The organism is Massilia pinisoli, assembly GCF_024753285.1.
GTDB lineage: Bacteria > Pseudomonadota > Gammaproteobacteria > Burkholderiales > Burkholderiaceae_D > Telluria > Telluria pinisoli.
The window spans coordinates 55,053-285,738 of record NZ_JANUGW010000004.1 but is presented as its reverse complement, the minus strand read 5'-3'; the positions used below and the strand labels follow the sequence as shown (position 1 = coordinate 285,738).

The following is a 230,686-nucleotide window of genomic DNA, read 5'->3' as shown; positions in this document are numbered from 1 at the left end:
CGCACTCCCCGCAGCGCTACGGCACGCAGGGCACGTGCGTGAGCCGCACCGAATGGCAACCGTTCGAGATCGAAGACATCGCCCACGTGGACGAGCGCCGCCGCGCGCTGAAGATGCGGCCCATGGCCGACTACGCGAAACTGTTCGATTGCTCGGCGCCATACATCGCGTTGCACGATCCCGCCGATCCGCACCGTACCGTGCCCGTACCGTCCAGCACACCGGTCGCGACACCGTGACCGACGCGGGCCCGCGCGCCCGCGAACGTGCTATCGTTGCCGGCGGCTGCGCACGCAGTCCCCAGCGACCCACCCAACAGGAGGAGAGATGGCCAGCAAGAATACGATTTGTCTCTGGTACGACAAGGATGCCCTGGATGCGGCGACGTTCTATGCGCAGACGTTCCCGGACAGCGTCGTCGGCGCCGTCCACCGCGCGCCCGGCGATTATCCGGCGGGTAAGCAGGGAAATGTCCTGACGGTCGAGTTCACCGTCATGGGCATCCCGTGCCTGGGCCTGAACGGCGGCCCCGCCATCAAGCACACGGAAGCGTTCTCGTTCCAGGTCGCCACCGACGACCAGGCGGAGACGGACCGGCTGTGGAATGCGATCGTCGGCAACGGCGGCCAGGAAAGCGCGTGCGGCTGGTGCAAGGACCGCTGGGGCCTGTCGTGGCAGATCACGCCGCGCGCATTGATGGATGCGATCACGGACCCCGACCCGGCCGCGGCCAAGCGGGCGTTCGACGCGATGATGACGATGAAAAAGATCGACATCGCGGCCATCGAGGCGGCCCGGCGCGGTTGACGCCGTCCGCCGCCCGCGTTCAGGTGGGCGCCAGCGCGGGCAGCGCGCCCGCCGCGCCGCCGGCATCGCGCGGCGCGGCCGGCGCGGGCCGCTCCTGGTCCTGGCGCGGGCCATGCACGCAATCGAGCGCCAGCAGCGCCTGGGCGCGGGCGGCGTCGCTTTCGAGCGCCGCCATCACGCTGGCGGCCGGCGCATGCAGGTGCGTGACGATGCGGGCCTGGTTGCGGCCCTGCGTCTTGCCCTGGTAAAGCGCCCAGTCCGCGAGGCGCACGGCGCACTGCCAGTCGAATGCGGCGTCGGCCGCGGGCGGCAGCGCGACGATCCCCGCCGACAGGGTCACGGGGATGGCGCAGCCGCCGACGTCGACGGGCTGCGCGCCCACCGTCTCCAGGATGCGTCCCGCCATGCCGGCCACGCAGTCCGGATCCATCCCGGGCGCGTGGATCATGAATTCCTCGCCGCCCCAGCGCACGACCATGTCGGACTCGCGCACGGCCGCCGCGAGCCGGCCCGCGACCTCGACGAGGACGGCGTCGCCCGCGCCGTGTCCCCAGCGGTCGTTGATGCTCTTGAAGTGGTCGATGTCCAGCAGGACGAAGCAGTCGATGCCCTCCGCATGGCTGCGGCGGTCCGTCTTGCCGTCCGCCGCGCGGCCCGTCATCCGGCTCGTCAGCGAGCGCCGGTTGTGCAATCCGGTCAGCGCATCGTGCGTCGAACGGAATTCGAGCTGCACGTTCAGCTCCGTCAGCTGGGCGTTGCTGCGCGCGGCGCGCCGGTACATCACGTACACGACGGCGCCCGCCAGCACGGTCAGCATGGCCGCGAACGTGGTCGCCAGCTGCACCGTCCGCCGGTTGCTCAGCTCCGCATCCTTCAGCTTGTTCTCGCGCTCCAGCAGGACGATCTGCTGGCTGCGCCGTTTGGCGTCGAATTCTTCCTGCAGGGCGGCGATGGCACGGTCGCGTGCTTTGCGCGCGCTCTGCTGTTGCAGCGACTGCTGCTCGCGCACGGTCTCCAGTGCGCGCTGGTACTGCCCGGCCTGCTCGAGCATGCGGCCTTTCTCGTCCAGCAATGCCTCGAGATCCGCCATGAGTTTTCCCTTGCGCATATGGGCGATCACGCCGTCGACGTACGGTGAGCCTTCCGCGATCTTCCCCTGGCCCATGAGAGCAAAGCCAAGATTGGCGCGCGCCATCATGACGACGTTCGGCTCGTTGACCTTCTCGGACACGACCAGCGCCAGGCGCGACGCGGCTTCGGCGCGCACGTAGTCGTGGCGCATCAGGTAATAATCCGCGATATTGCCCCGGATCGACGCTTCCATCTGCAACAGCCCGGCACGCATCGCCGTGGCAAGCGCCTTCTCGTAGGCGTCAAGGCATTCGGCGTCGCGCGCCAGCTTGATCAGCGCCCTGCCGCGCGTGAACTGCAACGAGGCGAGCGGCCACAGCGGCATATTCTTTTCCGCCAGGCCCTGGTCGGCGCTGTCGAGCGCCTGCGCGGGATTGTCCGTGTTGATGTACACCTGAGCGATACGACCGTACAGCGCGGCGCGGCGCCCGCCTTCGCCGGGCAGGCCCTGCAGCAGCCGCAGGCCGCGCAGATAGGCCGCCAGCGCCTCATCGAACCGGGCCCGTAGGTTCAGGATGTCGCCGTGCACCCGTTCGACCGATACCCTGAACAGCACGGTCACATTCGCGGGCGCCTGCGCCACGGTCTTGTCGAGCAGCGCCTGTGCCTCCTCCAGGCGATGGGCGTCGAGCAGTTCGCGCACTGCGCCCAACCTGGCCAGCGCAGCGCCCGCGGCGTCGCCGTGGGCCAGGGCCAGTTGCAGCGATGTCCGCTCCAGGGCATACGCATCCTCCAGCCGGCCCAGGTCTTCCTTCAGCGACACTTCCGTTCGCAACAACTTTTGCTGTTCCTCGTAGGATCCCCCCGGCCCCAGCCGCTGGCGCAGGGCCTCCAGCTGGTCCAGGGCCTTGGCTGGCGAGTCCTTCGACTGCTTCAAGATCCTTTCCGCTTCCGCCCGCACGTCCGCGTCCGGCTGCGCGGCGTGCGCAGCCGCTATCGTGGCGGCAACGACCAGCGAACAGAGGAGGCGGGAAAGGAAAGACATGAGCGCAATGCCGGCAGGCGGGTCAACAACATGATCGCGATCATTATGTACTTAAATTTTAATTACCTCAAGGAAACTATGGCGACGCCCGCGCGCGCCAGCAGTTGATGTGTCAATACAGCAACATGCCAACATGTTATCGCATAACATTAATGTTATGTAATAGCGCATACATACCAGAGAAGCCTCGCACGACATACCGATTCCGATATCGGAACGGCAAAAAAAGTTATTGGCATCCGGTCAATTACTGCACTACATTGTCTCTCGCTTGGCTCAACATCCACGTTTCGTCCATCCTGCACCGTGATCGACCCACGGTTGCGGCATCGAGCGAACGGCATGCGTGGGCCGAGCAACTATGTTATCGCAATCATTCGCATCCCCCTCCAACATGCACGGAGACCCTCCGATGGCATAAACTTCGTCCCGGTGCCGTTCGCGTCGGCTCGGACGCCGGCATCGGCCATCCACCTTTTCAAGGTAGATCCCATGCAAAAAGATAAGACCAAACACATTGGTCAAGTAGGAGACTCATCGAGCGTGATCGGGCGCGTGGCCGTGTGCGGCGCCCTCCTGCTCGCGGCGGCACTGCCGGTCGCCGCACAAATCCAGCCATCCAGCGACGCCGCGCGCGCCGATGCGGATGCGCATGCCCGCGCGCTCGTCGCGCGGATGACGTTCGACGAAAAGATCGGCCAGCTGCTGAACGTGGCGCCCGCGCTGCCGCGCCTCGGCATCCCGGCGTACAACTGGTGGACCGAGTCGCTGCACGGCGCCCTCGGCCCGCTGCCCACGACGAACTTCCCCGAACCCATCGGCCTGGCGGCCACGTTCGACGCGCCGCTCGTGCACAATGTCGCGTCCGCGATCAGCACCGAAGTGCGCGCGCTGCACACGCTCGGGCGCCGCACGGGCCACCTGGGCAAGATCGGCACGGGGCTCGACACGTGGTCGCCGAACATCAACATCTTCCGCGACCCGCGCTGGGGCCGCGGCCAGGAAACCTATGGCGAAGATCCGTACCTGACGGCGCAGCTGGGTGTCGCCTTCATCCAGGGCATCCAGGGCCCGAACCCGGACCTGCCGGACGTCGTCGCCACGCCGAAGCACTTCGCCGTGCACAGCGGGCCGGAATCGACGCGCCACGTGGCCGACGTGTTCGTGTCGCGCCACGACCTCGAGGACACCTACCTGCCCGCCTTCCGCGCGGCGATCGTCGACGCGAAGGCCGGCTCCATCATGTGCGCGTACAACCGCATCGACGGCCAGCCCGCGTGCGGCAGCGACCTGCTCATGAAGGAACACCTGCGCGGCGCATGGGGCTTCAAGGGCTATGTCGTGTCCGACTGCGACGCGGTGACGGATATCGCCGACCAGCACAAGTACGCGCCCGATCCCGCCGCGGCCGTCGCCGTCGCGCTGAAGGCCGGCACGGACAACGAGTGCAACACGAAGACGCTGGGCGACGTGCCGAACCTCGACGCACGCTATCGCGAGGCGTGGCAGCGTGGCCTGATCTCCACGGGCGACATCGACCAGGCCCTCGTGCGCCTGTTCTCCGCGCGCTACCGCAATGGCGACCTCGGTGGCCTCGCGCAGCGTGCGCCAAACGCCGTCCCCGTCGAGGCCATCGACACGCCCGCGCACCGCGACCTCGCGCTGCAAGCCGCGACGAAAAGCCTCGTGCTGCTGAAGAACGACGGCACGTTGCCGTTGAAAGCTGGCGTGAAGATCGCCGTGATCGGTCCGCTGGCCGACGCGACGCGCGTCCTGCGCGGGAATTATTCGTCGACGCAGTCGGCGCCGCCCGTCTCCGTCGTCGACGGCCTGCGCCGCGTGCTGCCGCAGGCGCGCATCACCGTCGTGCCGGCAGGCAGCTCGATGACGGACGGCGACCCCGTGCCGACCACCGCGCTGCGCACGCCCGACGGCAAGCCGGGCCTGCGCGCCGACTACTTCAACCGCGCCGATGGCGACGCGTACGACGGCAAGCCTGCCGCCACGCGCGTCGAGCCGGGCCTGGAATCGCATGCGCTGCAGATGAAGGCCGTCGCCGACCGGCACAAGGTCGTGTGGACCGGCTTCCTCGTCGCGCCGGAGACGGGCACGTACCGCCTCGGCGTGACTGGCGTGCAGGGCGAGCTGACGGTCGCGGGCAAGCCCGCCGTGCGCGCGACCGCGTATTCGCAATGGGGCGAGCCGCTCAAGCTGACGGACGTGCAGCTGGAAAAAGGCCAGCGCTATCCGCTGCGCTTCCAGGCCGAGACGGGGTCCTCCGGTGTGCCGGGCCTGTTCTGGAAACGGGTCTCGACGGCGCCGGACGCCGACCTCGCGGCCGGTGCGCGCGATGCCGACGTCATCGTGGCCGTCGTGGGTCTCACATCCGACCTCGAAGGCGAAGAGATGGCCATCAAGGTCGACGGCTTCTCCGGCGGCGACAAGACGTCGCTGGACCTGCCGGCCGACCAGCGCGCCCTGCTGGAACGGGCGAAGGCGCTGGGCAAGCCGCTCGTCGTCGTGCTGATGAACGGCAGCGCCATCGACCTGTCGTGGGCGAAGGACAATGCGGCCGCGATCCTGGAAGCGTGGTATCCGGGACAGTCCGGCGGACTCGCCGTAGCAAGCGTCCTCGCGGGCCGCGCCGATCCGGGCGGGCGCCTGCCCCTCACCTTCTACCGCAGCCTCGCCGACCTGCCGCCGTTCGACGACTACGCGATGAAGGGCCGCACGTACCGCTACTTCACGGGCACGCCCGTATACCCGTTCGGTGCGGGGATGAGCTATACGACGTTCCGCTACGCCCCGCTGCGCATCGAGCCCGTCGGCGGCGCGCCGGAGAACGGCATCGTCGTCACGACGGAAGTGGCCAACACGGGCACGCGCGACGGCGACGAGGTCGCGCAGCTGTACCTGACGCCGCCCGCGTTCGACGGCGCGCCGCGGCTGGCGCTGCGCGGCTTCCAGCGCCTCACGCTGAAGGCCGGCGAACGGCGCCAGGTCCGCTTCACCTTGTCGCCGCGCGACCTCAGCTTCGTCACGCGCGACGGCGTCCGCCAGCTGACGCCCGGGCAGTACCGACTCAGCGTCGGTTCCGGCCAGCCGGGGACGGGCGTCGCGCAGCAGGACGGCGCGCTCGTGCTGACGCGGGCCGTCGCGCTGCCGCGATAACGACTACAACAAAGGAGACTACGACATGAAAAACAAACATCGGATCGGCCAGGTCCTGACCGCGGGCGCGCTCGCACTCGCCTGCGCATTCGCCGCACCCGCGTACGCGCAGAACGACAAGATGACGCCCATCGCGACGCCAGCGCAGCCCGACGCCATCGTTCTCGGCACGGGTCCACTACCCGGCGCGACGGCGCAGGAAAGCTGGCACAGCCAGTACGGCAGCGTGTTCGCCCGCAACGTCACGGTCGCGACGCTCACCCCATTCCTGCCCGACCCCGCGAAGGCGACGGGCGCCGCCGTGATCGTCGCGCCGGGCGGCGGCTTCAAGACGCTGTCGATGAATAACGAGGGCTGGGACGTGGCGAAAGCGCTGGCCGACAAGGGCGTCGCCGCGTTCGTGCTGAAGTACCGGCTGAATCCGACGCCGGCCGGCATGGACGCGTTCGCAGAAGAGATGGCGAAGATGTTCTCGGGTGCGGCACGGCCCGCGCGGCCACCGTCGCAGGACCCGGACGCGCTGGCGCCGCAGCTCGCCGACGCACGCGCCGCGTTCGCGCTCGTGCGTGCGCGCTCGCGCACGTGGCACGTCGATCCGGACCGCATCGGCATGCTGGGCTTTTCCGCCGGCGCGATGCTGACGATGGTGACCGCGCTGCACGGCCAGGACGCGAAGCCCGCGTTCATCGGCGACATCTACGGACCGCTGGCCGCCGCCAAGGTACCGGCCGACGCGCCGCCGCTGTTCGTCGCGCTGGCGGCGGACGACCCGCTGTTCGGCAACGGCGGCTTCGGCCTCATCGACAGCTGGCGCGCGGCCAAGCGTCCCGTCGAATTCCACTTGTTCGAACAGGGCGGCCACGGCTTCGGCATGTATCAGAAGCCGACGACGAGCACGGGCTGGTTCGACGCATTCGCCCGCTGGCTCGGCATGCACGGCTACCTGAAGCCCGCGCGCTGATGCCGTCGCGACGGGGCCGCGCGGCCCCGTCTTCGCTTACTGCACCGCGGTCAGCGCGATGTCGAACACGAGGCCCGCGTTCGGCGGAATCTTGCTGCCCGAACCGGACGCGCCATAGCCCAGGCTGGACGGGATCAGCACGGTGCGCTGGCCGCCCACCGTCATGCCCAGCACGCCCTGCTCGAAGCCGGGAATCACCTGGTTTTGCCCGAGCGTGAACGAGAACGTGCCGCTGTCGAACTGCGTGCCCTTGTGGTTGGCCGCCGTGTCGCTGTACAGCCAGCCCGTATAGGTCACGGTCGCCGTCTTGCCGGCCGCCGCCGCGGTACCGGTGCCGAGCACGACATCCGTCGCGCTGAACTGGGCCGGGTTCGCCACGACGACGGCGGGAGACGACGACCCGCCACCGCCACAGCCGGCAAGGCTCAGGACGGCAGCGAGGATGGCGACGGCGACGGAAGGCTTGGCATTCATGGAATTCCTGATGGGTAAGATTTACGAACCAGCCACCTTACCCGAACTACGCTCCCGCATCACCTTTACATTTGTATTTCTTTGTTACAACTTCAACCTTGACGGCCTGAAAAGGCTTGCCCGCAACACGGCGCGTCGACATCAAAAATAGTTCACTCAGGAAACTCGCGTAAGGATTACACTGAACTGACCGTGCACCAACGAAAGACGCATCATGATCAGCCTCACGACTTTCTTTTCCGACGTAAAGCTCCCCACGATTTCCGAAGTGGCCCATGCCCTGATCGCGACCCTCGACGACGAGGACGCGTCCGCCAAAAAGGTGGCCGCGATCATCGCGCGCGACCCGGCGCTGACGGCCAAGCTGATGCGCCTGGCGAACAGTGCCCGCTTCGGCGCGCGCCGCGGCGTCAGCTCGCTCGACGAAGCCATCAGCCTCACCGGCATGGCCCACATCCGCACGCTGGCGCTGGGCACGTGCTTTTCCGACGCCTTCCCCTCGCTGCCAGGCCTGGACTCCGACGAGTTCTGGAAGAGCAGCACCGCGTGCGCCGGCTACGCCAAATGGCTGGCGGGCGGCCTCGGCATCGACGGCAGCGAAGCGTGGCTGGCCGGCATGATGCTGCGCCTGGGCGAACTGCTGATCTATCAGGTGGCACCGACGGCGTTCGCCGAGATCGAACAGCTGCCGCACCTGCCGGGCGGCCGCTGGGAGCGCGAGCAGCGCCTGCTGGGCCTGTCCGAAGGCCAGATCACGGCCGAGCTGGGCCGGCGCTGGAACTTCCCCGACAAGATCGTGCGCGCGCTGGAGAACGCGTCCGATCCGATGGCGGCGCATCCGTTCTGCCAGCTGGGCGGCATCATCCACCTGGCAAGCCTGCTGGCCGACACGCCCAGCGACGACCCCGCGATCCTCGACACGCTGCCGGCCGACGTCGTCGACACGCTGCGCCTGTCGCGCGACTGGATGACCGCGCGCTTCCCGTCGCACGACTCGTTCTCGGCCGCGCCCTGAGCGAATCGTTCGTGTAGCATGGACGGCACAGGAGCCGCCCATGCCTTTCCAGACCACTCTCGAATTCAACACGTTCGGACGCGGCAGCCGCGACATCACCGCGGCCGTGGCCGACGCCGTCGCGCGCGCGGGCATCCGCTGCGGGCTCGCGCACGTGTTCGTGCAGCACACGAGCTGTTCGCTGCTCATCACGGAAAACGCCGACCCGGACGTCCGCCACGACCTGGAAACCATCATCCGCCGCCTCGTGCCGGACGGCGACCCCGCGTACTGCCACAAAACCGAAGGCCCGGACGACATGGCGGCGCACGCGCGCACGATGCTGACGTCGACGTCGATCACGGTACCCGTCGGCGACGGCCGCCTGATGCTCGGCACGTGGCAAGGCATCTATCTGTGGGAACACCGCGTGGCCGAGCACCGGCGCCACGTCGTCGTCACGGTGCTGGGCGAGTAGCCGCTCCATTCACCGCCCCGGCATCCGGCTTGACCGCGACACCCGGCTTCCTGAAAGCCAGCAGGTTGCCACCGAGGACCAGCGCCACGCCGCCGATGGCCGGCAACGTCCAGTGATACCCCTCGAGCACGGTCGACGCGCTCAACGCGACGACCGGAAACAGCACGGTCGAGTAGGCCGCGCGGTCCGGCCCGATGCGTCCGACCAGCACCAGATACGCCGTGAAGGCAATCACGGAACCAGGGACGGCGAGGTAGAACAACGCCCCCAGATAGCGCGGGCTGGCATCCAGGTTGAACGGCATGCCCAGCAACCATGCGCCGCCGCCGACGATGGTCGAGCCGATCAGCATGGCCCACGTATTGGTCAGCAGCGGCGTCAGGCCCAGCGCCTGCATCCGGCTCGACAAGAGATTCCCCGTCGAAAAGCACACGGTGCCCAACAATGACAGGCCAAGGCCCAGCAGCATGCCGTGGTCGTTCCAGTGGCCCCGCATCTGCGGCAGGAACAGCAGCGCGATGCCGGACAGGCCGAGCAGCGAGCCCACCAGCACCTGGCGCCGGATCGGCCGCCCCATGAACAGGCGCTGGTTGACCGCGTTCCAGATCGGCGCGGTCGAAAACACGACGGCCACGAGGCCGCTGGGCACCCACTGGCTGGCGTAATAAAAGCACAGGAAATTACAGCAGAACAGAGCAACGCCTTGCGCGAGCAGGTAGCGCCAAGCCTGGCGCGGCGGCCACATCTGGCGGCGCGCGGCGAGCAGGAGCAGGAACAGCACGGCGGCGGCGATCCAGAAACGGTAGGCGATCGACACGGGGGCCGGGACGACGCCGAGCTGGAACTTGATCGCGATCCAGGTCGTGCCCCAGATGACGACGGTGAGCAGGTAAAGGAAGATGTTCATGCTGCCATGATCGGCGCGGCCGCCGGTGCCGACTTGTCTGGGATTGCGCACTTTCGCCGCCCCGTCGGTACAGCCGGCGCGAGCATGCTAGACTTTTTGCATGCAGTCCCGCCCCGCCCCTATTTCACACGCCGTCTTCGACACCATGTGCGGCACCGACGCCACCCTCGAGCGGTTCGTGTGGCTGGGCGACGGCATGGCGGCGGCCATCTGGCAGCGCGACACCGACGAAGCGTTGACGGTGTACGACCGGCCCGGCCACCATACCCTCTCCTGCTACCTGGGCGGGGGCTATCGCACGGAACGGAGCAGCGCGCCCAGGCAGTACGGCGCGCCACTGCGCTTGTGCACCTTGCCGGACGACCACGAATCGGAATGGGTGGTGCGCGACCATCTGCGCCTGCTGCACGTCTACTTCATGCCGGCGCATTTCACGCGCCGGGCCGTGGTCGAGCTGGACCGCGAGCCGCGCGAGATCACGCTGGCCGACCGCACCTACTTCGAAAACCCGGCCCTGCTGCGCTTATGCCAGTCGCTCGTCGCCACGCCCTGGGAAGGCGCCGACAACGTGTTGCGCGCCAACGAGATCACCCACGACACCCTGAGCGAACTGCTGCGCTCGCAGAGCGTCCCACGGCGCGCGTTGCGGCTCAAGGGCGGCCTGGCGCCCCTGATGCGGCGCCGCCTGGCCGAGTACATCGACGCGCACCTGGCGCAGCCCATCACGCTCGGCACGCTGGCGCAGGTGGCTTGCCTGTCGGAGTTCCACCTGGCACGGATGTTCCGCGTATCGTTCGGCATGCCGCCGTCGGCCTGGATTGCCCAACGCCGCCTGGAACTGGCCCGCACCCTGCTGAAGACCACAGTCCTCCCGTTGCAGCAGGTCGCCGACCTGTGCGGCTATGCCGACCTGTCGCACTTCGGCCATCGCTTCCGCGCAGCGACGGGCACGTCGCCGGGGCGCTATCGGCAGGCCGTGGCGCCTTAGCGGCATCCGCTACGGGCGCCTACTGGGCGGCGAGGGCCTTGTTGATGGCGGCCACGATCGGCGTCAGGCTCGATTCGCCGTAACCGCGGAACACTTCGACGATCTTGCCGTCGCGCCCGATGACCACCAGGTGCGGGATGCCGTTCACGCCGTATGCCGCGCGCGCCGTCTCGTCCGGGTCGTACGACATGCCGATCTCGAGCGTGCGCATCGCGCGCGACAGCTTCTGGAAGATTTCGTCGTCTTCCGTGTTGATGGCCACGACCTGCAGATTGCCCTTCGCCGCCTTCTGGATATTGAACAGGATCGGCAATTCCTTGAGGCAGTACTTGCACCAGCTGGCCCAGAACGAGATGACGACGGCCTTGCCCGCGTAATCCTTCACGTGGACCGGCTTGCCACTGAGCGTCATGCCGAGATCGTCCGGGGCCATGTCGCCGGCCGCGGGCGCGCCGGCCCAGGCGAGCGTCGAGACGGACAGCAACAAGGCGGCGCAGGTGCGCGGGAACAGGGAGCGGAGGCGCATATCGTTTCGTATTTACTGTTTGGAAACACGAGTGTACGAGCGCCAATGCTCGCAGTCCAGCAAAACCTTGCCTGCCGGCAGGCTCTACGGCACCGTCACAGCGCCACGCCGATCGTCAGCGTGACGACATAGCCGTTGACGGGATCGCCGCTCACGGACGCCATCTGCAACGACGTGCCGTCGGAAAACACGTTATCGGTCGCATAGCTCATCGTTGCCAGGTTGCGCGAGCTGGCGCTGTAGGCCGACGTCGCGTAAGCCTCGTTCAACGTGGCCATCGGGAAGGTGAATTGCGACGTCTTGACGCGGTTCGCGGCGCTCGTCGCCTTCGCGAGGCTCGGATACACCTCGAAGTGGATGTGCGGCATGCGGCCCGAGTAGCAGCCAGGGAAGATCGTCGTGAACGTGACGGTGCCCGTGGCGTCCGCCTCCTGCACGCCGCGCAGGTAGTTCTCGTTCGTGAGGCCGCTCGCGTACATCGAGTAATTGCCGTCGCGGTCGCAATGCCACAGGTAGACGGCCGCGCCGGCCGCGCTGGCGCAGCTCGCGCCCGTGTTGACGATCTGCAGTTTCAACGTCGTCTGGATGCCGGCCGCCGTCGCGCTGCCGGGCGCCACGCTCGTGCGGATGTCGCTGCGCACGATGCCGGACAGCGCGAGCGCATTCGCGACACCGTTGCCGTTGCTGTTGGTGCCGTCGCCCGGATACGGGCCGCCCGTCTCCTCGGGGATGACGGTGCAGGTGCCCGTCGTCGCGGTCGTGGTGGAGCCGGACGCCGGCGTCGATGACGAAGACGATGCCGTCGTGCCGGCATCCACACTGCCGCCGCCGCAGCTCGCGAGCGGCACGGCCGCCGCGGACGCGAGCAGCCAGCGCAGCGACTGGCGCCGGCTGGACTGGGTGGCGAGCATGCGCTCGAGGTCGTCGGCAAGGCTGTGATGAGAATGATCCATGGGTCCCCCTGGGTTACGAAACGAAGCCCGGCTTATCGGTATGCATACGGCCTGCCGGGGCTCGCGCATTGTCGGTCGGGGAAACGTTAAGCGCGGTCAACGCCAGTAAAGGTTTGTAAAGACGAGCAGGCCGCTGCATGTCGCGCCGTCCAGCCGCATTTCGCGCCGCGATCGGGGCATCTCGTCGCATGCGCGCACGGGCGCACGGGGGCGCTGGCACAGTGGCATCACTTGACCCACTCACCACTTACGGAGCCCACCATGCTGATCCAGATCCTGACCCACACCCCACTCTACGTCTGGGCAATCCTCGCCTTCCTCGTCCAGCGCGGCATGATCGCCATGCGCGACCGCGACATGGAAATCCGCCGCCTCGTGATCATCCCGGCCGTGATGCTCGTGCTGTCGCTGCAGGACATGAACGGCAAGTTCGGCCTCGGCGGCTGGGTGTTGGCCGCATGGGCGCTGGCCGCCGCCGCGACGGCGCTGCTTGCCGGGCTGTCCGCCACGCCGCGCATCGCACCGGGCAGCGCGCCCGGCCGGGTGCGCGTGCGCGGCAGCCGCATGCCGCTCGTCATGATGATGGCCGTGTTCTTCACGAAATACATCGCGTCGGTGACCCTCGCCGTCGCGCCGCAGCTGGGTCACGACATGGTGTTCGCGTGCGCCGTGTGCGGCCTGTTCGGTGTGTTCAACGGGTGGTTCGCCGGCCGGCTGGTGCGCGACCTCGTCGCTTGTTCGAGCCTGACGCGCGGCGACGCGGCCGTTGCGGCCTGACGACGGCGTTCGTTTGACATCGCCCTCCCGCAGTTCGAGAATGGCCTCTGGCCCGGAGTGGAGGGGCCACATGCTGCCGACATGAATTTCGACATTCAGACAGGAGCGCGAACATGTTGATCCAACGGAGTCACTCGATTCACGCCTTGGTCACGCTTGCGGCCATGGCAGCCCTCGTCGGCTGCGCCAGCCCAGGCGACCACGACCGGCATCACGCGGACGGTGCCGACAGCACGATGGCCGCGACGGGCGGCACGATGAGCACCGGCGCGACCGGCAGCGCGGCCGGCTGCGGCATGATGACGGATTGCGCCGCCGCGCAAGGCCAGCCGATGGACAAGGATGCGATGTGCGCGATGTACCGCGACATGCAGAATGCACCCAACGACCAGGCGCGGCAGGCGATGATGGACCGCCGGATGCAGGGCATGTCGCCCGAGATGCGCCAGCGTCACATGGACATGATGCGCCAGCAGTGTCAGTGACGGCGGTGTAGCGATTCAACGGCTCAGCGGAACAGGCCGAAACCGACGCCGCGCGCCATCATCGCGGCAAAGATGGGGATCAGCGCGAACACGTGGATCTCCAGCAGCATCGCGCGGCGCAGCGCGGTCACGTCGGCTTGCGCCGGTACGAACGCCGCATCGGCCTTCGCCAGCTTCTGCCAGGCGAGGATGCGCAACGTGGGCCGGATCGAGACGAGACCGACGACGGCGAACGCGGCGATCTTGGCCCAGAACATCGGGTTGTGCATATAAAACTCGGCGCCCTTCGCGCCGAACTTCACGCGCAGGAAGCCGACGACGAGGATAGCCAGCGCCAGCACGCCATACGCGGCATCGAAGCGTCCCAGCAGGCGCACGGTCGCCGGCGACATGGCGGCGGGCCGCATCAGCGCGAGTTCCGCGGCCAGCACGGACGCGATGCCGAACACGATCAGGTGATGGACGATGGCGAGCACGAGGTCGGTCATGGCAGGGTCGTGGACAGTGATGGGATAGCGCCACTCTAGCGATAGGCTTCACACCTGTCAAAACGTAGGGTGGACGGGTTCCCCGTCCACGCGGTGATTGTTGGCGGCTCTGTGTTCGTGCACGATAGCGGAGCCGACGCCTATCACCGCGTGGACGGCACAGCCGTCCACCCTACCTCAACATCGACTCCCACACCTTCTGCAAGCGCTTGGATGACACGGGCATCGGCGTGCGCAGCTCCTGCGCGAACAGCGATACGCGCAGCTCTTCCAGCATCCAGCGGAACTCGATCATGCGCGGGTCGAGGTTCTTCAGCGGCTGGTTCTTCACCGTGCGCTGGAACTGCGTCGCGGCCGTCTGCCACTCGGCCATCAACTGCGCGTCGCGCGCCGGATTCGCGCGCAGCTTTTCCAGCCGCACGTTCATCGCCTTCAGGTAGCGCGGGAAGTGCGCCAGCTGGCTGTATTCCGTCTCGGCGATGAAGCGCTTGTGCACGAGGCCCTGCAACTGCGCCTGCATGTCGCTCGCGACGGCCGGCGGCAAGCCTTGCAGGCGTTTCGGCAGGCCGTGGAACTCCGCGAGGATCTGGCCGGCGAGGCGCGCCGTCTCGTTGATCAAGAGGCCGATGCGGCCCTTGCCCTCGTCGCGACGCTTGTTGAACGACGCGGCATCAATCGGCAGCGGATCCTGCAGGCACGCGATCTCGATGGCCTTCGCGACGATCTGCTCGCGCAGCTCTTCCGGCGTCCCCACCGACATGAACTGCATGCCCATCTGCTGCAGGCCCGGCACGTTCTTCTCGGCGAACTTCAGCTGCTCCTTGAACTGCAGCGCGAACAGGCGGCGCAGGCCGGCGCGGTGCGCGCGCGCCGCCACGTTCGGGTCGTCGAACACTTCGAGGTCGCAATGCGTCCCCTTGTCGACGAGCGCGGGGAAGCCGATCAGCGTGATCTTCCCTTGCGTGATTTCCAGCAGTTCCGGCAGTTCGCCGAACGTCCAGCCCGTGATGTTCGTGTGCGCGCTCGCGGGCGCGGGCGCTGCCGGCGCGGGCGTCGCGGCCTTCCCTTTCGCCTGAGCCGGTGCAGGGGTAGGCGCTGCGGCCCCCAGCGGCTTCGCGCTCCCCTGCCCGGCCACCGGCGTCGTCTCCGCCATCCGCTGGAAACTCTGGCGCGCCTGGCCGCCGAGTTCCGCCTGCAAGGTGGCGAGGTTGCGTCCCATGTCGAGCTGGCGGCCGTGTTCGTCCACGACCTTAAAATTCATGAACAGGTGCGCGGGCAAGGTCTCCAGCTTGAAGTCGGTCGTCATCACGCGCACGCCCGTCTGCGCGTGGATGTCCGCGATCAGCGCGTCGATCAAGTCGCCGCGGCCGAAGCGCACGGGGTCTTCATTGCGCTCGAAGAAGCGCGCGGCGTAGTCCGGCAGTGGCACGCAGTGACGGCGCAGCTTCTGCGGCAGGGATTTCAACAGCAGCTGCACCTTCTCCTTCAGCATGCCCGGCACGAGCCAGTCCGCGCGCTCGCGCGGGATCTGGTTCAGCGCGAACAGCGGCACGGTCAAGGTGACGCCATCGCGCGGGCTGCCCGGCTCGAAGTGGTACGACAGTCCCATCTCGATGCCGGTGACGTTCATCGTCTTCGGGAACAGGTCCGTCGTGACGCCGGCCGCCTCGTGGCGCATCAGTTCTTCGCGGTTCAGGTACAGGAGTTTCGGATTGTCGCGCGACGCGTCCTTGTACCACTTCTCGAAACCGGCGCCGTTCACGACGTCCGACGGGATCTCCTTGTCGTAGAACGCGTAGATCAGCTGGTCGTCCACGAGCACGTCGAGACGGCGCGACTTGTGCTCGAGGTTTTCGATTTCGCGGATCAGCTTGTGGTTGTGCGCGAAGAACGGCGACCGTGTCTCGTAATCGCCGCCGACGAGCGCGTCACGGATGAATATCTCGCGGGCCTCCTGCGGATTGTGCTGCGCGTAGTTGATGCGGCGCTGGCTGTAGACGACGATGCCGTACAACGTGGCGCGCTCGCTCGCCGTGACTTGCGCCGTGCGCTTTTCCCAGCGCGGCTCGCCCCACGATTTTTTCAGCAGGTGGCCGCCGATCTTCTCGACCCACTCCGGCTGGATCTGCGCGATGCAGCGGGCGTACAGGCGCGTCGTCTCGACCAGCTCCGCCGCCATGATCCACTTGCCGGCCTTCTTGCCGAGCGTGGAACCGGGCCAGATGTGGAACTTGATGCCGCGCGCGCCGAGGTACGCGCCCCCGGTTTGTCCACCCTCGTCTTCCATCTTGTAACCGATATTCCCGAGCAGACCGGTGAGCAGCGCCATGTGCAGCTGCTCGTACGTGGCGGGCGCGTCGTTCAGGCGCCAGCCCTGCTCCTTCACGATCGTGAGCAGTTGCGAATGCACGTCGCGCCACTCGCGCAGCCGGACCTGCGACAGGAAATTCTCGCGGCAGTTGTCCTGCAGCTGGCGGTTCGTCTTTTTGTGCTCGATGGCTTGCTCGAACCAGTTCCAGATCTTCAGGAAGCTGAGGAACTCGCTCTTCTCGTCCGCGAACTTCTTGTGCTTCTCGTCGGCCTGCTGCTGGTATTCCATCGGCCGGTCGCGCGGGTCCTGCACGGACAGCGCGGACGCGATGATCAGCATCTCGGTGAGGCACACGTTGTCGACGGCGGCCAGGATCATGCGGCCCACGCGCGGGTCGAGCGGCAGCTTCGCGAGCTTGCGGCCCATGGCCGTCAGTTCGTTCGCGTCGTCGACGGCGCCCAGTTCCTGCAAGAGCTGATAACCGTCGGCGATGGCGCGGCCCTGCGGCGGTTCGACGAACGGGAACGTCTCCACGTCCGTCAGGTGCAGGGACTTCATGCGCAGGATGACGGCCGCCAGCGACGAGCGCAGGATTTCCGGGTCCGTGAATTTCGGGCGCTGCAGGAAATCGGCTTCCTCGTACAGGCGGATGCAGACGCCGTCCGCGACGCGGCCGCAACGGCCCGCGCGCTGGTTCGCTGCGGCCTGCGAGATCGCCTCGATCTGCAACTGCTCGACCTTGTTGCGGTAGCTGTAGCGTTTCACGCGCGCCAGGCCCGCATCGACGACGTAGCGGATGCCGGGCACCGTCAGCGACGTCTCGGCCACGTTCGTCGCGAGGACGATGCGGCGCGCATTCGTCGTGCGGAACACGCGGTCCTGTTCTTCGACGGAGAGGCGCGCGAACAGCGGCAGGATTTCCACGTGCGGCGGATGGTGCTTTCGGAGCGCCTCCGCGCAGTCGCGGATCTCGCGCTCGCCGGGCAGGAACACGAGCACGTCGCCCGATCCCAGCCGGCAGAGTTCATCGACGCCGTCGACGACGGCATCCATCAAGTCGCGCTTGTCGCGCGCGGCTTGCGCTTTCGAGACCGATTTACCGTCGGCCGCAGGCGCGAATTCCTGGTCGCGCTCGACCGGGCGGTAACGCACCTCGACCTTGTACAAACGGCCCGACACCTCGATGACGGGCGCGGGCTTCTCGGGCGTGCCGAAGTGGCGCGCGAAGCGGTCGGCGTCGATCGTCGCCGACGTGATGATCACCTTCAGGTCCGGCCGGCGCGGCAGGATCTCTTTCAGGTAGCCGAGCAGGAAGTCGATGTTCAGGCTGCGCTCGTGCGCCTCGTCGATGATGATCGTGTCGTAGGCCTTGAGCAGCGGGTCGGTCTGGGTTTCGGCCAGCAGGATACCGTCCGTCATCAACTTGACCCAGGCGCCCGCCGACAGCGTGTCGTTGAAGCGGACCTTGTAGCCCACGTGCTCGCCCAAGGGCGAGCCCAGTTCGTACGCGATGCGCTTCGCCGTCGACGACGCGGCGATGCGGCGCGGCTGCGTGTGGCCGATCATGGCTTTCTCGCCGCGTCCCAGTTCCAGGCAGATCTTCGGCAGCTGCGTCGTCTTGCCCGAGCCGGTTTCGCCGGACACGATCACGACCTGGTTCTCCATCAGGGCCTTCGCGATTTCCGCGCGCCGGCCCGAAACAGGCAAGTCTTCCGGGAAGGTGATGGGTGGGAGCGGGTTGCGCACGGCCTCTCGTGGTGCGGCACCCCGACGCGCCTCGTTGCGCGCGGGCCGGTCTTCGCGTGGACGCTGGCCGCCTTCGCGCGGGCGTGCCGGCGGCGCTTCCTTCGCGTCGCCGTCGCCGGCACGCGGCGCACGAACCTGTGCCTGCGCGAGCGCGTTCGCGAGCGCGCCTTCGCGCGCGGGCGGGCGCGGGCCGCGGCGCGCGCCCTGGCCTTCGCCTGCGCGACCTTCACCGGCCTCGCGGTGCGGCCGTTCGGGCTTGGCTTGCAAGTCCGGCGTGCGCGTCAACGGGGCACGCGTGTCGCCTCCCCGCGCGTCGTTGCGCGGTTGCGAGCGGCGGTCGGGGGATGGGGCGCGCGCCGGTTTCGGCGCAGGCTTGTTACTCTGTTCAGACATTGATTTTTACGAGGATTTGGTGCGCAAGTCGCGCACCGAATTATAATGCGGCAAATGGAAATCCAATTCGTCCAGTGGCTGCGCTCCGTCGCGCCGTACATCCACGCTTTCGGCGGCAAGACCTTCGTCGTCGCCTTCCCCGGTGAGCTCGTCGCGGCCGGCGCCCTGCCCGTTCTCGCGCAGGATTTGTCGCTGCTGGTCGGACTCGGCATCCGCGTCGTGCTCGTGCACGGCTCGCGGCCGCAGGTGGCCGAACAGCTCGCGCTGCGCAACGTCGAAGGCCGCTTCCACAACGGCGTGCGCATCACGGACATCGCCGCGATGGAATGCGCGAAGGAAGCTGCCGGCGAACTGCGCCTGGACATCGAGGCCGCGTTCAGCCAGGGCTTGCCCAACACGCCGATGTCGAATGCGCACATCAGCATCGTCTCCGGCAACTTCGTCACGGCGCGTCCGCTCGGCGTGATCGATGGCGTCGACCACGAGCTCACGGGCGTCACGCGCAAGGTCGCCGCGTCCAAGATCCAGCCGATCCTCGAAACCGAGGACAACATCGTTCTGCTGTCGCCGCTCGGTTTCTCGCCGACGGGCGAGGTGTTCAACCTGACGATGGAAGACGTGGCCGTCTCCGCCGCGATCGCCCTGCACGCCGAAAAACTCATCTTCATCACGGAGACGTCGCTGATGAAGGACGCCGGCGGCGGCGACATCCGCGAACTGTCGTCGCACCAGGCCGAAGCCGTGCTGCAGGCGGGCTTCCTGCCGAACGACGCGTCGTTCTACCTGCAGCACGCAATCAAGGCGTGCAACAGCGGCGTCGACCGCGCCCACATCGTGCCCTTCTCGCTGGACGGCTCCGCGCTGCTGGAACTGTTCACCCACGACGGCGTGGGCACGATGATCACGCACGACAACCTGGAGAGCCTCCGGCAAGCCACCATTGAAGACGTCGGCGGCATCATCAAGCTCATCGAACCGCTCGAGGCGGACGGTACGCTGGTCAAACGCCCGCGCGAGCTGATCGAACGCGAGATCGAGCAGTTCTCCGTGATCGAGCACGACGGCGTCATCTTCGGCTGCGCCGCGCTGTACCCGTTCCCCGAATCGAAGATGGCGGAGATGGCATGCCTGACGATCAGCCCGGAGGCGCAAACCCAGGGCGACGGCGAACGCATCCTGAAGCACATGGAAAACCGCGCCCGCGCGGCCGGCATGACGAAGCTGTTCGTGCTGACGACGCGCACGTCGCACTGGTTCAAGAAGCGCGGCTTCGTGCTCGCCACCGTCGACGATCTCCCGAAGGACCGCGCGCACATGTACAACTGGCAGCGCCGGTCGCAGATCCTGATCAAGCAGCTCTGACGGCCGCGGGCGCGCCGTTTTATAATCACGTTTTCCGATACCGAACCAGGAGCAAGAACATGGCCCGCACCGTCCACTGCATCAAACTGAACAAGGAAGCCGAAGGCTTGGCCCTCCCGCCGTACCCGGGCGAACTGGGCAAGCGCATCTATGAAAACGTGTCGAAGGAAGCGTGGGATGGCTGGCTCAAGCACCAGACGATGCTCATCAACGAAAACCGCCTGAACATGGCCGATGCGCGCGCCCGCAAATACCTGGCCACGCAGATGGAACGTCACTTCTTCGGCGAAGGCGCAGACGAAGCCGCCGGCTACGTGCCGCCGACGGCCTGATTTTGTAGGGTGGACTGGTCTCCCGTCCACGCGTTCAACTCACTTGAGCGCTGTAGCAGCACAAGCGCTTGTTGGACGCGTGGAGTCATTGAGTCCGGGGGATTCAATGACGCGCGTCCACCCTACATCTGCTTGCACTGGCGCAATTCGCACCGCGCCATGAACACTTTCCCATCCTCGCAGCGCATCCGGTAGACCTCGACGGGCCCCGGCTGCGTGATCAGCCCCGCGCCCAGCCCGCCCGTACATCCCTGCTGCTTCGCCATCTTCTCGACGGTGGCCGACGACACGCCCGTATGGAACGGAATCGTCTCGACGGACGGCGCCGCAGCGGGCGCCGCCAAGGGTGCGACCGGCGCGACGGGCGCCGGCATGCGCTGGTGAAACATCGAGCAGCCGCCCAGGCCCAGCGCGGCCGCGAGGGCGATCGACAGCGGAACCAGGGCGCGCTTCATGCCGGCTCCGCTCAGAACGTCAGTTTCTTGACGCCGTCGCCCGTGCCCAGCAGGCACACGTCGGCGCCGCGGCGGGCGAACAGGCCGACGGCGATCACGCCGACGATCTGGTTGATCTCCGACTCCAGGCCCACCGGATCGGTGATCGACAAGCCCGCCACGTCGAGGATGTAGCCGCCGTTGTCGGTGACGAAGGCGTCCGTGCTGCCTGCCTTCGTGCGCAGGCGCGGCTGGCCGCCGAGCGCGACCAGCTTGCGGCTGACGGCGTTCGCGGCCATCGGCACCACTTCGACCGGCAGCGGGAACTTGCCGAGCGTCTCGACGAGCTTGGAGCCGTCGGCGATGCACACGAACTTGCCCGACACGGAGGCGACGATCTTCTCGCGCGTGAGGGCCGCGCCGCCGCCCTTGATCATCGCGCCGGTGGCGTTGATCTCGTCGGCGCCGTCGACGTAGACGGAAATCGCGTCGACGTCGTTCAGGTCGAGCACGTCGATGCCGTGGCCGCGCAGGCGGGCGGCCGTCGCTTCCGACGACGCCACGGCGCCCTTGATGCGATGCTTGATCTTGCCGAGTTCGTCGATGAAGAAATTGGCGGTGGAGCCGGTGCCGACGCCGATGATTTCGCCGTCGACCACGTAATCGATGGCGGCGCGGGCCACGGCCTGCTTGAGTTCGTCCTGGGTCATGATGTGAAGTGCAGTCAAAGAATCCGACATTTTAGCGGATTCGCCCCCGCTCCTTGCCACATCGGCCATGTTCTGCCGCGTATTCGCGACAGTATCCATGCTGAATCAGCATATAATGTTGCAAGCAAAGAAACAGTCCCGCAACGGACACCAACGCGACCATGACCATGTTCCGGACCCTGCCCGCCCTCCTGCTCGCCTTCGTCCTCGCGCACGCCGCGACGGCCGCCGACCTCACGCCCACCGGTCCGTACCGCGTCGGCTTCCACGTGCGCCAGCAGTACGACCGGGCGCGGGTCTACCAGCACGCGCGCAGCCCCGTGACGGCGCAGCTGACGAACAGCGACCGCGCGCGGCCGCTGCAGACGCTCGTCTGGTATCCGGCGATCGGCACGGGCGGCGTCATGTTCTACCGCGACTATGCGACGACCGTGGCGACGGAGGAGGAATTCAGCCGCACGCCCGAGCAGGTGCGCCGCGCCACCGACCTGCTCATCGACGCGCGCGCGGGCGGCGCTGATGGCGCGCAGGTGCAGCGCGAGATGCGCAACCCCGTGCGTGCGCTCCGCGACGCGCCCGAACGCCCCGGCAAATTCCCTGTCGTGATCTACGCGCCGAGCAACAGCGCGTACGCGATCGAGAACACCGACCTGTGTGAATACCTGGCGAGCCACGGCTACATCGTGATCGCGACGCCATCGCTGGGCGTACGCTCGCACACGGTGGCGGCCGACCTGGAAAGCGCCGAGGCGCAGGCCGCCGACATCGGCTTCCTCGTCGGCTACGCGCACACGCTGCCGCAGGCCGACGCGAGCCGCATCGCCGTCGTCGGCCACAGCTGGGGCAGCCTCGCGAGCGTGCTGGCGGCCGCGCGCGACGACCGCATCCGCGCGCTCGTCACCTTGGACGGCTCGCTGCGCGCCGCGTCCGACTACGTGAACGGCGGCCCGCGCGCCGCGCGCTACGTCAGCCCGGAACGCCTGGGCATCCCGCTGCTGTACATGACGCGCCTGCAGGACGAGGGCACGATCGGCACGGAACTCCTGGCGCGCATCCGCTACACCGACGTCTACCTCGCCACGCTCGATGCCGCGAACCACATGGCGTTCTCGTCATGGTCGCTGCGCATGGCGCCGGATGCCGCGTTCACGGGCGGCACGCGCCCGCAGGCTGCGCAGGCATATGGCGCGATGGCGGAGACCGTGGAACGCTTCCTCGACGCGCGCCTGAAGGGTGACGCCGCGGCCCGCCGCCAGCTGGACGAGGCGCTGGGGGCGCAACGCCCGCCGGCCGGCTTCCTGTCGTTCGCGGTGCGTCGCGCCGCGAGCGCGCCGCCGACGCTCGACACGTTCCTCGACCAGCTGGGCCAGCAGGGCTTCGAGCACATCGGCACGATCTACGACCGCCTGCACGCGCAAAACCCCGACCTCGTCCTCGACCCGCTGCAGACGTACGACTGGGGCATGAAGCTGCTGCGCGAACGGCACGCCGCCGACGCCATGCGCGTGTTCCAGCTGGGTGTGCACCTGTATCCCGAGCGCTTCGAATTCCTCTACGACGGCCTGGGCCAGGCGTGCGAGGCGGTTGGCGAACGCGCCGCTGCCATCGCGTACTACCGCAAGGCGCTGGCACTGGAACCGACGCAGGCGCATGCGGGCGAACGGCTCAAGGCGCTGGGCGTGCTGTAATCATTACTTGAAGACATCGGAGATCGACATGAAGCGTGTGACAGGCATCGGCGGCATCTTCTTCCAGGCCAATGATCCGGCGGCATTGGCCGCCTGGTACCAGCGCCACCTGGGCATCGCCGTGCAACCTTGGGGCGGCGCGGCTTTCGACTGGACGGACGACGCGGGCACGCCCGTCGGCGGCACGACCGCGTGGTCTGTCTTCCCTGTCGGTAGTGACCAGTTCGCGCCGAGCCGGGCCCCCTTCATGATCAACTACCGCGTCCACGACCTCGCCGCCTTGCTGCAGGCGCTGCGCGACGAAGGGTGCCACGTGCTGGACGACACGCAGGACGGCGAGTACGGCAAGTTCGGCTGGGTCATCGACCCGGAAGGCAACAAGGTCGAGTTGTGGGAGCCGCCCGCATGACCGTCATGGCGAACTGGCGGCCGAAACCGTGGATCGCCGTCGCCCTGAGTCTTGCGAACGCAACGCTCGGCCTGCTGTACGCGGGCAAGCCACGCTGGGCTGGCATCTTCTTCGTCACGACGTCGACGATCGTCATGCTGGCCTTCTTTCGCGCGTTCGCAGGCGTATCCGATACGATCATGGGCGCGCTGGAGATCGCCGCGGGGATCGTCGGCATCATCCTTGCGTACCGCGCAGCGAAGGCGGCGCCGGACCGCATCCGGCCCAAGTACACACGCTGGTACAGTCTGCTCGCCATCTGTGCCGCATTCGCAGTCGCCGCCGTGGCCTTCCGCGCCTTCGTCTATGAACCGTTCAAGATACCGTCGACGGCAATGGCGCCCACCGCCGAAATCGGTTCGCGGGTCATCGTTCAGAAATTCGGCTACGGCCACTTCAGCACATTCGGATTCAGACTCGGCAGCCGCCCCATCTCGGCGCCGCTGCACCGGGGCGACGTGATCGTCTTCGACTATCCCGTCGAACCGGCGGAAACCTGGATCAAGCGTATCGTCGGCGTGCCGGGCGACCGGGTCGTGTATCGCGACAAGCACCTCTTCGTCAATGGCGTCGACACCCGCGTTCGCCAACTCGACGATTACCTGCACCCGGACGTGCCCCGGTATTCACGGCGTTACCTCGACAAGCTGGACGGCACGACATTCGCGACGTTGCAGGACGATGTCCAGCGCACCCCGGAGCCCAGCAATTTTGCGTTCCGCGACCATTGCGTCTACACGGAGAACGAGGTGCGTTGCGATGTCCCGGCTGGAAATTACTTTGTCATGGGCGACAACCGGGACAACAGTCTCGACAGCCGCTACTGGGGTTTCGTGCCGTCCGACCGCATCATCGGCAAGGTCGTCAACATCATCCATTAACAGATTCCACATGCCGCTTTCCAACTACCTCGACGCCTATCCCCGACTTGCCGAGCGCGTGTACGTGCACGCATCCGCGCAAGTGATCGGTAGCGTCCAACTCGGCGCCGACAGCTCGATCTGGTGCAACGCCGTGCTGCGCGGCGACGTCAACGACATCGTCATCGGCCGCTGCACGAACATCCAGGACTTGACGATGGGCCACGTCTCGCACAAGACGCCCGCCAAGCCGAACGGCTCGCCCCTCGTCATCGGCGACCACGTCACCATCGGCCATGCCGTGATCCTGCACGGCTGCCGGATCGGCAACGAATGCCTCGTCGGCATGGGCACCATCGTGATGGACGACGTGGTCGTCGAAGACCGCGTCATGATCGGCGCCGGCAGCCTCGTCCCGCCCGGGAAGACGCTGGAAAGCGGCTTCCTGTACGTGGGCCGGCCCGTCGCCAAGGTCCGGCCGCTGACCGACGCCGAGATCGCGTACCTGCGCTATTCGGCCGAGCATTATGTGCGCATCAAGGACAACTACCTGAAGGAGTCCACCGCCATGCCGGCGCGCCAATAGTCGTGCGCGGCGGGAACGCGGCGGACGCGTAGAATCGGTTATCGGAACGACCACCGGAGACACCCATGCCGAAACAGCAGACGCCATCGATCACCTGGCAGGACGACGCGCCACCGTCCGACTACGAGGCGGCCGGCCACTACCTCGCGCTTGTCGACGTGCAGAAAAACATCGACAAGGCGCTGGCCGACCTGAAGGCGGGCGCGATCGTCGAATACAAGGCGACGGACCTGCTGCGCGCCGCCCAGCTCGCCGTGCCCAAGGCGGACGATCATCCGACGCGCGAGCAGATCAAGAAGATCAAGCGCGGCGAACCCGTTTCTCCCGTGCTCCTCGTGCGCGTGCCGGCGCTGAAGAAAGTCATCGTCGCGGATGGATTCCACCGGATTTGCGCGGCGTATCGCATCGATCCGGATGTTGTGCTGCATTGCAAGCTGGCGGGGGCGTGATATCCGGCCGGCGTAGCGCTGGCCTACTCCCCCGGTGCAAGACACCCCGCCATGCGCCGACCTTCGCCATTCCCGATCTGGTGCACGACGGCGCCGCCGTCCCGCTGGCGTACGACACAGAACCGCGCTTCGTACGCCGACGCGGTCCGGCCGCCGCCCGCCCGCGCGTCAATGCGCAAGTGATAGACCCGTCCAGGCAACAGCGGCGCCGACGCCGTGCGCGGCAGCGCCGCCACCCTGCCGCCGTACGGCACGCACATACCGTACGTGAGCGGGAACGTACGGTCCTTCGGCATCGCCATCTTCCACACGGGATGCGCCCCGTCCGACACGGCGATCGCCTGAAAATCCGGCGTGCCCAGGCGGGCCTCGCGTGCAGCGATGGTGAAACACGGGCCACCGCGCGGCCCGTCGCGCACCTCGGCCTCGCCCACGCGCGCGTGCGCGGGCAGCCCGGCACACAGCAGCAGGATGGACACTCGGATGCGGAAGGCAACGGCCATGACAGCCTCGCGGGACGTGGACGCAAGCCGCAAGCCTACGTCGTCGCTGCCGCCGGATTTTGATGGCGCGCAAGCTCAGGCGGATGCCGCCGCGCGGACGAAACGGCGGGCGCTGCCGCGCGGCAGGTTGTCCGGGTCGCGCGGATCGGCGAGGAACCGGGCCAGCACCCGTTCGTACAACGCCACCTGGCCCGCGTAACGCCGCTGGCGCATCACACGCGCGTTGCGCATGTACTTCAGCGCAAAATAATCGGCGAGCAAATCGCCCTGCGCTTCCATGTTGTAGTCGGCAAGCGTCGCATCGGGCCGCAGTTCGTAGCGGTACGACAGGCCGATGCGGAACGCGCCGCGCAGCCGCACGGGGTAGCCGAGCTGGTGCTGCCACACGTGTACCATTTCGTGCATGAACCAGTGAATGGTGTGCGGATCGCCCGCCGCATAGTCGGGCAGGAAGCAGGAAGGGTGAAAATAGATGCTGCCGTTGGGCGTCATGGCGCAGTTCTTCGGCTGCACCAGCGGCAGGTAGCGGCGGCCGTGCACGCGCACGCGCGCGAGGTCGAGGGCGCTGCCGAACAGCAGCGACGCCATCCGCATCTCGCCCGGGGTCAGGCCCCGGGCCAGGCGCCGCCGCATGATCGACTCAGGCTCAGGCAGCCTTCAGCGCGGACGCGGCTTTCGCGAGATCCGTGATCAGGTCCCAGTCGCCAGCCTTCATCGCGTCGGCCGGGGTCAGCCACGAGCCGCCCACGCACGCGACGTTCTTCAGCGCGAGGAATTGCGGTGCCGTCTCGATCGAGATGCCGCCCGTCGGGCAGAAGGTCACGTCCGGCAGCGGGCCGCCGATCGCCTTCAGCATGCCGACGCCGCCCGCCGGCACGGCCGGGAACAGCTTCAGCTGCTTGAAGCCGGCTTCGCGCGCCACCATCACTTCGGACGGGGTCATGCAGCCCGGCAGCAGCGGCAGACCGCTCTTCTTCGCGGCGTCGATCAGCGCCGGCGTCAGGCCAGGCGACACGCCGAACACGGCGCCCGCATCGCGCGACGCGGCGAATTCTTCCGGCTGCGTCAGCGTGCCGACGCCGACGATCGCGCCTTCCACCTGCGACATCGCGCGGATCGCCTCCAGGCCGTGCTTCGTGCGCAGCGTGACTTCGAGCACGCGGATGCCGCCGGCGACGAGCGCCTTGGCGAGGGGGACGGCATGGTCCGGGTCGTCGATCGCGATCACGGGGATCACGACGGCGGATTTCATGATGTCCAGCAGGGTCATATCGTTACTCATCGTTGTGCTCACTTTGCTTATTTCGATTTGCGGAACAGGAAGTCTTCGTCGGAACCCGGCATGATCTCACCGCTGTCGGTGCCTTCGTGCAGGGGAACGGTCGTCTCGATCGGCGACGGCAGCGGGAAGTGGGCGGCGCCTTCCTCGGCCGCGCTAACCGATTTGCGGAACACGTCGAACAGCTCGCGGCCCATGCCGATGCGGTTCGAGCTCAGGTCGGCCGTCGCCATCTTGCGCGCGGCCCACACGTCTTGCGGCACCAGCGCTTCCAAGGTGCCCTGAGTGGCGTCGACGCGAATGATGTCGCCGTCGCGCACGAGGCCCAGCGGGCCGCCGGCCAGGATCTCCGGCGACACGTGGATCGCGGCCGGCACCTTGCCCGATGCGCCCGACATGCGGCCGTCGGTCACCAGCGCGACGTGGAAGCCGCTGTCCTGCAGGTTGGCCAGCGCCGGCGTCAGCGCGTGCAGTTCAGGCATGCCGTTCGCGCGCGGGCCCTGGAAACGCAGCACGGCGACGAAGTCGCGGTTCAGCTTGCCGGCCTTGTAGGCGTGCATGAAGTCTTCCTGCGAGTCGAACGTCAGTGCCGGTGCCTCGACGATGTGGTGGTCCTTCTTGACGGCCGAGATCTTCATCACGGCGCGGCCCAGATTGCCCTGCACGAGGATCAGGCCGCCGTTGTCGCTGAACGGGTTCGATGCCTTGCGCAGCACGGACTCGTCGCCGCTCTGCTCCGGCAGGTCGCGCCAGACGACCTTGTCGCCGTCCAGGAACGGTTCCTTGCAGTGGTTGCGCAGCCCGCGGCCGAGGATCGTGTTGACGTCGTCGTGCACGAGGCCCGCGTCCAGCAGTTCGCGGATGACGAACGTCGGGCCGCCGGCGGCCTGGAAGTAGTTCACGTCGGCGTCGCCGTTCGGGTACACGCGCGTCAGCAGCGGGATCACTTTCGACAGCTCGTCGAAGTCGTTCCAGTCGATCACGATGCCGGCCGCGCGCGCGATGGCGACGAGGTGCAAGGTGTGGTTCGTCGAGCCGCCCGTCGCGTGCAGCGCGGCGATGGCGTTGACGATGCACTTCTCGTCGACGATGTGACCGATCGGCATGTACTCGCCGCCCTGCTGCGAGATCTTGACGGCATGCTGCGCGGCGGCGCGGGTCAGCGCCTCGCGCAGCGGCGTGTCCGGATGGACGAACGCGGCGCCCGGCAGGTGCAGGCCCATCATCTCCATCAGCATCTGGTTGCTGTTCGCGGTGCCGTAGAAGGTACACGTACCGGCCCCGTGGTAGGCCTTGGCCTCGCCTTCCATCAATTCCTCACGGGTGGCTTCGCCCTTCGCATAGCGCTGGCGGATGGAGGCCTTTTCCTTGTTCGAGATACCGGTGGCCATCGGGCCGCCCGGCACGAAGATGCCCGGGATGTGGCCGAAATGCAGCGCGCCGATCAGCAGGCCCGGCACGATCTTGTCGCAGATGCCGAGGTACAGGCTGGCGTCGAACATATTGTGCGACAGCGCGATGGCGGTCGACATGGCGATGGCGTCGCGCGAGAACAGCGACAGCTCCATGCCCGGCTGGCCTTGCGTGACGCCGTCGCACATGGCGGGCACGCCGCCGGCGAACTGGGCCACGGCGCCGACGTCACGCACGGCGTCCTTGATGACCTTCGGGTACGATTCGAACGGCTGGTGCGCCGACAGCATGTCGTTGTACGAGGAAACGATGGCGACCGAAGGCTGCTTGTACTCGCGCAGCTTGAGCTTGTCGTTGGCCGGGAACGCGGCGAAGCCATGCGCCAGGTTCGTGCACGCCAGCACGCTGCGCTGCACACCCTTCACGCGCGCCGCGTCGAGATGCGCCAGGTAGGCCTGGCGCGACGGCCGGCTACGCTTGATGATCCGGTTGGTGACCTGTTCTACTACGGGGTGCAGCGCCATGATCTGTTCCTTGTGAATTAGATTTCTGAAATTTTACTACGAAATGCGCGTTGCCGCGCATTTGTCGAATAATGTGGGAATTGAAAGCGGGCGTCAGACGTGGACATCGTACGGCCGTCGGCGGATGCGTCGCGGTAGGGTGGGCACCCCGTGCCCACGCGTCCAACCAGCTCATGCTCATTCACACACTTACAACACGCCGAATTTGTGTAGTGAATTTACGCCCGCATCCTGTATGATTCGATAACCTGCACAAAATGACATCATACCGTCCATCACCATGCGCCAACCATCCCTGACCAGCACCGCAAGTTACCAGGCCCTCCAGTCCCACGCCAAGGACGCCCAGCAATGGCAGATGCGCGACCTGTTCGCGCAAGACCCGCAGCGCTTCGAGCGCCTGTCGAGCGAAGCCGCGGGTCTGTTCCTAGACTATTCAAAAAACCGCCTGGACGGGCGCACGCTTGCACTGCTGGCAAACCTGGCGCGCGAGCGCGGTGTCGAGAAGCTGCGCGACGCCATGTTCAACGGCGACAAGATCAACCTGACGGAACACCGCGCCGTCTTGCACACGGCGCTGCGCGCGCCGAAGGACAAGCAGATCACCGTCGACGGCCAGGACATCACGGCCGACGTGCACTCTGTTCTCGCACGCATCAGGACGTTCAGCGACGCCGTCCGCAACGGCCAGTGGCTGGGTCACACGGGTAAAGAAATCACCGACATCGTCAACATCGGCATCGGCGGTTCCGACCTCGGTCCGAAGATGGTGTGCCTCGCGCTGCGCCAGTTCGCGCATCCGCGGCTGAGCATGCACTTCGTCTCCAACGTCGACGGCCATGACATGGACGCGGCGCTGTCGCGCGTGAATCCGGAAACGACGCTCTTCATCATCGCGTCGAAGACGTTCACGACGGCCGAGACGATGATGAACGCGAACACGGCGCGCCAGTGGTTCCTCAAGAACGCATCGGAAGCCGCATTGGCGAAGCACTTCGTCGCCGTGTCGACGAACGTCGAAGCCATCAAAAAATTCGGCATCGATCCGGACAACATGTTCCCGTTCTGGGACTGGGTCGGCGGCCGCTATTCCGTGTGGTCCGCGATCGGCCTCCCCGTCGCGCTGTGCGCGGGCTACGGCTATTTCGCCGACTTCCTCGCGGGCGCGCACGCGCTGGACGAGCACTTCCGCACGGCACCGATCGAGGAGAACCTGCCGATGATCCTCGCGCTCGTCGGCTTCTGGAATCGCGAATTCCTGGGCTGCCCGTCCGTGTCGATCGCACCGTACCACCAGGACCTGAACCGCTTCCCCGCCTACCTGCAGCAGCTCGAGATGGAAAGCAACGGCAAGCGCGTCACGCGCGCCGGCGACACCATCGCCGACTACGAAACGTGCCCCGTGATCTGGGGCGACGTGGGCACGAACGGCCAGCACGCCTACTTCCAGCTGCTGCACCAGGGCACGGACGTGACGCCGATGGACTTCATCGCCGCGCTGCGTCCCGCACACGAATTCCAGAATCACCACGCCGCACTGCTCGCCAACTGCTTCGCGCAGTCGGAAGCCTTCATGAAGGGCAAGACGGCGGACGAGGTCCGCGCGGACCTGGCCGGGCAAGACCCCGCCGAGATCGAGCGCCTCGTGCCGCACAAGACCTTCCCCGGCAACCGTCCGAGCAACACGATCCTGATGGAGTACCTGACCCCAGCCACGCTGGGCGCCCTCATCGCGCTGTACGAGCACAAGACGTTCGTGCAAGGCGCGCTGTGGGACGTGAACAGCTTCGACCAGTGGGGCGTCGAGCTGGGCAAGGTGCTGGCCAAGAAGATCGAGGCGGAACTGAACGGCGAGGCGCAGCCGGCGCAACACGACGGCTCGACCAACGGCCTGATCGCGCGCGCCAAGGCCGCCGTCTGAGGAGCGTTCCATGAAGAGCGAAAAATTCCACATCGTGCATGACGAGCCGATGCTGGTCGGCGAATCGGCCGTCTGGCACGCGATCGAATCGGCGCTGTACTGGGTCGACATCGACGGCAAGTCGGTGCACCGCCTGCATCCGTCGAGCGGCAAGTACTCGCGCTGGAGCACGGCGACGGAGCCGTCCGCGATCGCGGTCGACATGGACAACAACCTCGTGCTGGCCACTCGCGCGGGCTTCGTCTACCTGAACACGACGACGGGCGAGCTCACCGACATCGCGCCCGCGCCGTACGACACGGCGATCATGCGCTTCAACGACGGCCGCGTCGACCCCGTCGGCCGCTTCTGGGTCGGCACGATGTACGAGCCGCGCGACCAGCCCAAGGCCGAGATGTACGTGCTGGACAAGGGTCAGCTGCGCCAGGCGTGGGCCGGCGGCATGACGAATTCGAATGGGCTGTCGTTCAGCCCCGACGGCAAGACGATGTACCACGCCGACACGACGACCCACCGCGTCGACGCGTACGACTACGACGTCAAGACGGGCACGGCATCGAACCGCCGCAACCTCGTCACCTTCTCCGACGACAAGAAGGCACCGGACTACGGCGGCCGTCCGGACGGGGCGGCCGTGGACAGCGAAGGCAATTACTGGGCCGCGATGTTCGAAGGCGGCCGCCTCGTCAAGCTGTCGCCGACGGGCGAGCTGCTGCAGGAAATCGAGCTGCCCGTGCGCTGTCCGACCTCGGTCGCGTTCGGCGGGCCGGACCTGCGCACGCTGTATGTCACGAGCGCCAGCAAGGGGCGCTCGAATGACGAGCTGGCGAAGTATCCGCATAGCGGCAAGGTGTTGGCGTTTGCGGTCGACGTTCCCGGTATGGAGCAGGCCGAGTACCGCGGATAATCGAAACGGCCGCGTTGTGCGTAGGGTGGACGGCTCTGCCGTCCACGGGTTCACGCGGCGCATGCCCATCGAAACGCTCGTCCCTCCGGCCACGTGCGCGGCCGCCCGCCCGTCGCGTATCACCGCGTGGACGGCGCGTACAGCGCGACCATTCACCCGCAGCGTGTGCAGCCGTCCACCCTACATAAAATGGATGTGGCACCATAATCTCCAAGCACCCGACCACGTAGTAAATTTTCTTGCGCTATCAATAATCGTGTAGTAAATTTACAGCATTTCACTCCCCGACAGACACCATGGCTCTTTCCGATTTCGATCTCGTTTTCTTCGGCGGCAGCGGCGACCTCGCGATGCGCAAGCTGTTGCCGGCGATGTTTGCCCGTGATGTGTGCAACGACCTGCCCGCGACGGCGCGCATCATCTGCGTCGGTCGTGACGAGATGTCGCAGGAAGCGTTCATCGAGATGGTGGAAACGAACGCGAAATCGCACGTGAAGGAAAACGTCGACGCGGCCGCGTGGCAGAAATTCCTCGACCGTATTACCTACGTCGCCGTCGACGCGGGCAACGTCGCGACCTATGCGGCGCTTACCGAAGCGCTGCGCAAGGACCCGTCGCTCACGCGTGTGTACTACCTCGCGACGCCGCCGCAGCTGTTCGCGACGATCTGCGAAAACCTGGCCGCCGTGGGCCTGGCCACGTCGAATTCGCGCGTCGTGCTGGAAAAGCCGCTGGGCCGCGACCTCGCATCGGCCAAGCAGATCAACGCCGACGTCGGCGAGGTGTTCGCGGAATCGCAGATCTACCGGATCGACCACTACCTCGGCAAGGAAACCGTGCAGAACCTGCTGGCGCTGCGCTTCGGGAACATCCTGTTCGAGCCGCTGTGGCGCCGCGAATGGATCTCGGACGTGCAGATCACCATCGCGGAAAAGATCGGCGTCGGCAACCGCCTGGGCTATTACGACAACTCGGGCGCGCTGCGCGACATGCTGCAGAACCACCTGTTGCAGTTGCTGTGTATCGTCGCGATGGAACCGCCGACGTCGATCGCGCCGGACGCCGTGCGCGACGCCAAGCTGCAGGTGCTGCGTTCGTTGAAGCGCTTCACGCCGACGACGCTGTCGCAGAACATCGTGCGCGGCCAGTACCGCTCGGGCTATGTCGACGGCCAGCCGGTGCCGGGCTACCGCGACGAACCGGGCGCGCCGAAACAATCGAAGACGGAAACCTTCGTCGCGATGAAGGCTGAAATCGATACGTGGCGCTGGGCCGGCGTGCCGTTCTACCTGCGCACCGGCAAGCGCATGGCCGACCGCCTGGCGGAGATCGTCGTGCGGTTCAAGACGATCCCCCATTCGATCTTCAACCAGCCGACGTCGAGCTTCCAGCCGAACAGCCTCGTGATCCGCCTGCAGCCGGACGAAGGCCTGTCGATGAACCTGATGGCCAAGACGCCGGGCGACTCGATGCGCCTGAAGCAGGCCGAGCTCGAACTGGACTTCCGCGAACAGTTCAAGTCCCCGCGCATGGAAGCGTACGAGCGCCTGCTGCTGGACGTCCTGCGCGGCCAACTGACGCTGTTCATGCGCGGCGACGAGCTGGAAGCCGCGTGGGAATGGGTCGAGCCGATCCTCGAATACTGGGACCAGGACGACACGACGCCGGCACCGTACACGTCCGGCACGTGGGGCCCCGCCGCCGCGTCCGCGCTGATCGGCCGCGACGGCCTGCAATGGCGCGAAGAAGCGCTGCCGGAAGATTAAGGAAAACGCCGTGCTGCTCGATTCGATCCGCACCCAGCTCGACTCGCTGTCGAAGTCCGAGCGCAAGGTGGCACTCGCCGTGCTCGCCGCGCCCAGCGCCACCGTGAGCCAGAACATCACGGCGCTGGCGCGCAGCGCGCAGGTGTCGGAGCCGACCGTCGTGCGCTTCTGCCGCACGCTCGGCTACGACGGCTGGCACGAGTTCAAGCTGAAGCTCGCGCAGGGCCTCGCGCTCGCGCTGCCCGGCGCCAGCGAGCAGCCGGCGCAGGACGACCTCGCCGCGGACCTCGTCAACAAGATCTGCAGCCGCTCGATCAACACCCTGCTCGACCTGCGCAACAACCTGAAGCCGGAACTGATCCAGAAGGCGCTCGACATCCTGTCGCGCGCCAACAAGATCGAGTTCTACGGCCAGGGCACGTCGGGCTTCGTCGCGGCCGACGCGCAGCATAAATTCTTCCGCTCGGGCGTGCCAACGGTCGCCTACACCGACCCCGCGATCCACGCCATCGCGGCGGCGCTGCTGCGCGAAGGCGACGCGCTCGTCGCGATCTCCCAGCGCGGCAACAACCCGTCGCTCACGCGCTCCGCGAAACTGGCGCGCCGCGGCGGCGCCGAGGTGATCGTGCTGGCGCCGTCCGGCACGCCGCTGGCGGACATGGCGAGCCTCCTGATTCCGATCGACCTCGTGTTTGCGATCGACCCGTACACGCCGATCTCGGCGCGCCTCGCCTACCTCGTCGTCATCGACGTGCTGGCGGTGGGCCTCGCGCTGCAGCGCGGTCCGGAATTCCGCAAGAAGATGCAGAATGCCCAGAAGGCGCTGCAGGAATTCGATCTGCAGTTCGATTCGTTCATCGGCTAGCTTCTTTACAAACCCTCCGTCGGCGCCTACAGTCGAGCTATTTGAACGTGGCTCGACACATGACCTTCAGCGCTTCGAAATGCCTGCTCGCCGCTGCCGCGCTGGCGGGTGCCGCATTGTCCTTCACCGCCTCTGCGGAATGCAGCAAACCGCGATACCCGCAGGAGTCCCTGCGGCAACGTGAAGAAGGCGTGGCCATCGTGGCGTTTCTCGTCCACGCTGACGGCACCGTCGAACGTTCGGTCGTCCTGGTATCCACCGGTTTCCCCGCCCTGGACCGGAGAACCCAGGAGGCCTTGGGGAAATGCCTGTTCAAGCCCGCCACAGAGAACGGCAAACCCGTCGAGGTCTGGCAGCCCGTCCAATACTTCTGGAAACTCGATGACGACGTCGACATGGTGCGTGCCAAGCACGTCGCTGCCGAGGCGGCACGGGAAGGCGACGTCAATGCGCTGTATCGCTTGAGCATCCTGCTGAATGCGGCGCCCAAGTCCGACGCAGACCGTGAGAAGGCCTTCGTGCTGCTGAGAAGCGCCGCGGAGCGGGGCGCCGCTGCCGCCCAGTACGAACTGGGCCGCCGTTACGAGAAGGGTGACAAGATAGAGGCGAACCTCGAGGAAGCGATGCGCTGGTACGAGAAAGCGGCTGCGCAGGGCGACGTGCTTGCCATCCAGCGCCTGCGCATGGGATTCGTTCCGTAATAGCCGCACGCCCGTCATCGGATGACCTCTCCCGTTTTCTTCGCGGACGCACAAGCCTTCCGCACCTGGCTCGCGGCACACGCGCACGAAGCGCGCGAGCTGCTCGTCGGTTTTCATAAAGTCGGCACGGGCAAGCCGTGCATGCGCTGGTCCGATTCGGTCGACCAGGCGCTGTGCTACGGCTGGATCGACGGCGTGCGCAAGGGCATCGACGAGGACACGTACACCATCCGCTTCACGCCGCGCAAAGCGGGCTCGATCTGGAGCGCCGTGAACATCGACAAGGTCGCGAAGCTGCGCGAGCAAGGCCTGATGACGCCAGCCGGCGAAGCCGCGTTCGCGCAGCGTTCGGAAGCGCGCTCGCGCGTGTACTCGCACGAGCGCGAGACGCCTGCAGAACTGGAACCCGAGCACATCGCGCGCTTCAAGCGCCACAAGGCCGCGTGGGCGTATTTCGAGGCCTGCCCGCCGGGCTACCGCAAGCGCATGGCGCACGTCGTCACGAGCGCGAAGAAGCCGGAGACGCGGGCCGCGCGGCTCGAGCGGCTGATCGAGGCGTGCGCCGAGGGGCGGCGGCTCGACGAGTGGCAGCCGGCGAAAAAGACCTGACGCGACCTGTCGGGCGGTCGCGCCCGCACATCCGATAGAACCTTGTGCCATCGAACCGGCATCAACCGGGGAACACGCATTATTCGCCATCGCGCCGCGCCCGGTGCGGAAAGGCGGAAGGAGGATCTATCATGCGTACGACAACGGTATTGGCGCTGGCCCTGCTATTGGGCGGCTGCGCAACGCAGGCGGACCGCGCGGCACAGCAGCAGCGCGAAGTGGACGAGATGATCGCGGTGTACGGGCCGGCCTGCGAACGGCTGGGCAATGCGCGCGACTCCGAGCAGTGGCGCTCGTGCATTCTCGCGCTGGATACGCGGAATGCCGTGCGCTACCGGACGGCGCCGACGACGACCACGTGCTTCGGCCATCGCGGCTTCTTCAACTGCTCGACGTTCTGACTCAATACCCGACCGTGAACCGCTCGCGCACGTGCGCCGGCTTCTCGATCTCGTCGACCAGCGCGACGGCATAGTCTTCGTACGAGATCGTGCTGCCCTTCTCGCTCACCAGCAGCTCGTCCTTCGCGAGGCGGAACTTGCCGGTGCGCTCGCCCGGCACGAACAGGGCGGATGGCGAGATGAACGTCCAATCGAGGTCGGTGACGCCGCGCAGCGCGTCGAGGAAGACTGCGCCCTTCGTCGCCTCGTCCTTGTAAGCGGCCGGGAAATCGGGCTGGTCGAGCAGGCGCTTGCCCGGTGCGACGAACAGGCTGGCGGCGCCGCCCACGACGAGATAGCGTTTGACGCCGGCCGCGCGCACGGCATCGATCAGCGCCTGCGGATCGCTGTCGAGGAAGCGCACCGAGCTCACGACGACGTCGTGCCCTTTCAGCACGTCGGCCAGGCCGGCGGGATCGGCGACGTCGCCGCGCGCCGCCGTCACGCCCGCGCGTGCCGGGACTTTCGCCGGGTCGCGGACGATGGCCGTGACCTGGTGGTTGCGCGAAACGAGTTCGTTCAGGATGCGCGTGCCGACGTTGCCGGAGGCGCCGATGAGAGCGATGCGTGCCATAGGTATCCTTTAGTCTGTGGTTGAGAGCAGGTCTAAAAACAAGACCGGTGACGCATCTTATGCTAGTCTGCGCATGCCGCACAAGAAGTCAGCGCGGCGTGATCAGGTCAGCGCGAACTGACCGCCCCCCCCTGGAACATCATGGCCAAGACAAATTTACTCGCTGCCGACGGCGGCTTCGAACAACCCTGCCCCATCCGCGACGTGCTGGACCGCATCGGCGACCAGTGGAGCCTCCTCGTGCTCGACGCGCTCGAAGGCGGCACGAAGCGCTTCAATGAATTGATGCGCGAACTGGGCGACATCTCCAAGCAGATGCTGTCGCTGACCTTGAAGCGGCTGGAAGAAGACGGGTTCGTGCGCCGCACCGTGTACCCCGAAGTGCCGCCGCGCGTCGAGTACGACCTCACGCCGCTCGGTCACTCCTTCCTCGTGCCCATGAGGGGCCTCGTCGCGTGGGCCGACGAGCATCACCGCCTGGTGTGCGAGGCCCGTACGCACTATCGGACCGCCGCGAAGTAACGAAAAAAATCTCCTGGATTGATTTTTATTTATAATAAACAATCGACGATGCGCACCCGGCATCACCGACTCACGACAATCACAGGAGACAACATTGGGCAAAGCAGGTCATCAACAGATCAACGCCGGCCGGCGCCGCGTGCTCGGTACGCTGGGCCTTGCGGCCGCCGCGACCGGCATGCCCGGCCTGGCCGGCGCAACCGTCGTGGCGCGTACGGACGCCGGACGTGAACAGCTGGCGCTGTGGTACGAGCGCCCCGCCGGCCCGTGGGTCGAAGCCCTCCCCGTCGGCAACGGCCGGCTCGGCGCGATGGTGTACGGCCGTCCGTTGCAGGAGCGCCTGCAACTGAACGAGGACACGCTGTGGGCCGGCGGTCCGTACCGCTTCGACAATCCGGAATTCAAGACCGCGCTGCCGCGCGTGCGTGCGCTGATCGACGCGGGCCGCTTCATCGAAGCGCGCGACCTGGTGGCGCAATCGCTGATCTCGAAGCCCGCCACGCAGATGCCTTACGGGACGGCCGGCGACCTGCTGCTCGATTTCCATGGACTCACGCCGACGCAAGCGTACCGCCGCTCGCTCGACCTCGACACCGCCATCGCCACGACGCAGTTCGAGAGCGGCGGCGCGCGCCACGTGCGCGAGGTGTTCGCGAGCGCCCCCGACCAGGTGATCGTGCTGCACCTGAAGGCCAGCGGCGGCGGCACGCTGGACTTCGACGTCGGCTACCGCCACCCGCGCCAGGTCGATTACGGCAAGACCAATTACGACGGCAAGTCCCCGCAGGATCCCTCGGCCGCCACGGGTGCCCCCTGGGACATGAAGGAAGATCTGGAAGAAGCCAAGCGGCCGGCCAGCCTGGCCATCCGCGCGGACGGTCCACGCGCCCTGCTGGTCGAAGGCGGCAACGCGGACGCCGCCGGCGTCAAGGGCGTGCTGCGCTACGCCGTGCGCGTCATGGCGCTGGGCGACGGCAAGGTGACCGTCGAAGGCGACCGCCTGCGCGTGCGCGGCGGACGCGACGTCACGCTGCTGATCGGCGCCGCGACCAGCTTCGTCAACTTCCGCGACACCAGCGGCGACCCCGTGCAGTCCGTACGCGCGCGCATGGAGGCGGCCGCGCGCAAGCCGTATGCGCGCCTGCGCGCCGACCACGTGGCGGCGCACCGTGCGCTGTTCGCGCGCCTGTCGCTGCGCCTCGGCCGCGCGGACGCGGGTGCCACCATGCCTACCGATGCGCGCATCGCCGCCGTCCCGCAGACGGACGACGCCGCGCTCGCGGGACTGTCCGCGCTGTACATGCAGTACGGCCGCTACCTGCTCATCTCGTCGTCGCGGCCGGGCAGCCAGCCCGCCAACCTGCAAGGCATCTGGAACGAAGGCATCTATCCGCCGTGGGGCGGCAAGTACACCATCAACATCAACACGGAGATGAACTACTGGCCGGCGGAAGCGGCCAACCTGGGCGAGTGCGTGGAGCCGGTCGTGAGGATGGTCGAGGAACTGGCCGTCAACGGCGCCGACGTCGCGCGCGACAGCTACGGTGCCCGCGGCTGGGTGGCGCACCACAACACGGACCTCTGGCGTGCGGCGGCGCCCATCGACGGTCCGAACTGGGGTATGTGGCCCTGCGGCGGCGCGTGGATGTGCAAGACGCTGTGGGACCATTACGAGTACACGCCGGACGATGCCTACCTGCGCCGCATCTACCCGCTGCTGAAGGGCGCCTCGCAGTTCTTCGTCGACGTGCTCGTCGAGGACCCGCAGGGCCGCGGCCTCGTGACGTCGCCGTCGCTCTCGCCGGAAAACACGCACCATCCGGACGTGGCCGTGTGCGCGGGTCCGGCGATGGACCGCCAGATCGTGCGCGACCTGTTCGCGTGGACGCTCGCGGCGCACGACAAGCTGCACGATCCCGATGCGGACTTCCGCAAGGCGGTCGAAACGAAGCGCGCGCGCCTGGCGCCGGACCGCATCGGCGCCCAGGGCCAGTTGCAGGAATGGCTGGAGGACTGGGACGGCCAGGCGCCGGAACAGCACCACCGCCACGTCTCGCACCTGTACGCCGTCTATCCCAGCGAGCAGATCAACGTGCGCGACACGCCCGATCTGATCAAGGCCGCCAAGACGACGCTGAACACGCGCGGCGACCTGTCCACCGGCTGGGCCACGGCATGGCGCCTGGCGCTGTGGACGCGCATGGGCGAAGGCGAGCGCGCCTACGGCATCCTGCGCGGCCTGCTGGGCCGGGAGCGCACCTACCCGAACATGTTCGACTCGCATCCGCCGTTCCAGATCGACGGCAATTTCGGCGGCTCGGCCGCCATCCTCGAGATGCTCGTGCAGTCGTGGGGCGGCGAGATCCGCATCCTGCCCGCGCTGCCGCGCGCATGGCCGGAAGGCGCGGTGCACGGCGTGCGCGCGCGCGGCGGCGTCGAAGTCGACCTGGACTGGGCCAGCGGGCGCGCCACACGGGTCACGCTGCGCGGCAAGCCGGGACAATCCGTGCAGCTGCGGGTCGGCGAGCGGCTGGCGAACATCAAGCTGGATGCATCCGGACGCGCGCGGCTGTCCGGTACGGCGCTCAGCTGACGGCGCCTTCCGCCACCGGCACCGGGACGGCCACGCGGCGCCGTCCCGCCAGCACGATCAGCGCGGCGATGCCGCACGCCGCGGCGGCCGTGTAGACGGCAGGCGAATACGTGAACGCGATCGTGCGGATGCGGCCCGCGCCGTACGCCGCCACGGCCGCGCCCAGCTGGTGGCCGGCAAACACCCAGCCGAAGATCATCGGCGCGCGCTTCCCCCACGCCTGCGCGGCCAGGCGGACGGTCGGCGGCACGGTCGCGATCCAGTCGAGGCCATAGAACATGGCGAACAGCGACAGGCCCGTGAGCGTGAAGTCGGCCGACGGCAGCCAGGCCAGCGACAGGCCGCGCATGCCGTAGTACCAGCACAGCAGGTAGCGGCTGTCGTAGCGGTCCGACAGCCAGCCGGACAGGATCGTGCCGACGAGGTCGAACGTCCCCATCATCGCCAGCACCGACGCGGCCGGCACGGCACCCAGGCCCGCGTCGCCGCACAGCGAAATGAAGTGCGTCTGGATCAGGCCATTCGTCGACAGGCCGCAGATGAAGAAGCTGCCGAACAGCACCCAGAACACGCGGTCGGCGCGCACGCTGGCCAACGTGGTGAACGGCGTGCGGATCGAGACCGGTGCGCGGGCCGGCACGACGGCAGGCACGGACGTGTCGCCGCCAAACGGCGCAAGGCCCAGTTCCTGCGGATGGTCGCGCACGAACAGCAGCGCGAGCACGGCCACGAGCGCGCAGCTGGCCATCACCGGAAGCAGCGCCATGCGCCAGCCGCCATGCTCGATGAGCCACGTGCCGACCGGCAGGAACACGAGCTGGCCCGTCGCCGAGCTGGCGGTCAATAAACCCATCACGAGGCCGCGGCGCCGTTCGAACCAGCGGTTGGCGACGACGGCGTTGAGCACGAGGGCCGTCATGCCGGAGCCGATCCCCAGCATCACGCCGAGCAGCAGCACGAGCTGCCAGAAGGCCGTCATCTCGCGAACGAGCGCGAGGCCGGTGCCGATGACGGTCAGCGCCGTCACCATCACGTTGCGCAGGCCGAAGCGCTCCATCAGCAGCGCGGAGAATGGCCCCATCAGGCCGAACAGGGCAAAGCGTACGGCGAGCGCGGACGAGATCTGGTCGACGCTCCAGCCGAATTCATGGCTCAGGGGTTTCAGCAGGGCGCCGGGCAGGCCGAGGGCGGCGGACGACGACAGGGCCGTCAGGAAGGTGATCGCGGCGACGACCCAGCCGTAGTGCAGGCCGCGGCGGCCGAGACGCCGCGCAAGACGTGTGGAGAGCATGGTGATCCTCGATGAAGGCGCGGGGGACGTGCCTACGCGCGGGTGGATGGGAGCAGGCGGTCGACAGCAGCCTCCAGAATGCGCCGGGCGTACGCGTCGTCGTCGACGGCGCGCGCCAGCACGAGGGCGCCGACCATCGTGGAAAACGCGGCCAGCGCGTCGTCCGGCGTGGCGGCGGGATCGGCCTTGCGCAGGGCCGCGGCGAGGATGTCGACGAACGTCTTCACGCCCGACTCGAAGTGGCGCGGCAGGTCGGGACCGTGGCGGGACGCGTCGGCGCCGAGCGAGGCGATGACGCAACCCGTGCCCACGCGGCCGCGGTGGCCCGGCGTCAAATAGCGGCGCACGAGAGCCGCATAGGCGCCCTCCCCCGCCTCGGCCGCCGCGCGCCGCCAGCCGTTGATGCCCGTCTCCAGCGCGCGGTCGCACGCCTGGGCGATGAGGTCGTCCTTCGACTTGAACTGTTTATAAAACGCGCCGTGCGTGAGGCCGGCCGCGGCCATCAGCTCGGCGACGCCGACGCCGTCGAAGCCCCGTTCGCGGAACAGGCGGCTCGCCGCATCGATGACGGCCTGGCGGTTTTCCTCCGCCTGGATTCGGTTGACCCGCATGGCTTTCTCCGTGGGGAGCGTGTAAACTGGATGTCAATCATAATCCATTTTCGCAAAATAGATGTCAAGCACAATCTATTTTACCGACCGGCAGCGAACGGCCGGCTGCCGTAAAATACGGCTTTCGACAACGCCGCATCCGTCCGCCATGCACATCAATCCCGAACGCAGCACCCGCCCCGACTACGGCCTGCTGGTGCGCCAGGTCGCCAGCGTCCTCGAGGGCGAGCGCGACCTCACCGCCAACGCGGCGCAATTCTCCGCGCTCGTCTACGACACTCTCGCCGACTTGAACTGGGCCGGCTTTTATCTGACCGTCCCGAGCAAGTCGGGCGACGGCGCCGACCTGCTCGTCGGCCCGTTCCAGGGAAAGCCGGCCTGCGCCCGCATCCCGTTCGGCCGCGGCGTCTGCGGCGCGACGGCCATCAGGCGCGAAACCATCGTCGTCCCGGACGTGCACGCGTTTCCGGGCCATATTGCCTGCGATTCGGCGTCGAATTCGGAAATCGTCATCCCGCTCGTCAAGAACGGAAAGCTGGTCGGCGTGTTTGATATCGACAGCCCGCTGCTCAACCGCTTTTCCGACGAGGACAAGGCCGGCCTGGAGGCGATGGTGGCGGCGTTCCTCGAGGCGACCGACTGCTGATTCCGTATACAATATCCGTCTACTCCCCTTTTCTGCCGCATCATGAACCAACTCGAACAGCTCAAGCAGTACACCACCGTGGTGGCCGACACCGGCGACTTCCAGTCGATCAAGGCCTACGCCCCGCAGGACGCGACGACGAATCCGTCGCTGATCCTGAAAGCCGTCCAGAAGCCGGAATACCGTCCGCTGCTGGAAAAGACCATCGCCGACTTCCCGACCGCATCGACCGAGGAAATCGTCGACCGCCTGCTGATCGCGTTCGGCACCGAAATCCTGAAGTTCGTGCCGGGCCGCGTGTCCACCGAAATCGACGCCGCCCTGTCGTTCGACACGGCCGCCACCGTCGCCAAGGGCCGCGAACTGATCGCCCTGTACGAAGCGGCCGGCATCCAGCGCTCGCGCGTGCTGATCAAGATCGCGTCGACGTGGGAAGGCATCCGCGCCGCCGAGATCCTCGAGAAGGACGGCATCCGCTGCAACCTCACCTTGCTGTTCTCGCTGTGCCAGGCCATCGCCTGCGCCGAAGCGGGCGTGCAACTGATCTCGCCGTTCGTCGGCCGCATCTACGACTGGTACAAGAAATCGACCGGCACCGACTACCAGGGCGCGGACGATCCGGGCGTGCAGTCGGTCAAGCGCATCTACCAGTACTACCGCAAGTTCGGCTACAAGACCGAAGTGATGGGTGCGAGCTTCCGCAACACGTCGCAGATCCTGGAACTGGCCGGCAGCGACCTCTTGACCATCTCGCCGGACCTGCTGCAAAAGCTGGCCGATACCGAAGGCACCGTCGAGCGCAAGCTCGTCGCGGATACGACGGCGGACATCCAGAAGATCGCCCTCGACGAAAAGACGTTCCGCTTTATGCTGAACGAGGACGCGATGGCGACCGAGAAGCTGGCCGAAGGCATCCGCGCGTTCTGCGCCGACTCGGGCAAGCTGAAGAAGATGATCGAAGAAATGCGCTGAGCAGCACTCCTGCGCAAATAAAAACGGCAGCCCGCGGGCTGCCGTTTTTCATCGCCGGATCGCGTGTGCTCAGGCGTGCGCCAGCGCGCGCATCGGTTGCATGCTCACCTCGTAGGCCGGCTCGTACGATGCTTCGTGCGCATCGAGACGGAACACGCTGACCAGCTGGTCCAGTGCGGCCGCCTGTTCCTGCAGGCTTTGCGCCGTGCTGGCGGCCTGCTGCACGAGGCCCGCGTTCTGCTGGGTCACCGTGTCCATCTGCGTGATGGCCTGGTTGACCTGCTCGATGCCGGCGCTCTGCTCGCGGCTCGCATGGCTGATCTCGGCCATGATGGCGTGCATCTGCTCGACGCTCTTCAACACGTCGGTCATCGTCGCACCCGCTTCCGCCACGAGCAGGTTGCCCGCCTCGACCTGCTGCACGGAGCTGCCGATCAATTCCTTGATCTCTTTCGCGGCCGCGGCCGAACGCTGCGCCAGGTTGCGCACTTCCGTCGCGACGACCGCGAAGCCGCGGCCCTGCTCGCCGGCACGCGCCGCTTCCACGGCCGCATTCAGTGCGAGGATGTTCGTCTGGAACGCGATGCCGTCGATGACGGAGATGATGTCGACGATCTTCTGCGACGACGCGTGGATCGAGCCCATCGTGTCGACGACGCGCGCCACGGCGCTGCTGCCCTTCTGGGCGACGCCGGCGGCCGTGTCGGCCAGCGCGTTCGCCTGGCCCGCGTGGTCGGCGTTCTGGCGCACGGTCGACGTCAGCTGTTCCATCGACGCGGCCGTCTCTTCCAGCGAGCCGGCCTGCTGCTCCGTGCGCGCCGACAGGTCGAGGTTGCCGCTGGCGATTTCGTCGGACGCCTGCGAGATCGTCGCGGTGGCGCCGCGCACGTCGCCCACGATCTTCGCGAGGTTGTCACGCATGGACTTCATCGCGAACAACAGGCTCGACTCGTCACCGGCACGGGTTTCGACGCGCACCGACAGGTCGCCGCCCGCGATGCGGCTGACGATCTCGGTGGCGTAATCGGGCTCGCCGCCGAGGCGGCGCATCAGCCAGCCCGTGATGAATACGGCACCGGCCGCGCCCAGCACGACGCTGCCGAGCACCAGCGAGATGATCCACACCCGCGACGCCGAGTAACGTGCATTGCCCTCGACGGCCGCGGCGCGGCCGCCGTCCGTGTACATGTCGACGATCTTGTCGACGTGGCCGCGCAGCGCGACGATCAGCTTGTTCGATTCGCCGCGGAGCAGCTTCTTGGCCAACTCGTCGTCATTCGCACGGCCGGCGGCGCGGATCTTGCCGTCCTCGACCATGTAGCGGTCCCACATCTCGAGCAGCTGCGCATACATCTGCTTTTCCTCGGGCGTTGCGAGCAGTTTGACGTAATCGTCCTGCATCTTGTGCAGGTCGTCGAGGTCCTTGGCGATGACCTTGTCGTACTTATCCATTTCCGATTGTTCGTTGGAAATGACGTATTGCAGTTCACGCGTACGAATACGGGCGATCTGCGATTTGATGTCCTCGATGACACGAATGCTCGGCATCCAGTGTGATGACAATTTCATCGAGGTGTCATTCACTTGTGCTAGTTGCCAGATCGCGACTGCGCCGACGAACGCAGTCAGCGCAAGCACGGCAGCAAATGCAATTCCCAGTTTCGTTGCGAGACGCAAGTTTGATAAATATCTCATTTTGACCGTTTAGAATGTTGGCTTTCATGTTACAATGTTTCCACACATCAACTATAATACCCGACACGGGATGTCTACACATCTCCATTTTTCACTCTTGTCGAGTTTTCGCCACATCGCGACTGTCAAATTTTTTGAATTAAAAGTTTGAAATAAATATATATCAACACCGAAATACAACAATCCGAACGACGCATATCTTTTAGAATACGTATCTTTCCGTACGGCAACTTCTGGAGCTTCTGATGCTATCGTCCATTTCTTATCTTGGCAAAGTCGCATTCGCGAAATGCACCTTCTCGTGGAACTCGGATCTCGATTCCATTTTCGAAATATTGTCGAATCGCTTCGATAGCTTTAATGACAATGGTTTTTATCCCCATCCGGACGAAATCGCATTGCGCAAGGAATTGGCGACGGTGCCGACGCTCGCCCATTTGACGGAAGGGATCAGGGGCCTGCAGGCGCACGGCGTCGTGTTGTACGACCTCGGCCTGGCGCACCTGCCGGAAGACCGCCGCAACGCGGCGCTGTACGCCATCACGCTGATGCTGGGCTACCCGACGTCGACGGATCAGCGCACGGGTCGTGTCGCCTGGGACGTGCGCGCCCGCCCCGTCGAGGAAATCGACGGCCGCTTCACGACGTTTTCGGAGCGCGTCGGCAGCGCCGACATGCACACGGATTCCTCGTTCTATCCGATGCCGGAAGAGCAGTTCATCCTGTACGTCGTGAACGCCGCGCGCTGCGACGGCGGCCATTCGCTGCTCGTCGACGGCGAGGACATCTATCAGGCGCTGCAGCAGACCGAGGAGGGCCGCAAGGCGTTCGACCTGCTCAGCACGACGCCGGTGCCGTTCCGCGTTCCGGCCATCTATGCGGCCGGCGAGAACAACGTCGAAGTCAACGTGGCGCTCGTGTTCGGCCCGGCCAAGCGTCCCGGCACGCGCTTCACGATGCGTTGGCGCTACGACTCCATCAAGAAGGGCCTGGCCGCGCGGCCCGACCTGGAGACGCCCGAACTGCGCGCCGCGCTGGAGTTGATGAACGACGTGGCCGAGAATCACGCCGTGCGCTTCAAGGACCAGCTGCCGACCGACACCTTGATGTTGGCCGACAACCACCACATGCTGCATGGCCGCACCACGTACACGGACGAGCGTCGCCACCTGATCCGCATCCGCATCTCGGACGTGCCGAACGCCGAGCGCATCGGCCCGTCGGGCGTCGTCAGGGACTGACATGACCGATACCGTTCTTGAGCGGGCGGCCGCATCCGTCGCGGCCGCCCGCCCCGCCGCCGTCCCGGCGGACGGCCTGCCGCCGGCGCAGCGCCGCTGGGCGATGGTCGCGCTGATGACGGGCGTGTCGATGGCATCGCTCGACACGGCGATCGCCAACACGGCCCTGCCCGAACTGGCCCGCCAGCTGCACGCGGGCGCCGCCGCCTCCGTCTGGATCGTCAACATCTATCAGCTGGCGATGGTCGCCACGCTGCTGCCGTTCGCGGCGCTGGGCGAGCGCGTCGGCTACCGGCGCGTGGCGACGGCCGGGCTGGCGCTGTTCACACTGGCCTCGCTCGCGTGCGCGCTGGCGTGGAGCCTGCCGCTGCTCGTGGGTGCGCGCCTGCTGCAGGGCCTCGGTGCCAGCGCGCTGATGGGCGTGACCACCGCGATGATGCGCGCCATCTATCCGGCACGCCTGCAGGGCCAGGGCTTCGGCCTCAATGCGCTCGTGGTGGCGGTGGCGTTCGCCGTCGGGCCCACGCTCGCGTCGCTGATCCTGGCGCTGGCCGCGTGGCCGTGGCTGTTTGCCATCAACGTCCCGATCGGCGCGGCCGCGTTCCTGCTGGCGCGCCGCGTCCTGCCCGACAACGCGCGCGCAGCGCACGGCTTCGATACGGCCGCCGCGCTGTGCAACGCGGGCGCGTTCGGCCTCCTGATCCTGGTGCTGGGCGATGCGGCCCACGGCGCCGCACCCGCGCGCCTCGCCGTCGAGGCGGTGGGCACGTTCGCCTGCTTCACGCTGCTGCTGCGGCGCCAGCGCGGCCAGGCGGCGCCGATCCTGCCGACCGACCTCTTGGCGCGGCCGCTTTTCGCGCTGTCCGCGCTGACGGCCGTGTGCACGTTCGCGGTACAAAGTCTCGCGTTCGTCGCCCTGCCCTTCCACTTCGAGCAGGTGCTCGGCCGTTCTCCGGTGGAGACGGGCTTCCTGCTGACGCCGTGGCCCGTGCTGGTCGCCATCATGGGACCGGTGTCCGGGCGCCTGTCCGACCGCTACGAATCGGGCCTGCTGGCCGGGCTCGGGCTGCTCGTGCTGTGCGCCGGCGTGCTGGCGCTGCTGTGGATGCCGGCCGCCCCGGCTACCATCGACATCGCGTGGCGGATGGCAGTGTGCGGCGCCGGGTTCGGCCTGTTCCAGGCGCCGAACATGAAGGCGATCATGGGCAGCGCGCCGCGCGAACGGGCCGGCGGCGCGAGCGGCATCGTCGCCACGGCGCGCCTGACGGGCCAGGCCAGCGGCGCCGCGCTGGTGGCCGGCTGCCTCGTGCTGTCCGACCGCCACGGCACGACGTACGCCCTCGCGGCGGCGGCTGCCATTGCCTTCTTGGGCGCCGCCATCAGCTTCGCGCGCCTGCACCGGCGCGTGCGCGGCTGACGGCGGCCGGCGCTTACTGCGTGTAGGCGATCAATTCGATGTTCAGGTCGCGCATGCCGGCCGGGACGTAGATCGCGATCGCCTCGGCCTTCAGCGCGTTCTCGTACAGGCCGTTGCGCGTCGACAGCGAAAAATAATAGGTGTCGGGCCGCACGGGCACCGCGGCCGGCACCTGAGGCATGTGTGTCAGCGCGATGCCCGGCAATGCGGACGCCACGATGCGTTCGATGTCGTCGGGCGAACCGATCTTGAACCGGACCGGCACGGCTGCAACCAGCTCGAGCGCCGGCATGTCGGCGCTGACGGCGAGGCACAGCTGCGTGTCCGGCGTCAGCTTCGACGGCTCGAGCACGCCCCGGTAATGCGTGCGGCGGTTGTCTTCCGCGACGAGCGGAATGGCGAAATACCTGGCCGCGATGACGGTGTCGACGAGCTCGCGGATCACCGCATCCAGCTGGGCGAACGTGACGCCGGGATCCGCGTGCACGTAGGCGGGCAGGTCCGCCGTCGTGTAGCGGTCGGAAAAGGTCATCAACCCGCCGGCCAGCGCCAGCAACTTCTCGTACAACACTTCCGGATGCCGGTCGCGCGCACGGGCGCAGTGCTGCAGCGACGCGTTCGCCGTACTGATGATGTTCAGCATCCACCACGACGTGATGTCGCCGGCATGCACCTCGAACGTCGCGGCATTCGTTTTCCGGTGCGTGTCGTGCAGCGACATGATTCTCGCCGCCAGCGCGCTCATCAAGCCATCGAGCAGGTGCTGCAGCGGCAGCGCGGCGCCGATCGTCACGCACGGCGGTACGAATGCCGGATCCGCGGTGAAACCGCCACGCGGATCGCGATGGAGGCGCAGCACGGGAAACGCGAGGTGGCCGTCGCGCGGCTCCAGGTGCGTCAACAGGCGCACGCGCTTCTTGAGGAAAGGCACATCGATCGGTACCGCGTCGCTGAACAAGTCGGACGTCTCGGATTCGGCCAGCGCATAGCGGCCGCCCTCGTCCGCATTGGCGCCGTGCGGACGGATCGTCGGGAGCGCCGCGTAGATCGTGAAGGTGGCCGTGTCCGCGGGCAGCCGGGTCAGGTCGACGGCCACCGGCAACAGGTCCGTGCCCGGCGCGTCGTACACGGCGCCGTCCTGGAAAATCAGCGACATGGCCTGCGCCTCGAGCAAGTCATGGCCGAGCGCATCCATATTCCATTGCAGCAGGCGGACACCCCAGAAGTTCGGATTGAGCGCCGACGCCATGCGCAGCAGCCGTGTCTCGTGGTACAGGTCCTGCCGCTGGAAATGCTGGGGGCCCAGCGTCAGTCCCTCGGACCACAGAATCTTTGCTCCCAAGCTCATCGTTTCCTCCTCGATCCCGTTCGACTCCGGCAAGCATGGCGGGCATTCCACGAAGACTGTTGACCTGACACAACAACTCGGCACCTGCCCGTGGCGATGCATCCGTTGACGGGACGCAATTTTATCGGCCACGAGACGGGAATAATGACGCTTCTTCCGCTTCGCGACGGCTGAAAGGACCCCAGCATGCAGCGTTTCACGCCAGGCTTGTTCGACCGTTTGGACGCCGACGACGCCACCGCGTCCGCGACTTCCCGCCGCCCCGCAAGAAACACAGACGCATGGAAAGAGAGCATCACGCGCGACCTCGAGGCCCTGCTCAATACGCGTTCCGCCCTGCTTCCCGACCTCGTGGCGGACTACCCTGCGGTGGGCGCATCGGTCGTGAATTACGGCCTGATCGACTTCGCGGGCATGTGCATGACGAGCGACACGGACCAGAAGAGGATCTGCGCCGCCGTCCGGCAGGCGATCGAGCGGCATGAACCGAGGCTGCACAAGGTCGCGGCGACGCTGCAGCCGCGCAAGGGCGCCATCAACCGGGTCGACTTCGTGATCACGGCCGAACTGAAAAACGCGCCCGTCGCGGAACCGATGCAGTTCAACGCCGTGTTCCAGCCGTCGCTGCAGCGTTATTCGATCCAGCGCGTCCGCGGCGCCGTGTAGGCGATCTCATATGGACGAACTGTTTGCGCAATACGAACGGGAGCTCGTCACGATGCGGCAGCTGTGCCGCGAATATGCCGAGCGCTATCCGAAGGTCGCCGCGAAACTCCAGATCGGCGGCGAGGCGTGCGACGATCCGCACGTCGAACGGCTGATCCAATCGGTCGCCCTGCTGTGCGCCCGGGTGTCGAAGCGCCTGGACGACGCCTATCCGCAATTCACGGAAGCGCTGCTCAATCTCCTGTTTCCGCACTATCTGCGGCCGTTTCCGTCGTGCGCGATCGCGCGCGTGATGCCGCCCGCCGACGGCGCCGGCAACGGCGCGGCGTTCCCGCGCGGGACCGTGCTCGAATCGGCGCAGGTCCGGGGCGTACGTTGCAGATTCCAGACCGCGTACGACGTGACGCCGTCGCCGGTCGCCATCACGTCCGCGTCGTTCGATGCCGTCATCCGGCCGCCTTCGTCGACCCGGCTGCCGGCGGGCGTCACCGCATCGATCGGTATCGAATTCGAGGCCGCGGGGCCGGTGGACCTGGCGGCCCCGTTGCGCGTGTATCTCGACGGCGACGCGTCGTTCTGCGCCGCGCTGCGCGACGCGCTGTTCATGCGCACGGCAGCGGCATACGTCCAGGCTGGCGCGGATGGCGCATGGATGCCGCTCGCCGCGATACCCGTCGCGGCGAGCGGCTTCGCCGACGAGGACGCGCTGATCCCGTTCGATGCGCGCTCGCACCGCGCCTACCGCATCCTTGCCGAGTATTTCGCCTTCCCGGAAAAATTCAACTTCGTCGACATCGACCTCGCGGCACTCGGCGCACGCGTGCCTCCGGACTGCACGCGGTTCACGTTGCACCTGGCGTTGACGGACATCGCGCCCGGCTCCGACGAGGCCAGGATGCTCGCCGGCCTGACGGCGCACAGCCTGCTGACCGGTTGCACTCCGGTCATCAATCTGTTCCCGCAAGCGGGCGTTCCGATCGAATACAGCGAGCGCACCGCGGAATATGCAGTGCTTGCGCATTCTGGCCAAGCGTGGGCGTACGAGGTGTATTCGGTCGACAGGGTCCATATGGTGAAGCAGCGCGGCAGGGACATCGCGCCGGTCGAATTCCGTCCCTTCTACGCGCTCCGCCATGGCGAGCACGATGCGCACAAAGGGCACTATTGGATCATGCGCCATGACGACACGCTGGCGGTCATCAGCCCTGGCCACGAAAAGCACATCGCGCTCGTCGACGTCGACGGCATGCCGCTCGCGGCCGAGCAAACGACATTGTCGATCGACCTCGCGTGCACCAACCGCGACCTGCCCTGTCTGTTGAAATGCGGCGCAATGGAGGGCGACCTGTCCGTTCCCGGCGCGACGCGGGGCGTGCCGATACGTTTCCTGCGCAGGCCCACGCGTCCCCATCGCCTGGCAAACGGCCCTGGGGCGCACTGGCGCCTCATCTCGCACCTGACCCTCAACCATCACGCCCTCGCACAAGAAGGGGCCGCGGGCCTGCGCGAGATGCTGACGTTGTACGACGTGACCGGATCCGCGGTGACGCGACGGCAGATCGCCGGCGTCGTCGGGCTGGAACATGCGGAGGCGACGGCATGGATCAGGCACAAGCGCGGGTCGTCGTTGGCACATGGCACCGAAGTGCGCCTGACGATCGACGAAGAGGCGTTCGTCGGCGCCGGGCTGCACCTGTTCGCGCAAGTCATCGACCAGTTCTTCGCGCTGTACGTCCAGATGAACAGTTTTATCGAACTCGTCATCCTGTCACATCAATCCGGGGAGGAACTAGTCCGATGCAAACCGCGAAGCGGCAGCATGCCCCTGTCATGATCCAGCCCCTGCTCGATGCGCCTTACCGATACCGGTTCGCGCAACTGCTGAACATCCTCGTGCGGACGCTGCGCCGGCAAGGCATTCCATATTCCCGGGCGTTCGGTCACGTCCTGCGCTTTCGCAACAGCCTGTCGTTGGCCTTCCCCGCGAGCGAGATCGAGAGCTTGCAGCTCGACCCGCCGGACGCGACGGGCATACCGCGCATCCACATCACCTCCGCATTCATCGGCCTGCTCGGCGCCAGCGGCACGTTGCCCCTGCACGACACCGAACGGGCGACGGCCAAGGCGAACCTGGGCGCGGACGAAAGCTGGAAACCGTTCATCGATCTGTTTTCGAATCGTGCCGTCGGCCTGTTCTATGAGGCGTGGGGAAAATATCGCGTCGAACACGGTCTGAATATACGCGGCGAGGACAACCTGCTTGCGCTGCTGGCGGCGCTGGGCGGGCTGCGGTGTACGAATTTCGGTCCCTCCAAGCCCTATGGGTCGATTGCCCCGGAAGTCGCCGCGTTTTACGCCGGCGCGGTGAGGACGCGTCCCATCGCCGCCTCGACCGTGGAGCGTGTCCTCCGCGACTATTTTGGCGTACCCGTGCGTCTGGAGGAATTCGTCGGCGCGTGGGATCCGATCCCGGCAAGGATGCGCAGCACGCTTGGCGTCACCGATCCCACGCTGGGCTTCGGCGCCGCGCTGGGCACGCGCACGTGGCGCAACGACGTGCGCGGCCGGCTCCACATCGGTCCCCTGGATCATGAACGGGCGCAGGCGTTCTTGCCGCGGGGCCGGTGTCACGCTGCGTTGAAGGAGATGATCAGCCTGTTTGCCGTGCCTTCCGTGCAGTACGAGATCAGGCTCTTGCTGGACAAGCCATGCCTCAAGCCGCTGACCTTGCGGACCCGAGGACAGGATCGCAAGCGGCTCGGCTGGAACACTTTTCTGACCGGTACGAAGGGCAAGGCCAGCCGGCCCGATATCCGGGCCCTCCTTCGGCTGACTTCTTGCTGATGCTCAAGATTACCCGTTGGCCCGATGGTTACCGTAGCCGATGGGAATCATTATGCCGATCAACTATCGGAGATGCCACATGGATGGAAGCCTGGCGATTGCGGCACGCGCGCTGCTCTCGGCATTTGGTTTCGATGCGCAGCACGACCGCCTGATGCGCCTGGCGTTTCCGCGCGGCGACGGGCCGCATGCCGTCCTGCTGCCGAACAGGATGTCCGCGCACGAGGAAATCTCGCGCTGCTTTCGTTTCGAGGTCGAGCTGTTGTCGGACGATGCCCGGATTCCATTGAAGACGATGATGGCGCGCATGGTCACGATCTCGCTCGTGCGCGAAGACGGCTCGCTGCGCCACTTCAACGGCTACGTCACCGAATTTAGCTTGCTGCGCGCGGATGGCGGCTTCGCGTTCTATCGCATGGTGCTCGAGCCCTGGCTCGCATTCACCAGGCTGCGCAAGGACAACCTCTCGTTCCACGGCAAGAGCGTGATCGAATTGACGGAACTCACGTTCGCGCAGTATCGCCAAGCCGACTGGCGCGTGCACCTGATCGGCGACGACCCGCGCATGACCTGCGCCAACCAGTACGACGAAACGGACTACAACCACCTGCATCGCCGCTGGGAAGCGCTGGGCCTGATGTATTCATACGAGCACCGGGCCGATGGCCATACGCTCTGGCTCTACGATAAAAGCACACTCGCACAACAGATCGACGCGAACGGGATCGACGATTCAGGCGTCATCCCGTTTCGCGACAAGGCAGGCTCGCTCGAGGACGACGGCATCCACGAATGGAGTCCCGTGCGCCGCATCGGGTCCGGCCAGACGACCTTGGCGAGCTTCGATTACAAGAATCCCATCGTGCAGCGCTCGACGGCAGAATCGCTGAACAAACAGGGCGATGTGTATCCGTACGAAATCTACGAATACGCAGGTTCAAACGGTTTTCGCACGCATGACGACGGCGAACGGCTCGCCTATCAACGCATGGGCGAGCGCGACGCGAACACGCAGTATTTCGAAGCGCGCGGAAACGACCGAACCGTCCTTCCGGGCAGGTATTTCAAACTGGGCGGCCATTTCAGCGCGGAGATGCACTCGACCCAGTGGGGTGACGAGCCGCATCCGAGCATCGTCCATCGCGATTACCTGATCCTGTCCGTCGACCACGAGGTCAGCAACAATTACCAGGCTGGCCCGGATGCGCCCTCGAATTACGACAACACGTTCCGGTGCATCCGCAAAAGCATCCCTTGGCGGCCGGGCCGCAATTACAACAGCCAACCCTGCACCTATCCCGGCATCCAGACGGCCATCGTCGTCGGGCCGGCCGGTTCCGAAATTTACACCGATGGCTATGGCCGGGTGAAGGTTCAATTTCATTGGGACCGGCTGGGCAACTACGACGAAAACAGTTCGCCGTGGCTGCGCGTCATGTCGCCGGGTGCAGGAAACCGGTTTGGCGAAATCCGGTTGCCACGCGTGGGTGAAGAAGTGGCGGTGCTGTATCTCGACGCGAATATCGATCACCCGGTGGTTCTTGGCGCGCTGTACAACTGCGTGCAAATGCCGCCGTGGCAGTTGCCGGGGCAGCAGGCGCTGAGCGGCTTACGCAGCCGGGAACTCGGAGGCGGCAGCCGGGGCAATCATCTGATTCTTGATGATACTGCTGGGAAGATTCAGGCGCAGCTCAAGAGTGATCATCTGTGCAGTCAGCTGTCGCTTGGCCATATCACGCGCATCGAGGACACAAAGGGACGCAAGGATGCGCGGGGCGAAGGGTGGGAATTACGCACGGACGGGCACGGCGTTGTTCGCGCGGCGATGGGCATGTTGATTACGACCGAAGCACGCAACAATGCCGCCCTACACTGCAAGGATATAGGCGAAACCGTCGAACGCCTCTATGCGGCCAGCGATATCCACGAGAACTTGGCCGAAACAGCGAGATTGAACAGTGCACAAGACTCCCCTGCCCAGCAGGGAGCGGTTGCAAACGTCATCAAAAAGCAAACTGACGGCATCAAAGGCAACCGGACCGACGACGCCAAGTTCCCCGAGCTCGCCCAACCGCATTTGGTGTTGTCCAGTCCTGCCGGCATCGCGACTTCGACGGCCCAGTCGACGCACATTGCCAGCAACGGGAATACAGCGCTGACCACTGGCCGCAGCCTGTCGATCGCCAGCGGAGACAGCCTGTTCGCCAGTATCCGCCAGACGTTTCGCCTGCTCGTGCACAAGGCCGGCATGAAACTGGTCGCGTCGGCAGGGAACATTGACGTAGACGCGCTGTCGGACAGCATCAATCTTATAGCCAAGCTAAACATTTCGCAGAGCGCGACTACGATCACGATCACCGCCAAGGAAAAAATTGTGATTAATGGCGGGGGCAGCTATGTGAAGTTCTCTGCCGATGGAATCGAACACGGCACCAACGGCACCTTTGTCGCGCATGCGGCGACACATAGCTTCGTTGACGCAAAGAATATGGAGGCCAACGTCTTGATCCCAGGTCGAGGTGGGCATGATCCAAAAGGCACTTTTACCTTCTCAGCATAAACGGACATGTAAGCAAAATGATTATTACCTATCCCATCGACATTACGTACTCCAAAGGAAGCCAGCAGCGGGTAATACCCGACGCGATGTTCAATAGCAGCGAAATTCTGAGCGGCTCCTACCCGATGGGAAAGAACCGTTTTTGGCATGGCGGTGTACACATACACCCGAGCGACCGCACCGCACCGATCCGCGCAATCGCCGACGGCGAGGTGGTGGCCTACCGCTACGACGACACTGACTCCACCGACGTTTATTTCGACAAGGTGCCGTATTCGCGCAGCTTCGTCCTGCTCAAGCATGAAGCTGAACTCGGCCAAACCACCCTCGGCACCTCGAAGTTAAGCTTTTACTCGCTCTACATGCACTTGCGCGCGTGGGGCGAAGTCAAGGGTAAGAACGGTACGCAGGCTGTTAACTTCTTGCGAAGAACGGTAGCGGCCCATGCTCAGTCTGAAACGAACGGTCAATCGGCAGGAGACAAACACAAACGCCCAAATGCAGTCAAAGCGCATGTCGAATCCCTTGCGCCGATCGCTGATGGCGCCTGTCGTTGCGACAACGGCTACGCTCGCGTGCATCGCGGCGACATCCTGGGTTACTGCGGCACCATTCCCGACAATATAGCTGCGCCATCGTGCGGTATCCACTTCGAAATTTTTTTCGACGACGTTGCATTCCTCGACAATGCGATAAAAACAGTGTGGGGTCGCTGCATCCTTACTAGAGAACTAAGCGTATTTAAGGAATTGCAGACGACAGAAAAAATCGCAGTCGATTCTGCTAAACCACTGACTGTGGTCAAGGAAGAATCGGGAGAAGGTTACAAAAAAATCACAGTCAACAAGCGTTCCTATTGGGTGAGCGAAGATCAAATCACGAGCACTGAAGTTGACGTACCGGACCCCAGAAACAGGACGCAGACAATCAAGCAAACACAGCATCGCGCAAAAACCGAAGAGTTGCGCTGCTACGGGAAAAATCCAAGCAAGAACCACACGACTCTTCCCAAAGGCACATCTATCGTGCCGTGGGTTGATCCATGGATGAAAGTGGGCGAATTTCGCGAAGAAACATTTGACGGCAAAAACTGGGCCCAAGTTTACGTACCGGAAACCAACAGCTTATATTGGGCCGAAAAGTCCACGCTTGATTACGTCAGCGACGCTGACTGGCTAGAGTTTCGCAAGTTTCAAGAGCATGGCCTTTTCAGCAGTGATGGCTTCATTGACGATGAAGGTACGAGAAAGCTTTGCGACGCTTACGAAAAACACCGCACGGAAAAGAATCTTAGCCCGCTGGACACTGACGTAGACAGGCTGCGGCATTTGATCACTTGTCACCCGACAGAGTGGAGCAAACAGGACATTGGGAAGCGCTTCGCGAGGGTCACTCAGGACGATTTTGGCCCGGCCAAACTAACACCCGAGCAGTTCGCCAAGCTGACTACACATATCGAGCGACTCTCATTTTGGGAAATGGTTCCGGGCTTACCCACCGCGACAACATTGTGGCACGCGCATCCGATCAAGTTCATCGAGCACTTGGCGAAATGCATGTGGCTTTCCAAATGCGAACTTGAGCTGATCTATCCGGAACAGATCGGTTCAGACGAAGAAATCAGCCATGGTACTCCGGCTGAGGTGCGCGAAAAATACCGAGTCGATCTCAACAAGTGCTGCTACCGCTACGGCATCAACTCGCGACTTCGGCAGGCGCACGTCTTCGGCCAGGGTGCAGTCGAAAGCTATAGCCTGAACCAGATGCTAGAAGTTGCTACGGGCATCCAGTATGAGAGCAACAAAATGCTTGGCAACTGCCAGCCAGGCGATGGCCCCCGCTTTAAGGGCCGTGGTTTCAAACAATTAACTGGTCGCTACAACTATGCGGAATATTGGTGCTTCAGAGGATGGCTGAAAAAAGGTAAGGATTTCGATGTGGGATGGGAACGTGATCATACGAAACGTTATCCTCCTGTTGATAAGCCCGAAAAAGTCATCGAAAGCAGTTTCAACTGCATCGATGCCGGTTGTTGGTACGCAACTGTATTTCGGCACGGCACGATTGCGGCTATGGATAAAGACGATATCACAGCAGTTACAATCGCCATCAATGGCGGAGAAAATAATCTGAAAGCACGCACGAAATTTACAAACCGGATGAAAAGGATCTTGTTATGAGGGTACCGCGCTCGGCAGAACTGCTGACAATTTTTCTATTGGCCTCAGAATCGCATTCAGAAAATCCCGCCAGGTACAAGATCCGAGAAAGCAAACCGATGAAAGATGTCGCGATTCAAATCGTGTCATTTGACTCGGTTGACGGTTTAGACAAAAATGCCATCAGGAGGATCAATGCGATTTTGAACGCTGTATCGACTTCATTCGGCAAAGAGGCCAAAGAATGTGGTGCTGTCGCGCAAGGTCACCCCTGGGGCTACGAACTGAAACTCGAAAAGATTCTTCCTTCCGAAAAATATCTAAGCGTAGTTTTTTCCAAATCGACTGTATGCGGAGGCTCTCCTGACTTAGAGAAGGAAGCTCGCGTATTTTCACTCCCAACTGGTGATCTCGTGCCACCCAACACCTTATTTAAGCAACTCTTTCCAAGAGCGAAGATCGTCAGCACGGCATCCAAATATAAGGAGTTAGTTGATCTGGACGAGGAGATGGTGGAAACCATGATCAACGATAGCGAGGCCACACTAAAGAACTATGACGATAAATGTGAATTCTACCTGAAGAACACTTCATATAGAATCTGGATAGACGGGCAAAACCTGATCCTTTTCCCTGAATTCTTACAGCCTCAATCATTCTGCCAGAAAGAATACCTGATTCGGTTCGAGAAACAACCCTCCCCCGCAAACCATATAACCAACATGCGAACCATTAATTTTAAGTTCACGTCATTATCCAAAACCCACAAAAATACCGGAAACAAATCATAAATTTTCTTACATACGTCCGCCCGCAGTAAGAACTGCAAAATTTCATCCATCAAAGTGATGGTGATCATGCGGCGGACCTAGCGCCAACCCTGTCGGCAGGAAGATGGGAATCATGAGCAATAATGTTTGCGCCGTGGGTGCATCTATGGCGGGAGATTACTTAAAACTGCAGCAATAGCAAACTCGCTTGACATGCTATTTTTGCCTTGCTTGGGTCGGGGATCGCAATCGCACCACAACGCTGGCGTCGCCCAGAAAGCGCTGTGATTCACTTTCGCGCGTGAAATTGGAAAGTCAGGAACCGAAAAACAGGACAGGAATCAACGCCAAAGAGCGAGGGCGATTCAACGCTGTCTGGGTATCGACGGCCGCTCATGGCAAGACAATTTTTTGGCTTCACGACTCTCAGTACTTGAACTCTTCGGGTGGAAAGGCATATCGATGAAAAAGGCATCCATAATGCTCGCAAGCGCCATACTTTGCCCTATGCTAGGCCGTTCACAAACCGTGTATGACGGGTACGAGAAGTATTATGCGACCCAGAATCATATATTTACATCAACTTCTCGAATTCAAGTTTCCGGCACGCTCAATACTATAATTCTCTGGCATGAAAAACGTGTCGATCTGGCACGAGCAAAAGGATTCCCCGGCGAGTTCACGGAAAACGATGACCTAGGATCCGACGCCAAGGCATACGAGGACTTTCCTTTCGCTTGCGTCGAAGGCCAGTCTGCATCGTCAAGTGGCACCGCAGTTCGCCATATGTCCGTATATCTGATGCAAATGCGGCAAAATCGGCAAGTTATCACCTACAAATTACCGAGTTTATTCGCATCCTGCCTTGGCGTACGATTGGACGCCTTCAAACGACCATTATTTGATGACGCCGACTATATCTATCCATCTGGATCAGATATCCCGACAGGCGTCCGCCTGGAGGAGTATATGATTGACAAAGATAAGTTTGTCCCAACCGGCCATTCCGTAGCACTTGACTTCGTAGAGCCCGATAATGTTTGGAAGTTCCGCGTGCATACTGTGCAATGAAGCCACTGCCTTAACACAATAAGGTGCGAGTATTCGAAGGTTGGGACCGCTCACCGGGCGCGGCCCATTCAACACATCTTCAAGCTATGTCTTTAAAAATAGTCACCGTCGGCGACAAAACCGACCACGGCGGCACCGTCATCAGTGGCTCGCCGACACACGACATCCACGGCCGCGCCATCGCCCGGCTCGGCGACAAAGTGGATTGTCCGCAGTCCTATCCCGGCGGCAAGCCGCACAGCGTCAACAAGATCGTGACGGCACACGACACGTTGACCGTCAACGGTGTTCCCGTTGCCGTGGAGGGCTGCAAAACGGAATGCGGATGCAAGTTGCTCGGCAGCTTGCCGGCAACGGTCGACTAAAAGCGCTCGCGCCGGCGTCGACGTCAACCGGCGGCCAGTCGCTTACCCGCGCCCCGCCCGCAACCCATCCAGATACGGATCGATCACGCACTTGCCCAGCGCAATCAGATCGAACTGCTCCGGATCGAACATCCAGCTGTGGATCAGGCCATCGATGATGATCCACAAGGCCAGCGCCACACCGTCCGGCGCGACGTCGCGGCCGATGACGTCCTTGTCCACGGCCAGGCGGATGCGGCGTTCGGCGCGGCTCATCCAGTTCGCCATGTTCTGCTGGCGGCGCTGGCGCACGGCGTCCATCTCGCCCACGAATTCCACCTTCAAGGTCGCGATCTCGAACACGCGCCGCGCGACCGGGTCGTCCACCGTCCGGCGCAGCACGGCCAGCATGTAGTTGCGCAGGTCGACGAGCGGGTCGTCCGATTCGGCCTGGTCCAGCACCTGCATCTCCGCTTCCAGCGGCAACGTTGCGCGCTCCATCATCGCGTTAAACAGCGCGCCCTTGTCGTCGAAATGCCAATAAATTGCTCCGCGCGTCACACCGGCGGCGGTTGCGATATGCTGCAACGTCGTGCGCGATACGCCTTGTTCCACGAACAATTTTTCCGCAGCATCCAGGATGCTGTCACGGGTCGCGGCCGCCTCTTCTTTGGTTCTGCGGGCCATCCGTCTATTCTCCGTTTTTATAGGTGGGAAACATTAAACATACACTCGTGATAGTATCTCGGGGTTTTCCCAAAAGCCAGCGATAAGCCCGAAGCCGTGCCGGTGGAAGCGTCGAACTGCCTGCCGCGTGTTGCGATTTTTGCACTGCGGCCCGTTCGAGCACCCGAGAAAAGCGTCGCGGATCGGTTTTGTCCTTTTTTCCACAAGAAGGAAGCATTGAATGCGCTCTGCCAACTCCTCTTCTCTGACTCTGTCCAGGATCGCCGCGTCCACCCTGGTCGCCATGGCCCTGCTGTCGGCCTGCGGTTCCAAGGATAATGCCCAGGCCGGCCCCGGCGCTGGCGCCGGCGCCAAGATGCCGCCGCCGCAAGTCGGCGTGATCACCACCAAATTCCAGCAAGTCGCGCTCGAAACCGAGTTGCCGGCCCGCGTCGAGGCGATCCGCACCGCGCAGGTGCGCGCGCGCGTCAACGGCGTCGTGCTCAAGCGCCTGTTCACCGAGGGCAGCCTCGTCAAGCAGGGCCAGTCGCTGTTCCAGATCGATCCCGAGCCGTACCAGGCGCAGTTGAACGCGGCCCAGGCCACGCTTGGCCGTGCGCAGGCCAACCTGACGTCGACGTCGGCCACGGTCGAGCGCTACAAGCCGCTCGTCGAGGCGCAGGCCGTCAGCAAGCAGGAATTCACGAACGCCGTGGCCGCGCAGAAGCAGGCCGAGGCGGACGTCAATTCGGCCAAGGCCCAGGTGCGCATCGCCAAGATCAATTACGACTACGCGAACGTCTACGCGCCGATCTCGGGCCGCATCGGCCGCGCCCTCGTGACGGAAGGCGCGCTCGTCTCCGCCACCGAGGCGACGCAGATGGCGCTGATTCAGCAGACCGACAACGTCTACCTGAACATCACGCAATCGGCCGCCGAACTGCAGCGCCTGCGCAAGGATGCGGGCGGCAAGGGCCTCGGTTCGACCGTGCCGGTGACGGTCGTGCTGGACGACGGCACCGTGCTGCCGCAAAAGGGCAAGCTGCTGTTCTCGGACATCTCCGTCGACCCGACGAGCGGCCAGGTCACCCTGCGCGCCGAGGCCGCGAATCCGAACAACGCCCTGCTGCCGGGCCAGTACGTGCGCGTGCGCCTGGCACAGGCCGAGCTGCCGTCCGGCATCCTCGTGCCGCAACAGGCCGTCACCCGCGGCGGTCCGAACGGCGATACCGTCACCGTGATCGGCCCGGACAACAAGCCGAGCCCGCGCACCGTCAAGATCGGTTCGCAGAACGGCGACGACTGGGTCGTCACGGATGGCCTCAAGGAAGGCGAGAAGGTGATGGTCGACGGCTTCCAGAAGCTGCAGATGCTGCCGCCGGGCACGCCGGTGCAGCCGGTCGCCTGGACGCCGGTGGGCGCGCCTGCCGCCCCTGCCCCGGCCCAGCCAAATGCCGCCGGTGCCCAGGCAGCCGCGAGCACGCCTGCCTCGGGTGCGCCGCCGGCCGGATCGGGCAACATCCGCCAATGACACGGCAAGGCTAGATAAACAGGAACCACAATGGCACGTTTTTTTATTGACCGCCCCATCTTCGCCTGGGTGATCGCGCTGTTCATCATGGTGCTTGGCGGCGTCGCCATCAAGCAGCTGCCGATCGCGCAGTATCCGACCGTGGCGCCGCCGTCGATCGTCGTCAGCGTCGCCTATCCCGGCGCTTCCGCGCAGACGCTGGAAGATTCCGTCATCTCCGTCATCGAACGCGAGATGAACGGTGCCGAGGGCATGATCTACATGGAGTCGACGAGCCAGGCCAACGGCACCGGCTCCATCACGATCAGCTTCGAGACCGGCACCAACCCCAACCTGGCCCAGGTCGACGTCCAGAACCGCCTCGCGCGCGCGACCCCGCGCCTGCCCGCCGCGGTGACGCAGCAGGGCGTGCGCGTCGACAAGGCGCGCTCGAACTTCCTGCTGTTCACGATCCTCTCGTCGGACGACCCGAACTGGGACACCGTCGCGCTGGGCGACTACGCGTCGCGCAACGTGCTGCCCGAGATCCAGCGGATCAAGGGCGTCGGCCAGGCGCAGCTGTTCGGCACCGAGAAGGCCATGCGCATCTGGATCGACCCGGCCAAGCTGGTCGGCTTCAACCTGTCGCCGGCCGACGTGAACACGGCGATCGCCCAGCAGAACGCCCAGGTGGCGTCGGGCACGATCGGCGACCTGCCGGTGGCCAGGGGCCAGCAGATCACGGCAACGGTCGTCGTCACGGGCCAGCTGGCGACCGTCGAACAGTTCGGCAACATCGTGCTGCGCGCGAATCCGGACGGCTCGACCGTGCGCCTGAAGGACGTGGCCCGCATCGAGATCGGCGGCCAGGCCTATACGACGTCGACGCGCCTGAACGGCAAGCCGTCGACCGGTATCGGCGTGCAGCTGTCGCCGACCGGTAACGCGCTGGAAACGGCGAAGCTGATCAAGGAGCGCATGCAGCAGCTGCAGCGCTACTTCCCGAAAGGGATGAAGTACTCGATCCCTTACGACAGCACGAAGTTCATCCAGATCTCGATCAGCCAGGTGGTGGAAACGCTGATCGAGGCCGTGATCCTCGTGTTCATCGTGATGTACATCTTCCTGCAGAACATCCGCTACACGATCATTCCGACCATCGTCGTGCCGGTCGCCCTGCTCGGCTCCTTCGCTACCCTCCTGGCGATGGGCTTCTCGATCAACGTGCTGACGATGTTCGGCATGGTGCTCGTGATCGGTATCGTCGTCGACGATGCGATCGTGGTGGTGGAAAACGTCGAACGCATCATGTCCGAGGAAGGCCTGCCGCCACTGCAGGCGACGCGCAAGGCGATGGGCCAGATCTCGGGCGCGATCATCGGCGTGACCGTCGTGCTGATGTCCGTGTTCGTGCCGCTCGCGTTCTTCCAGGGCGCCGTCGGCAACATCTACCGTCAGTTCTCGATCGTGATGGTGTCGTCGATCGGCTTCTCGGCGTTCATGGCGCTGTCGCTCACGCCGGCGCTGTGCGCGCACCTGCTGAAGCCCGTCGAGGCGGGCCACCACATGGAGAAGAAAGGCTTCTTCGGCTGGTTCAACCGCACGTTCACGACGGGCGCCAAGCGCTACGAAGGCTTCGTTGCGAAGATCCTCAAGCGGGCTGGCCGCGCGCTGGTCGTGTTCGCGGTGCTTGTTGCCATCGTCGGCCTGATGTTCGCACGCCTGCCGAACTCGTTCCTGCCGAACGAGGACCAGGGCTACATCATCGCCAACATCCAGCTGCCGCCGGGCGCCACCGCGGAGCGCACGAACGTCGTGCTGCTCGCGATGGAAGACTATGTGCTCAAGCAGCCGGAAGTCGCCGACATGGTCGCCGTGACGGGCTTCTCGTTCACGGGCCAAGGCCAGAACATGGGTCTCGCGTTCATCCCGCTGAAACCGTGGGACGAGCGCAAGGGCAAGGGCCAGGACGCGCAAGGTCTCGCCGGTCGCATCACCGGGCACATGATGGCGCTGCGCGACTCGTTCATCTTCGTCGTGAGCCCGCCGCCGATCCCGGAACTGGGCCGCGGCACGGGCTTCTCGTTCCGCCTGCAGGACCGCGGCGGCCTCGGTCACGCCGCCCTGCTCCAGGCGCGTAACCAGTTGCTGGGCATGGCGATGCAGAGCAAGGTGCTGACGGGCATCCGTCCGGAAGGCCTGGAAGATGCGCCGCAGCTGAAGCTCAACATCGACCGCGACAAGGCACAGGCGCTGGGCGTCACGTTCGGTGCCATCAACACGGCGCTGTCGACGTCGCTCGGTTCCGCCTACGTGAACGACTTCCCGAACGCGGGCCGCCTGCAGCGCGTGATCGTGCAGGCCGACGCGCCCGAGCGCATGCAGCCGGAAGACCTCCTGCGCATCAATGCGCTGAACACGAAGGGCCAGCCGGTGCCGCTGTCCGCGTTCGCGACGACGCAGTGGATCACCGGTCCGATGCAGACGACGCGCTACAACGGCTACTCCGCGATGAGCATCACGGGCGATGCCGCGCAAGGCTATTCGACGGGCCAGGCGCTGGACGAGATGCAGGCGCTGGCCGCCAAGCTGCCGGCCGGCTTCGCGTATGAATGGACGGGCCAGTCGCGCGAAGAGATCCTCGCCGGCTCCACCGTGTTCGTGCTGATCGGCTTCGCACTGCTGGCCGTGTTCCTCGCGCTGGCCGCGCTGTACGAGAGCTGGTCGATTCCGGTCGCCGTGCTGCTCGTCGTGCCGCTGGGCGTGCTCGGTTCGCTGGTCGCGGCGTCGCTGCGCGGCCTGTCGAACGACGTGTACTTCAAGGTCGGCCTGATCACCATCATCGGCTTGGCCGCGAAGAACGCGATCCTGATCGTGGAATTCGCGAAGGACCTGCAGGCGCAGGGCAAGTCGCCGTTCGACGCGGCGCTGCAGGCGGCGCACCTGCGCTTCCGTCCGATCCTCATGACGTCGCTCGCGTTCATCCTCGGCGTGCTGCCGCTGGTGGTCGCCAGCGGCGCCGGCGCCGCGTCGCAGCGCGCGATCGGTACCGGCGTGATGGGCGGCATGCTGACCGCGACGGCACTGGGCGTGTTCTTCGTGCCCGTGTTCTTCGTCGTCATCCGCGGCTTCTTCAAGGGCAGCGAACGCCAGCGCAAGAAGTACGCGCACGAAGAAGACGCCACTGTCATCGACTCGAAAATCTGATGAACGCCATGAAACGACTCACTCCCCTCGCGCTCGCGCTCGTGCTGACCGGCTGCGTGAACCTGGCGCCGAAATACGAGCGCCCGGCCGCGCCGGTGGCGGCCGCCTTCCCCACCGTGGCAGGCACCGTCAGCAGCGGCAACCCGGTCGCGAACGAAGCGCCCGCCGCCATCGCGTGGCAGAACTTCTTCACCGATCCGCGCCTGCAGCAACTGATCTCGCTGGCCCTCGCGAACAACCGCGACCTGCGCGTCGCCGTCCTCAACATCGAAGCAACACGTGCGCAGTACCAGATCCAGCGCTCGAACCAGTTCCCGGCCATTAATGCCGGCATCTCGGGCCAGCGCCAGACGACGGGCAAGGACCAGCCGATCAGCAGCATCTACCAGGCCGGCCTGTCCGTCTCCGCGTTCGAGCTGGATTTCTTCAGCCGCGTGAAGAACCTGTCCGACGCCGCGCTCGCGCAATTCCTCGCCACCGAGGAAGCGCGCAAGACGGCGCAGATCAGCCTGATCGCGCAAGTCGCCAACACGTACCTGACGTACCTCGCCGACGAGGAATTGCTGGCCCTCGTGCAGCAGACCCTCAAGACGCGCGAGGAATCGCTGCGCCTGACCAATCTGCGCTTCGAGAACGGCGTGTCCTCGAAGCTCGACCTGCAGCAGGCCGTGTCCCTCGTCGAGACGGCGCGCACCACGTTGGCCCAGGCCCAGCGCCAGCGCGCGCAGGACCTGAACTTCCTCACGCTGCTGATCGGCCAACCGATCCCGGACGCGCTGCCCGCCGGCGCGACGCTCGCGACGACGAACCTGCCGGACCTGCCGGCCGGGATGCCGTCCGACCTGCTCGTCGTGCGCCCGGACATCCGCGCCGCCGAGCAGCAGCTCGTCGCCGCAAACGCGAACATCGGCGCGGCGCGCGCGAACTACTTCCCGCGCATCACGCTGACGGGCACGGCGGGCAGCGCCAGCAAGGAGCTGTCCGGCCTGTTCAAGAGCGGCACGTTCGGCTGGACGTTCGCACCGCAGGCGATCCTGCCGCTGTTCGACTTCGGCCGCACCCGTGCCGGCGTCGAGGGTGCGCGGGCCCAGCGCGACATCGCCGTCGCGCAGTACGAGAAATCGATCCAGACGGCGTTCCGCGAAGTGGCCGACGCGCTGGCCGGCCAGGCCACGTACAGCGAGCAGCTGCGCGCCCAGCAGGCCGTGGCGGCCGCCGAGACGGACCGCTTCAACCTGTCGGACCTCCGCTACCGGAACGGCACCGCCAGCTACCTCGACCTGCTCGATGCGCAGCGCTCGCTGTTCATCGCGCAGCAGCAAGCCATCCAGGCCAATCTGCAGCGCCTGCAGAATCAGGTCACGCTGTACCGCGTGCTGGGCGGCGGGTGGAGCGAGCCCGGGCCGGCGACGGCAGCGCGCTAGCCTTCCGCGCGGAATCATTTCCGCGCGCCATTGCGACACGCCTCGACCGGGGCCGGCCGCGATTTCGGTATCATGAAATCGCAGGCCGGCCCCGGTTTTACATTGCATGCACGAGCGGCCCCGGCAGCCGTCGCCGGACGGCGTCCGCCAGGACCGCGACGCGCGCCGAGCCCGGCCTGTCGACCGCGGTCGCCTCTTGCGCCGCGCTCCATGCCATGCGAACTTTTCTTCGTGCACATTGGAAATCCATTGTCGCCATCGCCGTGCTCGTGCTGCTGGCCTTGGTCACGGTGAATCCTGGCGCCGCCATGCCGACCCCGCCGCTGGCCGCGCGCCTGCGCGCGCACGTGACGGCGCTCGCGGCCGGCACCACGGCAGCCGACACACACCGCGCCGATGCGGCCGCCTACATCGACGGGGTCCTGCGCGCGGCCGGCTATGCCGTGCAGGACCGTGCCACGACGGGCCGGCGCCATGCCATCGAAGCGGTGCGGGCCAACGTGGCGCCCGGCGCAACGGCGGCGCGCACGTTCATCGTCGGCGCGCGCTTCGACGAAGCGACCGGCGCCGATCCGGACGCGGCGGGCAGTGTGGCCGCCGTGCTGGAACTGGCGCGCCTGCTGGCGGACGTGCATCCGAGCCGCGGCACCGAGATCCGCTTCGTGTTCTTCCTGGCTCCGCAAGCGCGCCCGGCCGCGCCGGCAGGCGCGAGCCTGGACGACCTCGTGCGTCTCCTCGCGAACGCGCCGGACGACCATCCGGACAGCTTCATCGCCTACGTCGGCAGCCTCGCCTCGTCGCGCGACGTGCAGGATGCGCTGTCGGCGTTCCAGAGCATCGCCGGCCTGCCCGCGCACGGCCTCGCGACGCCCGCCTACCTGCAGGGCGTGACCTTGTTCGGCTCCGGCATGCCCGCCCTCGTCCTCACCGACACGTCGTTCACCCGCTTCCCGTTCCGCCAGGCGCAGGACGGCACGCCCGCTGCGGACGATCCGCCCGAGCAGGACGCGCAGGCCGTGTTTGACGGCATGGCGCGCGTCGTCAGGGGTCTCGCCCGCACGCTGACGGCGCTGGCGGCCGGGCAGCGCGGCTAGGCGGCGACGCGGTCGGCCGGCGACGGTTCCACGGCCCCCGTCGTGACGGGACGCGCAGCGCGCGGATACAGCCACGACGCCACGAACACGGCGGCCGCCGCGCCGCACAGCTGGGCCAGCACATAGCCCGGCACGTCGGCGAGGCGGATCCCCGCGCAGGTGCCCGTGGCCGCACGCGCGAGCGTGAGGGCCGGATTGGCGAACGACGACGACGCCGTGAACCAGTACCCGGCGACGATGCACAGTGCGGCCGCATACGGTGTCACCGCCGGTCGCGTGCGCGCGCAACCGATGATGGTGGCGATCAGCCCGAACGTGGCGACGCCTTCGCTCCACCACAGACCCGCCCCCGTGCGCGCCTGCGTCGCGGCCGCGAACACGGGCTCGCCGAACATCAGATGTGCAACGGCCACGCCCGCGAACGCCCCGATGACCTGCGCCCCGACATACGGCAGCGCCAGCCCGGCCGGCAGGTTGCGTTGCCACACTTCGGCCAGGGTGACGACGGGATTCAGGTGCGCGCCCGACACGGCGCCGAACGTCAGGATCAGCACGACGAGCCCGCAGCCGGACGCGATTGAATTGACGAGCAGCGCGATGGCCGCGTTACCGCCCGCCAGCCTGTCGCCCATGATGGCGGAGCCGACGACGACGGCCAGCAGCAGCGCGGTGCCGAGTCCTTCGGCGACGAGGCGGCGCGGGAGCGTCACGACGTGCGGGGTGCTCGTGTCGTCAGGGATGAGGATGGTGCGGGCGGAATGCGTCATGCCGCCATTGTCGCGCTCGGCCCGGCGGCCCGGTACCGTCGCCGCGATATGTTCAGCCGATACCGCGCGGTGTCTTGCGCGTCACGCGCCTTGTCCGATCAACGATGGAATGATGCCGAGGAGGCCAGCCATCGACACGGGCTTCGACAGGAAGCGCACGCCGTCGGGCATCTTGCCCGCCTCGATGGGATTGCCCGAGATGACGAGGGCCGGCAGGCCGGGCTTCAGGCGACGCAGCGCGTGGATCACCTCGATGCCGTTCATGCCCGGCATGCGGAAGTCGGTGATGAGCAGGTCGAACGGTCCCGCCTCGCCGGCGCGGACGGCGTCGAACCCGTTGTTGGCGACGGCAACGTCGTAGCCGGCGACACTGAGGTAGCGCTCGAACACGTAAAGAATCGCTTCTTCGTCATCGACGACGAGGATGCGTGGCGTTGCGGAAAGAGGCATCGGCCTGCTTGCCTTTCATTGAAACTCATGCAAGAAACTACTTTAACACATGGTTACTTCGATATCCGACACGTTTCACCTTGCCTGGGATCAATGTTGTCATACCGTCGGGTTGGCGTCATCAAATATGTCGATTTTCTATAAATTGGCCAAATGCTTACGTTGTAAACACCTCACATTAGGCCAACAAAATTATCGGAATTAATTTTGATAACGACGGTTCGCCGCCATGCCGTTCGCATTTCCATATGACAATGCAAAGTGTCGCTTCACGCAACCATCAAGTTCGGGCGCCGGCGCAGCGCTCGCTCGGAAGACGGGTGCGACGATGGGCGGCATCGTCGGCGGCATCGAGCGCGTGGCCGGCATCATGTCGGACATCGTGGCGTCGAGCCGCGAGCAGTCGGGCAGCATTGCCCAGGTCGGCCAGAGCGTCACGCAGATGGACCAGGCGACGCAGCAGAATGCCACGCTCGTCAAGGAGGCGGCGGCGAACCGCCAAGGCCCGGCAGGAACAGGCGGCCCTGCGCGCCGCCTGAGGCAACGCTTATTGAGGACGGTTATTTAGGACGGTACAGGGCGCAGAGCTTGTGCCCGTCGGGATCGCGCACGTAGGCCAGATACAGCTGCCCCAGGCTGCTCTCGCGCAGGCCCGGCGGCGCTTCGATCGACATGCCGCCATGCGCCACCGCCGTGTCGTGGAATGCCTGGACCTGGTCGGGCGAATCGCATTTGAAGCCGATCGTGGCGCCGTTCGCGCACGTCGCCTCCGCCCCGTCGATGGGTTGCGTGACGCAGAACGCGCTGCCGTTATGCCGGTAGAACAGGCGCTTGTGGCCCGTCGGGGCCTCGTTGGGGAACGGTTCGCCGGCCCCGAGGACGCCCAGCACGGCGTCGTAGAACCGCCGGGAACGTTCGAGGTCGTTCGACCCGATCATGATGTGACTGAACATGTGTCTCCTTTAGCGCCCTCGCGGGCAGGTGGATGGTCGTTACAGCGGATCGAAGTCTGGCACAAGCAGGGGTCACTCTGCAACGATTCCCTTGGTACAATGACATCACCATGAACAAGACCGCCCTCTTCCTCGTCGTCGGCGCGACCCTGTCCGCCGCACTGTCCGCCTGCGGCGGCAAGACCGCCGCCAACGACAAGAATTTCGCCGTCACGGTCACCCAGTACTTCGACAAGAAGGGCGACCTGTGTCTTGACCCGATCAAATGGCCCGTCGACGTGTACGAGATCGACCTGCGCCAGCAGAAGCTGTACCCGGACGGTAGCGCCGGCCAGATGGCGGCGCTCGAAGCGGCCGGGCTGGCCAGGAGCGGGGACGTCGAACTGCCGGGTGCGATCGTCGGCGGCAAGGCGAGCGGCGTGAAGGTCAAGCGCTACACGATGACCGATGCCGCGCAACCGTTCCTGCACACGAAACCCGGACGGCAGCCGCGTATCTGCTGGGGCCGCAAATCGCTGGACAAGGTCGTGCGCTGGGCCGATCCGGCCAAGGTGGGCGACCATCAAGAGTCCAGCGTCCTCTACACGTACAAGCTGTCGAACGTGGCGCCCTGGGCCAGGAAGCCGCAGGTCAAGGAAGCTTTCCCCGAGCTCGGCCGCAACGTCGACGGCGAGCACACGCAGAAGGAAAAGCTGTACGTCAAGCTCACGCCGCAGGGCTGGGAAGCGCTCGGCCTGAACGACTGAGGCGCGCGCGACGCGGTCGCGTCAGGGCCGCCTCAGGGCCGAGTAAGCTGGCCGATGATGCTCGCGACCTTCGTCGTGATGACGTCGACGGCCGGGTCGTTGGCGCCATGCGGCAGGATGACGTCGGCGTGGCGCTTCGTGGGCTCGATGAATTGCTTGTGCATCGGGCGCACCGTGTCCAGATACTGATTGACGATGCTGTCCAGCGTGCGGCCGCGCTCTGCAATATCCCGTTGCATGCGGCGGATGAAGCGCACGTCCGGGGCGGTGTCGACGAAGATCTTCAGCGACATCATGTCGCGCAGGTCGGCGTCGTACAAGGCGAACAGCCCCTCGATCACGATGACCGGCGCGGGTTTGACGGGGATGGTCTTCTCGGAGCGGTTGTCGATCGTGAAGTCGTAGGCCGGCATCTCGATCGCCTGCCCGTTGCGCAGCGCGCGGACGTGTTGCACCAGCAGCGGCCAGTCGAAGGCGTGCGGATGGTCGTAATTCTGCTTGCGGCGAACTTCCGGCGTGAGGTGGGACTGGTCGCAGTAGTAATCGTCCTGCATCACGACCGACACCATGTCGGCGCCGAACGACGCCAGCACCTGTTGCGACACCGTGGACTTGCCGCTGCCGCTGCCGCCGGCGACGCCGATCACGAACGGAACGAAGGAAATCTCATTCATCCCTGCATGATACCGGAGCGGCGCCTCGACTGACAGGGGCGGTGGCCGATTGAACACATCCCGAGCCACCCGCCGGCGCATCATCACTTACCAGAATTTCCACCCAGCCTTTTTCCGTTCGAAGCGCATGAGCGGAATCCGCTCCGGCTGGATGAGCTCGGGATCGATCATGCCCTCCAGCTGGTACCCGAAGAACGCCGCAAGCGCCGCTTCCCCCAAATCCAGCGGATGAAACGGAAACGGATAGTTCGCCGGGTCTTCGTCCGGGTCCACCGCGGGATGCTCGCCGGCCCAATACGCCTGTTCGAAAGGCAGCCGGTCGCCAATGTCTTCCATGATGCCGCTATCGGGAGACAGGCTCAGGGACCTCTGCAGTATGCCATTGCGCCAAACGCCGAACGCGAACCAATCGACGACGCTGTGCATCGCGTGCAGATACAGCGTGCCGTCGGAAAACGCGTCGACGAATCTGGACGCAAGCTTCGACGGATAATCGATGCCGAATTCCTTCGCCGCCACGATGGCGAGGCCGGGGAAGCAGCCCGCAACGATCTCTTTATCGGGAGGACACGTGAAGCACAAATCGCCATCGTCCAACGGGACGAGCTTTTCCGAAGGATAGAGTTGCTTGACGAGCGCGGTCGTCGCATCCCGGTCGAGTCTGGCGCCGGCGTGCAGGAATTCTTTCGGATCTCTCTTGCTGTACACCAGCATCCACGTCTTGGCGCCCATGCGTTCCTTTCAATCCAGCAGTTCGACATCCGGCAGATTCGCCAGCACCTGATCCCACGTACCGTACCGCGCCAGCGTCTCGACGACGACGGGCAGCGGCTCGGCCCAGATCTCGGGCAGCATGCGCTCCTCCCGCTCGCGGACGGGGAACGCCAGCCGCTCCCGCGGCGGATCGAAGCGCGCGTCGATACCGGGCTTGTTGCCGCGCGCATCGATGCGGTACCAACCAAAGTCTTTCAGGTACACGGCGTTGAGGCCGTGCAGGCAGTATGGCGCGCCCTCCGTGCCGACGGACAGGCGCTGGTAGCACAGCCCCGCCGGAATGCCGTTCGCGCGCAGCAGCGCGGCGAGCAGGTGGCTCTTCGCGTAGCAATAGCCCGTCCCGTGGCGCAGCACGTCGGACGCCTTGCACGTCACGGGGTTCAGTTTGAAATCGACGCTGTGCCGGATCTCGTCGCGGACGAACTCGAAGCACGCGCGCGCAACGTCCGCTTCCGACGCCCTGCCCTCTGCCAGCCGGCACGCGGCGGCGCGGACGTCGGGTGTATCGAAGTCGATGTACGTGCTGGCGGACAGATAGCGTTGCATGGTTCTCCTTCAGTCTTCGGTCAGGAAGATTTCCTGTAGATCGTTGAGGAAGCGCTGGCCCAGTTCCGTCGGCCGGATGACGCGGAAGTCGCGGTAGATCAGGCCCTTCGCCTCGGCCTCGTTCAGCGGCTTCTCGATGGCGTTGATCGGCATGCCCGTGCGTTCGCCGAACAGGTTCGGGTCGAACCCTTCCGTCAGGCGCAGCGTGTTGAGCATGAATTCGAAACCCAGCTCGGCGCGCCCGATCTCGCGTTCCTCGGCCACGGCATTACCCTTCGACGCTGCCTCCATGAACGACGCGGGCTGCTTGTAACGGGCCTGGCGCAGCACGCGATGCGGAAACGACAGCTTCGAATGCGCGCCGGCGCCGATGCCGAGGTAGTCGCCGAACAGCCAGTAATTCAGGTTGTGGCGCGCGCGGTGGCCCGGCTTCGCATAGGCCGACACCTCGTAGTGGCCATAACCGGCGGCCGCCGTGCGTTCGGCGATCATGTCCTGGATATCGGCGCTCTCGTCGTCGCTCGGCAGCACGGGCGGGTACTTCGCGAACACCGTGTTCGGTTCCATCGTCAGGTGGTACAGCGACAGATGCGGCGGCGCGAAGCGCAACGCCGTGTCGATGTCGGCCTGTGCCTCGGCCAGCGTCTGGCCCGGCAGCGCGTACATCAGGTCGAGGTTGAAGTTGTCGAAGTTGGCATGCGCGATCTCGACGGCCTTGATCGCCTCATTGACATCGTGGATGCGGCCCAGCGCCTGCAGGTGCGCGCTGTTGAAGCTCTGGATGCCGATCGACAGGCGGTTGATGCCGCTGGCGCGGAAGGCCTTGAACTTGTCGGCCTCGAACGTGCCGGGGTTCGCTTCCATCGTGATCTCGGCATCGAGGTCGAGCGGCAGCAAGGTGCGCAGGTCCGACATCAGGCGGTCGAGGCCCGCCGCCGACATCAGGCTCGGCGTGCCGCCGCCGATGAACACCGTGTGGATCTTGCGGCCCCAGATCAGCGGCAGCGACTGTTCCAGGTCGGCGCGCAGCGCGTCCAGGTAGGCCTGCTCGGGGATCGGGCCGTTCGACTCGTGCGAATTGAAGTCGCAGTACGGGCATTTGCGCACGCACCACGGCCAATGGATGTACAGCGACAGCGGCGGCAGCGCCGCCAGGTTCAGCGCGCCCGGCTGCAGGTATTGGAGGGCCGCGCTCGCGGCGTTGCGCGGCGTGGCGTCCGGGCCGACGGGCTTAATCGGAATCATGCGAGCTTCCCGAGCTTGTCGACGAGCGCGCGCAGCGCCTGGCCGCGGTGCGAGACGGCGTTCTTTTCTTCCGGCGCCAGCTCGGCGGCCGTCTTGCCGAAGTCCGGCACGAGGAAGTACGGATCGTAGCCGAAGCCGTTGGCGCCGCGCGGCGTGTCGATGATCCGGCCGCGCCAGACGCCGTCCGCGATCACGGGCTGCGGGTCGTCGGCGTGGCGCACGTACACGAGCACGCAGTAGTAATACGCGGATTTGTCGGCGTGGCTCGCGAGGTCGGCGACGAGCTTGGCGTTGTTGCGCACGTCCGACTTCGGTTCGCCGGCAAAGCGCGCCGAGTACACGCCGGGCGCGCCCCCGAGGGCGTTCACGCACACGCCGGAATCGTCGGCGAGGGCCGGCAGGCCGGTCAGCCGGGCGGCGTGGCGGGCCTTCTGCAGCGCGTTCTCGACGAAGGTGCCGAACGGTTCTTCCGCTTCGGGGACGTTGAATTCGCCCTGCGGATGGAGTTCGAAGCCGATCGGGCCGAGCAGTTCTGCGAATTCCTTGAGCTTGCCCGCGTTGTTGGAAGCAAGGATGAGGCGTTGGGTCATTGCGGTCTCGGTCTGGACGAAGAACTGCGTATTTTACCGCTCATCCCGCGATAAGCGCAGCCGGTCGCGCGGCGCTGGCACTGGACCGCGCACGTTCCTATCATCGCGTCCACAACAACACCGGGAGACCACCATGCCATTTCGCCAAGCCGCCGACCGCCATCCGCTCGTCGCCGCCATCCTCTGTGCCGCCCTGCAGTTCGGCGTCACGCTCCTGATCCTCGAAGCCGGCAAGGCATACGCGCCGCCGGCTGCGTGGGGCAAGGTGAAACTGGCCGCGTTCGCGTCGACCGTCGTCCTGCCGCTGCTGCTGACGCAGGCCCTCGGCCTGTGGCGCGCCGTCGGCCTGGGCGCCGACCGCCTGCGCCCGCCGCCATTCTTCTACGCCTGCCTCGTGCCCGTGCTGATGTTCGCCGCGCTGGGCGTGCGCCTCGATGCGCGGCCCGACGTCGGCGGGGAAGTGCTGATGCAGTTCGTGAACGCGTTCGGCGAGGAACTGCTGTTCCGCGGCGTGATCTTCGCCCTGCTGCTCCGCCTTCCCGTGTGGCAGGCGATCGTGGTCAACGGGCTGCTGTTCGGCTCCATGCACCTGATGCACGGCCCGATGGACGGCGACTGGCCGGGTGCCGTCGTGTGGGCCTTGATGAGCGCCTGCGCCGGCATGATGTTCACGGCCGCGCGCTACCGCACGGGCAGCCTGTGGTTGCTGGTGCTGCTGCACATGGTGCTGAACCTCGCCAGCATCTTTTCGAACGTGGAGTTCGTCGCGGGACCGGACGTCAATCTGCTGGTGCAGCGGGCCACGAAGGTCGTCGAGCTGGCGTTGGCTGCATGGGTGATGGTGGGGGCCGCGCGGCGTCCGGTGGCGATCGGCGCCGCCGGCTAAGCGCGGCTGCGGACCATGATCAGGACGGCGGCGAGCACGCTGAACACCGCGCCGGCGTAAAACGTCGCGGCGGCGCCCACGCGCTGCCACAGCGCGCCGGCGACGACGCTCGCCGCCAGCAGCGCGATGCCGGAGACGAGGTTGAACATGCCGAACGCCGTCCCCTTCAGGTCGGGCGGCGCGGCCTGCGCCACCATCACGGCCAGCAGGCCTTGCGTCATCCCCATGTGCAATCCCCACAAGCCCACGCCGAGCAGGACGGCCGGCCACCGGCCGCTGTGGGCGAGAACGACGTCGGCCAGCACGAGGAAGGCGAGCCCTGCGACGAGCAGCCGCCGATGGTCCACGCTGTCGGCCAGTTTGCCGAACGGGTAGGCGGACAGCATGTAGACGGCGTTCATGGCGACCATCACGAGCGGCACGAGTGCCGGCCGCATGCCGCCCTGCATGGCGCGCAGGACGAGGAACGCTTCGCTGAACCGCGCCAGCATGAACACGGCGCCGGTCGCGACGACCCACCAGTACGCGCCCGACAGCCGGCGCAGGCTCGTTCGGCTGAGCGGATTGACACGTTTCGACTGCACCGTCTTTGCCGGCTCGCGCACGCCCAGCGCCAGCAGCAGGACGGCCAGCACGCCCGGCACGAGCGCGATCCAGAAGATGCGTCGGTAATCGTTCACCCACAGCACCATCAGGCCCGCGGCGAGCAGCGGGCCGGTGAAGGCGCCGACCGTGTCCAGCGCCTGGCGCAGGCCGAACGCGGCGCCGCGATACTGTGGCGGTGTGATGTCCGCCACGAGCGCATCGCGGGGCGCGCCGCGCAGGCCCTTGCCGATGCGGTCGGCGAAACGGGCCGCCAGCACGACCTCCGCCGACGCGGCGATGGCGAAGAACGGCTTGCTGGCGGCGCCGAGCGCATAGCCGGCAACCGCGAGCCATTTGCGGTTGCCGAGGTAGTCACTGAGGCTGCCGGAGAAAATCTTGACGATGAGCGCCGTCGCTTCGGCGATGCCTTCGATCAGGCCGACCGTCGTCATGCTGGCGCCGAGGCCGGCGACGAGGAACATCGGCAGCAGGCTGTGGACGATTTCGGACGAGATATCCATCAGCATGCTGACGAAGCCGAGGATCCAGATCGGGCCCGGGATGCGGCGCAGCGTGGAGAATCGTCGGTCCGACATTCGGCCGTCCGCGCGCGCTAAGCCTGCGGAAACACCATGCGCGCCTCGAACCCGGGCTCCGCGTGGCGCAGCGCGAGCGTGCCTTCGTGCAGCTGGGTGATGGCGGTGACGATCGACAGGCCCAGGCCATTGCCCGGCAGGTGGCGGCTCTGGTCCACGCGGTAGAAGCGCCGCGTGATCTTCTCCATCTCCGCCGCCGACACGCCCGGGCCGTAGTCGCGCACCGTCAGCACGGGTGCGCCATCGATCGTGTCGACCGCGACGTCGACCTTGCCGCCGCTGCGGCCGTACTTGATGGCGTTGTCGATCAGGCTCGCGAGGGCGCTGGCCAGCAGGTCGCGGTCGCCGCGGATCGTCGTCGGCCGGCCGCCGAAGCGCAGCGCGACGCCCTGCTCTTCCGCGGCCGCTTCGTACAGTTCCGTCATGTCGTGCGCGATGGCGGCCAGGTCGAGCTTTTCGAACGTGCCCGCACGCACGCCCGATTCCAGCGCGGCGATCTGCAGCAGCTTGTCGAACAGCGAGATGACGCTGTCGATGTCCTCGATGGCGAGGCGCGCGTCCGCCACGAGCGCGTGCGGGTCGGCCGACGCCTGCAGCGCGCGGTCCAGGCGCGAGCGCACGCGCGACAGCGGCGTGCGCAGGTCGTGCGCGATGGAGTTCGACACGTGGCGCACGCCTTCCATCAGCGCTTCGATGCGGTCGAGCATGCGGTTGATGTCGTCGCCGAGGCGCGCGAATTCGTCGCTGCCCATCACGACGATGCGGCTGGACAGCTCGCCCGCGGCGATGCGCGCCGTCGTGCGGCGGATACGGCCGATGCGCGCTTCCAGGCGCGAGCGGAAGATCTGCGCGCCGAAGAACGCGAGCAGGATCGACACGGCGCCACTGAGCAGCAGCGCGCGTTCGACGACGCTGCGGATCGCATCGAGTTCGATCAGGTCGCGTCCGACGATGAGCCGGGTGCCGTCGTCCAGCTGCGTCGCGATCAGGCGCACGGACACTTGCGTGCCGTTGCGCTGCATCTGGCCGAACGTCAGCTCGCCGGACGACGGCAGGTCGCCGTTCCAGCGCCCCACATTGCCCGCCAGGACATGCCGCTTGGCGTCGACGAGGCCCAGCACTTCCGTGTCGGTGTCGATCAGGTCGTGCAACTGGGCGTCGATCTCGCGCACGAGGCCGGGGCGGCCTTCGTGCGCCCAGGCCTCGGCCAGGCGGTCCTCCACGCTCTTGATCTTGTTGTCGATCGAGCGCTCGAACACGCCGACGGTGCCGAAATAGACGATGGCGGACAGCGCGGCCATCGACGCGGCCAGCAGCAGGCCGTAGCCGACCGCGAGCCGGAGCGCGATCGAGCCGCGCAGGCCCGGACCCGGGCCGGTGCCCGGCTCAGCGCGCGGACGGCCCATACGTCGGGGCGGCGCTCAGCACGTAGCCGGCACCGCGCACCGTGTGGATCAGCGCCGGGCTGAAATCCTTGTCGATCTTGCTGCGCAGGCGGCTGATCTGGACGTCGATGACGTTCGTCTGCGGATCGAAGTGGTATTCCCACACGCCTTCCAGCAGCATCGTGCGGGTGACGATCTGGCCTTCGTGGCGCATCAGGTATTCGAGCAGGCGGAATTCGCGCGGCTGCAGGGTGATGGTGGTGCCCTGGCGCGTCACGCGCATCGTGCGCACGTCGAGCTGCAGGTCGGCCACCTGAAGCACGGTGGCGTCGCGCGACCACGCGTTGCGCCGGCTGAGGTTTTCCACGCGCGCCAGCAATTCGGACATGACGAACGGCTTGGTGAGGTAGTCGTCGCTGCCCGCGCGCAGGCCGCGCACGCGCTCGTCGACGCTGTTCAGCGCGGACAGGATCAGCACGGGCGTGCCGTCGCCTCTGGCGCGCATCTGCTCGAGGATGCCGATGCCGTCGACCTGGCCCGGCAGCATGCGGTCGAGCACGACGACGTCCCAGCGCGTCTCCTGCAGGCGGCGGTTGCCCGCCTCGCCGTTCGCTTCCGTCTGCACCGCGTAGCCGGCCGCGCGCAACCCGCTGCACAGGTAGTCGCGGGTTTCGGTATCGTCTTCGATCACGAGGCAGTTCGGCATGGTTCGGCTCCGGGTGGACTATAGCATGGAAGACAGGTGCGCCATCACGGCCACGACGTGGTCGATCTGCTCGCGCGTGTGCGCCGCGTTGAGCATGAAGCGCAGCCGGGCCTGGCCCACGGGCACGGCCGGGAACTGGATCGAGTCGACGTGGACGCCCTCCGCGCGCAGCGCGCGCTGGAAGCGCTGGCAACGCTCGGCGTCGCCGATCAGCACGGGTACGATCGGCGTCTCGGTCGACGTCAGCGTGTAGCCCAGCGGGCGCATGCGCTCGACGAAGTAGCGCTGGTTGTCCCACAGGCGCGCGCGGCGCTGCGGCTCTTCCTGCAGCAGGTCGAGCGCGGCCAGCAGCGCACTGGCCTGGTCCGGCGGCGGCGGGCAGGTGAAGCCGTATGCGGAACTCGTCAGGCGCAGCACGTCGGCCATCTCGCGCTCCAGCGCAACGAAGCCGCCGATGGCACCCAGCGCCTTCGACAACGTCCCCATCTGCATGATGGTGGGGCTGTAGCAGCCGTAGTGCTCCGACGTGCCGCCGCCGTTCGCGCCGAGGATGCCGGTGGCGTGGGCGTCGTCGACGTACAGGATGGCACCGTATTTCTCGGCCAGCGCCGTCAGCTCGGGCAGCGGCGCGATCGTGCCTTCCATGCTGAACACGCCGTCGCTGACGATGATCGGGCTGACGCCGTCCGCGGCCTTCAGCAGCGATTCCAGGTGGTCCATGTCGGCGTGGCGGTACGTGTGCTTGTCCGCGCCGGACATCAGGATGCCTTCGCGGATGCTGATGTGGTTGTACTCGTCCGTGAAATACGCGTACTTGCGGCGCTTCTTGGCGCGATAGCCGTGGATGCGCGCCAGCACGCCGACCTTCACGAGCGTGGACAGCACGCCGATGTTCGTCATGTAGCCCGTGACGAACAGGACGGCGTCCGTCTTGTGCTTCAGTTCACCCAGGCGGCGCTCCAGTTCGCGGTACACGGGCAGGTCGCCGCCCAGCAAGCGCGATTCGCAATTGCCGACGCCGTAGCGTTCGAGGCCCTCCTTCGCCGCGCTCACGAGGCGCGGGTGGTTCGCCAGCGCCAGGTAGTTATTCGTGCTGAACGACACGGCCGCCTGACCGTTCACGCGGAAAACGGGGTCCGGCAGCGTGTCGTGGACCGGAGTCTCGTGGTGAATGGCATGGTTTTGCAGCCAGTCTGCAATATCGGCGAGGTCGTGCATGGTTCGGGAGCGGCTTTGCGTGCTTGAGGGTGGGGGCGCCGGGTCGGCATGAACATGGCGCTGCGGTGCAGTATAGGCGACAGGCAAGTTCGCAAAAATTACAATCAGGTAATGTCACTACAGCTAGACGACACTGTCGCGTGACGGCCCCACATTACAAAAATGTAATCACGTAACGACAATGCGGCCGCTATCATCCACCCCGGCCTTCGACCGCCCGGACGCCGTGCGTTTCGCGCGCGCGTAGCCCCTTCCTTCGTTGTTGCCGATGTCATCGCGGTGCAACATTCCGCATCCACGATAGCGGCCGATGCGCCCGGATATTTCCTTGACGCTAGAGAGGACGGCCACGTAGAATCCGACCGTTTTCATTTCATGGAGTCCCTTTCATGGGCACTTGTTCGAGTGGCAGTTGTTGCCGGCTGAATGCCGGTCCGGCCCCGGCAAGATAACGCAGGTTCTTCCTCCTGCCGTCATCTCGCCTCGGGCGAATGATGGTATCCGCGTCCCGCTCGCCGGGACATCGCATTCCACGACAAACGAATCCTGCTGCACGCCTTTTCACGAAGGCCAAGCGCGAATGAAAGGTATGCCGTTCACCGACGGAGATACCGATGTTTCGTTGTTCCGATGTTGTTCTCGCCGCCTGGCTGCTGCCCGCGGCCCTGGCCGCGACGTGCGCCCGTGCCGGCGACCTGCCCGAGCAGGAAGCCTGGAACGCGCACGTCCAGGCGACGTACGTGTGGCAGGCCAAGCCTGCCTTCGACGCAGCCTACAACGGCCCCGCCAGTCTCGCGCCGTGGCGCGAGACTGGCTATTCGTTCAGCGCCACCGCCGCTTTCGGCATGCGTCCGTGGCAAGGCGCCGAACTGTATGTCGACCCTGAAGTCGTGCAGGGCAAGCCCATGTCGGGCCTGCACGGACTGGGCGGCATGACCAACGGCGAGCAGCAGAAGACGAGCGGCCTGACGCCGACGGTCTACCGCGCCCGCCTGTTCCTGCGCCAGACGTGGGAGCTCGGCGGCGACCGCACGGCCGTCGCCTCCGACATGAACCAGCTGGCGGGAAGCGTGGCGGCCCGCCGCATCGTGCTCACGGCCGGCAACCTGGCCGCGTCCGACATCTTCGACAACAACAGTCAGGCGCACGACGCGCGCAGCCAGTTCCTCAACTGGGCGCTGCTGGCGCACGGCGCGTGGGACTTCGCCGCCGACGCGCGCGGCTACACGTGGGGTGCGGCGCTCGAGTACTACGACGGCGACTGGGCCGTGCGCGCCGGCCGCTTCATCATGCCGGCCGAGTCGAACGGCCTCGCGCTCGACACGCGCATCTTCAGGCACTATGGCGACCAGGTCGAACTGGAACATCGCCACGCATGGCTGGGCCAGGCGGGCACGGTGCGGCTGCTCGCGTTCCACGACCGCATGCAGATGGGCGGCTTCCGCGACGCGCTGGCGGCCGCGGCACCGGGCATCGCGCCGTCGGTGGCCGACGTGCGGCGCGAGCGCGGCAAGACGGGCTTCGGCGCGAGCCTCGAGCAGGCGCTGGGCGAGAATGCCGCCGTGTTCGCGCGCGCGAGCCGCAACGACGGGCAGTCGGAAACGTATGCGTTCGCCGAGATCGAACGGTCGCTGTCCGCCGGCGTCACCTTGCGGGGCGCGACGTGGGGCCGCACCGGCGACACCGTGGGCGTGGCGGCCGTGCGCAACGGCCTGACGCAGGCGCACCGCGACTATCTCGCGGCCGGCGGCGTGGGTGCGTTCATCGGCGACGGCCGCCTGGACTACCATCCGGAGCGGATCGCCGAGGCGTACTACAAGGTCGGGCTGGGCGAACACGCCGCGCTGTCGCTGGATTGGCAGCACGTCGCCAACCCCGCGTACAACGGCGCGCGTGGACCGGTTGACGTGTTCGGCCTGCGCCTGCACGGGCAATACTGACGGAGACGAGCCATGTTCGAACTGTTTACACCGGGCCGCACCGGCCGCTCGTTCCTCGCGACGACCCCGAACCGCTGGGACTGGGCGCTGCTGCCGCTCGTCCTCGTCGTGCTGGCGCTGGCCGCATACGGCGCGATGCAGATGGCACGCCCGTTCGTGCTGGGCCAGCCGACGCCGATCTCGCTCGACCCGGCCTACCTGCCGTACTACCTGCTGCGCACGATCCTGCGCATGTTCAGCGCGCTCGGCGCGGCCCTGCTATTCACGTTCGGATTCGCCGTCGTCGCCACGCGCTGGAAGAGCGCCGAAAAAATCATGGTGCCGCTGCTGGACGTGCTGCAGTCGGTGCCGATCCTGGGCTTCCAGGCCATCGCCATCGCGCCGTTCATCGCCCTCTTCCCCGGCAACCTGCTCGGTGTCGAGTGCGCCGCCGTGTTCGCGATTTTCACGTCGCAGGCGTGGAACATGGCGTTCAGCCTGTACCAGTCGATGAAGACGATCCCGCCCGAACTGGCGGAAGCGGCGCGCGTGTTCCGGCTGTCGCCGTGGCAGCGCTTCTGGCGCCTGGAACTGCCGTACGCGATGCCGGCGCTGCTGTGGAACATGATGATGTCGATGTCCGGCGGCTGGTTCTTCCTCGTCGCCGCCGAGGCGATCTCGGTGGCGGGCCAGGACATCAAGCTGCCCGGCATCGGCGCCTACATCGCCGTCGCCATCGAACAGAAACAGGGTGCGGCCATCGCGTGGGCCATCGCCGCCATGTTCGCCGGCATCCTGCTGTACGACCAGCTGTTCTTCCGCCCGCTGCTGGCGTGGGCCGACAAATTCCGCTTCGAGGAATCGCAGGGCGAACACGCGCAGCAATCATGGGTGCTGGACTGGGGCCGGCGCAGCGTGTGGATCCGTGCCCTCACCGACCGCATGTGGGCGGCGCTGGCACGCACGCTCGGCTGGTTCGGCACGCGCGAACTCGCCGACGTGGCGCCGCGGCCCGCGCGCTTCACCTTGTCCACGCGCGCGATCGACCGCATCGTCCTCGTGCTCGCGCTGCTCGGCGCGTGGCGCTTCGCGCTGTTCATCCACGCACAGGTGGGCTGGGGCGAGGCGCTGCGCGTCGTGGGCCTCGGCTGCATCACGCTCGTCCGTGTGATGCTCCTGATCGGCCTCGCGTCGCTCGTGTGGGTGCCGGCCGCCGTGTGGATCGGCCTGCGCCCGCGCTACGCGCAAGCCGTGCAGGCGCTCGCGCAATTCCTCGCCGCGTTCCCCGTGAACCTGATGTTCCCGCTCGTCGTCTACGCGCTCGTGCACCTGCACCTGAACCCGAACATCTGGCTCAGCCCATTGATGGTGTTCGGCACCCAGTGGTACATCCTGTTCAACGTGGTCGCCGGTGCATCGACGCTGCCGAACGAGCTGCGCCTCGCCGCCGACAACCTGGGCCTGACGGGCTGGCTGAAATGGAAGCGCGTGTACCTGCCGGCCGTGTTCCCCAGCTTCGTGACGGGCGCGATCACCGCGAGCGGCGGCTCGTGGAACGCGAGCATCGTGGCCGAATACGTCACGTGGGGCAAGACGTCGCTCGTGGCCGATGGCCTGGGCAGCTACATCAAGCAGATGACGGACGCCGGCGACTTCCACCGCATCGCGCTGGGCATCGCCGTGATGTGCGTGTTCGTCATGCTGCTGAACCGCTTCTTCTGGCGCCGGCTGTACCTGCTGGCCGAGGACCGTGGCCGCTAACAAGGAGAACGAAATGACCGACAAACTGATCGAACTGCAAGCCGTCAAGAAGGCCTTCCGCAGCGCCGACGGCGCCCCGCGCACGGTGCTGGAGGGCGTCGACTTCACGTTGTCCGACGGCGAGATCGTCGCCCTGCTCGGCAAATCCGGCTCCGGCAAATCGACGTTGCTGCGTATCGTCGCGGGCCTCATCCCCGCCGACGCGGGCAAGGTCGAATACCGCGGGCGCCCCATCCGCGGCCCGCTGTCCGGCGTGGCGATGGTGTTCCAGTCGTTCGCGCTGTTCCCCTGGCTCACGGTGCAGCAGAACGTGGAGCTCGGCCTGGAAGCGCAGGGCGTGCCCCCCGCTGCGCGGCGCGAGCGGGCGGACGCGATGCTCGACCTGATCGGCCTGTCCGGCTTCGGCAGCGCGCTGCCGCGCGAGCTGTCGGGCGGCATGCGCCAGCGCGTGGGCATCGCGCGCGCGCTCGTCACGCACCCGGACGTGCTGCTGATGGACGAAGCCTTTTCGGCGCTCGACGTGCTGACGGGCGAGACGCTGCGCGGCGACATCCTCGATCTGTGGGACGGGAAGCGGATTCCCACGCGCGGCATCCTGATCGTCTCGCACAACATCGAGGAAGCCGTCATGATGGCGGACCGCATCGTCATCTTCTCGAGCGATCCGGGGCGCGTGCGCCACGAGATTCGCATCGACCTGCCGCGCCCGCGCAACGCGGACGCGCCGGAAGTGCGCGCGCTCATCGACGAGGTCTACGGCCTGATGACGATGCGGCCCGTCGCCACGCCCGCGACGGCGCGCGCGGCCGCCATCGACTACCGCCTGCCCGACACGGACGTGGGTCGCATGGAAAGCGTGTTGGAACTGCTGGCCGGCGCGCCGTACGACGGCCGCGCCGACCTGCCACAGCTGTCGGAAGACACGGAGCTGCCGGACGAGGAACTGTTCCCCACGTATGAGGCACTGGGCCTGCTCGGTCTCGCGCACGTGGAACGGGGCGACATCGCGCTCACTGGCCTGGGCCGGCGCTACGTCCAGGCCGACCAGGCGCTGCGTCAGGCGCTGTTCGGCAAGCAGTTGCTGAAGAACGTGCCGCTCGCGGCGCGCATCCGCCGCCAGCTCGAGGACGAACCGGGCGGCGCGCTGCCGGAAGATCCGTTCATCGACCTGCTGGAAGACGCGCTGGAAGCGGACCAGGCCAAGCGCATGCTGGAAGTGGCGATCGAATGGGGCCGCTACGGCGAATTGTACGAATACGACTATCACACGGGCCGGCTGAAGCTGCCGGGTACGGGCAACGCGAAGGAGTGACATGGAACCCAAGGAGATTCTCGACGACGTGCCGCCTTCGGGCGACAACAAGCTCGATCGCAAGGTCGCGCTGACGGTGGCGCTGCTGGCGTCGTTCATGGGCGTCTGCAAGATCAAGGACGACAACATCGTGCAGGCCATGCAGCAGGCGCAGGCCGACAAGATCGATCACTGGTCCTTCTACCAGGCGCGCAATCTGCGCCAGGAGCAGGCGCATACGACCTTGCTGCAGTTGCGCCTCGCCGCGGCGTCGCGCCCGGCGAACGAACAGCCGGGCTACGCCACCGCGATCGCCGAGCTGGAAAAACTGGAGCGCGACCAGGCGCAGAAGAAGGGCGACGTGCTGGCGCAGGCGAAGCAGGACCAGGTCACGTACGACGCGTTGAACTTCCGCGACGACCAGTTCGACCTGTCCGACGCGGCGTTGGCGCTTGCGCTGTCGCTGCTGGCGGTGACCACGTTGACGCGCCAGCGCTGGCTGTATCTCGCGGCGCTGGTGCCGACCGTTGTCGGCGTGTTCTACGGCGTGGCCGGGTTGTGCGGGTTGCCGTTTCACCCGAGCTGGTTGACCGGCCTGCTCTCCTGATCCGCACACGCGTTCAACCGGCGTGGGCCAACCCCAACGCCTGTTTCTGCAGGCCGACCAGCTCGCGGATGCCTTCCTCGGCCAGGTCGAGCAACCGGTCCATGCCGTCCCGGTCGAAGGCCTCGCCTTCGGCCGTGCCCTGCACTTCGACGAAGTGCCCGGCCTCCGTCATGACGACGTTCATGTCGGTATCGCAGCCCGAATCCTCGATGTAGTCCAGGTCCAGCACGGGCACGCCGCCCACGACGCCGACCGAGATCGCGGCGACGAAATGCTTCACCGGCACGGCCGGCACGAGCCCCGCCGTCACGAGCTTCGAAAACGCGTCGTACGCAGCGACCATCGCGCCCGTGATCGACGCAGTGCGCGTGCCGCCGTCTGCCTGGATCACGTCGCAGTCGAGGTGCAGCGTGCGCTCGCCGAACGCTTCCAGGTCGAACGCGGCGCGCAGCGAGCGGCCGATCAGACGCTGGATTTCCTGCGTGCGGCCGGACTGCTTGCCGCGCGCCGCCTCGCGGTCCATGCGCGAGTGCGTGGAGCGCGGCAGCATGCCGTATTCCGCCGTCAGCCAGCCCTGCCCTTTCCCCTTCAGGAATCCGGGCACTTTTTCCTCGATGCTGGCGGTGCAGATCACCTTCGTGTCGCCGCATTCGATCAGCACGGAGCCTTCCGCGTGTTTCGTGTACTGGCGGGTGATGCGGATGGCGCGCAGCTGGTCGACGGCACGGCCGCTGTGGCGGATGGGTTGAATCATGAATATCCTTGTTGGTGGGTTATTTGAGAATTTGCGACGACTTCTCGATCGCGTCGCGGATTTCGGCGATCGCCTTTTCGATGTCGTCTTCGTCGAACGGGTCACCCGGCCCGGGCGCCGCGGCGGCCGGCGCATCGATGCGGCTCGTGACTTCGCCGTCGGGCACCATCTGCGTCGACACGACGCTCGGGTCGCCGGCGCCGGCCGGTGTGCCTGCGCCCTGCCACTGGATCGCGAGCGCCGTCGTGTTGTCGCCGCGCGGGCCGGCGATGGCGGTCGCCGTCGAGACCATCTCCGGAATGGCCTGCACGATGCTCGTCGCGGCCAGGCGCTGCGCGATCTGCTCGTCGGGCAGCATGGACCACAGGCCGTCGGAGCACAGCAGCAGCACGTCGCCCGGTTCCAGGCTCGCGCCGCGCGCCACCTCGACCTTCGGCGGCGTCGACGCGCCGAGGCAGTTATACAGCTTGTTGCGGTCCGGGTGCGTGGCGCGCTCGCTCGCGTCGGCCTGGCCCTTCGCGATCAGGTACTCGATATGCGAATGGTCGCGCGTGCGCCCGACGACCTGGCCGCGGCGCAGCCAGTACAGGCGCGAATCGCCGCAATGGGCCCAGACGGCGGCGTTGTGCTGTACGAGGCAGGCGACGATCGTCGTGCGCGGACTGTCCGGCATCGCGTGGTCGCGCGTGTACTGCAGGATGTCGGCGTGGGCCTGCTGCAGGGCCTCCTCGAGGAAGCGTTCGGGCTTGCGCACGTACGGCGTGGCCTGCGCCTTGAAGCGCGTGGCAATGCTCTGCAGCGCGATCGTGGCCGCGACCTCGCCGCGCAGGTGGCCGCCCATGCCGTCCGCCAGCACGAGCAGCAGCGCCTCGCGCGTGTACAGATAGCCCATGCGATCCTGGTTGACCTTGCGGCCGCCGATATGGCTTTGCTGGTAGACGGAAAATTGCATGGCTGTCCTCAGGCGCGTCCACGGCCGAAGCCGATACGTTCGACGAAGCCGCGCCAGCCGGTTGCCGGCGCCTCCGCCACGGGGTCCTGCGGCTCGCCGGCCGCGCTTGGTGCCGCCGACAGGCCGGCCTGCAGCGCCTTCTGCACGGCGAACACGCTCTGCGGCCGCGCCAGCGGGTCGAGGGCGAGGCACGCCTTCACCATCGCGACGAGGCCCGGCGTGTAGGCGCCGTCGAGCTGCGCGAGTTGCTGATCCATCGTGTCCGCCGCGCGGCGCTGGTCGGCCGGTTGCGGCGGCGCGCCCGCCATGCAGGCGAACATCGAGGCGCCGATGCTGTAGATGTCCGTCCACGGCCCGAGCGCGCTGCCTTTCGCGTACAGTTCGGGCGCCGCGAAGCCGGGCGTGTACATCGGTGCCAGCGTGGGCGCGTCCGTCTGGATGGTCTGGCGCGCGGCGCCGAAGTCGAGCAGCATGGGCGATCCGTCCGTGCGCAGATAGATGTTGGCCGGCTTCAGGTCGAGGTGCAGCAGCTTGTTCGCGTGGACTTCGCGCAGGCCCGCGCAGACCCCGTTGAAGACCTGCCGGATGAACGGCTCGCCCGCGCGGCTGCCCTTCGCGACGAGGCGCGCCGCGTATTCCTGCAGCGAGTGCCCGGATTCGTAGGCCATCACCATATAGACCGTGTCATTAGCACGGAAGAAATTTAACACACGTACGACATTCGGATGGACGATGCGCGCCAGCGCGCGCCCTTCCTCGAAAAAGCACTTCAGGCCGATGCGGAAAATAGGCAGGTTCGCCTTCGGAATCACGGGTGCCAGTTCGCCCGGCGGGCGCAGCGCCAGGGCGCTGGGCAGGTATTCCTTGATCGCGACGGCATTGCCGTCGCCGTCATATGCCAGATAAACAATACTGAACCCGCCGGACGCAATTTTCTTTACAATGCGATATCCGCCAATTTCCAGCCCATCGGGCAGGGGAGCATTATTCTGGGCAGCCATTTGGGAAAGTATTCCTTGCTAAACACGGCGATTGTGTGGATAAATCACCGCTTTGTAAAGAATAAGGGAATCTCGCAAAACCACAGCGCGCGGCGCCACCCGCACCGCGCTGCGGCCGGCGAAGCAGATTCCGGAAATCGGGGACTCCATTGAGCATTTCTAGCATGACAGGTTATGCGGTCGCCACAAGCGAAGGCGCTGCCGGCACCCTGACGATCGAGATCAAGAGCGTCAACTCGCGCTTTCTCGACCTCCAGTTCCGCATCAACGACGAGCTGCGCGCACTGGAACCGGACCTGCGCTCGGCCATCATGGCCGCCATCACGCGCGGCAAGGTCGAGGTCAGGCTGTCGTTCGGCCGCAAGACCACCACCGGCTCCCAGGCCCTGAACCACGCCCTTCTCGCCGACCTCGCGCGGCTGCAGGGCGAAGTCACGCGCCATTTCGTGTCCGCGCCGCTGATGACGGTGGCGGAGCTGCTGCGCTGGCCGGGCGTGATCGAGGAAGCGCAGATCGGGCAGGAATCGCTGCAGGCCGACGTCGCCGCGCTCGCCGCGAAAACGATTGCCGCCTTCGTCGACAGCCGCAAGCGCGAAGGCGCTGCGCTGGAAGCGATGCTGGTCTCGCGCATCGAGGCCATGGAAGCCATCGTCAAGCGCATCACGCCGTTGATCCCGCAAGTCATCGCCCAGTTCCAGCAGAAGGCCATCGAGCGCATGCAGGACGCGCTGGGCCTGGCCGGGCACGGCAACCCGCAAGTCCTCACGCGCCAGGAAGTGTTCGAACGGATCCGCCAGGAAGTCACGCTGTACGGCATCCGCATCGACGTCTCGGAAGAATTGTCGCGCCTGACGGCGCACCTGAACGAGACCCGCCACATCCTCAAAAAGGGCGGCCAGGTCGGCAAACGCCTCGACTTCATGATGCAGGAACTGAACCGCGAAGCGAATACGCTGGGCGCCAAGGCCTCCGTCAAGGAGCTGGCCGATGCGTCGATGGAGCTCAAGCTGCTCATTGAGCAGATGCGCGAACAGGTACAAAATCTGGAATAAGCACGGCAGATCAAGCCGTGTTGGACGCGTGGACGGGGGCCCCGTCCACCCTACGTAGGGTGGACGGCCCTTTGTCATTCAGGCCCCCGGCCTGAATGACTCCACGCGTTCAATTGCATCATGCATTACCGTCGAATCAACGTAATAAAGGAACCCACCATGCTCACCTCCGCTTTTTCCGGCAGCCTGTTCGTCGTCGCCGCCCCGTCCGGCGCCGGCAAGTCGACCCTGGTCAATGCGCTGCTGGCACAGGAACCGGGCATCAAGCTGTCGATCTCGACCACGACGCGCCCGCCGCGCCCGGGCGAACAGGACGGCCGCGAATACCACTTCACCACCGCCGAGGATTTCGTCGCCCGCGCCGACCGCGGCGAGTTCCTGGAATGGGCCGAGGTGCATGGCAATTACTACGGCACGAGCCGCCTGACCGTGGAACAGGAAATGAAGACGGGCACCGACATCCTGCTGGAAATCGACTGGCAGGGCGCGCGCCAGGTGCGCAAGCAATTCCCGGACGCTGCCGGCATTTTCATTTTGCCGCCGTCGATCGCGGCGCTGGAAGAGCGCCTGCACAAACGCGGCACGGACGAGCCGCACATCATCACGCGACGCCTGCTGGCTGCGGGGGGTGAGATCGCTCACGCGCCCGAGTTCGAGTATGCTATCATCAACGAAGAGTTCAACGTCGCCCTGTCCGAGCTGCAGGCGATTGTCAAAGCGACACGTTCGCGCTTCGCCCAACAGGCCGCCCGCAACGCCTCGCTCTTTGCCCAGTTGGGAATCCACGTGCAGCAGCCGCAAAGTTAGTCCCTGGTGGGCACGGAGTGCCCACCCTACAGCAATTGGTCGTAGGGTGGGCTCCCCCGTGCCCACCGGCCGTTTGCGTGACAGAATTATCACCGAAACAATTTTATCTGTTGGAGTTACCATGGCCCGCATCACCATCGAAGACTGCCTGAAAAACATCCCGAACCGTTTCCAGCTGACCCTGGCCGCTACGTACCGCGCCCGCCAGCTGCTGCAAGGCCACACGCCGAAAGTCGAAGCCAAGGACAAGCCGACTGTCGTCGCGCTGCGTGAAATCGCCGCCGGCAAAGTCGGTCTGGAAATGCTGAAAAAAGTCCCGATGTAAGTGGGGCGGTGCCAGAGTACGCTCTTGGGGTCGGAGCCCGAATTTATCGGGTGGGCTCTGCCCCCACTGATCCAGCCCGTGATTCTGTTATGCTGTTTCCATACTGCGGCTGATTGTCTTTACGTATGAGCTTATCCTCACCGGATTCCGTCCACTCGGGCACCAACAACACGAAGGCGAGCCGGCCCGGCCGGCCCGTCAACAAACCGCAGGAAGCCGAACCGGCCCCCGCTCCGGGCGTCGCGTCGATCACCCATCTGGCCACCAGGCTGGCCGAATACCTCACTCCCGTTGAACTCAAGCGCGTCAAGGAAGCCTACCGCTTCTCGGACGAGATGCACCTCGGCCAGGTCCGCAAGTCGGGCGAGCCGTACATCTCGCACCCGATCGCCGTCGCCGAGATCTGCGCCGACTGGAAGCTGGACGCGCAAGCCATCATGGCCGCGCTGCTGCACGATGTGATCGAGGACCAGGACGTCAAGAAGGAAGAACTGCTCGAACGCTTCGGGCCGCAGGTCGCCGACCTCGTCGACGGCCTGTCGAAGCTGGAGAAGATCGAGTTCCAGAGCGTCGTCGAAGCACAGGCGGAAAACTTCCGCAAGATGCTCTTGGCGATGGCGTCCGACGTGCGCGTCATCCTGATCAAGCTGGCCGACCGCCTGCACAATATGCGCACGCTGGGCGTGATGGCTCCGGCCAAAAAGCGCCGCATCGCGAGCGAGACGATGGAAGTCTACGTCCCGATCGCGCACCGCCTCGGCCTGAACGACATCTACCGCGAACTGCAGGACCTGTCGTTCTCGCACCTGTATCCGCTGCGCTACCGCACCTTGTCGAAGGCGATCAAGTCCGCGCGCGGCAACCGCCGCGAAGTGGTCAAGAAGATCCTCGACGCGGTCAAGACCCAGCTGGCCACGGCCGGCCTGCCCGCCGAAGTCTACGGGCGCGAAAAGACCCTGTTCGGCATCTACAAGAAGATGCGCAGCAAGCACCTGTCGTTCTCGCAAGTGCTGGACGTGTACGGCTTCCGCGTCGTCGTCGACACCGTGCCGAACTGCTACGTGGCGCTCGGCTCGCTGCACGCGCTGTACAAGCCCATGCCCGGCAAGTTCAAGGACTACATCGCGATCCGCAAGATCAACGGCTACCAGTCGCTGCACACCACCCTGATCGGCCCGTACGGCACGCCGGTCGAATTCCAGATCCGCACGCAGGACATGCACCGCACGGCGGAGTCGGGCGTGGCCGCGCACTGGCTGTACAAGACGGGCGACCAGAACATGACCGACCTGCAGCAGCGCACGCACGCGTGGCTGCAGTCGCTGCTCGACATCCAGCAGCAGACGGGCGATTCCGCCGAATTCCTCGAGCACGTGAAGGTCGACCTGTTCCCCGACTCGGTCTACGTGTTCACGCCGAAGTCGAAGATCATCGCCCTGCCGCGCGGCGCGACGCCACTCGACTTCGCCTACAGCATCCACACGGGCATCGGCGACCACACGGTGGCCGTCAAGATCAACCACGAGCCGGCCTCGCTGCGCACGGAGCTGCGCAACGGCGACATCGTCGAGATCGAGACCGACCCCGACTCGCGCCCCAGCCCCACGTGGCTGAGCTTTGTCCGCACGGGTAAGGCGCGCTCGGCGATCCGCCACCACCTGCGCACCATCAACCTGAACGAATCCGTCGAACTGGGCCAGGAGCTCTTGAGCCAGGCGCTTGGACAGCTGGGCATCAAGCCGGAGCTGTCCCCGTCGACCATCGACCGCCTGCTGGCCGAATCGTCCGCGAAGTCGATGGACGAGGTGTATGCGGACATCGGCATCGGCAAGCGCATGCCCGCGCTCGTGGCGCGCCACATCGTGAGCCTGCTGGGCGGCGACGTCGCCTCCGTGCCGGCCCAGCCGAGCAATGGCAGCGAGCTCGACCCCGTGACGATCTACGGCAGCGAAGGCGTCGCGGTCCAGCTGGCGCCGTGCTGCCTGCCGATCCCGGGCGACCACATCATCGGCCAGCTGCGCCGCGACCAGGGCCTCGTCGTGCACACGGCCGACTGCTCGCAAGCGAACCGCCTGCGCCTGAAGGAACCGGACCGCTGGATTCCGGCCCAGTGGGGCACGGAACTGAACCGCCGCTTCGACTGCCGCATCCGCCTCCTGATCAACAACGAAAAAGGCATCCTGGCCCGCGTCGCCGCCGAGATCGGCGAATCGGACGCGAACATCACGTACGTCGGCATGGACGAGGACGACGAACACATGATGACCCAGCTGCGCTTCACGATCCAGGTGAAGGATCGCGTGCACCTGGCGCATCTGATCCGCAATCTGCGCCGCGTCGCCGGCGTCAACCGCGTCGAGCGCGAACGGGCGTAAGCACACTTGCCAACCATGCGTCCCGGCGCGCGCTGGCTTTACAGTGCCAGTGTGCACCTGAAGCCGACATACTCCCGCTCCGCCCGCGGCCGTTCGTCGACGACCGTGAAAACACCTGCCCCATCCCGCGACGACCAGCTCCCACCGCGCGCCAGCGCCCTGCCCCACCAGCTGCGCCCGGCACGTGGCCACCACCCCAATCCCTGCTGCATCGACGTGCCCGGCGCCGTCGCCAGCGTGGGCGAACCGGGCACGAAACAGCGCGCGACGATGCCCTCCACATCGCCCTGCACGTCGTCGAACACCCAGCTGAACGCATTGCCCGCGACGTCGTGGATGCGCTCGCCATTCGACAGCACGTGCCAGCGCCGTTCAAGCGCATCGGGCGACACGACGCTGGCCGGCTGGGCCGCGTCGAAGCGGCCCAGGTGCAGCCCCTGGAACATGCGGCCGGCCCCGACGGCGCCGCCGCTCCAATTTACGGCCTGGCCCGCGAGATCGTGCGCGATGGCCAGCGCCTGCAATTCGGTCAGCAGCGCGTACCCGGCGCGCGCGCACGCGGCGCGCGCGGCGTGGTAGCCGATGCGCACCCACGGCGGCGCCGTCGCACTCAATACGACGTCGCCGTCCGGCCCGCATGCCGCGAGCCAGCGCGACGCCGCGAAGGCAGGCACCGTGACGCCGCACGGGAGCGTCGTGGCCGGCACGGCAATGAAGCCGGGCGGCAGGGAGCATGCGACCGCCACGGCGGCCATGTCCGCGTCGAGATTCCCCATGCCGGCCTCACGCGGAAGGAACGAGGTGGCAGCGATGTCCGGCAACCATGGTGCACCTAGAACATCTGGTAGACAAACGGCGACAGCGCCGCTTCCGGCCGCGCCGCGACGTACAGCGCGTGCAGGGCGCGCGCGGCGTCGGCCACCTGAGGCGCGAGCGCGGCCAGCTCCGGGTGGCCGTGCGTGCGCCAGTGCGTCGCGAGACGCGCGCCGAACTCGCCCGCATCCAGGCACGACGGCGCGAGGAAATCATCGATACCCATCGTCGTGCGCGTGCGCTGGGCGTAATAACTGACCAGGCGCGGATTCGGGCCCAGCGGGAACGGCACCTGCCCCGGCCCGCTGCCGGCCGTCAGGGCATCGAACAGCGGCGCCGCCAGCGCCCGCAGCGCGGCGTCGTCAATCGAGTTCATAGGTCTTCCTCCAGTCTTCGTCATTCGGCAGCGGCGGCTGGTCGCGGCGCCACAGCACGACGTCTTCCAGCACCAGCATGTCCATCTCCGTCCGCATGAAGCAACGGTAGGCATCCTGCGGACTGCACACGATCGGTTCGCCACGCACGTTGAACGACGTGTTCACGAGCAGCGGGCACCCGGTCAGCCGTTCGAACGCCTCGATCAGCGCGCGGAACTCCGGGTGGCTGTCGCGGTCGACGGTCTGGATGCGCGCCGAATAATCGACATGCGTGACAGCAGGGACGTCGCTGCGCGGCTGGTTGATGAGGGCCATCATGTCGTCGTCGCCGGCCTCGAACGCGCCCTTGTCCATCGGCAGGCGACGCATCGCGTTCACCGGGGCCACCATCAGCATGTAGTGGCTGTCGCCGTCGAAATCGAAATACTCGCGGCAGCGCTCGCGCAGCACGGCGGGCGCGAACGGGCGGAACGATTCGCGGAACTTGATCTTGAGGTTCATCGTCGCCTGCGTGCGCGGGTTGCGCGGATCGCCGAGGATCGAACGGGCGCCGAGCGCGCGCGGCCCGAACTCCATGCGCCCCGACAGCCAACCGACGATCCGGCCCGCCGCGAGCGCTTCCGCGACGAGGGCCAGCCGCTCGTCGCGGTCCATCATGCGCCGATACGGATAGCCCTTGCGCTGGAGGAAGGCGACGATTTCCTCGCTCGAATAACGCGGTCCCAGATAGCTGCCGTGCTGGGCATCGCGCGCCCCCGGCGCGCGCCGGCGCGGCGCTTCGTACGCCATGTGATGCGCGAGCAGGGCCGCGCCGAGCGCGCCGCCCGCATCGCCCGCGGCCGGCTGGATCCAGATGTCGTCGAAGATGCCGGCCGCGGCCAGCTTGCCGTTGGCGACGCAGTTCAGCGCCACGCCGCCCGCCAGCACGAGATGGCGTTCCCCGCTCAGGCGGCGCAGGTGGCGCGCCGTCTTGAGCACGATCTCCTCCGTCACCTGCTGGATGCTGGCCGCGAGGTCCATCTCGCGCCGCGTGATGGGTGTCTCGGGCACGCGTGCCGGACCGTCGAACAGCTCGGCGAAGCGCGGCCCCGGCATCGTCATCCCGTCCAGCCAGCCGAAATACGCCATGTCCAGACGGTACGAGCCGTCGGCACGGACGTCGATGAGGTGCTCGCGGATGCGTCCGGCGTAGCGGGGTCGGCCATACGGTGCCAGCCCCATCAGCTTGTATTCGCCGGAATTCACTTTGAAGCCGCAGAAGCTCGTGATGGCGCTGTACAACAGCCCGAGCGAATGCGGGTAATCGATCTCGGCGAACAGCTCGAGCTTGCGGCCGTGGCCAACGCCCAGCGTCGTCGTCGCCCATTCGCCGACGCCATCGATGGTGAGCACGGCGGCGCTGTCGAACGGCGATGGATAGAAGGCGCTGGCCGCGTGCGCCATATGGTGTTCGGCGAACAGCACGCGGCCGGCGCGGCCCAGCGTGCCCAGCGTCTGCCGGACGTGTTCGTTCACCCAGATCTTGTCGCCCAACACGGCGCCCGCGGCCTGCACGAACAGGTCGCGCGCGCCGGCCTCGTCGCCACGGCTCGCGCCGGCGCAGGCGTTCTGCACGATGCGGTCGAACGTCAGCAGCGGGTTGTCGTAGAAGACGATCGCATCGAGGCCGGCGGCGTCGACGAAGCCTTCCTCGAGGCAGTAATTGATGGCGTTGGCCGGGAACGACGGGTCGTGCTTGCGGCGCGTGAAACGCTCTTCCTGCGCGGCCGCGACGACCTCGCCGTCCCGCACGAGTGCGGCCGCTGCGTCATGGTAATAGCCGGCGATGCCGAGAATGGTCTTGCCCATGGCACCTCCTCAGCTCGCCCGCGCCAGTTGCGCACCCAGCACCGCCGCGACGACGGGTTCGAGCGAGCGCGCGAGGGCGTCGTGGCCGGCGGGCGTGAAATGGATGTCCTGTTCCCAGCGCAGCTTGCGGCGCGCGTCGGGCGCGATGCGCAACAGGTCGGGCAAAGGGTCGTGCAGGCGGCAGCCGGCGTCGTGCGCCAGCTCCGCGAACCGGGCCTGGTAAGGCGCGGCATCGCACGTCTCGTCGAGGTGCTGCGGCAACGGCAGCGGCATCAGCAGCACGGGCCGGTCGAGCGCGCGGATCCATTGCAGCAGGATGGCGCGCAGCAGGCGCCACGCCGGGTTGGCGGGCGAGTCGTAATGCGGAAGCGGCTGGTATTGCGTAAGGTGCTGGATCATGTCGCGCATGCCCAGCTTCGTGACCATCTTGCGCAGCATGACGAAGCGCCCGCCCTGGTCGACGGCGGCAGCCTGCGCGGCGTCCAGTTCGTCCTCGCCATACGGATCACGCCGCGGCGGCACCTGATACAGCCGCAACGTGTCGTTCTCGAGCACGTAGTAGGGCTTGGCATACAGGCGCTCGACGCCCTGCTCGTCGCGGTGCGGCCGGAATTGCGCGACGACGCGCCGGATGTTCTCGACGAACACGGCGATGATGACGAGGTCGTGCTCGATGCTGCGGGCGAATTCGCGCCAGACGAGGTATTGCTGGTCGGTGCCGGTCGACGACAGGCCGAAGTTGTAGAACTCGACGGGCGGCGCACCCGCGCCCTCCAGCCGCGCTTCCAGCAGGTCGGTGTAGCGCTGGCGGTTGCACACGGCGTCGCCGGCCGTGAACGAATCGCCGAACACCAGTACCCGCCGGTGCCCCGGCGTGCGCGCGTGCGCAAAGGGCCGGTCGGCGCGGAAGCCCTGCTCGTTGACCTGCATGAGATAGCCGCCGCCCTCGTGCGGGATGCGTGCCTTCAGGCCCGGAATATATCGATAACCGACGACCGGATGGTATTCGTATAGTTGCCTCATCATTTCCTCGTATGCGCTGCTGGACGAAACGATGATGCGATATTTGATTATGAGGATTTTTATGCCACCTCAACTTTCTCGGCACTCATCCGTCGAAATCGATATCGACCGGAAATGGCAATTCAATTTCTTTCGATATATTGTTTTTAAAAAATTATTTTAATGGGAAACGAAATAGGTACGCCCGGCGCAACGCGGTTTGAATCAATTGCACCTAGGCTATTTCGTTACGGGATACACCGACGGCGCATGTCGCCGCGCATGCGTCGCGACCGCCCTCGCCCGCATTTGCGCTTCATAGTCCGGATCGACCGTGCCCATCAAACGATCCCAGAACAGGAAATACCAGCTGAAGTTGTGGCGCGCCCGCGCGTGGTGGATGTTGTGCGCGACCGACGTATTGATCCAGCGCCCCAACCGATGCGTGGCCCAGCTCGCCGGCAGGATTTCGTGGCCCAGGTGGGCATAGACCGCATACGCCGTGTTCACGTAACTGAAAACGAGATACGCAGCGATATGCTTGGGCAAGAAAAACAGGATGATGACGACTGCTCCGGAATCGACCAGCGCTTCCAGCGGATTAATGGAATACGTCGTCAACGGCGTCGGATTCGTCGACAGGTGATGCGTACGATGAAAGAACCGGAACAGCGCGCGATGGTGCATGAGCCGGTGCGTCCAGTAAAAATAGGTGTCCTGGATGACCATCATGATCGGCACACTGAGGATCAGATATGCCCAGCCGTAATCCGATACGTTTGCGTAGAACAGGCGCTGCGATTTTCCGGCGACGGCAAGGATGGCGATCGATACGAGCGTGAATACGAAAATGGTGGTCGTCGAATACACCGCCTCGCGTGCCAGCTGGCGCCGGTCGATCGGCCCGGGCTGCAGGCGACCATTCGTGCCGTCCCGGCGCCGCCACCAGCCCCAGGCAATAAAACCCAGCACGACGAATATCAGGTAGCGCTGCGCTTCGATAACGGCGATGAATTTCAGTTGATGGAGGAATTGAGAAATCGCGGATACGTGATGCGGAGGCGTCATCGGTCATCAGGGCGCAGCGACAATGTCGTGCTAGAAGGAAAGAACCGAGCGTAACATACTGTCAATACACAAATAGTCACGGACTGTCACGACCGGCGATCGATCCGGATGACGCCGGCGCCCGAAAAACTCAAACTCTTTGGTGCAATTCAAGGATACGGTCGAATGCCGCGCATGCACCGGCGCACGCGTCCGCGATCTCGGCCGGCGTACGCACGCCGGCGCGCAGCGCCTGCATGAAGGCGCGCCAGCGCGGGCCGGGGCCGCCGGCGTCGCCTCTCAGGTAGCGCAGCGGGTGCGGCGCCAGCCGGTCGCGCAGGCGGCCGTACAGCACGGCGCCGCCCAGTTGCGACCCTTCGATCACGTAGTGCACGCCCCAGCGGTAGGCGGCGCTCGCCGACGCGGGCCAGGTGGGGCCGGCCGGCATGGCCGCAAATGTGTATCCCGCATCCGCGAGGTCGGCGTCGATCTGCGCCAGGCGCGCCGCGTGGTCGAATTGCGGTCCGTCCGCGTAACCGGCCAGCCACGCGTCCAGCGGCGCGAGCCACGCACGCAGCAGGGCCAGGTGGGCGGTGTAGTCGTGCAGGGAGGCGTCGGGGGCGCCGATCGGCAGGTCGGCGTCGAGCGCCGCGTGGCGGCTGGCGGTGGCTGCGCGCAGGGCGGCCAGCGGATCGGCTTCGGACGCAACGTCGGTGGAGCGGTTCATGGGATGCGGGAAGCTGAAACCGCCATCTTAGCAGGCGCGCCGGCAACGGGCCGCGCGCCCCGGCCACGGCATCAGTCGGCAGCCGGTGCCGGATACTCGACGCTCAGGATTTCCAGTTCGTCATTGCCTTGCGGCGTGTGCAGCGCGACGACGTCGCCTTCGCGCGCCTTGGTCAGCGCGCGCGCCACCGGAGAGACCCAGCTGATTTTGCCCTTCAGCGGGTCGAGCTCGTCGATGCCGACGATGGTGACGGTATGTTCCTCGCCCGCCTTGTTGACGTAGCCGACCGTGGCACCGAAGAACACCTGATCGTTGCCATAGTGGACGGACGGGTCGACGATGAACGCGGAATCGAGGCGCTTGGTGAGGAAGCGGATGCGCCGGTCGATCTCGCGCAGGCGGCGCTTGCCGTAGATGTAGTCGCCGTTCTCCGAGCGGTCGCCGTTCGACGCGGCCCAGTGGACGATGCGCACGACTTCCGGCCGGTCGACGTCGATCAGCTGCAGCAGCTCGTCCTTGATGGCCCTGTGCCCGGCCGGCGTGATGTAGTTCTTGGACCCGGCCGGAATCGCCCGGGCAAGCGCCAGGGCCTCGTCATCGTCGTCGTTGTCCGACTCTTTTACAAATGCCTTGTTCATGCGGCTATTGTAGCGCCTTCGACAACACGCGCGCGCATGACCGGGACCGGTGCCGCGCCCGATTTCCCGTATCATGAGGCCATGACACGAGCCCTGCCACGCAGCCGGATGTTCGCGCCGCTGGTGTACCTGGCGGCCGTCGTGCTGCTCGTCGAGGAATGGTGCTGGGATGCCGGCATGCGCCTCGCGCGCGCCCTCGCGCGCTGGCCCGCGCTGGCGGCATTGGAAGTCCGCGTGCGCCTGCTGCCGCCGTACGGCGCCCTGTGCGCGTTCGTGCTGCCCGGCCTGCTGCTGTTGCCCGTCAAGGTGCTGGCCCTCATCGCCATTGCCCACGGCCACGCGCTGTCCGGCATCGCGACCATCGTCGTCGCGAAGGTCGGCGGTGCGGCCATCGTGGCCCGGCTGTACGTGCTGACGTTGCCGACGTTGCTGGCCGTCGGCTGGTTCGCACGCTGCCACGGCTGGTTCATGGCGGCCAAGACCCGCTGCCTCGATTACCTGCGATCAAGCCACGCCTACCACCTCACCGGACGCGCGCTGCGGGCGTTGCGCGTGGGCTTCAAACGCCTGCTGCGCCGGCTGCGGCCCCGCCCGGCCGGCACGGACGGTCGCCATGCCAGCCGCACCGCGCGCGTGCTGCGCCGCTTCGTGGTCCAGTGGCGTGCCCGCCGGCGCTAACCGGTAAACTGTCACCATGAGCCCAGACACGCCCCACTCCCCTGCCGATGCCGCGCACGCGCCCATCCTTGCGCCCGCGATGCAGGCGTCGACGACCGAGATCTACCTGTTCGACGCCGACACGCTGCGTCTCGTCGACGTCAACCAGGCGGCGCGCCGCAACCTCGGCCATGAACTCAAGACGCTGTGCGGCATGACCCCGCTCGACCTGGCGCCCCAGCTCGACCAGGCCGAGCTGCGTGCACTCATCGATTCGCTGGGACAGGAGATCGGCGACCAGGTCAGCCTGCGCACGCGCCATCGCCGCGTCGACGGCAGCACGTATCCGATCCGCCTGTGCTTCCTGCGCATCGTGCGCGACGGCCGCTCGCTGATCCTCGCCATCGGCGACGACCTGTCGCTGGAACTGGCGGCCGGCGTCGCGCTCGAGCAATACCAGGCGCGCTTCAACGCCGTCGTCAACCACACGCCCGGCCTCGTCTACCAGTTCGTGCTGCATGCGGACGGCACGATGGCGTATCCCTACCTGAGCGAAGGCTGCATGGCGCTGCTGGGCCTGTCGGTGTCGGAACTTCAACAGGATCCGGACCGTTTCGTGAAGCTGATCCTTCCCGAGGACCGCAAGGGCTACCAGGACGCGATGGCCGCATCGAAGGCGGCGCTGGCCGCGTGGAACTGGGAAGGCCGGATCTGCGTGGAGGCGTGGAACGACGTCAAGTGGATCAGCCTGCGCGCGACGCCGCTGCCGCTGGATGGCGGCGGCATGCAGTGGGACGGCATCATGACCAACGTCACCGCGAGCAAGCTGGAGCAGGAGGAGACGCGCCGTTCGCGCGCCCGGCTGGCCGAGCTGACGAACCACATCCAGCAGGTCAAGGAACAGGAGCGGGCCCGCATCGCGCGCGAGATCCACGACGACCTGGGCGGCAATCTCACGGCGATCAAGATGGCGCTCGCGATGCTCGCCGCGCGCCTGCCCGACGACCCCGCGTTGCGCGACAAGGCGGATTACCTCGACGACCTCGTCGACCGCACGATCGACGCTGTGCACCGCATCTCGCTCGACCTGCGCCCCAGCACGCTCGACCTGGGGCTCGTCGCGGCGCTCGAGTGGCAGGCGCGCGAGTTCGAGAAGCAGATGGGCATCGCCTGCGTGTTCCGCTGCGCCGACCGGGACATCGAGCTCGATCCGGATCGGGCGGCCGCGCTGTTCCGCATCGTGCAGGAAGCGCTGACGAATATCGCGAAGCACGCGGGCGCCACGCGCGTGACGGTGAGCCTGCGCCGCCAGCGCCAGCACCTGGCGCTCAGCATCTGCGATAATGGCCGCGGCATCACGCCCGCCGACCGCCTCAAGCCCCAATCGTTCGGCCTGCGCGGCATGAGCGAACGCGCCCGCGCACTGGGCGGCACGCTCAGCCTGGCGCAGGCACCGGGAGGCGGCACGATGGTCGTCGTCAAGATCAGGCTGGCCGCCCCCGCGGCCGGACGCAGCGAAACCACCCGAGCATGACAGAAAAAGCCAGCATCCGCGTATTTATTGCAGACGATCACGCCATCGTGCGTGAAGGCCTGAAACAGATCCTCGCCGAACAGGGCGACATCGTCGTCGCGGGCGAAGCCGAGACCGGCCTCGACGCCATCAAGCTGTTCCGCAAGTCCCGCTGCAACGTGGTGCTGCTCGACATCTCCCTGCCCGACCGCAACGGCATCGAAGTCCTGAAGCAGATCAAGAGCGAGAAGCCGGAACTGGCCGTGCTGATGCTGTCCATGCACCGCGAGGACCAGTACGCGATCCGCGCGCTGAAGGCGGGCGCCGCCGGTTATCTCACCAAGCAGAGCGCACCGAAGGAACTCGTCAACGCGATCCGCCAGGTGGCGAGCGGCCAGCGCTATGTCAGCGCGCAGCTCGCGCAGGTGCTGGCCGCCCAGCTCGGCGAGAACCACGACGCGCCCGTGCACGAATCGCTGTCCGACCGCGAATACCAGACCCTCACCCTGATTGCCTCCGGCAAGACCGTCAGCGAGATCGCGCGCGAACTCTCGCTGTCCGTGAAGACCGTCAGCGAATACCGCTCGCGCCTGCTGGCCAAGATGAAACTGAAGACCAGTGCCGAACTCACGCACTACGCCATCCGCAACCAGCTGATTGACTGATTCACCCGTCGTCAATACAGTCTGTACATATGCGTGGTAATTCCGCGTTTAATCAGCGATTTGATTTTCTGACAGCGGCTTACTATGGCGACAATAAGAATTCCATATTGCAACGTCCAAAATGTCCAGCTCAAATCGCCCGCCGGGGGATCCCGGCCTCAACCCTGCCGACATCGCACGCGAAGCGTTCCGCCGCCTCGCCACGCGGCGCGTCGCGCCGACGCCCGACGCCTACCGCGAGATCTATAACGAGATCGCCGGCACCGAGGCGCTGCCGCCGCCCGCTCCGGCGTCCGACCCCGGCCCGGAACACGTGCTGTCCGGCTTCGCGCACAAGCTGGCCGACACGCCCGGCGAGCTGGCCGAATTCGGTGTCCGCTTCAACCGCGCCGTCAAGCAGCGCGACTGGGACGGTTATGCGCGCACGCTGTCGCAACTGGCCGAGAAACACTTGCGCCGCCATACGCACCCCGCCCTCTCGCTGGGTGCCGAGGACGGCGACGCGAAGCTGCTGCGCGACCTGCTCAGCCGCACGCTGACGTTCGCCGTCGCGTCGCTGCTGTCGGGCACGCCGACGCTGTCCAGGGAAGCGGAGTCGCTGGGCGCCGCCGTCAAGATCGCGCACAGCGAGGACGCGCTGCAGGAGATCGCGACCCGGCTGAAGGACTTGTGCTACCAGATCGAACTGAAGAGCGGCGACACGGCCGAGCAGCAGGAGCTGCTGTTGCGCCTCTTTAAACTGCTGCTGGAAAACGTGTCGGAACTGCTGGACGACGACAGCTGGATGCGCGGCCAGATCGCCGCCGTGCAGGACCTGATTTCGGGCCCCCTCGACCACCGCGCGCTGGAAGACGCCACGCGCAGCCTGAAGGACGTCATCTACAAGCAGGGCCAGCTGAAGCACGGCATCGCGGACGTCAAGGCGACCGTCAAGAACATGATGATGACGTTCATCGACCGCCTCGGTTCGGTGGCGGCGTCGACCGGCGACTTCCACGAAAAGATCGGCGGCTTTTCCGAGCGCATCCGCCACGCGGGCAATATCGAGGAACTGAACGTCGTGCTGGAAGAAGTGCTGCGCGAAACGAAGCTCGTGCAGGCCGAGGCGATGGCATCGCGCGACCGCATGCTGGCCGCGCACCAGGAAGTGCAGGAAGCGGAAGCGCGCATCCGCGACCTGGAAGCGAAGCTGCAGCATATGAGCGAGCTGGTGCGTGAAGACCAGTTGACGGGCAGCCTCAACCGTCGCGGCCTGGACGACGTGTTCGAACGCGAGAGCGCCCGCGCCGACCGCCGCGGCACGCCGCTGTGCGTCGCGCTGCTCGACCTGGACAATTTCAAGAAGCTCAACGATACCTATGGCCACTTGGCCGGCGACAACGCCCTGCGCCACCTGGTGAAGGTCGTGCGCGACACGCTGCGCTCGATGGACGTGATCGCCCGCTTCGGCGGCGAGGAATTCCTCATCGTGTTGCCGGAGACGAATGTCGAGGCGGCCTCCGCCGCCATGGTCCGGGTACAGCGCGAATTGACGAAGCATTTCTTCCTGCACGAAAACGAGAAGATGCTCATCACGTTCTCGTGCGGCGTGGCGCTGCGCCGTCCGAACGAGGACCAGGCCAGCCTGATGGCGCGGGCGGACCGGGCCATGTACGAGGCGAAGCACAACGGCAAGAACCAGGTGGTGGTCGCGCGGGACTGACGCGCTGTCCGCGACTCACGCACACGCCGGCCATCGAGCCGGCTTTCCCCTTTCACGCAACCCCTGCAGGGCGCGGTGCCGCTCAACCGCGCCCGTAGCCATTGCGCTTGCGGTTGCACGGTCACGCATCGCAGACACCGCGCCGTGGCCGAAAGACTGCACCGTAATCCCCCGCTTTATCGACGATTTGATTTCCTGGCGTCCGCTTACCATGGCACCAATAAGATTCCGTATTGCAACGGCCGTGCGGAAGCTAGACCCATGACGCCACTTCAGGATCCGACATGTCCAATTTGCATCCCACGAAAACCCTGTCCGCGCTGGTGCCTCGCTACGTGACGCGCTTCGCCTGCGTCGGCGCCGCCTGCGAAGACAATTGCTGCTCCGGCTGGCTCGTCACGCTCGACAAGAAGACCTTCAACGCCTATCGCAACTCGACCCATCCGGAGTTGAAGCCAATCTTCATCAAGCATGTCAAACGCTCGCGTGCGACCAACAGTGATCTGCACTACGGCAAGATCACGCCCGAACCGGGCAGCCAGAGCTGCTCGGCCCTGTGCGAGGGGCTTTGCGCCATCCAGAAGCACCTCGACGCGAGCCATCTGTCGAACACGTGCTTCACGTATCCGCGCCAGACCCGCCGCTTTCGCGGCCAGCACGAACAGGCGTTGATGCTGTCGTGCCCGGAGGCGGCACGACAGGCGCTGCTGCACGCGGACGCCTTCGATTTCGTTGAAGAAAAGGTCACGGCACGGCAGGACGACATGGTCGACGGCGCGTCCGCATTCGGCATGACCAGCGCCGCAATGAACGAAGTGCGCATCTTCTGCCTGCAACTGATGCGCACGACCGACCTGGCGCTGTGGCAGCGGCTGGCGATCCTGGGCGTATTCTGCGAGCGCCTGAACGTCACGCTGGCAAACGCGCAACACGCCGCCGTACCCGCCCTGCTGCGCGATTTCGCCGCCCTGATCGAACAGGGCGGCATCGTGGACGCGCTGCGCGACCTGCGCCCGAACCACGAAGCGCAGGCGATGGTGTTCTCGACCCTGCTGGCCGACCGCGGTTTCTCGACCACGTCGAAGATGCAGGCCGACCAGGTACGCATGATCGGCGCCAACCTCGGCGCCGACGACAGCGGCCAGACGACCGCCGAGTCCCTCGTCGCGGCGTACACGCGGGGACTGGAACGCCTGGGCCAGGCGCTGGAACAAGCTCCGCACCTACTCGAGAACTACGTCCTGAACGAAATGTTCCTGAATTTGTTCCCGTTTTACGGCATCAACCCGTTCGACGCCTATCTGCAACTGGTGGCGCGTTTCGGCCTGTTGCGCCTGATCCTGGCCGCACAGTGCAACAACGATGGCGACCTGCCGGACGCGAATGCCCTCGTCAATGCCGTGCACGTCTATTGCCGCCGCTTCCAGCACCAAACCGCGTTCGCGCAACGCGTCAACGGCGCGCTGCATGCCAGCGGGTGGGCCAGCTTGGACAAGCTGTACGGATTTTTGCGTAGCTGAAAGAACAACACGGCGTGCGGAAAAACGAGTGGCCGGCAGAAAAGCAAAAAAAATCGCACAAAGGCCTAAACTTTTTCCGTACGGCACCGTTACCTGATTCAACGACGGTTTGAATGTCACAGAACAGCGCGACAGACCAAAGTGAAATGCGCGGCACGTCGCCGCACCCACGTAAGACCAAGTCTGGAGAGACAAAATGTCCTCGGTAATCAATACTAACATCGCATCCCTGAACGCCCAACGTAACCTGAGCACGTCGCAGACGTCGCTGCAGACCTCGATCCAGCGTCTGTCGTCGGGCCTGCGCATCAACAGCGCAAAAGACGACGCCGCCGGCCTCGCGATCTCGGACCGCATGACGTCGCAGATCAACGGCATGACCCAGGCAACGCGTAACGCGAACGACGGCGTGTCGATGGCCCAAACGGCCGAGGGCGCGCTCTCGAGCTCGGGCGACATCCTGCAGCGTATCCGTCAGCTGGCTGTCCAGTCGTCGAACGCATCGAACACGTCGAGCGACCGCCAAGCCCTGCAAACTGAAGTCACGCAGCTGGGTTCGGAACTGAACCGCATCGCGCAAACCACGTCGTTCAACGGCCAGAACCTGATGGACGGCTCGATGGGCACCGCCACGTTCCAGGTCGGTGCCAATGCCGGCCAGACCATCCAGGCAACCGGCGCCAACTTCCAGACGAACGTCTACGGCAACAACGAAATGGCTTCTGACCAAGTCGCCGTGGGTGCAGCCACCAAGATCGTGACCAAGGCAAACGCGCTGACGATCAACGGTTCGGTCGGCACCGCCAAGATCAGCACGACCGCTGGCGACACCGCCCAGACGATCGCTGCGAACATCAACGCCGCCACCGGCAGCACGGGTGTCACGGCCTCGGCCAGCACCTCCGCCAGCCTGTCGCTCGGCGCGAACGAGTCGTACCAGTTCACGATGAAGTCGAACAACAGCACGGCGGTGACGATCTCGTTCTCGACCGGCGCGACCGTCGGCAATGCGTCGGACTTCGCCAGCGGCATTGCCGCGATCAACGCGCAGACGGCCAACACCGGCGTCACCGCCGAGTACGACAAGGCGAACAACTCCATCAAGCTGACCAATTCGACCGGTAACGACATCAATCTGGCGAATACGAATGCCGCAGGCAACACGACGTTCAACGTCGACAGCTACAAGGCAAACGGCAGCCTGGTGGGCGCCTATGACATGAAAGCGGCCGCCGCGACGGCCGTCGTCAACGGCAACGTCACGCTCGACTCGGCCAACAGCTTCTCGATGACCGATGCCGGTAGCGGCCTTGCCCTGTCGGCCGGCGGCACCAGCTCGAAGCTGCAGTCCGTCGCATCGATCGACATCTCCAGCTACTCGGGCGCGCAGACCGCGATCAAGGTCGCCGACGCCGCCCTGGCAGCCGTCAACAACCAGCGTGCGCAGTATGGTGCTCTGCAGAACCGCTTCAGCAGCACGATCTCGAACCTGGCAAGCTCGACCGAGAACCTGTCGGCATCGCGCAGCCGCATTACCGATACCGACTTCGCCGCAGAAACCGCGAACATGACCCGTTCGCAGATCCTGCAACAGGCTGGTACCTCGATGCTGGCCCAGGCGAACTCGCTGCCGAACGGCGTCCTGTCGCTGCTGCGCGGCTAATACTCGAGCCCGTAGCACTTCGATCGCCGTCGTGCAACGCCTCGGCCGGACATTGTTCCGGCCGGGGCTTTTTCTGTTAGGGATTCTCATGAACATCCAGCCCTTCGCTTCTCCGGTCGTCCCAAAACTCGACGACCGCACGGTTGCCGCCACCGATGCCGTTGCAGGCGCCAGGACACAAGCCGATCCGGCCGCGAAGACCGCCACGCCCACGCGCGAGGAAGTCGACACCGCCGTCAAGAAATTGAACGAGTCGCTGCCCGGCTCGTCGCAAATGCTGCAATTCTCCGTCGACCACGACAGCCACGAGATCGTCGTCAAGCTGATCGACCAGAACACCCAGGAAGTCGTGCGCCAGATCCCGTCGGTCGAGGCACTGCAGATCGCTAAGTCGATCGACAAGATGCAGGGCCTGCTGATTCGGCAGAAGGCCTGAGCCCCGGCCACGCCGTTTCCGAACACCATGACGCTGCCTTCTCCAGGCCGGCGTAACGGGTCGCGCCATGCCGCGCCCACCCCTGTCCGTACGCTGCGGCAAAAATAGCGCATATTTCCTGCTCTCAAGTACGCATTGCTTCTGCCGATAATCACTTACATTAGTGGCTCAACAGGAGAATCGTGATGGGCATCAGTACCCCCGGCCTCGGGTCCGGTCTCGACGTCAGCGGCCTCGTCGGCAAGCTGATGGCGGCCGAGTCGATACCGCTGCAATCGTATGACACCAAAACCGGTGTGCTGCAGGGCCGGATCGCGTCCTATGGCCAGCTGAGCGGTGCGATCGGCGCCTTCCAGGGGGCGCTCGCGTCGCTGAGCAAGAGCTCGACGTTCCAGGCACTGACCGCCACACCGAGCAACAGCGACGTCCTCGACGCCAAGACCACGAGCACGGCCGTCCCCGGCAATTACCAGGTCAACGTGCGCCAGCTGGCGCAGGCCCAAAGCTTGAACACGGCCGGCCAGGCCAGCACGACCGCCACCATCGGCACGGGTGCGGCGGCCACGATCAGTTTCCAGTTCGGCAGCGTCGGCGGCGGCAGCTTCGGCGTCAAGGGCACGTCGGTTCCGCTCACGACCACGACGGGCGGCATCGCGAAAGGCGCGCTGTCCATCAACGGCACGACGATCGCCACCGATGGCACGACCAAGAGCGGCCTGGACCTCGCGAACGCCATCAACTCGCAGACCAGCACAACGGGCGTCAGCGCCACCGTCGGCGCGACCACGACCTCTGCCACCCTGTTCGGCAACGGCACGACGTCCAGCTTCGGCAACATCGACACGGGCGCGGGCGGCACCTACGCGCTGACCGTCGGCGGCGTGCAGATCGCGTCCCAGGGCGCGGGCGTCGCCGCGGGCGCGGGCGTGACGGCCGCGTCGATCGATGCCACGCTGGCCGGCAACAATGCGACCACGCAGGCCCTGGCCGCGGCCGGCATCACCGTCAGCGGCACGGCCGCGGGCGGCAACCTGCAATTCACCGCGGCAAACGGCGCGAACATCAACGTCTCCGAAGCCGTGACCGGCACCGTCACGGGCGGCATGGGTAACAACGGCACGGCCAACGGCGGCTCCACCACGACGGCCACGGCCGCCGTCAGCCTCGTGTCGACGGCCGGCAGCCCGATCACGGTCGGCGGTTCCAATCCGGCGGCGGCGGGCCTGACGGCCGGCACCGGCGGCAGCTATCTCAACGCCGGTTTCACGCTGGACGGTACGCAATCGCTCGGCACCGTCAACATCGCCGCCGGCAGCACGACCCTCACGGGCATCCGCGACGCGATCAACAATGCCAATATGGGCGTGAGCGCGAGCATCGTGTCGGACGGCAGCAACAATCCCTACCACCTCGTGCTGACGTCGAGCAAGACCGGCGCCAACGCCAACATGAAGATCACGGTGAGCGGCGCCGGCGGCGCCGCTGCCGACCCCGCGCTGGCCAACCTGTTGAACTACGACCCGGCCGGCGCACAGAACTTGCAACAGACGGCTGCGGCCCAGGATACGCTGCTGACCGTCAACGGCATCGCGATCCAGAGCCACCAGACCGACGTCAGCGGCGCGATCGACGGCGTCACGCTCAGCGCGAAGCAGACGGGCACGTCGACGCTCAACGTCACGCGCGACACGAAGTCGGTGACGGATGCGATCAACGGCTTCGTCAAGGCCTACAATTCGCTGAACACGACCATCTCGAGCCTGACCAGCTACGACCCTGCGACCCAGAAGGCGGGTGCACTGCAGGGCGACTTCACGGTGCGCAGCATCCGTACCCAGCTGCGCGCCCAGCTCGACCAGGCCGTGCAAGGCCAGGACGGCATCACCACACTCAGCCAGATCGGCGTCACGTTCCAGAAGGATGGTTCGCTGGCCGTCGATTCGACCAAGCTGAACACGGCGATGACGAGCAATTTCAACAGCATCGCCGGCCTGTTCGCCGCCGTGGGCGAAGCCACCGACAGCCTCGTCACGGTCGCGGATTCCACCACCAAGACGCAGGCCGGCAACTACGAGCTCAACATCACGCAGATGGCGACGCAGGCCACGCTCGCCAGCACGGGCGTCCTGGCCGGCACGACGACGATCGCGGCCAACACCACGTGGTCCGTCACGCTGAACCAGACCGACCCGGCCACTGCGAGCAAGGTGCAGAACGTCTCGATCCCGGCCGGCAACTACAGCCCCACCGACCTGGCCGCGCTGCTGAGCTCCTCGATCAACGGCAATTCCAGTTTCACGGGATCGGGCGACAAGGTGGCCGCGTCGGTCGATTCGACGGGCCATCTCGTGCTGTCGTCCACGAAGTGGGGCGCCGGCTCGAACCTGACCGTGTCCAGCGTGACCGGCAGTGCGGTGTCCGACGTGTTCGGCGGCGCCACGGCCACGACCGGCGTGGACGTGGCCGGCACCATCGGCGGCGTCAAGGCCACCGGCAACGGCCAGACCCTGACCGGCGCGGCCGGCTCCGCGACCGAAGGCCTGAAGCTGACCATCAACGGCGGCAACACGGGCGCGCGCGGCACCATCAATTTTTCGCAGGGCTATGCCGTCCAGCTGACGAGCCTGGCCGCGGGGTTCATCGGCACGAACGGCGTGATCACGTCCCGGACGAGCGGCTTGAACGATTCGATCAAGTCGCTCAACGACCAGAAGGCCTCATTCCAGACCCATCTGGACGCGATGCAAAAAATGTACACCGCGCAATTTAACGCACTCGACAGCCTGGTGGCGTCGATGCAGTCGACGCAGAGCTACCTGACCCAGCAGCTCGCCGCGATCGCCGCCAACAAATAATCGTATCCAGATTAATTGGAGAGAATCACATGTTTGGAACCATGAAACGAGGCGTCAACGCCTACGCCAATGTCGATCTCGAGACCGGCATTGCCTCCGCCTCCCCGCACAAACTGATCGTGATGCTGTACGACGGCGCGCTCGTCGCGCTGCGCACGGCCAGGGCCAATATGGCCGCAAACAATATCCCGGCCAAGGGCGTCGCCATTTCGAAGGCCATCACGATCATCGACAACGGCCTGCGCGTCTCCCTCGACAAGGATGCGGGCGGCACGATCGCGGAGAACCTCGACGCGCTGTACGACTACATGAGCCGCCGCCTGTTCCAGGCCAACTTGCAGAACGACGTCGCCATCGTCGACGAAGTGCACGGCCTGCTGGCCGACCTGCGCGAAGCGTGGGCGGCGATCGGCGACAAGGTCCAGCACGCGCCTGCAGCGGCAACCGCGACCATGCCGAAAACCCCGTCCCTGGTGGGTGCGTAAATGGGAAGCGCGACCATGATGACCAATTCGGAAATCGCGTCCCTGTACGAAGCGATGGTCGGCATCACCGACCAGATGCTGGCCGCCGCGACCGCCAGCGACTGGGATCGCCTGGTCCAGCTCGAGCACCAGTGCGCCGCGTGCGTGCGCCAGCTGAAGGACAGCGGCGATACCCCGCTGGCCGGCCAGGAACGCGTGCGCAAGGTGAACGCCATCCGCAAGATGCTCGATGCCGACCGCCAGATCCGCGACCTGACGCAGCCGTGGATGGTGAAGCTGCAAGCCATGATCAGCAACAAGACCGTCGAACGCCGCGTCGCGCGCGCCTACGGCATCTGACGGGCATCCCCGCCCCGACTGAACGATGCTGCCGCGCGATACCGTCTCGCTGACCCAGGTCGCGCCAGCCCGTCCTACCCTCCCCGTCGGCGACCCGCGCCAGCAAGCCTTTACGCGCGCCCTCGCCGGCCTCGTCGGCCAATCGCTGCAGGCCGACGTGATGACGAAACTTCCCGACGGCAGCTTCGTCGTGCGCGTCAACGACATGGCCGCGCGCATGCCGCTGCCGCCCGGTGCCCAGACCGGCACGCAGGTGCCGCTGACCCTCGTGGCGCTGACGCCGCGGCCCACGTTCCAGGTCCGCACGGACCAGGGCGGCGCCGCGTTCGCCGAAGCGGGGCCGCCGCTGCCGGAAGGTGCCAGCCCGCAATCCGCCCCGCTCGCTTATCTGGAAGGCAAGGACGCCGCCGCGCTCGCGCGCACGGCCGCGCTGCTCGCGGGCGCGCGCAGCATGGCGCGCTTGCCGTCCGGCGCCGCCGACGGTGCCAACGCCTCGATCAGCTCGGCCGGCAAGGCGCTCGGCGACGTCATCGCCGCCGCCCAGAAGGCCGACACGCAGGCGACCGCCGCCGTCGGCCGCACGCCGCTGCTGGCCGCGCCGTCCGGCGATGCGGACGCCATGGCGCAGGCGCTGAAGGATGGCCTCGGCAAGAGCGGCCTGTTCTACGAATCGCACGTGGCCGAATGGGCCGAGGGTGCCCGCTCGCGCGCCGACCTGGCGGCCGAGCCGCAGGCGCGCGGCATGCCGCCGCCCACCGATCCGAACACGGCCCAGTTCATCAACCTGCAACTGAATGCCCATGAACAGGGTCGCGTCGCCTGGCAGGGCCAGCTGTGGCCGGGCCGCGACATGCACTGGGACGTCGAACGCGACGCGCAGGGTGGCCAGAAGGGCGACGGCGCCGACGGCACGACGTGGCGCAGCAGCCTGCGCCTGCGCTTCGGCGCTTTAGGCGAAGTGGCGGCGCGTGTCGTGCTGTCCGGCGACCGGCTGCACATCCGCCTCGACGCGCCCGACGCCGGCACCAAGCACCTGCTGGACGCGCACCGCGCGCGCCTCGCGCAGGCGCTGGACGCGGCCGGCACGCCGCTGGCCCAGCTCGCCATCCACGCGGCGCACGAGGACGGCCAGGACGATGGACAAGGATAAGTCCGCGCGGCGCCAGACCGCGGTCGCGCTCGCGTACGGCGCGGGCGACCCGGCCCCGAAGGTCGTCGCCAAGGGCTCGGGTCTCGTCGCCGAACAGATCATCGGCCGCGCGCAGGAGGCGGGCGTGTTCGTGCACGAATCGAAGGAACTCGTCGCGTTGCTGATGAACGTCGACCTCGACCGCCAGATTCCGCCCGCCCTGTACCGCGCCATTGCCGAACTGCTGGCCTGGCTCTATCATATTGAATCCGCGCAAGTTTCTGGGCAGACCCCACCGCCCGCCCCCGACACCGCACGGCTCCTCCCCTCACAAGAAAGCACTCCGGTTGACACAGATGCAAGCAATCACTGACGCCGAATTAGAAGCCTGGCACGATTACGAAATCGAGTCGCCGCGGGAAATCGTGGCCCTGCTGCGCCAGCTCGCCGAAAAGAACCAGCTGGTCCGCATGCTGATCAAGGGCGAGGCCGATGTCTGCGTCACGTCGCTGCTGCACGTCGATCCGGACACGGACACCGTCATCGTCGACCGTTCCGTCAGCCCCGAGCAGAACCAGCGCATCGTGGCTGCCGGCACGGTGCGGTGCGACACGTCGCTGGACAAGATCCGCATCGTGTTCGGCCTCGACGGCCTGAGCGAAGTCGAGTACGACGGCGGCACCGCACTGCGCGCCGCCATCCCGGCCAGCCTGATCCGCCTGCAGCGGCGCGAGTTCTACCGCATGCCCACGCCCGTCACGAACCCCGTACGCGCGACGATTCCCCTGCCGGCCGAGATGGGCGGCGCCGCCGCCGTGTTCCCGCTGGCCGACATCAGCTGCGGCGGCATCGCGATCTACGACAACAAGATGCAACTCGGCACGACCATCGGCGACACGTACGCCAACTGCCGCATCGAGTTGCCGGAAATCGGGCCCGTGACGTGCTCGCTGCAAATCCGTAACTCGATCGACATGACGCTGCTGAACAACAAGACGAGCCGCCGCCTCGGTTGCCAGTTCGTCGACATCTCGCGCGGCAACCTCGCCGCCGTGCAGCGCTACATCACAAAGCTCGAACGCGAGCGCAACGCGCGGCTGGCCGGCCTCGCCTGACGTATCCTGGCGGTGGGAACGCGGGGCGCTCGTCCCGCATCCAATCGTCAGGCACACGACCAGGAGACGCCATGCATGCCGCCGCACCGAATCCCGCTTCCCTCGACGACGACGCGCTGCTGCGTCATATCCGCGCCGGCGACCGCGACTCTTTTTCCCTCCTCATGCGGCGCTACAACCGCCGGCTCTACCGCGTGGCGCGCAGCATCCTGCGCGACGACGCGGAAGCCGAGGACGCCCTGCAGGACGCTTATCTGCAGGTCTACCGCGCGCTGCCCACGTTCCGCGGCGAATCCGCGCTGGGCACGTGGCTGACGCGCATCGTCGTCAATGCCGCCCTGATGCGCCAGCGTAAGACCGGGCGCCTGGCCGAGGTCATCGAGCTGGGCGCGGACTTCGGTACCGACGCGCCGCACTCCCCCGACGAGAGCCCGGTCGAAGTGGAACAGCCGGACCTGGCCGCCTTCCGCGGCCAGACGCGGCGCCTGATCGAGACTGGCATCGACAAGCTGCCCGCCGCCTTCCGCACCGTATTCGTGCTGCGCGCCGTGGAAGAGCTGACCGTCGAGGAGACGGCGGCCACGCTGAACATTCCCGAGGCCACGGTGCGCACCCGCTATTTCCGCGCACGGGCCATGCTGCGCGAGGCGCTCGCGCGCGAGATCGATTTCGCGATCGAGGACGCGTTCGGCTTCGACGGCGCGCGCTGCGACCGGATCGTGGAGACGGTCCGGCGCCGGCTCGACGTGGAATGGGGAATCTGACGGACGGCGGGAACGTGGACGCAATGACATGCATCCAATGGGTTGTTCCACCTTTTCCAACTCATCGAAGGATGCTGCCATGAACAAATCCATTTCCCTGCTGCTGTCGTCCCTGTTCGCCCTGGGGCTGTCCGTCCCCGCGCACGCGGCCGGGCCGAACGACGCGCAGATCGCCGCCATCGTCGTCGCCGCCAATACGGTCGACATCGACGCCGGCAAGCAGGCCGAGACGAAATCGAAGAACAAGGACGTGCGCGCGTTCGCCAAGCGCATGGTGGCCGACCACAGCGGCGTCAACAAGCAGGCCACGGCGCTCGTGCAAAAGCTGCACGTGACACCGGAGGACAACGATACGAGCAAGAGCCTCACGCAGGGTGGCGAGGCGACACGCACCAAGCTCGCAGGCCTGTCGGGCAAGGCGTTCGATCAGGCGTACGTCGACAATGAGGTGACGTATCACCAGACCGTGCTCGACGCCCTCGACAAGACCTTGATCCCGAACGCGTCGAACGCCGAGCTGAAGGCGCTGCTCGTCAAGGTGCGCCCGGCCTTCGTCGCGCACCTGGAGCACGCGAAGCATATCCAGGCCGAGCTCAAGTGAAACCCGCCCTGCCTTCCGCCTTGTTTGCCGCCCTGTGCTGGCTGCCCGCCCTGGCGGGCGCGGCGGAGCACCACGTCGTCATCGACGGCATGCAGTTTTCGCCGCAAGTCGTCGAAGTCAAGCCGGGGGATACGATCGTCTGGGAAAACCGTGACATGTTCGCCCACAACGTGACAGCGGCCGGGGCGAAGGTGAGTTCGGGCGAGCTGGCGCCCGGCAAATCGTGGCGGTACAAGGTAGCGAAGGGCCCGTCGTTCGACTACCTGTGCACGTTGCACCCCGTGATGAAGGGGCGGGTGAACGTTGCCGGGCCGCCGCGGCGGGCGCCGGCGCGCTGATCGCCGCCCCCGTTCCGGCGGCGGATCGCATGCACACAAGCGACACCGCCTGCGTTCAAGACGCAAAAACCATGTTCGCCGGGTACGCCCCGCGCCGGCTCATGTTATGGCAGATGGTTTTTCATCGAACTTCCCATAAGAATTACGACTGGGCTCCTCTGCGTGCGGGAATGGGGCAAACATTGCCAACAGTATAGCGGGGACCGATGCAATCAATACGAATTCGAAAAAGCTCGAATAACTGAAGTTGAAATAATTAAATATCGGGCCACTTATTGACCCTGCAATCCACCGCATCAAAGCCATCGTACTGGTCGCAAACGTGTAATGAGTCATACGGAATGGACCAGGGGCAACCTGTTGCATCATATAAAGCATATGTCCAACCGAGCCCATGCCGAAACCGAATTTCTCCAGAAATACAAGAAATAGTATCGTGTGCACGTCGGAGGGCTGCGCCGCGCTAAGATAAAAATAAGTGAAGTGCGGCAAATTGAGCGACACCGCCAAGATGAAAAATGAGCGACGCAATGTCAACCGCGAAGCAAGCATTCCCCCCGCGAACGTACCGGCAAGTAGCGCCAGTGTCCCGGCCAAGCCGCCGATCATCCCCAGCTCTTGGTTACTTAAACCCAGGCCCCCTTTGGCGCGCGATTCCAGAAGAAATACCGGCCCCAATTGGTCAATGAAACCTTCGCCGAATCGGTAAAATAAAATAACGACCAGCATCAGTACGATATGCCGCTTCGAAAAAAAGCTCAGCCATGACTGTCTGATCGAGTGCCAGCAAGTATCCGTGGCCTTCGAGCGCACCTTGGGCGGTTCGCTATGCGGCAGCACCCTTGAATGCCACAGCCCCACCCCAGCCATACCGAGCGCAAGCACGAACAACATCAACATCCAGGAATGTTGCCAATTCAGCCCGGCGGACGTGTGGATTTGTCCAACGCATGAAACCACTCCCCCGGAGACGATGAGGGAACCTAAGTTCCAGCATGCTGCTTGAACAGATGAATATCGCATCTGTTCCTTTGATGATGTCGAGTTGATAAAAAACCCGTCTATCACGACATCTTGCGTCGCCGAGGCAACACTCAGTATCCATAAACATACCAGTGATAACGCAAAGAACGGAGGCGTGCTCAGAGAGAGAACGATCATCGCAAACACCGCAGCCATCAGGAACTGCATACCGAGCACCCAGTAGCGCTTTGTCCAATATCGCTCGAGTAGCGGAGCCCAGAGCGGCTTCAATACGCAAGGAAGGTACAGCTGGCTGGTATACAGCGCAATTTCCGTGGTCGGCACGCCCAGATTCTTGAACATGACCACTGCCAGAACGCCAATGACAGCGCTAGGAAGGCCCATCACGATGTATAGCGATGGAATCCAAATCAACGGATGTCCGACGGTTCGCACGCCGCCAACGGTCGAAGTGGTCAAATCCTTGTGTGGAACATTCAGCATAGTTTCTCAGATCTCCTAAACCCGGATGAGGTTCTCACAAACAGCTTATTCTTTTCTTTCCTCGTATAGGAAATCACACGTCGACCTCTCAAGAACTTCCTCAACTGGGACTTGGCTTCAAAATTAAAAGGTGGAACAAAAAAAACGTGAAGAATTTGCGTTATATGGCCCTCCTTGAATTCCCATACTCGGGCGGGAAGGAGCTTGAACTTGTTAATCATCCGGACGCTGTCCTGATTGACTCCCGCCCATACGACGAATCCTATCGGATCGTCGTAGACGCCCCATAAGATCGTCAGGGTGTTGGCTATTGCGGCGGCTTGGATTGCCCTCAATGTAGCCATATCGAGGTTGACATTGCAGCGGCTGACTAAATCCAGCGCCATTGGGAATTCTGGAGGAAGACTTTTGTACATATGTCACATCCGTATGCGTTCAAGTAAAAGTGCGGAAGACCTGGCTATCGGTCCGATGCTCTGGTTCGCGCTCGAGTTCCTTCAGGAGGTCCGCCAGACTATCGAGATAATTGAACGCATCAAAGTTGTCGCTGAGCACCAGTTGCGCATCGTTGTCGCGGAGGTAGCGCACGCAGTCCGCGAAATGCGTAAACAGGTGGGTGCCGGACATGTCCAGCACATAGGCTTCGCGCACGGTGTCAAAAATGAGCCGCAGCGCGGGAGTCTGAAAAATGGGGATCGCACCGTCGGTGTCCGCGGAAAATATCCAGGTGGCGTTATCGATACATTCCGCGATGTAGGCGCCTATATCGGACGGCGATCGCTCGGCATCCAGGTAAAACAAGTGCGGAGTTAGCCGACTCCGGTAAAAGAACGCCGATAGCTTGGCCCAGCGCCACGCCTTGATCGCGCAAGCGATACGCTGAGTGGCGCCGAATGATTCGGAGTCGGCAATGCTCGCCGCGTACGAACTGAGCCTGACAAAGGCGGTTGCGGCATCTCGACACTCTATGCCGGCACGCCGCAGGACACCCGCCAACTCGTCCGGGAACTCCTCGATCCCAACCAGGCCGAGATACAGCGTACGGATGAATGCAACGACCGGATCCTCGGGATTCGGGACATCCTCGATCTTCCGCAGCGGAGTTTTATTGTTGGTGATCACCGCCCGCAGCGCCTTCGCAACCAGCTGGCCCTCGTCGCTTTCCGCAGCGTCGGCCTGGGCCGCCGCAGGCAAGCCGAGAATGGCCAACGCATAACAGGCGAAACAGCTGTCGAACATCTCCTGATAGTAGGTGATCAGGGGCGTTAAATTAAACTGGATGCCATTGCTCTTGCCATAAACATGCGCCAATTCGACGATGATTTGCACGACAATTTGCGCGTCTTGATAAAACGGTGTCTGCCCGCAGAAATTGACGCCGCCTGGCAGGAAGCGGGTTTCAGTCAGGTCAATCCAACGCCCATCGAGGCAGATATTAGACGGGGTCAGGGCGCCGTGGGTAATGCGCGCGGCCAAGGCAAACGCAAACTGCTGGGCTGCCGAAAGAATGAACGTCCCAAGGTATTTGATGTAGCCGTTGTCGTTTCCGAATTGCTTGCGCAACTGGCGGTTGACCGCACGGACCCGGTGACGATCAGGCATCAACTCGCTCGGTTTTGTTGGCGAAAACAGTGCTGCCCTCATGAAATGCGCAGGTCTGACGCTCTGTTCACGTACCAGCAGCGCACCCGAAGCCGGATGCAGCTCCGAGCCTCTTGCATGTAAGGCGCCCGAGCTATTGGTAAAGATAAGGCCCAAGGTCTTGACGCAACCGTGAGGCAGCAGACGGTTCAGCACGGTGGACATGATGGCCTCATACGCCGCGTCCACCAAATGTAATGAGCCATAAGAGTGCCAAGTCGAGTAAGTCCGGTCGCCAAGGGGATTAGGCCCGGTGCCCTTGATCTGAAAACCGCCATAGTTCCCCACACGGGCACCGCCGCCGTTCGGCCCGACCCCATGCCCACCATACCGCTCCGCTTGGTATGTGCGTACGTCAGTTAAATCCAGATCTTCCGTCTGGAAGCGGGAATTATCCTTAGGCAAATAGGAAAAAAAGTGCGCAAAGGATTCAGGCGTGGGAGTTGAATTGAGCGCCTGGCTCAGCATTGACATCTCAGCGTCATTGATCCACACGGTCTTAGTATTGCGAACACGGACGCATGCGTACTCAACCAGGTTTTCACGAAAATCGGAAATAGTCAGCATTTATATTTTATTGGATGATTGCCATCAAGCCGCATCCAAACCTCCCTTATCCTGGACAGTATTTTTTTTCTCGAGCACGCTTTCGCCGCCCAAAGGATGCGCCAAGTAGCGGTTCAGCCAATCGAAAACCTTGAGCGCATTGCGTTCAATTTCGTCGTCAAATCCGTGCGCTCTCAGCAGCGAAATGCCATTCGTTTCGCTCAGAACGCCTCGTTTCAGAACAGGGAGGCCCGAGGGAGATTCGCGGCTCAGATAATATGCCGTGTAATTATTAGCAAGCAGCGTCGCCAAAATGGCGTTATGGGAAGAAACAATGACAATGCCTTTTTCTGCCAATCTGTCTAGCAGTGCAGCTGCTGCGGACACGGATTCAAGGTAATTTGTGCCTCGAAATATCTCGTCTATAATATATAAATAAGAGGATTCTTCGGCACCTTCTTGAAGAAGTTCACGCGCACGCCTTAGCTCTGAGATGTAAAGACTCTCTCCCTCAAGAAGAGAATCGACGTTCTGAATGCTTGTCCTTACACAAAGTCTCGGAAGGACTGCTTTGGACGCATAACAGAAGCCGAAGGCGCGTGCAATGACAGTGTTCAGTCCAATCGTTCTCAGCAATGTACTTTTTCCGACGCCATTCTGCCCGGTTAGAAAGATCCCGCGCCCATCCATCCGCACCGACAAGGAATGAGCGTCACTCAAGAGCGGATGAACAGCATCGCAAAATTCCACTCGTTTTGACATTCCAGGTTCTACCCAGCAATAATCCGAGCGTGTATTCAGATGCTCAGCAATCGCGTGGGCCGCTTCCAGCTCACCGCACAATCTATACGCGCTGAGTAAATACTCTGAATTTCTTTGAATATGACGGACCTGCTTGAAGTAGTGCCGAACCTTGCCCAGGAAAAACCAGTCGAAGTAGTCACGCACGGACTCGGCGAGCCCTCTCGGCACAGGCCATCTCGCAAGCTTGCCACCCAACTTGGCTGCCTTGCCTCGCATTAAGCAAAAGTCAGCGTATTTCCCCTCATCAAGCGCCGCCACGGCGATTATCCCGTGGAGCAAATGGAAGACCGAATCCATCCGCATCCTCCAGGCGCGAATCGTTTCGTCGTAACGCATGTGCAGCGCAAACAGGACAAGGAGAAGTCCGACTGCAGTGCAAAAGCCGGTCAGGGCCACCGCACGAACGGGAGAGAAATACGCGTTAAGTGCGGCCACAATCATCAGTGGAGGAATCGCATACAAGAGGGGCAACCAGCGCGGGGTGCCAGATTGTTCAGCGTTCTCGAAAATAAACTCGGCTATTTCGACTTCTGCGGCACGTAGCGGTGTCATAGCCGCGCGCAAACTTGATCGCCCAGCCGGATCGGCCATTAGAGAACTGACGGTTTGCTGCGTACCGCTGCTCCGCTTGTCGTCCTGCCCCGTCCTCAACCAAGCGTAGAGCGTCTGCTTTCCAAAAATGCTTGTTCTTTCCGTGAGCCTATCGAAATACGATTGCATAGACAGGTCAGACCATGTCTGGTCATCGACCGCCGAATCGTGAGATTTATTGTCCAACCGATACAGCGCAGAGCAGTCGCCTTCCGAAAAATAGTTTATCGGTGGCTCGGAACGATTCCTCGGCAACGCTTTCCGAAATCCCTCCCAAATCTTCCTAACACTCTTCATGAGTATCACCATGAGGTTCGGATATTTCAGACTTGGAGCGTGCGGCAACAGAGCGTTGAGCCCTTGCCAAAAAGTCCCAAATTACGAATTCCTGCGGGCGAGAAATCCCCGTGAACAACCGGTTGGCCTGCATATGAATAATACTCGGCAATAGATGAGCTATAGCGGATGAATCTGCAGACGAACACAGCTCTTCAAGCAATGGCTGGGCACTTTCGGCTCTGTCACGCAGCGCATTTCCGATAATATCGTCAGGCATTTCAGAGGAAGCAACCACGGACTCGATATATTTTCTATGTCTGCGATAGACTTTTCCTAGTCCGTCAAATTCCGACTTACCAAGTTCCATTTCATTGCCAAAAGCTTTCCTCTGGAACTGCACCATATCGTTCACAACTGAGTGGGACAGGCCACACATCCTCATATAGTCCAGTGCACCACAAAGAGCTGCCTTCCAAACGATGTCGCTCGAATCAGTCCGCCTCGCTGCACGCAACATTTTGACGGAAAATACGCTGTCGCCATGAAATATCCTCTCCACTAGCGGCATGAGATGGCGACCACCGTAACGACTGTACTCCGGGAGGTAATGATCCGTCCGATAGGCAGCAATCTCCTGGCGCGCGTATCGAGTTCCGAGCAAATCATCGTGCAAATGCCGGAGTAACATTGCGAAAGTGTCGCCACCGCCTTGCAGACGAAGGCGCAAGTGGAAATCCGGGTCATAGTACCGAATGAAAAACCAGCACTTGACTATTCCGGTATCGACGGCCTGGCGCAATAACGGCTCAATGTGGCTGACAAGCAGCGATTCAAGATAGTCTTCACTAGCATAAATCTTGACGTAATGCCACGCATGCTCGTGCTTTGGCGTAGGGGCCAAGTCCAGAACAGCATTTCCCAGCACGAAACGTGAATACCTGGAAAATTCGTCATCCTGCTTGGCAAGTACACGGCACCCGTGAAGCGGAACGATGATTTCTGAATGCCAGCGGCCGTTTCCCCTGTTCAACACCGGTTGGCCGATCCGCGCAGGAGATTCAGTTAACACCACTTCTTCCAGACTCCGGATCTCGTCCCGCAGCAACGTCAGCGCAAGAAAATTACGCCGGTCAATCTCAAGCAAGTTGTCCCCGGCCTCGACGGAAAACCACCGCGGCATGGCTGACTCATCGAATATCGCTTCCAATTCCGACCAGTTTTTCTTCTCAATATGGGCGCAAACATCGAGAATCTTCGTTTTGTTCCAATGCCAACGGGCACGAGATATCAAGACATCGCCGCACATCACACGCGGGAGCGAGGGAACCCGCCACATCGAGGCCGGCCACCGGAAATTCGGAAGCTGTGGCGAATTCGCAGCAAGCCTGCACAGGAATTGATATATTCCTAAGTTGCCTTTATGTCGATAGTTGTACGCACTACTAAACCTCGGAATAACACGTTTATTAAGCTTCGTCGACCAGAGAACAATCTCTCCCGCCACGACGCCAATACTTAGTTCATCCGGTCGGATCTGCCTTTCCCTGGGAACCGAACTCCCTCCCGACAATACGATCTCATAGTCCCGCGAAGCCGGCCGAGTCGACACGTTTGCATGACGTGGGCTCGGAAGATAGATCACCTCGGCGTACACGGTCTCGTCACTTGCATTGTCTTCCCTCGCGGCTGTGCCCTGCACTGCCTTGGCCAGTTTGGGATCCCGTGCGGCAAATCGAGCGTTAAGATTCGTCGCGCCCGGACCGTGCAGGAAGTTTACGGCCATGGATGGACTCTCAGTGCCCTCCTGATAAACGGTCAAACACGCAGAGAAACTTCCTGGGAGCGCAGAAGGTACGCCGGCCGGATGGGGAAAGACGTCGTGAAGATCGATCGAATTTTGACTTGACCGGATGCAGGTGTTGAGCAATGCCTGATATACATGTTCATCGTTTGGTCTCGAAACCGACTTCGGTAAAATCCGGACCCCGTCCATCCACCGAGCTGACTGTTGCGATTGATCCAACGCAATCCCACAGTCCGGATCGAGCGCCACGACCAACGGAACAAGTTCGGTGCCGAATCTGTCCTCAAACTTCGAGACCAGCTCACGCCAAGAGTTATCCTCCTGCTTGGGCAGCAGGCAACGCATAGTAGCGATGACGTCGTATAACTTCGCTACAGTGCGCTCGTCGACAGCGACCAAGTTGGAATCGCAGAATGAATCAGCATGGACTACATGCCCGCTTGGAAACGTGTACCCATATTCCGCGAGAAGACCCTCTGCCCTCTCTACCCGCGGCGCCGCGGCTGGCAACCTGTGGCGTGTGCCCGGCATTAGCAGCGTGTGGACGCTCTTAAGCAATTCAAAGGGACGCGTACTCGTAGCCTGCGGTACCGCGGATGCGATACTCTCAAGGTATCTCCCCAAACGGTTGCCACCGGTCAGTTCCAAATCGGCATCGATCTGAACGAAGCCCGCGTCGAGCAGCCGATAAAAAAAATCAACGACTTCGTCACGCGTTACACTTGGATCAAGTTCCACGAGCTCATCAGCCAACTCGCCAATGCGCCGGGGCTGGTTCAAGCGGCTCATCGTTAAATCAATGAACTCGCTCCGATCGGTACGCGATAGTTCGTAATTCAGACGCTTGTTCTCGAGCCGTTGCTCAACAAACTGAATCACTTCGCCCTTGCGATAGATGATATTCGGCAGCCGTACACGCATCCTGTCGTCGCGGGCGACTTCGGATTTAAGTTTACGGTCCAGCTCCAACAGGACACCGCAATCGATATCCAGGTCACACCCGACAGATCCATCAAGTTCTGGGCGGAGTTGTGCACCAATATTTCCAACGCCGACAGCTGCATAAGCAGCAAACGGCGTGGCTCGGGTGCTCATCCTCACCAGATACCGCAGCAGCACCAGAAAATCAGCTGATGCTTTCTCGTGCGAAGTGGCTTCCCGAAGACGTGCGTAAAGCGCCGGATTGTTTATACGGATCGCGCCTGATATATCTTCGTTTGACAGCAACGAATTTATCGCATCGTGACAATTTCCCACGTCAGCCGCATTGTGATATGTCTGCAGCCATGCATCCAAGAATCCGAGACTGAGTAACGGACGACGATAGACGATGTAACCGTCGTGGCTCAGCGTATCGTTATGCTTCAAATTCATCTCAGCCATTTACAGTGTCCAAGTTACTTTCATCGATTCCATTCGTCGCATGCTCGACCTCACCGGGAATTATGTCGCGCATTATTTCCCCATCAACAAGAGCAATGACACGATCAGCGGAGGCGATAGTTTCCCGACGATGCGCAACGATGATGCGTGTGATCTTCAGTTCACGGATTGCTGCGTTCACCTCCTGTTCCCGCATGATGTCCAGGTGACTGGTCGCTTCGTCAAGGATGAGCAACTTGGGCCGTTTGTACAACGCGCGGGCAATCAATATCCGTTGTTTCTGTCCACCAGATAGCGCAGTACCCATCTCGGCAATAAGTGTGTTGTAGCCCATGGGCATCACTTCTATTTCCAAAGCGACGGCCGCCATCCTCGCGCACTCTTTAATCCACGCCATATCCGGGTTCGGGGAGAAAAAGCAAATATTTTCCGCCACCGACCCCGCAAACAGCGTGTCATCTTGCATGACGGTTGCCACCGCGTCTCGAACGGATTCGCTGCAGCTGTCTTGTCCACTAATTCGGATGGAACCTTCGGTCGGCGTTAAGGTGCCGAGTAAAAGTTTCACCAATGTAGTTTTGCCGCTCCCCGATGGTCCCACAATAGCAACCGACTGCCCTGCAGGGATGCGTAAATTCAAATTTCGCAGTGTGTTGTGTTCGCCCTCACTGTAGCGGAACGACAAACCGCTTATCGCTACGGACGCGTCGTCCAGTTCCGTGTCGACCCCAAGTTCAGACGGTTTTGAATTCGCGCTGTCCTGAGGTGTCAGCACAATATCGGCGATTCGTTCCAACTGCAGTCGTAACAGACGCAAATCGAAAAGCTTGTCCACAAGAGAAGACATACGCCTGGTAAACTCGGTTTTATATGCAATAAATGCGAGCAACATACCGACGGTAAAGTTGCCGGATAGAATGAGACGGCCGCTGAGCCAGATAACGATGACGTTTTCGAGCCCGAAAAGTAAGCCGTTCACGGCTCGAAAGCCGATATGTTGAAGTTGCGTCCGGGATTCTGCGTTTACCTGCTCCGCCAGCAAAGCGGCCCAGGCATTCTGACGTTCAGGCAGCCGCTGGAACAATTTTAGCGCCCGAATTCCGCGTATTGTTTCAATGAAATGTGTCTGCTGCTTAGCAGTGTGCGCGATCTGCTCTTCACTAGCCAACCGCAGCTTGCGGTACCAGATAAAACGGCAAAGTGCATAAAGCAACATCGATCCCAGGACGATGCTTCCCAACGGGACACTGTAATAGAAAATCACTACGCCCGTAACGGTTACCATTAGGCCGTCGAGCAAACCTTCTATGAATGATGAAGTGAGTGTCCGCTGAATCTGTTCGATCGCACCGAAGCGAGAGGCGATGTCACCCAAAAAACGCTTTTCGAAATATTGAACAGGTAAGCCTACGAGGTGGGAAAATATGTTGATACGCCATGCGACGCCAACCTGCGCACTCACCTTTACGATAATCCAAAGACGCAGATAAGAAATCAACTGCTGGATTAGCACGATGAATGCAAAACCCGCAGCGAGCTTCGTGAGCAGACCCATATCACCGCTCACGATCACACGGTCCGTGACCCATCTCAAATAGAGCGGATTAATTAACGCCAAGACTTCGAGCACGACTGCGAGCGCGAAAACGCCCAAGACGGCCGTACCCAGGGTGCGGTTCGGCTGCACGACACTAGAAAGGCTTACAAGGCTGCCGTGTTTACCGCGTTTAAAATTAGGAGACGGCCAAAGTTCGAGGGCGACACCGGTGAAATTACGCGAGGCGGCCTCCATGCTGACCTGGCGACGGCCACAGGATGGGTCGTGAATGATAAGGTAATCGTTACGCACCTCTACCAGAACCACAAAGTGATTCATGTCCCAGTGCAAGATGCAAGGCAACTGCAAATATTTTAGATCGTCAATTTCCAACCGCAGCGGCCTTGATTGCATCCCCATTTTTGCGGCGATTTTGATGAGGTCCGACAACACCGCTCCCTTGAGCGAAATCGGGTACTTCTGGCGCAACGACACCATATCGATGACATGACCATGATATGCAGCGACCATGCCAAGAGAGGCAAGGCCACATTCCGTTGCTTCGCTTTGATGCAGGACAGGCGGCCGTTTCGGCGCAGTCCGTTGCAAGAGTTCGAAAGGGCGTCTCAGGATGCGGGATAACTTCATATCTTAATACAGATCTAAAACAATCTTCAGTAAGCACACAAGGGCCGCCGACAATACTATCCACATCCATCGCGCCGGACTACGAAAAGGGAAGATCACGACACCATAAAACCGGGCCCGTTGCGCGTTGACGCACTCCGCCCTAAACAGTTCACTCTGTTCCATAGATGTGCAAAACCTAGTCAATGCATATTTATTTTTTGGCGGGCGACTACCAACAGCCCATGCTGGGGAAGCGCGAAAGCGAAGATCTTGACGACCCGCGCTCTCTCTTCATCAATCGCGGTCAGCCGAAAATAGTCGGATAAAGCGCCTGTGCGATTGCAACAGCGCACGGCATACTGGACAGGACGAAGTAGTCGACCGTTCCGCCACTGACTGAATTCACCTCATTGTCGGTCAGGGTACGGATTGTCGTTTTGTTAAATTCTAGTTTTTTCGAGACAGACATGCATACATCCCTTCTGGAAAAATTGGTCACGCGATACGGCGGATAACCAAAACGCCCACTCGGCGCATTACGGCATATTCGCGTTCGCACCCGGTCAATAACCCAATGCCAAATGACGTTCGAAGACATTAACCACATGGCGGTGCCGGCCGCCGCCATGTGGAAGCTTATTACGCCAGGGTGATCACCGTGACCACGGCAATAGCGCAAGGCTCGGACGACGCGACGAGATAAGGCGTAGCCGGAGTCAGCGGAGTGGTGCCGCCAGCGACCGAGCCGACTTCGTCGTCGGTCAGGGTGCGGATGGTCGTTTTGTTGAATGCCAGTTTGTTTACGTTGGACATGTTTTCTCTTTCTAAAGTGTGGAAAATTCACTCCATTCGCACCTCGTGAAATACACCAAATATCACATTAAATCAGTGCGAACGAGCGAGACTATTTTGCGCCAAAACGAAATTAAAAACTCCGAAACGAACGCAGGTAGATTGTGCTATTCGGATGTATCGCTGTCAATATTATAAAATCCGTAAATGCCGTTATCTTTTTCGCGAATTTCGTCCACGAGCACATACCAGAAATAAATGACTACGAATTGAAGCGCCGACTGAAAAGTCGGGCCCTGGCGAACAGTTGGGCGACGTTTTGGGGAAAAGCGGTGCGCGATTTTCAAATGCGTGAAGGCATTCGAAAATCGGCATAAAAGGCGGCCGATCCCGCAGGAATACGATACCTTGCGAGTCGATATGCAGCAGTTATTCGCTGAGGGCGTGGATTAACTTCTGGGTTGATAAGAATTCGATAGGGCATTACTGCCGTGCGATTCCTCCGCTGGGCTTTTCAGCACAAACATGTCTGTATATATGGTTTTCACTCAGGTCATTCGTAGCGCAGTGCATCGATTGGATCCAGCCTAGCAGCCTGGCTTGCCGGGACGACTCCGAATACGACACCAACCCCTCCGGAAAAAAGCACCGCAACGAGCGCGGCCCACCACGGTACGACCGCCGGCGGAAAATCTGGAATCATGCCTGCGATGGCGGCGCCGAGCGTGTACCCGATAACGAGGCCGACCAAACCACCCAGCAGCGACAGCGTGACGGCCTCTATCAAAAATTGCAGGAGAATATCCTGGCTGCGCGCGCCCAGCGCTTTGCAAATACCGATCTCGCGCGTCCTCTCCTTCACCGAGACGAGCATGATATTCATGATTCCGATGCCGCCCACCAGCAGTGCAATGCCGACGACGCCGCTCATCACAAGCGTGACTGTGCTGCTCAATTTGTCGAAACTCTTTGCGATCTGGTCGGCCGAGTCGATCTCGAAGTCGTCAGTCTCATTGAACTTAAGACGGTGGGCGTGGCGTAGGACGGCCGCAATCCGGTTGTGAGTCTCTTCCATTCGGCCCAAGTCGCGTACAGCCAGAGTAATCTGGAGCTGCGGTCGCGTGTTGTTGCCGATGATGCTCTGCCCCGTTTTGAACGGGATGATCATGTAACGGTCCCGCGAAATGCCGAACACGTCGCCTTGCTTTTCCATTACCCCGACAATCTTGAACCACTCGTTAGCAAATCGAATGAACTGACCAACGGGATCTGGGGGCAGACGTAGCTCCTCGATTAATTTCTCGCCGATGACTGCGACACGACGCGCGCTTGCATCGTCGGCATCGCTGATAAACCGCCCGATGCGTGCGTAGCGGTTGTTCACGTCCTGGTAACTGGCCGATGTCGCAAACACCTGGGCCGTGGCGGTCTGGCTCTTGAAGCCAAGCTCGGAAAACCCGGGCATGAACACAGGACTTATTTCGCGGATCCCTTCCACGTGCGCTCGTAGTTGCTCAACGTCCTCGAAACGCAGATAGTTCGATTTGCCGCGTAACGCGTCCTTGCGATCATCGCGCGCCTTTACCGTGAGGCCGTTGCCGCCCAAGCCCTCAAACTGGTCGCTGACGCTTTTCGACAATCCTTGGATCAGCGAAACCACCGTGATGACGGAAGCCACACCGATAATGATGCCGAGCGACGTGAGGAAGCTACGCAAACGATGCGCGCGAATCGCACCGAGGGCGGAACGCATGCCTTCTAGCAACACATTCATTCGGCCGCCCCAATTAAGTCCTTTGTCGCAACAACGTCGGACACGATGTGTCCATCACGGAGACGCACGATGCGCCCGCACTGCTCGGCGATCTCAGGCTCGTGGGTCACAAGGACTACCGTTTGCCCCTGCGCGTGGACGTCCAAGATCAGGTCCATGATTTCGCGGCTCGTAGCGGAATCGAGGTTGCCGGTCGGTTCGTCCGCAAGCAGTATCGACGGTTCGCCGACAAGGGCGCGCGCGATGGCTACGCGCTGGCGCTGGCCGCCTGACAGTTCATTCGGCCTGTGATGCATGCGATCACGCAGGCCAACTCGAGACAGTGCTGCAGCGGCCAGCGTCAGGCGTTCGCGCAACGGCACGCCACGATAGATGAGAGGTCGTGCCACGTTGTCGAGGGCGCTCTCGCGCGGAAGCAAATGAAAACTCTGGAAAACGAAGCCGATCTCGCGGTTGCGCACTCGCGCCAGGTCGTCGCCGGACATGGACCCCACGTCGATACCGTTCAACCGGTACTCGCCACCAGTCGGGCGGTCCAGACAGCCGACGATGTTCATCATGGTCGACTTGCCGGAACCGGATGTGCCGACGATGGCGACAAGTTCGTTGCGTTCGATGGAAAGGTCTACGCCCTCCAGCGCATACAACAACTGGCCTCCCATGCGGTACTGTTTGACGACGCTTCGCAGACAGATCACCGCCCCGCCTCCGCGACCCTGACGTCGGCCTTCTTCGGCGTCACGAGGTCGCCATCGTGCAGTTCCCGGAGCGCGCGCGCAGGACCAATGACGATCGTTTGGCCGACGGCCACGCCTCTGATGATTTCCTGGCTTGCGTCGTCCGCCTGGCCAAGCTCCACGGCCGTCTTCTTCGCCTTTCCCTGCTGCACGACGAACACGTAGTTCGCGCTCTTCGCGCGGTCTCGGCTGTCCGCTACCTCGTCGTTCAGCACCGCCTGGATCGGCACCGCCGGTAGGGCACTGCTGCTGCCGACGCCGATCTCGACGCGACAAGTCATGCCCGAGCGCAATGCCAGCTTGGAACCGGGCAGGCGCACTTTGACGACGTAGTTGCGGCTCTGTGAACCACCCGCCACCAACACTTTCGGCGCCATTGCGACACTGTCCACTTTGCCTTCGAGCGGCTGATCGGGGAACGCGGCCGGAAACACCTTCGCAAGTTGGCCTTCAGCAACGCGCGCTATGTCTGCCTCGTCCACGTTCACCTCGGCCATGATGGAGCTGACGTTGGCGATCGTCATCAGCGACGAGCCGGCGATGCCGGTCGCACTGGCGACCGCCGTCTCCCCGACCTTGATCGGCACTGCCGTCACCGTACCCTCGATCGGTGCCCTGACTTCAGTCTTGGCCAAGTGCTCGTGTGCCTGCGCCAGCTGTGCGCTGGCTTGTTCCAGCGTCTCGCGACTGGCGCGCAGCTCGACGCGCGCCAGGTCGACCTGGTGAACGGCATCGTCGTACCTTGAAACGTCGATGTACTTGTCCTTGTATAACCGGGCAGTCCGCTCCAAGTTGCGCTCCTGGCTCGCCAGGTTGATCTGCGCGCGCTCGATGGCGATCCCGGCGTTGCGCCGCGCGGCCTCCTGTTGCGCCACCTCGGCCAAGTAGGACGTGGGATCAAGGCGCAGTAGCACCTGTCCGCGCATCACAGGGGCGCCCTCTTTGACAAGGACGGCCGCGACCTTGCCGATCACCTCGGCCGAGAGCAGGACCTCCTGTCGGAAAACCAGGTTACCTGTGGCCAGGATGGAGGGACGAATGACCAGCTTCTGCACGCTGGCGATGTCGGCTTCACGACTCGGCTTCCGCGCCCCGAACTTGACCGCCACAGGAATAGCCAGGAACGCCGCTACGGCAGCCACAGAAATAATTTTGAGACGCATACGCTTACCCGACGAAGGCGATCTTCGCTGCCCACAAGCCGTATACGATTGCCCAAGGAATCAGCGCAGCCGTCGCGCATGCGCCGGTCGAGCGCCCGGTCCAAACCCTCAGGCCAATCACCGACAACGCCACGGTCCAGATGGCGGGCAGGTCAATGCTGTACAAAAGGCCCGCCCAAGGACTCGACTGCGGCAGGTGAAACACGAGATAGTTCAGAGAGACCATACTCAGGTCTTCCATCGTCACCCTGCCGTGCGAAGTGAGGATCTGCAGCGCCGATAGCGGCAGCGCGAGCAAACGCGGAACACTGACCCAAGCCGCGAAGCCGAACCATTTGCCGAAGCCAATCGGCGCTCCCATCACCTTACCGGCCAGAAAGTAGTACAGTGCCGAAGCCGCGAACACAAGCGGCGTGCCGAGTACGGTGGTAAGGCCCGTGCTCCACATTAGGAATGTGGGCGTGAGACTGTGCTCCATTGCTGCGCGTATCTCGGGCTTCGCGTCCGTATGGCCGATCATGATCTGTTCGCGCAGCCAGACGAAGTCCGTGCTGTTGACCCACCACATCGCAACGGCCAAGCTTGACAGGATCAGCAACAGCAGGGGTAACCACCCGTGGGTTCGTCCCTTAATCCGGGCAAACGTGGGTGTCGGCTCCAGGATGACGTTGCCGATATCGAAAAGTGGTTGCGCTGCCATTGCGTTCTCGTTGATGTTAAGCATCATATGATCGTATATGAAATCGATATCATGAATACTCACCCTTTGTCACATGGCGGTACTTATTTTGGACACATTTGGGAAGACTGACTTGTATGGCGGACACCGTGGCCGGTGCTGGGGACAGCGCCGCTGCCGTATTGCCCGAGGGTGACGCGCGTGGGCGCCCACCAATGGCTTTGTCCTGGGGGAAGTCGAGGCTCAGCCGAATGAAACGAACTGATCCATCACAGCGACAGAGGTTCGCAATACGTGTCGATAACGTACAGTGAGCCCCTTCCAGACGTCGGCATGGAGCCGTCTGTGGGGAGCAAAGGGGATCGGTAGATAACGCCTTGGCAGCGTGAATTTGCGTGCAAAGACCCGAATCAGGCTATGGCAGCCGTATGGCGTTGATTACACATTGGAAGAGTACACAATGTGCGAAAAGTTCCGTGGTACGAACATCATGTAAGCAAGTACATTCTTATTAATCAATGACTTGAAGCACTTATATACATCAAGTTCCGTTTTACACTTGCATGTTCATGATGTCGTGATACGCGGACACGAGCTTGTTGCGCACCTGCACGGTGGCCTGGAAGTTGATGCTGGCCTTTTGCATCGCGATCATCGTGTCGGACAGGCTCACGGAATCGTCGCCGGCGGCAAATTTCTTGCCCATATCGTCCGCCTGATTCTGGGCGTTGCTGACGTTTTGCAACGCCCCCTTCAGCGCATCGGAGAAGCTGACCTTCGACGATGACTCGGCCGCATCCGGGCCCGCCGGCTTGCCGATACCGCCGATGCCGAGGCCGCCGCCCAGCGCATCCGCGGCCGACGCCGGCCCGGCCGGCTTCTGCGCCGCCGCCTTCAGCTGCGCCATCATCGCCTCGATCCGGCTGGTGTCGATGCCGCCGATATTCATGTCCGTTCTCCCAGGTGCTCGCAAACAATTCGATTCAGGCTGTCAGAATATCAGCGCCCTCACAACTGTTGCCCTCGAGCAGCGGCGTAAATAGGGTCTTATTCCGGGGTTTGGATGTTGCCGTACGGCTCCATAATGGCGTTCATAAACCCATTCCCTCCCCCCAACCATGGCAACCACAGCGGAAGAACTCCTCGACAGCGACATCGCAACCTCGGCCGAAGAAAAGCCGAAGTTCTGGCAGACGACGATCGGCAAACGCGTCGTCATCGGCGGCGCCATCGCCGGCGTGGTGGCCATCGTGGCCGCCCTGTGGCTGTGGACGTCGGCCCCGGAGTACAAGGTGCTGTTCTCCAACTACACGGACAAGGATGGCGGCGCCATCACCGCGTCGCTCGACCAGATGGGGGTCAAGTACAAGTTTTCCGATAGCGGCAGCGCGATCCTCGTGCCGGCCGACCGCATTCACGACCTGCGCCTGAAGCTGGCGTCGCAAGGCCTGCCGCGCGCCGGCAACGTGGGCTTCGAACTGCTCGAGAACCAGAAGCTGGGCACGTCGCAATTCGTCGAGCAGGTCAACTACCAGCGCTCGCTGGAAGGCGAACTCGCGAATTCGATCCAGTCGCTGGCCGCCGTCGCGTCGGCGCGCGTGCACCTGGCACTGCCGAAGCCGTCCGTGTTCGTGCGCGAGCAACAGAAACCGACGGCGTCCGTGCTGCTGAACCTGCAGCCGGGCCGCACGCTGGACCAGGCGCAAGTCAGCGCCATCGTGCACCTCGTCGCGTCGTCGATCCCGGAACTGCCGCCGTCGAACGTGACCGTCGTCGACCAAAACGGCACCCTGCTGTCGGATAGCACGAACAAGAACGGCAAGCAGCTCGACCCGAACCAGCTGAAATACGTCGAGGCGCTGCAGCAGAACATCGTCAAGCAGGTCGAATCGATCATCGCCCCGCTCGTCGGCCCGAACAATGTCCGCGCCGAAGCGACGGCCGACGTCGACTTCGCCCAGACCGATACCGCGGCCGAGTTGTACAAACCGAACTCGCCGCCGGAACCGCAAGCGATCCGCAGCCAGCAGACGTCCGAGCAGACCGGCCCCGGCAGCACGAACCCGTCCGGCATCCCGGGCGCCCTGTCGAACCAGCCGCCGGGCGTGGCCACGGCGCCGATCGACGGTGCCGCTCAGCCGCAGGCCCAGGGCACGACGACGGGCCCGAGCCGCAAGGATTCCACGACCAATTACGAAGTCGACAAGACCGTCCGTTTCGAACAGAAGCCGATGGGCGGCATCAAGCGCCTGACGGTGGGTGTCGTCGTGAACTACCGCCGCACCATCGACCCGAAGACGGGCAAGGTCGTCATCAAGCCTTTGAGCGCCGCCGAAGTCGCGCAGATCAACGAACTGGTCAAGCAGGCAATGGGCTACAGCCAGGCGCGTGGCGACACGCTGAACGTGACGAACGCCCCGTTCGACGGCGTCGACAAGCCGGACGAGAAGGCGCCTGACTGGTGGAAGGATCCGGCCAACCTGCCGCTGTTGAAGGACATCGCACGCTACGTGTTCATCGCCCTCGTGCTCGCGTTCCTGTGGTTCCGTTTCGTGCGGCCGCTGCTGAAGCCCGCGATCAAGAAATTCGACGAAGCCGTGGCGATCCCGCCCGAGCCGGAACCGGAAGTGCCGGAACCGGAACCGGAGCCGGACCCGGACGAGGAAGCCCGCATCATGCGTGAAGCGGAAGAACACCAGAAGGTCCAGGTGTACAAGAGCAACCTGGAAATGGCAAAAGACATGGCGAAGAATGATCCGCGCATCGTGGCCAACGTGATCAAGGAATGGCTGGGGACTGAGTAATGAGCGACAAGGACAAAGACAGCACGACCAAGGCAGCCATCCTGATGCTGGCGCTGGGCGAGGCCGAGGCGGCCGAAGTGATGCGGTTCCTCGGCCCGCGCGAGGTCCTGAAACTGGGCGCCGCGATGGCGCAGATGAAGGCCGTGCAGCATGACGAAGTCCTCACCGTGCTGGGCGAATTCCGCGAGCGCGTCGACCTGCAATCGACCGTCGGCCTCGATTCCGACGAGTACATCCGCCAAGTGCTGACGAAGGCCCTCGGCGACGACAAGGCGGCCGTGCTGCTGAACCGCATCCTGGGCGGCAAGGACGCCTCCGGTATCGAGAGCCTGAAGTGGATGGACTCGCCCTCGGTCGCGGAACTGATCCGCAACGAGCACCCGCAGATCATCGCCACGATCCTCGTGCACCTCGAGCGCGACCAGGCCTGCGAAATCCTCGCGCACTTCACGGACCGCCTGCGCAACGACGTCGTGCTGCGTATCGCCACGCTGGACGGCGTGCAGCCGGCCGCGCTGCGCGAACTGAACGACGTGCTGACCAAGCTGTTGTCCGGCAACGAGAACATCAAGAAGTCGTCGCTGGGCGGCGTGCGCACGGCGGCCGAGATCTTGAACTTCATGAGCGGCGAGCAGGAAAGCTCCGTCATGGAAAACATCAAGAACTACGACAACGACATGGCGCAGAAGATCATGGACGAGATGTTCGTGTTCGACAACATCATCGACATCGACGACCGCGGCATCCAGTTGCTGTTGCGCGAAGTGCAGTCGGAAATGCTGATCATCGCGCTGAAAGGCGCGTCGCAGGACTTGCGCGATAAAATCTTCAAAAACATGTCGCAGCGTGCGGCGGAAATGATGCGCGAAGACCTGGAGTCGAAGGGTCCCGTGCGCCTGTCGGAAGTGGAAACCCAGCAGAAGCAGATCCTGCAGATCGTACGGCGCCTCGCCGACGAAGGCCAGATCGTGCTGGGCGGCAAAGGTGAGGACTCGTTCGTCTGATGGCCATCTCGAAAGAATTCCAGACCGCGTACCAACGTTGGGAAATGACGTCGTTCGGCGACGAGCGACCCAGCGTCCGGGCCCAGCGCGAAGCCGAAGCGGCCGCTGCCGCCGCGGCCGCGCGCGCGTACGAACCGCCGCCGCCCCAGGAACCGCTCGTGCAACTGCCCACCGCGGAAGAGCTCGAGGCGATCCGCGCGGCCGCGCGCGAGGAAGGCTACGCCGAGGGCCTCGATGCGGGTCAGGCGCAAGGCCACGCGGCCGGCTACGCGGAAGGACTGGCGCTCGGCCGTGCCGAGGCGGCCGAGGAACTCGAACACGTGCGCCAGCTGGCGGCGACGTTCGGCGACGCCGTCACGGCGGCCGACGACACCATCTCGAACGACGTGCTGGAACTCGCGCTGCACCTGGCGCGCGGCATGGTGCGCACCGCATTCGAAGTCAAGCCCGACCTGATCATCCCCGTCGTGCGCGAAGCCGTCGACTACCTGCCGAACCTGCAACAGCCGGCCCTGCTGATGCTGCACCCGGAAGACGCGCTGATCGTGCAGAGCACCATCGGCCACGAGCTGGACAAGGGCGGCTGGCGCATCGTCGAGGACGAGAGCATCGCCCGCGGCGGCTGCCGCGTGGACACGGCCAGCAATCAGATCGACGCGCAGATCGCGTCGCGCTGGCAGCGCCTCACGCACGCGCTGGGCAAGAACATCGAGTGGCTCGAATGAAGGGCACCGACGCGCATACCGCCCGCTGGCGGTCCTACCTGAAGGACTGCGGCAACGTGCTCGATTTCGTCGAGCCGATGCAGGTGTCGGGGCGCGTCACGCGCGTCGCGGGCCTCGTGATGGAGTGCGTCGGATTGAAACTTGCCGTCGGCAGCGCGTGCACGATTCCCGTCGCGTCCGGCGCCCGCATCGAAGCGGAAGTCGTCGGCTTCGAAGGCGACAAGCTGTTCCTGATGCCGCAGTCGGACGTCGAAGGCGTCGTGCCCGGCTCGCGCGTGTTCCCCGTCGAAGCGAGCGTGCCGAAGCCCGGTACCGTGCCGCATCCGCGTCGCCGGCCGATGGACCGTGCGCGCCACCTGCCCGTCGGCTGGGGCCTGCTGGGCCGCGTCGTCGATGGCGCCGGCCGCCCGCTGGACGGCAAGGGTCCCGTCGTCACGGACAATATGGGCCCGCTCAACGCACGCCCCATCAACCCGCTCGACCGCGCGCCGATCTCGGAAACGCTGGACGTCGGCGTACGCGCCATCAACTCGATGCTGACGGTGGGCCGCGGCCAGCGTCTCGGCCTGTTCGCCGGCACGGGTGTCGGTAAATCGGTGCTGCTCGGGATGATCGCGCGCTACACGACGGCCGACGTGATCGTCGTCGGCCTGATCGGCGAACGGGGCCGCGAGGTGAAGGAATTCATCGAGCAGATCCTCGGCGAGGAAGGCCTGGCGCGTTCGGCCGTCGTGGCCGCGCCGGCCGACTCGCCGCCGCTGATGCGCCTGCAGGGCGCCGCCTACGCCACGGCCATCGCCGAGCATTTCCGCGACGAGGGCAAGAACGTCCTCCTGATCATGGATTCGCTCACGCGCTACGCGATGGCCCAGCGCGAGATTGCGCTGGCCATCGGCGAACCGCCGGCGACGAAAGGCTATCCGCCGTCCGTGTTCGCCAAGCTGCCCGTGCTCGTCGAACGCGCGGGCAATGGCCAGATGGGCGGCGGCTCGATCACGGCGTTTTATACCGTGCTGTCGGAAGGCGACGACCAGCAAGACCCGATCGCCGACGCGGCGCGCGGTATCCTGGACGGCCACATCGTGCTGAACCGTAAACTGGCCGAGGCGGGCCACTACCCCGCCATCGACATCGAACAATCGATCTCGCGCGCGATGCACGGCATCACGTCGCGCGAGCACCAGCAAGCCGCGCGCACGCTGAAGCAGCTGTATTCGCGCTACGAGCGCTCGCGCGACCTGATCAGCGTCGGTGCGTATGCGCCGGGCACGGACCCTGTGCTCGACAAAGCGATCGCGCTGCACGAGCGGATCGAGGCATTCCTGTGCCAGGAAATCTATGACAATGTCGGCATGCTGCAGAGCTTGGGGGAATTGACCTCGCTGTTCGGCTGATTGGTTCCCAAGGGCATCGGTATACTTGACGTACCATGGCCAACGCATCCGCACTCGAGACCCTGATCGACCTCGCCCAGCGCGAGTCCGACGCCTGCGCGAAACGCCTCGGCGTCGCGCTGAAGGCCGTCGACGACGGTGAACAGAAGCTGCAGATGCTGCTGGGCTACCGCGACGATTACGCGAACCGGCTCGACGCGGCGCAGGTGGCAGGCATCACGCCGTTCGCGTACCAGAATTTCGTTGCCTTCCTGGCCAAGCTGGAACAGGCGATCGACGGCCAGCGTGAAGTGCTGAAGCATGCGCGCGCGAAGGCCGACATGGAAAAGAAGGCATGGCAGGAAAGCGAGCGCAAGCGCCTGTCGTACCGCACCTTGAACGAGCGCGCGGCCGCGGAAGCGCTGGCGCTGGAAAGCAAGCGCGACCAGAAGATGATGGACGACCACGCAGCACGGACGGCGCGCTACAAGCGCTGACGGCAGCCCCACCCAACCGAAGCGACAAACGATATGACCACGACTTCCCCACTCCAGCTCAACACGGCCGGCGGCATCACGCCCCGCTCGAGCAACCCGGTCAACGGCAGCAACGGCAACGGCGGCAGCCAGTTCAGCGCCATGCTGTCCGGCGAGCTGGAACGCAGCAGCACCGCGTTCGCGCTCGCATCGATGACGGCGCCGGCACCCGCGCCCGCACCAGCCCCGGCCCAGAACGCCGCCAAGCCGGCCGAGGCCGACAAGCCCGCCGAACACGACGCCGCGCCGCAGCCGGCCGCCAAGCCGGCAGAGAGCAAGGCCGAGTCCACCGACGCGAAGGACACGACGGCCGACAAGGCCGACGACAAGAAGGACGACGATGGCGCCGCGAAAACGGGCGACCCGGCCAGCGCCATGCTCGCGCTGATGGCCAGCCTGCACAAGCCCGTCGCGGACGCGGGCAAGACGACGTCGGGCCAGGCCTTCGACGCGCTCGCCGGCAAGGGCAAGCGCACGGATGCGGGCCAGCTGGCCGCGCTGCAGGCCGCGATGAAGTCGGTATCGAAAGAAGCGGGTACGGACGAAGGCGACGGCAAGACCTTCTCGGCCGCGTCGATCAAGAACCCGGCCCTCGCAGCTGCCGGCGCCGACCTCGGCGCGGACAAGGCATCGGCCACGGCCGACCTGCGCGCCGCGCTGGGCAACGCCAAGGCCGACGCGAAGCCGCAGGTGGACGCCACCGACTTCAGCCTGCAGCAGGCACGCGACGCGGCCCTGCTCGCGCAGAAAGAACAGACCCCGGTCGCCGTTGCGGCCGCCCAGCTGCAGCCGGCCGTGCTGGAAGCGGCGCAAGCTGCTGCTGCCGGCGAGGAGCTGACGGCCCACGTGGGTACGGATGCGTGGAACGACCAGGTCGGCCAGAAGGTCGTCTACATGCTGGGCGCGGAAGACCAGACGGCGTCGCTCACGTTGAACCCGCCGGACCTCGGTCCGCTGCAGGTCGTGCTGTCCGTGTCGAACGGCCAGGCCGACGTGACGTTCTCGTCGAACCAGCTGGAAGTGCGCCAGGCGCTGGAAAACGCCCTGCCCCGCCTCCAGGAAATGATGGGCGAGAGCGGCATCGCGCTGGGCAACGCCACCGTCAATGCGGGCATGTCGAACGGCGGCCAGGCGCAGCAGGAACAGGCGGCTGCATCGAGCGGCTTCGGGCGCGGCGGCCACAACGGCCGCGGCAACGAGGCGGGCGTGGTGACGGGCGAAACCACCGTGCGGCCGGCCACGCGCGCGGCGGCCATCGGCGACCGCGGCATGGTCGACACATTTGCATGACGCACCACCGGCATACAGCATCGACAACAAATCCGTCAAGAAACAACGAGATACCTCGGGTTCCTCCTTCTTTTCGACCGTTGCCGCTGCTCACTTTTTCCCGATAATGACATAATGACGGGACGATCCAACAGCGGAACCGAAGACTCTTGAAAGCGAATCCAAAAATCAAAGCCGATCCGAAAGCGGATGCGGCACCTGCGGCGGCCAGCGGCAAAGGCAAGCTGTTCATCATGATCGGCGCGGCCGTGCTCGTGCTGGCACTGGGCGCCGGCGCCGGCTGGTACTTCATGCACAAAGGCGGCGACGACAGCGCGGCGGCCGAGCCGGCCAAGAAAGAACACGCCAGCGACAAAAAAGCCAAGAAGAAGAGCGAGGCCAAACCCGAGTACATCGCGGTCGAGCCGTTCACCGTGAACCTGCAGCCGGAGCACGGCGACCAGTACCTGCAGGTCGCGTTCACGCTGCAGGTGAACAGCCCGGAACAGGTCGAGCTCATCAAGGCCAACATGGCGAAGGTGCGCAGCCGCGTGCTGCTGCTGTTGTCGGGCAAGAAGGCGTCCGAGATCAGTACCGTGGAAGGCAAGCAGCAACTGGCCGGCGAGATTCTGGCGGCGGTCAACGCGCCGTTTGAAGAGCACGGGGACGAACAGGAAGTGGCCGATGTCCTGTTCACGTCATTCATCATTCAGTAAAGCAGAAGTCATTACGGTAGAGCAGCATGGCCGATAATTTTCTCTCACAGGAAGAAGTCGATGCCCTCTTAAAAGGGGTCAACGGCGATCAGGACGACATTGCGACGCCTGAAGACACCTCGGGAGTCCGCACGTACAACCTGGCAACGCAGGAGCGGATCGTCCGCGGCCGCATGCCGACGCTCGAGATCATCAACGAGCGTTTCGCCAGGTATCTGCGGGTCGGCCTGTTCAACTTCCTGCGCCGTTCCGCCGAGGTATCGGTGGGGTCCGTGCGCGTGTCGAAGTACAGCGAGTTCATCCGTAACCTCGTCGTGCCGACGAACCTGAACCTGATCCACATGAAGCCGCTGCGCGGCACGGCGCTGATGGTGTTCGACCCGGGCCTCGTGTTCCTGCTCGTCGACAACCTGTTCGGTGGCGACGGCCGCTTCCACACGCGCGTGGAAGGCCGCGACTTCACGCAGACCGAGCAGCGCATCATCATGCGCATCCTCGACATCGTGTTCGAGGCGTACGCCAAGTCGTGGGAACCTGTGTATCCGGTCGAATTCGAGTACATCCGCTCGGAGATGAACACGCAGTTCGCCAACATCGCCACCCCGAACGAAGTCGTGGTATCGTGCACTTTCACAGTCGAACTGGGTTCGGTGTCGGGCCAGATCCACTTCTGCATGCCCTATTCGATGATCGAGCCGATCCGCGACACGATGACGTCGAGCCTCCAGGGCGAAGCGCTGGAAGTCGACAAGCGCTGGATCCGCCTGCTGACGCAGCAGATCCAGGTGGCGGAAGTGGAACTGGTGGCCGTGCTGGGTCACGGCAAGGCGAATTTCGACGAAATCCTGAACATGAAGGTCGGCGACGTGATCCCGATCTCGGTCCCGGAAACCCTGCAGGCCACCGTCGACGGCGTGCCCGTGATGGACTGCACCTATGGCGTGTATAACGGACAATACGCGCTCAAGGTCGAGAAACTGCTGGCCAACAGCGAAACCTTCAACAAGTGACACTACATATGAAGCGCCGGCGGTCCGACCACGGCACAGGCAACACAGGAGAGAATCATGTCTGACACTCAAGACGACCAAGGCAGCCTCGACGACGATTGGGGTGCCGCGATTGCCGAGCAGGCCGCCGCGGAAGCCGCTGCGCTGGCCAACCAGCAGCAGACGGCCTCGGCCGCAGTGTTCAAGGATTTCTCGAACAAGGGCCCCCGTCCGGAAACGCCGAACGACATCGACTTCATCCTCGACATCCCCGTCCAGCTGACGGTGGAACTGGGCCGCACGAAGATCGCCATCAAGAACCTGCTGCAACTTGCGCAGGGTTCCGTGGTCGAACTGGATGGCCTGGCCGGTGAACCGATGGACGTGCTCGTCAACGGTTGCCTGATCGCCCAAGGCGAGGTCGTGGTCGTGAACGACAAGTTCGGTATCCGCCTCACCGACATCATCACCCCGTCGGAGCGCATCCGCAAACTCAACAAATGACGGCCCGCCTGCTGACCATCCTGACCCTGGCCCTGCCGCTGACGGCCTGCGCGGCCCAGCCGGGGTCCGGACAGGCGCCGGCGGTGGCTCCGGCTGCCGCGACGGCAGCGGGACAGAATGTGCGCGCAGCCGAGCCGGCTGCGCCGGTACCGGCCGCCGTGCAGGCCGACAGCGCGCGGCAAGATACCGTGCAGCACCACGCCGAAGCAGGCGTCAAGGAGGTCGGCAACGGCGTGACCGCGCCGACCGCATCCAGCACGCGACGGGCTGTCGTCCCGGCGACATCGGCGCGCGGCAACTCTGCAGCCGGCACGTCGGCAAGTGGCACGTCCGCTACCGGCACGTCCGCTACCGGCACGTCTGCCAGCGGCGCCGCCGCACCATCCACCTCCGTCAGCGGTAATTCCGCAACCGAAACGCCCGCGACCGGCGCCGCAACCGCACCGGCCGATACGGCGACACCGGCTGCCCCCGACGTCGCCGCACCCCGTCCGACCGCGCCCGCCGCAACGGTCCCGACCGTCACGATGCCGTCCGGCTCGTCCACGGGCAGTCTGTTGCAGACGCTGTTCGCACTGATCCTCGTGCTCGCGGTGCTGGGCGCCCTCGCCTGGTTCCTGAAGCGCTACGGTCCCAAGGTCGGCGGCGGCAACGCGAACGTGCGTGTCGTCGGTTCGCTGAACCTGGGCGGACGCGAGCGCATCGTCGTCGTCGAAGTGGGCAATGAATGGATCGTGGTCGGTGCATCACCCGGCCGCATCAACGCGCTGGCGACAATGCCGCGCCAGGGCGGGCAGAATGGCGACAATGCCAGTGCGAACGCGACCTTGGCACGGCCAGCAAATGTGGCCCCGGCCGCGCACAGCTTCGCCGACTGGCTCAAACAAACGATCGACAAACGCAAGTGATGCTGAATAAACGACTTCTGCTGGCGACGGGCCTTGCAGCCCTGCCGCTGGCGGCTGCGGTAGCGGCGCCCGCGATTCCCGCTTTCACGACGAGCGCTGCGCCCGGCGGCGGCACCGCGTATTCGCTGCCGGTGCAAACGCTGCTCCTGATGACGGCGCTGACCTTCATCCCGGCCGCCCTCCTGATGATGACGAGTTTTACGCGCATCATCATCGTGCTCTCCTTGCTGCGCCAGGCGCTCGGCACACAGACGGCACCGCCGAACCAGGTGATGGTCGGCCTCGCGCTGTTCCTCACCTTGTTCGTGATGGGCCCCACGTTCGACCGCATCTACACGGAAGCGTACGTGCCGCTGCAGGAAAACCGCATCCAGATGGGCGAAGCGATGGACAAGGCCGCCGCGCCGCTGAAGGGCTTCATGCTGAAGCAGACGCGCCAGTCCGACCTCGCGCTGTTCGTCAAGATCTCGCGCACGCCCGCGCTGCAAGGCCCGGAAGACGTGCCGCTGCGCGTGCTGATTCCCGCCTTCATCACGAGCGAGCTGAAGACGGCATTCCAGATCGGCTTTGCCATCTTCATCCCGTTCCTCATCATCGACATGGTCGTTGCATCCGTGCTGATGTCGATGGGTATGATGATGATGTCGCCGGCCGTGATCTCGCTGCCGTTCAAACTGATGCTGTTCGTGCTCGTCGACGGCTGGCAGCTGCTGCTGGGCTCGCTGTCCCAGAGCTTTTACTAGAAAGGGCGAACGATGACTCCGGAAAGCGTCCTCGCGATGGGCCGCACGGCCATGGAAGTCACGCTGATGGTATCGGCGCCGCTGTTGCTCGTCGCGCTCGTCATCGGCCTCGTCGTCAGCATCTTCCAGGCCGCCACGCAGATCCAGGAACAGACCCTGTCGTTCATCCCCAAGCTGGTCGGCGTCTTCGTCGCCCTCGTGCTCGCGGGGCCGTGGATGCTCTCGGTCATGACGGACTACATGCGCAACGTGTTCAGCGGCATTCCGCAGATGATCGGTTGACGCCGGCACGATGATCTCGTTCACCACGACCCAGCTGTATGCGTGGATCGGCGGCCTGTTGTGGCCGCTGACGCGCATCCTCGGGCTGGTCGCGGTGGCACCCGTGTTCGGCAACACGGCCGTGCCCATCCTCATCAAGACGACGCTCGGTGTGCTGCTGGCCGCGATCGTCGCCCCGACACTCCCCGCCGTGCCGGCCGTCGATCCCACGTCGTGGGCGGGCATCCTCATCGTCGCGCAGGAACTCCTGATCGGCGTGTCGATGGGCTTCGCGATGCGCCTCGTGTTCGCCGCCATCGAATTCGCCGGCGAAGTCGCCAGCACGACGATGGGCTTTTCCTTCGCGACGTTCTTCGATCCCACCTCGGCCGGACGCTCGTCGGCCATCAGCCAGTTCCTCGCCCTCGTCGCGACGATGGCCTTCCTCGCCATGAACGCCCACCTCGTGCTGATCGAGGCGCTGGTGGAAAGCTTCTTCACGCTGCCCATCTCCGCGTCGCCGATGTCGGTGACGGCGCCGCTGGAAATGGTGCGCTGGGGCAGCCGCGTGTTCTCGGCCGGGATGCAGATCGCGATGCCGATTGTGGCCGCCATGCTCATCACCAACGTCGCGCTGGCGATCCTGACGCGCGCGGCGCCGCAGCTGAACCTGTTCGGCATCGGCTTCCCGATCACGCTGGGCGCCGGCTTTCTCGTCATCAGCCTGACGATTCCCTATCTCGGCACGCCGTTGCAGACTCTGTTCAACCAGGGTATCGAGGCGGGGCGCAAGATCCCGCGCGTGGGCGGTCAGCGGCAGGGGCAGCCACCGCCAGCCACAACGTCGCGATAGATCAAATTGTGTTGAACGCGTGGATGGCAAAGCCGTCCACGCGTCCAACCGGCGCCGGAATCAGGAGATGTAGTTGAAGAGGGACAGCCCCGACATCGTCTTGAACGACACCTGCGCCGCCTGCAGCGTCTGCTGCTGCTGGGTGAACAGCGAAATCGCCTTCACCATGTCCAGGTCCTGCAAGCCGCTCAGCGTGGTCTGGTACTGGAGATTCAGGTCCTCGCCCGAGCTGTCCAGGTAGTCCACTTCCTTCAGGCGCGCGCCCACGGACGCCTGCACGGTGAGCACGTTGTCCAGCGAATTCTTCATGTTCTGGCTGGCCATGCTCAGGCTGTTGGCCAGCGCGGCCTTGCCGGTCGAGCCGTCGGCCGGGCCGCGCAGCGTCTTGATCAGGTCCGTGACCGTCGTGAACACCGATTGCTTCTGGCTGGGCTGGACGCTGAAACTGTCGCCGTTGGCCGGATCGCCCTTGACGTCGAGCGCGATCCCGTCGAACGAGATCGATGCGCCCGCCGTGTACGGCTGGTTGCTCAGCACGGCGCTGGCCGGCGTCGTCGAATTGTCCGTCACGGTGTACGTGGTCGCGGCGGGCGAACCCGTCACGCTGAACGCGATCGAATAATCGTGCCCCGTCAGCTTCGTGCGGTCCGCCACGGCGCCAGGCGAGATGATGCCCGAGCCGGTATTGGCGGCCGCCGGCTGCGCGACGAACGTACCGTTGCCGGTGGCGTTCGCTTCGAAGACGGCGCTGCCGCTCTCGCTGATGGGCATCTTGCGCGCCGAGCCCACCTGCAAGACGCGCTGGCCCTGGTCGCCCTGGTAGGCGGCGCCCGTCGGCGTTTGCGTAAACGGCTGCGTGGTCGCCTGGTAGCCGGAGAACAGATACGTGCCGGAACCGTCGGTCGTGTTCGCGAGGCCGATCAGGTCGGTCAGGCGCCCTTCCAGCTCGGTGGCCAGCGCTTCGCGGTCGCTCTGCGAATAGCCGCCGTTGCCGGCCGTGACGATCAGCGACTGGATATCCTGGATCTGGCCCGTGACTTCCTGCAGCGTCTTGTCGACCATCGACAGCGACGCTTTCGCGTTCGCGCGGTTGGTGCCGAACTGCGTGTTCATCGACTGCGACTGCGTCAGTTCCAGCGCCTTCGCCGAAGCGATGGGGTCGTCGGCCGCCGACAGCATGCGCTTGTTCGTCGACAGCTGCATCTGCGTCTTGGCCATCTGGCCCTGCAGCGTGTTGATCTGCGAGGTGCCGGCCTGGAAAATCGCGTTGGTGCTGATACGTAGTGTCATGGCGTCGTTCCGCGTGCGCTGGTTATCCGGTTACCGGTCTCAGTGGCCGATCTGCAGCAAGGCGTTGAAGATCGTGTCGGCGATCTGCATCACCTTCCCCGACGCCTGGTAGGCCTGCTGGTACTTCAGCAGGTTGGCCGCCTCCTCGTCCAGGTTCACGCCCGAGACGTTGTTGGCGGCGGCCTGCGCCTGCGTCAGCTGCGAAGTGGCAGCCTCGGCATTGGCCTGCACTTCGCGCGTCTTGTTGCCGATCGTGCTGACGAGCGTGGCGTATGCCGACTGGTACGTCGCCTTGCCGCCGTCGAGGATGTTCTTCGACTGCAGGTCGGCCATCAGGCTCGCGTTGCGGGTATCGCCCAGGCCCGCGTTCGGCGCAATCTTGAACGTGTCGCCATTGCCCGGCGCGCCGTTCAGCATGAAGCTCATCCCGCCCACCGTGTAGCTGGCGCCGTCCTGGAACGGCACGCTCGCGCCGGCCGGGTACGACGTCGTCGTGCCGTTCACCGTCATGCTGACGGGCTGGCCGGCCGGGAAGCCGGACAGCGTGGCCGTCGCCGTGCTGTACGTCAGCGTGACAGGACCGGCCAGCGGCGCGCCGAGATAGGTCTGGTCGATCGAGCCCGCGCTGATCTTGCCCGAACCGCTGTTGGTCAGCGGGACGCTCGTCGCGATCGGCGCGGCCGCGGCGATCTGCGCGCCGTCCGTCAGCGCCAGCTTGAAGTTCGAGGCGCCGGCCTGCGTGGGACGCACGAGGAAGTTGTCGCCCGCATCGGCCGCGCCCGTGACCGAAAACGCGAGGCCGTCGATGACCTGCGCCTGGGCCTGCGGGAACGGCGAGATCACCGTCTTCTTGTTGTCCGCCAGGCGATACACGTTGTAGTTCGTACCGTCGAAATCGACCTTGTAGTCGCTCGTCGTGAGTTTCGTCGCGTCGACGACGCTGGCCGTGATGGCCGTCGTGCTCGTCTGGTTGTTGTTGACGTTCTTCGTCACCTGGGCCGACGCGATCGTGAAGATGTCGCCGCCCGGCTTGCCGTTGCCGTCCAGGCCCAGGTGGTTCTGGTCGTTCATCGACGTGGCCACCGCGATCGCGACGCGGCCCAGCGAGTTCTGCGCCAGATCCAGCGACTGCGTGCGGAATTGCAACGCGGCGCCGAGTTCGCCGCCCGTCAGCGAGCTCTCGGCCAGCGGCGTGATCTTGCCCTGCAGGACGTAGCCAACCGTGGTGCGCGTCTGGTCCGTCGGCGAATTCGTCGCCGCCAGCTGGAACGCGCTCCGGCCGACGACGAGCGGCTGGCCGTTGCCGATCGAGACGGTCAGGCTGTTGTTATCGCCCGGCACGACGGTGGCCTTGACCTGCTTGTTCAAGTCCATGATCAGCTGGTCGCGCTTGTCCAGCAATTCGTTCGGCGGGTTCAGGCCCGACGGGTCCGTCAGCTTGCCGATCTGGTCGTTCAGCTGGGCGATCTGATTGGCGTAGGTATTGATCGTCGTGACGCTGGCCGTGATCTGCGTGTTGACGCCCTTGCGGATCTCGTCCAGGCGGCCGTTCATGCTCTGGAAGCGGGCGGCCAAGGTGTCGGCCGACGTCATGAACGAACCGCGCGACGACACGCCCGCGCCGTCGCCCGTCAGGTTCTGCACGGACGCGAAGAAATCCTGCAGCGCCGGCGACAGGCCGGACGTCGTGTCGGCCAGCAGGTTGTCGACCTGCTGGACTTGCGCCTGGTACGCGTCGAGCCCGCTGCTCGATGCCTGGGCCGTGCGCACCTGCGCGTTCAGGAAGTCGTCCGAATAGCGCTTGACCTGCGCGATCTGCGTGCCCGTGCCGATATAGCCGTTGGTGCCTCCCATCGGCGTCGACGCGGCCTGCACCACCACCTCGCGGCTGTAGCCCGCGACGTTGGCGTTGGAGATGTTGTTGCCGGTCGTCGCCAGGGCTGCCTGGGCGGCGTACAAACCGGTTTTGCCGATGCTGAGGAGTGACATGATGGTTTTCTTTCTGCTACGTCATTGACGGCAAGTTTCGCCAAAACTTTAGTTGCTATCCGTTCAATAACTCCGCTCAGGCCAGCGAGTGCTTGATGATGCGCGACAGCTTGGCCGCGTACTGCGGGTCCGTCGCGTAGCCGGCGCGCTGCAGGCCGTGCGCGAACGCGGTCGCGTCGCCGCCGTGCGCCAGCACTTTTTCGTAGCGCGGGTTGTTGCTCAACATCTTCGCGTAATCCTTGAACGCGGCGGCATACGAATCGTAGGCGCGGAATTTTTCCACGCGCGCATGCGGCTTGCCGTTGATGTATTCCGTCGTGACGGCCGTCGCCACCTTGCCCTTCCAGCCCGGGCCGGCCTTGATGCCGAACAGGTTGTTGCTGGAGCTGCCGTCCGCATTGCGGATCACGCGGCGGCCCCAGCCCGTTTCCAGCGCGGCCTGGCCCATCATGAATTTCGCGGGCACGCCCGTCGCGTGTTCCGCTTCCTCGGCGGCGTCGGCCAGCTTTTCCTGGAATGCGCGCACGTGGGCAGGCTTGTTCGCGTTGTCCGTGCCGCGGGCGCTGCCCGTGATGCCGGCCGCGCCGGCGGCGGGCGCGCCGTCCGTCGGCAGCGTGTCCGGATCGTTCTGCAGGCGCTGCGCGGCGCCGGACTGCTGGTCGCCGCCGATGCCCAGCGCCTGCTCGTTCATCTTCTGCATCACCTGCTGGCCCTGCTGCTGCGCGGTGAGCTGGCGCACGAGCACGTCCGCGAGGCCGATGCCGCGCTTCGCGAGCTTCTGGCTCATCTGCTGGTCCAGCATGCCGGTGAACGTCTTGGACTCCTGGCTGTCCATCATGCCGTCCTGCGGCGTCGCGTCGCGCATGCTCTTCATCATCATGTTGATGAACATGGATTCGAACTGCGTCGCCGCACCCTTCATCGCTTCGGGCGAGCCGGCCTTCGCCGACTGTTTCAAGTCGCCGAGGCTGTTGGTGTCGAGCGCGAATTTGCTGGACAGGTCAGACGTGGAACCGAGCATGATGGCCTCGCGGGTTATCGGTTAGATGATCTCGAGCTCGGCGCGCAGCGAACCGGCCGCCTTCAACGCCTGCAGGATTGCGAGCAGGTCTTGCGGCGTGGCGCCGATCGCGTTCATCGCCTTGACGACTTCCGCCAGCGACGCGCCGCCGTTCAGCATGATGACCTTGCCGGCATCCTTCTTGACGGACACCTGCGGATTCTTCGTGACGACGGTGCTGCCCAGCGAACCGGCGTTCGGCTGGCTGACCTGCGTGTCGGCGCCGATGCTGACCGACAGGTTGCCGTGCGAGATCGCGCACGGTTCCAAGGTGACGGCGCGGTTCATGACGATGGAACCCGTGCGCGCGTTCAGGATGATCTTGGCGGCCGCATCGGCCGGCTTGACGTCGATGCCTTCGAGGATGCCGAGGAAGCTGACGCGCTGGTCGCTCGACGACGGCACGCGCACGCGGATCACGCGGCCGTCCAGCGCCGTCGCGATGCCCGGGCCGAACTTGTCGTTGATGGCTTCCACGACGCGGCTCGCGGTGGCGAAGTCCGTCGTGTTCAATTCCAGCTTGACCTGATTGTCGGCGCCGAGGTTCGACGCGACGGCGCGCTCGACCGTGGCACCGGCCGAGATGCGGCCGACGGACAACTGGTTCACCTGCACCTGCGCACCGCCGCCCGCTGCGCCGGCACCGCCGACGAGCACGTTGCCCTGCGCCATGGCATAGACCTGGCCGTCGGCGCCCTGCAGCGGCGTCATCAGGAGGGTGCCGCCGCGCAGGCTCTTCGCGTTACCCATCGACGAGACGGTCACGTCGATCGTCTGGCCCGGCTGGGCGAACGCGGGCAGCGTGCTCGTCACCATGACCGCGGCCACGTTCTTCAGCTGCAGCTGGGTGCCGGCCGGCAGGCTGACGCCCTTCTGCTGCAGCATCGCCATGATCGACTGCACGGTGAACGGCGTCTGCGTCGTCTGGTCGCCCGTGCCGTCGAGGCCGACGACGAGGCCGTAGCCGGACAACTGGTTCTGGCGGACGCCGCCGATGCTGGCGAGGTCTTTCAGACGCTCGGCGTGGGCGGTCGTGGCCATCAGGGGACCGAGCAGTGCGGCGCAGAGGGCGATGGTTTTCAGGTTCATGATGATCAGAACGGCAGCAAGGACTGGAAGAAACGCGACATCATCGACGTCATCTCGGCGCGGTCGATCTGGCTGTTGGTGCGGTATTCGACGCGAGCGTCCGCGACGAGCGTGGACTGCACGATATTGCCGGGCTGGATGGAATCCGGATTCACCATGCCCGAGAAGCGGATGAACTCGACGCCCTTGTCCATGGCGACCTGCTTCTCGCCCACGACGATCAGGTTACCGTTCGTCAGCACTTCCGACACCGTCACGCCGATCGTGCCCGTGAACGCGTTCGACGCGGTCTGCGTGTCGCCGTCGGCGTACTTGGTGCCGCTGCTCGTCGCGAGGTTCGCGCCCAGGCGGCCCTGCAGCGGACCCGGCACGCCGAGGTTGACGCTGCCCGACTTGTTGCCCGTGCTGGCGCCGCTCTTGTTCGCGGCCGTCTTTTCGACGATGTTGATCGTCAGGATGTCGCCGATGTGGCGCGCGCGGCGGTCCTCGAACATGGGACGGAACGTGTTCGCGTTGTAGATGGCGCCTTCCGTCGGGGTGCCGGCATCGGCCAGCATCGGGCGCGCGGAGGTCGGCCCCTTGACGATCGACGTCGGGGTGGCTGCGCAGCCGGCCAGCGCCAGCGCGCACACGAGGAAGCTAAGCGTTTTCATAACTGGGAAATCTTCTGCAGCATCTGGTCGGAGGTGGTGATGGCCTTGCTGTTGATCTCGTACGCGCGCTGCGTCTGGATCATGTTGACCATCTCTTCGACGACGTTCACGTTCGACGTCTCGACGAAGCCCTGCATCAGCACGCCGGTGCCGTTCGTGCCCGGGGTGCTCGCCTGGGCGGTGCCCGACGCGCCCGTCTCGGCGTACAGGTTCTCGCCCAGCGATTCCAGGCCGGCCGGGTTGACGAAATTCGACAGCTGGAGCGAGCCGATCTGCGTCGGCGCCACGGTGCCCGGCGTCGTGACGGACACGGTGCCGTCGCGGCCCACGGTCAGGGTCAGCGCGTTGCTGGGCACGGTGATCGGAGGCTGCACGACGTAGCCGCTCGACGTGACGAGCTGGCCGTTGTTATCGGTCTGCAGGGAGCCATCGCGGGTGTACGCGGTCGTACCGTCCGGCATCAGGACCTGGAAGAAGCCCGAGCCGTTGATCATCACGTCCTTCGAGTTGCCGGTCTGCTGGGGATTGCCCTGCGTGTGGATGCGCTCGGTCGCGACGGTGCGCACACCGGTACCGATCTGCAGGCCGGACGGCAGCTGCGTCTGTTGCGAGGATTGCGCGCCGGGCTGGCGCACGTTTTGATACAACAAGTCCTCGAACACGGCACGCGACTTCTTGAAGCCGTTCGTGCTCACGTTGGCGAGGTTGTTGGTGATGACGTCGAGGTTGGTCTGCTGCGCTTCGAGACCGGTCTTGGCGATAAACAGCGAACGGATCATGGTGTTCTCCTAATGGCAGCAGAAACCTGCTACCCACCATGAAATTATGTCCCAGGAGAAATCAACTCAAAGCGAGGATCTGCGTCGCTTTCGCCGCGTTATTCTCGGCGTTCTTCAACAGGCTCATTTGCGTCTCGAGAGAACGTGCCAAAGAGATCATGTTGACCATCGAATCGACGGCGGAGACGTTGCTGCCTTCCAGCGCGCCGCTCGCCACCGTCACGGCCGGGTCGGCCTGTGCGGGGCTGCCGTCCTGCTGGCGGAAGAAGCCGTCGTCACCGCGGACGAGCTGTTTTTCGTCCGGATTGACGAGCTTGAGGCGGCCGACGACGGTCGACGTGGCCGGCACGGTGTCCGTCGTCATCGACGTGATGGAACCGTCCTTGCCGACGGAGACCGTCGTGTTCGGCGGAATGGCGATCGGGCCGTTCTCGCCCATCACGGCCTGGCCGTTGGCAGTCTGCAACATGCCGTTCGGGCTGATCTGCAATGAACCATTGCGCGTATAGGCTTCGGTACCGTCCTGCATCTGCACGGCGAGCCAGCCTCGGCCCTTGATGGCCACGTCGAGATCGCGCCCCGTCACCTGCAGCGGCCCGGCCGTGAAGTCCGCGCCGACCGTGTTGTCGACGACGAACGCCCGCGTCGGCAAGCCTTCGCTGACGACGGGCACGGCGCGGAACGTGTCCAGCTGCGCGCGGAAGCCCGTCGTGCTGAGGTTGGCCAGGTTGTTCGACGTCGTGGCCTGCTGCTCGAGGATGTGCTTGGCGCCGGAGGCGGCCGTGTAGATCAGGCGGTCCATCAGTCTTCCCTTCGGAGGTTAAGCGTTAGCGCAAGCTCACCAGCGTCTGCAGCACCGAGTCCTGCGTCTTGATCGTCTGCGCATTGGCCTGGTAGACGCGCTGCGCGGTGATCATGTCGACCAGCTCGGCCGTCAGGTCGACGTTCGAGCTTTCCGTCGCGGACGACTGCAGCACGCCGAAGCCGCCTGTGCCCGGGGTGCCGAGCAGCGGCGTACCGGACGCCGACGTCTCGGTCCACGAGTTGTTGCCGATCGGCTCCAGGCCGTTCGAGTTGGTGAAATTGGCAAGGACGACCTGGCCCAGCGCCCGGGTCTGGCCGTTGCTGTACTGGCCCTGCAAGGTGCCGTCGGCCGCGGCCGAGAAGCGCTGCAGGTGGCCGGCCGTGAAGCCGTCCTGCGTCGTCAGCTTTTCGCTCGTGTCGGCGCCGTACTGGGTGCTGCCATTGAAGCCGACGTTGATCGCCAGCGTCTCCTTGGCGCCCGTTGCCGGATACACGGGGAACGACACGGCGAGCGGCAGCGTCTGCGGCGACATCAAGGGGGCCGACAGCGCGCCGTTCGAGTCGAACTTCAGCGTGCCGATCGGCACGGACGGCACGGACACGGCGGCCGCGATGTCCCGATCGACCTGGTCCGGCGTGTAGCCGACCGTGGCGCCCGAGCTCGAGGCCGCGGACTGGATGGCGGTGACGGTCGCCGCGGTGGCGCCGGCGGCGCCCGCCGCTGTGGTGACGGCTGTCGATGCGGCGGCGGCATAGCTCGACAGCGCGGCGGCGACGGCGGCCGGGTCCTGGGGCGATGCCTTCGTCGCGGCCGTCCAGGCGGCGCGCGCGGCCATCGCGGTCGGGTCGCTGCCGGCGGCCTTCTCCACGCTGACGTTGCTGATCTCGGTGCCGTCGGCGCCGGCGTACACGTCCCACGTGCCCGAGCCCGTCTTCACGTAGTACAGCGACATCGTGTGTTCGTTGCCCAGCGAGTCGTACACGCTGACGGGGACCTGCTTGTTGTACGTGGTCGCGTCGTTCGCGCTGAACGGGAAGTTGGTGGGCGTCGCCTCGCGCGAGTCGAGGTTGATCGACGTATCGACCTTCGTGGTCGCGTTCGGTTTCATGTCGACCGTGCTGATCTTCAGCGGCGTCGGCGTGCTGGCCAGGATCTGGCCGTTCGCGGAGACGCCGTAGCCCGTCACGTTCGCGCCCTGCGGCGTCACGATGAAGCCGTTCTTGTCCAGCGAGAACTGGCCGTTGCGGGTGTACTGGACGGCGCCGCCCATCTCGGTGCGGAAGAAACCGCCGCCGTTGATGGCGATGTCGAGCGGGTTCGCCGTCGTCTCGATATTACCTTGCGTGAACTGCTGGGCGACGGACGCCACGCTCACGCCGATGCCGGCCTGCGCCGCGCCGGCGCCGCTCAGCGAGCGCGCGTAGACGTCGGCGAATTCCGTCGTCGAGCCCTTGAAGCCGACGGTGCTTGCGTTGGCGATGTTGTTACCGATGACGTCCAGCGATTTCGCGGCGCCGTTCAAGCCGCTCAGGCCTTGTTGGAAGGACATGTTGTGCTCCTGTTGTTCGTTCGATGCGTTGGGTGGTCTTGCAAGCGGCGCTTACAAGACTTCCTTGATGTCGGCCAGCGTGAGCGTGCCCTTGCCGGACAGGTTCACCTTGACGCCATCGGTACTGTTGGTGGTGACGCTGGCGACGCTGTCGAACGACAGGCCCTTGGCGTCGGTGAGGTTGGCGCCGCCACGCGTCGCCACGACCTTGAACGTATAGTTGCCGTCGCCCAGGGTGACGGGGTTGCCGCTGCTGTCGAGCTTGGTCGGATCGGGCACGCCGTTCCACGCCAGCGGCAGCACGCCGGCCTTCTGCGCGCCGAGGTCCATCGTCTCAACCTCGTTGCCCTTGGCGTCGCTGATGACGACCTTCAGGTTGTCGGCGTCGCTGCCCAGTTCCACGCCCAGCACGGCCTTGCCGCTGGCCAGGGTGACGCCGCTGCCCGCGACGAGCACGCCGTGGCCGATCAGGTTCGTCGCCTGCATCGCTTCGGAGCTCTGGTAGCTGGACTTCAACGATTCCAGCGTGGTGTTCAACTTGTTCACGCCCGTCACGGTCTGCAGCTGCGCGAGCTGGCTCGTCATCTGGGCGTTGTCCATCGGGTTCAGCGGGTCCTGGTTCTGCAGCTGGGTCACGAGCAAGGTCATGAACTTGTCGGTGTCGGCGGACACGCTGTCGGTGCTGGCCGCCTTCTTCGTGTTCATCGTCGCCATCAGGTCGGTGACGGGCGTGCTGGTGGTATTGGTTACGGTCGCCATGGGAGCGTGTCAGTGTGAGTGTGCGGTTATCGGAATTACTGGCCGAGGGTCAGCGTCTTGAGCAGCATGGTCTTGGCCGCGTTCATCGTCTCGACGTTCGTCTGGTACGAGCGCGAGGCCGACAGCATGTTGACCATCTCGTCGACGACGTTCACGTTGGGCATCGAGACATAGCCCTTGTCGTCGGCCAGCGGATTCTTGGGGTCGTACACCTGCTTCAGGGGCGAGGCATCCTCGACCACTTCGCGCACCTTGACGCCGGTGCCGCTTTCCATCGGGACGGCCTCGAACACGACCTGCTTGGCGCGGTAGGCCTGGCCCGTGGCGCTCGTCGCGCTGTCGGCGTTGGCGAGGTTGCTGGCCGTCGTGTTCAGGCGCTGGGCCTGGGCGCTCATGGCCGACCCGGCCACGTTGAAGACATTAAATAAAGACATGATTACTGGCCTCCCTGGATCGCCGCGAGCATATTGCGGATCTGCTGGTTGAGCATCGTGATGCCGGCTTCGTAGCGCAGCGCGTTGTCGGCGAACTGGGTGCGTTCCGTATCCATGTCGACCGTGTTGCCGTCGACGGCGCCCTGCGTCACCGTGCGGTACAGCACGGGCGTGGCACCGTCGCCCAGCGTCTTGCCGTCGGCGGCCGCCTTGGCGTTCGGATAATGCGCGCCGGACGTCGTCGCCAGCGGGGCCGAGTTCGTCGCCCGGGCCAGCGCACCTTGCAGGGCGCTGGAAAAATCGATGTCGCGCGCCTTGAAGTTCGGCGTATCCGCGTTGGCGATGTTCGACGCCAGCAATTCCTGGCGCTGCGAACGCAGGCTGAGCGCCGTTTCATTGAAGCGCAGGTAGTCGTCGAGTTTGCCGATCATGATTGCTCCCTGGTTGCCAGGCATCTGGTGGTGGACAGGATGGATCATACGGACGGGCGAACTCTTCCAATCGGGCAATAAAGAGACGCAAACCACGGCTATTCGACCTTTCGACCGGGCCACCCCGGACCTAAGATGGCAGCGTCGCAAAAACCCGCACACCCTTTATTTATGAAACGCACGCTCCTCATCGCCCTGCTCGCCGCAACCGCCTCGCTGGCGACCGCGCAGACGCAGCCCACCGGCCGCCAAAACGTCAACGCCCTGCGCACCGTCGTCGAGCAGTTCCTGCAGACGCAGACGGCCGGCCTGCCCGGCACCGTGACGGTGAAAGTGGGCGCGATCGACGCCCGCACGGCCCTCGCCGCCTGCCCCGCGCCGGAAGCCTTCCTGCAGCCGGGCGCACGTGCCTGGGGCAAGACCACGGTGGGCGTGCGCTGCACGGCGCCGTCGAACTGGACGATCTTCGTGCAGGCGCAGGTGAACGTGCAGGCGGAATACGTCGCGGCCGCGCTGCCGCTGGCCCAGGGCCAGGCGATCGAGCAAAGCCAGCTCGTGTTGGTAAAAGGCGACATCGCCGCGATGCCGAACGGCATCATCACGGACATGGCGCAGGCCATCGGCCGCACGCCGACCGTGTCGCTGGCGGCCGGCACGCCGCTGCGCCTCGACACGCTGCGCAGCAAACCCGTCGTGCAACAGGGCCAGGCCGTACGCTTGGTGTCGAACGGCAATGGATTTTCGGTATCGGCCGAAGGCAAGGCCATCGGCAATGCCAGCGACGGCCAGGTCGTGCAAGTGCGGATGCCGTCCGGCTCGGTCGTCAGCGGCACGGCGCACGCCGGCGGGATGGTCGAGGTGGCGTTTTAAGGCAGCATGGAGCAGCATGGGCTTTCAAATACGGCATCCGGCCGCATTTGTTTGATGTCCCCTAAAGTTTTCGGCAACATGGCCGTTACTTCAGGCAGATCCCGGGCTTTCTGCTCCGACCTGAGAAGGATGATGCTGTGAAAATCAACGATACACTCAAGAGCAACGCAGGCGTTCAAGCCAATAACACGCCGGCCACGACTGCGAAGAGCAGCGACGCGGCCGCCGCGAGGACGGTCACGCCCGCTGCAGCCGATACCGTGCGCCTGTCCCCGCAAGGCCAGGCGCTCGCGGCTGGTGGCACCAGCCAAGTGTTCGACAGCAAGAAGGTCGAACGTATTAAAGCGGCCATCGCGGATGGCCAATTCCACGTCAATTCCGAGAAAGTGGCGGACGGCCTGCTCGATACAGTGCGCGACCTGCTGCATTCCCGAAAACAGTAGATAACCCATGGCCATAGCATCCCCCGGCGCAACCCTGCGCGACGAACAGCAAGTGATCGGTTCCATCGTGGAACTGATGAAAACGGAGCAACAGCTCCTGATCAGTGCGGATGCGGATGGCCTGTCGACCATTACCCCCAACAAGCTGCAACTGGCGCAGCGCGCCGCGACCCTGTCGCGCGTACGCCACAAGGCCCTCGCCGCCGCCGGTTTTCCCGCGGACGAAACGGGGATGGAGCCGTGGCTGGCCGTCGGCGGCAACGACGAGCACCGCGCGGACTGGAACCGCCTGCTCGACCTGACCCGCGAAGCAAAAGAACTCAACCGCGTCAACGGCATGCTGGTCAACCGCCAGCTGGGCCAGACGCAGGCCGCGCTGGGCGAATTGCGCGGTCCGGGCGGCAATCCGGGCGGCGTCTACGGCCCGGGCGGGCAAACCATGTCGACGGGGCCGTCGCGCCGGTTCGTGGTCGGCTGAGCCGTTCTCGCGATTCTTCTGTGATTTGAACGCGTGGACAGCAAAGCTGTCCACCCTACAGGTAACGCCGCGTGTCCGGTAGGGTGGACGGCTCGTCCGTCCACGCGTTCGGCACACTTTATTCCACCGCGGCGTCCCGCGCGAACATGGCCTCGATCTGCTCCGGCCACACGGGCGGGCTGAAGTAATACCCCTGGATTTCATCGCACCCGTTCTCGCGCAGGAACGCCACCTGCTCGGCCGTCTCGGCACCCTCCGCCACCGCCTCCAGGTTCAAGGTATGCGCCAGCGCGATGATCGCGCGCGCGATCGCGGCGTCGTTCGCGTCGGCCGTCACGTCGCTGATGAACGAGCGGTCGATCTTCAGCACGTCGATGGGGAAGCGCTTCAGGTAGCTGAGCGAGGAATAGCCGGTGCCGAAGTCGTCGATCGACAACGCCACGCCGAGCGCCTTCAGCGAACGCAGCACGCTTGCCGCCTCGGCCGTGTCGCGCATCACCGTGCTTTCCGTGATCTCGATCTCCAGGCAGCCCGGCGGCAGGCTGCTCCGCGCCAGCGCCGCCTGGACGCGCTGCGCGAGGCCGGCCTGCTGGAACTGGCGCGCCGACAGGTTGACGGACACGCGCAGCGGCGGCAGCCCCTGCGCGCGCCACGCGGCCGCGCGCGTGCAGGCTTCGTCCAGCACCCACATGTCGAGATCGTCGATGAGCCCCGTCTCCTCGGCCAGCGGGATGAAGCGCGCGGGCGGCACGAGGCCCAGCACCGGATGGCGCCAGCGCACGAGGGCCTCGACGCCCAGCACGGCGCCGCTGGCCAGGTCCACGCGCGGCTGGTATTGCAGCGCGAACTGGTTGCGCTCGATGGCGTGGCGCAGCAGCGATTCCATGTCGACCCGTTCGCGGATTGCCAGCGCCATCGCGTCCGTGTGGAAGCGGTACCGCGCCGGGCCCTCGGCTCTCGCCCCGGCCATCGCCACCTGCGCCATCTGCAGCAATTCGTGCGCACCGCAGCGGCCATCCGGCAGCAGGGCGATGCCGACGCTGGCCGCGAGGAACACGCGCTGCCCGCCGACGAGGAACGGCTCGCGCACGGCCTCCAGCAGGTGCTCGGCCAGCGCCGTGGCGGCGTCCTGGCCCGCGTGTTTCTGCACGACGATGAATTCGTTGCCACCCTGGCGCGCCAGCATGTCGCCGGCGGCCAGCACACCGGACAGCCGGACGACGCACTCCCGCAACACGTCGTCGCCGCCGGCATAGCCGTAGCCGCTGTTGATCTTGCGGAACTCGTGCAGGTCGAACACGAGCACGGCCAGCGTGCGCCCGTCCTGGCGCGCGCCCGCGATCGCCTCGTCCAGCGCCTCCAGGATGCGGTTGCGGTTCGGCAGGCCAGTCAGGGCGTCGTGCGTGAGCTGCTCGACGAGGGCCCGCTCGAGCCGGCGCCGCTCCGACAGGTCGCGCACGATGGCCACCTGCTGGCCGCCCGGCATGACGGCACGGCGCACGTCGGCCGGGAAAGCGGGGCCGTACAGGCGGCGGCAATCCAGCTCGGCGTCGCCGGCGCCGGCCGGCACGAGCACGTCCAGCGGCAGACCGGCGGCCGTCTCGCGCGGCACGCCGAACAGGCTTTCCGCGCGCGCGTTCATCATCGTGATGCGCCCTTCCCCGCCGACCAGCAGGATGGCGTCCGGCGCGCATTCCATCAGGCTGCGGAAGCCCGCTTCGCTCTCGGCCAGCGAACGCTCCGACCGCTGCAGCCGCAGATAGGGCGCCTGCACGGCCGCCACCCAGATCGCGCGGTGCAGGCACAGGTAGGCGATCACCTTGTACACGTGGCCGACGAGGTTCACGACGTCGTCCGGCCGCGCATACGTCGCGAAACTGACGCCGCCCAGCGCCATCACCGCAGCCGTCGCGGCCAGGTAACGGTCGGTGCGCAAGCCCGTGACGAGGGCGCGGCGCAGCAGGAACAACGCGGCGAGCGCATTCAACGCGATCAGCACGACCTCGCAACCGATCTTGAACGGCGTCAGCCCCTGCCCCGGCACATACGTCGCCGGCAAGGTCAGCGGGTCGGCCACGGCGAGCCAGTAACCGAGCGCGGCGAGCGCGAGCGCTGCCAGCACCGCCCAGCCGCGCACGCGGCGGCCGACGGTCCGTTCGCGCGGGGCGAACGCGGCGACGAGCAGCGCGGCGGCACTGACGGCGCGGGCCAGCAGCCAGAATTCGATGCCCCGCCCCGCACTGCCCGGCATGCCCGCCACGGACATCAGGTGGCCGAAGTCGAGCAGGCCGACTGCCAGCGCGGTGGGCGACAGCAGCGCCACGCGGATCGGCATGTCGCGCCCGATGCCATGCCAGCCGGTGGAAAACACGAGCATGGCGACGACAACCGAGAACACTTCCATCGCCGTATGGGCCGTCAGGTACCAGCGCGGATCCCACGGCAGCAGCGCGGCGTGGCCCAGCATGAGCCAGCCCATGAACACGGCCAGCAACGCCGTCAGGACGGACAGCCGCACGGTGGACGGCAACCTTCCGGAACGCCGCCTCATGCCGCCCCGCCCGCACGCGGCCGGCCCGCGACGGGCGCCGGACGTGCGCCGGGACCGGTCGTGCGGAATCCGCTCATGCGGAAAGCGTGGCTGTCGTGCTCGATAGTCATGTGCTGAAACATAGGTGCCGTGCGCTCGCGCGCCGGCCGGGTGGAGTAGATTCTCTTATGAAACATTAATGCTCAGAGAATCAACAAATGATATCAACCTATCAAATGTAAATCGAGCAATACTTTATCATCTTGGCCAAATTGTTGCGATAATGCAGCAAGTTGCCTGCCTACGGCAAGTTATCGCAACGAAGGCGCTGCGTGGGCCCAGAGCGTGATGCGACGGAGCGTCGGTGTAGTTGACTAGGGGTGTCGTCGCGTCAAGTTGGCGAATGTCTGTCGGCGCGAGCCCGGCAGGCACGGCTCATCAAATGCGTGGCTGTCCGCCGGACCACAATTCCTGTCATCCTTGGGCGGCGCCCAGCGTTTTCCGAACGGCAGATCGCCGCACAGCGTAAGAGCGGTGCTGTGCAATCGAACTGGATATCGTGCAATAAAACAGGCAGTGCTGAAGTATGCGGCGACGCTGGCGCACATTGCCGGCAATGGAAGTGTGTGGTTTCCTCATCGCCTACAACCTGCTACGCCATGAAATCGCTCCGATGCCCAATGATCCGTAGGGTTCTCTACAGCGTCTGAGTCTTCGGTGATTTGCGTTAGCCATCGTCACAGCCTTACCACTGGCCGTTGCAAACCCCGCACCTTTCGCCAAGCGCTTGATCTTGCGGCGCCAGCTTGCATATCCGTACCTCGTACCGAAAGGCCCAACACGGACCTATTCCAGAATTGCTAAACGGCGAGATCCAAGGCTCGAACTACTCTACCGAGGTGCCCGCCGACCGCCTCAACACCGCCCCCGCCCCCGCCGCGGACGATGGTGCAACCATGGCCGACGTGCACGCCGCAACTGCATTCCTAGCTTGCCCCGGCGCAGGCCTTGCACGCAGTTGCCGTTGCTGGCCGAGCTTGCCCGGCGGCGACGCAAAGATGCGGGCATCCAACAGGGGGCGAGCGAACTGAACTGAATGGTTGCAGAGTAATGCCATCTCGGATATAAGACGGATGCTCACCAAAAACCTCCAATATGAAAACTGCAACCTCGACCATTTCCACCTCGACCAGCGCGATTGCCGACAGGATCGAAGGCTTCGACTTGCTCCGCGGCCTCTGCGCGATCGCGGTCGCTTTCTATCACATTCTCTGGTGGCGCGATCAGGTGTCCCTCGATGGGATCGGACGGTATTGCGTTTATGTGTTCTTCGTGCTGAGCGGGGCGAGCATGTTCATCGCCTACAACCACAAGTTCGCCCAAGGGTATGACGCGGGCAAGTTCATCGCCCTGCGGTTCCTGCGCTTGGCGCCGCTGCTCTGCATGGTGCTAGCCTTGACTGCAGGTCTGGCCCTGGTCAAACATCAGCCAGTCGGCCACCTGATCGGTGACACGCTGCTGAACATCTCATTCGCCTTTGGTCTCGGCAACCCAGGCAGCACCTCAGCCATCACCGGCGGCTGGTCACTCGGAATCGAATTCGTGTTCTATCTGGTCTTCCCAGTGTTGCTGGCAGCCACACAGAGCCGCGCTTGGCTGCTGATGCTTGTTCTATCGTTTGTACTGCAGCACGTGTTCGTCAATCGGACACTCGGCGGCGCTTCGCTGGCCACGGCTTGGGTTACGTACACGCAGCCGCTCAGCTTCGCCTTTTACTTCATGGCCGGCTGCTGCATAGGCCGGGTAATCCAGTCCGGTGCAATTCGCTATTCGCCGCTCTGGGTGTTCGGGTTCGCCGCCGCCGCGCTTCCGCTACTATCGGTACACAGCGAAGACAATCTGCTCGGCGTGAATGGTGTGATGCTCTCCCTGTCCGCGACTGCACTGGCCCTGTGCTCGAGCGGCTTGCCGACGCCAGGCTTTGCGTCTACCGTGGCCGATGCGCTCGGCCGGCTGAGCTATGGCGTATACCTGATTCACCCCCTGGCCTTCGGCGTCGTGAATCGACTGCTCATGAAGCAGCCGACAGTCGTTGTGGCGTTGACCACCATCGCGGTAAGTTCAGTCGCAGCCCTAGTACTGGAACGCTATTACGAGGCACCGGTCCGAAGCGGGATCAGGAAGCTGATGAGAATTTGAACGAAAAGGCGGAAGATTCATCACGCCGGCGACAAAAGGCATTGACTGCTGGCGCCGATAGCTAAAACGGATTCACGTGCAAGGTGAATCCGTTTTTCTCTTAAGGCTTCCCCGCTCGACCTGGACTATCGTTCGAAATTTTGCGAGTGTAATCGATTGGCGTGAATCGACGAAGCTTTGCGCCAACGGGGCGATCGCTACACCACCAGGCTTACCGGCAAGTGTACTTTGTGGCTAGTGTAATGAACACGTAAGCGTGCAGTCGCCGGCTCACGGCGCGCTGTGACGGAACATCAAGGTGTCGGTGACGAAGGGGGTCGTCGCGTCAAGCTGGTGGATGTCGGCCAGCGCGAGGCCGGCGTAACGGAGTTCGTAGGTATGGTCGCCGGACCGGAAGGCGTAGTCGGACGTGATGTCGACCGTGTGCGTGTGGGCGGAATGCGGCGGGAGCTCGAGCCAATCCGACGCGGCGCCTGCGGTGCCGGGCGCCGCCCTGCCGACGAACGCGATCGCCACGCCTCCCGGATGCAGGCGCACGTCGAACAGGCGGCCGGCGGGCCGGGAGTCGGCGGCGAGCCCGCGCGGCAGCCACACGCGGCGCTCGCCGCGGTTTTCCGCCCGGAAGGTGACCCAGACCTTGTCGTGGCGCGCATCGACGCTCAGGCTTGCATGCAGGTTCATCCGCTCTCCTCGTTCCATCGACGCCGCCGTCGGGTTGGAACGATTGTACCGTGCGCCCCTCGCGCACGCGCGACCGCTACGCGCCGGCGCCGGACAGGATGGTGATGGCCACGCGCCGGTTGCGCGCGCGCCCGACCGGATCGCCGTTGGACGCCACCGGCCGGTTGGCGCCGCGCCCGACGGCGGCCAGGCGCGCCTCGGCCACGCCGCTGGCCGCGAACAGGCGCACGACGGTCGTGGCCCGCACGGCCGACAATTCCCAGTTCGACGCGAACGCCGGGTTGCCGATCGGCGTGTCGTCCGTGAACCCTTCGACCTCGATCCCGTGCGTATCGTCCTTGAGCAGCCCGGCGACCGTGCGCAAGGTCTCCTGCGCGGGCGGTGTCAGCGCGGCGTCGCCCTCGTCGAACAGGACGCTGGCGTTGATCTCGAGCGTGATGCCGCGCGCCGTCTGCGTCACGCGCACCTTGCCACTGTTGACGAGGGGTTTCAGGATGCTGTCGAGCTTCTTCGCCAGCAGGTCGAGGCGCTCGCGGTCGCGCTTGGCGGCCTCCGCCCGCTTGTGGGCGAGGATGTTCGACAGCGGCAACGTGTCGACCTCGACCATGGTGTTCGTCCGGTTCGCCGCGCCGCGCCCGCCGAAGGCGTCGCCGAGCGCTTCCGACAGCACCGTGTACTTGCCGATGTTCACGACCGACACCGCGTACATCACGACGAAGAACGCGAACAGCAAGGTAATGAAGTCGGCGTAGGAAATGAGCCAGCGTTCGTGGTTCTCGGTGTCCTGCTCGTACGGTCTGCGGCGCGCCATGGACGGCCCGTCAATGGTGCGCCAGCAGGCAGGCGACGCGCTCTTCGATCACGCGCGTGTAGTCGCCCGTGGCGATGTCGTGGAAGACGTCGGTCAGGATCTCGTACTGGGCCACGCGCTCGGCGACGATGCCCTTGATCTTGTTGCCGACCGGGTAGAAGAACAGGTTCGCGAGGCCCACGCCGTACACGGTCGACACGAACGCGACGGCAATGCCGGCGCCCAGGCGCGACGGGTCGGACAGGTTTTCCATCACGTTGATCAGGCCCAGCACGGCGCCGAGGATGCCGACCGTCGGCGCATAGCCGGCCGCCGATTCCCAGATGCGGGCGGCCTGGCGCTCGCGGAATTCGTAGTTGTTGATTTCCGTGTCGAGCAAGCTGCGCAGCTTGTCCGGCTGGATGCCGTCGACGACGAGCCGCAAGCCCTTCTGCACGAACGGATCGGCCTTCGCCATGTACTGCTCGAGCGACAGCAGGCCGTCGCGCCGCGCGGACAGGCTCCACAGGTGGATCTCGCGGGCCAGCGCCTGGCGGCGGTCGGGCGGCGTGACGAACACCCAGCGCAGCATGCGCACGCCGCGCACGAATGCCCGCGACTTGGTCTGCAGCAGCACGGCGCCGAACGTGCCGACGACAACGATGGCGAAGGCGGCCGGCTGGATCAGCGAAGAGAATTTGCCGCCGTCGAGCGTGTGCCCGATGAAGACGCCGGCCAGCGCCAGCGCGAGACCGAGCAGGCTGGTCAGGTCCACGAGCGCTCCCGCAGATAGGTACGCAGGCGCGCCACGGCCTGCGTGTGCAGCTGCGACACGCGCGATTCCGACACGCCCATCACGGCACCGATCTCCTTGAGGTTCAGTTCCTCTTCGTAGTACAGGCCCATCAGCATCTTCTCTCTCGGAGGCAGCGCGTCGATGGCGTCGATGACGGTCTGGCGGAAGTCCGTGTCGAGCAGGCTCTTCAGCGGATCGTCATCGTCGACGGCATAGCGGTCGAGGAAGCTGTCGTTGCCGTCCTCGTCGTGGAAATCCTCGTAATACAGGAGCTGGTGGCCGCCGGAATCGCCCAGCAATTCCTGGTACTCGGCCAGCGGCAGCTTGAGCGACAGCGCCACTTCCGATTCGCTGGGCGGACGGCCCAGTTGCTGCTGCAAGGTGGCCATCGCCTGCTCGACCTTGCGCATATTGGCGCGCGTGGAACGCGGCATCCAGTCGCTGCTGCGCAGCTCGTCAAGCATGGCGCCGCGGATGCGCAGCACAGCGTACGTCTCGAACTGCGCGCCGTGGTTTTCCTCGTAGCGGTTGATCGCATCGAGCAGGCCGATCATGCCTGCCTGGACCAGGTCATCGACTTCGACGGACGGCGGGAGCTTGGCCTTCATCTGGTGGGCGAGACGCTTCACCAACGGCATGTGTTCCGTCAGCAAAAAGTTCTTGTCCGCTTTCCCTTTGACCGTGTACATGGTTCCAGTGATTCGTTAGTCAATGCCGCGTCAAGCGGCCCGGCCCTGCTGCATGCCCGTGCGCGCGAAGCGCCCGGCCAGACGGCGGAACGCCACCGATGCGCCGGCCAGCGGGAATGCGTCCACGACGGCGCGCCCGAGGCGCGCGGCGCGGTGCAGATACTCGTCCGCCGGCACGGAACCCATCGAGGTCAGCGTTACCGCCAAGTAACGAGTTGCCGCAGATGACATATTATCGTATACGACCTTCGCCTCGGCCTCGGTCGCGCCCGTGACGAGGATGCCGAACGGACGGCGGCCCAGGTGCTGCGACAGGCGCTTGATCAGCGCATAGGCATTCGTGATCGACGTGGCGCTCGTCGACACCTGCACGACGATTTCGGACGACGCCATGATCGGCACCGGGAACGAACCATCCGCCGAAAATTCGCCGTCGACCATGATGATGCTGCCGGCCTGCTTGACGAGCACGTCGAACGTCTTGGCCAAGCGGCGCGCGTCGTCCCCGCTCGCGCACGGCGTACGGGCCAACGTCGTGACGGCAAAGCCCTGCGGCACGGAATGGATCACCTGGTTCAGCGCGCACTCCTGGCGCGCCACCTGCAGCAGGCTCGGGCCGCGGTCGACGCCGAGGCGCTGGGCCACGCCGTAGTCGCGCGTGCAGGCGTCGACGATCATCACGTCGTTGCCGGACTGGGCCAGCGAGGCGCCCAGGTTGACGAGCATGGCGCCCTTGTCGTCCTCGGGCGTAGCGGAAAGAAAGGTCACGATGCGCGGCTTGGGGCCCGCCAGCATCCGGCGCAGGCCCTCCGCCTGGTCGAAATCGAAACTAGCCAACATACACCTCGCGCAGCGAACGGTCGTTGTTCAGGTTGCCCAGGCCGGACATCATCAGCGGCAGGTCGGCATCGGCGATCTGGGAGGCGGCGTCGCGCTTGGTGCGGAACGCGCGGTCGACGAGCATCGCGCGGTCGGCCAGGTGCAGGTCTTCCGGCACGCGCTGGCCGTTGGAGATGTAGTGCAGGTTCAGCTTCTGGCGCACGAGCACGTCCAGCACGTTGCCGATCGACGCGGCTTCGTCCATCTTGGTCATGATGGCGCCGGCCAGGCCCGTGCCCTGGTAGGCGCGCACGACTTCGTTCAGCGTTTCGTTGGTCGACGTCGCGTTCAGGCACAGCAGGCGTTTCACGTCGGCGCCGGACTCCGTCAGCATGGCGACCTGCTCCGTCACCATCTGGTCGCGCTGCGACATGCCGATCGTGTCGATCAGCACCGTGTGCTTGTTGCGCAATTCCTTCAGGGCGATACGCAGGTCGGCCTCGTCCTTCACCGAGTGCACCATCACACCCAGGATCTTGCCGTAGATGCGCAGTTGCTCGTGGCCGCCGATACGATAGGCGTCCGTCGTGATCAGCGCCAGCTTGTCCGGACCGTGGCGCATCACACAGCGCGCGGCTAGCTTCGCAGTCGTCGTCGTCTTGCCGACGCCGGTCGGGCCGACCAGCGCGAACACGCCGCCGCGGTCGAGGATGGCATCCTCGTCGGCCATCGTCGTGATGTTGCGTGCCAGGACCGTCTTGACCCAGCGCAGCGACTCGGCAGCATCCTTGCCGGCGGGCAGCTTGTCGATCAGGTAGCGCGACAGGCTCGCGGAAAAGCCGGCGGCCAGCATCTCGCGCAGCACGGCGGCCTTCTGCGGTTCGCGCTGCTGGGTGCTGCCCCACGACAGCTCGGACAGCTGCGTTTCCATCATGCCGCGCATGGCGCGGATCTCGTTCATCATGCCGTGCATTTCGGCGGCGGCGGATTCTTTCGCCTGGGCGATCGCGGCCGACATCATCGCCGTCATCGCGGCCATGTCGAATGCGGGCGCTTCCGGTTGCGGCGCGCGGCGGTTGGCGTACGTGGGCGGCACGGCCGGCTCGTCCATGTCGTACAGCGGATTCATCTGCTGGCGATCCAGCGGCTGGCGTGCGGCCGGGGCTTCCTGGAACGCGCGCGGTGCCGGCGCTGCTTCCTGGAACGGGCGCGCCGCCGGGCGCGCTGCCGGGCGTGCGACCGGTGCCGGCTCGTCGAGATCGTCGAACGACGGTTCCTGCATGCGCAGGTTCGGACGCGGCGCGGCCATTTCCGATTCCGGCGACGGCGACGCCAGCGAGGCGACGTCGTCGTTGTCCAGCGCCAGGATCTCGACGACGCCGTCGACGGGACGGTTCGACAGGATGACCGCGTCAGGGCCCAGGGCCTCGCGCACTTTGCGCAGGGCTTCGCGGGAAGTTGCCGCTGTAAATTTCTTCACGTTCATCGTTTTTCTCCGCTCTTGCTGGCTGTCGCTCAGGTGGTTCGCTGTCCGGTCACGCGGGCACAATGCCCCATTCACGGAGAGAATTATTGACGATGCCGACAGGAAACGATCGGATGAAAAGGCGGGGGAAACTCCGCCTATTCAAACAAACTCAAACTCTCGACGTCCCGAGCTGGACATAGGAGATGCGGACTTGAAGTTGCAGCGCTTGTTACGCCGGCCATCATCAATCGCGTGACAAATTGCCAGTTTGCCATGCACAATGTAGCGAATTGTGCAAAAGTGTCGAAGAAAACGGAATCTATTAGATGATTTGCAATTTAGTTGTTGCAAATCTATTCAAATGTAACGACTTGCTCCAAAGCTCATGCTAGACTGCAACTGAAATTGATGAGATGGTCAGACATCGAAAGGCCGGCAAATGAAACTGAGATTACCGAAGCGTCATTCCGCTGCCAACGTGGAAACCGTCCTCGTGCATGTCTGCGAGTCGATCGATCGAAGTATTACCGTTCTGCGCACGTTTTTCCTGCTGGCCGGCGTCATCGCCGCAGCCGCGCGCACGGGCATATTGTCCGACTATCTCTTCGTTACCGGCCTGCTGCTCCAGATCGCCATATGGTTCCAGCACTGGTGGATACAAAAACGGACCCGCTGAGGGTCCGTTTTTTATATTCGCTTCCAGATAGTTACCGCAACCTGGGGTTGACGCTGACGTCGGCATCGATCCTGCCCGCCTCGGCTGTCGTCCAGCGTCCACGCACGAGACGCCCGTACACCGCGATGTAGATCAGCACCTGAGCCAGCACCGTCAGGATGCTCATCGCGATCGAAGTCCCGACCAGCACGCTCGCGGCCACGCACACGGCAACGACGGGTGGGATGATGCAGGCTACCGCGGCGTTGCGTTTCCACGGATTGCGCGAACTCTTGTCGACGTACTTGAACACCATACGGCGATACACGAGCGTATGCAGATGCAACGCGTCCGGCGCACCCGGGCTGACATTCTGGATGAAGCGCCGACGATAAATGCTGAACAACACCTCGATCACCGGATAAGCACAGATGGAGAGCACCTGCCAGGCGTTCACGCTGGCGTTACGGACGAGCAGCAACACGGCCATTTCCGACACCCAGAACCCGAGGAAATATGCGCCGCCATCACCTAGAAACAATTTGCCGCGCGGGTAATTCAGGACCATGAAACCCAGCGTTGCGCCGATCACCACCATTCCGAGGTCCGCGACGAGATGGTCGCCGCAACGCACTGCGACCGCCGCCAGGCCTGCCGCCATGATGACGATCGTGCTGCTCGACAGGCCGTTGAAGCCATCAATGATATTGATCGCATTCGAGCCGCCGGCGACAACGATAGCAGTCACCAGAAGCGCAACCGGGGTAAACGCGAGCAACGCATCCACACCCCAAATATCCAGTTCCCTCAGGGTGGCGCCGAGCAAAGCGCTTGCGACCAAAGCGCTCAGCGCGGTCGCAAGCAGGCGCACGCGCACCGACACGCGTTTGGTGAAGTCTTCGATGAGGCCGGCCAGGAACGCCGGCAGGCTCGCGATGAGCAACAAGACCATTTCCGTGCCGATCAGCGGCGTCCGCGAGGCCTGGTACATGCGACCAAAACTGATACATCCCAGCACGACGCCCGCGAGAACGGCAAGGCCCCCGATGCGTGGAACAGCCGTCGTATGCACTTTTTGCACACCATTCAGATCATGATCGTGTGACAGCCCGCCATGCCACTTTTGCGACATGACGATGAGCAGACTGACCACGAGACTTGCAGCGAAAGCGACCGACGCGAGCTGAAAGAACTGAATTTCCGACATTATCCTTTTTCCCTCACGCACTTATGTGCCATCCCAGCGCGTATTGCAGATGGACGAAGAGGTGTTATCGATTAACGCTCAGAAATAATGAGCGACACAATGCATCCCCATGGCCGAGCCCGATCCATGGATGCGTGATGTTATCACGAATCAACATTGCAATTTGACTTTTAACACCGTGTGCGCCCACCCCGTTGCGGCGCAACAACCGATAATGTGTCGCAAAGGATTAGGAAACCACGTTTACTGCACTGGATGCCCTTTATAAGGTTTCTTGATATCAAGCCGCACCTACCAAGCTGGTCACGCGAATGGTTTTGCTCTCTGGAATTTCTGAATGCGACAGCACTTTTAGTTGCGGCAATGCCCGCCGCAGGAACCTCGACAACAGCGTGCGCAGCGGCCCGGGCACCAAGAGAACCGGCGTCAGGCCCATGGCCTCTTGTTGCTGCGCAGCATTGGCCGCCTGCTGGACGATCGTGTCGGCCAGCCCCGGTTCGATGCCCGTGCCGTCGCCGCCCGCGTTCAGCGCCTGCACGAGCAGGCGTTCGAGGCGATTGTCCAGGGTCATCACGGACAATTCGTTCGTGCCGGGGAACAGTTGCTGCACGATGGCGCGGCCCAGTGCGACGCGCACCAGCGACGTCAGGTCGGTCGGGTCCTGCGTGCTGCCGCCGTGCTCGGACAGTGTCTCGATGATCGTGCGCATGTCGCGGATGTGCACGCCTTCCTGCAGCAGGTTCTGCAACACTTTCTGCAAGGTCGACAGCGACACGACCTTCGGCACCACGTCCTCGACCAGCTTCGGTGCATCCTTGGCCAGGTGGTCGAGCAGCGCCTGCACTTCCATGCGGCCCAGCAGTTCCGACGCGTGCGTCGTGATCAGGTGGTTCAGGTGGGTGGCGATCACGGTGCTGGCATCGACGACCGTATAGCCCATGCTCTGCGCGTCGTCCTTCAGGCCGGCGTCGATCCAGATGGCCGGCAAGCCGAATGCGGGATCCGTCGTCACGAGACCCGGCAACGTACCGCTCGCCATGCCCGGATTGATCGCCAAGAACTGGCCGTTCATCGCTTCGCCGCTGCCCACTTCGACGCCCTTGAGCGTGATGCGGTAGGCCGACGGTTTCAACTCCAGGTTATCGCGGATGTGCACGGCCGGCGCCAGGAAGCCGACTTCCTGCGCGAATTTCTTGCGGATGCCCTTGATGCGTTTCAAGAGATCGCCGTTCTGCGTCTTGTCGACGAGCAGGATCAGGCGGTAGCCAACTTCCAGGCCCAGGGTGTCGACGGGCATGACGTCTTGCCAGCTCGCCTCTTCCTGCTCGGCCGGGGTCGTGGCCGCCGCCGCGCCGCCGCCGGGCGTACCCGCCGGGCCGCCACCGCCTGCCGCGCCCTGCTGTTCTTCCAGCGGCATGTTCTTGCGGCGCTTTTCCAACAGATAACCGCCGCCGAACAGCGAGCTGCCCAGCAGCAGGAACACGAGGTTCGGCATGCCCGGAATCAGGCCCATGCCGCCCAGGATGCCCCCCGTGATGTACAGCACTTCCGGTTTCGCGAACAGCTGGCCGACGACCTGGGAGCCGACGTCCTTGTCGCTCGCCACGCGCGACACGACCATACCGGCCGCGATCGAGATGATCAGTGACGGGATCTGGGCGACGAGGCCGTCACCGATGGCGAGCAGCGTGTAATTCTTGATCGCGTCTGCGAACCCCATGTCGTGCTGGACCATGCCCACGATGAGGCCGCCGACGACGTTGATCACGGTGACGAGGATGCCGGCCACGGCATCGCCGCGCACGTATTTCGACGCACCGTCCATCGCGCCGTAGAATTCGGCCTCCTGGGACACCTCGGCACGACGGAGCTTGGCGTCCTGCTCGCCGATGAGGCCCGCATTCAGGTCGGCGTCGATCGCCATCTGCTTGCCGGGCATCGCGTCCAGGGCGAAGCGTGCGCCCACCTCGGCGATACGGCCTGCGCCCTTGGTCACGACGGTGAAGTTGATGATCGTCAAGATGATGAAGACGACGAGACCGACCGTGTAGTTGCCGCCGATCAGGAAGTGACCGAACGCTTCGATCACCTTGCCGGCCGCGGCGCCGCCCGTGTGGCCTTCGGTCAGCACGACACGCGTCGACGCCACGTTCAGCGACAGGCGCAGCATCGTGGTCACGAGCAGCACGGCCGGGAACGCCATGAAATCGAGCGGCTTGACCGTGTACAGCGCAGTCAGCAGCACGATCACGGACATCGCGATGTTAAAGCTGAAAAACAGGTCCAGTGCGAACGCCGGCAGCGGCAGGATCATCATTGCCAGCAGCAGGATGATCAGGATCGGCGCCGCCAACGCGTTGCTGCGCGCACCGATCTTCTGCAGCCAGGGAGGCAATTTGAAACCGTTCATTCGTGCTCCGTCGTTCAGAAACATGTGTGGATCGGGCCAGGACGCCATCGACTCTGATGGATCACTTGCCCAGATACAACATTATTGCCGGAGCGCGCCAGCGGCCATGCGGGAAGCAGACGGGCAAACACGGTGCATTTCGCCCCGCAAACGAAAAAAGGCTGGCGCACCGCGGTGCGCCAGCCTTCCTTCCCGTCAATGCGGACCGGTGCCGGGACGGTTGCCTGCTTTTTGCGAGGCAGGGTTGAACGGGTCCATCTCGGGCGGGACCTGGAGCCGCTGCGGACGATCCGGATACTGGTCGAGCGTGCCCTTGCTGTAGGCGCGCAGCTGGTAGACGTAGGCCAGCACTTCCGCCACGGCCGAGTAAAGCGCTTCCGGAATCTCGTCGTCGATGTCCGTGTGCTTGTACAGCGCACGGGCCAGCGCCGGCGCTTCCAGCATGGCGACCTTGTGCTCCTTCGCAAGCTCGCGGATCTTCGCCGCGACCTCGTCGGCACCCTTGGCGACGACGCGCGGCGCGCCCCGCTGCCCTTCCCCATACTTCAGCGCGACGGCGAAGTGGGTCGGGTTCGTGACGACGACGTCGGCCGTCGGCACGTTGGCCATCATGCGCTTCTTCGCCATTTCGCGCTGCAGCTGGCGGATCTTGCCCTTGATCTGCGGGTTGCCGTCCGATTCCTTCGACTCCTGGATGACTTCCTGGCGCGTCATCTTGAGCTTGTCGGCGTGATGCCACATCTGGTACGGACCGTCGAGGATGGCGATGGCACCCAACGCGCCGACCATCGTCAGGAACGCCTTGGCGATGAGGCCGCCCAGGTGCGGCGCGGCGCTGCTGAACGGTTCGGCGACGAGGCCGATCACGGCATCCTTCTGGCTCAGCACGACGAACCACGCCACCGCGCCGACGAGCAGCGTCTTGGCGACGGCCTTCAGCAATTCGATGAGCGCATTGGTCGACACCATATTGCCCAGCCCGCGCATGGGATTCAGCTTGCCGAAATTGGGCATGAACGCCTTGGCGCTGAAATTCCAGCCACCGATGAGCAGCGGCGACGCCAGCATCATCAGCATGACGGCGCCCGCCAGCGGCAGGCACGCGAGCAGCACGCCGGCGATGTCCGCGCCAATGCGTTCGATGAGCGCGTTCGGGTTGTAGATCTGTTCGCGGTCGAGCGACAACCCGCGTTCCAGGGTGGTCGACAGCGTGTTGACGATACCGCCCCCCATCATCCACAAGCCGGCGCCGGCGGTCATCAGCACGGTGAACGTGGCCACTTCGCGCGAGCGGGGAATGTCGCCGTCTTCGCGCGCCTGCCTCAGTCGTTTCTCTGACGCTGGTTCGGTCCGTTCTGCGTCGCTGTCTTCTGCCATCGTGCGCTTCCTTGCGGGCCGTCCGGGAGACGGCTACGTTGTCCAAGCCTGCATTATCCCAGGCATTGCCCGAAAGCCAGAAAAGAAGAAGGCGGCAATACACGGCCCATATCGCGCGCTGGACGCATGCGCTTTGGTGGAAACTATGCGAACACACAACAAAAATGCGGAAAACTGGTAGGAATCTCCGTCACGTTCTGTCAAAATTGCAAATTGCTTACGTCGAAAAGAATCACATTTTTGGCTGAGCTGGCTTTCCCGTCGGCATTGATGAATCAAGGCAATGTTCAAATGCTATATAATGGTCTAGCAACATTGCGATTTGCAGGTGCCCCGTTAATTGAACAAAGGATACAAAATGAAGAAACTCCTCGTCACGACCGCCATTCTGAGCCTGCTGTCGGCCCAGGCATTCGCGCAAGAAGCCGCTACCAGCGCCACCGCTGGTAACAACGCCGCATCGGCTCAAGCTGGTTCGACCTCGAGCACCGGTTCGGACACCGGCGCCACCGCCAACACGAATTCGGGCGGCTTCCTGAGCAGCAGCTCCATCGGTGGCATGTCGACCGGCACGCTGATCGCCATCGGCACCGCTGTCGCTGCCGTCGCCGTCGCTGCTTCGGACAACGGCACGACCACGAACCACACGACCACCACGCACCACTGATCGCAACCGGGACGCCTGCGCGTTCCGTTGCAGATCGTTGCAAAGCAAAACGGCCGCGAAAGCGGCCGTTTTGTTTTATGGGAGCGGCGCGAAGCCGCGCCGCATCCCGTTCAGTCGAATACGTCGGCCTGCGCCAGCAGCTTGCCGGTCTGGTCCTTGGCCGCCAGCTGCGGCGCAAAATCGATGGGCCAATCGATGCCGAGGGCCGGGTCGTTCCACAGCAGAGTGCGCTCGTGCTCCGGATACCAGTAATCCGTCGTTTTATAGAGGAATTCCGCGGACTCGCTCAGCACGACGAAGCCGTGCGCGAATCCCGGCGGCACCCAGACCTGGCGGTGATTGTCCGCACTCAGTTCCATGCCCACCCAACGTCCGAACGTGGCCGACGATTTGCGCAAGTCGACGGCCACATCGAACACGCGCCCCTGCACCACTCGCACCAGTTTGCCTTGGGGATGCTGAATCTGATAATGCAAACCGCGGAGTACACCTTTGGCCGACTTGCTGTGATTGTCCTGCACGAACTGCGTGTCGAGTCCCGTCGCCTGGGCGAATTCACGGGCATTGAAGCTTTCGAAAAAGAAGCCGCGTGCATCGCCAAAGACTTTTGGCTCCAGCATCAGGACATCGGGTATGGCGGTCGGCGTAACGGTTAGCGGCATAGAGTCGACTTATTTCAACAGGTTGAGAAGGTAGGCACCATAGCCATTCTTGGCGAGCGGCGCCGCAAGATTCTGCACATCGGTTGCGCCGATCCAGCCCTGGCGATACGCGATCTCCTCGGGGCATGCCACTTGCAAACCCTGCCGTTTCTGCAGCGTGGCGATGAAACTCGCGGCCTCGAGCAGGCTGTCGTGGGTGCCCGTGTCGAGCCAGGCGTAGCCGCGGCCCATGATCTCGACGTTCAGCTTGCCCTGCTCCAGGTACCAGCGGTTGACGTCCGTGATCTCCAGTTCGCCGCGCGCCGATGGCTTGATGCCGGCCGCCACATTGCACACGTCGTTGTCGTAGAAGTACAGCCCGGTCACCGCATACGAGGACTTCGGCAACGCCGGCTTTTCTTCGATGCTGAGCGCGCGCTGTCCGGCATCGAACTCTACGACGCCATAGCGCTCCGGATCCTGCACGTGGTAGGCGAACACGGTCGCGCTGGCGGTACGTTCGTTGGCGCGACTCAACTGCCCCACCAGGTCGTGGCCGTAGAAGATATTGTCACCGAGCACGAGCGCGCTCGGATCATTGGCGACGAAATCCTTACCGATGATGAAGGCCTGGGCCAGGCCATCCGGCGAAGGCTGCACTGCATACTGGATGTTCATGCCCCAGCGGCCGCCGTCGCCGAGAAGGTCGGCGAAGCGCGGCGTGTCCTGCGGCGTGCTGATGACTAGGACGTCGCGGATGCCGCTCAGCATCAGCGTGCTGAGCGGATAGTAGATCATCGGCTTGTCGTAGACGGGCATCAGCTGCTTGCTGACGGCCTGCGTCACCGGGTACAGCCGCGTGCCGGAGCCGCCGGCCAGAATGATGCCTTTACGCTTCACATGGGACATGGCTGCCTTTCACAGAATTTGCCGGAGCACGTGGCGCACGCCCTCCTGCCAGGGCGGCAGGCGCAGGTCGAACGTCGTGCGGAAGCGGGTCGTGTCGAGCCGCGAATTGAGGGGCCGCCTGGCCGGGGTCGGATACTGTTCGGTGGACAGCGGCGCGACGGCGTCGACGGTTGCCTTCAACACCTTGCCAGCCGCCAGCGCCTCGCCGATCACGAATTGCGCATAGCCGTGCCAGCTCGTCTCGCCACCGGCCGCCACATGGTACGTGCCATATGGGAACGCTGCTGCGCCGGCCCGCGCGTACGCGCGCACGAGGTGGGCGCTGAGGTCGGCCAGCAGCGCGGCCGACGTCGGCGCGCCGAACTGGTCCGCGACGACCGTCAGCTTGTCGCGCTCGCCCGCCAGGCGCAACATCGTCTTGGCAAAATTGCCGCCATGCGCGCCCACGACCCAACTCGTGCGCAGGATCAGGTGGCGCGGATTGGCCTCGGCCAAGCCCTGCTCGCCCGCGAGTTTCGTGCGGCCGTAGACGCTTTGCGGCGCCGGCGCGTCGTCCTCCGAGTACGCGCCCTGCTTCGTGCCGTCGAATACGTAATCGGTCGAATAATGCAGCACGAGCGCACCCAGCTTCGCGCCCTCTTCGCCCAGGATTGCAGGGGCGACGGCATTGACGGCGCGGGCCATCGTTTCGTCCGACTCGGCCTTGTCGACGGCCGTGTAGGCTGCCGGGTTGACGATCACGTCGGGTGCCACGCGACGCACGAGTTCGCGCAGCGCATCGGCGTCGGCCAGGTTGCAGTCCTCCGTGCCGACGGCGACGACGTCGCCGAGCGGGGCCAGCGCGCGCTGCAGTTCGAAGCCGAGCTGGCCGTTCTTGCCGGTCAGGAGAATCTTCATTCAGGCACCGTACTGTTGGCCGACCCAGTCGCGGTAGGTACCGCTCGTCACGTGCTCGACCCAGTCCTGGTGGTCGAGGTACCACTGCACGGTCTTGCGGATGCCCGTCTCGAACGTCTCGGCCGGCTTCCACCCCAGCTCGCGCTCGAGCTTTGTCGCATCGATCGCGTAGCGGCGGTCGTGGCCGGGGCGGTCCGTCACGAACGTGATATGCGTCGCGTACGACTGGCCGTCGGCGCGCGGGCGCAGTTCGTCGAGGATGGCGCACAACGTGCGAACGACGTCGAGGTTCGCCTTCTCGTTCCAGCCGCCGACGTTGTAGACCTCGCCCAGCCGGCCCGCCTCGAGCACGCGGCGGATGGCCGAGCAATGATCCTTCACGTACAGCCAGTCGCGGACTTGCTGGCCGTCGCCGTAGATCGGCAGCGGCTTGCCGGCCAGCGCATTGTGGATGCACAGCGGGATCAGCTTTTCGGGGAAGTGGTACGGGCCATAATTGTTCGAGCAATTGGTGGTCAGTACCGGCAGGCCGTACGTGTGATGGTAGGCGCGCACGAGATGGTCGCTGGCCGCCTTGCTGGCCGAGTACGGGCTGTTCGGCTCGTAGCGGTTCGTCTCGCGAAAAGCGGGGTCGTCCTTGCCGAGCGAGCCGTAGACTTCGTCGGTGGACACGTGCAGGAAGCGGAACGCGGCCTTGCGTTCGTCCGGCAGCGCGCCCCAGTACTCGCGCACGGCTTCGAGCAGGTGAAATGTGCCGACGATATTCGTCTGGATGAATTCGCCTGGACCGTGGATGCTCCGGTCCACGTGGCTTTCGGCCGCGAAGTTCACGACGGCGCGCGGCTGGTGTTCCTGCAGCAGGCGCCGCACAAGGTCGACGTCGCCGATGTCGCCATGGACGAAAACGTGGTGCGGATTGTCGCGCAGGCTTGCCAGGTTCTCGAGGTTGCCGGCGTAGGTCAGCTTATCGAGGTTGATGACGGGTTCATCGGCCAGCGCACACCAGTCCAGCACGAAGTTACTGCCGATGAAGCCGGCACCGCCTGTCGTCAAGATCATCTATTTCTCTCCGGTTGGGCAGGAAGCCGCTGGCGCGGCCTCATCCGGCATGCCTGGCGTTCCCGTCCGATTGTCAGTAATTCCCGAACCAGGCCACGCCGACCGATTTCGGACCTGGCGCGACAGCAAAGCTCGAGTGCGTATCCGTGCGCTGGGCCTGCCACAGCCATCCGCCGACGGCCATCCCGAGCAGGCCACCGGCGACGACGTCCGATACCCAATGCTGGCGGCCTGCAGTACGACCCAGCGAACCCGCTGCCGCCACGCCATACAGCCACGGCGCATCGTACTCCTGGGCAAACGGCGTCACCGCGGCAAACGCCACGGTGGCATGGTTGGACGGGAACGATGCATTCGAGCGGTCCGTCGCCTTGGCCCACTGGCCTGCGTCCTGGTCGGGGCGTGCACGACCGGCGATATGCTTTGCCGTGATCGACAGGGCGGCGGCACTGGCGACCGATTCCAGCGAGATAATACCAATGTTTTGCACGCGTGCATCACCAAACGCCACGGCCCCCGCGGCGATACCGGTGAACACGAGCGGCGTCGCCTTGCCGACATTGTCCCACGCGCGCGCGACGCTCGATCCCTGATGCTTTTTCATGAAGCGGTCGACCGGCTTGTCGAGCAGCGCGCTGGCCAGGATGGCGCCACCGCCGACGGCGGCACCTTTGGCCCAGTCCGGCGGCGTCGGCCCCGTGTTGAACGACTGTTCGACGCGCATGCGGAACAGCGGCCACAGATTCGGCATGGCGGTGACGGGCGGATTCACGGCCGGCAGATTCTGCTCGTCGCGCCGCTCGGCGAAGTTGCCGAGGCCATCGAACGTCGTCATGTCGCGGCGCGGCTGTTCGACCATGTCGTACAGGTCGCCCGGGCTTGCCACCATCTGGCCGACGTCGCGGGTCCACGGCGAAAGCGCAACGCTGGCCGTGTTCTGGCTGTCGAACGGGAGCATGATGTTCAGCGGCACCGACAGGAACACACCTTTGTCGTTGTACGGATTCGTCGGCGTGCCGGGATTGGTAATATCTTTTCCGCTCGTCTTCGCGTACCAGGCGCCTATCTCCATGCCTGATGGGAAGCGCCGTTTGAACTCGAAGCGCACACCGTTGTCCTTCGCAAGGAAGCGGCCCGCGCGCGCCGTCGCGGTCACGTCGTAGGGCAGTTTGTAGTGCAGCGACGCAAATCCGCTGACGGTCTGGTAATCGCGCTTGTCGAGCCAGCCCTTGAAACCGCGCTGTTGCAAGGCATCCACGTTCACGTCGGCCGCCCAGCGGCTGTCCTTCGGCAGGTACAACATCTGTCCACCGAAGCCACGATACATTTCTTCGTACAGGCCGCCGGACAGCCGCGCATACACGCGCTCGGCCGGCATCATGTACTTGTTGAGCATCAGGCGGTTCAGCTTGAAGCGCCCACCACGCTTGTACTCGGCGACGTCCGTGCGGACGTGCGGCAGCAGACTATTGGACGGCTGCGTAACCCCAGACACGGTTTCCAGCGCTGTCAGCTTCAAATCGCTGTTCAGATACAAGCCTTGGGCCAGGCGGCGGTCATAATTGGCCGCAGCCCACAACTCATAGCGCAGCGCCCCGCTCGGGTCATTGAAAAAGAAGGAAACCTTGGGCACGACCTTGAAACGGTTCGCCTCGCGGTCTTCCGATGCCAGTTGCACTGTATTGCCGTCGCGGCCAACTTGCACCTGGAGATTGGCTCCTTCGTCCTGCACGGCTGCCAGCAGACCGCCCTGGTCCTCCCCGATTTGGTCACCAGGGCCCGCATAGTGCACGGTCACGGTCTGCAGGAAGCTTTCACGGTCGGCCAGTCCAGTCAAGTAATCGGTCAGACGCTGTAGATCGATGAATTCGTAGGTGGCGATCGGCTGTTCCAGCTTCGTATAGGTTACCTGAATCGCGCGCGTGCCTTGGGGGGCGAAGGCAAGCGCGGTGCGCGTGGCACGCCCCACAGCACGGCCCAGGTTCGAGATACGACTGTTGGTCAGCGACAGCTTAAGCGCATTGTCCTCGAACGCCACGCGGACGTTCTTGAAATCCTGTCTGACGAGCGCCTGCACCATTTCGGCGCCGTGGTTGGCGTGCTGCCGCCACTCCTCGGCGGTGGCGCGCGGCGGAGCCTTCTCTGGATCGAAAGGAGGCGGTTCGTACAGTTTGGGAATGAATTCGCGTTCGGAAAACGGAACGCTCACGTAGGCATTGGCACTGAAGTGGTCGCGGTGGCGTGCCACTTGGACGCCGAGCCACCCCCATCGGTACTCGACCCCGGCCGCCGGACCTTTACTGCGCTCACCGGCGGCTGTCTCTGCAGCACGGAAATCCCTCTTGTAGTCGTTCGCATCGTACTCCGCGACGAAAGCCCAATTGCGCGCTGCGAGGGGCACCCAACGTACGCCAGCAAATAAACCGTCCGGACGCTTGTTGCCATAGCCGATGCTGGCCTCAATATTCCGGCTGTTGCCGAAGACCTTGGTCGCAACCACATACTGACCCTTGAATAATTCTGTCCCCAGCAAGTCGGTAGCGCCGATCGATAACTCTGGAATCCAGGTCGACTCCGTCAGCAAGCGCAGTTTGGCATCGACGACCTTGTCCTTATACCGGCCGTAACCACTACCATAGTGGCCTGGTTCGCTTGAAAAACCCGGAATGCCAGTAATCCCGACGTAGCGCCCCGTCACTTGCAGGAATGGCAATATGGTCGAGCTGACCCAAAAACTGCCGTAGGGCCGATCATAACCATAGCCGGTCGAGAACGTTCCGTCTTGTTCGACCCACGCGCTTGGCATGTTTACATAGCCGGATTGTCCTTGGACGGTCGGGGTGGATGCGAATGCGCTGGCGCCAAGCATCAACCACCCGCACCAGGAATATTTCAAAGTTATTAACTGAATTTGTTTTGACACTTTGGAGCCGGCCAATAATCGATAAGTGAAGCCGCGAAATATACCGGGCAAAATAGAAACAAGGCAAGCAATACTTGGGCCAAAATAAGCGGCCGCGCTCATCAGGGAGGATGCGCAAACGGGAAATATCTATTCCCCACATTCAACTTTATACGCGGCGCAATTCGTAAAGACCGTAGACACGATCAAATGCCCATTGCCTCAAGAATCTCTGCATTGATCTTGTGCACGTCGAAAGTTTGCTCTGCCTTGCGCCGGCTGGCACGCCCCATCGGTGCGACGAGATGCGGTGAAGAAATAAAGGTGCGCATTGCCTCTGCCAGTGCAGCGGGGTCACGCACGGGTACCTTGAAGCCGTTAACGCCATGCTCAACCGTTTCCCGGCAGCCCGGCACGTCGGTGGTGATGACAGGTTTGCCCATGGCCATGACCTCCTGAGTACTGCGGGGCAGGCCTTCGCGATAGGAAGGCAACACGAACACACTGGCCTGGGCGATCCAGGGCTTGACGTCGTTCACGTGACCCGGCCACTCGACTAGCCCCTCCGCAACCCAGGCTCGCACTTCTTCCTGGCTGATGGAGCCGGGATTGAGGTCGACGCTCCCCAGCAGAATGAAACGCACGCGCGGATGCTCGCGACGAATGATGCGTGCTGCTTCAACAAAGTCGTACACACCTTTTTCCTTCAAGAGGCGCGCGATCAAGATGAAGGACACGGACTCCGCCGACGTTTCCTCGACAATAAACTGGTCGAGCTCGACGCCAATGCCATTTAACAGGCGTACCTTGACCGGGTCAACCATGCCCAGTTCTGCAAACATCTTCCGGTCGTCGGGATTCAACATGAAAACACGTTGCGTCTGGCTCAGCGCAAGCTTGTAGAGCCGGATCACCAATGTGCGCAAGACGCGGCGCCGTAGGCCAAAGCGTTCGCCCTCCGTAAATACATAACCCACTCCCTCAATCATGGCTACTCGGCGCGGTATACGAGCCAGGCAAGCCGCCAGCGTACCGTAGATGACTGGCTTGATGAAATAGGAGAACGACGCATCAAGGTCGAGGTTGCGCAACTGGCGCGAGAGCTTGAGCAGATCGACAATGTCTCGGAAGGGATTCATTCCAGCGCGCGACAACGAATAATCAACTGGCGTCGCACCCAACGAACGGATGACCGAGCGGGTCCGGTCGTCATAGTCCGGAGCAAACGCATAAACGGTCATGCCGCGTTTGCTCATTGCACCAATCAACGGACCGCGGAAGTTAATCAATGAAAACGCAGTATTGGCAATGATGCCAATGCGATACTTGACAGTTTTATTTTTGTCCCTCATTTACCCGATACCTTGTTCGATATTCACTTCAAATTACGCGGCGAACGCATTAACTTTGCCTTGGGCAACTATTCTACGCGCAGGCGGCTTTCTTGGGCAGAGGTATCGAAAATAATCGCAGCAAAATAGTCGATGTAGCCCGGAGATGAGAAGCGTTTGACGGCCTCGGCGCGAACCGCGTCTCGAAATGACGCGCTTCTGGTTACCTGATCTACATAATTTGATATCAATTCTGCCAGTTCGGCGGCATTTAGTTCTGCGGCGCAATAAGATAGCCCCGGGAGCCCAGCGCCGAATTCACGCGAATCGCCGGTATCGCGCACCACGACCGCGCAGCCGGCCAAGAGCGCCTCTGGTACTACGCGGGACGGGAAATTCGTGACTTCCTGAAGCGACAACACAACAGCGGACTCGGCAAGGAGCGGCGTTGCTTCTTGATATCCAGCAAATTCAACGGGAATACCTGACGTTCTTAATTGCGCAACTTCTTGTGCGACCAAATCTTCCAGCGCACCGTACCCCGCGATTTTGAACCGGCATATTGTCCCGTAGCGCGTTTGCAGTTGCTCCCATAACGCCGGAAGCATGCGAAGCAGGTCTTCGACGCCCTTTCCCGGCACGAGACGTCCCAGGAAAACCACTTGTGGCAGCTTTTCCGCGACACTCCGCACAGGCGGAACCAGATAGGTTCCACCCGGCGTCAATGTGATCCGGTCACGCAGCCACGGTTTCCGGGTCGCTTTGAAAACCGCTGGGCTTAGCACGTCAATACCTTTGACGAACGCAAACGAAAGCCAGTGCCATACGTCCGCCTGCTTCTTCGAAAAAGGCGTGGGTATCGTAGTGCAATCGACCACCGACATCGAAATCCGATCACCGCGCACGAGATGAAGCGGCCACAGACAATTCAATGGATAATGAAAATGCGATCCTTTGGGAATGGACTGCAACACACGGCGAAAACCCTTGATGAATCCGATTCGGCTCCAGCCAGCTAGCGGCACTGGAATCATCAATGGAAAAATGTCACTACGCTCGGGATAATCCGCCTGCAGCTTTTCGATCAGCCCTGATGGCGCTACGTAGCGCACCGGGCGATTACTGCGGACCAGCGCCGTAAAGATATCGAAAAAACGCTTTTCGGCACCGCCATACGAGGGTGAGACAATAACGATATGACCAGATTTGTTCATGTTTTCAGGCCATCGCTCGGATCGGTTTGCCGTGAAATGGCCCGGTATTGAACGAGTGCGAAAAGGTAAAAAAAGTAAACGAATGAAAAATAACGCCAGTGCATGATGTCGCTCCACATCATCGGTAAGGGAGCAACTGCCCCGACGACGACAAACTTGAATGACGGCGACTGGCGAAAGCGCCGACCCGCGACGAGCAGCGCCAGGCGGAACATCACGAACATGGTAAGGAGGGATACCCACGCTTCCATCGTGTTGCTTTTTCGTGCCGGGTCGATGAGCCAGCTGTACACCCGTTGCGGCAACAAGAAGAGGTATTTGATCGGGTAGGCGATGAAGTAGGCGCCATGATCAATCATCGCGGTAAAAATGAGACCAGTAAGTCCAGAAACATCGAGCACTTCGTCTTTAGAATAAGACGGAATCAGTGATTTCACGATCGGCCCAAGGAACGAGATACCTAGCGCGATAGCGATAATGGCACGGTAGCGTGGAGGCTTATTGCGGGGAACGGTCAGAATCACGAAGAAGAAACTCAACAGCATGTAATATCGTGCGAGGCCGGCAAAAAACAGTGCCAGCAGCAGATGCCGCCTTTTCCCGGCTGTATAGTAGGCGCACAGCATGATGGCCGAGCTCATCGCGTACACTTCCTTGTTCAAGGCGAGGAAACCGAACACGAAATAAGGAAACACAAGCGCCCCGACGACGAACTTGATACGGCTACGCATATCCGGCAGAGCGTCAACACCAATCCGCAAGGAATAGGCCATAACGACCAAGTTCACGAGCTGCACCACCCATAGATGCCCTTCAGCCAACTTCAGCATGAGAATCGGCGAGCCAACCATGAACAGGGTCGGACTGTCCAGGAGCTCGACATCCGCATAGAACAGGTCGTACAGACGATAATATTCCCCGCCGTCCGACGAAAAATAATAGATGAGTCCGTTCGTATGCGCCGCGAACAACGCATCACTGAAAGCCCACAGGATCAGCCCCAGCAACAGGAAGGCGGCTGCGAGGAGAAGGTGGGTAATCCTGACGGTACCCATGCTTATCTGCCAGGCATGTACCGCTGCTGCAACGAATGCAGCTTCGCGTACCAGTGAGCTTCGCTCGGGTAATCATCGTGCGGCCGCGGTGCCCTGCGCAGGTAGTCATCGAGGTCCGCTTGGGTCCAGCCCATTTTCTTGAGGAAATAGTCGATGTCCGCGTCCAGGTCGTCCGGATCCGGATAAGGGCTGTGCTGCAGCCACTCGCTTGCCTGTTTGCGGGTCATTTGTTTCGAGCAGATTAGCGAAGAAAAATGCATGCGCCGCTTATCGATGCCAAATTTTTGCGGAAGCAGATAACCCTGGTAGAAACGCGTAAAAATCGACTCATAATGCTTGTATGGGTACGGCCGATAGCCCAGTTCCTTGACGAGCAGGTCGATACAGGATTTCTTGTTGTAGTCGATATAGTCGAGGAACGGCACCCATTGCGTACCGCGCGCGAGCCGGTGATACACGAACCCGGCCACGCCTATCGTCGGGAGGCTGCGGACGCGCGTGCCGTTTCGGCGTGCAATCGCAAGAATGTTCTTGCGATCGTATTTGTTCCAGTTGTAATTGCGGGGTACGCGCATGCCTTCCGTCGTCGTGTTACTGCCGGAAAGGATGTATTTGATGCCATAGCGCCTCGCGAGGCCGTAGTTCACGGCCAACATGGCATTGTCATACAGCAGTTCAACGTCGAGGACATCCGCATCGAAAAATGCCTGCTGCAATGCGCGGTACTCGCGCCACTCCACCACGTGCGTGTAGAGATCCACGCCAAGCTTGCGCACGAGGTTTTCGATATTGTTGACGGCAAGCTCGGAATTCCAGCCATTGTCCATGTGCACCGCCAATGGACGCAGGCCATTTTTCTTGGCGAGGTAAAGCGCATACGCGCTATCCGCGCCGCCGCTGATCCCGACGATGCAGTCGTACTGCTTGCCGGCACCTTCGCGCTTGACGGTATCGATGAATTTTTGCAGCTTCGCTTCGAGCACCTCGGGACTGGCGGGCTGGTAAGCATCCAGCTTGGCGAGCATGTTGGTGCAATAATTACAGTTTCCGTCGGCGTCAAAGACGACATCGGCCGCATTCGCGTCGATAAGACAACGCTTGCATTCCTGGATCTGGGTAGTCATTTCGAAAACAGCTCACGTACCGCGCCGTACGCGGGATAATTGATGAGCACCGCACGGTGCGGGCCATAAAATACGAACATGCTGCCCGCCGCTGCAGCCGAGGCGCCGCTCTGGACGGCTGCCCGCATATCGTCGAGCCCGGCAGCGCCGCCGCACGCGATGACAGGCACATTGACGGCAGCAGACACCCTTGCGATCAAATCGACGTCGAACCCGGTACCCCGGCCGTCGCGATCCACGCTGTTCAAAAAGATCTCGCCTGCACCTGCACGCACGACCGCGACCGCGTGCGCGACAGGGTCCAATGACGTGAGGCGACGTTTCCCGGGATGAAATACACGCTCGCGGCCAAAGAAATCGCGCTTCACATCAATGCCAGCCACGACGCTGCTCGCGCCCAACTCGGCCGACATGGCAGACAGCAAGGCGGGATTGTCGATGGCCATGCTGTTCACGGCAATCTTTTCGACCCCGACCGCCACGATGCGGCGGGCCTGCTCCAGCGTGCGGATTCCGCCGCCATAGCAAAGCGGCATGAAGCATTCGCCGGCGATACGCTGGATCAAATCGTAGTTCGGTTCCGCGCCTGTACGCGAAGCGTCAATGTCGAGAAAGACAAGTTCATCGACGTATTTGTCATTGAAAATACGGACTGCGTTGATGGGATCGCCGACATAGCGCGGCCGGCGGAAACCCTGAGTCTTGACCAGTCCGCCATCCTGTAACAGCAGGCAGGGAATTACTCGGTTAAATACTGTCGTCATAGGTCGATAAATCTGCGGAACATTTCCATGCCAAACAAATGGCTTTTCTCGGGATGGAACTGGACACCAAAAATGTTGCCGACCTCGAACGCGGCGGCGAAATCGACGCCGTAATCGCACGATGCCGCTACATGTGCCGGGTTAGCCGTGCGTACGAAATAGCTGTGCACGAAGTAAAACCGCTCAGCCTCTTCGCCGCCATGGGCGAACAGATTGGCGGCGTTTTGCGGACGCACCACGTTCCAGCCCATGTGCGGCACACGCAGTCCTGCCATGTCGGGGAAGCGATGCGTATGGGCGTCGATCCAGCCCAGGCCGGGGTCGTTACTCTCCTCGCTGCCACGCGTCATCATTTGCATGCCCAGGCAAATCCCCAATACGGGCTTGCCGCGTTCCATGACCTGCTCATTCAGCGTCGGCACCAAGCCGGTTTCGTTCAACTTCGCCATGCCGCGGCCGAAATGGCCGACACCAGGCAGGATCAATTTATCCGCGGCCTCGATCTCGGCTTTGTCGGCGCTGATACGGGCGCGAGCACCCACCTTGCGAAGCATATTTAAAACAGATCCGACGTTGCCCACGCCGTAATCGATAATGACGATCATCTATCGCTCTTCACTATGTAATTAGCTACCCGCGTGCGGCGCGACCGCGTCCACGGCGACAAGGAAATTTTTATATCTGGTGTGCCAGTCTTGGCTCCAGATCTGTGATATCCGTTCAACGCCTACGGCACCGCGACCGCCGGCGACGGCCTCGGCCAGTTGCTCGACAGTTTGGAACTTGAAGAACGGGTGCACGGGGTACGCGAAACGCGATTTCGGGGTATCCCAAATGAAAATGTTTTCTACCAACCCGACCGCTTCGAACAACCCAGTCGAGACTTCGCTGACGACCGCGCAAGATTTCTTAAACGACTGGTAAATGTCCTGATTGCGGTCAATGCTAACCATTCCCACCATAAGGTCCGGATGCTTGGCCAGGATCGCGGCGCGTTCCAGGGGATGCGGACGGAACACGACGTCAAAACTGCCTGCCAGTCGCTCGGCCAACGTATTAGCCAACGACAAGTACTGCTCGGTTTCGACGCCATCGCCGAGCAGGAGAACACTACGGCTTACCGCCGCGTTCCCAACATCGCCGAGCACGGCAGAGCGATGCGGGCTGCCGATGGCAACGTACTTGACCGGGGCGTTGATCTGATCCGACCACCATGGCCCATAGGACAGGAAATACTCAGGCAAGACGTTGCGGATCGCTGCGTTGTCCACGAGTGCCAAACCGAAATTGTACACGTTGTGCCCGGCAGAAATCGAGCCATGTTGGTATTCAGCTGTTGTAATTCCCAACTGGTGTGCCGCCACCATCGCACTCACGTTGTCCGGACCACCATAGCATGCCTCTTCCTTGACGAGGAGCTTAGCGCCGCTCCGACCAAGGAGACGACGGTAGCTCGCGATGCGGGTCGGCAGCGAGCCTGCCGCCGTGCGGCACAGCCTTATCATCCAGGCGCGCTGCACATCGCTGGCTTCGTAATCGAACAGGGCACGTGCGCGCGCAAAGGCCAAGTCGACCAGTGCCTCGCTGCTCTCCAGGTAGCGCGCCGCGTTGCGCCGGCCGCTCAGCGAACCGACGACACGCAGAGGCGTGTGCAGCAGGACGTTGCGATGCCGGCGCGGGAATGGCCAGCGCCACTTGAACATCTCCTCAATCAACAGCGTCGATTGCGGCGCGACGTCGACGAAGTATTCGCCCAGGTAATTATAGTAGTGATCCTCCTGCCAGCCCAGACGGGCACCGGACGACATCACGACGATCGGAGTGGTGCCCGTCGCTGTGACGGCATTGTGGAGGAACGCGCGCGCGATCCGGGTCGCCTTTGTCACGCGGGAGGCACCGCCAAGCGCCCCGTTATCGCCGCTCTCGGATTCGAGCGCCGTACCGTAGAGCCGGTCGGACATGACCATCCGGGTGAAGGCCGTTCTGATCAGCATCCATAGGGGAACACCCGTGTCCGGGCAAACGAAACCTTCGAGACCAGGTTCGTCCTCGATGGCGAGTACCTGACGAAGCGACAATTCTTGTTGCATCACTAACTTATTTCGAAAACGTATCAGGTGACATCGACGATGGCGCGCAGCCAGGGCATCGGGTGAGTGCGATGGGCGAGCCACCACGTGCAGGCGAAACTTGCCAATTGGGTCAGCATGAAGGCCATGCCTGCGCCGGCCGCACCGTTCATCTTGACCAATGCGATGGTGAGCGGAACGTTCAACAGACCGACCGCCGCCGTAATGCCGGCAAGCAGCGCGGTTTTCGACTCGAAAAAGATGTAGTTAGTGACCATGTAATAGCAGCCGCTGAAGGCGAACCCCAGCGTCGTGTAGATCACCAAGTACGCAGCCGACGAGAACGACTTCCCGACGAAGTAAGGCAAGAGCCACGGCGCCAGCATACTGATCGTCAACGCAACGCCGATGACAACGCCGAAATAGATGTAGGTGCCTCTCACGATCGCCTTGCGCGGCACGTTCTCCTTGTCTGCCAGTCGCTTCATCAGCCAGGGCGCGTAGGCCTTGTTGAAGGAGTCGGTCAGCAGGCCCACGACCTGTCCCATCTGCAGGGCCACCATATAAATACCCGCAGTGGCAAGCCCCAGCAACTTGGTGATGACGATCCGGTCGACGGCGACAATCAGTAGCGCGCCGAGTGTATGCGGCACCATCGGAAGGCCAAAACGCAGCGCATCGGCGACGAGCGGTTTGAGGTTCTGCGGACGCAGTAGCAGACCATCCCGGCGCAACAGAAAGAAGGCCGTCGCACCGAACAGCGCCATCGCCGTCGCCTGGCCGATCAGCCTCCCCTGCCAAGCCAGCCCGACCGACAGCACGAGGAATAACGACAGCGCCGCATTCAACACGGTCTGCCCAATCTGGAATGCACCGTACCGGATCGCTTGCCCGCCCACCTGGTACAACACGAGGCGAATGTTCGCGATGAATTGCAAACCCGACAGGACGATTGCCACGAGCAACCAGTCCAACGGAAGGCCACTCAGCTCGATCGCCGGTTGCGCGAACAGGAGGACCGTCATGAACACGAGCGTCGTGCTGATCAGCAGCACGGCCATGCAGGCGCCGATGTACTCCGCCAGGCGCTCCTTGTCCATCTGGAAGTAACGGACCGAGACGGCACCGTGTACGCTCAGCCCGGTAAAGGCCCCCATGATGCTCAGCACGATGCCGAACATCGCGATGGCACCGTAGTCCGCGGGCGAAAGGACCCGGGTCAGCACGGGAAGCAGAAGGAATGGAACACCGGCGTTGAGCACGTTCGCGCCCAGATAGATACCGGCGCTCCCGCCAAGCTTCTTGATCGGTTTCATCAGGCGGTGCAGGCTCCGGCCAGCACGTCGACAACCTTCAGTTGGGTTTGCTCATCCAGATCCGGCCCCATCGGCAAGCTCATGACCTGCTGGGCGAGGGCCGCAGCGGCCGGGGTCGCCGGCCCGCTCGACAATGCCTTGTACGCCGGCTGTTCGTTCAACGGAACAGGATAATGGACTGCGGTCGGGATACCCGCTTCCTTAAGCGCTTCCTGTACGCGCACGCGGTTCGCGACCATAACCGTGTACTGGCCATAGACACTGGTCCGGTCGTTACGCTGGGTCACGCGTGCGAGACCGCGCTGGTCGAGCAGTTCGTCGTAACGACGACCGATCTGCACGCGGCGCTCGATCTCCCAATCGAACCGTTCCAGCTTGGCCAGCACTACCGCGCACTGGATCGTGTCCATGCGGCCACCGACGCCGATGCGCGTATGCACGTAGCGCTGGCTTTGACCGTGAACACGAATTTCGCGGAAAGCGCGGGCCAGTTCGTCGTCGTTCGTGAAGATCGCGCCGCCGTCACCGTAGCAGCCAAGTGGTTTGCTGGGGAAGAAGCTGGTGCATCCGATCGCCGACAGGTTGCAACTGCGCTTGCCCTTGTACGTAGCGCCGAAGCTCTGCGCAGCATCCTCGATCACCGGGATGTTTCCGTGCGCAGCCGCTATGGCATTGATCTCGTCCATGTCGGCCGGCTGGCCATACAGGCTCACCGGGATAATCGCCTTGGTGCGCTCGGTGATCGCCGCTTCCAGCTTGGCGACATCCAGGTTGCACGTGCCCGGGTCCACGTCGACATAAACGGGGGTGGCGCCGAGAAGGGCAATGACTTCTGCCGTTGCGACGAACGTGAACGGGGTCGTCACGACCTCGTCGCCGCGGGTGACACCAAGCGCCATCAGCGCGATCAGCAGCGCCTCGGTGCCGCTCGACACGGTGATGCAATGACGCGCGCCGGTGTACTTCTCGAGTTGCTGCTCCAGCTCGCGCACCTCGGGGCCCATGATGTACTGGCCATGATCCAGTACGCGGTTGATACGCTCCTGGATCTGCGGCCTCAGGGTCTGATACTGCAACTTCAGGTCGATAAATGGAATCATTTTGTCTCTCGGGTTACGATGCCGTTTGCCAGCGAATATGAATGACCGGAAATCGGGCAGTTGCACCGAGCACTCCCCGTCAATGGAAGATCGAGGCGTTCTCCCGCTTCGCTCATCCAGCCGATCTGCCGCGCGGGCACGCCTGCCATCAGGGCATATGGCTTGACGTCGCGGTTGACGACAGCGCCGGCGGCGACGAAGGCGTGTTCGCCGATGGTGGTACCGCACACGATGGTACTGTTGGCGCCCAGCGTCGCGCCCTTCCTGACCACGGTGCGGCGGTATTCGTTCTTGCGGTTCACGGCCGAGCGCGGATTGTACACATTGGTGAACACCATGCTCGGACCGCAGAACACATCGTCCTCAAGCGTGACGGCGTCATAGACGCTCACGTTATTCTGGATCTTGACGTTGTCGCCGATGGCGACATCGTTACCGACAAACACGTTCTGGCCAAACGAACAGCCCTTCCCGATCCGGGCCCCGCCACAGATATGTACCCAATGCCATACGCGGGTGCCCTCACCGATCTGGGCGCCTTCATCCACGATGGCCGTTGGATGGACAGTAAATTGCATTTTCACTTCCTCAGCGTAAGTCTTGCGCACACACACAGGCAGCGCGCCGAAAGGTTAGTATTCGAGTGGCAGGGCCACGCGCTTGCCGTCGCGGGAAGAGAGATACATTGCGATCAGCAGTTCCAGCGACTTCAACCCTTCGCGACCATCCGTTTCCGCTTCCGCTTCGCCACGCAGGCACTGGATGACGTTGTCGTAATACAGGGGATGGCCAAAGCCGTACACAGAGGTGGTCTCGTAACTCGCGCTCTTGAGCAGTTCGTCATCGGCGTCTTGTTCCGCGAACTCCCAACGCTGGATTTCGTTGACGGCGACGCCGCCGATCCGCACGGTGCCTTTTTCGCCAAGGATGGTGATCGAACCTTCCATGTTCTTGGGATAGGTCAGCATCGTCACGTTCAACGTGCCCATGGCACCGCTGCGCCAGCGCAAGGCTGCCACGCCGCTGTCTTCGACCTCGATGTTACGGGCCAGCGTCGCGGTGTACGCCATCACGCTCTCGACCGGACCGATGAGCCAGTCGAGCAGATCGATGTAGTGGCTGGCCTGGTTCATGAAGGCGCCGCCATCGAACTCCCAGGTGCCGCGCCATTTGGCGCTGTCGTAGTACTCCTGCGGGCGCGTCCAGAACACGTTGACCGACACCGAGAAGATGCGGCCGAAGCGACCCTTCTCGACTGCGCGCTTCAGCAACTGCAACGTCGCGTTGCGGCGGTTCTGCTTGACCACGAACAAACGGACGTTCGCGTCGTCGCAGGCCTTCACCATGCGTAAGCCGTCATGCCAGCGCGTTGCCATCGGCTTTTCCGTCATCACGTGACGCCCGGTGGCGGCGATCTGGATGGTCTGTTCCGGGTGCAGGCCACTCGGCGTGGTCAGGATGACCATGTCGGCCTGGGTGCTGGCCAGCATCTCGTCGAGGCTGGCGTGTCCAGCTGCGCCCGTACGTTCGACCGCCTGCGCCAGCGCCGACGGGTCGACGTCGCACACATCGACGATGTCGAGACGCTCTGCGTGTTTTTCGATGGCGGAGAAATGGTTCGCGGCGATCCGGCCGCAACCGACCACCGCGACACGAATCTTGCGTCCGGTGATCTTGGGATAGTTATGCATATCGCTCGCAATAATTAAAGTCGGAAAACGGTAAAGCCCGCGTCGACCGCGTCGGCGCGTTGGTAGAGGGATTTCAAGTCGGCTAGCACGGGCTTGTCGCCGCGGCAAAGCGGTTTCAGTTGCGCCGGTGTGAGACCGCGGAATTGTTCATGGCCGACGGCCACCACCAGCGCATCGACAGGCGTGTCAGGGCTGACGGTACCGAGCCGGATACCGTATTCGTGTTCAACCTCTTCCGCGTTCGCCCACGGGTCGGTGACGACGACGTTCACACCCCAGTTCTGCAGTTCCCGCACGAGGTCCGCGATCTTGCTGTTGCGGATATCCGGGCAATTTTCCTTGAACGTGATACCGAGCACGCCAACCGTGCTGCGCGGGACATCGATGCCGTTCCGCAGCATCAGGCGGATCACGTTGCGCGCGGAATAGCGCGCCATGTTGTCGTTGATCCGGCGGCCGGCAAGGATCACCTGAGGATGATAACCCACTTCCTCGGCCTTGTGAGTCAGATAGTACGGGTCCACGCCGATGCAATGGCCGCCGACCATCCCCGGGCGGAAAGGCAGGAAATTCCACTTGCTCCCCGCGGCTTCCAGTACGTCGAGCGTATCGATGTCCAGCCGGTCGAAGATGACGGACAGCTCGTTGACAAGCGCGATATTCAAGTCGCGCTGTGTATTCTCGATCACCTTCGCCGCTTCGGCCACTTTGAGGCTCGCCGCCGGGAACGTGCCCGCCGTGATGATCGAAGCATACAGGGCGTCCACAGCTTTCGCGACCGCCGGGGTCGAACCACTGGTGATTTTGCGAATTTTCGTGAGCGTATTGACCTTGTCGCCCGGATTGATCCGTTCGGGGCTATAGCCGCAGAAGAAGTCCTCGTTATAGCGCAAGCCGGAGCACTTCTCGAGCACAGGCACGCAAACTTCTTCTGTGCAGCCCGGGTACACGGTCGATTCGTAGATCACGACCGCACCGGTGCGCAAGACCTTGCCGACCGTCTCGCTTGCCTTGACCAGCGGGATCAGGTCCGGGCGGTTCGCCTTGTCGATCGGGGTCGGGACGGTGACGATGAACACGTCGCACGTCGCCAGATCCTGCAAGTCGCAGCTGTATTGCAGCTGGCTTGCCGCGCGTAGGTCGTCCGGCGCGACTTCGAGCGTACTGTCCTTGCCCGACCGAAGTTCTTCGATCCGTCCCTTGTTAATATCGAAGCCGACGACTTTTCGCTTCTTCCCGAATTCGACCGCCAGCGGCAGGCCGACGTAGCCCAGACCGATCACCGCAATCGTTTTTTCACCAAGATCCACAACAACTCCGCATTAATTAAAAGCATTGATTTCGATGGCGCCGCATGCCGCCGCATTATTTCTGACGTGCCGTCTTCCGGAACCGCAGATGGGCCGCGAGTTCCGCCCATTCGTCGCGGCCGCCCGGGCGCTTCCGTGCGCGCGCCAGGCCTTCCTTCACGAACGCCAGCGCGACGGCGACGATCAGTCCCAGCACGGCCGCCATCAGCACGATGACGGTGCGCTTGGGGGCGGCGCGCATTTCGGGCGCGATCGCCTGGTCGAGCACCTGGATGACGGACGAGTTGCTGGCCTCGTCGAGGCGTGCCATTTCGTATTGCTTGGCGAGCAGTTCATACAGCATCTGGAAGTACTTCACGTCGCGCAAAGCCTGGATGTTCTCCACCCCTTCCGGCGTACTGGTACGCGCGCCGCCCGGCCGGCCGTTCTCGATCTGGCCAAGCTGGGCCCTCAGGCTGCGCAGCTCCTCTTCCGCCCGCTTGTACTCGACGTTGTTCGGGGTCACGAACGCCTGCATGGCATTGAGTTCAATTTCCTTGGCGGCGATCTTCGCGCGCACCTGGGCAACGGTCGTCAGGACGGTCTGGGTCTCGGCGTCGACGCTCACCATGCCGCGCGTGTCGAGGACCTGCTTCAAGTGGATCTCGGCGTTGGCCAGATTGTTCTTTGCCTGGGTGAGCTGGCGCTCGAAGAACAGCCGGCGTTGCGCCGCATCCGTCACAGCCAGGATTTTAGTGAGATTCATGAGTTCCTCGACGTAGGCGTTGGCGATTTTCGCCGAACGCTCGCGGTCGCGGTCATCCACTTCGATGACGATCAGGCCACTCTTGTCCGCGGTGACGGCCGTGTTTCCGTTCAGGCGCAGGCGCGCCTTTTCGGGAGACTCGGTCTCGTACGCCTTGAGCAAATCAAAACGCTTGATCAGCTTGTCGCTCACAGTGCGGCTCTTGAGCATGCCGATATAGACATCGCTTGGATTCTTGATGCCGGCCGCGCCAGACAGGAGGCTGGCCGCCCCGCCCAGCTGCGATAGCAGTGCGCTGGCGGAGGACGACGAACTTTGAGGCGGCAGCAATGTCGTACTCGCGCGATACACCGGCGGTAACAGCATTGCGACGACCGCAGCAAGCACGGCTGCCACCAACGGCAAGCCAAGCAAGAGCCGCTTGTGCTGTGCGAGGACAATCAACAGGTCGACGACTTTCACTTCGTCCCGCATGGTGTCATCGTTCGAATAAATCACTGATTGTTGCTTCTCTTCCATATTAAGCTACCGCCTAACGATTTCTGTTCGATTCAAATTTCCGCCGCAAGCAATCTGCTGCCGACTGCATCAGGGTCAACTCACCGGCGTATTGATGAAACCCGACAGCATGCGCAATCCCGCTGGACCACTCTTTTCAGGATGGAACTGGCAACCCTGGATATTGCCATAGCGAATGGCTGCAGTGATCGGCCGGTCGCCGAAACGATAAGTTGCGAGCACATACCGGGGATCGTCCGGCACCACGTGGAACGAATGGACGAGATACACTGCCGTTCCCGGCGCGGTATCCGCCATCATGCTCTCCTCCCACTGGTAGGCCGGGTCGATCACGTCCCAGCCGATGTGCGGGATTTTCAATGGCCGGCCGTCCTCGACCACTGTAGGCAGCGGCACGACCTGTCCCGGGATCAGCCCGAGGCCGTCGTGCGAACCGAATTCCTGGCTGACACTGGCCAGCATCTGCATACCGAGACAGATGCCCAGAAGCGGCCGCCCGGACGCGGCAAAGCGGCGGACCGGCTCGACGAGGCCGCACGCGTGCAGCCCGCGCATGCCGTCGGCAAACGCTCCCACGCCCGGCAGCACGACGCGTTCGGACGCCTCGATCTCGGCCGGATCTGCACTGATGGCGACCTCGGCACCGCACTGTTCGAGGGCGCGGCTGACACTGAACAGGTTGCCGACGCCGTAATCTACGATGGTGACGTGTTTTTTCATACTGATCTGACCTGGATGCCGGCAGCGCGCGCGTGATCCCGCAGCTCGGGCATGGTGGAAAGGTTGTAGTGGAGTGCATCGGCCACCGCAATGGCGTCCGCACCTGCCTCATGCACAATGGCGCCCAGGTCGGCCGGCTTGCCATAACCGCCACTGGCGATCACCGGTACGTTGACCGCATCGGCGATCGCACGGGTCAGCGCGAGGTCGAAACCCTTGCGGGTGCCTTCACGGTCGATCGACGTGACTAGCACTTCGCCGGCGCCCAGTTCGACGCCACGGCGCGCCCACTCGACCGCGTCGACCCCGGTACCTTCCCTGCCGCAATCGGTGTAGACCTCCCAGCGTCCGGGCCCCATGCTCTTCGCCTCGATCGACAGGACCATGCACTGGGATCCGAAACGGCGCGCGACCTCGCTGATCAGTTCGGGCCGGTTCACGGCCGCGGTGTTGATGGCGACCTTGTCGGCACCAACACGCAACAGTTCGCTAACGTCGTTCACGGAGCGGATACCGCCGCCGACCGTCAATGGCACGAAGACATCGTGCGCGGTGCGGCGCACGATGTCCTTCAGGTTGCTGCGGCCGTACAGGCTCGCGACGATATCCATGTAGATAAGCTCATCGGCACCTTGCTCGTAATACTTCCTTGCATATGCCTGCGGGTCGCCGATGACGCGCAACCCCTCGAGGTGCACGCCCTTGATCAGGTTTTCACCTTTTACATCGAGCCGGGCAATCAGTCGGACGGATTTCTTGCTCATTGCGTTTCTGTTACAGTTATTAGATCGTTAAGTACGTGCGTTCAGCGCACTTGCTGTTCGACGATACTGCAAAATTTTTCGAAATCCTCGCGGGTATCGATATCGATGGAGCGCTCGGCGGGCATCTTGTAGGCCACGGTTTCGGCACTGACAAAACTGCGCACGCGACGCAACCAGTCGATCCGCGCAATATAAATCGCGCCGTTCAACGTGTATATGGCGGGCAGATCCTGCCTGCGCGTCACGCCTTCCGGCACGGGCAATACCGCGCTTAGCCGGTCGTCCGCGCCGACCCGGTACATCCAGTACGGCGACTGCTCGGCCCCCGAGACCGACACGCAGGACGGCGCGCCGGAACGGACCATCAGCTCGAACGCGGCATCGATATCGGCTTCGGTGCGCAACGGCGACGTCGGCTGCAGCAATACCAGATACTCATACGGCGGCAGCTGATCGAGCGCGTGCAACACGACGTCCATCGTCGCCGCCGTGTCCGACGCCAGTTCCTCCGGACGACGGAACGGCACCGCGCAACCGCAGGCGCGCGCCGTTGCCATGATTTCCTCGTCATCGGACGACAAAACCGTCGTGCCGATGACGTGCGAAGCCTGCGCGGCAGCAATCGTCCACCCGATGAGCGGACGACCGCCGGCCATAAGGACGTTCTTCCTCGGAAGCCCCTTCGATCCTCCGCGCGCAGGGATCAGTGCCAGAACCTTTTCTTTCGGAATATCGAACATCGGCTGGTTCAACGAATGGAGCCAATCACGCCGGCTTGTGACGCAAGACCCATTCGTCGTCTTCCACCTTCCACAGGTGCGGCGAACGGAAGCGGTCGCAAGTAGCCAGGAACTCTTCGCGGGTCATCGAGATGTAGTCGAGGAATTCCTTCTCGTAACGCGCAGGATACTCGCCTTCGTAGCGCTGCATCAGAGCAATTGCCTCTTCCTTCGTGATGTGATGGTTACGAATTTCCTGGGCCGAATCCATCATCGCGCGACCAACACCGAACTTGATCCAGCGGGTAAAATAGAAGAAACCGTCGACCTTGTCGTCCAGGCTATTGTATTTCGAGTAAGTCCCCTCGGTACGGACCGGATTCGCCTCGAAACCGGTATGCTCGACCGCGTAATAATACGCTTCCTGCGGGACCCATTTCTTGTAATAGCCGAGATACTTGAAATCGATGCCCTTTTTGTGCAGGACTTCCGGATCCATCGGCAGATAGCTCATCAGGTCGACTAGCGAAACGCCTTCGTCGAGATATTCGCCAATCTGCTTACCGCCGAGGAATACGTCGCGAATGTCTTTGCCGCCCAGGTAGTCTAGCGAAAACCCTTCGCTCTCAGCTTGCTCGTCTTTCGCAGCATACGACGACGTCTTGTGGGAAACCTGTTCGCCATATTCGCCCGGCATTTCGCCGTAAAAAATCAGCGGAATGTTCAGGCGCGCAGCCATTTTCGCGACGAAGGTTTTTTGACCGAGAATAAACGGCTGGAATGGGTGTAGCAGGTTGATCGTCGCATTCCGAGTCAGCAAGCGGTGAATCTTGCCATTCGGCGTGTAAAGGTAATTATCGAAACCACCCATATGCAGCCAGTTCTGGAAATTTTTCCAACCGATGTCCGTGTACAGGTGAGGCGACCAGGTGACGGTCAGCGGATTCATGCCGTACTTATACTTCAGCAGGTGCGACTGCATGGCGCTGTCCTTGCCGCCGCTGCCGCCGACGATGCAGTCGTAGCTGCCGTCGTTCTTGCGATAACGGTTGCACAATTCGATCAGTTCGCGCTCGCGCTCTTCCCAGTCGATCTCGCCGGTTTCCTTCAATTCGTTGAAACGGCATGCGTGGCACACGCCGTTTTCATCGAAAGAAAGCGTGGTCTTTTTTGAATCCTTGCTGTGAGCATATTCATTGCTCGACATCGGCTGCTGATTCGACATATTGCACTTAGTGCAAAATTCGACGTGACGCGGCAAGCCGTACAACACTTCCAACTCAGGCTCAGGTCGGCTGAATCGCGAGAGATCAACCTCTTTGCTCGGACCGATTTTCATTCTTAAATCCTTGTTTGAATTAATACTTGGACGATATTACCGGGGAGCGATTGTTGTACCAAACTGCATTGTTGGTCAGCTCGCCCATAATCTGACCGCGCTTGGGCAACTGGTTATTTTATATCGCACCCACCTGCAGAGGCAAGCAACCAAAGGTCGCATTGCTCTTCTTAGTATTCATCGAGCCAGCGCATGGTGCCGCCGGTGCCATTAAAATTACGGAAATATTTCATCGAAGTCGCGGTTGGCACGCTCAAAATCGGGCAACCGTCCGATATCGAGCCAATAACCGTTGATCCGATGACAGCGCGTCAACATTCCTTTCGCAACCATCGCGTCGAACAGGGCCGGCATGTCAAAAAACTGGTCGTGCGGCACCAGGTCCAGTGCCTGCGGCGACAGGACGTACATGCCGGAACTGACGGTAAAACGATGTACCGGCTTTTCCTCGATCGATTGGATGCGCCCTTCGCGCTCCACCACGACACCGAAAGGCACCTGCATTTCATACTCACGCACGCCCATTGTCCCATCGGCTCCTGCTTCAATGTGCTGGTCCAGCATGTAGGCGAAGTTTTCCTTAGTAAGCAGGTCGGCATTGGTGACGACGAACGGCCGTTCCGGACGCTCCGGGAGCAGGCTGAGGGCGCCGGCTGTCCCCATCCGTTTGTTTTCGCGCAGGTAATGTACGCGCACGCCGAGGTCGGAACCATCGCCGAAATGCGTCTCGATTTGCTCCGCTTTGTAGTTGACAGCTAGATAGAAATCGCGGAAACCCTGGTCGGCGTAGGCACGCACGATGGTTTCGAGCAGCGGACGGGACCCGACGCGCAGCATGGGCTTCGGCGTGTCCTGCGTAAGCTCGCGCAACCGGCTGCCCAGGCCGCCCGCCATGATGACGACCGATTCTTCCCGCTCCTCGACCGTCAGGAAATCGTCCACCGTCTCCAGCCCGACCACGACGCCGTTGCTGTCAATGACTGGCAGCTGATGCAGGACATTTCGACGCATCCTGGCCAGCCGCGCGTGGCGATCATCGCGCTCGCTGACGGTGGTCGCATTGATATGCATGACTTCGTGAACCAACGAGTTCAAGGTTTTACCTTCCAGCAGAGCACGACGGACGTCGCCGTCGCTGACCGTCCCCAGCAGGCGACGCGATTCGTCGACGACGAGTGCGATCTGGCATCCCACCTGGTTGATGGTCTCGAGCGCCGAACGCACGGTAGTCGTCGGTGAAATAAGCGCTTTTTCCCAACTCTTCATACTTGTTTTTCCATTGGCTGTGCGGGAATCCCAATGAGGGTGCCACTCCCGACAAAACTCTTGACTACGACTGCCCCCGCGCCAACGAGGCTGGCGGGACCAAGCGTAATGCCCTGGCGCACCACTGCGCCCGCCCCGACATGGGATGCCGCGCCGATGCGGACATCACCACACACGACCGCACGCGGGGCAACGTGGCTCCATGCACCCACCACGACATCGTGTTCGACCACTGCCGCGGTGTTGACGATGCTGCCCTTGCCCACCGTGGCACCCGGCTGGACGACGCAACCGGCCATCAATTGCACGGCCTCGTCGACGCTTGCAAACGGCGACACGATAGCGGACGGATGCCGGACGCCACAGAACTGCCACCCGGCGCCTTCCAAGTGTTCCTGCACGCGGCGGCGCAACGACATCGAGGCAGCGCCGACATTGCCCACCCCGTTGGCGAGTTCGACCTGGTCAGGGCTGTAGTCGGCCAGGATCGAGTCGTCGCCGAGAACCGGGACACCGCAGATGCGGCAACCGTGGCGCTCCGGCGTTGCGTCAGTCAGCCCCAGCACCTGGCGCCGGGCCGCGAGCAGCGCGTCGACCACCACGGCGGCATGGCCGCCGGCGCCGATGACGATGACGGGCAGATTCATGGTTCGATCAGCTCGTCCGGCGCATATGCGCGATTGGCGGGACGCCCGACTAGCGCCCAGGTGTCCAGCGGCGAAATGCCGGTACCAGGGCGCTTGGCGCCGAGCATATCCTCGCGGATTACATCGCCCTTGGCGATCGGACGCGCCGCGACAACGCTGCGGCGGGCAATGGCGCGATTCGGCACTTCCTGGCCTCGCGGCTGCTTGACGGACGAGCCCAGCGCCTGTTCGACATTGCGGATCGACGTCACCAATTGCCGGAGCTCGCCCGGCTCCAGCGACGCGAGGTGGTCCGGCCCCGGCAGAGCGCGGTCGAGCGTGAAGTGTTTTTCGATGACGCACGCGCCGCGCGCGACTGCGGCGATCGACACCTCGAGACCGAGCGTATGATCGGAATAGCCGACGGGCAGGCCGAATGCGGCAGCCATCGTGTCCATCGCACGGAGGTTGACACTGACGGCCGGCGCCGGATATTCGGTCACACAGTGCAGCAGCGTGACGAATTCGTCGAGCGCAGCACGACCGGCCTCGCTACAATATGCAGCCTCGAAATCGGCCCGGCTGCGCGGCGCTTCGCTGTGCGTGAGACCGAAGGCGATCACACCCAGGCCCTGCTCGATGTCGGCAAGGGTGGCCATGCCGGTCGACACGATCAGCGGTTGACGCAACCGCGCCGCGGCGAGGAGCATCGGTGCGCAGGTGAGGTCGCCCGATGGAATCTTGATCGCGGGCATACCCAACGGCGCCAGCATGGCGAGACTGTCCGCGTCGAACGCCGTGGACATGAAGCGGATGCCGCGCTTGCCACAATGGGCAAGAACCCGTTCGTGATCGGCCGGCGACAGCTCGAGACGGCGCAGCATGTCCAACTGCGAACCGCCTTCCTTTGTGTTGTTGACCTGGTAGTCTGCCTTCGCGGCGGCGGCCGTCACGAGCGCCTCGGCCTTGAATGTCTGGAACTTCACGGCGTCGGCGCCGGCGTCGGCAGCGACGTCCACGAGTTGCAAGGCCAGCTCGAGCGAGCCGTTGTGGTTCACGCCAGCCTCGGCGATGATAAAGACAGGTTTTTGCACGATCGGTTTCACACCAGGTGGAAGACTTTTTTCAACGAAGGCTTGGCGACGGCCAATGCCCGGACGGCGGCGACGATACGCGGCGCCGAGCGCCCGTCGCCATATGGGTTCACGACGGCCGAGCAATCCATGCCCCAGGCCTGTTCCAGCGCGGCGCCGATCGCGCCGCGTTCCGGCTCGCACTGGATCACGGACGCGGGCGCGGTGCGACCACGCTGGCGGTCGCCGATATTCACCGTCGGCACCTTGAACGACGGCGCTTCGTACAACCCGCTGGACGAGTTGCCGACGACGGCATCGACTTTTTCCATCAGGCTCAGGTAGCGCAACTGGCCGAGCGACGAAAAAACGCGCACGTTGGCGCGGCCTTCCGCCCATTGATCCAGCGCCTGGGCGAGGCTGCGCCCGCCGGTGTCGGCGTTCGGTCGCGTGCACCAGACCACCGTATCCCGTGGCAGGACCGCGAGTGCCGCCAGCAGTTCAGCCTGTTGGCGCACGCCCTCTTCCGGTTCCAGCGTGACCGGATGAAACGTGACGAGCAGGTTACGCCGTCCGAGCGGCGCCGCCAGCGCGGCTTCGAGCGCAGATCGGTCGAGCAGCGGCAACCTGAGCAAGTGGTCCAGGCCAGGGTTGCCGACCACCTGCACGGCCGCCGGATCCTCCCCCATCTGCCGTACGCGGCGCGCCGACAACTCGTTGGTCACGAGGTGCAGGTGCGCCATCTTGGTGATCGCATGGCGGATCGACTCGTCGAACGCACCCTCGGTCGTGTCGCCGCCGGCGATGTGCGCCAGCGGCACATTATGCAGCAGGGCCGCCTGTGCCGCAGCGAGGATCTCGAAACGGTCCCCCAGCACGAGCATGACGTCGGGACGGCAAGCTTCGATCGCATCCGACATGCCAATCAGTCCTAGCCCCAGCGACTTGGTCACGCCGCCCGGAGTATCGCTCGACAGCAGCATTTCGACCCGCCGCGCGATCGGGAACCCATCTTGCTCAATCTGGCGCACCGTCATCCCGAACTCGGGCGACAGATGCATTCCGGTGACGATCAGCTGCAGCTCGAGGTCGTGCGAGGCCCGCAGGTCGCGCAAGACCCAGTACATGATGCCGTACTCGGCCCTGCTGCCCGTGACGACCGCGATTTTCTTACGATCCGTCACAACGCACCTGCAACCAACTGCGGACCGCTTGGGATATTGATGATGCGGCGTGCCAGGTCGGCCGCAACCGGGGTCGGCATCGCCTCGCAATGCGCATACATCGGTAAGGTATGCAGTAGCTTCCACACCGGACGGGTCATCTGCCCGGCGTCGTTGGTCGCGCGCAGCACAGCGTCGCGTTCGTCCACGTGCCCGGGCTTGAGCAGCAGTGTCTGCAACCAGTAGTTGGCGCGCGTCCCGGCGCGCTCGGTGAAGAGCTCCACCTGCGGGAGATCGGCGAATGCCTGCTGATAACGATTAGCCAGCTCGCGCTTCGCGGCGAGGAACGCATCGAGACGCTCCAGCTGGGCGCAGCCAAGCGCCGCGTTCAGATTCGGCATGCGGTAGTTGAATGCGACCTCATCGTGGCTGTATTCCCAGGCGTGGGGCAGCTTGGCCGTCGTGGTCAAGTGCTTGGCCCGCTTGGCGAGCTCGGTGTCGTCGGTGATGATGGCGCCGCCGCCACCGGTCGTCACCACCTTGTTGCCGTTAAAGCTGAGCATCGCACAGCGGCCGAACCCGCCGGTATGGCGATCGGCGATATAGCTGCCCAGCGACTCCGCGGCATCTTCCACAATTTCGATCGCGTAGCGCTGCGCCAGTTCGACAAGTGCCGGCATGTCGACCGGATGGCCGAACGTGTGCATCGGCACGACGGCAGCGATACGCCGGCCTGTGCGGCGATTCACGCACACGCCGTCGCTCACCCGTGCTGTCTCGCGCAGGTAGGCATCCAGTGCGTCGACGTCGAGGCCAAGCGTCGCGTAGCTGCTGTCGACGAAGTGCGGATGGGCACCGCAATGGCTCACCGCGTTGGCGGTGGCGACGAAGGACAGCGTCGGCACCAGGACCTCGTCACCCGCGGTCACGCCTGCAAGCATCAATGCCACCTGCAGACCCGACGTACCGTTGCTGACGACCACCGCATAGCGGGCCCCGACGTAGTCCGCCAGGTCGCGTTCGAATCGGTCCACGAAACTGCCGACCGAGGAAACCCAACCGGTCTGGATGCATTCGGTCACATACGCCAATTCATTACCGTTCAGCGCGGGTTCGTGCAAGGCGGTCCGGGGAATACCCGTGACACCGCGGATGCGTTCGGCGATGGTAGCGGCAAGCTGCATGAGTACCTCAGATGTTGTAGATGCCAGCCTTGTAGCGGGCCAGGTTTTCCGGTTTCGTGAACCAGTCGATCGTTTCCTTCAGGCCAGCCTTGAGGCCTTCGACGCCCGGGAATCGCGGCTCCCATCCCGTCAGCGCCTTGGCACGGCTGTTGTCGGCCCAAAGGCGCTCGACTTCGCTGCCGGCCGGACGTAGGCGCTGCTCGTCAGTGTAGAACTCGACTTCACGTCCCATCAGCTCGGCGATCAGCTTTGCCGTGTCGCCGACCGTGATTTCATAATTGCTGCCGATGTTGATCACCTGGCCGATGGCTGCATCGCTTTCGGCGACTGCGACGAAGCCGCGCACCGTATCCTGCACGTAGTTGAAGTCACGGGTCGGATGGACGGCGCCCAGCTTGATCTGGCTTGCGCCGGATGCCACCTGGGTGATGATGGTCGGGATGACCGCACGTGCGGACTGGCGCGGTCCGTACGTATTGAACGGACGAATCGTGGCGACCGGGGTGTCGAACGAATGGAAGAAGCTCTGTGCGATCTGATCGGCGCCGATCTTACTTGCTGAATATGGAGACTGACCTTGAAGTGGATGCTCTTCGGTGATTGGAACAAAGCGAGCCGTGCCGTACACTTCGCTTGTCGACGTATGAACGACACGCTCAATACCCAATTCACGAGCGGCCTGTACGATGTTCAGAGTCCCCTTGACGTTGGTGTCCACATACGTATCAGGCGAGTGATACGAATACGGAATCGCAATCAACGCCGCTAGATGCATCACCACATCAACATCCTTCATCGCCGTGCGCACTCCATGCGGATCACGGATATCGCCAGCGAACACGTCGAGCGATTTCTTCACCTGCTCATCCGAATCGTCGAGCCACCCCCACGAGTTGAAGCTGTTGTATTGGACGAAAGCGCGCACGTTCGCGCCGTTACGCACCAGGTGCTCAGTGAGATGGGAGCCGATAAAACCATCGGCACCGGTGACTAGAATTCGTTTATTCGCCAATTTCATAAGTCTAATAATTGAAGAGTGGTCGGGATCGGTATTTATCGGAAGCGCACGCACGATTCAGGCACTTCCAATCAACCGCTTGTTCCGTATATCACAGCATTAAGTTCGTTAGTTCGGTCAAGAGCAAAATACTGCATACCAGAACTATTACGATCCTTAGGAATTAATTACGCAATGTCTTGATCGCCGCTGCGCCGAGCCCAAAATTCGCCAGAATCTGTGTCCACTCGCGCGCTCCTTGCGTAAATTTCGTCCATGCGGTTTGCTTGTCCAGCTTCTCCGGCACCACGATCGTATCCCCAGGCATCACTTCAAGACCGCCGATCTTACCGAAGAACCAGCCCTGCGAATCCGACGACACCACTGTACCGTCAACACGCAGCACGAAGGCGTTGTCGATATCGGCATCCGAAGTCGTACCCGCCATGTTCAGGTAATCCTTGACGCGGCTGTTCGGCCGCCACAGCGGTGACGCCTCGGCGTTCACCGCGCCAAATACATGCACGAATGCAGGCTTCGACGGCACGACAAGGCGGTCGCCGTTCTGCAGCGTGACCGGCGGCAAATGTCCGAACGAACGATCATTGGGATCCAGGCCAAATGCGATGCGGCCGGTCGGTTGCAGCTTGCGGAAACGGGCAATACGCTCTTCGGCGGTACGACGCTCGGACTCGAACTGCGAGGTCATTGCCGCGGCTTCGGTCGGCGACAAACCACGCAGATTTGCCATCTGGCGAGACTGCTCGCTGCGCAACTGGGTTTCAAGGCGGTCCGCAGCTCGTTGCAGGTTCGCTTCCTGCTCTTTTTTCACTTCTTCGCGATAAAAGCCCGTACCGAACAGGTAAGCATTGCCGGTCGGCCCCCCCGCCTTGGCGATCAGACTTTGAAGCGTATCGCCGGCCGTCATCTGGTAGACGCCAGGCACCTTGATTTCGCCTTCGATACGCACGAACACTTGTCGCTTGTCCATCGGCACCGCAACGTCTTCCTGCGAGAAGATCGTCACGGTATCGCCTGGCTCCAACTGGACATTGTCGGGGCCATTCGGATTCGTGAACACCGCACCAAGGTTGAAGGGAATCAGACTGACGCTCAGATCGCTGCGATTGACGCGTTCAATGACTGCATAGTCCCAGTTGATCGGATCGATCAAGTTACCGATATGCGAAGCTATCCGAGTCGCGTCCTCGGTAGTGTCTTTTTCGTTGTCGCCCGTCGCTACGACATTATTCTGACGCTTGGTCGATTCGCGGGTAATCAGGTATTCACGGTTCGGAATCAAATCGCTGATGCGCATGCCCTGCTTGAACGGCGCACGCACCGGCTGGTCGACGTTGCCGCGCAAGATCACGGCGTTGGAGAAATCCGGAGTGATCGAGGTCACGTTGAGGACGTCGCCATTCTTCAGCGGGCGCCGCAGGCCTTCCGTATTCAGTGCGAATTCCTCAACGCTGCGTGGATGACTCTTATTCGGATCGATTCGTTCCAGATAAACACGACGCGGATCCGCAACCACCGGCAGACCGCCGGCAAAGCTCAGCAGCGACTCGATGGTTTCGCCGTTGGTTTTCAATTCATACACTGCCGGGCTGTTAACCTTGCCCGTCAGCGCTACGAAACCGCCTGCCGGCGGAATATAGATCGTATCGCCATCCAGCAGCTTGATATCTGCGGATTTGTCGCCCTTGGCGATGAAGGAATACAGGTCGAGTTCAGCAGCGACCTTGCCTCCGCGCTTGACCTGGACGTGACGCATACTACCGTTTGCGTTCGGCCCACCGCTGGCAAACAGTGCGGTCACCAGCGTCGACAGACTCGACACCGTGTAGGTACCCGGACGGCTCGCCTGACCCACCACGTACACAGTCATTGCGCGCAGTTGACCAAATGTCACGTTAACCGTAACACCCTTGTACAAACGGGCGACTGCGGCACGAATGACATTTTGCGCATCTGCGGCTTTTACCCCCGCGAGCGGCACGCTACCAATGGTCGGGATCGAAACGGTGCCGTTGCGGTCGATGGTAGCGCGGTAATCGATATCGATCGTCCCCCAGCCGCGGATCATCAGCTCATCGCCAGGCCCGAGAGGATAGTCGGACGGGACCGGCGCATTCGAGACAGGGGTAAACGTAGACGATCCGTTGGCGAAAAACTCGGCGCCGAAAATGGGAAGCATCTTCCCCGTGTTGTCAGCAACAAACTTCTGAAATTCGCTCGGCTCTTTCTCGTCGTCCGCGTCGTTGAAATTCCTCCTCTTCAAACGCGCAGCATCCCAGCGTCGCGTGTCGCGCTCGGTCAGCGTATCGTCAGGCCGAGCGGCGCCAACGCGGCCGTTCTTCGTCTTCTCATCGCGTTTGGCCGCGGCGTCACTCGCAGACCCGCGCTCACCCACCTGCCCGTTGGTAATACGGGTCCTGCGCGCAGTCCCGCTGCTCAGCCCATCGGAAAACGCAGCATCGCCTGCATTCCGCATGCCAGACGCCGACGTCGCGGAGGACTCTTGATTGAAGAGATCGGACTTGTTCGCATCTTGCGCAGAAGCGGCAATGGAAACGACGGCCATGGCCACGGCCGCAAAACTCTTGGTGAACTTGAACATTGGGCGTTAGTGAGATGAAGCGTGAGGGCTGGTGAACCAATCCAACATTTTAACTGAAGGCAATGGAGACTGTGAACCTTTTGTTGTACGTGCGATCACAATTTGTGCTATGCAAAATGACAACTTCGACTTTACCTGCCACATCCGGGGCATTACAACACAAGGATAGCTAACGAAGAGCAATAACTATTATTTTTTGTTAGATCAATTGTCTCCACAACGTCACGACGATGTGAATTTCGTGAGGATCCCTTTTGGTTCGACGCCATCAAGCGCGTGGTTCGCGACAGTCGCTGCATGGCGCGCGCCCACTTCATACGCGTGAGCAATGTCGCCATAGCTACTGGCAATTTCTGGATCACGCGCAACGAGAATCAATCGTTACCGCCCTTGAGCGTAACGAACCTCGACAAGGGGTAGATGGTATCAGGTCGCCAACGGTCGAGTGGCGCGCCCGACTCCTCACTGCTCGTCAGCACGTTCCAAACAGTCAAATTCCGACCGTGTTTCGGTAGTAGCTATAGCCAATGAGGCTCTTCCTGTGCCCCGAATACACCTCAACATATCCTTTGATACGTACGGCAAACGGACATTCCCAGCTGAGTTGCACGGCCCCCCCCCCCGGTCCGCTCAATGCCAAACCGGAGATAGAACCATCTCAAGCTCCGCGACAATATAAATGTCTGGTCGTTCGACTGCCTCACCAGACCGAGACTAAACAGGTGCGCGGTCATGCCCGGCAGACTGCATTGCTGGGGGCTGACAACCGTCAGCTCGGTGGTCAGTGCGTTTCGCGGAAGTGGCCGCACGCCTCGTGGATGCCGGCGCGCCAGAAGCTGCTCTATCTAGCGAAGTGATCACTCTCAACCAGGCACGAGCAACTCCAACTGCGCCCGCTCCAAATAACACCACTCCCCTTCCTTCAACCCCAGCGCCTCCAGCGTCAACCCACCAATCTGCGACCGATGCAACGCCGCGCAATGATTGCCAGCTGCCGCCAGCATGCGCTTGACCTGGTGATACTTCCCCTGCTCCAACACGATCTCCAGTTGATGATCCCCGCGCTGCACGCAAGACTGAGCCGCCAGCGGCGCCGGCTCATCATGCAATTGCACACCTGACAGCAGCTGATCCACGAGCGTCTGGGTCACATGCTCCTGGGTCGTCGCCTGGTACACCTTCGGGATATGCCGCTTCGGCGACGACTGCGCATGGATGAACGGCCCATCGTCCGACATCAACAACAACCCCGTCGTGTCGTGATCCAGCCGGCCAACTGGCTGGACGTCGCGCCAGGTAAATTGTTCAGGCAACAAGGTGAGGACGCCCGGATGATGGCTGGGCTTGCGCGAACACTCGAAGTTCGAGGGTTTGTACAACGCGATATAGACGTGCTCGCGGTACGTCCATTCTTCATCGAAGACGGTCAGCACAAGGCCGTCCGTCTCTACCAGCGTCTTGTAGTTGTCGTGGACTTCACCGTTGATCACCACGTCACCGTCTTCGATGAGGGCGCGGCAGTACTTACGCGTACCGAAGCCTTGCGACTGGAGCACGCGGTCGAGGGATAATTTACTCATGGGGCGAGACTGTAACAGAAGGAATGCAAGCGTCAAAGTTCAGCAAACTCGGGGTTTCCACTCGAAGCAAGAATTCGTTTGACACATCTCAAGAATTGACTATGTCCCGTTGATACACTGAAACCTGATTAGGAATCGACCTACAGTTACTGAGTGTAGGACTAAAGGTGGGCCGCACCACCCGGCGCATCGGATCAACCCCAACCTCGAGGCAAACGTGCAGATCGAAAAAAAACAGAACCAGAGCACCCCTTCTTCGTTCGCGGCCACAAGCAGCGGATCGAAGGTGGCCCAGGAATATGCGGCATTGTTCCCGACTCGGCTCGCGCTGGCGCGTTGGACGCGGGGTGGCGACATCCCGCATGTACATTGTTTCGAGCACCAGTTGCCGATGCGCGCCGCGTGGTATGAGCAGGGGCAGCGCCAGTTTCAGGCGTGGCTCGAAGCCGGGGGTTTTCATCAGCCCGACCATGACGGGGCCGACGGCGTGGTCGCGGAGACAACGCCACTATCCGGCAACCGCGTTGAACTCAGCAAGAAGCACGTCGTGCATGGCAGCCGGCACGCTTCGCCCCCCGCACCAGGCGACCTTCCGGCCGACGCCGGCAACGCACGCCCAAAATGAAAACGACGGCATGCGCCGTCGTTTCCTTCCCGATTGGGACTCCAGCTTGAGGAATTGAATTCTCTCGAAACCGCACGGATGCGGGTCTGAAGCGGTTCCGACAACGTCAAGAACAGGCTGTTATCTTGTCGTTAGCGCCGAAACAGCTACACACCAACTATAGCCCACCGTTCGTAAGTTTCAAGCCAAATTATCGAAACCGATACGCCGATCGATGCCCGTGCTCAGCGCAAGCTGGGCACGGCACCCCGGTAGATCGAATGTACGGCACCGGCACCCACCGACGCGCCAAATTTCTTCAGCACCCGTTCCGGCAAGCCTTCGTGTGCCGTGTAATCGATGATGTCTTCGGCCTTCACGACGTCGCGCGCGACCGTGTCGACGGTACCGAAGCCATCGGCCAGCCCCATCTCGACGGCCTTCGCGCCGGTCCAGTACAGGCCCGAGAAAATCTCCGGCGTTTCCTTCAGGCGCTTGCCGCGGCCAGCGCGCACCACGGCGATGAACTGCTCGTGGATCTCGTTGAGCATTTCCAGCGCATGCTGCTTCTGCTTGTCGGACTGCGGGCTGAACGGATCCAGGAAACCCTTGTTCTCGCCGGCCGTCAGCAGGCGGCGCTCGACGCCGAGCTTGTCCATCAAGCCCGTGAAGCCGAAACCGTCCATCAGCACGCCGACGGACCCGACGATGCTCGCCTTGTTGACATAGATCTTGTCGGCGGCTGCCGCGATGTAATAGCCGCCCGACGCACAGATTTCATCCACGACCACGTACAGCGGCTTGTTCGGATAGCCCTTCTTGAGCCGCTGGATTTCGTCGACGATGATGCCGGCCTGCACAGGGCTGCCGCCCGGGCTGTTGATGCGCAGGACGACGGCCGCGGAACCCGGATCGGAAAATGCCTTGTTCAGCGACGGGATCACCGTGTCGGCCGCGCCGCTGCCCTCGTCCTCGATGGCGCCGTCGATTTCGATCAATGCCGTGTGGCGCCCCAGCGCCTCGATGTCCGAGCTGCCGAAGTTGAAGTCGAAATACGCCCAGATGGCGAAAAATGCCAGCAAAAGGAAAGACAGCTTGAAGAAGATGCCCCAACGGCGCGCAGCGCGCTGCTCGCGCACGGTGGCGAAGACGAGGCGCTCCAGGGTCTCGCGTTCCCAGTTGCTCGAGGATGCGGGCGCGGCCGCTCGAGAGTCATTCGGATTATCGTTCCTGTTGTTATCGCTCATAAATGCCTGGTGATGGTGACCCCGTCCGGCTGTCGGTCAGGTCCTGAACCGGTGGGCGGATGTACTGGTCCGGCTGCCAGTAGATGCGGTCGCCGGTTTCGCGCAAGGCGATCGGCCGGAGCTTGCCGCCTCGGCAGGGCCCGCCTGCGCACGCGCCCGTTTCCGGCACATAGATGGCGCCGTGCGTCGAACACATGAGGTAGAGCTTGCTGGACTCGAAGAACTCGCCCTTGGACCAGTCCAGTTCGATCGGCACGTGGGCGCAGCGGTTCAGGTAGGCGTAGACAGCGCCCCTGTAACGCACGACGAAACCCGTCGCATCGGCGCCGAACGCCCGCACCGGGAAACGGACGCCCATGCCGCCGTCCTCGACGGCCGCCGACTCGCAGATATAGACGTCCTCGGTGTCGCTCATGCGTTCTCGACCAGCCATGCGTGCAGTTCGGGCACGTTCTTCGCGGTAAAGACGGGATGACATGCCTGCAATTGCTGGACCGGATGGGCGCCGTACTCGACGGCGACGCCGGCGGCGCCCGCATTGTTTGCCATCAGCAAGTCATGCGTCGTGTCGCCGATCATAACGGTACGTCGCATGTCCTGGCCGAGCTCCCTTGTCAATTCTTGCAACATTGCGGGATGCGGTTTGGAAAATGTCTCGTCCGCGCAACGGGTCGCATCGAACGTCGACAGCAGGCCCGCCGCGTTCAAAGCGCGGTTCAGGCCAACCCGGCTCTTGCCCGTCGCGACCGCCAGGAAATAGCCTTCCTGCGAAAGCTCGTCCAACATCGCCCGCACGCCCTGGAACAGGACCAGTTCATGGTCTTTCGTGAGGAAGTGGTAGCGATAGCGCTCCACCATGCGCGGATACATGGCCGGATCGATGTTCGGCATCGCGACCTGCATGGCTTCGCCCAGGCCGAGGCCGATCACGTGGGCCGCGGCGGCATCGCTGGGGACCGCGAGGCCCAGGTCCTTCGCGGCGGACTGTATACATTTGACGATGGTGGCGGTGCTGTCCATCAGCGTCCCGTCCCAGTCGAAGACAATCAGATCGAATTGCTTTCTTGCCATGTCTTGCGGCGCTCGTGGCGCCGGCTCCTCATTCCCGCCTGCAAGTTCCCCTTCCCGCCGGCAGGATCTGCCGCTGGCGGGACCGGGTTCCCGGTGGCGCGTTATCGATTGGTATTGCGTGCTTTGACTTCTTGCGCAGGCCCCAAGCTTACCAAGAAACGGTCGCATTCCGCCGGCAATGGCGCTTTCAGGGTCAGCGGCTTGCCCGTCTCCGGGTGCTGGAACGTGATCTGGTACGCGTGCAGGAACATCCGACGGAGCGCGCCGCGCGTGTCGGTTGCCTTCTGAAGCTGCTTGTTGAGTGCGAAATCGCCGTATTTCTCGTCACCGGCGATTGGAAAGCCGGACGACGCCAGGTGCACGCGGATCTGGTGTGTGCGTCCCGTCTTGAGTTCGGCTTCCAGCAGCGCAAAGTCCGTCCACTTGCGCAGCAGGTTGAATACCGTATGCGCCTCCTGGCCGCCTGCCTGCACGACGACGCGGCGCTCGCCGTCCGGCGTCGTATATTTATGCAGCGGCAGCTTGACGTGCTGGCGCGGATTGCGCCAGTCGCCGGCGACGAGGGTCAGGTAACGCTTGTCGGTTGTGCCGTCGCGCATTTGCTCGTGCAAGCTCGTCAACGCGGAACGTTTCTTTGCCAGCAACAGCAGTCCGGACGTTTCGCGGTCCAGACGGTGCACCAGCTCCAGGAATTTGGCATCCGGCCGGGCTGCGCGCAATTGTTCGATGACACCATACGACACGCCCGAGCCGCCGTGCACGGCGACACCGGCCGGCTTGTCGATCACGAGCAGGTGGCTGTCTTCATGCACGATGGCAAATTCGGCCCCGGGCACGGGGGCGGCGCCGGCCGCCCGCTCGGCGATGCGCACGGGCGGGATGCGCACGACGTCGCCCGCGGCCAGGCGGTACAACTGATCGATACGGCCTTTGTTCACGCGCACTTCGCCGGAGCGGAGGATGCGGTAAACATGGCTTTTCGGGACGCCCTTGCAGACGCGCAGCAGATAGTTATCGATGCGCTGGCCTGCTTCTTCCTCGGTGATTGTGACAAACTGGGCAGTAGGCGTGGAGCGGCTGTCTGTCTGTGATGAAGGGGGAACAACGTCGTTTTGCAGGGTCATTCGCTCTGTCTTCCCAGAAATTCTCTCTAAGTCCTTCATTTTGAATATATAATCGACAGGCGGCGGTCAAACCTCTGCTGGTGTAAGAATTAAAACGATATTTTACACAGGGGCGTCTCCATCGGCCCCGCCAAAATGCAAATTCGATGGAAAAAAACGGAATCCCCAGAAACCGTCGCAAGCGGCAGTAGTGTCGCGGCATCGCAGCGACAATGCGAAAGCGCAGCGGTGGATTTCACGGGATTTCTAGACGTGTACGCACATTCCTGTGCGAGCCTGGGTTGCACCGCAGTTGCAATCGGGTTGCCGTACAGGATGCAGGATTGGATTGTTTGGAATTGTAAGGATAAGTACCGGCAAGCCGGCCCACGGGTCGGCTCGCCGGGTGATGGCGTCGATAACGCTTGCCGTTTCGCCCGACCCGAAGTAAGAACCTAGAAGCCGTCGTGAGCGGTAGCAGTGTTGTTGGAGACAATGATCCGGGAAGGTCATGCAGGTGCGCAGTACGCACCGCAGCCCTCAAGGACCGGTTCGCGGCTCCCTTCAGCATCGCTTGGCCCGGCGGTTCCGGGGTTCCACAGGCAGCAATCACGGTCTGGAATCGAGGCTGATATTCGCCTGGTTCACTGCCCGGTCTGCGTGCCGACTGAAAGTCTGGCTGCGTCGCACCGCTTGCCTGCCCCTGTGCCGCCCCGATCGGGCCGCCCGGGCCGGCGAGGACGTTCGTGCGCAAGGCAATCACGTTCGACGCCACTGCGCCCTGTGGCCGGCAATGCCGTGCCACACCTCGGGCATACCACCGCCAACACTCCGCTCCCCGCGTACATCCCTGTACTTTCGCCGCTCTGTCAGCAGACGGCATGAAACGGCCCACGGGTCGCGGAGTCTATAAAAATGAAACGTATGTTGTTTAACGCTACGCAGCAAGAAGAGTTGCGCGTAGCGATCGTCGACGGCCAGAAACTGATCGACATCGATATCGAGACCGCCGGTCGCGAACAGCGGAAATCGAATATCTACAAAGGCGTCATCACCCGCATCGAACCCTCCCTCGAAGCTTGCTTCGTCAGCTACGGCGAAGAGCGCCACGGCTTCCTCCCCTTCAAAGAAGTTGCCCGATCGTATTTCCGCGACGGCGTCGACGTCCGTAACTGCACCATCAAGGAAGCCCTGCGCGAAGGCCAGGAAATCATGGTCCAGGTGGAGAAGGAAGAGCGCGGCAACAAGGGCGCCGCTCTGACCTCGTTCATCTCGCTGGCGGGCCGCTACCTCGTGCTGATGCCGAACAACCCGCGCGGCGGCGGCGTGTCGCGCCGTGTCGAAGGGGAAGAGCGCCAGGAACTGCGCGAGACGATGGACAAGCTGGACCTGCCGCAGGGCATGTCCGTCATCGCCCGCACCGCCGGCATCGGCCGCAACGTCGAAGAACTCCAATGGGACTTGAATTACCTGATGCAGTTGTGGCGCGCGATCGAAGGCGCCGGCAAGTCGGCCCCGGGTCCGTTCCTGATCTATCAAGAGTCGTCGCTGGTCATCCGCGCCATCCGCGATTATTTCCAGCCTGACATCGGCGAAGTCCTGATCGACACGGACGAGATCTTCGACCAGGCCCAGCAGTTCATGAGCCACGTGATGCCCGACATGGCGCACCGCGTGAAGCGCTACACGGACGACGTGCCGCTGTTCTCCCGTTTCCAGATCGAACACCAGATCGAGACCGCGTACTCGCGTACCGTCCCGCTGCCCTCGGGCGGCGCGATCGTGATCGACCACACGGAAGCGCTGGTCTCCATCGACGTCAACTCGGCGCGCGCCACCCGCGGTTCGGACATCGAGACCACCGCTTTCAACACCAACTGCGAAGCGGCCGACGAAGTGGCCCGCCAGCTGCGCCTGCGCGACCTGGGCGGCCTGATCGTCATCGACTTCATCGACATGGAAGTCGCCAAGAACCAGCGCGAAGTGGAACAGCGCCTGAAGGATGCCCTGCACCATGACCGTGCACGCGTCCAGATGGGCAAGATTTCGCGCTTCGGCCTGATGGAATTGTCGCGCCAGCGCCTGCGTCCTTCCCTGTCCGAAGGCTCGCACGTGACCTGCCCGCGCTGCTCGGGCACCGGCCACATCCGCGATACGGAATCGTCGGCCCTGCAAGTCCTGCGCATCATCCAGGAAGAGGCGATGAAGGAGAATTCGGCCGCGATCCACGTCCAGGTCCCGGTCGACGTCGCCGCCTTCCTGCTGAACGAAAAGCGCGGCGAAGTCCTGAAGATCGAGACGCGCCACCGCATCACCGTCATCCTGGTCCCGAACAAGCACCTGGAAACGCCGCACTACAAGCTCGAGCGCATCAAGCACGACGATCCGCGCCTGGACGACGACGCCGCCAGCTACACGATGGCCGAGTCGGCCGACACCGACATGGCCTTCGCCAAGCGCCAGAAGGAAGAAGCGAAGCCACGCCAGGAAGCCGTCGTCAAGACCATCACCCCGGCCCAGCCGGCACCGATGGTCGACCGCCAGCCGGCCAAGCCGGTCGAGGCACCGGCGCCGGTCGCTGCGGCGGCCATCCCCGTCGCGCCTGTTGCCGAGGAAGGTTTCTTCGCCAAGCTGCGCAACTTCTTCTTCCCCCGTCCGGCCCCGATCGCGCCGCCGCCCGCTCCCGTCGCACCGCCGAAGCCCGCTGAGGCCGCACCGGCCGCAGGCGAACGCGGCGACCGCAATGCCCGTGGCCAGCGCAATGGCCGCGGCGGCCGCAATGCCCCAGGCGCCGGCAAGAACCGCGCCGAGCGCGAAGACCGCGAACTGAAATCCGCGGGCGTCGAGGAAGGCACCAAGCCGGTCGAGGCGGAAGGCAAGCCGGCACGTCCGCCGCGCCCGCCGCGTCAACCGCGCGAACCCCGCGAGCCGCGCGAGCAGGCAGCCGCCACGGCAGACGGCCAGCCGCAGGCACCGCGCGCCGAGCGTGCGGAACGAGGTGAACGTCCGGAGCGCGGCGAGCGTCCGGAACGTGCACCGCGCCAGCCGCGTCAACCGCGCGAAGGTAGCGAGCGTGCCGAGCGCGCACCCGTCGCCGAAGCGAAGAGCGAGGAGCTGAACGCGGCCCAGGCCGTGGCGGCCCAGGCGGCCGTCACCCTGGCCGGCGAACCGGAGATCCCGGAAGCGCTCAAGCCGGTGACGAACGCCGGTCCGAACGCGGATGAACTCGAGACCGATGCACAGGGCGACGAGCCGCGCCGCCGTCGCCGTCGTGGTGGCCGCAACCGTAATCGCCGCGACCGCGACCAGATCGAGGGCGCCGAGCACGAGGTAGCCGAGGGCGAGGCCGCACCTGCGTTCACGCCGGTCGCCGACGAGGAAGCCGCCAAGGTCCATGCCGAGGCAAAGGCAACGAAAGACAAGCCGGCCAAGGCCGTCGCGCTGGGTCCGTGGCCCTTCCCGACGACGGAATCGGTCAAGGCAGCAGCCGTGAAAGCGGCCGCCGAACAGGCTGCGGCCGAGCAGGCGGAAGTCGCCCGCGCCAAGGCCGCTCAGGCCGCTCAGGTCAAAGCCGAGCAGGAGCAGGCTGCTGCCGCGGCGCCGACCGAGACGGTCGTGCAAACCGCGCCGGCCGTCGAGGCTGACGCCGCCGTCCAGACGCCGTGGCCGTTCCCGACCACGGAATCCGTCGCCGACGCGGTCGCCCGCAAGGCTGCGCACGATGTCGCGGCGCAGCCAGTCGAAACCACCGTGCCGGCAGCGGCACCCGCTGCGGCTCCGGTTGCGGTCTCGGCGCCGGTCGAAGCGCCTGCCCCGGTCGCCGCGCCGGCACCCGCTGCGGCACCCGCTCCGGCCCCTGTTGCCGCGCCGGTCGATGCCGAGCAGCCCTCCGTTGCTTCGGCTCCGGTGACCGCCGCTCCTGCCGACCTGAACGAGCTGCTGGAACAAGCCGGCCTGACGCTGGCATCGACGGATCCGGAAAAGCTGCGGGCCGCCCAGGAAGCGGCCGCACAGGTTGAGCAGCCGGCACGTCCGCGCCGCACGCGCAAGGCAGCGCCGCCGCCCGTCGACGAGCCGCTGATCCAGGTGGATACGCGTCAATAAGCGAAGCGACGCAATGAAAAGGGAAGCCGCGTGCTTCCCTTTTTTTATTGCAGCGCCGTCTGTGCTACGATGGCGGCGTCGAAAAAGGCAGGGTCGGATTTGGTAAGCCCGATCCCTTCGCGCCGCCGCTGGCGTGAGGCTCTGTTCCATGCGTCCGAGCATGAGTACCCGCGACGAACCGTCCGGCGCCCAGCGCCCAACGGGTTCGTTCGCGCGTGCATGCAATGCATCCGCTCCGAGCGAACCCACTCTTCGGAGCATGCGATGCAACTCAACCATCTCGACCTTCCCGTCCCCGACGTCGCGGCGACGGCCGCCTTCTTCACGACCCATTTCGGATTCCGCCTCTGCGAAACGCGCGGCAATAACGGTTTCGCCCTGCTGATCGGCAGCGGCGGATTCGCGCTCGTCCTCACGCGCCGCAGGGCCGAAGGCCCGCAGGATTTCCCCGACACGTTCCACGTCGGCTTCGTCGTCGATTCCGAAGCGGCCGTGCACGCCACCCATGCACGCATGCAGGCGGCCGGCATGGACGGCCTGCCGCCCGTGTCGTTCCAGCGCGGCGCGACCTTGTTCTATGTCCATGCGCCGGGCGGCGTGCTCGTCGAAGTGAGCCATCGCGCATCCGTTTGATGCGTGTAAGATGGGCAATCTTTCAACGTTGCCCATCGACCTTGTCCGCGCCGCCCGCATCCATTCCCTTCCGCACCGCCCTGCGCTACTGGTTGAAACTCGGGTTCATCAGCTTCGGCGGGCCGGCCGGGCAGATCGCCATGATGCATGCGGAACTCGTCGAGCGGCGCCGCTGGATTTCCGAGCGGCGCTTCCTGCACGCGCTGAACTACTGCATGGTGCTGCCGGGGCCGGAAGCGACGCAACTGGCCATCTACATCGGCTGGTTGATGCACCGCGTGCCGGGCGGGATCGCGGCCGGCGTGCTGTTCGTCCTGCCGTCGCTGCTCGTGCTCATCGCGCTGTCTTGGATCTACATGGCGTGGGGCCAGTTGCCCGCCGTCGCCGGCATCATGGCGGGCATCAAGCCGGCCGTCGTCGCCATCGTGCTGGCGGCGGCGTGGCGCATCGGCAGCCGCACTTTGCGGAACGGCGTGCTGGTCAGCGTCGCGCTCGCGGCATTCGTCGGCATCGACCTCCTCGGCGTGCCGTTTCCGTTGATCGTGCTGGGCGCGGCGGCCGTCGGGCTCGTCGGCGGACGGTTGCGCCCGGCGCTGTTCGACATCGGTGGCGCCCACGCGGCAGCAAAGGACGGCACGCCGCATCCGCCGGCCGTGATCGACGACACGACACCGACGCCTGCGCACGCACGCTTCGGCTGGCGGCGCCTGGCGACGGTCGGCGCGGCCGGCTGCGCCATCGGGTTTGCGGCCTGGGGCGTGCTGGCGTTCGTCTACGGGCCCGACGGCGAACTGCCGCGCATGGCCGCGTTCTTCGGCAAGACGGCGCTGCTGACGTTCGGCGGCGCCTATGCCGTGCTGCCCTACGTCGTGCAGCACGCCGTCGAGCAATATCACTGGCTGGACGCGGGCCAGATGATCGACGGCCTCGCGCTGGGCGAGACGACGCCCGGCCCATTGATCATGATCGTCGCGTTCGTCGGCTTCGTCGGCGGCTGGACGCATGCGCTGTTCGGTCCCGGCGCGCGCTTTCTCGCGGGCGCTGCGGCCGCTTCGGTCGTGACGTTCTTCACGTTCCTGCCGTCGTTCGTGTTCATCCTCGCGGGCGGGCCACTGGTGGAATCGACGCGCGACGACGTGCGGCTGACGGCGCCGCTCACGGCAATCTCGGCAGCCGTCGTCGGCGTCATCGCGAGTCTGGCCGTGTTCTTCGGCGCCCACGTCTTCGTCGCGCACGGCGCGCCGCGCTGGGACGCGATCGCCATCGGCGCGGCCGCCGCGGTGGCGTTATTGCGCTACAGAACCGGAACGATCAAGACCATCCTGGCCTGCGCCCTGGCCGGCCTTCTGCTATCGTATTGGCATGGCTGAAAAAATCATCATGATGGCCGACGCGCGCGCACCCGCGCTGGCCGTCCCCGACACGCTGGAGACACCGAACGGCCTGCTCGCCGACGCCTTCGGACGCCCGCTGCATGACCTGCGCATCTCGGTCACCGACCGCTGCAATTTCCGCTGCGTGTATTGCATGCCGAAGGAAGTCTTCGACAAGGACTACGCCTACCTGCCCCACTCCGCGCTGCTGAACTTCGAAGAGATCGCGCACGTGGCGCGGCTGTTCGTCGCGCACGGCGTCGAAAAGATCCGCCTCACGGGCGGCGAGCCGCTGCTGCGCAAGAATCTGGAACGCCTCATCGAACAGCTGCGCGCCATCGAGACGCCGTCCGGTCGCCCGCTCGACCTCACGCTGACCACGAACGGCTCGCTGCTGGCGCGCAAGGCACAGACCTTGAAAGATGCGGGCCTCGACCGGGTGACGGTCTCGCTCGACGCCATCGACGACGCCGTCTTCAAGCGCATGAACGACGTCGACTTCGCCGTGGCCGACGTCCTGACCGGCATCGATGCCGCCCATGCCGCGGGCCTCGGTCCCATCAAGGTCAATATGGTCGTCAAGGGCGGGATGAACGACGACCAGATCCTGCCGATGGCGCGCCATTTCAAGGGCACGCCCGCCATCCTGCGCTTTATCGAATACATGGACGTCGGCGCATCGAACGGCTGGAACATGACGGAAGTCGTGCCGTCGAGCGAAGTCGTGCGCCGTATCTCGGCCGAGATGCCGCTGGAGGCGATCGGCGCCAACTACCCCGGCGAGACCGCCGCACGCTGGCGCTATGTCGACGGCGGCGGCGAAGTCGGCATGATCTCCAGCGTCACGCAGGCGTTCTGCCGCGACTGTTCGCGCATCCGCCTGTCCACCGAGGGCAAGCTGTACACCTGCCTGTTCGCGACGCGCGGCCACGATCTGCGCGAGCTGCTGCGCGGCGGCCGCACGGACGAGGAAATGCAGACGGCCATCGCCCGGCTCTGGCGCGCGCGCGACGACCGCTATTCCGAAACCCGCACCGTCAACACGGCCGGCCTCTCCCAGCGTGCGGAGAGCGCACGAAAAATCGAAATGTCCTACATCGGCGGATAACAATATGAACAAGGAATCCATCAGCGGCCTGATCCTCGCCGGCGGCCGCGGCACGCGCATGGGCCACGTCGACAAGGGCCTGCAGCCCTTCGGCGGCACGACCATGGCCGCACACGTGCTGGCGCGCCTCGAGCCCCAGGTGGCGACGGTTGCCATCAACGCCAACCGCAACCACGATACGTATGCCGCGTACGGCGTGCCCGTGTGGCCGGACGAGACGCCCGATTACGCGGGCCCCCTTGCGGGCCTGCAGGCGGGCCTGCGCCGCTGCGCGACGACGTACCTGCTCACGGCGCCTTGCGATTCGCCGTTCCTGCCGGCGGACCTGGCCGAGCGCCTGCATGACGGCATCAGGACGGCCGGTGCAGACCTCGCGGTCGCCGTCACCGAGGAAAGCGGCCGGCGCCAGGTGCATCCCGTGTTCTGCCTACTGAAGACGAGTCTCGAGCCCGTGCTGTCGGCCTATCTGGACGGCGGCGGCCGGCGCATGGACGGCTGGTACCCGCAGATCAAGGTGGCGGAAGTAGCGTTCGACGACGCCGACGCCTTCCGCAACATCAACACGCTGGACGAGTTGCACACGCTGGATACCGCCTCGACCAGGCCGCCGCGCCTGGCCGACGTCGTGAGTTGCCTGTCCGCCTACGACCCGGACGCCCTGCCCGTGCGCGACGCCCAGCGCATCATCCGCGACTTCGTCACGCCCGTGCGCGCGACGGAAATGGTGGCGCTGCGCGCGGCACTGGGGCGCGTGCTGGCGGCCGACATCATCTCCCCGATCGACGTGCCGTCGCACGACAACTCGGCGATGGACGGCTACGCGCTGCGCGGATCGGACCTGCCAGCGGATGCGCCCGCGCGCCTCACCGTGATCGGCACCGCGTACGCTGGCCGCGCGTTCGAGGGCAGTCCGCGGCCGGGCGAATGCGTGCGCATCATGACGGGCGCCGTCATGCCGGCCGGCTGCGACAGCGTCGTGCCGCAGGAATTCGTCAGCGTCGAAGGCGACACGATGGTCATCGCGCCGGGCACGATCCGCACCGGCGACAACCGCCGCCTGGCCGGCGAGGATTTACAATCCGGCAGCGCCGCGCTGCGCGCCGGCAAGGTCGTGCGTCCCGCGGACCTCGGGCTGCTCGCATCGCTGGGCGTGGCCGAAGTGCCCGTGCAGCGCCGGCTGCGCGTCGCGTTCTTCTCGACCGGGGACGAATTGCGCTCGATCGGCCAGCCGCTGGATGAAGGCTGCGTCTACGACAGCAACCGCTACACGATCTACGGCATGCTGCAGCGCCTGGGCTGCGACCTGATCGACATGGGCGTCGTGCGCGACGATCCGCAGGCGCTCGAGCAGGCCTTGCGCGACGCGTGCGAAAACGCGGACGCCATCATCACGTCGGGCGGCGTGTCGGTGGGGGCGGCCGACTACACGAAACAGATCATGGCGCGCCTCGGCGACGTGACGTTCTGGAAGATCGGCATGCGCCCGGGCCGCCCGCTGGCGTTCGGCCGCATCCACTCGAACGGCCGCAGCGCCTTTCTGTTCGGGCTGCCGGGCAATCCGGTGGCCGTGATGGTGTCGTTCTACTTTTTCGCGCGCGACGCGCTGCTGCGCATGATGGGTGCCGACGCGCCGCTCGAACTCGTGCGCGCCCGCGCGGCCGCGACGATCCGCAAGAAGCCGGGCCGCACGGAATACCAGCGCGGCATCCTGGCCCGCGCCGCCGACGGCCAGCCCACCGTCACGATCACGGGATCGCAGGGGTCGGGCATCCTGCGGTCGATGTCGGAGGCGAATTGCATGGTGGTGCTGCATGATGAACAAGGCACCGTGCATGCGGGTGACATGGTAGACGTCTTACTGTTCGAAGGCCTGATCTAGGTAGGGTGGACGGCTCCGCCGTCCACGCGTCCAACCACCACTCGAACGACCGCGACGTCATTCGAACTCCAACCTCTTCACTTCGTCCGTCCCACCCCAATCCGCCTCATACACGCCCGCATTTACATATCGCCCAAACGTCGAATACGGCCACGCCACCGCTGTCTCGGCGTACCCGTGTTTGACCGGATTGAAATGAATGTAATCGAGATGCCGCTGCATATCGATGTCGTCTCGAATACGGTGTTCCCAAAATCGACGTTGCCATATCGTGGCTTCGCCGCGCCGCGCCTGGGCATCGCTCCCTCGCATCCGATATCGGTCCCCACATGCGTATGACACCCGATGCTTGATCTGTGACCACCGTTGCGAAAAGCCGGTATCGTCCGGTGGAAGCGTCCAAATGCAGTGCAGATGATCGGGCAGCAGGACCCAGCCATCGATCGAGAACGGTTGCGATACACGAACGGCCCGGATTGCGTCGCGCAGTGCGGTCCGGATCACGGTATCGCACAGTATTGGGCGGCGCTCGTACGCGACGACCGTAAAGAAAAAGGTAGTGCCATCGTCGGCACGGCGGAAGCGGGACATCGGCGCAGTATGCGCGTGCCGGTATCCCGGACGGTGCGAGGGATCAAATCGTCGTTGAACGCGTGGACGGCGGAGCCGTCCACCCTACTCGTCCTCGGTATGCGAAGGGCCCAGCATCAGTTGCGCCGCCTCGCTCGGCAACGCTTCCACGGACTTGAGCTTGCGCGCCATCTGCCGGCTGCGCACCTCGGCGCTTTCGATGTTCTTCGCCGCGCGTTCCAAGGTGAGCTTGGTCTGGGCCAGCACGTCGCCGAACTTGCCGAATTCCGTCTTCACGGCACCCAACACTTGCCACACTTCCGACGAGCGTTTTTCCAGCGCCAAGGTGCGGAAACCCATCTGCAGGCTGCTCAGCAGCGCCGCCAACGTGGATGGCCCAGCGATCGTCACGCGTAACGAACGCTGCAGGTCATCGGCAAGGCCCGGCCGACGCATCACTTCCGCGTACAGGCCCTCGGTGGGCAGGAACAGGATGGCGAAGTCGGTCGTCTGCGGCGGCGCCACGTATTTTTCGCAGATCGTCTTGGCCTCGCCGCGCACCGCGCGTTCGAGCTCCGCGCCCGCGCGCGCGACGCCGTCGGCATCGCCCTGCTCGGCCGCTTCCAGCAGACGTTCGTACTGCTCTTTCGGGAACTTGGCGTCGATCGGCAGCCACAACGGCGGGCCGCCGTCGACGACACCCGGCAACTTGAGCGCGAATTCCACGCGCGCGTTCGAACCGCGCACGGTCTCGACGTTCTTGGCGTACTGGTCGACCGTGAGTATCTGCTCGAGCAGCATCTCCAGCTGCACCTCGCCCCACGTGCCGCGTGTCTTCACGTTGACGAGCACGCGTTTCAGGTCGCCCACGCCGACGGCCAGCTGCTGCATCTCGCCCAGGCCCTGATGGACTTTTTCCAGCCGGTCGGACACCTGGCGGAACGATTCCGTCAGGCGCGTCTCCAACGTGGCGTGCAGCTTTTCGTCGACGGTCTGGCGCATCTCTTCGAGGCGCTGCGCGTTGTCGGCCTGCAGGTCGCGGATCTTCGTCTCGAGCGTCGCGCGGATCTCGAGCATGCGCTGCGCGTTCGATTCCGTCAGGTTCGCGAGCGCGCCGTTCAATGTGTCGGAAAAGCGCTTCAGCGCGCGCGCCTGTTCCTCGCGGCCGCCCTGGGAATTCAACTGGGTCTGCTGGCGCATGCCGTCCAGCTGCTGCACGGTGGCGGCCTGGTTCTGCGCGAGGTGCGCGGCCAGTTCCTGGCGCGTCGCCTGCGCGCTGGCCTGCAGTTCCTGGCGCAGTTCGCGCTCCAGTCGTTCGAATGCGTGGCGCTCGTCGCCGCCGCGCCGCGCGCGAGTCAGCAGGACGATCTGCAGGCCAAGCACGGCCAGCAGCGCCACCGCGAGCACGATGAATTCCAGGGTCGACATTTAGTGAGCCCGGTTCCGCATCCAGTCGGCCGTCTGGTAAAACGATTGCATCAGCGCGAGGCGCAGGTCGTAGTCGTAGCCGAGATCTTCCAGCGCCATCGCCATGCAGCGCAGCCACTGGTCACGCTCCGATGTGCCGATCGCGAACGGCAGGTGGCGCGCGCGCAGCATCGGGTGGCCGTAACGTTCGATGAACAGGTTCGGCCCGCCCATCCAGCCGGACAGGAACATGAACAGCTTCTCGCGCGAGCTGTCGTTGGGGACGGGGTGCATCGCGTGGATGCCGGCGAAATCCGGCTCGAGTTGCATCAGGTCGTAGAAACGGTCGACCAGTTCGCGCAGGCGGCTTTCGCCGCCGATGATCTCGTACAGGCTGCGAGTCTCTTCCTGCGCGTCCTGGGCATCTTGGGGTGCGTTGGTATCGGACATCCGTTCATGATAGCGCAGCAGACGCCTCGCGTGTAGGGTGGGCGGCTCTGCCGTCCACGCGTTCAACCTACGTAACAACACCGCAATGTATCAATGTTCGTTGAACGCGTGGACGGCGGTTACCACGCGATAATTCGAACGGCAACGGTACAGCCGTCCACCCTACCATCATGCCTCGCGCAACGTTTGTAATGGTGGCTGCCGCAACACATTCCGCAACCCGAGCCAGCCGCCGACCAGCGCGCACACGGCGCCCGCGACGAGGCCCGCGATCCAGACGGTCGGATCGAACGTCCACGGGAACTTGAACTGGTACTCGGCCAGCGCCCAGCCCAGCGCCGCCGCGCCCGACGCCGCCAGCAGGCCCGACAGGCCGCCGACCAGCACGAACTCGATGCGCTGCGCCTGCGCCAGCTGGCTGCGCGTGGCGCCCAGCGCGCGCAGCAGGCCCGCTTCGCGCGTGCGCTCGGCCGTTGACCCCATCAGCGCCGCGTACAGCACGAGCACGCCGGAGGCCAATGTGAAGAGGAACAGGAATTCCACCGCAACGACGACCTGGTCGAGCACGTCCTGCACCTGGCGCAGGATGCCGCTGACGTCGATGACCGTGAGGTTCGGCCACGCGCGCGTCAGCGTGTTGGCGAGGCCGATGCCGCGCGCCGGCAGGTGGAACGCCGTCATGTACGTCGTCGGCGCGTCGCGCATGGCGGCCGGGTTGACGATGACGAAGAAGTTCGCGCGCATCGAGCCCCATTCCAGCTTGCGCAGGCTCGTGATCTTTGCGTCGACGATCTGGCCGCCCATGTCGAAGCGCATCGTGTCGCCCAGTTTCAGGCGCAAGGTGCGCGCAAGGCCCTGCTCGACCGACGCTTCGGCCACACCTGGCGCGTCGCGATACCAGCGGCCTTGCACGATCTCGTTCGCCGCGGGCAGCGCAGCCGTCGACGACAGATTGAATTCGCGCTCCGCGAGGCCTTTCGCGCGCTCGTCCGTGTACGTGGTCGCCGTCACCGCGTTGCCGTTCACGGCGACGAGGCGGCCGCGGATCATCGGGTACAACGTGACGTCGCGCACGCCGGCCGCGCGGATCGTGCGCGCGACGCCGTCGCGCTGGTCGGGCTGGATGTTGATGATGAAGCGGTTCGGCGCATCGGGCGGCGTGGCCGTGCGCCACGCCGCCATCAGGTCGCCACGCACGACCGTCAGTACGAGCAGCGCCATCAAGCCCAGCGACAGCGACACGATCTGCACGACCGTCGCGCCGGGCCGCCGCTGCAGCGACGTGATGGCGAAGCGCCACGCCTGGTGGCGGAACGCGCCGCGCACGCTGCGCACACCCCGCAGCGCCAGCCAGCCGACGAGCGCGAACAAGCCGAAGGCGCCGATGAAGCCGCCCGCGGTCAGCAGCGCGAGCTGCAGGTCGCCGGCCTGCCATAGCAGCAACGCGACGAAGACGGCGGTGCCGAGGCCGTACGTGGCCAGCGCGAGCGGCTTCGGTGCATCCTGCTCGCGCCGGATCACGCGGTTGTGTGGCACGTTGCGCAACTGGAGCACGGGCGGCAGCGCGAAGCCCACGAGCAGCAGCAGGCCGGTGGCGATACCCTGCAGCGCGGGCAGTGCCGACACGGGCGGCAGCTCGGTCGGGATCAGGCCCTTGACCATCTCGAGCAGCACGAAGTGCGCGCCGAAACCGACGAGCACCCCGAGCACGCTGCCCGCGAGGCCGACGATGAGGAACTCGACGAGGAACAGCGTACCGACCTCGTTCTGCGTCATGCCGAGGCAGCGCAGCATGGCGCAGGCGTCGAGGTGACGCTGCATGAAACGGCGCGCGGCCATCGCGACGGCCACGGCGGCAAGCATCGCCGACAGCAGCCCGACGAGCGACAGGAAACGCTCGGCGCGGTCGATCGTCGAGCGCATCTCGGGGCGGCCGTTTTCCAGCGTCTCGATGCGCACGCCGCGCACGTTGTCGGCTGCGATCCTGCCGCGCAGCCACCGTTCGTATCCGGCGATCGCGGCCTGGTCGTTCGGCGATTTCGCCGCCACCTGCATGCGGTACGTGACGCGCGCAAGGTTGTCGACGAGGCCCGTGGCTTGCAGGTCGGAGAGCGCCAGCATCACGCGCGGCGCGAAGTTGGCGAACGACGCGCCGCGGTCGGGCTCCGACGCGATCAGGCGCGCGATTCTAAAACTCTTGTCACCCAGCTGGATCGTCGAGCCGACCTTCGCGCGCAGTGGCGGCAGCAGGTTGACGTCGACCCACACCGTGCCCGGCGCGGGCGTGTCGTGCGTGACGTCGCCGAGGGCTTCGCTCGCGTCGTCGGTGCTCGTCGTCACGCGCATGGCGCCGCGCAGCGGATAGCCCGGCGACACGGCCTTCACGGATGCGAGCAACGCTTGCGACGCGTCGCCCTGCCCCGCCTGCGCCATGCTGGGAAACGTGATCGTGTCGGCCAGCACGAGCCCGCGTCGCACGGCTTCCTCGCGCCAGTCCCGGCGCAGCGGCTGGTCGGCGTTCACGAGCAGGTCGGCCCCGAGCAGCTGGCGCGCATCGCGGTTCAGGCCAGCGCGCATGCGGTCGACGAAGAAGCCGACGGCGGCGAGCGCCGACACCGCGACCACGAGCGCCACCAGCAGAAAGCGCAATTCGCCCGCGCGCCAGTCGCGCATCGTCATCCGCAGCGATTGCTTCAGCATGTCATGCGGCCTGCGCGGCGTCGAAGAACGCGTCGACCTCGGCGAGCCAGGCGCGCTTGCGGTCCGGTTCGACGAAGGCTGCGGCAAAGCTGTTCTTCGCGAGCTGGCGCGCGTGGCCCGCGTCGAGCGGCAGCGCGTCGAACGCGGCCAGGTAGTTGTCGTTGACGTAGCCGCCGAAATACGCGGGGTCGTCCGAATTCACGGTGGCGACGAGGCCGGCGTCGAGCAGGCGCCGCAGATTGCTGTCGCCCATCACGTCGAACACGCGCAGCTTGATGTTCGACAGCGGGCATACGGTCAACGCCATCCGCTCGCGCGCGAGGCGCTCGACCAGTGCGGGGTCCTCGAGGCAGCGCACGCCGTGGTCGATGCGCTCGACGTTGACGACGTCGAGTGCGCTCTCGATGTAGGCCGGCGGCCCCTCCTCGCCCGCATGCGCGACGAGATGCAGGCCCAGGTTGCGCGCGCGTTCGAACACGCGCGCGAATTTTTCCGGCGGATGGCCGACCTCGGACGAATCGAGGCCCACGCCGATGATCTTGTCGCGGAACGGCAGCGCTTCCTCCAGGGTTGCAATGGCTTCTTCCTCGGACAAGTGGCGCAGGAAACACATGATCAAGGTGGCGCTGATGGGGCCCTCCTGGCAGGCGCGCCAGATGCCGTCGATGACCGTCTTGAACGGCACGCCGCGCGCCGTGTGCGTCTGCGGATCGAAGAAGATTTCGGCGTGGCGGACGTTGTCGGCGGCGGCGCGTACGAGATACGCCATCGTCATGTCGTAGAAGTCCTGCTCGGTCAACAGCACGCTTGCGCCGGCGTAATAGATGTCCAAGAAAGACTGCAAGTCGGTGAAAGCGTACGCTTGGCGCAACGCTTCAACGGATGCATACGGCAGCGACACACGATTCCTTTGCGCTAACTCAAAAATCAGCTCGGGCTCGAGCGAACCTTCGATGTGGATGTGCAATTCTGCTTTCGGCATCGCCTGCAGCAGGTGGCGCAGCTGGTCGTTCAGCATGGGATCTCCGCGATGGATCATGAAATGGATACAGGCGACCAGTGTAGCGCATGGCTGCCGGCCCCTCATTCCACCGGCGGATTCCGGGTATGCCGGGACACGATATGCGTGCGCCACTGCTTAGCAAGATGGTGCACTATTTACTTACCAATTAATAAACACGATTGCGGCTGCCGGGAGCAAAAGTCCCGAATGGAAATCATGTCGTTAATACCAAAACCGGTGTAAAGACCTGGTCCTCAATCTCATTTAAATTATTTATTTTCTTATTCGTTTCAAGGACTTAGAAAGACGACGCACAAGTGCGCGACACTGTTTTGACTTCGAGAACTAATAGGCAGATAATAAATTTCATAAGCGTAAGAAGACGCTCTCTGCGGGCGCTAACAAACCGGCGAGGGACCTCGCCACCAGCGCGGATCCACGACAGCGGGCTCCACGAGGTCCCGGTAAAACTGGTTGAGAACAAGAACATCGCCCTACGTTTTGTGTCAGATCTTCTGACCTCCAGACTCAGGCGGCGACCCCGACAACAACACCTGCCAAAACGGGGCTTGGGCGGCCGACTTCACGGGCCGCCGGACAGTGATCAGTGTTAGCACATTAGAGGACATTCACATGACCATTTTTGATAACTACGCAGCCCGCTATGAGCGTACCCGGGAAGAGGAATACTCCCTGTCTGAGTACCTTCAGCTTTGCAAAAAAGATCCCCTGACTTACGCCAGCGCTCCCGAGCGCATGCTGGCCGCAATCGGCGAACCCACCCTGGTCGACACCCGCCTCGACCCGCGCCTGTCGCGCATCTTCGCCAACAAGGTCATCAAGATTTATCCTGCTTTCCGCGAGTTCTACGGCATGGAGGAAGTGATCGAACAGGTCGTTTCCTATTTCCGTCACGCGGCCCAGGGCCTCGAAGAGCGCAAGCAGATTCTTTATCTGCTGGGACCGGTCGGCGGCGGTAAATCGTCCATCGCGGAAAAACTCAAGCACCTGATGGAACAGGTGCCGTTCTATGCGCTGAAAGGCTCGCCGGTGAACGAATCGCCGCTCGGCCTGTTCAACGAAGAAGAGGATGGCGCGATCCTCGAGGAAGACTACGGCATCCCGCGCCGCTTCCTGCGCGCGATCCCGAGCCCGTGGGCCGTCAAGCGCCTGCACGAATACGGCGGCGACATCAACAAGTTCCGCGTCGTCAAACGCTACCCGTCGATCCTGAAGCAGATCGCGATCTCGAAGACGGAACCGGGCGACGAGAACAACCAGGACATTTCCTCGCTGGTCGGCAAGGTCGACATCCGCAAGCTGGAAGACTACGCGCAGGACGATCCGGACGCCTACAGCTATTCCGGCGGCCTGTGCCTGGCGAACCAGGGCCTGATGGAATTCGTCGAGATGTTCAAGGCCCCGATCAAAGTCCTGCACCCGCTGCTGACGGCGACGCAGGAAGGCAACTACAAGGGCACCGAGGGCTTCGGCGCGATCCCGTTCGAAGGCATCATCCTGGCGCACTCGAACGAGTCGGAGTGGAAGACCTTCCGCAACAACCGCAACAACGAGGCATTCCTCGACCGTATCTACATCGTCAAGGTGCCGTACTGCCTGCGCGTCGCCGACGAGATCAAGATCTACGACAAGCTGCTGCGCAATTCCTCGCTCGACAAGGCCCCGTGCGCCCCGGGCACCTTGCGCATGATGGCCCAATTCGCGATCCTGTCGCGCCTGAAGGACCCGGAAAATTCGAGCATCTATTCGAAAATGCTCGTCTACGACGGCGAGAACCTGAAGGACACCGACCCGAAGGCCAAGTCGCTGCACGAATACGTCGACTATGCCGGCGTGGACGAAGGCATGAACGGCCTGTCGACGCGCTTCGCCTTCAAGATCCTGTCCAAGGTCTTCAACTTCGACAACACGGAAGTGGCGGCGAACCCCGTGCACCTGCTGTACGTGCTCGAACAGCAGATCGAGCGCGAGCAGTTCCAGCCGGAGACGGAACAGCGCTACCTGTCCTATATCAAGGAGCACCTGGCGAATCGCTACGTCGACTTCATCGGCAAAGAGATCCAGACGGCGTACCTGGAAAGCTATTCCGAGTATGGCCAGAACATCTTCGACCGCTACGTCACGTTCGCCGACTTCTGGATCCAGGACCAGGAATTCCGCGATCCGGACACGGGCGAAAGCTTCGACCGCGAAACGCTCAACGCCGAGCTCGAGAAGATCGAGAAGCCGGCCGGCATTTCGAACCCGAAGGATTTCCGCAACGAAATCGTCAACTTCGCGCTGCGCGCACGGGCGACGAACGGCGGCAAGAATCCTGCGTGGACCAGCTATGAGAAGTTCCGTACGGTGATCGAGAAGAAGATGTTCTCGAATACCGAGGAACTCCTGCCGGTCATTTCGTTCAACGCGAAGGCCAGTGCGGAAGATGCAACCAAGCACGCCGACTTCGTTGCTCGTATGGTCGAGAAAGGCTATACGCCCAAGCAGGTCCGCCTGCTGTGCGAGTGGTACTTGCGCGTCAGGAAGTCCTCGTAAAGGCCATCGCAAAACCAGGAGCGTGGGGCGGACGATGGAGCGTCCGCCAGGCAGGACCGGTGGACCGGCACGATGCCGGCCGCCGGAATCCGTGGCGCCAACCACATGACGACGCGGCGCGTTATATTATGTAAGGACCGGGAAGGTATCCGGCCCGCCGCGACTTTCAGCAGGAGGCCTGTTTTGACTTACCTCATCGACCGACGCTTGCAGGGCAAGAACAAGTCTGCGGTCAACCGCGAACGATTCTTGCGCCGCTATAAGGCGCAAATCAAGGATGCGGTGGGCCGGGCGATCAAGGGTCGCTCGATCACCGACGTCGAAAATGGCGAGAAGGTCTCGATTCCCGTCAAGGACGTGAACGAGCCCCGCTTCGGACATGCCCATGGCGGCGTGTGGGAGACCGTCAACCCCGGTAACACGGAGTACCAGAAAGGCGATACGATCAACCGTCCCCGCGGTGGGGGCGGCGGCGCCGGGCGTGGCCGCGCCGGCAACAGCGAGCAGACGACCGAAGACGATTTCATCTTCGAGCTCAGCCGCGAAGAATTCATGAACTATTTCTTCGAGGACCTTGAGCTGCCGAATATGGTGAAGACGCAGCTGACCCAGGTCGTCGAGTACAAGAACCAGCGCGCCGGCTACAATATTTCCGGCACGCCATCGAACATCCACGTGCTGCGCTCCCTGCGCGGCGCGCTCGGCCGGCGCATCGCGGTGGGCGGCCCTTCCCGCAAACAGCTGACGGCACTCGAACACGAGTTGCGCGAGCTGCGCGAACAGGGAGTGGAAGACGACGATCCGCAGGTCATCGAGCTGAAGCACAAGATCCATCACCTGCACACGCGCCTGCTGGCGATCCCGTTCATCGATCCCATCGACCTGCGCTACAGCAACCGGATCAAGATCCCGAAGCCGTCCACGGCGGCCGTCATGTTCTGCATCATGGACGTGTCGGGATCGATGGATGAAAGCCGCAAGGACACGGCCAAGCGCTTCTTCATCCTGCTGTACCTGTTCCTGAAGCGGGTCTACGAACGGATCGACGTCGTCTTCATCCGCCACCACACGGCGGCGGCCGAGGTCGACGAAAACGAGTTCTTCCACTCGCGCGAATCGGGCGGCACCGTCGTATCGTCGGCGCTGCACCTGCTGAACAAGGTCATCAGCGAGCGCTACAGCAACGGCGACTGGAACAGCTACGTGGCGCAAGCCTCGGACGGCGACAACTGGGACAACGATTCCGTGCTGTGCAAGCAGATCCTGACCAGCGCCATCATGCCCCGGGTCCAGTACTACACCTATGTCGAGATCACGGACGGTCCCCCGCAGAACCTGTGGGAGCAGTATGCCGAAGTGGCGGCCGCGCACCAGAACTTCGCCATGCAGAAGATCGTGACGCCGGCCGACATCTATCCGGTGTTCCGCGAATTGTTCAAGAAGCAGCCAAAGTAGCGAGGCCCGCTCATGCCAAGAGATCCCAACAACCCGCGCGCCCTGCCGGAGCAATCGGAGTGGACGTTCGACCTGATCGAACAGGCGCACGAGGAAATCCGCCGGGTGGCCAAGAAATTCGGCCTGGACACCTACCCCAACCAGCTCGAGATCATCACGGCCGAGCAGATGATGGACGCGTACACGTCCGTCGGCATGCCCGTCTCGTACAACCACTGGTCGTTCGGCAAGCACTTCCTGACGACGGAAAAGAGTTATAAACGGGGCCAGATGGGCCTCGCATACGAAATCGTCATCAACTCGAATCCCTGCATCGCCTATTTGATGGAGGAAAACAGCCTGACGATGCAGGCGCTCGTCATCGCGCACGCGGCCTATGGCCACAATTCCTTCTTCAAAGGCAATTATCTGTTCCGGACCTGGACCGACGCCGACGCCATCGTCGACTATATGGTCTTCGCGAAGAACTATATTGCCGAGTGCGAACAGCGTCATGGC

General features: G+C 64.0%; 210 protein-coding genes (2 of these 210 only partly in view). 96 read left to right on the top strand and 114 right to left on the bottom strand.

Translation table 11 applies throughout. From position 1 onward, the window contains the following. Positions 1-239: the end of a DUF6624 domain-containing protein gene (locus NX784_RS07645; RefSeq protein ID WP_258816058.1), read on the top strand. It extends 388 nt beyond the left edge of the window; 239 of the gene's 627 nt are visible here — the last part of the coding sequence; the start codon falls outside the window, past its left edge; its stop codon occupies positions 237-239. Positions 240-327: 88 nt separating this feature from the next. Then, positions 328-807, top strand: coding sequence for a VOC family protein (locus NX784_RS07640; protein WP_258816057.1), 480 nt, complete (start codon positions 328-330; stop codon positions 805-807). Between the two features lie 19 nt (positions 808-826). Here the strand turns inward: NX784_RS07640 and NX784_RS07635 are convergent, their stop codons facing one another. Continuing rightward, positions 827-2,923: a tetratricopeptide repeat-containing diguanylate cyclase gene (locus NX784_RS07635; RefSeq protein ID WP_258816056.1), complete on the bottom strand. Its 2,097-nt coding sequence runs from the start codon at positions 2,921-2,923 to the stop codon at positions 827-829. Positions 2,924-3,466: 543 nt separating this feature from the next. On the opposite strand from NX784_RS07635, the gene NX784_RS07630 reads away from it, so the two are divergent. Next, complete coding sequence (locus NX784_RS07630) at positions 3,467-6,094, top strand: glycoside hydrolase family 3 C-terminal domain-containing protein (RefSeq protein ID WP_258816055.1); 2,628 nt, start codon at positions 3,467-3,469, stop codon at positions 6,092-6,094. Positions 6,095-6,119: 25 nt separating this feature from the next. Then, a complete protein-coding gene (locus NX784_RS07625; protein ID WP_258816054.1) occupies positions 6,120-7,055 on the top strand; it encodes an alpha/beta hydrolase in 936 nt (311 codons plus the stop codon). A gap of 36 nt (positions 7,056-7,091) precedes the next feature. Here the strand turns inward: NX784_RS07625 and NX784_RS07620 are convergent, their stop codons facing one another. Further along, complete coding sequence (locus NX784_RS07620) at positions 7,092-7,529, bottom strand: FKBP-type peptidyl-prolyl cis-trans isomerase (protein ID WP_258816053.1); 438 nt, start codon at positions 7,527-7,529, stop codon at positions 7,092-7,094. A gap of 214 nt (positions 7,530-7,743) precedes the next feature. Between NX784_RS07620 and NX784_RS07615 the strand changes: the two genes are divergently transcribed. Next, a complete protein-coding gene (locus NX784_RS07615; protein ID WP_258816052.1) occupies positions 7,744-8,544 on the top strand; it encodes an HDOD domain-containing protein in 801 nt (266 codons plus the stop codon). 40 nt (positions 8,545-8,584) lie between these two features. Next, positions 8,585-9,001 (top strand): secondary thiamine-phosphate synthase enzyme YjbQ, encoded by a 417-nt coding sequence (locus NX784_RS07610; protein ID WP_258816051.1) that lies wholly within the window; start codon positions 8,585-8,587, stop codon positions 8,999-9,001. Here the strand turns inward: NX784_RS07610 and NX784_RS07605 are convergent. Continuing rightward, positions 8,982-9,908: a DMT family transporter gene (locus tag NX784_RS07605; protein WP_258816050.1), complete on the bottom strand. Its 927-nt coding sequence runs from the start codon at positions 9,906-9,908 to the stop codon at positions 8,982-8,984. The genes NX784_RS07610 and NX784_RS07605 overlap by 20 nt on opposite strands. A 100-nt stretch (positions 9,909-10,008) precedes the next feature. On the opposite strand from NX784_RS07605, the gene NX784_RS07600 reads away from it, so the two are divergent. Beyond that, a complete protein-coding gene (locus NX784_RS07600; protein ID WP_258816049.1) occupies positions 10,009-10,896 on the top strand; it encodes an AraC family transcriptional regulator in 888 nt (295 codons plus the stop codon). Positions 10,897-10,915: 19 nt separating this feature from the next. Here NX784_RS07600 and NX784_RS07595 read toward each other — a convergent pair whose 3' ends face one another. Continuing rightward, positions 10,916-11,422 (bottom strand): TlpA family protein disulfide reductase, encoded by a 507-nt coding sequence (locus tag NX784_RS07595; RefSeq protein ID WP_258816048.1) that lies wholly within the window; start codon positions 11,420-11,422, stop codon positions 10,916-10,918. A gap of 95 nt (positions 11,423-11,517) precedes the next feature. Beyond that, positions 11,518-12,375, bottom strand: coding sequence for a dioxygenase family protein (locus NX784_RS07590; RefSeq protein ID WP_258816047.1), 858 nt, complete (start codon positions 12,373-12,375; stop codon positions 11,518-11,520). Positions 12,376-12,636: 261 nt separating this feature from the next. On the opposite strand from NX784_RS07590, the gene NX784_RS07585 reads away from it, so the two are divergent. After that, positions 12,637-13,152, top strand: a complete 516-nt coding sequence (locus NX784_RS07585) for a DUF6622 family protein (protein WP_258816046.1) — start codon at positions 12,637-12,639, stop codon at positions 13,150-13,152. A 113-nt stretch (positions 13,153-13,265) separates the two neighbouring features. After that, positions 13,266-13,637 carry a hypothetical protein gene (locus tag NX784_RS07580; protein ID WP_258816045.1) on the top strand — a complete coding sequence of 124 codons (372 nt, stop codon included), beginning with the start codon at positions 13,266-13,268 and terminating at the stop codon, positions 13,635-13,637. Positions 13,638-13,660: 23 nt separating this feature from the next. On the opposite strand, the gene NX784_RS07575 is transcribed toward NX784_RS07580, so the two are convergent. Further along, on the bottom strand, positions 13,661-14,125 hold the full coding sequence (locus tag NX784_RS07575; RefSeq protein ID WP_258816044.1) for a DUF2214 family protein: 465 nt from the start codon (positions 14,123-14,125) through the stop codon (positions 13,661-13,663). A gap of 172 nt (positions 14,126-14,297) precedes the next feature. Next, on the bottom strand, positions 14,298-18,575 hold the full coding sequence (hrpA, locus tag NX784_RS07570) for an ATP-dependent RNA helicase HrpA (RefSeq protein ID WP_258816043.1): 4,278 nt from the start codon (positions 18,573-18,575) through the stop codon (positions 14,298-14,300). Positions 18,576-18,620: 45 nt separating this feature from the next. On the opposite strand from hrpA, the gene argA reads away from it, so the two are divergent. Continuing rightward, positions 18,621-19,937, top strand: a complete 1,317-nt coding sequence (gene argA / locus NX784_RS07565) for an amino-acid N-acetyltransferase (protein ID WP_166858254.1) — start codon at positions 18,621-18,623, stop codon at positions 19,935-19,937. Between the two features lie 59 nt (positions 19,938-19,996). Then, positions 19,997-20,269 carry an oxidative damage protection protein gene (locus NX784_RS07560; RefSeq protein WP_166858256.1) on the top strand — a complete coding sequence of 91 codons (273 nt, stop codon included), beginning with the start codon at positions 19,997-19,999 and terminating at the stop codon, positions 20,267-20,269. Between the two features lie 122 nt (positions 20,270-20,391). Here NX784_RS07560 and NX784_RS07555 read toward each other — a convergent pair whose 3' ends face one another. Together NX784_RS07555 and rpiA are read right to left on the bottom strand one after the other, a co-directional pair. Beyond that, the gene (locus tag NX784_RS07555) at positions 20,392-20,724 is read right to left on the bottom strand and encodes a hypothetical protein (RefSeq protein ID WP_258816042.1); all 333 of its coding nucleotides are present in this window, start codon (positions 20,722-20,724) and stop codon (positions 20,392-20,394) included. 11 nt (positions 20,725-20,735) lie between these two features. Continuing rightward, a complete protein-coding gene (rpiA, locus tag NX784_RS07550) occupies positions 20,736-21,413 on the bottom strand; it encodes a ribose-5-phosphate isomerase RpiA (RefSeq protein ID WP_258816041.1) in 678 nt (225 codons plus the stop codon). Positions 21,414-21,574: 161 nt separating this feature from the next. Here rpiA and NX784_RS07545 point away from each other — a divergent pair, with 161 nt between their 5' ends. The 5 genes from NX784_RS07545 to NX784_RS07525 all read left to right on the top strand — a co-directional run bounded on the left by NX784_RS07545 (position 21,575) and on the right by NX784_RS07525 (position 25,444). Next, a complete protein-coding gene (locus NX784_RS07545; RefSeq protein ID WP_258816040.1) occupies positions 21,575-23,101 on the top strand; it encodes a dienelactone hydrolase family protein in 1,527 nt (508 codons plus the stop codon). A gap of 28 nt (positions 23,102-23,129) precedes the next feature. Beyond that, positions 23,130-23,510 carry a VOC family protein gene (locus NX784_RS07540; protein WP_258816039.1) on the top strand — a complete coding sequence of 127 codons (381 nt, stop codon included), beginning with the start codon at positions 23,130-23,132 and terminating at the stop codon, positions 23,508-23,510. Beyond that, entirely contained in the window at positions 23,507-24,430 is a 924-nt protein-coding gene (gene lepB, locus NX784_RS07535; protein ID WP_258816038.1) for a signal peptidase I, read from the top strand. The genes NX784_RS07540 and lepB overlap by 4 nt, the downstream gene beginning before the upstream one ends. A 10-nt stretch (positions 24,431-24,440) precedes the next feature. Further along, entirely contained in the window at positions 24,441-24,995 is a 555-nt protein-coding gene (locus NX784_RS07530) for a gamma carbonic anhydrase family protein (protein WP_258816037.1), read from the top strand. 65 nt (positions 24,996-25,060) lie between these two features. Beyond that, entirely contained in the window at positions 25,061-25,444 is a 384-nt protein-coding gene (locus tag NX784_RS07525; RefSeq protein ID WP_258816036.1) for a hypothetical protein, read from the top strand. Positions 25,445-25,467: 23 nt separating this feature from the next. On the opposite strand, the gene NX784_RS07520 is transcribed toward NX784_RS07525, so the two are convergent. The 4 genes from NX784_RS07520 to edd all read right to left on the bottom strand — a co-directional run bounded on the left by NX784_RS07520 (position 25,468) and on the right by edd (position 29,163). Then, positions 25,468-25,947, bottom strand: a complete 480-nt coding sequence (locus tag NX784_RS07520; protein WP_258816035.1) for a hypothetical protein — start codon at positions 25,945-25,947, stop codon at positions 25,468-25,470. A 75-nt stretch (positions 25,948-26,022) separates the two neighbouring features. Next, positions 26,023-26,580: a Rhs element Vgr protein gene (locus tag NX784_RS07515; RefSeq protein WP_258816034.1), complete on the bottom strand. Its 558-nt coding sequence runs from the start codon at positions 26,578-26,580 to the stop codon at positions 26,023-26,025. 13 nt (positions 26,581-26,593) lie between these two features. Beyond that, positions 26,594-27,217, bottom strand: a complete 624-nt coding sequence (gene eda, locus NX784_RS07510) for a bifunctional 4-hydroxy-2-oxoglutarate aldolase/2-dehydro-3-deoxy-phosphogluconate aldolase (protein ID WP_258816160.1) — start codon at positions 27,215-27,217, stop codon at positions 26,594-26,596. Between the two features lie 29 nt (positions 27,218-27,246). Continuing rightward, a complete protein-coding gene (gene edd / locus NX784_RS07505; protein WP_258816033.1) occupies positions 27,247-29,163 on the bottom strand; it encodes a phosphogluconate dehydratase in 1,917 nt (638 codons plus the stop codon). Between the two features lie 280 nt (positions 29,164-29,443). Between edd and pgi the strand changes: the two genes are divergently transcribed. The 7 genes from pgi (at position 29,444) to NX784_RS07470 (ending at position 36,333) form a co-directional block, all read left to right on the top strand. Further along, the gene (gene pgi / locus NX784_RS07500) at positions 29,444-31,084 is read left to right on the top strand and encodes a glucose-6-phosphate isomerase (protein WP_258816032.1); all 1,641 of its coding nucleotides are present in this window, start codon (positions 29,444-29,446) and stop codon (positions 31,082-31,084) included. A gap of 10 nt (positions 31,085-31,094) precedes the next feature. Further along, on the top strand, positions 31,095-31,991 hold the full coding sequence (locus NX784_RS07495; RefSeq protein WP_258816031.1) for an SMP-30/gluconolactonase/LRE family protein: 897 nt from the start codon (positions 31,095-31,097) through the stop codon (positions 31,989-31,991). 296 nt (positions 31,992-32,287) lie between these two features. After that, positions 32,288-33,757, top strand: coding sequence for a glucose-6-phosphate dehydrogenase (gene zwf / locus NX784_RS07490; RefSeq protein ID WP_258816030.1), 1,470 nt, complete (start codon positions 32,288-32,290; stop codon positions 33,755-33,757). A gap of 10 nt (positions 33,758-33,767) precedes the next feature. Then, positions 33,768-34,622: an SIS domain-containing protein gene (locus NX784_RS07485; RefSeq protein WP_036233661.1), complete on the top strand. Its 855-nt coding sequence runs from the start codon at positions 33,768-33,770 to the stop codon at positions 34,620-34,622. Positions 34,623-34,681: 59 nt separating this feature from the next. Further along, entirely contained in the window at positions 34,682-35,323 is a 642-nt protein-coding gene (locus NX784_RS07480) for a TonB family protein (protein WP_258816029.1), read from the top strand. A 21-nt stretch (positions 35,324-35,344) separates the two neighbouring features. Beyond that, positions 35,345-35,932 (top strand): YdeI/OmpD-associated family protein, encoded by a 588-nt coding sequence (locus NX784_RS07475; protein ID WP_258816028.1) that lies wholly within the window; start codon positions 35,345-35,347, stop codon positions 35,930-35,932. 131 nt (positions 35,933-36,063) lie between these two features. Then, positions 36,064-36,333 (top strand): hypothetical protein, encoded by a 270-nt coding sequence (locus tag NX784_RS07470; RefSeq protein WP_258816027.1) that lies wholly within the window; start codon positions 36,064-36,066, stop codon positions 36,331-36,333. Position 36,334: 1 nt separating this feature from the next. Here the strand turns inward: NX784_RS07470 and NX784_RS07465 are convergent, their stop codons facing one another. Then, positions 36,335-36,946 (bottom strand): NAD(P)-dependent oxidoreductase, encoded by a 612-nt coding sequence (locus NX784_RS07465; RefSeq protein ID WP_258816026.1) that lies wholly within the window; start codon positions 36,944-36,946, stop codon positions 36,335-36,337. A 141-nt stretch (positions 36,947-37,087) separates the two neighbouring features. Here NX784_RS07465 and NX784_RS07460 point away from each other — a divergent pair, with 141 nt between their 5' ends. Together NX784_RS07460 and NX784_RS07455 are read left to right on the top strand one after the other, a co-directional pair. Then, positions 37,088-37,468, top strand: a complete 381-nt coding sequence (locus NX784_RS07460) for a winged helix-turn-helix transcriptional regulator (RefSeq protein WP_258816025.1) — start codon at positions 37,088-37,090, stop codon at positions 37,466-37,468. A 94-nt stretch (positions 37,469-37,562) separates the two neighbouring features. Next, positions 37,563-40,061 (top strand): glycoside hydrolase family 95 protein, encoded by a 2,499-nt coding sequence (locus NX784_RS07455; RefSeq protein ID WP_258816024.1) that lies wholly within the window; start codon positions 37,563-37,565, stop codon positions 40,059-40,061. On the opposite strand, the gene NX784_RS07450 is transcribed toward NX784_RS07455, so the two are convergent. After that, positions 40,054-41,352, bottom strand: coding sequence for an MFS transporter (locus tag NX784_RS07450; RefSeq protein ID WP_258816023.1), 1,299 nt, complete (start codon positions 41,350-41,352; stop codon positions 40,054-40,056). The two genes, NX784_RS07455 and NX784_RS07450, sit on opposite strands and share 8 nt — an antisense overlap. A gap of 32 nt (positions 41,353-41,384) precedes the next feature. Next, on the bottom strand, positions 41,385-41,963 hold the full coding sequence (locus NX784_RS07445; protein WP_258816022.1) for a TetR/AcrR family transcriptional regulator: 579 nt from the start codon (positions 41,961-41,963) through the stop codon (positions 41,385-41,387). A gap of 148 nt (positions 41,964-42,111) precedes the next feature. Between NX784_RS07445 and msrC the strand changes: the two genes are divergently transcribed. Continuing rightward, on the top strand, positions 42,112-42,609 hold the full coding sequence (gene msrC, locus NX784_RS07440) for a free L-methionine (R)-S-oxide reductase MsrC (RefSeq protein WP_258816021.1): 498 nt from the start codon (positions 42,112-42,114) through the stop codon (positions 42,607-42,609). A gap of 42 nt (positions 42,610-42,651) precedes the next feature. Then, entirely contained in the window at positions 42,652-43,581 is a 930-nt protein-coding gene (gene tal / locus NX784_RS07435; protein ID WP_258816020.1) for a transaldolase, read from the top strand. 69 nt (positions 43,582-43,650) lie between these two features. Here the strand turns inward: tal and NX784_RS28800 are convergent, their stop codons facing one another. Continuing rightward, positions 43,651-45,276 (bottom strand): methyl-accepting chemotaxis protein, encoded by a 1,626-nt coding sequence (locus NX784_RS28800; protein WP_307735919.1) that lies wholly within the window; start codon positions 45,274-45,276, stop codon positions 43,651-43,653. Positions 45,277-45,674: 398 nt separating this feature from the next. Here NX784_RS28800 and NX784_RS07420 point away from each other — a divergent pair, with 398 nt between their 5' ends. Both NX784_RS07420 and NX784_RS07415 read left to right on the top strand, forming a co-directional pair. Then, positions 45,675-46,517: a TauD/TfdA family dioxygenase gene (locus NX784_RS07420; RefSeq protein WP_258816019.1), complete on the top strand. Its 843-nt coding sequence runs from the start codon at positions 45,675-45,677 to the stop codon at positions 46,515-46,517. 1 nt (position 46,518) lies between these two features. Continuing rightward, positions 46,519-47,934, top strand: a complete 1,416-nt coding sequence (locus tag NX784_RS07415) for an MFS transporter (protein ID WP_258816018.1) — start codon at positions 46,519-46,521, stop codon at positions 47,932-47,934. Positions 47,935-47,947: 13 nt separating this feature from the next. Here the strand turns inward: NX784_RS07415 and tssK are convergent, their stop codons facing one another. Beyond that, on the bottom strand, positions 47,948-49,282 hold the full coding sequence (tssK, locus tag NX784_RS07410) for a type VI secretion system baseplate subunit TssK (protein WP_258816017.1): 1,335 nt from the start codon (positions 49,280-49,282) through the stop codon (positions 47,948-47,950). 186 nt (positions 49,283-49,468) lie between these two features. Here tssK and tssE point away from each other — a divergent pair, with 186 nt between their 5' ends. The 8 genes from tssE to NX784_RS07370 all read left to right on the top strand — a co-directional run bounded on the left by tssE (position 49,469) and on the right by NX784_RS07370 (position 59,717). Beyond that, the gene (tssE, locus tag NX784_RS07405) at positions 49,469-49,948 is read left to right on the top strand and encodes a type VI secretion system baseplate subunit TssE (protein WP_258816016.1); all 480 of its coding nucleotides are present in this window, start codon (positions 49,469-49,471) and stop codon (positions 49,946-49,948) included. Between the two features lie 10 nt (positions 49,949-49,958). Further along, positions 49,959-51,782, top strand: coding sequence for a type VI secretion system baseplate subunit TssF (gene tssF / locus NX784_RS07400; protein WP_258816015.1), 1,824 nt, complete (start codon positions 49,959-49,961; stop codon positions 51,780-51,782). Next, a complete protein-coding gene (gene tssG, locus NX784_RS07395) occupies positions 51,779-52,792 on the top strand; it encodes a type VI secretion system baseplate subunit TssG (protein ID WP_258816014.1) in 1,014 nt (337 codons plus the stop codon). The genes tssF and tssG overlap by 4 nt, the downstream gene beginning before the upstream one ends. 79 nt (positions 52,793-52,871) lie before the next feature. After that, on the top strand, positions 52,872-55,352 hold the full coding sequence (locus NX784_RS07390; RefSeq protein ID WP_258816013.1) for a type VI secretion system Vgr family protein: 2,481 nt from the start codon (positions 52,872-52,874) through the stop codon (positions 55,350-55,352). 17 nt (positions 55,353-55,369) lie between these two features. After that, complete coding sequence (locus tag NX784_RS07385) at positions 55,370-57,532, top strand: glycoside hydrolase family 19 protein (RefSeq protein WP_258816012.1); 2,163 nt, start codon at positions 55,370-55,372, stop codon at positions 57,530-57,532. After that, on the top strand, positions 57,529-58,302 hold the full coding sequence (locus NX784_RS07380; protein WP_258816011.1) for a hypothetical protein: 774 nt from the start codon (positions 57,529-57,531) through the stop codon (positions 58,300-58,302). The genes NX784_RS07385 and NX784_RS07380 overlap by 4 nt, the downstream gene beginning before the upstream one ends. Positions 58,303-58,743: 441 nt before the next feature. Then, on the top strand, positions 58,744-59,352 hold the full coding sequence (locus NX784_RS07375) for a hypothetical protein (protein WP_258816010.1): 609 nt from the start codon (positions 58,744-58,746) through the stop codon (positions 59,350-59,352). An 86-nt stretch (positions 59,353-59,438) separates the two neighbouring features. Continuing rightward, positions 59,439-59,717, top strand: coding sequence for a PAAR domain-containing protein (locus NX784_RS07370; protein ID WP_258816159.1), 279 nt, complete (start codon positions 59,439-59,441; stop codon positions 59,715-59,717). Positions 59,718-59,759: 42 nt separating this feature from the next. On the opposite strand, the gene NX784_RS07365 is transcribed toward NX784_RS07370, so the two are convergent. Further along, complete coding sequence (locus NX784_RS07365; protein WP_258816009.1) at positions 59,760-60,383, bottom strand: TetR family transcriptional regulator; 624 nt, start codon at positions 60,381-60,383, stop codon at positions 59,760-59,762. Positions 60,384-60,603: 220 nt separating this feature from the next. Here NX784_RS07365 and NX784_RS07360 point away from each other — a divergent pair, with 220 nt between their 5' ends. The 4 genes from NX784_RS07360 to NX784_RS07345 all read left to right on the top strand — a co-directional run bounded on the left by NX784_RS07360 (position 60,604) and on the right by NX784_RS07345 (position 67,597). After that, positions 60,604-61,893: an efflux RND transporter periplasmic adaptor subunit gene (locus NX784_RS07360; protein ID WP_258816008.1), complete on the top strand. Its 1,290-nt coding sequence runs from the start codon at positions 60,604-60,606 to the stop codon at positions 61,891-61,893. Between the two features lie 30 nt (positions 61,894-61,923). Beyond that, positions 61,924-65,079 carry an efflux RND transporter permease subunit gene (locus tag NX784_RS07355; RefSeq protein ID WP_258816007.1) on the top strand — a complete coding sequence of 1,052 codons (3,156 nt, stop codon included), beginning with the start codon at positions 61,924-61,926 and terminating at the stop codon, positions 65,077-65,079. 8 nt (positions 65,080-65,087) lie between these two features. Beyond that, positions 65,088-66,503, top strand: coding sequence for an efflux transporter outer membrane subunit (locus NX784_RS07350; RefSeq protein WP_258816006.1), 1,416 nt, complete (start codon positions 65,088-65,090; stop codon positions 66,501-66,503). 215 nt (positions 66,504-66,718) lie between these two features. After that, positions 66,719-67,597, top strand: a complete 879-nt coding sequence (locus NX784_RS07345; protein WP_258816005.1) for a zinc-binding metallopeptidase family protein — start codon at positions 66,719-66,721, stop codon at positions 67,595-67,597. Here NX784_RS07345 and NX784_RS07340 read toward each other — a convergent pair. Together NX784_RS07340 and NX784_RS07335 are read right to left on the bottom strand one after the other, a co-directional pair. Then, on the bottom strand, positions 67,594-68,364 hold the full coding sequence (locus NX784_RS07340; RefSeq protein ID WP_258816004.1) for an MIP/aquaporin family protein: 771 nt from the start codon (positions 68,362-68,364) through the stop codon (positions 67,594-67,596). The genes NX784_RS07345 and NX784_RS07340 overlap by 4 nt on opposite strands. Before the next feature lie 81 nt (positions 68,365-68,445). Then, positions 68,446-68,814: a response regulator gene (locus tag NX784_RS07335; protein ID WP_258816003.1), complete on the bottom strand. Its 369-nt coding sequence runs from the start codon at positions 68,812-68,814 to the stop codon at positions 68,446-68,448. Between the two features lie 328 nt (positions 68,815-69,142). On the opposite strand from NX784_RS07335, the gene NX784_RS28795 reads away from it, so the two are divergent. Then, complete coding sequence (locus NX784_RS28795; RefSeq protein WP_370662915.1) at positions 69,143-69,382, top strand: hypothetical protein; 240 nt, start codon at positions 69,143-69,145, stop codon at positions 69,380-69,382. Here the strand turns inward: NX784_RS28795 and NX784_RS07325 are convergent. After that, positions 69,375-69,767: a VOC family protein gene (locus tag NX784_RS07325; protein ID WP_258816002.1), complete on the bottom strand. Its 393-nt coding sequence runs from the start codon at positions 69,765-69,767 to the stop codon at positions 69,375-69,377. The two genes, NX784_RS28795 and NX784_RS07325, sit on opposite strands and share 8 nt — an antisense overlap. Before the next feature lie 110 nt (positions 69,768-69,877). Between NX784_RS07325 and NX784_RS07320 the strand changes: the two genes are divergently transcribed. Continuing rightward, on the top strand, positions 69,878-70,513 hold the full coding sequence (locus NX784_RS07320) for an SEN1982 family lipoprotein (protein WP_258816001.1): 636 nt from the start codon (positions 69,878-69,880) through the stop codon (positions 70,511-70,513). 32 nt (positions 70,514-70,545) lie between these two features. Here the strand turns inward: NX784_RS07320 and udk are convergent, their stop codons facing one another. The 5 genes from udk to rdgB form a co-directional block, all read right to left on the bottom strand. After that, entirely contained in the window at positions 70,546-71,187 is a 642-nt protein-coding gene (gene udk / locus NX784_RS07315) for a uridine kinase (RefSeq protein ID WP_258816000.1), read from the bottom strand. 87 nt (positions 71,188-71,274) lie between these two features. Then, complete coding sequence (locus NX784_RS07310; protein ID WP_258815999.1) at positions 71,275-71,919, bottom strand: DUF6928 family protein; 645 nt, start codon at positions 71,917-71,919, stop codon at positions 71,275-71,277. Between the two features lie 9 nt (positions 71,920-71,928). Then, positions 71,929-72,507, bottom strand: coding sequence for a transglutaminase-like domain-containing protein (locus tag NX784_RS07305; RefSeq protein ID WP_258815998.1), 579 nt, complete (start codon positions 72,505-72,507; stop codon positions 71,929-71,931). 9 nt (positions 72,508-72,516) lie between these two features. Continuing rightward, positions 72,517-73,752, bottom strand: a complete 1,236-nt coding sequence (gene hemW, locus NX784_RS07300) for a radical SAM family heme chaperone HemW (protein WP_258815997.1) — start codon at positions 73,750-73,752, stop codon at positions 72,517-72,519. Further along, complete coding sequence (gene rdgB, locus NX784_RS07295) at positions 73,749-74,342, bottom strand: RdgB/HAM1 family non-canonical purine NTP pyrophosphatase (RefSeq protein WP_258815996.1); 594 nt, start codon at positions 74,340-74,342, stop codon at positions 73,749-73,751. The genes hemW and rdgB overlap by 4 nt, the downstream gene beginning before the upstream one ends. A 133-nt stretch (positions 74,343-74,475) precedes the next feature. Here rdgB and NX784_RS07290 point away from each other — a divergent pair, with 133 nt between their 5' ends. Beyond that, positions 74,476-75,228, top strand: coding sequence for a CPBP family intramembrane glutamic endopeptidase (locus tag NX784_RS07290; RefSeq protein WP_258815995.1), 753 nt, complete (start codon positions 74,476-74,478; stop codon positions 75,226-75,228). On the opposite strand, the gene NX784_RS07285 is transcribed toward NX784_RS07290, so the two are convergent. The 4 genes from NX784_RS07285 to NX784_RS07270 are packed head-to-tail and all read right to left on the bottom strand — an operon-like array spanning position 75,225 to position 79,718. Continuing rightward, the gene (locus NX784_RS07285; protein ID WP_258815994.1) at positions 75,225-76,409 is read right to left on the bottom strand and encodes an MFS transporter; all 1,185 of its coding nucleotides are present in this window, start codon (positions 76,407-76,409) and stop codon (positions 75,225-75,227) included. The two genes, NX784_RS07290 and NX784_RS07285, sit on opposite strands and share 4 nt — an antisense overlap. 17 nt (positions 76,410-76,426) lie before the next feature. Beyond that, on the bottom strand, positions 76,427-77,815 hold the full coding sequence (locus NX784_RS07280) for a sensor histidine kinase (RefSeq protein ID WP_258815993.1): 1,389 nt from the start codon (positions 77,813-77,815) through the stop codon (positions 76,427-76,429). Next, a complete protein-coding gene (locus tag NX784_RS07275) occupies positions 77,796-78,500 on the bottom strand; it encodes a response regulator transcription factor (protein WP_258815992.1) in 705 nt (234 codons plus the stop codon). The genes NX784_RS07280 and NX784_RS07275 overlap by 20 nt, the downstream gene beginning before the upstream one ends. A gap of 18 nt (positions 78,501-78,518) precedes the next feature. Then, positions 78,519-79,718 carry an aminotransferase class I/II-fold pyridoxal phosphate-dependent enzyme gene (locus NX784_RS07270; protein WP_258815991.1) on the bottom strand — a complete coding sequence of 400 codons (1,200 nt, stop codon included), beginning with the start codon at positions 79,716-79,718 and terminating at the stop codon, positions 78,519-78,521. A 614-nt stretch (positions 79,719-80,332) separates the two neighbouring features. On the opposite strand from NX784_RS07270, the gene NX784_RS07265 reads away from it, so the two are divergent. The 4 genes from NX784_RS07265 to NX784_RS07250 are packed head-to-tail and all read left to right on the top strand — an operon-like array spanning position 80,333 to position 85,296. Then, positions 80,333-81,658 carry a carbohydrate porin gene (locus NX784_RS07265; protein ID WP_258815990.1) on the top strand — a complete coding sequence of 442 codons (1,326 nt, stop codon included), beginning with the start codon at positions 80,333-80,335 and terminating at the stop codon, positions 81,656-81,658. A gap of 12 nt (positions 81,659-81,670) precedes the next feature. After that, positions 81,671-83,398: an ABC transporter permease gene (locus NX784_RS07260; protein WP_258815989.1), complete on the top strand. Its 1,728-nt coding sequence runs from the start codon at positions 81,671-81,673 to the stop codon at positions 83,396-83,398. 13 nt (positions 83,399-83,411) lie between these two features. Continuing rightward, complete coding sequence (locus NX784_RS07255; RefSeq protein WP_258815988.1) at positions 83,412-84,710, top strand: ABC transporter ATP-binding protein; 1,299 nt, start codon at positions 83,412-83,414, stop codon at positions 84,708-84,710. 1 nt (position 84,711) lies between these two features. Then, on the top strand, positions 84,712-85,296 hold the full coding sequence (locus NX784_RS07250) for a DUF4337 domain-containing protein (RefSeq protein WP_258815987.1): 585 nt from the start codon (positions 84,712-84,714) through the stop codon (positions 85,294-85,296). 13 nt (positions 85,297-85,309) lie between these two features. Here the strand turns inward: NX784_RS07250 and rph are convergent, their stop codons facing one another. Genes rph through NX784_RS07235 form a run of 3 tightly spaced genes read right to left on the bottom strand, consistent with a single transcriptional unit; the run spans position 85,310 to position 88,003 of the window. Beyond that, positions 85,310-86,050, bottom strand: coding sequence for a ribonuclease PH (gene rph, locus NX784_RS07245; protein WP_307735917.1), 741 nt, complete (start codon positions 86,048-86,050; stop codon positions 85,310-85,312). Between the two features lie 19 nt (positions 86,051-86,069). Beyond that, entirely contained in the window at positions 86,070-87,002 is a 933-nt protein-coding gene (locus NX784_RS07240) for a PP2C family protein-serine/threonine phosphatase (RefSeq protein ID WP_258815986.1), read from the bottom strand. An 8-nt stretch (positions 87,003-87,010) separates the two neighbouring features. Continuing rightward, positions 87,011-88,003, bottom strand: coding sequence for a serine/threonine protein kinase (locus NX784_RS07235; protein WP_258815985.1), 993 nt, complete (start codon positions 88,001-88,003; stop codon positions 87,011-87,013). 164 nt (positions 88,004-88,167) lie between these two features. Here NX784_RS07235 and NX784_RS07230 point away from each other — a divergent pair, with 164 nt between their 5' ends. From NX784_RS07230 to NX784_RS07215, 4 genes are all read left to right on the top strand, one after another. Beyond that, positions 88,168-89,055, top strand: coding sequence for a YicC/YloC family endoribonuclease (locus NX784_RS07230; RefSeq protein WP_258815984.1), 888 nt, complete (start codon positions 88,168-88,170; stop codon positions 89,053-89,055). A gap of 159 nt (positions 89,056-89,214) precedes the next feature. After that, positions 89,215-89,862: a guanylate kinase gene (gmk, locus tag NX784_RS07225; RefSeq protein WP_258815983.1), complete on the top strand. Its 648-nt coding sequence runs from the start codon at positions 89,215-89,217 to the stop codon at positions 89,860-89,862. 121 nt (positions 89,863-89,983) lie between these two features. Beyond that, on the top strand, positions 89,984-90,187 hold the full coding sequence (gene rpoZ / locus NX784_RS07220) for a DNA-directed RNA polymerase subunit omega (RefSeq protein WP_056443456.1): 204 nt from the start codon (positions 89,984-89,986) through the stop codon (positions 90,185-90,187). Between the two features lie 125 nt (positions 90,188-90,312). Further along, positions 90,313-92,562, top strand: a complete 2,250-nt coding sequence (locus tag NX784_RS07215) for a RelA/SpoT family protein (RefSeq protein WP_258815982.1) — start codon at positions 90,313-90,315, stop codon at positions 92,560-92,562. Between the two features lie 38 nt (positions 92,563-92,600). On the opposite strand, the gene NX784_RS07210 is transcribed toward NX784_RS07215, so the two are convergent. The 7 genes from NX784_RS07210 to greB all read right to left on the bottom strand — a co-directional run bounded on the left by NX784_RS07210 (position 92,601) and on the right by greB (position 99,014). Next, the gene (locus NX784_RS07210; protein ID WP_258815981.1) at positions 92,601-93,338 is read right to left on the bottom strand and encodes a hypothetical protein; all 738 of its coding nucleotides are present in this window, start codon (positions 93,336-93,338) and stop codon (positions 92,601-92,603) included. 56 nt (positions 93,339-93,394) lie between these two features. Further along, on the bottom strand, positions 93,395-93,751 hold the full coding sequence (locus tag NX784_RS07205) for a hypothetical protein (protein ID WP_258815980.1): 357 nt from the start codon (positions 93,749-93,751) through the stop codon (positions 93,395-93,397). After that, entirely contained in the window at positions 93,738-95,600 is a 1,863-nt protein-coding gene (locus NX784_RS07200; protein WP_258815979.1) for a carbamoyltransferase family protein, read from the bottom strand. The genes NX784_RS07205 and NX784_RS07200 overlap by 14 nt, the downstream gene beginning before the upstream one ends. A 9-nt stretch (positions 95,601-95,609) precedes the next feature. Continuing rightward, positions 95,610-96,626 carry an SGNH/GDSL hydrolase family protein gene (locus tag NX784_RS07195; RefSeq protein ID WP_258815978.1) on the bottom strand — a complete coding sequence of 339 codons (1,017 nt, stop codon included), beginning with the start codon at positions 96,624-96,626 and terminating at the stop codon, positions 95,610-95,612. A gap of 216 nt (positions 96,627-96,842) precedes the next feature. Beyond that, the gene (locus tag NX784_RS07190; protein ID WP_258815977.1) at positions 96,843-97,670 is read right to left on the bottom strand and encodes a sterol desaturase family protein; all 828 of its coding nucleotides are present in this window, start codon (positions 97,668-97,670) and stop codon (positions 96,843-96,845) included. A gap of 130 nt (positions 97,671-97,800) precedes the next feature. Next, positions 97,801-98,376 (bottom strand): biliverdin-producing heme oxygenase, encoded by a 576-nt coding sequence (locus NX784_RS07185; RefSeq protein ID WP_258815976.1) that lies wholly within the window; start codon positions 98,374-98,376, stop codon positions 97,801-97,803. 71 nt (positions 98,377-98,447) lie between these two features. Next, positions 98,448-99,014 (bottom strand): transcription elongation factor GreB, encoded by a 567-nt coding sequence (gene greB, locus NX784_RS07180; protein WP_258815975.1) that lies wholly within the window; start codon positions 99,012-99,014, stop codon positions 98,448-98,450. 81 nt (positions 99,015-99,095) lie between these two features. Here greB and NX784_RS07175 point away from each other — a divergent pair, with 81 nt between their 5' ends. The 16 genes from NX784_RS07175 (at position 99,096) to NX784_RS07100 (ending at position 114,796) form a co-directional block, all read left to right on the top strand. Next, positions 99,096-99,692 carry a hypothetical protein gene (locus NX784_RS07175; protein WP_258815974.1) on the top strand — a complete coding sequence of 199 codons (597 nt, stop codon included), beginning with the start codon at positions 99,096-99,098 and terminating at the stop codon, positions 99,690-99,692. Between the two features lie 16 nt (positions 99,693-99,708). Then, positions 99,709-101,205 (top strand): PAS domain-containing sensor histidine kinase, encoded by a 1,497-nt coding sequence (locus NX784_RS07170; protein WP_258815973.1) that lies wholly within the window; start codon positions 99,709-99,711, stop codon positions 101,203-101,205. Then, positions 101,202-101,849, top strand: a complete 648-nt coding sequence (locus NX784_RS07165; protein ID WP_258815972.1) for a response regulator — start codon at positions 101,202-101,204, stop codon at positions 101,847-101,849. The genes NX784_RS07170 and NX784_RS07165 overlap by 4 nt, the downstream gene beginning before the upstream one ends. Positions 101,850-101,970: 121 nt before the next feature. Next, the gene (locus NX784_RS07160; protein WP_258815971.1) at positions 101,971-103,551 is read left to right on the top strand and encodes a GGDEF domain-containing protein; all 1,581 of its coding nucleotides are present in this window, start codon (positions 101,971-101,973) and stop codon (positions 103,549-103,551) included. 284 nt (positions 103,552-103,835) lie between these two features. Then, complete coding sequence (gene fliB / locus NX784_RS07155; protein ID WP_258815970.1) at positions 103,836-105,071, top strand: flagellin lysine-N-methylase; 1,236 nt, start codon at positions 103,836-103,838, stop codon at positions 105,069-105,071. A 196-nt stretch (positions 105,072-105,267) separates the two neighbouring features. Further along, positions 105,268-106,734: a flagellin N-terminal helical domain-containing protein gene (locus tag NX784_RS07150; protein WP_258815969.1), complete on the top strand. Its 1,467-nt coding sequence runs from the start codon at positions 105,268-105,270 to the stop codon at positions 106,732-106,734. 88 nt (positions 106,735-106,822) lie between these two features. After that, entirely contained in the window at positions 106,823-107,170 is a 348-nt protein-coding gene (locus NX784_RS07145; protein ID WP_258815968.1) for a flagellar protein FlaG, read from the top strand. Between the two features lie 185 nt (positions 107,171-107,355). Further along, complete coding sequence (fliD, locus tag NX784_RS07140) at positions 107,356-110,025, top strand: flagellar filament capping protein FliD (protein WP_258815967.1); 2,670 nt, start codon at positions 107,356-107,358, stop codon at positions 110,023-110,025. Positions 110,026-110,054: 29 nt separating this feature from the next. Continuing rightward, complete coding sequence (fliS, locus tag NX784_RS07135) at positions 110,055-110,510, top strand: flagellar export chaperone FliS (RefSeq protein WP_258815966.1); 456 nt, start codon at positions 110,055-110,057, stop codon at positions 110,508-110,510. Positions 110,511-110,525: 15 nt separating this feature from the next. Then, complete coding sequence (locus NX784_RS07130) at positions 110,526-110,849, top strand: flagellar protein FliT (RefSeq protein WP_258815965.1); 324 nt, start codon at positions 110,526-110,528, stop codon at positions 110,847-110,849. A 25-nt stretch (positions 110,850-110,874) separates the two neighbouring features. Then, positions 110,875-111,999, top strand: coding sequence for a flagellar hook-length control protein FliK (gene fliK / locus NX784_RS07125; RefSeq protein ID WP_258815964.1), 1,125 nt, complete (start codon positions 110,875-110,877; stop codon positions 111,997-111,999). Further along, positions 111,986-112,351 (top strand): EscU/YscU/HrcU family type III secretion system export apparatus switch protein, encoded by a 366-nt coding sequence (locus NX784_RS07120; RefSeq protein WP_166858387.1) that lies wholly within the window; start codon positions 111,986-111,988, stop codon positions 112,349-112,351. Before fliK ends, NX784_RS07120 begins: the two co-directional genes overlap by 14 nt. Continuing rightward, entirely contained in the window at positions 112,335-113,093 is a 759-nt protein-coding gene (locus NX784_RS07115) for a flagellar brake protein (protein WP_258815963.1), read from the top strand. The genes NX784_RS07120 and NX784_RS07115 overlap by 17 nt, the downstream gene beginning before the upstream one ends. Before the next feature lie 71 nt (positions 113,094-113,164). Next, positions 113,165-113,857 (top strand): RNA polymerase sigma factor, encoded by a 693-nt coding sequence (locus tag NX784_RS07110; RefSeq protein ID WP_258815962.1) that lies wholly within the window; start codon positions 113,165-113,167, stop codon positions 113,855-113,857. 79 nt (positions 113,858-113,936) lie between these two features. Then, positions 113,937-114,458, top strand: coding sequence for a DUF4142 domain-containing protein (locus tag NX784_RS07105; protein WP_258815961.1), 522 nt, complete (start codon positions 113,937-113,939; stop codon positions 114,456-114,458). Next, positions 114,455-114,796, top strand: coding sequence for a cupredoxin domain-containing protein (locus NX784_RS07100; RefSeq protein WP_258815960.1), 342 nt, complete (start codon positions 114,455-114,457; stop codon positions 114,794-114,796). Before NX784_RS07105 ends, NX784_RS07100 begins: the two co-directional genes overlap by 4 nt. Before the next feature lie 99 nt (positions 114,797-114,895). On the opposite strand, the gene NX784_RS07095 is transcribed toward NX784_RS07100, so the two are convergent. From NX784_RS07095 to fliE, 12 genes are all read right to left on the bottom strand, one after another. After that, on the bottom strand, positions 114,896-116,263 hold the full coding sequence (locus NX784_RS07095) for an MFS transporter (RefSeq protein WP_258815959.1): 1,368 nt from the start codon (positions 116,261-116,263) through the stop codon (positions 114,896-114,898). A gap of 435 nt (positions 116,264-116,698) precedes the next feature. After that, positions 116,699-118,471, bottom strand: coding sequence for a hypothetical protein (locus NX784_RS07090; protein WP_258815958.1), 1,773 nt, complete (start codon positions 118,469-118,471; stop codon positions 116,699-116,701). 24 nt (positions 118,472-118,495) lie between these two features. Next, a complete protein-coding gene (locus NX784_RS07085) occupies positions 118,496-119,974 on the bottom strand; it encodes a MutS-related protein (protein ID WP_258815957.1) in 1,479 nt (492 codons plus the stop codon). A gap of 154 nt (positions 119,975-120,128) precedes the next feature. After that, entirely contained in the window at positions 120,129-123,311 is a 3,183-nt protein-coding gene (locus NX784_RS07080; RefSeq protein WP_258815956.1) for a lantibiotic dehydratase, read from the bottom strand. Beyond that, positions 123,304-125,496: a peptidase domain-containing ABC transporter gene (locus NX784_RS07075; protein WP_258815955.1), complete on the bottom strand. Its 2,193-nt coding sequence runs from the start codon at positions 125,494-125,496 to the stop codon at positions 123,304-123,306. Before NX784_RS07075 ends, NX784_RS07080 begins: the two co-directional genes overlap by 8 nt. A 286-nt stretch (positions 125,497-125,782) precedes the next feature. Next, the gene (locus NX784_RS28935) at positions 125,783-125,947 is read right to left on the bottom strand and encodes a class I lanthipeptide (RefSeq protein ID WP_370662916.1); all 165 of its coding nucleotides are present in this window, start codon (positions 125,945-125,947) and stop codon (positions 125,783-125,785) included. Between the two features lie 170 nt (positions 125,948-126,117). Then, entirely contained in the window at positions 126,118-126,291 is a 174-nt protein-coding gene (locus NX784_RS07070; protein WP_258815954.1) for a class I lanthipeptide, read from the bottom strand. 532 nt (positions 126,292-126,823) lie between these two features. Beyond that, complete coding sequence (locus NX784_RS07065) at positions 126,824-128,023, bottom strand: ABC transporter permease (protein WP_258815953.1); 1,200 nt, start codon at positions 128,021-128,023, stop codon at positions 126,824-126,826. Positions 128,024-128,040: 17 nt separating this feature from the next. Beyond that, a complete protein-coding gene (locus tag NX784_RS07060) occupies positions 128,041-128,742 on the bottom strand; it encodes an ABC transporter ATP-binding protein (RefSeq protein WP_258815952.1) in 702 nt (233 codons plus the stop codon). Further along, positions 128,739-129,944 carry an efflux RND transporter periplasmic adaptor subunit gene (locus NX784_RS07055; RefSeq protein WP_258815951.1) on the bottom strand — a complete coding sequence of 402 codons (1,206 nt, stop codon included), beginning with the start codon at positions 129,942-129,944 and terminating at the stop codon, positions 128,739-128,741. The genes NX784_RS07060 and NX784_RS07055 overlap by 4 nt, the downstream gene beginning before the upstream one ends. A 4-nt stretch (positions 129,945-129,948) precedes the next feature. After that, positions 129,949-130,644, bottom strand: coding sequence for a YIP1 family protein (locus NX784_RS07050; RefSeq protein ID WP_258815950.1), 696 nt, complete (start codon positions 130,642-130,644; stop codon positions 129,949-129,951). A 532-nt stretch (positions 130,645-131,176) separates the two neighbouring features. Continuing rightward, the gene (fliE, locus tag NX784_RS07040) at positions 131,177-131,572 is read right to left on the bottom strand and encodes a flagellar hook-basal body complex protein FliE (protein WP_258815949.1); all 396 of its coding nucleotides are present in this window, start codon (positions 131,570-131,572) and stop codon (positions 131,177-131,179) included. A 169-nt stretch (positions 131,573-131,741) separates the two neighbouring features. Here fliE and fliF point away from each other — a divergent pair, with 169 nt between their 5' ends. From fliF to fliR, 13 genes are all read left to right on the top strand, one after another. Then, positions 131,742-133,427 (top strand): flagellar basal-body MS-ring/collar protein FliF, encoded by a 1,686-nt coding sequence (gene fliF, locus NX784_RS07035; protein ID WP_258815948.1) that lies wholly within the window; start codon positions 131,742-131,744, stop codon positions 133,425-133,427. Continuing rightward, positions 133,427-134,431 carry a flagellar motor switch protein FliG gene (gene fliG / locus NX784_RS07030; RefSeq protein ID WP_258815947.1) on the top strand — a complete coding sequence of 335 codons (1,005 nt, stop codon included), beginning with the start codon at positions 133,427-133,429 and terminating at the stop codon, positions 134,429-134,431. The genes fliF and fliG overlap by 1 nt, the downstream gene beginning before the upstream one ends. Then, on the top strand, positions 134,431-135,156 hold the full coding sequence (gene fliH / locus NX784_RS07025) for a flagellar assembly protein FliH (protein ID WP_258815946.1): 726 nt from the start codon (positions 134,431-134,433) through the stop codon (positions 135,154-135,156). Before fliG ends, fliH begins: the two co-directional genes overlap by 1 nt. Beyond that, positions 135,153-136,550 (top strand): flagellar protein export ATPase FliI, encoded by a 1,398-nt coding sequence (gene fliI, locus NX784_RS07020; RefSeq protein ID WP_370662914.1) that lies wholly within the window; start codon positions 135,153-135,155, stop codon positions 136,548-136,550. The genes fliH and fliI overlap by 4 nt, the downstream gene beginning before the upstream one ends. A 35-nt stretch (positions 136,551-136,585) precedes the next feature. Next, on the top strand, positions 136,586-137,026 hold the full coding sequence (gene fliJ, locus NX784_RS07015) for a flagellar export protein FliJ (protein ID WP_258815945.1): 441 nt from the start codon (positions 136,586-136,588) through the stop codon (positions 137,024-137,026). Between the two features lie 33 nt (positions 137,027-137,059). Then, positions 137,060-138,355 carry a flagellar hook-length control protein FliK gene (locus NX784_RS07010; RefSeq protein WP_258815944.1) on the top strand — a complete coding sequence of 432 codons (1,296 nt, stop codon included), beginning with the start codon at positions 137,060-137,062 and terminating at the stop codon, positions 138,353-138,355. Between the two features lie 149 nt (positions 138,356-138,504). Further along, complete coding sequence (gene fliL / locus NX784_RS07005; RefSeq protein ID WP_258815943.1) at positions 138,505-139,050, top strand: flagellar basal body-associated protein FliL; 546 nt, start codon at positions 138,505-138,507, stop codon at positions 139,048-139,050. 26 nt (positions 139,051-139,076) lie between these two features. Next, positions 139,077-140,060 carry a flagellar motor switch protein FliM gene (gene fliM / locus NX784_RS07000; RefSeq protein ID WP_258815942.1) on the top strand — a complete coding sequence of 328 codons (984 nt, stop codon included), beginning with the start codon at positions 139,077-139,079 and terminating at the stop codon, positions 140,058-140,060. 57 nt (positions 140,061-140,117) lie between these two features. Beyond that, positions 140,118-140,543: a flagellar motor switch protein FliN gene (gene fliN / locus NX784_RS06995; protein ID WP_258815941.1), complete on the top strand. Its 426-nt coding sequence runs from the start codon at positions 140,118-140,120 to the stop codon at positions 140,541-140,543. Further along, positions 140,540-141,451, top strand: a complete 912-nt coding sequence (gene fliO / locus NX784_RS06990; protein WP_258815940.1) for a flagellar biosynthetic protein FliO — start codon at positions 140,540-140,542, stop codon at positions 141,449-141,451. Before fliN ends, fliO begins: the two co-directional genes overlap by 4 nt. Beyond that, complete coding sequence (fliP, locus tag NX784_RS06985) at positions 141,451-142,194, top strand: flagellar type III secretion system pore protein FliP (protein ID WP_258815939.1); 744 nt, start codon at positions 141,451-141,453, stop codon at positions 142,192-142,194. The genes fliO and fliP overlap by 1 nt, the downstream gene beginning before the upstream one ends. 12 nt (positions 142,195-142,206) lie before the next feature. Then, a complete protein-coding gene (gene fliQ / locus NX784_RS06980) occupies positions 142,207-142,476 on the top strand; it encodes a flagellar biosynthesis protein FliQ (protein ID WP_258815938.1) in 270 nt (89 codons plus the stop codon). Positions 142,477-142,486: 10 nt separating this feature from the next. Next, a complete protein-coding gene (gene fliR, locus NX784_RS06975; protein ID WP_258815937.1) occupies positions 142,487-143,308 on the top strand; it encodes a flagellar biosynthetic protein FliR in 822 nt (273 codons plus the stop codon). Positions 143,309-143,368: 60 nt separating this feature from the next. Here the strand turns inward: fliR and flgL are convergent, their stop codons facing one another. The 11 genes from flgL to flgB all read right to left on the bottom strand — a co-directional run bounded on the left by flgL (position 143,369) and on the right by flgB (position 154,146). Beyond that, positions 143,369-144,598: a flagellar hook-associated protein FlgL gene (flgL, locus tag NX784_RS06970; protein WP_258815936.1), complete on the bottom strand. Its 1,230-nt coding sequence runs from the start codon at positions 144,596-144,598 to the stop codon at positions 143,369-143,371. Between the two features lie 39 nt (positions 144,599-144,637). Beyond that, positions 144,638-146,587: a flagellar hook-associated protein FlgK gene (gene flgK, locus NX784_RS06965; protein ID WP_258815935.1), complete on the bottom strand. Its 1,950-nt coding sequence runs from the start codon at positions 146,585-146,587 to the stop codon at positions 144,638-144,640. Positions 146,588-146,663: 76 nt separating this feature from the next. Further along, positions 146,664-147,608, bottom strand: a complete 945-nt coding sequence (flgJ, locus tag NX784_RS06960; protein ID WP_258815934.1) for a flagellar assembly peptidoglycan hydrolase FlgJ — start codon at positions 147,606-147,608, stop codon at positions 146,664-146,666. A 21-nt stretch (positions 147,609-147,629) separates the two neighbouring features. Beyond that, positions 147,630-148,736: a flagellar basal body P-ring protein FlgI gene (locus NX784_RS06955; RefSeq protein WP_258815933.1), complete on the bottom strand. Its 1,107-nt coding sequence runs from the start codon at positions 148,734-148,736 to the stop codon at positions 147,630-147,632. A 5-nt stretch (positions 148,737-148,741) separates the two neighbouring features. Beyond that, positions 148,742-149,389 carry a flagellar basal body L-ring protein FlgH gene (locus NX784_RS06950; protein WP_166858424.1) on the bottom strand — a complete coding sequence of 216 codons (648 nt, stop codon included), beginning with the start codon at positions 149,387-149,389 and terminating at the stop codon, positions 148,742-148,744. Next, positions 149,386-150,168 (bottom strand): flagellar basal-body rod protein FlgG, encoded by a 783-nt coding sequence (gene flgG, locus NX784_RS06945; protein WP_258815932.1) that lies wholly within the window; start codon positions 150,166-150,168, stop codon positions 149,386-149,388. Before flgG ends, NX784_RS06950 begins: the two co-directional genes overlap by 4 nt. Positions 150,169-150,229: 61 nt before the next feature. Then, complete coding sequence (flgF, locus tag NX784_RS06940) at positions 150,230-150,970, bottom strand: flagellar basal-body rod protein FlgF (RefSeq protein WP_258815931.1); 741 nt, start codon at positions 150,968-150,970, stop codon at positions 150,230-150,232. Between the two features lie 25 nt (positions 150,971-150,995). After that, on the bottom strand, positions 150,996-152,522 hold the full coding sequence (locus tag NX784_RS06935; protein WP_258815930.1) for a flagellar hook protein FlgE: 1,527 nt from the start codon (positions 152,520-152,522) through the stop codon (positions 150,996-150,998). Positions 152,523-152,573: 51 nt separating this feature from the next. Continuing rightward, positions 152,574-153,281 carry a flagellar hook assembly protein FlgD gene (locus NX784_RS06930; RefSeq protein WP_258815929.1) on the bottom strand — a complete coding sequence of 236 codons (708 nt, stop codon included), beginning with the start codon at positions 153,279-153,281 and terminating at the stop codon, positions 152,574-152,576. Positions 153,282-153,316: 35 nt separating this feature from the next. Continuing rightward, positions 153,317-153,715, bottom strand: coding sequence for a flagellar basal body rod protein FlgC (gene flgC / locus NX784_RS06925; protein WP_166858434.1), 399 nt, complete (start codon positions 153,713-153,715; stop codon positions 153,317-153,319). A gap of 2 nt (positions 153,716-153,717) precedes the next feature. Continuing rightward, positions 153,718-154,146: a flagellar basal body rod protein FlgB gene (flgB, locus tag NX784_RS06920; protein WP_258815928.1), complete on the bottom strand. Its 429-nt coding sequence runs from the start codon at positions 154,144-154,146 to the stop codon at positions 153,718-153,720. Positions 154,147-154,317: 171 nt separating this feature from the next. Between flgB and flgA the strand changes: the two genes are divergently transcribed. From flgA to NX784_RS06905, 3 genes are all read left to right on the top strand, one after another. Continuing rightward, a complete protein-coding gene (flgA, locus tag NX784_RS06915; RefSeq protein ID WP_258815927.1) occupies positions 154,318-155,016 on the top strand; it encodes a flagellar basal body P-ring formation chaperone FlgA in 699 nt (232 codons plus the stop codon). Positions 155,017-155,153: 137 nt separating this feature from the next. Then, positions 155,154-155,459 (top strand): flagellar biosynthesis anti-sigma factor FlgM, encoded by a 306-nt coding sequence (gene flgM, locus NX784_RS06910; protein WP_258815926.1) that lies wholly within the window; start codon positions 155,154-155,156, stop codon positions 155,457-155,459. Between the two features lie 7 nt (positions 155,460-155,466). Next, positions 155,467-155,937, top strand: coding sequence for a flagella synthesis protein FlgN (locus NX784_RS06905; RefSeq protein WP_258815925.1), 471 nt, complete (start codon positions 155,467-155,469; stop codon positions 155,935-155,937). Between the two features lie 118 nt (positions 155,938-156,055). Here NX784_RS06905 and NX784_RS06900 read toward each other — a convergent pair whose 3' ends face one another. Further along, positions 156,056-158,488: a bifunctional diguanylate cyclase/phosphodiesterase gene (locus NX784_RS06900; RefSeq protein ID WP_258815924.1), complete on the bottom strand. Its 2,433-nt coding sequence runs from the start codon at positions 158,486-158,488 to the stop codon at positions 156,056-156,058. A gap of 1,134 nt (positions 158,489-159,622) precedes the next feature. On the opposite strand from NX784_RS06900, the gene NX784_RS06895 reads away from it, so the two are divergent. Continuing rightward, the gene (locus tag NX784_RS06895; protein WP_258815923.1) at positions 159,623-160,666 is read left to right on the top strand and encodes an acyltransferase family protein; all 1,044 of its coding nucleotides are present in this window, start codon (positions 159,623-159,625) and stop codon (positions 160,664-160,666) included. A 270-nt stretch (positions 160,667-160,936) separates the two neighbouring features. Here NX784_RS06895 and NX784_RS06890 read toward each other — a convergent pair whose 3' ends face one another. The 6 genes from NX784_RS06890 to flhF form a co-directional block, all read right to left on the bottom strand. Further along, positions 160,937-161,347: a hypothetical protein gene (locus NX784_RS06890; RefSeq protein WP_258815922.1), complete on the bottom strand. Its 411-nt coding sequence runs from the start codon at positions 161,345-161,347 to the stop codon at positions 160,937-160,939. 76 nt (positions 161,348-161,423) lie between these two features. Beyond that, entirely contained in the window at positions 161,424-162,158 is a 735-nt protein-coding gene (gene motD, locus NX784_RS06885) for a flagellar motor protein MotD (RefSeq protein WP_258815921.1), read from the bottom strand. 10 nt (positions 162,159-162,168) lie between these two features. Then, positions 162,169-162,912, bottom strand: coding sequence for a flagellar motor protein (locus NX784_RS06880; protein ID WP_258815920.1), 744 nt, complete (start codon positions 162,910-162,912; stop codon positions 162,169-162,171). Beyond that, entirely contained in the window at positions 162,903-163,622 is a 720-nt protein-coding gene (locus tag NX784_RS06875; RefSeq protein WP_258815919.1) for an RNA polymerase sigma factor FliA, read from the bottom strand. Before NX784_RS06875 ends, NX784_RS06880 begins: the two co-directional genes overlap by 10 nt. 30 nt (positions 163,623-163,652) lie before the next feature. Then, complete coding sequence (locus tag NX784_RS06870) at positions 163,653-164,459, bottom strand: MinD/ParA family ATP-binding protein (protein WP_258816156.1); 807 nt, start codon at positions 164,457-164,459, stop codon at positions 163,653-163,655. Beyond that, on the bottom strand, positions 164,452-165,927 hold the full coding sequence (gene flhF / locus NX784_RS06865; RefSeq protein ID WP_258815918.1) for a flagellar biosynthesis GTPase FlhF: 1,476 nt from the start codon (positions 165,925-165,927) through the stop codon (positions 164,452-164,454). The genes NX784_RS06870 and flhF overlap by 8 nt, the downstream gene beginning before the upstream one ends. Before the next feature lie 460 nt (positions 165,928-166,387). Between flhF and NX784_RS06860 the strand changes: the two genes are divergently transcribed. Beyond that, complete coding sequence (locus NX784_RS06860) at positions 166,388-166,585, top strand: hypothetical protein (RefSeq protein ID WP_258815917.1); 198 nt, start codon at positions 166,388-166,390, stop codon at positions 166,583-166,585. A gap of 31 nt (positions 166,586-166,616) precedes the next feature. Here NX784_RS06860 and NX784_RS06855 read toward each other — a convergent pair whose 3' ends face one another. From NX784_RS06855 to flhB, 3 genes are all read right to left on the bottom strand, one after another. Beyond that, complete coding sequence (locus NX784_RS06855; RefSeq protein WP_258815916.1) at positions 166,617-167,771, bottom strand: MraY family glycosyltransferase; 1,155 nt, start codon at positions 167,769-167,771, stop codon at positions 166,617-166,619. 280 nt (positions 167,772-168,051) lie between these two features. Further along, positions 168,052-170,181 (bottom strand): flagellar biosynthesis protein FlhA, encoded by a 2,130-nt coding sequence (flhA, locus tag NX784_RS06850; protein ID WP_258815915.1) that lies wholly within the window; start codon positions 170,179-170,181, stop codon positions 168,052-168,054. A gap of 195 nt (positions 170,182-170,376) precedes the next feature. Further along, entirely contained in the window at positions 170,377-171,558 is a 1,182-nt protein-coding gene (gene flhB, locus NX784_RS06845) for a flagellar biosynthesis protein FlhB (protein WP_258815914.1), read from the bottom strand. 358 nt (positions 171,559-171,916) lie between these two features. Here flhB and NX784_RS06840 point away from each other — a divergent pair, with 358 nt between their 5' ends. Next, the gene (locus tag NX784_RS06840) at positions 171,917-172,225 is read left to right on the top strand and encodes a hypothetical protein (RefSeq protein ID WP_258815913.1); all 309 of its coding nucleotides are present in this window, start codon (positions 171,917-171,919) and stop codon (positions 172,223-172,225) included. Positions 172,226-172,335: 110 nt separating this feature from the next. On the opposite strand, the gene rfbC is transcribed toward NX784_RS06840, so the two are convergent. The 31 genes from rfbC to NX784_RS06690 all read right to left on the bottom strand — a co-directional run bounded on the left by rfbC (position 172,336) and on the right by NX784_RS06690 (position 206,925). Beyond that, entirely contained in the window at positions 172,336-172,887 is a 552-nt protein-coding gene (gene rfbC / locus NX784_RS06835) for a dTDP-4-dehydrorhamnose 3,5-epimerase (protein WP_258815912.1), read from the bottom strand. A 9-nt stretch (positions 172,888-172,896) separates the two neighbouring features. Further along, positions 172,897-173,766: a glucose-1-phosphate thymidylyltransferase RfbA gene (gene rfbA / locus NX784_RS06830; RefSeq protein ID WP_258816155.1), complete on the bottom strand. Its 870-nt coding sequence runs from the start codon at positions 173,764-173,766 to the stop codon at positions 172,897-172,899. Positions 173,767-173,784: 18 nt separating this feature from the next. Further along, a complete protein-coding gene (rfbD, locus tag NX784_RS06825; RefSeq protein WP_258815911.1) occupies positions 173,785-174,672 on the bottom strand; it encodes a dTDP-4-dehydrorhamnose reductase in 888 nt (295 codons plus the stop codon). Continuing rightward, positions 174,673-175,731, bottom strand: a complete 1,059-nt coding sequence (rfbB, locus tag NX784_RS06820) for a dTDP-glucose 4,6-dehydratase (protein WP_258815910.1) — start codon at positions 175,729-175,731, stop codon at positions 174,673-174,675. Between the two features lie 73 nt (positions 175,732-175,804). Beyond that, on the bottom strand, positions 175,805-178,756 hold the full coding sequence (locus NX784_RS06815; protein WP_258815909.1) for a YjbH domain-containing protein: 2,952 nt from the start codon (positions 178,754-178,756) through the stop codon (positions 175,805-175,807). 83 nt (positions 178,757-178,839) lie between these two features. After that, on the bottom strand, positions 178,840-179,985 hold the full coding sequence (locus NX784_RS06810) for a glycosyltransferase family 4 protein (protein WP_258815908.1): 1,146 nt from the start codon (positions 179,983-179,985) through the stop codon (positions 178,840-178,842). A 68-nt stretch (positions 179,986-180,053) separates the two neighbouring features. Further along, positions 180,054-181,178, bottom strand: coding sequence for a glycosyltransferase (locus NX784_RS06805; RefSeq protein ID WP_258815907.1), 1,125 nt, complete (start codon positions 181,176-181,178; stop codon positions 180,054-180,056). Next, positions 181,175-182,233, bottom strand: a complete 1,059-nt coding sequence (locus NX784_RS06800) for a hypothetical protein (protein ID WP_258815906.1) — start codon at positions 182,231-182,233, stop codon at positions 181,175-181,177. The genes NX784_RS06805 and NX784_RS06800 overlap by 4 nt, the downstream gene beginning before the upstream one ends. 2 nt (positions 182,234-182,235) lie before the next feature. Then, positions 182,236-183,357 (bottom strand): N-acetyl sugar amidotransferase, encoded by a 1,122-nt coding sequence (locus NX784_RS06795; RefSeq protein WP_258815905.1) that lies wholly within the window; start codon positions 183,355-183,357, stop codon positions 182,236-182,238. Further along, positions 183,354-184,121 (bottom strand): AglZ/HisF2 family acetamidino modification protein, encoded by a 768-nt coding sequence (locus NX784_RS06790; protein ID WP_258815904.1) that lies wholly within the window; start codon positions 184,119-184,121, stop codon positions 183,354-183,356. The genes NX784_RS06795 and NX784_RS06790 overlap by 4 nt, the downstream gene beginning before the upstream one ends. Next, complete coding sequence (gene hisH / locus NX784_RS06785; protein ID WP_258815903.1) at positions 184,118-184,726, bottom strand: imidazole glycerol phosphate synthase subunit HisH; 609 nt, start codon at positions 184,724-184,726, stop codon at positions 184,118-184,120. Before hisH (NX784_RS06785) ends, NX784_RS06790 begins: the two co-directional genes overlap by 4 nt. 21 nt (positions 184,727-184,747) lie before the next feature. Then, complete coding sequence (locus tag NX784_RS06780; RefSeq protein ID WP_258815902.1) at positions 184,748-186,211, bottom strand: hypothetical protein; 1,464 nt, start codon at positions 186,209-186,211, stop codon at positions 184,748-184,750. A gap of 23 nt (positions 186,212-186,234) precedes the next feature. Continuing rightward, on the bottom strand, positions 186,235-187,506 hold the full coding sequence (locus NX784_RS06775; RefSeq protein WP_258815901.1) for a lipopolysaccharide biosynthesis protein: 1,272 nt from the start codon (positions 187,504-187,506) through the stop codon (positions 186,235-186,237). Next, positions 187,506-188,603: a DegT/DnrJ/EryC1/StrS family aminotransferase gene (locus NX784_RS06770; protein WP_258816154.1), complete on the bottom strand. Its 1,098-nt coding sequence runs from the start codon at positions 188,601-188,603 to the stop codon at positions 187,506-187,508. The genes NX784_RS06775 and NX784_RS06770 overlap by 1 nt, the downstream gene beginning before the upstream one ends. Next, positions 188,603-189,184 carry an acyltransferase gene (locus NX784_RS06765; RefSeq protein WP_258815900.1) on the bottom strand — a complete coding sequence of 194 codons (582 nt, stop codon included), beginning with the start codon at positions 189,182-189,184 and terminating at the stop codon, positions 188,603-188,605. Before NX784_RS06765 ends, NX784_RS06770 begins: the two co-directional genes overlap by 1 nt. 54 nt (positions 189,185-189,238) lie before the next feature. Further along, entirely contained in the window at positions 189,239-190,297 is a 1,059-nt protein-coding gene (locus NX784_RS06760; RefSeq protein ID WP_258815899.1) for a Gfo/Idh/MocA family protein, read from the bottom strand. Positions 190,298-190,311: 14 nt separating this feature from the next. Further along, positions 190,312-191,607 carry a nucleotide sugar dehydrogenase gene (locus NX784_RS06755; protein WP_258815898.1) on the bottom strand — a complete coding sequence of 432 codons (1,296 nt, stop codon included), beginning with the start codon at positions 191,605-191,607 and terminating at the stop codon, positions 190,312-190,314. 55 nt (positions 191,608-191,662) lie between these two features. Further along, complete coding sequence (locus tag NX784_RS06750) at positions 191,663-192,871, bottom strand: Wzz/FepE/Etk N-terminal domain-containing protein (protein ID WP_258815897.1); 1,209 nt, start codon at positions 192,869-192,871, stop codon at positions 191,663-191,665. A 75-nt stretch (positions 192,872-192,946) separates the two neighbouring features. Continuing rightward, positions 192,947-193,591 (bottom strand): imidazole glycerol phosphate synthase subunit HisH, encoded by a 645-nt coding sequence (gene hisH, locus NX784_RS06745; RefSeq protein WP_258815896.1) that lies wholly within the window; start codon positions 193,589-193,591, stop codon positions 192,947-192,949. Then, positions 193,588-194,355, bottom strand: coding sequence for an imidazole glycerol phosphate synthase subunit HisF (gene hisF, locus NX784_RS06740; protein ID WP_258815895.1), 768 nt, complete (start codon positions 194,353-194,355; stop codon positions 193,588-193,590). Before hisF ends, hisH (NX784_RS06745) begins: the two co-directional genes overlap by 4 nt. A 41-nt stretch (positions 194,356-194,396) precedes the next feature. Further along, positions 194,397-195,107, bottom strand: a complete 711-nt coding sequence (locus tag NX784_RS06735) for an acylneuraminate cytidylyltransferase family protein (RefSeq protein WP_258815894.1) — start codon at positions 195,105-195,107, stop codon at positions 194,397-194,399. Positions 195,108-195,120: 13 nt separating this feature from the next. Then, complete coding sequence (locus tag NX784_RS06730; RefSeq protein WP_258815893.1) at positions 195,121-196,413, bottom strand: N-acetyl sugar amidotransferase; 1,293 nt, start codon at positions 196,411-196,413, stop codon at positions 195,121-195,123. A 216-nt stretch (positions 196,414-196,629) separates the two neighbouring features. Next, entirely contained in the window at positions 196,630-197,679 is a 1,050-nt protein-coding gene (locus NX784_RS06725) for a nucleotidyltransferase family protein (protein ID WP_258815892.1), read from the bottom strand. After that, positions 197,676-198,326 carry an acetyltransferase gene (locus NX784_RS06720; RefSeq protein ID WP_258815891.1) on the bottom strand — a complete coding sequence of 217 codons (651 nt, stop codon included), beginning with the start codon at positions 198,324-198,326 and terminating at the stop codon, positions 197,676-197,678. The genes NX784_RS06725 and NX784_RS06720 overlap by 4 nt, the downstream gene beginning before the upstream one ends. Continuing rightward, the gene (gene neuB / locus NX784_RS06715; RefSeq protein ID WP_258815890.1) at positions 198,323-199,399 is read right to left on the bottom strand and encodes an N-acetylneuraminate synthase; all 1,077 of its coding nucleotides are present in this window, start codon (positions 199,397-199,399) and stop codon (positions 198,323-198,325) included. The genes NX784_RS06720 and neuB overlap by 4 nt, the downstream gene beginning before the upstream one ends. A gap of 8 nt (positions 199,400-199,407) precedes the next feature. Beyond that, the gene (neuC, locus tag NX784_RS06710) at positions 199,408-200,562 is read right to left on the bottom strand and encodes a UDP-N-acetylglucosamine 2-epimerase (protein ID WP_258815889.1); all 1,155 of its coding nucleotides are present in this window, start codon (positions 200,560-200,562) and stop codon (positions 199,408-199,410) included. After that, positions 200,559-201,725 (bottom strand): LegC family aminotransferase, encoded by a 1,167-nt coding sequence (locus tag NX784_RS06705; RefSeq protein WP_258815888.1) that lies wholly within the window; start codon positions 201,723-201,725, stop codon positions 200,559-200,561. The genes neuC and NX784_RS06705 overlap by 4 nt, the downstream gene beginning before the upstream one ends. A gap of 7 nt (positions 201,726-201,732) precedes the next feature. After that, positions 201,733-202,743 carry an NAD-dependent 4,6-dehydratase LegB gene (locus NX784_RS06700; RefSeq protein ID WP_258815887.1) on the bottom strand — a complete coding sequence of 337 codons (1,011 nt, stop codon included), beginning with the start codon at positions 202,741-202,743 and terminating at the stop codon, positions 201,733-201,735. A 163-nt stretch (positions 202,744-202,906) separates the two neighbouring features. After that, complete coding sequence (locus tag NX784_RS06695; RefSeq protein ID WP_258815886.1) at positions 202,907-205,345, bottom strand: SLBB domain-containing protein; 2,439 nt, start codon at positions 205,343-205,345, stop codon at positions 202,907-202,909. A 490-nt stretch (positions 205,346-205,835) separates the two neighbouring features. Further along, on the bottom strand, positions 205,836-205,955 hold the full coding sequence (locus NX784_RS28930) for a phospholipase A (protein ID WP_370662913.1): 120 nt from the start codon (positions 205,953-205,955) through the stop codon (positions 205,836-205,838). Positions 205,956-206,208: 253 nt separating this feature from the next. Next, positions 206,209-206,925 carry a pseudouridine synthase gene (locus NX784_RS06690; protein ID WP_258815885.1) on the bottom strand — a complete coding sequence of 239 codons (717 nt, stop codon included), beginning with the start codon at positions 206,923-206,925 and terminating at the stop codon, positions 206,209-206,211. A 217-nt stretch (positions 206,926-207,142) separates the two neighbouring features. Here NX784_RS06690 and NX784_RS06685 point away from each other — a divergent pair, with 217 nt between their 5' ends. After that, the gene (locus NX784_RS06685) at positions 207,143-207,550 is read left to right on the top strand and encodes a hypothetical protein (RefSeq protein ID WP_258815884.1); all 408 of its coding nucleotides are present in this window, start codon (positions 207,143-207,145) and stop codon (positions 207,548-207,550) included. Positions 207,551-207,774: 224 nt separating this feature from the next. On the opposite strand, the gene NX784_RS06680 is transcribed toward NX784_RS06685, so the two are convergent. From NX784_RS06680 to NX784_RS06665, 4 genes are all read right to left on the bottom strand, one after another. Next, positions 207,775-208,776 carry a S49 family peptidase gene (locus tag NX784_RS06680; RefSeq protein ID WP_258815883.1) on the bottom strand — a complete coding sequence of 334 codons (1,002 nt, stop codon included), beginning with the start codon at positions 208,774-208,776 and terminating at the stop codon, positions 207,775-207,777. Next, entirely contained in the window at positions 208,766-209,191 is a 426-nt protein-coding gene (locus NX784_RS06675; RefSeq protein WP_258815882.1) for a Rieske (2Fe-2S) protein, read from the bottom strand. Before NX784_RS06675 ends, NX784_RS06680 begins: the two co-directional genes overlap by 11 nt. Next, positions 209,188-209,847, bottom strand: coding sequence for an HAD-IIIA family hydrolase (locus NX784_RS06670; RefSeq protein ID WP_258815881.1), 660 nt, complete (start codon positions 209,845-209,847; stop codon positions 209,188-209,190). Before NX784_RS06670 ends, NX784_RS06675 begins: the two co-directional genes overlap by 4 nt. Before the next feature lie 101 nt (positions 209,848-209,948). Further along, the gene (locus tag NX784_RS06665; protein ID WP_258815880.1) at positions 209,949-210,971 is read right to left on the bottom strand and encodes an RluA family pseudouridine synthase; all 1,023 of its coding nucleotides are present in this window, start codon (positions 210,969-210,971) and stop codon (positions 209,949-209,951) included. A gap of 894 nt (positions 210,972-211,865) precedes the next feature. On the opposite strand from NX784_RS06665, the gene NX784_RS06660 reads away from it, so the two are divergent. The 5 genes from NX784_RS06660 to moeA all read left to right on the top strand — a co-directional run bounded on the left by NX784_RS06660 (position 211,866) and on the right by moeA (position 220,047). Beyond that, a complete protein-coding gene (locus NX784_RS06660) occupies positions 211,866-215,054 on the top strand; it encodes an Rne/Rng family ribonuclease (protein ID WP_258815879.1) in 3,189 nt (1,062 codons plus the stop codon). 264 nt (positions 215,055-215,318) lie between these two features. After that, positions 215,319-215,687, top strand: a complete 369-nt coding sequence (locus NX784_RS06655; RefSeq protein WP_258815878.1) for a VOC family protein — start codon at positions 215,319-215,321, stop codon at positions 215,685-215,687. Next, complete coding sequence (gene chrA / locus NX784_RS06650) at positions 215,687-217,057, top strand: chromate efflux transporter (protein ID WP_258815877.1); 1,371 nt, start codon at positions 215,687-215,689, stop codon at positions 217,055-217,057. Before NX784_RS06655 ends, chrA begins: the two co-directional genes overlap by 1 nt. Beyond that, positions 217,050-218,168: a GTP 3',8-cyclase MoaA gene (gene moaA / locus NX784_RS06645; RefSeq protein ID WP_258815876.1), complete on the top strand. Its 1,119-nt coding sequence runs from the start codon at positions 217,050-217,052 to the stop codon at positions 218,166-218,168. Before chrA ends, moaA begins: the two co-directional genes overlap by 8 nt. A gap of 4 nt (positions 218,169-218,172) precedes the next feature. Further along, the gene (gene moeA, locus NX784_RS06640; RefSeq protein ID WP_258815875.1) at positions 218,173-220,047 is read left to right on the top strand and encodes a molybdopterin molybdotransferase MoeA; all 1,875 of its coding nucleotides are present in this window, start codon (positions 218,173-218,175) and stop codon (positions 220,045-220,047) included. A gap of 57 nt (positions 220,048-220,104) precedes the next feature. On the opposite strand, the gene NX784_RS06635 is transcribed toward moeA, so the two are convergent. The 5 genes from NX784_RS06635 to NX784_RS06615 all read right to left on the bottom strand — a co-directional run bounded on the left by NX784_RS06635 (position 220,105) and on the right by NX784_RS06615 (position 226,192). Next, entirely contained in the window at positions 220,105-220,638 is a 534-nt protein-coding gene (locus NX784_RS06635; RefSeq protein WP_258815874.1) for an REP-associated tyrosine transposase, read from the bottom strand. An 84-nt stretch (positions 220,639-220,722) separates the two neighbouring features. Then, positions 220,723-222,045, bottom strand: coding sequence for a DNA recombination protein RmuC (locus NX784_RS06630; RefSeq protein WP_258815873.1), 1,323 nt, complete (start codon positions 222,043-222,045; stop codon positions 220,723-220,725). After that, positions 222,046-222,474 carry a group II truncated hemoglobin gene (locus NX784_RS06625; protein ID WP_258815872.1) on the bottom strand — a complete coding sequence of 143 codons (429 nt, stop codon included), beginning with the start codon at positions 222,472-222,474 and terminating at the stop codon, positions 222,046-222,048. A 168-nt stretch (positions 222,475-222,642) separates the two neighbouring features. After that, positions 222,643-225,174, bottom strand: a complete 2,532-nt coding sequence (locus NX784_RS06620; RefSeq protein ID WP_258815871.1) for an ABC transporter permease — start codon at positions 225,172-225,174, stop codon at positions 222,643-222,645. Between the two features lies 1 nt (position 225,175). After that, the gene (locus NX784_RS06615; protein WP_258815870.1) at positions 225,176-226,192 is read right to left on the bottom strand and encodes an adenosine deaminase; all 1,017 of its coding nucleotides are present in this window, start codon (positions 226,190-226,192) and stop codon (positions 225,176-225,178) included. A 618-nt stretch (positions 226,193-226,810) separates the two neighbouring features. On the opposite strand from NX784_RS06615, the gene NX784_RS06610 reads away from it, so the two are divergent. The 3 genes from NX784_RS06610 to NX784_RS06600 all read left to right on the top strand — a co-directional run. Continuing rightward, positions 226,811-228,733 carry a PrkA family serine protein kinase gene (locus tag NX784_RS06610; RefSeq protein WP_258815869.1) on the top strand — a complete coding sequence of 641 codons (1,923 nt, stop codon included), beginning with the start codon at positions 226,811-226,813 and terminating at the stop codon, positions 228,731-228,733. A 183-nt stretch (positions 228,734-228,916) separates the two neighbouring features. Continuing rightward, the gene (locus NX784_RS06605) at positions 228,917-230,188 is read left to right on the top strand and encodes a YeaH/YhbH family protein (RefSeq protein WP_258815868.1); all 1,272 of its coding nucleotides are present in this window, start codon (positions 228,917-228,919) and stop codon (positions 230,186-230,188) included. 12 nt (positions 230,189-230,200) lie between these two features. Then, positions 230,201-230,686: the 5' portion of a SpoVR family protein gene (locus NX784_RS06600; protein WP_258815867.1), read on the top strand. Its footprint extends 1,041 nt past the window's final position; only the first 486 of its 1,527 coding nucleotides appear in the window; the start codon lies at positions 230,201-230,203; the stop codon falls past the right edge of the window.

Bases quoted from the DNA above. Each gene is read 5' to 3' on its own strand.
- NX784_RS07255 (WP_258815988.1), top strand. From the start codon at position 83,412: ATGACCGACAAACTGATCGAACTGCAAGCCGTCAAGAAGGCCTTCCGC.
- NX784_RS07165 (WP_258815972.1), top strand. From the start codon at position 101,202: ATGACAGAAAAAGCCAGCATCCGCGTATTTATTGCAGACGATCACGCC.
- fliH (WP_258815946.1), top strand. From the start codon at position 134,431: ATGGCCATCTCGAAAGAATTCCAGACCGCGTACCAACGTTGGGAAATG.
- NX784_RS06680 (WP_258815883.1), bottom strand. From the start codon at position 208,776: ATGAGCGATAACAACAGGAACGATAATCCGAATGACTCTCGAGCGGCC.
- moaA (WP_258815876.1), top strand. From the start codon at position 217,050: ATGGCTGAAAAAATCATCATGATGGCCGACGCGCGCGCACCCGCGCTG.
- udk (WP_258816000.1), bottom strand. From the start codon at position 71,187: ATGAATGAGATTTCCTTCGTTCCGTTCGTGATCGGCGTCGCCGGCGGC.
- NX784_RS06890 (WP_258815922.1), bottom strand. From the start codon at position 161,347: ATGAACCTGCATGCAAGCCTGAGCGTCGATGCGCGCCACGACAAGGTC.
- NX784_RS07325 (WP_258816002.1), bottom strand. From the start codon at position 69,767: ATGTTCAGTCACATCATGATCGGGTCGAACGACCTCGAACGTTCCCGG.
- flhB (WP_258815914.1), bottom strand. From the start codon at position 171,558: ATGGCAGAAGACAGCGACGCAGAACGGACCGAACCAGCGTCAGAGAAA.
- NX784_RS06950 (WP_166858424.1), bottom strand. From the start codon at position 149,389: ATGAAAACGCTTAGCTTCCTCGTGTGCGCGCTGGCGCTGGCCGGCTGC.
- NX784_RS07310 (WP_258815999.1), bottom strand. From the start codon at position 71,919: ATGGGCGCCAAGACGTGGATGCTGGTGTACAGCAAGAGAGATCCGAAA.
- NX784_RS07320 (WP_258816001.1), top strand. From the start codon at position 69,878: ATGAACAAGACCGCCCTCTTCCTCGTCGTCGGCGCGACCCTGTCCGCC.
- NX784_RS07230 (WP_258815984.1), top strand. From the start codon at position 88,168: ATGACAGGTTATGCGGTCGCCACAAGCGAAGGCGCTGCCGGCACCCTG.
- NX784_RS07080 (WP_258815956.1), bottom strand. From the start codon at position 123,311: ATGGCTGAGATGAATTTGAAGCATAACGATACGCTGAGCCACGACGGT.
- NX784_RS07445 (WP_258816022.1), bottom strand. From the start codon at position 41,963: ATGCGGGTCAACCGAATCCAGGCGGAGGAAAACCGCCAGGCCGTCATC.
- NX784_RS07285 (WP_258815994.1), bottom strand. From the start codon at position 76,409: ATGTCGGACCGACGATTCTCCACGCTGCGCCGCATCCCGGGCCCGATC.
- NX784_RS07375 (WP_258816010.1), top strand. From the start codon at position 58,744: ATGAAAAAGGCATCCATAATGCTCGCAAGCGCCATACTTTGCCCTATG.
- NX784_RS07385 (WP_258816012.1), top strand. From the start codon at position 55,370: ATGATTATTACCTATCCCATCGACATTACGTACTCCAAAGGAAGCCAG.
- hisH (WP_258815896.1), bottom strand. From the start codon at position 193,591: ATGAAAAAACACGTCACCATCGTAGATTACGGCGTCGGCAACCTGTTC.
- NX784_RS07520 (WP_258816035.1), bottom strand. From the start codon at position 25,947: ATGGCCGTTGCCTTCCGCATCCGAGTGTCCATCCTGCTGCTGTGTGCC.
- NX784_RS07525 (WP_258816036.1), top strand. From the start codon at position 25,061: ATGCCGAAACAGCAGACGCCATCGATCACCTGGCAGGACGACGCGCCA.
- pgi (WP_258816032.1), top strand. From the start codon at position 29,444: ATGCGCCAACCATCCCTGACCAGCACCGCAAGTTACCAGGCCCTCCAG.
- hisF (WP_258815895.1), bottom strand. From the start codon at position 194,355: ATGAGCAAGAAATCCGTCCGACTGATTGCCCGGCTCGATGTAAAAGGT.
- flhA (WP_258815915.1), bottom strand. From the start codon at position 170,181: ATGAACGGTTTCAAATTGCCTCCCTGGCTGCAGAAGATCGGTGCGCGC.
- hrpA (WP_258816043.1), bottom strand. From the start codon at position 18,575: ATGTCTGAACAGAGTAACAAGCCTGCGCCGAAACCGGCGCGCGCCCCA.
- NX784_RS06690 (WP_258815885.1), bottom strand. From the start codon at position 206,925: ATGAGTAAATTATCCCTCGACCGCGTGCTCCAGTCGCAAGGCTTCGGT.
- NX784_RS06800 (WP_258815906.1), bottom strand. From the start codon at position 182,233: ATGGGTACCGTCAGGATTACCCACCTTCTCCTCGCAGCCGCCTTCCTG.
- rpoZ (WP_056443456.1), top strand. From the start codon at position 89,984: ATGGCCCGCATCACCATCGAAGACTGCCTGAAAAACATCCCGAACCGT.
- rfbB (WP_258815910.1), bottom strand. From the start codon at position 175,731: ATGATCTTGACGACAGGCGGTGCCGGCTTCATCGGCAGTAACTTCGTG.
- NX784_RS06655 (WP_258815878.1), top strand. From the start codon at position 215,319: ATGCAACTCAACCATCTCGACCTTCCCGTCCCCGACGTCGCGGCGACG.
- NX784_RS07145 (WP_258815968.1), top strand. From the start codon at position 106,823: ATGAACATCCAGCCCTTCGCTTCTCCGGTCGTCCCAAAACTCGACGAC.
- NX784_RS07205 (WP_258815980.1), bottom strand. From the start codon at position 93,751: ATGAACTCGATTGACGACGCCGCGCTGCGGGCGCTGGCGGCGCCGCTG.
- fliE (WP_258815949.1), bottom strand. From the start codon at position 131,572: ATGAATATCGGCGGCATCGACACCAGCCGGATCGAGGCGATGATGGCG.
- rdgB (WP_258815996.1), bottom strand. From the start codon at position 74,342: ATGACCCAACGCCTCATCCTTGCTTCCAACAACGCGGGCAAGCTCAAG.
- NX784_RS06815 (WP_258815909.1), bottom strand. From the start codon at position 178,756: ATGAGCGCGGCCGCTTATTTTGGCCCAAGTATTGCTTGCCTTGTTTCT.
- flgF (WP_258815931.1), bottom strand. From the start codon at position 150,970: ATGGACCGCCTGATCTACACGGCCGCCTCCGGCGCCAAGCACATCCTC.
- NX784_RS07555 (WP_258816042.1), bottom strand. From the start codon at position 20,724: ATGAAGCGCGCCCTGGTTCCGCTGTCGATCGCCCTCGCGGCCGCGCTG.
- NX784_RS06615 (WP_258815870.1), bottom strand. From the start codon at position 226,192: ATGCTGAACGACCAGCTGCGCCACCTGCTGCAGGCGATGCCGAAAGCA.
- rpiA (WP_258816041.1), bottom strand. From the start codon at position 21,413: ATGACCCAGGACGAACTCAAGCAGGCCGTGGCCCGCGCCGCCATCGAT.
- hemW (WP_258815997.1), bottom strand. From the start codon at position 73,752: ATGATTCCGATTAAGCCCGTCGGCCCGGACGCCACGCCGCGCAACGCC.
- edd (WP_258816033.1), bottom strand. From the start codon at position 29,163: ATGGCGCTGCACCCCGTAGTAGAACAGGTCACCAACCGGATCATCAAG.
- NX784_RS06905 (WP_258815925.1), top strand. From the start codon at position 155,467: ATGGCCATAGCATCCCCCGGCGCAACCCTGCGCGACGAACAGCAAGTG.
- fliI (WP_370662914.1), top strand. From the start codon at position 135,153: ATGAAGGGCACCGACGCGCATACCGCCCGCTGGCGGTCCTACCTGAAG.
- NX784_RS07190 (WP_258815977.1), bottom strand. From the start codon at position 97,670: ATGACGCCTCCGCATCACGTATCCGCGATTTCTCAATTCCTCCATCAA.
- NX784_RS06795 (WP_258815905.1), bottom strand. From the start codon at position 183,357: ATGACTACCCAGATCCAGGAATGCAAGCGTTGTCTTATCGACGCGAAT.
- NX784_RS07585 (WP_258816046.1), top strand. From the start codon at position 12,637: ATGCTGATCCAGATCCTGACCCACACCCCACTCTACGTCTGGGCAATC.
- NX784_RS07460 (WP_258816025.1), top strand. From the start codon at position 37,088: ATGGCCAAGACAAATTTACTCGCTGCCGACGGCGGCTTCGAACAACCC.
- NX784_RS07010 (WP_258815944.1), top strand. From the start codon at position 137,060: ATGACCACGACTTCCCCACTCCAGCTCAACACGGCCGGCGGCATCACG.
- NX784_RS07340 (WP_258816004.1), bottom strand. From the start codon at position 68,364: ATGACGCATTCCGCCCGCACCATCCTCATCCCTGACGACACGAGCACC.
- NX784_RS07075 (WP_258815955.1), bottom strand. From the start codon at position 125,496: ATGAAGTTATCCCGCATCCTGAGACGCCCTTTCGAACTCTTGCAACGG.
- NX784_RS07515 (WP_258816034.1), bottom strand. From the start codon at position 26,580: ATGCGGCGGCGCCTGGCCCGGGGCCTGACCCCGGGCGAGATGCGGATG.
- fliQ (WP_258815938.1), top strand. From the start codon at position 142,207: ATGACTCCGGAAAGCGTCCTCGCGATGGGCCGCACGGCCATGGAAGTC.
- NX784_RS06695 (WP_258815886.1), bottom strand. From the start codon at position 205,345: ATGTTCAAGTTCACCAAGAGTTTTGCGGCCGTGGCCATGGCCGTCGTT.
- chrA (WP_258815877.1), top strand. From the start codon at position 215,687: ATGCGTGTAAGATGGGCAATCTTTCAACGTTGCCCATCGACCTTGTCC.
- greB (WP_258815975.1), bottom strand. From the start codon at position 99,014: ATGAACAAGGCATTTGTAAAAGAGTCGGACAACGACGACGATGACGAG.
- NX784_RS06765 (WP_258815900.1), bottom strand. From the start codon at position 189,184: ATGCAATTTACTGTCCATCCAACGGCCATCGTGGATGAAGGCGCCCAG.
- NX784_RS07090 (WP_258815958.1), bottom strand. From the start codon at position 118,471: ATGCTGACTATTTCCGATTTTCGTGAAAACCTGGTTGAGTACGCATGC.
- NX784_RS06725 (WP_258815892.1), bottom strand. From the start codon at position 197,679: ATGAAGAGTTGGGAAAAAGCGCTTATTTCACCGACGACTACCGTGCGT.
- NX784_RS06775 (WP_258815901.1), bottom strand. From the start codon at position 187,506: ATGAAACCGATCAAGAAGCTTGGCGGGAGCGCCGGTATCTATCTGGGC.
- NX784_RS07600 (WP_258816049.1), top strand. From the start codon at position 10,009: ATGCAGTCCCGCCCCGCCCCTATTTCACACGCCGTCTTCGACACCATG.
- NX784_RS07240 (WP_258815986.1), bottom strand. From the start codon at position 87,002: ATGCAATTTTCCGTCTACCAGCAAAGCCATATCGGCGGCCGCAAGGTC.
- fliK (WP_258815964.1), top strand. From the start codon at position 110,875: ATGCTGCCGCGCGATACCGTCTCGCTGACCCAGGTCGCGCCAGCCCGT.
- NX784_RS07470 (WP_258816027.1), top strand. From the start codon at position 36,064: ATGCGTACGACAACGGTATTGGCGCTGGCCCTGCTATTGGGCGGCTGC.
- NX784_RS06665 (WP_258815880.1), bottom strand. From the start codon at position 210,971: ATGACCCTGCAAAACGACGTTGTTCCCCCTTCATCACAGACAGACAGC.
- tssF (WP_258816015.1), top strand. From the start codon at position 49,959: ATGGACGAACTGTTTGCGCAATACGAACGGGAGCTCGTCACGATGCGG.
- eda (WP_258816160.1), bottom strand. From the start codon at position 27,217: ATGACCCTGCTGGACATCATGAAATCCGCCGTCGTGATCCCCGTGATC.
- gmk (WP_258815983.1), top strand. From the start codon at position 89,215: ATGCTCACCTCCGCTTTTTCCGGCAGCCTGTTCGTCGTCGCCGCCCCG.
- rfbD (WP_258815911.1), bottom strand. From the start codon at position 174,672: ATGAAGATTCTCCTGACCGGCAAGAACGGCCAGCTCGGCTTCGAACTG.
- NX784_RS07350 (WP_258816006.1), top strand. From the start codon at position 65,088: ATGAAACGACTCACTCCCCTCGCGCTCGCGCTCGTGCTGACCGGCTGC.
- fliG (WP_258815947.1), top strand. From the start codon at position 133,427: ATGAGCGACAAGGACAAAGACAGCACGACCAAGGCAGCCATCCTGATG.
- NX784_RS06790 (WP_258815904.1), bottom strand. From the start codon at position 184,121: ATGACGACAGTATTTAACCGAGTAATTCCCTGCCTGCTGTTACAGGAT.
- NX784_RS07195 (WP_258815978.1), bottom strand. From the start codon at position 96,626: ATGATGAGGCAACTATACGAATACCATCCGGTCGTCGGTTATCGATAT.
- lepB (WP_258816038.1), top strand. From the start codon at position 23,507: ATGACCGTCATGGCGAACTGGCGGCCGAAACCGTGGATCGCCGTCGCC.
- NX784_RS07110 (WP_258815962.1), top strand. From the start codon at position 113,165: ATGCATGCCGCCGCACCGAATCCCGCTTCCCTCGACGACGACGCGCTG.
- flgK (WP_258815935.1), bottom strand. From the start codon at position 146,587: ATGTCACTCCTCAGCATCGGCAAAACCGGTTTGTACGCCGCCCAGGCA.
- NX784_RS07215 (WP_258815982.1), top strand. From the start codon at position 90,313: ATGAGCTTATCCTCACCGGATTCCGTCCACTCGGGCACCAACAACACG.
- NX784_RS07065 (WP_258815953.1), bottom strand. From the start codon at position 128,023: ATGCGTTCCGCCCTCGGTGCGATTCGCGCGCATCGTTTGCGTAGCTTC.
- NX784_RS28935 (WP_370662916.1), bottom strand. From the start codon at position 125,947: ATGTCTGTCTCGAAAAAACTAGAATTTAACAAAACGACAATCCGTACC.
- tssE (WP_258816016.1), top strand. From the start codon at position 49,469: ATGCAGCGTTTCACGCCAGGCTTGTTCGACCGTTTGGACGCCGACGAC.
- NX784_RS06900 (WP_258815924.1), bottom strand. From the start codon at position 158,488: ATGAGGCGGCGTTCCGGAAGGTTGCCGTCCACCGTGCGGCTGTCCGTC.
- NX784_RS07605 (WP_258816050.1), bottom strand. From the start codon at position 9,908: ATGAACATCTTCCTTTACCTGCTCACCGTCGTCATCTGGGGCACGACC.
- tal (WP_258816020.1), top strand. From the start codon at position 42,652: ATGAACCAACTCGAACAGCTCAAGCAGTACACCACCGTGGTGGCCGAC.
- NX784_RS07270 (WP_258815991.1), bottom strand. From the start codon at position 79,718: ATGCACGACCTCGCCGATATTGCAGACTGGCTGCAAAACCATGCCATT.
- fliM (WP_258815942.1), top strand. From the start codon at position 139,077: ATGGCCGATAATTTTCTCTCACAGGAAGAAGTCGATGCCCTCTTAAAA.
- NX784_RS06630 (WP_258815873.1), bottom strand. From the start codon at position 222,045: ATGTCGACCCTGGAATTCATCGTGCTCGCGGTGGCGCTGCTGGCCGTG.
- NX784_RS07450 (WP_258816023.1), bottom strand. From the start codon at position 41,352: ATGCTCTCCACACGTCTTGCGCGGCGTCTCGGCCGCCGCGGCCTGCAC.
- NX784_RS07265 (WP_258815990.1), top strand. From the start codon at position 80,333: ATGTTTCGTTGTTCCGATGTTGTTCTCGCCGCCTGGCTGCTGCCCGCG.
- NX784_RS28800 (WP_307735919.1), bottom strand. From the start codon at position 45,276: ATGAGATATTTATCAAACTTGCGTCTCGCAACGAAACTGGGAATTGCA.
- NX784_RS06705 (WP_258815888.1), bottom strand. From the start codon at position 201,725: ATGCAGCTTGCCGCTACCATCGCCGAACGCATCCGCGGTGTCACGGGT.
- NX784_RS07200 (WP_258815979.1), bottom strand. From the start codon at position 95,600: ATGGGCAAGACCATTCTCGGCATCGCCGGCTATTACCATGACGCAGCG.
- NX784_RS07120 (WP_166858387.1), top strand. From the start codon at position 111,986: ATGGACAAGGATAAGTCCGCGCGGCGCCAGACCGCGGTCGCGCTCGCG.
- NX784_RS06955 (WP_258815933.1), bottom strand. From the start codon at position 148,736: ATGAACCTGAAAACCATCGCCCTCTGCGCCGCACTGCTCGGTCCCCTG.
- NX784_RS07290 (WP_258815995.1), top strand. From the start codon at position 74,476: ATGCCATTTCGCCAAGCCGCCGACCGCCATCCGCTCGTCGCCGCCATC.
- NX784_RS07475 (WP_258816028.1), top strand. From the start codon at position 35,345: ATGACCTCTCCCGTTTTCTTCGCGGACGCACAAGCCTTCCGCACCTGG.
- NX784_RS06635 (WP_258815874.1), bottom strand. From the start codon at position 220,638: ATGTCCCGCTTCCGCCGTGCCGACGATGGCACTACCTTTTTCTTTACG.
- flgB (WP_258815928.1), bottom strand. From the start codon at position 154,146: ATGATCGGCAAACTCGACGACTACCTGCGCTTCAATGAAACGGCGCTC.
- rph (WP_307735917.1), bottom strand. From the start codon at position 86,050: ATGATTCAACCCATCCGCCACAGCGGCCGTGCCGTCGACCAGCTGCGC.
- tssK (WP_258816017.1), bottom strand. From the start codon at position 49,282: ATGAGCTTGGGAGCAAAGATTCTGTGGTCCGAGGGACTGACGCTGGGC.
- NX784_RS06760 (WP_258815899.1), bottom strand. From the start codon at position 190,297: ATGCATAACTATCCCAAGATCACCGGACGCAAGATTCGTGTCGCGGTG.
- NX784_RS06620 (WP_258815871.1), bottom strand. From the start codon at position 225,174: ATGCTGAAGCAATCGCTGCGGATGACGATGCGCGACTGGCGCGCGGGC.
- NX784_RS06930 (WP_258815929.1), bottom strand. From the start codon at position 153,281: ATGGCGACCGTAACCAATACCACCAGCACGCCCGTCACCGACCTGATG.
- NX784_RS06610 (WP_258815869.1), top strand. From the start codon at position 226,811: ATGACCATTTTTGATAACTACGCAGCCCGCTATGAGCGTACCCGGGAA.
- NX784_RS07615 (WP_258816052.1), top strand. From the start codon at position 7,744: ATGATCAGCCTCACGACTTTCTTTTCCGACGTAAAGCTCCCCACGATT.
- NX784_RS07580 (WP_258816045.1), top strand. From the start codon at position 13,266: ATGTTGATCCAACGGAGTCACTCGATTCACGCCTTGGTCACGCTTGCG.
- NX784_RS06935 (WP_258815930.1), bottom strand. From the start codon at position 152,522: ATGTCCTTCCAACAAGGCCTGAGCGGCTTGAACGGCGCCGCGAAATCG.
- fliN (WP_258815941.1), top strand. From the start codon at position 140,118: ATGTCTGACACTCAAGACGACCAAGGCAGCCTCGACGACGATTGGGGT.
- fliB (WP_258815970.1), top strand. From the start codon at position 103,836: ATGTCCAATTTGCATCCCACGAAAACCCTGTCCGCGCTGGTGCCTCGC.
- NX784_RS07575 (WP_258816044.1), bottom strand. From the start codon at position 14,125: ATGACCGACCTCGTGCTCGCCATCGTCCATCACCTGATCGTGTTCGGC.
- NX784_RS06840 (WP_258815913.1), top strand. From the start codon at position 171,917: ATGAAGAAACTCCTCGTCACGACCGCCATTCTGAGCCTGCTGTCGGCC.
- NX784_RS07540 (WP_258816039.1), top strand. From the start codon at position 23,130: ATGAAGCGTGTGACAGGCATCGGCGGCATCTTCTTCCAGGCCAATGAT.
- tssG (WP_258816014.1), top strand. From the start codon at position 51,779: ATGATCCAGCCCCTGCTCGATGCGCCTTACCGATACCGGTTCGCGCAA.
- NX784_RS06895 (WP_258815923.1), top strand. From the start codon at position 159,623: ATGAAAACTGCAACCTCGACCATTTCCACCTCGACCAGCGCGATTGCC.
- motD (WP_258815921.1), bottom strand. From the start codon at position 162,158: ATGGCGCGCCGCAGACCGTACGAGCAGGACACCGAGAACCACGAACGC.
- NX784_RS28795 (WP_370662915.1), top strand. From the start codon at position 69,143: ATGGGCGGCATCGTCGGCGGCATCGAGCGCGTGGCCGGCATCATGTCG.
- NX784_RS07590 (WP_258816047.1), bottom strand. From the start codon at position 12,375: ATGGATCATTCTCATCACAGCCTTGCCGACGACCTCGAGCGCATGCTC.
- NX784_RS07260 (WP_258815989.1), top strand. From the start codon at position 81,671: ATGTTCGAACTGTTTACACCGGGCCGCACCGGCCGCTCGTTCCTCGCG.
- NX784_RS07105 (WP_258815961.1), top strand. From the start codon at position 113,937: ATGAACAAATCCATTTCCCTGCTGCTGTCGTCCCTGTTCGCCCTGGGG.
- NX784_RS07055 (WP_258815951.1), bottom strand. From the start codon at position 129,944: ATGCGTCTCAAAATTATTTCTGTGGCTGCCGTAGCGGCGTTCCTGGCT.
- NX784_RS07185 (WP_258815976.1), bottom strand. From the start codon at position 98,376: ATGAACCGCTCCACCGACGTTGCGTCCGAAGCCGATCCGCTGGCCGCC.
- NX784_RS06810 (WP_258815908.1), bottom strand. From the start codon at position 179,985: ATGAGGGACAAAAATAAAACTGTCAAGTATCGCATTGGCATCATTGCC.
- NX784_RS06670 (WP_258815881.1), bottom strand. From the start codon at position 209,847: ATGGCAAGAAAGCAATTCGATCTGATTGTCTTCGACTGGGACGGGACG.
- NX784_RS07335 (WP_258816003.1), bottom strand. From the start codon at position 68,814: ATGCCTCTTTCCGCAACGCCACGCATCCTCGTCGTCGATGACGAAGAA.
- NX784_RS07160 (WP_258815971.1), top strand. From the start codon at position 101,971: ATGTCCAGCTCAAATCGCCCGCCGGGGGATCCCGGCCTCAACCCTGCC.
- zwf (WP_258816030.1), top strand. From the start codon at position 32,288: ATGGCTCTTTCCGATTTCGATCTCGTTTTCTTCGGCGGCAGCGGCGAC.
- NX784_RS07280 (WP_258815993.1), bottom strand. From the start codon at position 77,815: ATGGGCCGTCCGCGCGCTGAGCCGGGCACCGGCCCGGGTCCGGGCCTG.
- fliS (WP_258815966.1), top strand. From the start codon at position 110,055: ATGTTTGGAACCATGAAACGAGGCGTCAACGCCTACGCCAATGTCGAT.
- NX784_RS07560 (WP_166858256.1), top strand. From the start codon at position 19,997: ATGGCCCGCACCGTCCACTGCATCAAACTGAACAAGGAAGCCGAAGGC.
- NX784_RS07360 (WP_258816008.1), top strand. From the start codon at position 60,604: ATGCGCTCTGCCAACTCCTCTTCTCTGACTCTGTCCAGGATCGCCGCG.
- NX784_RS07495 (WP_258816031.1), top strand. From the start codon at position 31,095: ATGAAGAGCGAAAAATTCCACATCGTGCATGACGAGCCGATGCTGGTC.
- NX784_RS07050 (WP_258815950.1), bottom strand. From the start codon at position 130,644: ATGGCAGCGCAACCACTTTTCGATATCGGCAACGTCATCCTGGAGCCG.
- NX784_RS07130 (WP_258815965.1), top strand. From the start codon at position 110,526: ATGATGACCAATTCGGAAATCGCGTCCCTGTACGAAGCGATGGTCGGC.
- fliD (WP_258815967.1), top strand. From the start codon at position 107,356: ATGGGCATCAGTACCCCCGGCCTCGGGTCCGGTCTCGACGTCAGCGGC.
- NX784_RS06780 (WP_258815902.1), bottom strand. From the start codon at position 186,211: ATGCAACAAGAATTGTCGCTTCGTCAGGTACTCGCCATCGAGGACGAA.
- NX784_RS07355 (WP_258816007.1), top strand. From the start codon at position 61,924: ATGGCACGTTTTTTTATTGACCGCCCCATCTTCGCCTGGGTGATCGCG.
- flgA (WP_258815927.1), top strand. From the start codon at position 154,318: ATGAAACGCACGCTCCTCATCGCCCTGCTCGCCGCAACCGCCTCGCTG.
- NX784_RS07415 (WP_258816018.1), top strand. From the start codon at position 46,519: ATGACCGATACCGTTCTTGAGCGGGCGGCCGCATCCGTCGCGGCCGCC.
- NX784_RS06875 (WP_258815919.1), bottom strand. From the start codon at position 163,622: ATGTACACGGTCAAAGGGAAAGCGGACAAGAACTTTTTGCTGACGGAA.
- flhF (WP_258815918.1), bottom strand. From the start codon at position 165,927: ATGAACGTGAAGAAATTTACAGCGGCAACTTCCCGCGAAGCCCTGCGC.
- NX784_RS07085 (WP_258815957.1), bottom strand. From the start codon at position 119,974: ATGCAATCGTATTTCGATAGGCTCACGGAAAGAACAAGCATTTTTGGA.
- NX784_RS07530 (WP_258816037.1), top strand. From the start codon at position 24,441: ATGCCGCTTTCCAACTACCTCGACGCCTATCCCCGACTTGCCGAGCGC.
- NX784_RS07305 (WP_258815998.1), bottom strand. From the start codon at position 72,507: ATGCAACGCTATCTGTCCGCCAGCACGTACATCGACTTCGATACACCC.
- NX784_RS07370 (WP_258816159.1), top strand. From the start codon at position 59,439: ATGTCTTTAAAAATAGTCACCGTCGGCGACAAAACCGACCACGGCGGC.
- fliR (WP_258815937.1), top strand. From the start codon at position 142,487: ATGATCTCGTTCACCACGACCCAGCTGTATGCGTGGATCGGCGGCCTG.
- hisH (WP_258815903.1), bottom strand. From the start codon at position 184,726: ATGATCGTCATTATCGATTACGGCGTGGGCAACGTCGGATCTGTTTTA.
- rfbC (WP_258815912.1), bottom strand. From the start codon at position 172,887: ATGCCGCTAACCGTTACGCCGACCGCCATACCCGATGTCCTGATGCTG.
- NX784_RS07595 (WP_258816048.1), bottom strand. From the start codon at position 11,422: ATGCGCCTCCGCTCCCTGTTCCCGCGCACCTGCGCCGCCTTGTTGCTG.
- NX784_RS07545 (WP_258816040.1), top strand. From the start codon at position 21,575: ATGACCATGTTCCGGACCCTGCCCGCCCTCCTGCTCGCCTTCGTCCTC.
- NX784_RS07070 (WP_258815954.1), bottom strand. From the start codon at position 126,291: ATGTCCAACGTAAACAAACTGGCATTCAACAAAACGACCATCCGCACC.
- flgC (WP_166858434.1), bottom strand. From the start codon at position 153,715: ATGTCTTTATTTAATGTCTTCAACGTGGCCGGGTCGGCCATGAGCGCC.
- fliO (WP_258815940.1), top strand. From the start codon at position 140,540: ATGACGGCCCGCCTGCTGACCATCCTGACCCTGGCCCTGCCGCTGACG.
- NX784_RS06625 (WP_258815872.1), bottom strand. From the start codon at position 222,474: ATGTCCGATACCAACGCACCCCAAGATGCCCAGGACGCGCAGGAAGAG.
- NX784_RS07095 (WP_258815959.1), bottom strand. From the start codon at position 116,263: ATGCTGAATGTTCCACACAAGGATTTGACCACTTCGACCGTTGGCGGC.
- NX784_RS07175 (WP_258815974.1), top strand. From the start codon at position 99,096: ATGACACGAGCCCTGCCACGCAGCCGGATGTTCGCGCCGCTGGTGTAC.
- NX784_RS07235 (WP_258815985.1), bottom strand. From the start codon at position 88,003: ATGGCTGCCCAGAATAATGCTCCCCTGCCCGATGGGCTGGAAATTGGC.
- NX784_RS07635 (WP_258816056.1), bottom strand. From the start codon at position 2,923: ATGTCTTTCCTTTCCCGCCTCCTCTGTTCGCTGGTCGTTGCCGCCACG.
- NX784_RS07380 (WP_258816011.1), top strand. From the start codon at position 57,529: ATGAGGGTACCGCGCTCGGCAGAACTGCTGACAATTTTTCTATTGGCC.
- NX784_RS07480 (WP_258816029.1), top strand. From the start codon at position 34,682: ATGACCTTCAGCGCTTCGAAATGCCTGCTCGCCGCTGCCGCGCTGGCG.
- NX784_RS06700 (WP_258815887.1), bottom strand. From the start codon at position 202,743: ATGAAATTGGCGAATAAACGAATTCTAGTCACCGGTGCCGATGGTTTT.
- NX784_RS07345 (WP_258816005.1), top strand. From the start codon at position 66,719: ATGCGAACTTTTCTTCGTGCACATTGGAAATCCATTGTCGCCATCGCC.
- NX784_RS06750 (WP_258815897.1), bottom strand. From the start codon at position 192,871: ATGGAAGAGAAGCAACAATCAGTGATTTATTCGAACGATGACACCATG.
- NX784_RS07625 (WP_258816054.1), top strand. From the start codon at position 6,120: ATGAAAAACAAACATCGGATCGGCCAGGTCCTGACCGCGGGCGCGCTC.
- NX784_RS06675 (WP_258815882.1), bottom strand. From the start codon at position 209,191: ATGAGCGACACCGAGGACGTCTATATCTGCGAGTCGGCGGCCGTCGAG.
- flgJ (WP_258815934.1), bottom strand. From the start codon at position 147,608: ATGCTCGGTTCCACGTCTGACCTGTCCAGCAAATTCGCGCTCGACACC.
- msrC (WP_258816021.1), top strand. From the start codon at position 42,112: ATGCACATCAATCCCGAACGCAGCACCCGCCCCGACTACGGCCTGCTG.
- NX784_RS06660 (WP_258815879.1), top strand. From the start codon at position 211,866: ATGAAACGTATGTTGTTTAACGCTACGCAGCAAGAAGAGTTGCGCGTA.
- NX784_RS07365 (WP_258816009.1), bottom strand. From the start codon at position 60,383: ATGGCCCGCAGAACCAAAGAAGAGGCGGCCGCGACCCGTGACAGCATC.
- argA (WP_166858254.1), top strand. From the start codon at position 18,621: ATGCGGCAAATGGAAATCCAATTCGTCCAGTGGCTGCGCTCCGTCGCG.
- fliP (WP_258815939.1), top strand. From the start codon at position 141,451: ATGCTGAATAAACGACTTCTGCTGGCGACGGGCCTTGCAGCCCTGCCG.
- NX784_RS07250 (WP_258815987.1), top strand. From the start codon at position 84,712: ATGGAACCCAAGGAGATTCTCGACGACGTGCCGCCTTCGGGCGACAAC.
- moeA (WP_258815875.1), top strand. From the start codon at position 218,173: ATGAACAAGGAATCCATCAGCGGCCTGATCCTCGCCGGCGGCCGCGGC.
- fliF (WP_258815948.1), top strand. From the start codon at position 131,742: ATGGCAACCACAGCGGAAGAACTCCTCGACAGCGACATCGCAACCTCG.
- flgL (WP_258815936.1), bottom strand. From the start codon at position 144,598: ATGACACTACGTATCAGCACCAACGCGATTTTCCAGGCCGGCACCTCG.
- NX784_RS06855 (WP_258815916.1), bottom strand. From the start codon at position 167,771: ATGTCGGAAATTCAGTTCTTTCAGCTCGCGTCGGTCGCTTTCGCTGCA.
- NX784_RS07640 (WP_258816057.1), top strand. From the start codon at position 328: ATGGCCAGCAAGAATACGATTTGTCTCTGGTACGACAAGGATGCCCTG.
- NX784_RS07275 (WP_258815992.1), bottom strand. From the start codon at position 78,500: ATGCCGAACTGCCTCGTGATCGAAGACGATACCGAAACCCGCGACTAC.
- NX784_RS07465 (WP_258816026.1), bottom strand. From the start codon at position 36,946: ATGGCACGCATCGCTCTCATCGGCGCCTCCGGCAACGTCGGCACGCGC.
- NX784_RS07210 (WP_258815981.1), bottom strand. From the start codon at position 93,338: ATGGGGAATCTCGACGCGGACATGGCCGCCGTGGCGGTCGCATGCTCC.
- NX784_RS07150 (WP_258815969.1), top strand. From the start codon at position 105,268: ATGTCCTCGGTAATCAATACTAACATCGCATCCCTGAACGCCCAACGT.
- NX784_RS07610 (WP_258816051.1), top strand. From the start codon at position 8,585: ATGCCTTTCCAGACCACTCTCGAATTCAACACGTTCGGACGCGGCAGC.
- NX784_RS06720 (WP_258815891.1), bottom strand. From the start codon at position 198,326: ATGAATCTGCCCGTCATCGTCATCGGCGCCGGCGGCCATGCCGCCGTG.
- flgG (WP_258815932.1), bottom strand. From the start codon at position 150,168: ATGATCCGTTCGCTGTTTATCGCCAAGACCGGTCTCGAAGCGCAGCAG.
- NX784_RS07390 (WP_258816013.1), top strand. From the start codon at position 52,872: ATGGATGGAAGCCTGGCGATTGCGGCACGCGCGCTGCTCTCGGCATTT.
- NX784_RS06730 (WP_258815893.1), bottom strand. From the start codon at position 196,413: ATGAAAATCGGTCCGAGCAAAGAGGTTGATCTCTCGCGATTCAGCCGA.
- NX784_RS06805 (WP_258815907.1), bottom strand. From the start codon at position 181,178: ATGAACAAATCTGGTCATATCGTTATTGTCTCACCCTCGTATGGCGGT.
- NX784_RS07115 (WP_258815963.1), top strand. From the start codon at position 112,335: ATGCAAGCAATCACTGACGCCGAATTAGAAGCCTGGCACGATTACGAA.
- fliJ (WP_258815945.1), top strand. From the start codon at position 136,586: ATGGCCAACGCATCCGCACTCGAGACCCTGATCGACCTCGCCCAGCGC.
- NX784_RS07620 (WP_258816053.1), bottom strand. From the start codon at position 7,529: ATGAATGCCAAGCCTTCCGTCGCCGTCGCCATCCTCGCTGCCGTCCTG.
- NX784_RS07170 (WP_258815973.1), top strand. From the start codon at position 99,709: ATGAGCCCAGACACGCCCCACTCCCCTGCCGATGCCGCGCACGCGCCC.